This is a genomic window from Ramlibacter montanisoli (genome assembly GCF_013087525.1).
In the GTDB taxonomy this organism is placed as follows: domain Bacteria; phylum Pseudomonadota; class Gammaproteobacteria; order Burkholderiales; family Burkholderiaceae_C; genus Ramlibacter; species Ramlibacter montanisoli.
Genome location: NZ_JABFCS010000001.1, coordinates 2,884,894 through 3,112,533 on the forward strand (window position 1 = coordinate 2,884,894; position 227,640 = coordinate 3,112,533).

Here is a 227,640-nt window from a genome sequence, read left to right on the forward strand (position 1 = left end):
CCGGCTGCAGCACGCGCACGCCGTAGGCGGGCACCGAGGTCTTGATCAGGGTGACCGGGATCAGCTCGCCGTCGCGCGCGAACACGCTGTAGGCGCGGGCCAGCTGGAACAGGCTGGTGGACAGGCCGTAGCCGTAGCTCATGGTCGCCTGCTCGATCGGCCGCCAGGTCTTGTACGCGCGCAGCTTGCCGCCGACGATGCCGGGGAAGGGAAGCTGCGGGCGCTGGCCGAGGCCGACCTGCGTGTACATCTCCCACATGTCGCGCGGCTGCATCTGCATGGCCATCTTGACCGTGCCGACGTTGCTGGACTTCTGGATCACCTCGCTGACCGTCAGCACGCCGTGCGGATGCGCGTCGGTGATGGTGGAGCCGCCGATGGTGATGCGGCCCGGCGCGGTCTGGATGGAAGTGTTCGCCTTCACGAGGCCCTTCTCCAGCGCCAGCGCCGCGATGAAGGGCTTCATGGTGGAGCCGGGCTCGAAGGTGTCGGTCAGCGCGCGATTGCGCAGCTGCGCGCCGGTGAGGTTCTGGCGGTTGGCCGGCGAGTAGCTCGGGTAGTTGGCCAGCGCCAGCACTTCGCCGGTCTGCACGTCCAGCACCACCACGCTGCCCGCCTTCGCCTTGTTCTCCAGCACGGCGTCCTTGAGCTTCTGGTAGGCGAAGAACTGCACCTTGCTGTCCACGGACAGCTGCAGGTCGCGGCCGGCGACCGGGGGCACCTGCTCGCCCACGTCTTCCACGATGCGGCCCAGGCGGTCCTTGATCACGCGGCGCGAGCCGGTGCGGCCACCGAGTTCCTTGTTGAACGCGAGTTCCACGCCTTCCTGGCCCTGGTCCTCCACGCCGGTGAAGCCGACGATGTGCGCCGCGGCCTCGCCTTCGGGGTACTGGCGGCGGTATTCCTTGCGCTGGTAGATGCCCTTGATGTCCAGCGTGGCGACCTGGCGCGCCGTCGCTTCGTCCACCTGGCGCTTGAGCCAGACGAAGCTCTTGTCCTCTTCCAGCTTGGCGTTGAGTTCGGGCAGCGGGATTTGCAGCAGCTTCGCCAGGTGCGCGAGCTTCACCCGGTCGCGCTCCCGTCCTCCGGGATCGCCCAGATGCTGGGCACCGGCACGCTGGTGGCGAGCAGCAGGCCGTTGCGGTCGAAGATGCGGCCGCGGTTGGCGGGCAGTTCCAGCGTGCGCGCGAAGCGCACCTCGCCCTGCTTGCGGTAGAAGTCGTTGCCGAACACCTGCACCCAGGCGGCACGGCCGGCGAGGCCGAGGAAGGCGAAGGCGATGCCGGCCACGATCAGCTTGCTGCGCCAGACCGGCGTGCGGCTGGCCAGCAGCGGGCTCGACGAATACGCGACGACGCGGCCACTCATGGCTGCACCCCCGCCGGCGCCGCCACGCCCTTGAGCGTCACGTACTGGGTGATCGCCGGAGTGGCCGGCTTCATGTGCAGCTGCTCCCGGGCCAGCCGCTCCACGCGCGCCGCCGTGGCATGCGCGCGCTTTTCCACCTGCAGCCGCTCGTGCTCGATCTCCAGCTTGCGGAAGTCGTTCTGCGCGCGCTCGATCTCGGCGTACAGCCGGCGCGAGTCGTACTGCACGCGCACCAGGTACAGCGCGCTGGCCATCAGCGCGATCAGCAGCACGAGGTTGAGGCGGATCACGCTTGTGTCCTCTCGGCCACGCGCATGATCGCGCTGCGCGAACGCGGGTTCGCCCGGACTTCTTCCGCCGTGGGCTTCACCCGCTCGATCGCCTTGAGCTTCATCGGCCTGGGGGCCGCGAAGGGCGCGCGCCGGTCCACCTCATCGCGCGAATGCTTCGCGATGAACTGCTTGACGATCCGGTCTTCCAGCGAGTGGAAGCTGATCACCACCAGGCGGCCGTGCGGCTGCAACACGTTGAGGCTCGCTTCTAGCGCCGCCTGCAGCTCTTCAAGCTCGGCGTTGACGAAAATCCGAAGAGCCTGAAATGTGCGCGTAGCAGGGTCCTGGCCCGGCTCGCGGGTTTTGACCGCACCAGCCACGAGCTGGGCCAGTTCGGCGGTGCTTGCAAGAGGGCCCCGTTCCTGTCGGCGAGCTGCAATCGCCTTTGCAACCTGAGAAGCAAACCGTTCTTCACCGTACTCACGGATCACCTCCGTCATCTGTTCCACCGGTGCGGTGGCGAGCCAGTCCGCGGCGCTCTGCCCGCGCGTGGTGTCCATGCGCATGTCGAGCGGGCCGTCGGAACGAAAGGAGAAGCCCCGTGCGGGGTTGTCGATCTGCGGCGAGCTCACGCCCAGGTCCATCAGGATCCCGGTGGCGCTCGCGGACTCCAGTTCGCCCAGCGCGGCGAAGCCCTGGTGCCGGATCTCGAAGCGCGGGTCCTCGATGGCATGGGCCACCGCGATCGCTTCGGGGTCCTTGTCGAAGGCAATCAGCCGGCCCTGCGGCTCCAGCTGCGACAGGATCAGGCGCGAGTGCCCCCGCGGCCGAAGGTCGCATCGATGTAGGTTCCATCCGGCTTGGTGACGAGGGCGTCGACTGCTTCGTTCAACAAGACGGTGGTGTGTTGCCATGTGCCGTCCACCACCGCCTCTAGAAAGAAAAATCCTGGAAGGCCTCGGGCATCTCCCCGCGCATCGCCTCGGCCTCCTTGGCCTCGTAGGTCGCCTTGTCCCAAAGTTCGAAGTGGTTGCCCATCCCCAGCAGCATCGTGTCCTTCTCGATGCCCGCCGCGGCGCGCAGCTCGGGCGACACCAGCACGCGGCCGGTTCCATCCAGCTCCACGTCCATGGCGTTGCCCAGGAAGATTCTCTTCCACCACTGCGCGGCCATGGGGAGCTGCGCGATGCGTTCACGAAACTTTTCCCACTCGGGGCGGGGGAAGAGCATCAGGCAGCCGTGGGGGTGCCGGGTAATGGTGAGCTGGTTGGCCGCGGTCGCGCCCAGGACGTCACGGTGCCGGGTCGGCATGGAGAGCCGCCCCTTGGCATCGAGACTCAGCGACGACGCGCCCTGGAACACCTTGGTCAGCCCTCACTACGTTGGAAGCGCTGAGTATGGAGAGTTATCCCACTCTCCACCACTTCATTGCACTTTTGCACTGTAGCAGGAAAACGCTGAGGCGCAATGGGCCGCGGTGCGTTTTGGCAATGAAATCAAGCACTTAGAAGCGATTTCGGAGGCGCGCAGCCTCCGAAATTCGTTCTAAAGCAAGCACTTAGCCGAGGCTCTGAATGTGTTCCTTGAGCCTGTCAAAGGATGTAGCGCGAAAGGTCCTCGTCACGGCTGAGCTCCTTCAGCCGGGCGTCGACATAGGGGCCATCCACGGTCACCGACTGGCCTTCCATGCGGGTGGCCTCGAAACTCACGTCGTCCAGCAGCCGCTCCATCACGGTGGAGAGGCGCCGCGCGCCGATGTTCTCGGTGCGCTCGTTCACCTCGTAGGCGATCTGCGCCAGGCGCGTGATGCCCTCCGGCGTGAAGCTCAGCTGCACGTTCTCGGTGGCCAGCAGCGCCTGGTACTGCTTGACCAGCGAGGCATGCGTGCTGGTGAGGATGGCCTCGAAGTCCTGCACCGACAGCGAGGACAGCTCCACGCGGATCGGAAAGCGCCCCTGCAGTTCCGGGATCAGGTCGCTGGGCTTCGAAAGGTGGAAGGCGCCGCTGGCGATGAACAGGATGTGGTCGGTCTTGATCGGCCCGTACCTGGTGGACACGGTCGTGCCTTCCACCAGCGGCAGCAGGTCGCGCTGCACGCCCTGGCGCGAGACCTCGGCGCCCGAGCCTTCGCTGCGGGAAGTCACCTTGTCGATCTCGTCGATGAAGACGATGCCGTTCTGCTCCGCGCTCTGGATCGCGGCGGCCTTGATCTCGTCCTCGTTCACCATGCCGGCGGCCTCTTCCTCCACCAGCAGCTTCATCGCTTCGCGGATCTTCAGCTTGCGCGACTTGCGCCGGCCGCCGCCCAGGTTGCCGAACATGCCCTTGAGCTGCTCCGCCATGTCCTCCATGCCGGGTGGACCCATGATCTCCAGCTGCGGCTTGGGCTCCGCGACCTCGATCTCGATGTCCTTGTCGTCCAGTTCGCCCTGGCGCAGCTTCTTGCGGAACACCTGGCGTGCCGTGCTCTCGGTGCCCTCCTCGCCGCGCGCCAGCGGGATCAGCACGCCGAGGATGCGTTCCTCCGCGGCATCCTCCGCGCGCGTGCGCACCTTGCGCATCTCCGACACGCGCGTCTGCTTGACCGCCATCTCCGCCAGGTCGCGGATGATCGCGTCCACGTCCTTGCCGACGTAGCCCACCTCGGTGAACTTGGTCGCCTCCACCTTGATGAAGGGCGCATCGGCCAGCTTCGCCAGGCGCCGCGCGATCTCGGTCTTGCCCACGCCGGTGGGCCCGATCATCAGGATGTTCTTGGGCGTGATCTCGTGCCGCAGCTTCTCGTCCACCTGCTGGCGCCGCCAGCGGTTGCGCAGCGCGATCGCGACCGCGCGCTTGGCGTCCTTCTGCCCCACGATGTGGCGATCCAATTCCGACACGATCTCCTGCGGCGTCATCGAGCTCATTCGAGCACCTCGATCGTGTGGTTCATGTTGGTGTAGATGCAGAGGCCGCCGGCGATCTCCAGCGACTTCTTGACGATCTCCCTGGCGCCCAGGTCCGTGTTGTCCAGGAGGGCCTTGGCCGCCGCCTGCGCGTAGCCGCCGCCGGAGCCGATGGAGACGATGCCCTGCTCGGGTTCCAGCACGTCGCCGTTGCCGGTGATGATCAGGGACGATTCGCGGTCGGCGACGGCGAGCATCGCTTCCAGCCGGCGCAGCACGCGGTCGGTGCGCCAGTCCTTGGTGAGCTCGATCGCCGCGCGCACCAGGTGGCCCTGGTGCTTTTCCAGCTTGCCCTCGAAGCGCTCGAAGAGCGTGAAGGCATCCGCGGTGGCGCCGGCGAATCCGGCCAGCACCTTGTCGTGGTAGAGCTTGCGGACCTTGCGGGCGGAGCCCTTGACGACGATGTTGCCCAGGGTGACCTGGCCGTCGCCGCCGATCGCCACCTGCCAGCGGCCGTCGGCACCCTGGCGCCGCACGCTGACGATGGTCGTGCCGTGAAACTGTTCCATAAGTCCTTGCAGCTTGGGGTTCGCACCCCGGAACTCAAGGACGCCGGGGCGGCTTACTCGTTGCGGATGGTAATCCGCGCGTGCTCGCTGATGCCGATCACGTTGAAGAAAGCGGCGACCAGGCGGTGCACGTCGGAGAACTGCACCTGCCGGCCTTCGGCCTCGCGCGCGGTCACCCAGTTGAGCACCGTGCCCGCGGCGGTGAAGTCGATGCGGATCAGCCGCGCGCAGGAGATGATCATGATGTCCGCGTCGGCCAGCTTGGCGTCGAGCAGTTCGATCGCCTCCTTGCCGTCGCCGAGGATCTGCCCCGACAGCTCCACCGTCGCCACGCTCGAGAGCTGCGAGCTCAATGCCTGCAGCTGCGAGTCGCCGGCATAGGTCATCACGCTGGAGACCACCGAGTCGCGAAAGGCCTCGCCGACGATGGTGTTGCGGCTGGCGACGCTGCCGTCGGCCTGCAGCGACTTGTAGTCGCAGCGCGCGCTGTCCCAGGAGGGCGGGGACACTTCGTAGGTGACGCAGTAGTCCAGCGCCACCAGCTCGAATTCGTCGGGCCGGTGCATCACGCGCAGCACTTCCATGCGCAGCTTCCACCAGCCCGGGTTCACGCCGCGGTCGCTCGAGGGCGTGGCGTCGCGCAGCACCTTCTCCAGCGATTCGGCGCCGATGAAGCGCAGCTGCACGTTCTGCCCGGCCCACTGCGTGAACAGCTTGTGAGCGGCTCGATGGCGCCATCGGCGATCGAGGTCAGCTTGGTCCAGTTCAGCTTGTAGGGTTGCGTGGCCTTGGCCAGGGCGGCATTCAGGGCGGCCGCCGTCTGCGTGCCGAACACGGCGGGGCAGGTCCAGTCGGCGAGCGGCTGGCCGGGCACCGCCGTCGTCGGCGAGGGCTGGTTCATGCGGCCGACGATTTCCGGCATGGAGAACCACTGAGGCGCCGAGCGGCCGAAGCGGCTGGCGAAATCGATGGCGGCGCTCTCGAAGCGGTCCTGCTTGCCGCTGGCGCGATAGAGGTCGAACAGCGTGAGCCAGGTCTCGTCGTGGTTCACGCGCGTGCCCTGGGGGCCCAGCACTTCCATCAGGCCCGCCTCGGCGCCTTCGTCGTCGCCATTCGCGAAGCGGATCGACGCCTCCTCCAGCTCGGGGTCGTGCGCGAACTCCTCGACCTGGATGGCGAACTGCTTGGACGGCGAGAAGGTGCTCGGGCCACCCGGCACGCTGGGGGCGCCCGCGGCAGCGTCCTCGCGCGGCGCGGGCTGCGGCTCCGGCATGCCCGGCTTCATGGCGGGAGCACGCGCGACCGGCGACGCCATCCGGCTGCCGTCGCCGGACTGGGCGGCGGGCTGCTGCTGCGGCACGATCCCCATGGCCTGCGTCGTGCGATCCTGCCCCGGGGAGTCCGCCAGCGGCGCTTCGGCGGTCTCCGGCTGCACCTGTCCCGACAGGTCCTGCGGCGCCGTGCGCGAGTAGCTGGTGGCCGCGGGCGGAGCGCCCGGCGCGCCGGCGCGCATCCCATCCGGCGGCAGGTGCGAGGACACCACGAAGCCGCTGTTGCCGCCGGGCTGCTGCGAGTTGGCGCCATGCTTGGTCTTCCACCATTGCATGGACATCTGCGCCTCGATCTCGTCGATCTTCTTGAGCGTGGTGGCGCGGTCGTCCGGCTTGGACGGCATGGAACTCTGGAAGAAGGACGGCCGCAGCCCCGGGTCCTGCCCGGCGAGCACCTCGCTGCGGCGCATCTTGCGCAGCATGTCGAACTCACGCTTGCGCACGAAGTCGTTGCGCCGCTTGCGCTCGATCATCTCCTTGAGCATCTGCTTGGAGTACGAGCTCTCGCGGTCGGTGTCGCCGCCCTCGTTCTCGTTGAATCCGCTCGCGGGATTGCGGACGAACCGCACGACCCGCGACAGCAGGCCACCGGGTGCGGAATCGTCCTTGTTCGCCATGGGAGTGACGGGTACTGCCGTTAGGGGATGAGGGCGATCAGTCGCCGAACATCTTCTGCTTCAGCTCGCGGCGCTGCTGCGCCTCCAGCGAAAGCGTGGCGGTGGGACGCGCCAGCAGGCGGCCCACGCCGATCGGCTCGCCGGTCTCGTCGCAATAGCCGTAGTCGCCCGCGTCGATGCGCGCGATCGACTGCTCGATCTTCTTGAGCAGCTTGCGCTCGCGGTCGCGCGTGCGCAGTTCCAGCGCGTGCTCCTCCTCGATCGTCGCGCGGTCCGCGGGATCGGGAACGATCACCGTTTCCTCGCGCAGGTGCTCGGTGGTCTCGCCCGCGCTGTTCAGGATGTCGGTCTTGAGCTGCAGCAGCTTCAGGCGGAAGTACGCCATCTGCTTCTCGTTCATGTACTCCGAATCCGGCATGGCCAGCACTTCGGCGTCCGACAGTTCCTCGGCGGACTTCGTCTTCCAGTTGTTGGCCAGCTTCGGGTCCTTCTTGATGGCCACAACGGGCGGGGGCGTCAGTACGGATGGATTTGCCATGGGGGTGTAGGTTGCCTTGGCGGAACCGAACACGGCCGGCGCGTTGGCGGCGGGCGGGGGCGCCGGCCGGGCGGCAGGCTGGGCCTGCTGCGGGGCGGACGCGCTCGCCGGTGCCGGCTGCGCTCGGGCCGCGGCGGTGGCCGCGGGTGGAGGGGACGCCTTGGCCGCGGGGGCCGCTTTCGCGGGCGCCGGGCTGGCCTTGGCAGGAATCTTCTTGGCGGCGGCGACGACCGCCTTGGCGCCAGTCACGACCGCTTTGGCGACCGCGCCGACGACCTTGCCCGCTGCGGTCCTGGCGGCCTTGGGGGCCGTCTTGACCGCGGTCTTCGCGGGCTTGGCCGGCGCCTTCGCCGGGGTCTTGCCCGCCGCCTTGGCGACGGGCTTCTTGGCCTTGGCGGCCGGCTTGCCCGCCTTCACCGTCGTCTTGGGGACGGGCTTGGCGGGTGATTTCTTCGCGGGTGCCTTCGCCGCCGGCTTGGCGGCCTTCACCGCGGGCTTGGAAGACTTGGCCGTGGTCTTGGCTTTCGCCGCTGGTTTCTTGGTCTTGGCAGCGACCTTGGGCTGGGCCTTCACTTCCGGTCTCCTCGCGTCATCGGCGCCGGCGGCGTGCAGCTCTTTGCCTGCAGGCCTGCCTTTCGTTGTAGGGTGACGCCGTCATGACCGCGATTTATACCCTGAGTTAAGGGCTCTGCACGACCGTGGACCTCCTTTTCATCGTGGCGCGACCTTCCCGCTCTCCCAAGAGGAGATTCCGTGAGTTGCGGAAGCGAGACAAACATGGGGCGGGTTGGGCGCTGGGATTGCGAAAGGGCGCCAGAGTAACCCCGCCTCGTCCAGCCGGCGGCTCAGAGGAAGTCGCGGCGGCGCGTCAGACAAGGCACTGCTCGAGGCCCTGCAGGAAGATGTCCCTCGGCAGGTCGATCCCGATGAAGACCATCCTGCTGGTGCGCTGCTCGCCTTCGGCCCACTGGGGCCCCAGGTCGCTTCCCATGAGCTGGTGCACGCCCTGGAAGATCACCTTGCGCTCGGTGCCCTTCATGTGCAGGACGCCCTTGTAGCGCAGCATGCGGGGGCCGTAGATGTTGACGATGGCGCCCAGGAAGTCTTCCAGCTTCATCGGGTCGAAGGCCCGGTCGGAGCGGAACACGAAGCTCTTGACGTCGTCGTCGTGGGCGTGGTGGTGCGGGTGGTCGCAGTGCTCGCCGTGCTCGCCGTGCTCGTGGTCATGGTCGTGGTCGTGGTCGTGCCCGTGCGCATGGTCGTGCCCTTCTTCCTTCAGGAAGTCCGGGTCGATGTCGAGCTTGGCGTTCAGGTTGAAGCCGCGCAGGTCGAAGACGTCCTTGATCGGCACGTCGCCGAAGTGCACCGCCTGCTGCGGCGCGCGCGGGTTCATGTGCTTGAGGCGGTGCACCAGCGCGTCCACCTCGTCCTTGCCCACCAGGTCGGTCTTGCTGATGAAGATCTGGTCGGCGAAGCCCACCTGGCGGCGTGCCTCCTGGCGGTCGTCCAGCTGCTGGTCCGCGTGCTTGGCATCCACCAGGGTCAGGATGGAATCCAGCAGGTAACTTTCGGCAATTTCGTCGTCCATGAAGAAGGTCTGCGCCACCGGGCCGGGGTCCGCCAGGCCGGTGGTCTCGATCACCACGCGGTCGAAATCGAGCAGGCCCTTGCGCTTCTTGGCGGCCAGCAGCTGCAGCGCGGAGCGCAGGTCCTCGCGGATCGTGCAGCAGATGCAGCCATTGCTCATCTGCACGATCTGCTCCTTGGTGTCGCTCACCAGGATGTCGTTGTCGATGTTCTCCTCGCCGAACTCGTTCTCGATCACGGCGATCTTCTGGCCGTGCGCTTCGCTCAGCACGCGCTTGAGCAGGGTCGTCTTGCCGGAACCGAGGAAGCCGGTGAGGATGGTGGCGGGGATGAGGCTCATGGAAAACTCCTGGGGAACCGGATAGTTTAAGAAGGAAAGATGGGGCGCGCAGGCCGCGCCGGCAGGCCTGTGCGCTGCGCGCGCCTCAGTCCTTCCGGATCACCACCAGGCCCTTGAGGTACTCGCCTTCCGGGAAGGCCAGCGTCATGGGGTGGTCGGCCGCGGCGCCCAGGCGCTCCGCGATGTAGCCGTCGACGCCGGAGTCCGTCCCCGCCGAGGCGACGATCTTGTGGAACAGGTCGGCGGAGATGCCGCCCGAACACGAGAAGGTGAAGAGCGCCCCACCCGGGGCCAGCAGCTTGAGCGCCAGCCGGTTGATGTCCTTGTAGGCGCGTGCGGCCTTCTCGGCATGCGCCACCGTCGGCGCCAGCTTGGGCGGATCCAGCACGATCGCGTCGAAGGTCCTCCCCTCCTCGATGAAGCGGCGCAGGCTCGCGTTCACGTCGGCGTCGAGGAAGGCGGCGCGCCCGGCATCGAAGCCATTGAGCGCCACGTTGGCGCGCGCGCGTTCCAGCGCGGGCCCCGAGGAGTCGATCGAGGTGACTTCGGTGGCGCCGCCTGCGAGCGCGGCCACACCGAAGCCGCCCGTGTAGCAGTAGCAGTTGAGGACCCGCTGGGCACCCAGGCGCGCGACCCAGTCGGCAAAGCGCGCGCGGCTGTCGCGCTGGTCCAGGTAGAAGCCGGTCTTGTGGCCGCCGGCGATGTCCAGAGCGAATTTCCACCCGTGTTCGGCGATGGTGATCTCGGTCGGTCCGTCACCGCGCAGCCAGCCCGTCACTTCGGGCAAACCCTCGAGTCCGCGGGCATTCGCATCGGAGCGTTCGTAGAGGCGTTGCGCGCCTGTCACGTCCAACAGCGCATCCGCAAGATTTTTTTCCAGCGCTCGGCACCGGCCGACAGGAACTGGGCGACCAGGGTGTCGCCGTAGCGGTCCACCACGCAACCGGGCAGGCCATCGGACTCGCCGTGCACCAGCCGCACGCCCGTGCTCGGCACCTTAAGCCGTTCCCGTAGGGCGAAGGCCTGCGCCAGCCGCGTCCCTAGGAAGGCTGCGTCGATCCGCTGCCCCTCCTCGAAGCTCCAGGCCCGGGCGCGGATCTTGGAGGCGGGGCTGAAGGCGGCCCAGGCGAGGAAGCGCCCGTCGTGGCCCTCCACCCGCACCGTCTCCCCAGCGTCAGCGCCACCCCTGGCCACCGCGGAATCGAAGATCCATGGGTGCCGGCGCAACAGTGAGCGCTCCCGACCCTCCCGCAACCGAATCACTTTCATTCCCCTATTGTCGGCCGGACCGGAACCCGTAAGAATGTGAAACAGGATTACGTCAAGGAGAAGGCGCCGATGGGTTGGTTTGCCCCGGGCCACCGCGCGGTGGCCGCGTTGCTGTTCCTGACGTCCCTCCTGTTCGCCGGGCCGGCGAGCGCGCGCGACCCGCTGAAGTTCGACCCGGTGCGCCAGCCGGTGATGCTGCACGACACCGGCGAGGCCTGGGTCGACGAAAGCGGCAAGGCCGAAGTCCACGACGTCATGAACGATGCGGGCATCCGCTGGCATGCCACGGGCGACAACAACATCTACCGGCTCGACAAGGGCCAGGCGCTCTGGATCCGCTTCACCGCGCCGCCCGCCCCCAGCGCCGAACGCTGGTACCTCGAGATCCCCTACCCCGGCGTCGACCGCGTGACGCTGTTCGTGCAGAACGCCGCCGGCGAGTGGACCGCGCGTTCCGCCGGCGACACCATCGCGCTGAGCGCCTGGCCCCTGCCGCACCGGCACCCGGTGATGCCGGTGTCGGTGTCGCCGCAGCAATCCCGCGTCCACCTGCTGCGCATCCAGAACGGCACCATCTTCGGCGCGCCGTTGCAGTTCGTGAGCGACAGCTACATGGGCCGCAACGAGCAGGGCATCTCGCTGATGCTGGGCATCTACTTCGGCCTCGTGGTGCTGGCGGTGATGCTGGCCGTCACCGGCGCCGTGACCCTGCAGGACCCGGGCTACTGGCTGTACTCGATGTCGGCGGTGCTGATGGCGGTCACGCAGGCCACCATCACCGGCCTGGCCGGGCTGCACCTGTGGGGCGACTGGCCCTGGTGGAACAACATCGCGCCGCAGGTGCTGCCGCTGTTCGCCATCGCCTCGCTGCAGATCTTCCTGGCCGAGGTCGTGTCGCTGCGCGAACGTTCCAAGCTGCTGTACAAGCTGCTGGTCCTCGGCGGCCTGGCTTCCATCCCGCTGGCGATCTACCTGGTGCTGACGCCGGACGTGATGGACCGGCTGCGCCTGATCGTCGTCTTCTTCATCGCCGCCACCGTGGCCGGCCTGGGCGTGGTGGTGTGGGCCGCGATCCGCGGCGACCGCTACGCGCCCTGGCTGCTGCTCGGGTCCTCGCCGGTCGCCATCGTGGCGCTGTTCCCGATCGCGCGCGCCGCGGGCCTGATCCCGATCAGCTTCTGGACCACGCACGGCATGCAGTTCGCCATCGCGGCCGAACTGCCCATCCTGCTGATCGTGCTGGCCATGCGCAGCCAGCACCGGCGCGAGCACGTGCGACGGATCCAGGGCCTGGACCGCATCGACCCCGCCACCGGCCTGATCAACGCCGCCGTGTTCCACGAACGGCTGGTGCGCCTGATCGCGCGTTCGCAGCGGCTGAAGTTCCGCAGCGCCATGCTGCTGGTGGACATCGGCAACATCGAGCAGATCCGCCGCCAGTTCGACTCCGACTCCGCGCGCGAACTGACGCTGCGCGTCGCGGGCCGCCTGCTGTCGGTGGCGCGCGAGATCGACACCGTCGCGCGCCTGTCGGAACACCGCTTCGGCATCCTGCTGGAAGGCCCGCTGCACGCCGACGAGGTGGCCGAGGCCGGCCCGCGCATCGTCGCCCGCTGCCTGATGCCCTTCAAGGGCCGTCCGCTCGAGTGGTCGGCCCACGTGCGGGTGGCGCAGGCGCTGATCCCCATGGACGGCACCGATCCGTCCCAGCTGATCGGACGGCTGGAGATGCTGCTGGCCAGCGCGCCGGCCGACAGCCGCCGCGCCGTGTTCATGCTGTCGAAGGCCAGCATGCCGGCCGCGCTGACGCCCTGATCCGCCGCAAGCTGCGCTCCCCACTGCGGGAAAGTCCCATGCCGTGATCCGCAGTGCGGATGCGACAAAAGGAGTGCGTGGTCCCCGGACCCATGCAATCCCCAACAAGGAGACATCCCCATGCAACCCACCCCCGCTTCGCGCGGCTGGCGAACCGCCTGCGCCGCCGCCGTCCTGACCCTTGCCGCCGCGCCCGCGCTGGCGCAGGAAACGTTCAAGGTCGGCATCGTCAGCTTCCTCTCGGGGCAGGCGGCGGAAAGCTTCGGCGTGCCCGCGGTCAATGGCGCCAAGGTGGTGATCGACGCCTTCAACAACGGCCGCGCGCCCGCGCCCTACAACAAGGTCGGTTTCGGCGGCATGAAGATCGAGCCGGTGTACGTCGACGAGAACGGCGGCGCCACCAAGCAGGTGCAGGAGCTCAAGGCCCTGTACGAGCGCGAGAAGGTCGACGCCGTGGTCGGCTACGTCGGCTCGGGCGACTGCCTGGCCGTCGCGCCGGTGGCCGAGGAGATGAAGAAGTTCCTGATCCTCTACGACTGCGGCACGCCGCGGATCTTCGAGGACGGCAAGTACAACTACGTGTTCCGCACCGCGGCGCACGCGACCATGGACAACGTGGCCCTGGCGCGCTACATCAAGGCGCGCAACATGAAGGTCGAGAAGTTCAACATGATCCACCAGGACTACGCCTGGGGACAGGACAGCCGCAAGGACTTCACGCTGGCGATGCAGCAGCTGTACAAGGACGCCAAGGTCGACGCCGACCTGCTGCCCAAGTTCGGCGCCGGCCAGTACGGCACCGAGGTGTCCGCGCTGCTCGGCAAGCCGGCCGACATCCTGCACTCCAGCCTGTGGGGCGGCGACCTGCAGGCCTTCGTGCTGCAGGCCGGTGCGCGCGGCGTGTTCGCCAAGCAGACGCCGGCCTTCTCCGCCGCCGACCACGTGCTGCCGGGGCTGGGCGAGAAGTTCCCGAACGGTGCCATCATCGGCGCGCGCGGCGCCTACGGCCTGATGTCGCCCAAGTCGGCGCTCAACGACTGGTGGTGGGACATCTACTCCAAGGCCTACAACGTGTACCCGGTGCAGGCCCCCTACCGCATGGTGCAGGCGCTGCTGGGCCTGAAGCTCGCCGCCGAGAAGGCGATGGCGGCCAACGGCGGCAGGAAGCCGACGCCCGAGCAGCTGGCCGCCGCGCTCAAGGGCAGCAGCTGGGAGTCCCCCGCCGGCACCATCCGCATGGCGCTGGGCGAGGGCCACCAGGCCATCCAGGACACGGCGATCGGCCGCACGCGCTGGGACGCGGGCAAGAAGATGGTGGTGCTGGAGGACATCCGGCGCTTCCCGGCCGAATGCGTGAACCCGCCGGCCAACATGAAGAGCGAGGACTGGCTCAAGGCCGGCATGCCGGGCGCGAAGTGCTGACAAGGTGAGCCTGGCCCTCACCATCCTCTTCGACGGCCTCACCTACGCGGCCTGGCTGTTCATCGTCGCGCTGGGCCTCACGCTGGTGTTCGGGGTCCTCAAGATCCTGAACATCGCCCACGGCAGCTTCTATGCCGTGGGGGCCTATGCCGGCGCCAGCCTGGTCGCGTGGCTGATCTCGCTGAAGTTCTCGCCCGCGCTGAGCGTCATCGCGCTGGTGCTGGCGGCCGCCGGCGTCGCCGCGCTGCTGGCGCCGCTGACCGAGCGCGGGCTGCTGCGCATGTTCTACCAGCGCGACGAGGTGCTGCTGGTGCTGGTCACCTACGCGCTCTTCCTGATCCTGGAGGACGCGACCAAGCTGCTGTGGGGCGTGCATCCCTACTACGCCTCCGACACCTACCAGGCCTTCGGCATGATCCAGCTCGGCGCACTGAACTACGCCGGCTACGACCTCATGCTGTTCGTGGTGGCCGTGGCGGCGGGCATCACGAGCTGGTGGGTCCTGAACCGCACGCGCCAGGGCAAGATCGTCACCGCCGTGATCCACAACGCCGAAGTGGCGGCCAGCATGGGCGTGAACGTGTCGCGCGTGTACACCGGCGCCTTCGTGGTCGGCGTGTTCCTCGCCGCGCTGGGCGGGGCGCTGACCGCGCCCATGATCTCGGTGCAGCCGGGACTGTCGGTGGGCGTGATCATCGTCAGTTTCGCCGTGGTGATCATCGGCGGCCTGGGCAGCATCGAAGGCGCCGCGCTCGGCGCGCTGGTGGTGGGCCTCGCGCGCGCGGCTTCGGTGCACCTGTGGCCGGCCGCGGAGCTGTTCAGCATCTACATCGTCATGGCCATCATCCTGGTGTTCCGCCCCGAGGGCGTGTTCCAGAGGGTGCAAGCCCGCAAGATCTGAGGAGCCGCAGTGCCCCGCAATCCCCTGCAACGCACCCTGCTCGCCACCGGCGTGGGGCTGGTCCTGCTGCTGGCCGCCGGCTGGCTCGCGCCGCGCTGGCTGGTGTCGCTGGCGACGCTGGCGCTGGCCAACGGGCTGGTGTCGCTGGGCATCGTCGTGATGATGCGCAGCGGCGTCGTGCCCTTCGGCCAGGGCCTGGTGTTCGCGGCGGGCGGCTATGCCGCCGCATTGCTGTTCAACAAGGCGGGCCTCACCGACATGCTGCTGCTGTCCGCCGTCGGCGGCGTCGCCGGCTTCCTGGTGGCGGCGCCCTTCGCGCCGCTGCTGGCGCGCTATCGCGGCATCTTCTTCGCGATGCTGACGCTGGCGCTGTCCATGGTGCTGTATGGCCTGCTGATGAAGACCGAGACCATGGGCGGATCCGACGGCTTCAACGTTGGCCGCGCGACGCTGTTCGGCTGGAAGGCTCCGGACGCGAAGTCGCATTACCTGTTGTGGGCGGTGACCGCGACCATCGCCTGCGTGCTGACCGGGCTGGTACGCCTCTACTGCGACTCGCAGCGCGGGCTGCTCTCGCTGGGCGTGCGCGACAACGAACTGCGCGTCGAATACCTCGGCAGCTCGGTGGCCAACATCGTCGCCTGGAACTACGTGATCGCGGCGGCGCTGGGCGGCGTCGGCGGCGCGCTGGCGGTGATGGCGCTGGGCCACATCGACCCGAACTTCAGCTACTGGACGACTTCCGGCGAGTTCGTCTTCGTCGCCATCCTCGCCGGCCACCACAGCGTGGTCGCCGTGCTGGCGAGCTCCTTCGTGCTGGAGATCGTGCGCTCCTTCTCCAGCTCCTACTTCCCGAACACCTGGCAGCTGGCGCTCGGCCTGTTCCTGCTGCTGGTGATCCGCTTCCTGCCGGACGGGCTCGGCTCGCTGCTGGCGCGGCCGGCCTTCCTGCGCCGGCGCGCGGAACGCAGCGCCCCCGTGGCGGGAAGCGAGGTGCTGCCTTGAGCGCGGTGCCTGTCCTTTCCGCGCGCAAGCTGCAGCGCAAGTTCGGCGCGGTCGTGGCCGCGTCCGACATCGACATCGACGTGGCGCAGGGCGAGCGCCTGTGCCTGATCGGCAGCAACGGCGCCGGCAAGACCACCTTCGTCAACATGGTGACGGGCTACCTCAAGCCCACCTCAGGGACCATCCTGCTGGCCGGCGAGGACATCACGCAGCGCTCGCCGCGCGAGGTCACGCGCCGCGGCGTGGCCCGTTCCTTCCAGATCCCGCAGCTGTGCCTGCACATGACGGTGCTGGAGAACATGCTGACCGCCCTGCACTGCAGCCGCGCGCACGCACATTTCCTGCGCCCAGCGCGCGATGCGGAATCGATCGCGCGCTGCGAGCAACTGCTGCGCGACTTCGCGCTCGCCGCGCACACCGAGCGGCCGGTGCGCGAACTTCCCGGCGGCGTGCGCAAGCTGCTGGACATCGCGATGGCCCTCACCGGGCATCCGCGCCTGCTGCTGCTGGACGAACCCACCAGCGGCGTCAGCGCCGACGAGAAGTTCACCACCATGGACACGGTGGTGCGCGCGATCGAAAGCCACCAGGACCGCTCGCCCGTGACCGTGGTCTTCGTGGAGCACGACATGGACATCGTGCGCCGCTACGCGAGCCGGGTGGCCGCCTTCTACAGCGGCCGCGTGATCGCCGACGGCCCGCCGCTGCAGGTGCTGGACGACCCGGACGTGCAGCGCTACGTCACCGGTTCGACCCTGGCGGAAGGGGCGACCGCATGATCTCGATCGAGAACGCGCGCGTCGCGATCCAGAACGTGGAAGTGCTGCGCGGCTTCACGCTGCGCCTGCGGCCGGGCACCCTGGTGGGCCTGATCGGCCGCAACGGTGCGGGCAAGACGACCGCCATGCGCACGGTGATGGGCCACCTGCCGCTGCTGGCCGGCAAGGTATCTCTCGGCGATACCGACCTGGGCCGCACTCCGGCCCACCGGCGCGCCGCGCTGGGCATCGGCTACATGCCCGAAGACCGCGGGCTGGTGCCCGAGCTCACGGTGGAAGAGAACATCTGCCTGCCGCTCTGGGTGTCGAAAGGGCTGGCGGTGCGCGAGCGGCTGGACTTCGTGTACGGCATCCTGCCGGAGCTGCGGGAGATGCGCGAGCGCAAGGCGCTGCTGCTGTCCGGCGGCCAGCAGAAGATGGCGGCGCTGGCGCGCGCCCTGGCCGTGGGCACCCGCGTGCTGCTGCTGGACGAACCCTTCGAGGGCGTGGCGCCGGCCCTGTCGCAGCGGCTGTCGGAAGTGGTCGGGCAGCTGCGCGGCTCGGGCCTGTCGGTGCTGATCTCCCAGTCGGACCTGAACCACTCGCGCCGCTTGCTGGACGAGGAAGTGGTGATCGAACGCGGCGCCAACGTGAGCGAAGGAGCGACGGCATGAGCGATGCCACCTGGCCGGCCGTGCCGCTGCGGCACGAGCGCCACTTCGGCGACCGGGTGCTGCGCTGCTTTGCCGAACGTCCGCCGCACCTCAATGCCATGTTGGCCGCGGCCCACGCGCGGGACGCGCAGGCCGAGGCGCTGGTCGATGGCGACCAGCGCTGGACCTGGGGCGCGCTGCGCGACCAGTCCACGCGGCTCGCGCTGGGGCTGCGCCAGGCGGGCGTGGTTGCCGGCGACCGCGTCGTGCTGCTTGCGCCCAACCACGCGGAATTCGTGATCGCCATGCATGCGGTGCTGCGCCTGGGCGCGGTGCTGGTGCCGGTGAGCATGCGCGAGGCCGGCCCCGGCATAGTCTTCATCCTGAACCAGTGCCGTGCCGCGCTGGTGATCGCCGACCCGGTGATGATGATGCTGGTGCCGCCGGCCCTGAACGACGGCCAGCCGCTGCAGCGCGTGGCGCTCGGCGCCGGCAGCGGCGAAGGCTGGCTGCGCTGGGACGCGCTGCTGGACCAGGATCCCGCGGGTTTCACCGACGCGAACCCGCAGGAGGACGACGCAGCCGTCATCCTCTACACCTCCGGCACCACCGGCGCGCCCAAGGGCGCGGTGCTCACGCACCTGAACCTGGTGCATTCGGTGCTGCACTACGAACATGCGCTCGGACTGCGCGGCGGCGAGCGTGGCCTGCTCGCGGTGCCCGCGTCGCACGTCACCGGGCTGGTCGCGCTGATCCTCGCGATGGCCGGCGTCGGCGGTTGCGTCGTGCTGCTCGCGGATTTCAAGGCGGCGGCCAGCCTCGCGCTGGTGGCGCGCGAACGCGTGAGCTACACGCTGATGGTCCCCGCCATGTACGCCCTGTGGCTGCGCGAGGACACGCTGCAACGCACCGACCTGTCCACGCTGCGGCTCGCGGGCTTCGGCGGCGCGCCGATGGCGCCGGCCACCATCGAGGGCCTGCGCGTGAGCTGCCCGGGCATCCGCCTGTTCAATGCCTACGGCTCCACGGAGACTTCCTCGCCCACGACCATGACGCCGCCGGGCTCGGACGTGCTGGAGGCGGTCGGCAAGCCGCTGCACTGCGCCGACGTGCGCGTGATGGACGACGAGGGCCGCGAGGTGCCGGCCGGCACGCCCGGCGAGGTCTGGATCGCCGGCCCGATGGTGGTGCCGTGCTACTGGGACAACCCGAAGGCCACGGCCGACAGCTTCGTCGCCGGCTACTGGAAGTCCGGCGACATCGCCACGCTGGACGCCCAAGGCTACCTGCGCGTGCACGACCGCAAGAAGGACATGATCAACCGCGGCGGCTACAAGGTGTTCTCGGTGGAAGTGGAGAACTGCCTCCTCGGGCATCCGGCCGTGCAGGAAGCGGCGACGGTGGGCGTGCCGTGTCCGGTGCTCGGTGAACGCATCCACGCCTTCGTGTACGCGCCCGCGGCGCGCGATGCGGAGAAGCTGCGCGAGGAGCTCACCGCACGGTGCCGGAACGAGCTGGCGGATTACAAGACGCCGGATTTCTGGACCTGGCTGCAGGAGCCGCTGCCGCGGAATGCGAACGGGAAGGTGATGAAGCGCGTCTTGCGCGAACGGGTCTAGCGTCCCCTACTTCCGTTTCGCCCGCGGATGCGCCGCGTCATACGCTTTCGCCAGGTGCTGGAAATCCAGCCGCGTGTACACCTGCGTGGTGCCGATGTTCGCGTGCCCCAGCAGCTTCTGCACCGCGCGCGCCAAGTCCCCGCTGGACTGCAGCAGGTGGCTGGCGAAGGAATGGCGCAGCATGTGCGGGTGCACCGGCGTCGCCAGCCCCGCCTGCAGGCTGCGCTGCTTCAGCCGCTGCCACACCGCCTGCGCGCTCAGGCGCGCGCCATGGCGGCCGGTGAACAGCGCCGCCTGCTGTGCATGCGGCCCGGCGGCCCGCACGTCCAGCCACTGCCGCACCGCCTCGATCGCCTTGCGGCCCACCGGCACGGTGCGCCGCTTGCTGCCCTTGCCCAGCACGTGCGCCTCGCCCGCCTGCAGGTCGATCCAGCCCTTCGCCGTGCCGCTCGCCTGCGCATCCAGGCCCACCAGCTCGCCCACCCGCAAGCCGCAGCCGTAGAGCAGCTCCACGATCGCGACGTCGCGCGCTTCCAGCCACGGGTCGGCGGTCTCGGCGCTGAACTCCGCGAACTGCACGGCCTCGTCCACGCTCAGGGCCTTGGGCAGCGGCTTGGGCGCCCTGGGCGCCTTCACGTCCAGGATCGGGTTGCTCTTGACCAGCCCTTCGCGCCCCAGCCAGGTGTAGAAGCCGCGCCAGCCGGAGAGGATCAAGGCGATGCCGCGGCCGCTGCGGCCGCCGGAATTCATCTGCGCGACCCAGCGCCGCACGTGCGCGTTCTGCACGCGCGTGAGTTCCACGCCCGCTTTCGCCGCGTTCTCCGACAGCTTCTGCAGGTCCAGCGCGTACAGCTCCACGGTGCGCGCCGCGAGCCGCTTCTCGACGCGGACGTGTTCGAGGTAGCGCTCGACCAGACCGGCGTCGTCCATGCCCGCCTTCAGCGCGGACGCAGCCGCGACAGCGCGGCGCTCGCCAGTTCGGCGATGCGCTCCAGGAAGTCCGTGGCCAGCCCGGACTCGAAGCGCTGCGGGTCCGGCGAGGCCAGCACCAGCATGCCGAACGCGGGGGCCGGCCCGTTGACGGCACCGGGCCGCAGCGGGATCAGCGCGATCGACAGGGCCGTGGCGGGATCGTCCAGCCAGCCAACCGGCTCCAGCCCGGAGGACATGCCGCAATAGGGCTGCGTGAGGGACGAGGCGAAGCTCTTGGCGTCTTCGCTCACGCCCTGCGCGAAGGGCTCCTCGCCGTAGCGCGTGTCCACGTCCCAGACCTTCAGCGCCACCTGCGGCACCATGAACTGCTTGTGCAGTTCGGCCACCAGCGTGGCCGGCAGCGCGCGCGTGGACTGCACCAGCAGCAGCGACTGCGCCCAGCGGTGGATGCGGTCGGAGATCACCATGTTCTCGTTGCCGTGCCGCACCATCTGCATGATGCGGTGCTCCAGCGCCTTGATCTTCTCGCGCAGCATCTCCGCCTGCCGCTCCTGCAGGCTGACCGCGCGGTTGCCGTGCGGGCTGGTCAGGTGCACGGAAGCGAGCAGTTCCGCGTGCCGCTCGAAGAAGTCCGGGCTGTTGGCCAGCCAGTCGGCGATGTCGTCTTCCGTGATCGGGTTCATGGGGTTGTTATCCATCAGTCCTGCAATTCGATTTCACCTTCGAAGACCGTCACGGCGGGGCCCGTCATCAGCACCGGCGCGTCGCCGCCCGCCCACTCGATGGTGAGCAGGCCGCCGCGGGTCTCCACGTCCACCCGCGCGTCCAGCTTGCCCAGGCGGATGCCGGCCACCGCCGCGGCACAGGCACCCGTGCCGCAGGCGAGCGTCTCGCCCGCGCCGCGTTCCCACACGCGCAGGCGGATGCGCCCGCGCTCCTGGATCTCCATGAAGCCCGCGTTCACGCGCCGGGGGAAGCGCGGATGGTGCTCGATCAGCGGGCCCTGCGTCTTCACCGGCGCGTGGTCCACGTCGTGCACCTCCTGCACGGCGTGCGGGTTGCCCATCGAGAGCACCGCCACGGAAACGATTTCCGACTCGGCGTGGGTGCCCAGCGCCAGGTGCCACTTCTCCCAGCTGCCTTCGCGGTGCGGGCTCAGGCCGGCGATGTCGAAGGGCACCTGCGGCGCATCGAACACCGGCCGCCCCATGTCCACGGTGACGCGGCCGTCGGGATGCAGCCGCGGCTCGATCACGCCCGAAAGCGTCTGCACGCGGATCGTCTCGCCGCGCGCCAGGCCCTTGTCGGCCACGTAGCGCGCGAAGCAGCGCGCGCCGTTGCCGCACTGCTCCACCTCGCCGCCGTCGGAGTTGTGGATCACGTATTCGAAATCGATGCCGGGCGCGGGCGAGGGCCGCACCGAAAGGATCTGGTCGGCGCCGATGCCGAAGTGGCGGTCGGCCAGCTGCCGGTACTGCTCCGGCGTGAGCTTCAGGCGCTCGCGAGTCTCGTCGAGCACGACGAAGTCGTTGCCCGCGCCTTGCATCTTGGTGAAGCGGATGCGCATGCCGCGATTATCCGCGCAGGCGGTCCAGGAAGCGATCGACGAAGAACAGGCGGTCCTGTCCCCACCAGCGTTCCTGGTGTCCGCGCACGATGAAGGTGGGCGCGCCGAACACGCCCAGCTGCACCGCCTCCTCGCTGAAGGAGCGGTACTCCTGCTGCACGGCGGGCGTGCGCTCCAGGGCGTGCAGGGCCCGGCCGTCGTAGCCGTTCTCGTCGGCCACCGCCACCCGCACCGTCGCCTGCGAGGTGTCCCGCTCCTCGGCCCACAGGGCGCGCAAGAGGGCATGCGAGAGCACGAAGGCGTCCTCGCCCCGCTGCTGCGCGGCGATCACCATCCAGCCGGCGTACTTGTTCCAGTCCGGGTCGGCCGGGGTCGATTGCGGGTAGTGGCTGGGTTCGAGGTTCAACGGCATGCCCAGGTGGTCGCGCCAGCGCGCCAGTTCCTCGGCGTGGTAGCTGCGGCGCGGGGCCGGCCGGGTGCGGATCGGGATGCCGCCGGTCTGCTGCACCACCGCCTGGAAGTCATAGGGCTTGAGCACCAGCTTCACGCGGTGCCTGCGGACGATGTCCTGCAGCTGCGGCCCGGCAAAATAGGCCCACGGCGATGACAGGCTGTAATAGCAGTCCAGTTGAATCGTCATCCGCGGATGATATGCCCGTGAACGAGCTTCCCCCGCCCTGCCCCCGGTGCCGCCGCAGGCCGTCGCCAGTCTTCGTGACGATGCCGCGCTGGCGCGGCTGGCACGCGACGCGCGTGCCGACCTGGCGCGGCTGAACTTCCCGCCGCCCGGCTGGGTGCCGCCCACGGGCGCCCCCGACGGCCGGCCGGTGCTGGACGTGCTGGTGGCCGGCGCGGGCATGTGCGGCCAGACGGCCGCCTATGCGCTGCTGCGCGAAGGCGTGGCGAACCTGCGCGTGATCGACCGCGCCGCGCGCGGCGAGGAAGGCCCCTGGGGGACCTATGCGCGCATGGTGACGCTGCGCAGCCCCAAGCACCTCACGGGGCCGGACCTGGGCGTGCCTTCGCTCAGTTTCCGCGCCTGGTACGAGGCGCAGCACGGCGAGGCAGGCTGGGCCACCCTGCACAAGGTGGGGCGGATCGACTGGCGCGACTACCTGCTGTGGGTGCGCGAACGGTCGGCCTGCCGGTGGACAACGGGGTGTCGCTGGATTCCGTGGAGGATGAGGCCGGCCTGCTGCGCGCCACGCTGCAATCGCCGCGCGGCACCGAAACCGTGTGGACCCGCAAGCTGGTGCTGGCCCTCGGCCGCGACGGCAGCGGCGCGCCGCGCTGGCCGGAGTTCGCCTCGCTGCGGCGCGACGACCCGGTGGCAGCCGCCCGCGTGTTCCATTCCGCCGATCCCATCGACTTCGAGGCCTGGCGCGGCAAGCGCATCGGCGTGCTGGGCGCGGGGGCTTCCGCCTTCGACAACGCCGCCTGCGCGCTGGAAGCGGGCGCGCGCGTCGACCTGTTCGCCCGCCGGCCCTTCCTGCCGCAGGTGAACAAGAGCAAGTGGACCTCCTTCGCGGGCTTCTTCCGCGGCTACGAGTCGCTGGACGACCAGCGCAAGTGGCGCTTCTACACCTACATCTTCGACGAGCAGGTGCCGCCGCCCTGGGAAACGGTGCGCCGCTGCGACGCGCACGCGGGCTTCACGCTGCGGCTGGCCACGCCCTGGCTGGACGTGCGGCCCGGGCAGGACGGCGTGCGGATCACCACGCCGTCAGGGCAGGAGCGCTTCGACGCGGTGATCTTCGGCACCGGCTTCGACGTGGACCTGCCGGAGCGGCCCGAGCTGGCGCGCTACCGCGGCGCGATCGACACCTGGGCGCGGCACGTCACGCCGGAACAGGCGCGCGCCAATGAGGAGGCCGCGCGCTTCCCTTACCTGGGGCCGGGATTCGAGCTGCGCAGCGCCGATGGCCCGCAGCGCGAGGCGCTCGCGGCCATGCACCTGTTCAACTGGGGCAGCACGATGAGCCACGGGGCACTCGCGGGTGACATCCCGGGGTTGGCGATCGGCGCAGGCCGGCTGGCGCAATCGATCGCGCGCGACCTGTTCGTGGCGGATGCGGACCTGCATTGGGAAAGGCTGCAGGCACTGGAGGAGCCGGAGTTGCTGGCGACGAAGTGGTATGTGCCGCCGGAGCGGCGGGGCTAGCTGGGGTTCGGGCTGCGCCGCTCACCGCCAGCCTACGAAGGCGATCCGTAGGCTGGGGTGAGCCCGAAGGCGAACCCCAGCGGTGCGCGCAGCGCTCAATCGATCGTGATGTTCGCCGCCCGCACCACCTCCGCCCACTTCTGCCGGTTGTTCTTCACCGTCACGCGGAACTGCTCCGGCGTCTCCAGCCGCACCGCGTTGCCCGTGCCTTCCAGCTTGGCGCGCACTTCCGGCATCTGCAGCACCTGGCGCACCGCCGCGTTCATCTTGGCGGTGACCGCGGGATCGGTGCCCTTGGGCGCGAACAAGGCGAACCAGGTCGTGCTCTCGAAGTTCTGCGCGCCCGGCACGCCGCTCTCGGCGATCGTCGGCACTTCCTGGATCACGCCCACGCGCCTGGCGGTGGTCACGCCCAGCAGCCTCACCTTGCCCGCCTTGTACTGCGTCAGCACGGTCTGCACCTGGTTCATGATGCAGCAGGTCTCGCCCTTGAGCACGCCCTGCATGGCCTCCGGCCCGCCCTTGTAGGGCACGTGCACCATGTTCAGCCCCAGCTTCGAGTTCATCTCGGCGAAGGCCATGTGCGTGCCGGTGCCGTTGCCGGTGGACGCGTAGTTGTACTTGCCGGGGTTCGCCTTCACGAGGTCGACGAACTCCTTGAAGGTGCGCACGTTCATCACGTCCGGATTGACCGTCAGCACGTTCGACACGTCGATGATCGGCGTGACCGGCACGAAGTCCGCTTCCACGTCGAAGGGCAGCTTCTTGTACAGCGCCGCGTTGCTGCCATGTGTGGCGGCGGTGCCGAACACCAGCGTGTAGCCGTCCGGCTTGGCACGCGAGACGTACTCCAGCGCCACGTTGCCGGCGGCGCCCACCTTGTAGTCGATCACCACCGGCTGCCCGAGCACGCGCGACAGCGGCTCCTGGATGGTGCGCCCGACCACGTCCACGCCGGAGCCGGCGGGGAAGGTCATGACGATGGTGACGGGCTGCTGCGGCCAGTCGGCCTGCGCGATCGCCGCGGGCACGATGGACACGGCCGCCAGGGCAGCCACGAGAGGGAGGCGGATCTTCGACAGGATGTTCACGCGGGGACTCCTTGGTCACAACGACGGCCCATTGTGGCAAGCCGCGCGCAACCCTGCCACCATGAGCTTATGCTTCCGTGTTTCCCCCTAGGACGAGAGGAAGCCATGCGCATTCCCGACTGGACCCCCGAACGCAAGCCGCAGCCGCAGGACCTGGTGCAGGCGATCCTGGAACGGCGGGGCGGCGAGCTGCTCAACCTCGACCGCGCCCTGCTCTGGAGCGAGCCGCTGGCCCGCGGCTGGAACGCCTACCTGAAGAACGTGCGCACCGGCCTGGGCGCCAGCCGCCAGCTGCGCGAGCTGGGGATCTGCACGGTCGCGCTGCTCACCGGCGCGCACTACGAGTACCACCACCATGCGCCGGACTACCTGGACGCGGGCGGCACGCAGGCCAGCCTGGAGGCCCTGCAGGCCTACGTGAAGGCCGGCGCGAAGGGCGAGCCGCCCGGCCTGAACGGCGACGAGGCGCTGGTGGTGCGCTACGCCGCGCACATGACGCGCGACGTGCAGGTCGAGGACGCGATCTTCGCGCGCATGCGCGAGCGCTTCGACACCACGGAACTGGTGGAGATCACGGCGGCCATCGCCACCTACAACATGGTCGCGCGCTTCCTCGTCGCGCTCGGGGTGACGCCGGAGTCCTAATCCGCCTTGATGTTGTTGTCCTTGACGACCACCGCCCAGGTCTCGATCTGCTTGTCGATGAAGGCCCGGGCGGCGTCCGGCGGCCCGCCGACGATGGTCATGCCCTGGCCCGCGAGCTTGGCGGAGATCTCGGGCACCTTCAGCGCCTTGTTGATCTCCTCGTTCATGCGCGCGACGATGGCCGGCAGCACCTTGGCCGAGGTCAGCACGCCCCACCACGCGGGCGCATCGAAGCCGGCATAGCCGCTCTCCGCCACCGTCGGCACGTCCGGCAGGTCGGGCGAGCGCTTGCTGGTGGTCACGGCCAGCGGCCGCAGGCGCTTGGCGTCGATGTGCGGCTTGGTCACGACGATGGAGGCGATCGACAGCGGCACGTGGCCGGCGATCGCATCCTGCATCAGCGGCCCGCCGCCCTTGTAGGGCACGTGCGTCCATTCGAGCCCGCCGCTCCTGCCCAGCAAGGCCATGGCAAGGTGGCCCAGGCTGCCGTTGCCGACGCTGCCGACGCTGACGTTCTTCTTCGCCTTGGCGGCCGCCACCACGTCGCCGAAGGTCTTGTAGTCGGAAGCCACCGGCGTCGCCAGCACCATCGGCGCGGTGCCCAGCAGGATCACCGGCGCCAGGTCCTTGCGCGTGTCGAAAGGCATGTTGGCGATCAGGCTCGGGTTCACGGCGTGCGTGTCGAACACCACGGCGTAGGTGTAGCCGTCGGGCGTGGCGGTGGCGACCGAGCCGGTGCCGATCGCACCGGAGGCGCCGGCCTTGTTCTCCACGATCACCGTCTGCCCCAGCTGCTGCGTCAGCTGCGCCGCCAGGATGCGCGCGACCTGGTCCACCGAGCCACCCGGGGAAACACCGCCACCAGCTTCACCGGCTGCCGCTTCGGCCAGTCGCCCACCTGGGCCTGGACGGGGAGCACGGCACAGGCGGCGAGCGCGAGGACGAGCAAGGTTCTGCGGGTTTTCATGGAGGCTCCGCGTGATGTAATCGTCGGCATGGTACGAGCCAGCCAGCTTCTGCACCCTCAGCGTGAACCCGCAGTGCCGCGCCCCGCGGCCACCGTCCTGCTGCTGCGCGACAGCGGCGCGGGCGTGGAGGTGCTGATGACGCGCCGCTCGGCCACCGCCAGCTTCGCGCCAGGTGCCTACGTGTTCCCCGGCGGCGGCATCGATGCCGCGGATGCACAGGCCCACGACATCGCCGCGCGCCGCGCCACCCAGCAGGACCTGCCCCTCACGCAGGCGATCGCCGCCATCCGCGAGAGCTTCGAGGAGCTGGGCATCCTGCTGGCGCGCCATCGTGACGGCCGGCCCGTGGATGCGGCCGACGTCGCCGCACTGGACCGCGACGCACCCTTCGCCGCGCAATGCCGCGAGCGAGGCTTGGTGCTCGCCGCCGACCAGGTCTACGTGCTGGCGCACTGGATCACCGACCGCGACCTGCCGCGCCGCTTCGACGTGCCCTTCCTCGCCGCGCGCATGCCGCAGGGCCAGTCGCCCGTCGCCGACGAAGCGGAACAGTTCGAGCCGGTGTGGGTGCGACCCGCCGAGGCGCTGTCGCGGCACCAGGCCGGCCAGTTCTTCATGATCTTCCCCACCATCCGCACGCTGGAGCGGCTGGAGAAGTTCGAGTCGGTGGACGCGGTGCTGGCGGCCTGCGCGAGCGAGCAGCCGCTGTGGACCAGCTGTCCGCGCGCCGGCTTCGTGCAGGGCGCCGAGGCGCGCTTCATGGAACACGAGATGCAGTACGGCGAGCTCGCGCTGACCTGCCCCGACGGCCGCTGCTGCACCACCTGGACTGGCGCACCGACCAGCCGGTGCCGCTGCTGAAGAACGTGGTGCGCGTGACCGCGCCCAACCCCGGCGTGATGACCGGACCGGGCACCAACTGCTACATCGTCGGCGATCCCGACACCGGCTACATCGTGATCGACCCGGGTCCGGAGGACGCCGAGCACCAGCAGCGCATCTGGCGCGCCACCAACGGCGACATCCGCCTGATCGTCTGCACGCATTCCCATGCCGACCATTCGCCCGGCGCGCGGCCGCTGCAGGCCCTGTGTCGCACGCGGCCCCCATCCTCGGCCTGCCCTCGGCGCCCACGGCGCGCCCCGCCAGCGAGTTCACGCCCGACCGCGTGCTGAAGGACGGCGAAGTGGTCACTGTGGAAGGCAACGGCCGCACGCACAGCCTGCAGGCCATCCACACGCCGGGCCACGCGGCCAACCACCTGTGCCTGGTGCTGCTGGAAGACGGATTGCTGCTCTCCGGCGACCACATCCTCAATGGCAGCACCACCGTGGTGGACCCTCCGGACGGCGACATGACGGCCTACCTGGAATCGCTGGACCGGCTCTCCGAAGCCTGCGGCAGCCACGGCATCGAGTTCATCCTGCCCGCGCACGGCCACGTGCTGGGCTTCGCGCGCAAGGCCATCGCCATGCTCAAGGCGCACCGCCTGCAGCGCGAGGCGCGCATCCTGGCCGCCATGCGCGAGCGCCCCGGCGGCACGCTGGAGGACTGGGTCGAGCTCGCCTATGCGGACGTGCCGCCGCGCATGTGGCCGGTGGCCAAGCGCTCCCTGCTGGCGCACGTACAACGCATCGAAGCCCTGCAACTGGCCGGTTGAGGGCCGCCCCGCTACACTGGTCCCGACACTGTTGGGAGGGGCAGGGATGGACGGAAGCAGCGCACGGCCGCGGGCGGAGATTGCCGCCTGGCCGCTGGAATTCACGGGCACCGGCGGCGAGTATTTCCGGGTGTGGATCGTCAACCTGCTGCTGACCATCGTGACGCTGGGTTTCTACACCCCGCTGGCGCGCCGCCGCACCGCGCAGTACTTCTACGGCCACACCATGGTGGCCGACAGCCCGCTGGAATTCACCGCGCAGACCAAGCGCATGCTGGTCGGCTTCGTCCTGTTCGTGGCGCTGTACGCGGCCTTCAAGTTCGCCGCCGAGACCGGGCAGGACACCACGGTGGCCGTCATGCTGGTGGGGGCGCAGTACTGGCGCCCTACTTCTGGGCCAGCGCGATGCGCTTCCGCTTCAACGCCACGCGCTGGCGCGGCGTGCGCCTGCAGTTCACCGCGAAATGGGGCGAGGTGTACCGGGCGAGCTGGCCGGTGTTCGCCTTCGCGGCGATCTGGGCCGTGGGCTTCAGCCTGATCGAGCGCTACATCCCCAAGGGCCGCGGCACCGGTTCGATCGGCGCCGCGCTGGGCATCGGCCTGGCTTGCGGCATCCTGAGCATCCTGTGCGCGATCCGCCTGGAATACAACTACAAGAGCCTGATGGTCGCGCGCGGCCGCATCGGCGGCCAGCCGGGCCGCTGGAAGCCGCAGTTCGGCGACTTCGTGCGCATCTGGCTGGCCACGCTGGGCGTGTTCCTGCTGGCCGTCATCGTGGTGTGGCTGGCCATCTTCCTCATGTTCGGCGGCTACATCGCCGCGTTCAAGGGCGTCAAGGACGGCGGCATGCGCGCCGTGATGCTCGGCATCGCCCTGGCGATCGTCGCCCTGTTCCTGCTGTTCCTGGCCTCGGCGCCGGCGCGCGCGTACCGCGAGGCCCGCATGTTCCAGCTGGTGTGGAACAACATCGGCGTGAGCAGCGTGGCCCGCTTCAAGTGCCGGCTGAAGCCCTGGCGCTACGTGCGGCTGCGGGTGAAGAACGTGATCCTCTCGCTGCTCACGCTCGGCTTCTACCGGCCGTTCGCCAAGGTGAGCGAATACCGCATGAAGACCGACTCGGTCACGCTGCACGTCAAGGGCGGGCTGGACCAGCTGGCCGGCCAGCTGGCGCGCGAGGAACAGGCGGTGGGCGACGCGATCGCCGACGCCGTCGGCCTCGAGCTGGTGGGTTGAGCATGGGCCAGCCGCTGCGCGGCCACTGGTTCGACGGCCGCAGCAGCGCGGCACGCGAGGTGCACGTGCAGCTGCAGCCCGGCCCGCGCGGGCCTTCGCTGCTGCTGCGCGCGGCCGACGGCGAGACGCTGGAACTGCGGAACGACCAGGTCGGCTGGCCGGAGCGCTGGAGCGCGGGACGCGCGCCGCGCAGGCTGGCCGTCGACCTCGGCGCGCATGGCAGCCTGCAGCTGGACGACCCGCAGGGCTGGCAGCAGGCGCTGGCGGCCGCCGGCCACCAGGCCACGCTGGCGCAGCACATGCAGACGCGCTGGTCGATGTTCGCCGCGGTGCTGGTGGTGGCCGCGGGCCTGGTGTTCGCGTTCTACCGGTGGGGCACGCCCTGGGCGGCGACGCAGCTCACGCGGCAGGTGCCGATCGGCTGGGAGACCAGCCTGACCGACCGCTTCCTGGGCGACCTGGACCAGGGCTGGCTGAAACCGAGCAAGCTGCCGCGCGAGCGGCAGGACGCATTGCGCGCCCGCTTCGACACGCTCGCGCGCTCGCTGCCGCCGGAGCTGCGCCGCTACCGCGGCTACGAGCCGAAGCTGGTGCTGCACTTCCGCAACGGAATGGGCGCGAACGCCTTCGCGCTGCCCGGGGGCACCGTCGTGATGACCGACGGCATCGTCGAACTCGCCGACCAGCACAAGCTGGGCGACGAGGCGCTGGTCGGCGTTCTGGCCCACGAGATCGGTCACGTGCTGCACCGGCACACCACGCGCATCATCGTGGAACAGGGCGTGCTGAACGTGGGACTGGGGCTGGCGCTGGGCGATGTGTCGTGGCTGCTGTCCACCGGCAGCTCGCTGCTCACGGGGCTGGCCTACCGCCGCAACCACGAGTCGGAAGCCGACTGCTTCGCCGTCGCCCTGATGACGCGCACCGGCGGCCGCACCGAGCCGATGGCGGACCTGCTGCTGCGCATGGAGGCCGCCGCGGAGGCCAAGGCCGGCGGCGAGAGGAAGGCGAAGCGCGAGGACGGCAGCTGGATCGAGTTCCTGAGCAGCCACCCCGCGACGCCGCAGCGCGCGCAGGGCCTGAAGCGGGGCCAGGGCTGCGCGCAATGAAAGTGTGAAGCTCGCCGTTACGCCGGATTCTGTGCATCCGGTTGCCCGGATGTGACCGCCATTCTTCTGGGCCGGGAGTCGCCTCCACGGCTCGATGCTGCCTACCCGCCAGCTCCGCGGGACCACGTCGACGCTGGCCTATTTGGCATTGCTGCGCGTAGAGATTGCCCGTTTCACCCCCATGACCCGCTTGCGCGAACCACGGGACTCGTCTCTGTTGCTCTGATCCTCACCTCGCGGTGGACAGGTGTTGCCTGCTACGCTGCCCTATGCAGTCCGGACGTTCCTCCAGTGCGGCCTTTCGGCACTTGCACCAGCAGCGGCCTGGCGTGCTTCACGAAGGGATTATCCCCCGCAATGAAAAAGGCCGCTTCGCAGCGGCCTTCGTTTCGTGTCACTGCGCGTTCTGCAGCGCCGCGATCCGTTCCTCGATCGGCGGGTGGGTCGAGAACAGCTTGCCCACGCCGGAGGTGATGCCCATGGCCTGCAGGCTCTTGGGCAGCTCGCCGGGGACCATGCCGCCCAGGCGGGCCAGCGCGTTGATCATCGGCTGCTTGCGGCCCATCAGCTGCGCGGAGCCGCGGTCGGCGCGGAACTCGCGCTGGCGCGAGAACCAGGCCACGATGATCGCCGCCACGAAACCGAGCAGGATGTCCAGCACGATGGTCGTCACGAAGTAGCCGATGCCGGGGCCCGAGCGCTGCTCGCCGCGGCTCAGCCAGCCGTCGACCACGTAGCCGACCACGCGCGAGAGGAACACGACGAAGGTGTTCATCACGCCCTGGATCAGCGTCATGGTGACCATGTCGCCGTTGGCGATGTGCGCGACCTCGTGGCCGATCACCGCCTCGACTTCCTCGCGCGTCATGCCCTGCAGCAGGCCGGTGGACACCGCGACCAGCGCGTTGTTCTTGAAGGCGCCGGTGGCGAAGGCATTGGGCTCGCCTTCGAAGATGCCGACTTCCGGCATGCCGATCTTGGCCTCGTTGGCGAAGCGGCGCACGGTGTCGACGATCCACGCCTCGTCGGCGTTGCGCGGCTGGTCGATCACCTGCACGCCGGAACTCCACTTGGCGATGGTCTTGGACAGCAGCAGCGAGATGATCGCGCCGCCGAAGCCCATGATGGCGGCGAACACGAGCAGCTGGCCCAGGTTCAGCCCGTTCGCGGTGAGGAACCGGTTGACCCCGAGCAGGCTGGCGACGATGCCGAGCACCACCACCACGGCCAGGTTGGTCAGGACGAACAGGAAAATGCGTTTCATTGCTCTGGATGCTCCGAAGGGTGGAAGACGGTCACCCCCGCGGCGCAGATGAGGTTCCCGGAAGGGACTTCAAGGGGCACCGCGGGCCTGCCACGTGGGGAGTTATGTTTTAAGTCTTGCGTGGGCGGAATACGAGGGAGTCATCATAAAAGGAAAAGTTCTCGTTCGCGTTCCACCAGCCCGGCACGCCCAGCACCGGCAAGGGCGTGAACGGCTTGCCCGCCAGCACCTTCCCGGTGCAGCGCGCGGCCAGCCAGCCATCGGCGTCCGCTCCTGATTCCAGAGCAGCATCTCCCCGCCAGACATGGGCCGTGAGCCCTTTTCTCGGTTGCGCGAGCTGCTCCAGCAAGGCATGGCCGAAGATCCACAGGCGGGCCTGCGCCCACAGCGGCCGCAGTTCCACGAACAGCCGCTGCCATGCGCGGTCTTCCAGCGCCTGCCACAAGGCCGGCGGCGCCTGCAGCAGCGCGCCGTTCTCGTCGAACACGGTGATCGCGTCGCGCACGGGGCCGCGCCGGGCGCCGACGCCGTCGCGCGCGATCGCCTCGGCCTGCAACCGGTTGAGGGCCGCCTTGCTGCGCGGGAACCGCAGCCAGACCAGCCCGTTGAAGAAGTCGTGCAGGCCGGGGCGCACCGGGCACTGGCGGGTCTCGAAGATGAAGCGCTCGTAGGGCGTGCCGGCGGGCAGGTCTTCCTGCGCCACGAAGCGCACCGGCGCCTCGCCCTCTGCATTCAAGGCCTCGTGCGCCGGCTGGCCGCCGCCGATACGGCGGGCGACGGCTTCGCCCGGCGCGCGCCAGGGCGCGAACCAGGGCTGCGCCCAGTCCACCTGCATCAGCGCGCGCTGGCCTTCAGCCGCACCTTGTTCGGCTGCGAGGCCGGCGCGAGCTCCACGTAAGGAGCGTTCTTGGCGAGGAAGCGCGGGCCAGTGCCACTCTTGCTCAGGAGATCATCCGCGCGCAGGCGCTTGACCACTTCATTCATCGCGACCCAGCCACCGTCCTCGAAGCCGGGGATGCTGCCCAGCGCCGCGCGCACCGGGTCCTGCGGTTCCGGCGGCTTGGGACGGGCCACCCTCTTCGCAGCCGCCTTGCGCGCCGGCCGCGGCGCGGCCGGGGCCGGCACGTCGTCCAGGTAGACGACCTGTTCGTACACCTTGGCCAGTTCCTCGCCGGCCGCCTTGGCGCGCTGCGCGAAGCAGATCACGCGGATGCCCGCTTCGCGCAGGCGCACCGCCAGCGGCGCGAAGTCGGCGTCGCTGGAGGCGACGGCGACGATGTCCGGCAATTCGGCCGCGTGGAACAGGTCCATCACGTCGACGCACAGCAAGGCATCGGTCGTTCCCTTGCCCTGGTTGACCAGCGCGCGGATGCCATGGCGCAGCAGGCAGTCCTTCAGGCCCGACAGCTTCTCGTGCCCGCCGTAGGCCCGCCGCACGGTGAGGCGCCAGCCCTGCTCCTGCATGTGCGCCAGGCCGCGCTCGATGGTCGCGGCATCGGAGATGTTGTCGGCGTCGATCAGGATGGCGGCCTCGTTGGCACGGCTGGAAGCGGTGCTCATGCCGCCACCTTCCAGGCCAGCGTCTCGCCGCCGCGCAGCGGCTTGAGTTCCGCGTTGCCGAAGGGCAGCTTCTCCGGCAGCTGCCAGGCTTCCTTCCTGAGCGTCAGCTTGCCCGCGTTGCGGGGCAGGCCGTAGAAGTCGGCGCCGTGGAAGCTGGCGAAGCCTTCCAGCTTGTCGAGCGCGCCGACGCTGTCGAAGGCTTCCGCGTACAGCTCCATAGCCGACAGCGCCGTGTAGCAGCCGGCGCAACCCAGGGCGTGCTCCTTGAGCACCGCGGCGTGCGGGGCGCTGTCGGTGCCCAGGAAGAACTTGGGGCTGCCGCTGGTGGCGGCTTCCAGCAGCGCCTGGCGATGCACCTCGCGCTTGAGGACCGGCAGGCAGTAGTAGTGCGGGCGGATGCCGCCGGTGAAGAGCGCGTTGCGGTTGTACAGGAGGTGGTGCGCCGTGATGGTGGCGGCCGTGAAGCGGTCGCTGTCGCGCACGTACTGCACGGCCTCCTTCGTGGTCATGTGCTCCACCACGATCTTGAGTTCCGGGAAGTCGCGGCGCAGGGGCTTGAGCTGCGTCTCCAGGAACACCGCCTCGCGGTCGAAGATGTCGACGGCGGGATCGGTGACCTCGCCGTGCACCAGCAGCAGCATGCCGGTGCGCTGCATCGCCTCCAGCGTCTTGTAGGTCTTGCGGATGTCGGTGACGCCGGCATCGCTGTTGGTGGTGGCGCCGGCCGGATAGAGCTTCACGGCCACCACGCCCATGCGCCGGGCCAGCACGATCTCGTCGGGCGCCAGCTTGTCGGTGAGGTAGAGCGACATCAGCGGCTCGAAGTCCAGGCCCTGGGGCGTGGCGGCCAGGATGCGCTCGCGGTAGGCCGCGGCAAGTTCCGCCGTGGTCACCGGCGGCTTCAGGTTGGGCATGATCAGCGCGCGGGCGAACTGGGCCGCCGAATGCGGCACCACCGCCGCCATGGCGGCGCCGTCGCGCACGTGCAGGTGCCAGTCGTCGGGGCGGGTGATGGTCAGGGTCTGGGACATGGCTTGCATTGTCCCACCGGCCGCCCGCCGCCTCAGTGGCTGAGGATCTTGTTGAGGAAGTCCTTGGTGCGCGGCTTGCGGGCTTCCGAGTTGCCGAAGAACTCCTCCTTCGTGCAGTCCTCCAGGATGTGGCCGCCGACGTCGATGAAGATCACGCGGTTGGCCACCTTGCGCGCGAAGCCCATCTCGTGCGTGACCACCATCATGGTCATGCCTTCCTTGGCCAGGCCCACCATCACGTCCAGCACCTCTCCCACCATCTCCGGGTCGAGCGCGGACGTGGGCTCGTCGAACAGCATCACGTAGGGATCCATCGACAGCGCGCGGGCGATCGCCACGCGCTGCTGCTGGCCGCCGGAGAGCTGGCCGGGAAACTTGTCCTTGTGCGCCATCAGGCCGACGCGGTCCAGCATCTTCAGGCCGCGCGTCTTCGCCTCGTCGGCACTGCGTCCCAGCACCTTGATCTGCGCGATGGTCAGGTTCTCGGTCACCGACAGGTGCGGGAACAGCTCGAAGTGCTGGAACACCATGCCGACGTGGCTGCGCAGCTGGGGCAGGTTGGTCTTGGGGTCGTTGACCTGCGTGCCGTTGACGAAGATCTCGCCCTTCTGGATCGGCTCCAGGCCGTTGACGGTCTTGATCAGCGTGGACTTGCCCGAGCCCGAGGGCCCGCAGACCACCACCACGTCCTGCTTCTGGATCTGCACGTTGCAGTCGTGCAGCACCTGCACGGGGCCGTACCACTTCGACACGTTGCGGATGTCGATCATGGGCTGCTGTGTTTCGTCGCTCATTGTCTTTCCTAGCGAATGATCGCGATCTTCTGCTGCACCCGCTTGACGACCCAGGAGAGCGTGTAGCAGATGACGAAGTACAGGACCGCCGCGAGGATGTAGGCCTCGCGGGAATGGCTCAGGTTGTTGCCGGCCACGGTGAAGCCGTGCAGCATGTCGTGCGCCGTGATGATGTACACCAGCGAGGTGTCCTGGAACAGGATGATGGTCTGCGTGAGGAACACCGGGATCATGTTGCGGAAGGCCTGCGGCAGGATCACCAGCCGCATGTTCTGGCCGTAGGTCATGCCCAGCGCCTGCCCGGCGTAGACCTGCCCGCGGGCGATCGACTGGATGCCGGCGCGCACGATCTCGCTGAAGTAGGCGGCCTCGAAGGCGATGAAGGTGATCACCGCCGTCATCTCGGCACCGATCGGGCGGCCGATGATGAAGGGCACCAGCAGGAAGAACCACAGCAGCACCATCAGCAGCGGGATGGAGCGCATGCCGTTGACGTAGGTGGCGGCCACCAGTTCCAGCGGCTTGATGCCCGAGAGGCGCATCAGCGCCAGCACCGTGCCAAAGACGATGCCGCCGATGGTGGCCACCGCCGTCAGCGCGAAGCTGAAGTACATCCCGGTGAGCACGTAGGCCCGGAACACGTCCCAGGTGAAGAAGGAGAAGTCGAGGGCGTGCATCTCAGTGCCCCCGCCGGTGCTGGCCACGAAACCGGGCACCCGCACCCGCTTCTCGATGAAGGCCATGATGCGGTTGATGGCCAGGGCGGACACGACGTACAGCGCCGTCACGGCCATGTAGACCTCGATGCCGCGCGAGGTCTCCTCGGCCACCTGCTGCGCGTAGAAGGTCAGCTCCACGATGGACACGGCGAAGGCCACCGAGGAGTTCTTGAAGATGTTCATCGCCTCGCTGGTCAGCGGCGGGATGATGATGCGGAAGGCCATGGGCAGCAGCACGTAGCGGTAGTACTGCGGCGTCGTGAAGCCCAGCGCCATGCCCGCGTAGCGCTGGCCGCGCGGCAGCGCCTGCACGCCGGCGCGCACCTGTTCGGCGATGCGGGCGGAGGTGAAGAGGCCCAGCCCCGCGACCACCAGCATCAGCTTGGGCGTGTCGGCGAAGGCGGGGAAGACCACCGGCACCACGTGGTACCAGAGGAAGATCTGCACGAGCAGCGGGATGTTGCGGAACAGCTCGACCCAGGCGTTGCCGAAGCGGGCGAGCCAGGGGCTGTCCGGCAGGGTGCGGATCACGCCGATGATGGAGCCCACCAGCAGCGCCACGACCATGGACAGGCCGGCGACCAGCACCGTCTGGCCCCAGGCCGAAAGCAGCCAGTCCAGGTAGGTCTGCGTGCCCTGGTTGCCGCCGGTGCCGAAGCAGCCGGCCACCACGGTGCGCTCGATGGTGTCCTGGCAGAAAACCTGCCACTCGAAGGCCATCGCGGTCCCCCTCTCTTTGTTCTTGTGGGAGAAAGGCCGGCCGCTGCGACGAGCGGCCGGCGGGGCCCCTTACTTGTTGAACTCTTCGGCCGGCGCGTCGGACGGCGCCTTCAGCAGGCCGGCGAGGATCTTGCCCATGGGCAGGTTCACGCTGGTGTTCTTCGGCGGGATCGGCTGCTGGAACCACTTGGTGTACAGCAGCTGCAGCTCGCCCGCCTTGATGGCGCCGCGGATGTAGTCGTCCACCGCCTTCTTGAACTTCGGGTCGTCCTTGCGCACCATGATGGCGATCGGCTCGACGTTCAGCGTCTCGCCCACGATCTTGTAGGCCTTGGGGTTCTGCGAGGAGGCGATCAGGCCGGCCAGGATGTTGTCGTCCATCACGAAGGCGTCGGCGCGGCCGGATTCCAGCAGCAGGAAGCTGTCGGCGTGGTCCTTGCCGTAGACCTCCTTGAACTGGATGTTCTGCGCGCGCTTGTTCTTGCGCAGCAGGGCGACCGAGGTCGTGCCCGTGGTGGTGGCGACGGTCTTGTTGTTCAGGTCGGCGACCGAGTTGATCTTGGAGTCGGCCTTGACCGCGGTGCGCACTTCCGTCACGTAGGTCGTGAGGGCGAAGGACACGTCCTTCTGGCGGGTGGCGTTGTTGGTGGTGGAGCCGCACTCGATGTCCACGGTGCCGTTCTGCACCAGCGGGATGCGGTTGGCGGAGGTGACCGGCACGTATTCGACGGAGACGCCCGGCAGCACCGACTTCAGGATGCGCTGGCACAGCTCGACGTGGTAGCCCGTGAACTGGCCGCCACCGGTGGTGTACGACAGCGGGGCGGAGGACTCGCGCACGCCCATCACGACCTTGCCGGCCGACTTGGCCTTGGCCAGCGTGTCGTTGGCCTGGGCGAAGGCGCCGCAGGCGGCGGCCGTCAGGGCCACGGCCAGCACGATTTTCTTGTTCATTCCAAATCTCCTTAGGAAGCGCGTTACGACAAAAAGGCGGATTCTAGGCGGGCCGTGCGCCGTCCGGGCCGCGCCTGTGGCGAGCGGAAGCTTAGGCCCTGCGACCGACAGCGGTAAGCAGGGTTTATGCCCGGTGGCATGCAACCGGACGGTGCGCCGTCAGGGTTTCGGCAGCGTTCCTGCGCGCGCGGCGTCGGCCAGGAAGGTCCACAGGGCCTGCGCCGTGCCCTTGGCCGGCTGCTTGCCCGAGGGGCGGCCGCGGTAGGCGCGCACGTCCATGGCGACCTCCATGCCCTGCAGCTCCGGCGGCACCGGGCTCACCAGCTTGCGCGCGCGCAGCTCGCTTGGCCACCGCGCTGTGCGGAAGGAAGGCGATGCCGTGCCCTTCCAGCGCCATCACCTTCAGGCCCTCGGCCATGTCCGTTTCGTAAACGCGATCGAGGTGGATGGCGGTGCCGGACTGCTTCAGCAGCAGGTCGGTCACCTGCCCCAGGTAGGCACCGGGCGCGTAGCCCAGGTAGGGCAGCGGGTGCGATGGCCGGCCCGGCAGGCGGTACATCGGCTCGCCCTTGTCGTCCGGCTTGCAGTAGGGCGCCAGCGTCTCCCGGCCCAGCGTGAGCATCTCGTAGCGGTCGGCATCCAGCTGCAGCGGCTGCGAGGCATGGTGGTAGGCGATCAGCACGTCGCAGCTGCCTTCGACCAGGCGCATGGCGGCGTCGTGCACGTTGAGCGCGATCAGCCGGCTCTTGATCGGCCCGAACTTCTCGCGCAGGCTGGACACCCAGGCGGGAAAGAAGGTGAAGGCCAGCGTGTGCGGCACGGCGAACTCGATGACGTCCTGGCCGGCGGACGCATGGCCGCGCAGCATGGCGCGCGTGTTGTGCAGCGCCTGCAGCATCTCGATGGACTGGGCGTAGAGCGTCTCACCCGCGGGCGTGAGCCGGGTCGGGTAGGAACTGCGGTCGACGAGGTCGGTGCCCGCCCAGGCCTCCAGCGCCTGGATGCGGCGCGAGAACGCCGGCTGCGTCACGTGCCGCAGCTGGGCGCTGCGGCTGAAGCTGCGGGTCTCGGCAAGGCTGACGAAGTCTTCCAGCCATTTGGTTTCCATGGCTGGGCATGATGCCACGCTAGCGCAGCCGCGAAAGCCTCCGCGCATTGGCAGTCGCGCGCTTGTGCACCGGCGCGAGGCCGTGCGAGAGGATGCGGTTGCCGTCGATCATGGGCACGCGAACGCCCTGCAGGGCGGCGAGCCAGGACTTCTGCATGGCCTCGACCATCGCCCAGCCCATGGCGAACCAGGACTGCCAGAAGGCGTGCAGCTTCTCCTGGCCCATGGTCTGGAACTCGCGCCGGTCGCGCGCATTGGGAAAGGGGCCGGCCAGCGCCATGCGCGTCAGCCGGTGCGCCACCACCTGGGGCACGGCGATGGCGAGTTCGGTGGCCTGGCGGGACAGGCGCCGGGATTTGCGTGCGGTCGGGCGGCGGGAGGACATCGTCCCCATTCTGCGGGGCGCGCGCTGCGCTCCGTGTCAGCCGGCTTCGTCAATCCACCGGCGCGCCCGGGGGCCCCTTGAGTTCGACGGTGTTGCCCTCCGGGTCGGTGACGTACAGGGAAGGTCCCTGCCCTTCGGCGCCGAAGCGCAGCGCCACCTGGCCCGGGACCACGCCGTGGGCCTGCAGGTGCGCCCGGATTTCCTGCGCGTCCCAGGGATCCACCCGCAGGCAGAAGTGGTCCAGGTTGCGCACTTCCCTGCCGGGTGCGGCGCCGCCGGCCCGCCCGAGCTCGCTGTCCACGGGCACCAGGTCGATCAGCCCGCGGCCGGCGCGCAGCTGCACCAGCCCCAGCTTCTCGTCGATGCGGTGGACGGGGCAGCCGAGCACCTCGCCATAGAAGCGGATCATCGCGTCCACGTCCCGCACGCGGAGCACGAGGTGGTCGATCTCGCGGATGCGCAGCATGCAGCGATTGTGGTTCAGAACGTCATGAAGTGCGCGCTGACGCGCCCTTCGTGGATGCGCAGCTCTGCTGCGGAGATGGGCAGCTTGAACCGGCGCGGCCCGGCGCTGCCGGGATTGACGTAGAGGACGCCGTCGCGCTCGTGGGCGTGCGGCTTGTGCGAATGGCCCGAAACCACCACGCGGACCTCCGGCGCCAGCTCGAGCTCCTTCACATCGTGCACCACGTGGATGGCGACGCCGCCGAGACGGACCGTCTCCGTTGCGCGCAGCTGCCGTGCCCAAGCACCCCGGTCGTTGTTGCCCTGGACCACCGTCAGCGGCGCCAGTTGCGCGAGCGCCAGCAGCACCGCCTCGCCGCAGATGTCGCCGGCGTGGATGATGTGGTCGCTGCCGCGCAGGTAGCCGAGCACTTCCGGCCGCAGCAGGTCGTGCGTGTCGGAAACGAGTCCGACCCGCAGCGCCTCAGCCTCCGTCGACCGCGAGGGCATGCGCGATGCGCCGGCGTGCCGCGGCCAGGCGCTCCGGGTGCGTCTTCTTCAGCCGCGCCAGCAGCGAATCGATCTGCTCCAGCGCGTCGATCGCGTCCTGCTCCTTCACCTGCTCGATGCGCAGCTGGATCTCGCGCAGGCGCTTGAGCGCCTTCTGCCCCTTGGCGGTCTTGGGCGGTGCCTGCTCCGACAGGTCCACCAGCACTTCGGTGATCAGGCCCAGCTGGCGTCCGTAGCTGGCGACGTCGAAGGCCTTGCGCTCGATCTCGGGGTCGCCGGCGTTCGGTGCGATGCCGCCGAAGAACCAGCGCGTGTCGGGCTCGATGCGCTGCGCCACGCTGCCGCCGAAGGGCATGGTGAGCTGCGGCGCCCAGAAGAAGAACCAGGGGTTCATGGATGTCCTCCCTTTGTCGGAGCGCCCAGCTTACGCATTCCGGGCGCAGCGGGCAGCAATGCCGCAGCAGAACGCTCAGATCCAGCGCCGCACCCGCGCAGCATAGGCGTCGAAGGCGGCGCCGAACTTGGCCCGCAGGACGCGCTCCTCCGGCAGGATCTGCAGGCGGTTCAGGCAGGGCACGAACAAGGGCACCAGCACCGCCGCCGCCAGGTTGGACAGGTACAGGCCCCAGGCCGCCAGCACGACCAGCATGCCCAGGTACATGGGATTGCGCGTGAACGCGAAGATGCCGGTGGACACCAGCGCGCTGGCCGCGTCGGGATTCAGCGGATTGACGGTCGTGTGGTGCCGCCGGAACGCGAGCACCCCCGCGAGCGCGACCAGCCCGCCCGCCCCTGCGAGCGCCACGCTCACCGGGAGGCGCCACTGCCAGTCGGCCGACAGGCCCGGCAGCAGGCGCGCGACAACCCACATCGCCAGCGCGAAGCCTGCATCGACGAGGGGCGGGGGATCCGGTGTTCCAGCCGGCGCATCCTCTTCAGGCCTCCGCCCGCCGCACTTCCATCAGGCCGTTGTGGGTGACGAACTCGTACACCGCCGGATCGCGCAGGGCCATGTGCAGCAGGATCTTGGGCGCCTGCCACATCACCACGCGATTGAGCAGCACCCCGGCGGCCACCATCAGCGCGCCCGGCCAGGTGCGGCCGGTGAGCACGAGCGCCAGCCCCACGCCGATGACGGGCATCACCACCACGATCAGCATCAGCCGCTGCGCGACGAAGCGGCGCGCCAGCTTGGGGTCGATCACCACGCGCAGGCGGCCGGCAGGCAGGCCGGCGCGGAACTCCTCGTGCGCGATGTATTCGGCGAACTCGCCGTCGTTTGCGCTGGCGCCCATCACATTCCGATCACGTCCGTGAAGCGCTCGCCTTCCGCGCTCTGCTGCAGGGCCCACATGTCGGCATAGCGGCCGCCCCTGGCCAGCAGTTGCTGGTGGGTGCCCCGCTCGATGATGCGTCCCAGCTCCATCACCAGGATCTCGTGCGCGTCCACCACCGTGGACAGCCGGTGCGCGATCACCAGGGTCGTCTTGTTCTGCGCCGCGCTCTTGAGCTCCGCCTGGATCGCGCGCTCGTTGGCGCTGTCCAGCGCGGAGGTCGCCTCGTCGAAGATCAGGATCGGCGGGTCCTTCAGCAGCGTGCGCGCGATCGCCACCCGCTGCTTCTCGCCGCCCGAGAGCTTCAGGCCGCGCTCGCCCACCATGGTCTGGTAGCCCTTGGGCGTGGACTCGATGAAGGCGTGGATGCGCGCGGCCCGGGCGGCCTCCTCCACCTCGGCGCGGGTGGCGCCGGGGCGGCCGTAGGCGATGTTGTATTCCACCGTGTCGTTGAACAGCACCGTGTCCTGCGGCACGATGCCGATCGCCTGCCGCACGCTGGACTGCGTGACATCCCGCACGTCCCGGCCGCCGATGGTGATGCGGCCCTGCTGCACGTCGTAGAAGCGGTACAGCAGGCGCGCGAGCGTGGACTTGCCCGAACCGGAAGGACCGACCACGGCGACCGTCTTGCCGGCCGGGATCTCGAAGCTCACGTCGTGCAGGATCTGGCGGGCGGGTTCGTAGGCGAAGTGCACGTGCTCGAAGCGCACCGTCCAGTCCAATGCCCCCTCACCCCGGCCCTCTCCCGCAGGCGGGAGAGGGAGAGGAACGGCCCCGGGCCGGTCGGCGATCTCGCGCTCGCGCTCCATCAGCGTGAACATCTTGTCCAGGTCGGTCAGGCTCTGCTTGATCTCGCGGTACAGCACGCCCAGGAAGTTCAGCGGGATGTACAGCTGGATCATGAAGGCGTTGATCATGACCAGGTCGCCCAGGGTCATGCGGCCGTCCACCACGCCCTGCGTCGCGCGCCAGAGCATCAGCACCAGGCCCACGGCGATGATCATCTGCTGGCCGGTGTTCAGCAGCGACAGCGTGGTCTGGCTTTTCAGGCGGGCGCGGCGCAGGCGCTCCAGGCTCTGGTCATAGCGCTTCGCCTCGAATTCCTCGTTGTTGAAGTACTTGACCGTCTCATAGTTCAGCAGCGAATCGACGGCCTTGGTGTGGGCCGCGGAATCGAACTCGTTGGCTTCGCGCCGGAACTGGGTGCGCCACTCCGTGACCACCACCGTGAACACGATGTACAGCGCCAGCGCCGCCAGGGTGATCCAGGCGAACCAGGCATCGAACTTCACCGCCAGGATGGTCAGCACCATGGCCACCTCGATCAGGGTGGGGACGATGCTGTAGAGCGAATAGGAGATCAGCGACTCGATGCCGCGCACGCCGCGCTCGATGTCGCGCGTCATGCCGCCGGTCTGCCGTTCCAGGTGGAAGCGAAGGGGACAGCGCGTGCAGGTGGCGGAAGGTCTCCAGCGCGATGCTGCGCGCCGCGCCCTGCGTGGCCTTGGCGAACACCAGTTCTCGCAGTTCGGTGAACAGCGTCGTCGACAGCCGCAGCAGCCCGTAGCCCACCAGCAGCCCGAGCGGGACCACCAGCACGGCGGTGGCGTCGCCGGGCTTGATGTCCATGACGTCCACCAGCTCCTTCAGCAGCAGCGGGACGCTGACGTTGGCGACCTTGGCCGCCACCATGAAGGCCAGGGCGGCGAGCACCCGCCACTTGTACTGCCAGAGGTAGGGGAACAGGCGCCTGAGCGTGCTCCAGTCGGAGCGGCCCGCGGCCTTGCGCTCGGCCGCCGAGGCCGGCACGGGGAGGGGGAGGAGGACAGTTCGCCGCCGCGGCGCATGGAGGACAATCGGTTGGATAGCTTCCCGAGATTGTGCCCATGTCCGAAAAACAAAGTGCCGCCGCCCCGCATGGCCCTGCCACGCCGCCGACCGACCAGGAGCTGGTGCTCAAGGTGATCCCGATGCCGGCGGACACCAACGGCAACGGCGACATCTTCGGCGGCTGGGTCATGGCCCAGGTCGACCTGGCCGGCTCCGTGATCCCCGCCCGCATCATCCGCGGCCGCATGGCGACGGTGGCGGTGAAGGAGTTCATCTTCAAGCAGCCGGTGCGCGTGGGCGACATCCTGAGCTTCTATTCCTCCGTCAACCGGATCGGCAACACCTCGATCACGGTGGACGTGGAGGTGTATTCGGAAAGCTTCCGGGCGCAGGGCGAATACTGCAAGGTCACGCAGGCGACGCTGACCTACGTGGCGATCGACGAGAACGGCAAGCCGCGCGCGATCCGGAAGTAGTCAGAACTTCCCGTGCCGGCCCTCGCCGGCGGCGAAGCGGGCGGCGCCTTCGAGGCCGTCGGCGATGCGCGCCTTGCTGCGCTCCCACTCCGCGTGCAGGGCTTCCGGCAGGCCCTTGCCCCACTGCTCGTAGGCATTCATCCGGTCGGCACGCAGGGTCTCCTGCGGGAACTTCGCCAGTTGCTGCGCCAGCGCGATCGCCGCTTCCCCGCGCGCTGCCGCGCGGCACCACCCGGTTGGCCAGGCCGATGCGCAGAGCCTCGTCCGCTTCCACCTTGCGGCCGGTGAGGATCAGGTCCATGGCATGCCCCATGCCGACCAGCCGCGGCAGGCGCACGGTGCCGCCATCGATCAGCGGCACGCCGAAGCGGCGGCAGTAGACCCCGAAGTAGGCGTCCTCCTCCATCACGCGCAGGTCGCACCACAGCGCGAGCTCCATCCCGCCCGCAACGGCCGCCCCGCTGACCGCGGCGACGACGGGCTTGGACAGGAGCAGCCGGGAAGGCCCCATCGGCCCTTGAGCCCGCGCATCCCCCGGATCGAAATCGAGATCCGCCAGCACCCCGGCGCCACCTTGCTGCGCCATGCGCGCGCCGTACTGCAGGTCCCAGCCGGCGCAGAAATGGCCGTTCGCGCCATGGAAGACGGCGACCCGCGCTTCCCTGTCTTCATCGAAGCTGACGAAGGCCTCGTACAGGCGCCGCGCCGTGTCGCCGTCCACCGCGTTGCGCACCTGCGGCCGGTCGAGCGTCACCACGGTGACGGCGCCGAGTTTCTCGAGCTGCACGCTGTCCATGCGCGGGATTACACACCAGGGTGGTGCGGTCCGCCAGGTGACAGAGTACGGGGCAACCCTCTGTCGCACCACGGTCCCCAGCCGCTATAACGGTTCGCCACCATAAGAAGAGGATCCGAGTGCAATTCCTGCAACTGGTGATCAGCGGCATCGCACAGGGGTGCATCTACGGGCTGATCGCGTTGGGTTTCGTCCTGATCTACAAGGCCACCGAGACGGTGAGCTTCGCGCAAGGCGAGCTGATGATGCTGGGCGCCTTCCTCGGCCTGGCCGCCATGACCATGATGGGCTTCCCCTTCTGGGTGGCGGTGGCCAGCGCGATCGCGGCCATGGCGCTGTTCGGGCTGCTGCTGGAGACCGTCGTCATCCGCCCCATCCTCGGGCAGCCGGCCTTCTCCATCGTGATGCTCACCATCGGCATCGGCTACGTCGCCCGCGGCCTGATCACCATGATCCCCGGCATCGGCACCGAGACGCACACCCTGCCCGTCCCCTACAAGGACCAGGTGTGGAACGTCAGCGGCCTGGTGCTCAACGTCGAACAGATGGTCGTGATCGCCGCCACCGCGGCGCTGTGCGGCGTGCTCTACACCGTCTTCAAGTACAGCAAGGTGGGCATCGCGATGCAGGCGGCCTCGCAGAACCAGCTGGCCGCCTACTACATGGGCATCCCGGTCAAGCGCCTCAACAGCATCGTCTGGGGCCTGGCCTCGCTGGTGGCCGCCATCGCCGGCCTGCTGCTGGCGCCCATCACCTTCGTGCATGCCAACATGGGCTTCATCGGCCTGAAGGCCTTCCCGGCGGCGGTGGTCGGCGGCTTCGGCAGCCTGCCCGGCGCGATCGTCGGCGGCCTGATCATCGGCGTCGTCGAATCGCTCTCCGGCTTCTACCTGCCGGAGGGCTTCAAGGACATCGCCGCCTACATCGTGGTGCTGATCATGCTGGTGGTGATGCCCAACGGCCTGTTCGGCGAGAAGCTGCGCAAGAAGGTCTGAAGAGAACGAACAGAACATGCGCTTCATCTTCAAGACCCACTACGACCAGGACATCCGGCTCGCCAAGCATGGCGGCCACCTGTTCTGGTACGGGCTGCTCGTGGCCCTGCTGGTCGCCGCGCCGGTGCTGCTGCCGGAGTACCTGCTGGCCCAGCTCACCTTCATCCTCATCTACGGCATCGTCGGCCTGGGCCTGATGCTGCTGGCGGGCTTCACCGGCCTGTTCTCCATCGGCCACGCGGCCTTCTTCGGCGTCGGCGCCTATGCGCAGGCGGTGCTGACCGGCATGGGCTGGCCCTTCCCGCTGGCCCTGCTGGTGGGCGCGGGCCTGTCGGCGGCGGTGGGCATCGTGGTGGGGCTGCCGGCGCTGCGCGTCAAGGGCATCTACCTGGGCATCGCCACGCTGTCCTTCGGCTTCATCGTCGAGGAAGTGTTCGCGCGCTGGGAGAGCGTCACCGGCGGCAATGCGGGCAAGACGGTGGGCGCGGTGAAGATGTTCGGCTGGACCGCCGACACCGGCACCTCCTTCTACTTCGTCTGCCTGGTGATCGCGATCGTGGCGACGCTCGCCTGCCTGAACCTGCTGCGCTCGCCGACCGGGCGCGCCTTCGTGGCGATCCGCGACTCGGAGATCTCCGCGCAGAGCATGGGCATCCACCTGGCCCGCTACAAGACCCTGAGCTTCGCGATCTCCGCGGCGCTGGCCGGCATCGGCGGCGCGCTCTACGCGCACCAGATCCGCTTCCTCTCGCCCGACCAGTTCAACATCATCCAGTCGATCGACCTGCTGCTGATGGTGGTGATCGGCGGGCTGGGCTCGATCCACGGCGCCTTCCTGGGCGCGATCTTCCTGATCGGCCTGCCGCAGGCGATCAGCGCGGTGAAGGACTACCTGCCGCAGGCGATCGGCCAGGCGCCGGGCCTCAAGGCCGTGATCTACGGCGCCGTACTGGTCGCCTTCGTGCTGTTCGAGCCGCTGGGCCTGTACGGCCGCTGGCTCAAGGTCCGCACCTACCTGCAGCTGTTCCCGTTCTACCGCAAGGGCCTGTTCAAGCGGCAGAAGTCCTTCCAGAAGTCGGACCGCCTGAAATGACGGACATCCTCCTCTCCGCGAAGAACCTGAGCGTGCGCTTCGGCGGCGTGCTGGCGGTGAACAACGTGAGCTTCGACGTGCAGCGCGGCGAAGTGTTCACGCTGATCGGGCCCAACGGCGCCGGCAAGACCACGGTGTTCAACCTGATCAGCCGCATCTACACCCCGACCACCGGCTCGATCGAGTTCGAGGGGCTGCCGCTCACGGCGCAGCCGCCGCACCGCATCGCGTCCCTGGGCATCGCGCGCACCTTCCAGAACATCGAGCTGTTCGAGCACGCCTCGGTGCTGCACAACCTGCTGATCGGCCGCCACACGCACCGCAAGACCGGCCTGTTCGCCGACATGTTCTTCACCCCGAAGGTGCGGGCCGCGGAAATCGCCGCGCGCGAGAAGGTGGAGCAGGTGATCGAGCTGCTGGACCTGCAGCACCACCGGGACTCCATGGTCGCCGGCCTGCCCTATGGCGTGCGCAAGGTGGTGGAACTGGCGCGGGCCCTGTGCACCGAGCCCAAGCTGCTGCTGCTCGACGAGCCCTCCTCCGGCCTCAACGTGGAGGAGACCGAGGACATGGCCTTCTGGATCCAGGACATCCAGCACGAACTGGGCATCACCGTGCTGATGGTGGAACACGACATGACGCTGGTGTCCAAGGTGTCGGACCGCGTGCTGGCCATGAACCAGGGCGAGGTGCTGGCGACGGGGACGCCGCGGGAGGTGCAGGACCACCCCGGGGTGATCGAGGCGTATCTCGGGAGCATCGAGGACGTGTCGGCGCTGCGCAGGGGAGCGCCCCCACCCCGACCCTCACCCAGAGGGGGAGGGAGTGAAGACATGAGCACCAATCCTCCGGCAGTGAGCGACGTTCCCGTGCTCAAGCTCTCCAACGTGGAGAGCGCCTACGGACCGATCAAGGCGATCCGCGGCGTCAGCCTGCAGGTGCGCCGCGGCGAGATCGCCACCGTGCTGGGGTCCAACGGCGCCGGCAAGTCCACCATCCTGAAGACCATCTCCGGCATCATCGACCCGCGCAAGGGCAGCATCGAGTTCAAGGGCGAGGACATCACCGCGCGCGACCCCGCCTTCATCGTGCAGCAGGGCCTGTCGCACGTGCCCGAAGGCCGCGAGGTGTTCCCGCTGCTGTCGGTGCACGACAACCTGCTGATGGGCGCCTACACGCGCCGCGACCGCGACGGCATCGCGCGCGACATGGAGGCCGTGTACCACTACTTCCCGATCCTGAAGGAGCGCACGGCGCAGGACGCGGGACTGCTGTCCGGCGGGCAGCAGCAGATGCTGGCGATTTCGCGGGCGATCATGGCCGCGCCCGACCTGATCCTGCTGGACGAGCCCAGCCTGGGCCTGTCGCCCAAGCTGACCAAGGAGATCTTCGAGATCGTGGTGCGCATCAACCGCGAGCGCGGCACCACCATCCTGCTGGTGGAGCAGAACGCCAACATGGCGCTGAACGCCGCCGACTACGGCTACGTGCTGGAGAACGGCCGCATCGTGATGGAAGACACCTGCGCGCGGCTGCGCGAGAAGGAAGACATCAAGGAGTTCTACCTGGGCATGAAGGAAGCGGGCGTGCGCGGCGAGCGGCGCTGGAAGAAGAAGAAGACCTGGAGATAGGCATGAGAAAACTCTGGGACCTGAACGACATCCAGCCCGAGACCAAGGTGATCCTCGAGGGCGACACCATTCCCGCCATGTTCTGGAACGGGGTGGCCCAGCGCGGCCCCGACATCTGGATGCGCCAGAAGGACCTGGGCATCTGGCGCAGCTGGACCTGGACGCAGACCGGCGAAGCCGTGCGCGAGATTGCCGGCGGGCTGCTGGCGCTCGGCTTCGCGCCCAAGGACACCGCCTCCATCCTGTCCAACACGGTGATCGAGTGGGTGCTGGCCGACCTGGCCGTGCTGTCCTGCGGCGGCGTGTCCAACGGCATCTACCCCACGGACGCGGCTTCGCAGGTGCAGTACCTGTCCGAGGACTCGGGCAGCACCATCCTGTTCGTGGAGGACGACGAGCAGCTGGACAAGGCACTGGAGGTGCGCGGGCAGCTGCCGAAGCTGAAGAAGATCGTCGTGTTCGACATGGAAGGCCTGCGCGAGCTGGACGACCCCATGGTGACCAGCCTGGCCGAACTGCGCCGGCAGGGCCGCGAATACAACACGCTGCATCCCGATGCCGTGATGAGGCGCGTGAAGGAGGTGCGGCCCGAGGACCTCGCCATCCTCGTGTACACCTCAGGCACCACCGGCAAGCCCAAGGGCGCCATGCACTCGCACCACGGCCTGGTCTACACCGTGCGCGGCTACAACACGCTGATCGCGCGCAGCGCCGACGACGAGTGCATGTGCTTCCTGCCCCTGTGCCACATCGCCGAGCGCCTGGGCGGCGAGTACTTCGCGCTCTACACGGGTTCGAAACTGAACTTCGTCGAGAACCCGGAGACGGTGCCGGAGAACGTGCGCGAGATCGCGCCCACCGTGTTCACCGCCGTGCCGCGCGTCTGGGAGAAGTTCTATTCCGGCGTGATGATCGGCCTGAAGGAGGCCAGCCGCCTGCAGCAGGCGGTGTACGCCTGGGGCATAGGCGTGGGCACCCAGATCGCCGAGAAGGTGCTCTCCGGGCAGCCGGTGGGTGCGGGCCTGAAGCTGCGCTACCTGGTGGCCAACTGGCTGGCCCTGTCCAACGTGCGCAAATTGATCGGCATCGACCGCGCGCGCTTCCTGGTGACGGGCGCCGCGCCGATCTCGCCCGAGCTGGTGAAGTGGTACCTGGCGCTGGGCGTGCCGATGCTGGAGGTCTGGGGCATGACCGAGACCTGCGGCGCGGCCACCGGCATCCCGGCGCAGAAGATCAAGCCCGGCTCGATCGGCCCGGCGGCCAGCTACAACCAGGTGCGGATCGACCCGGCCACCGGCGAGATCCAGGTCAAGGGCCCGAACGTCTTCATGGGCTACCTGAACCAGCCGGAGAAGACGGCGGAGACCTTCACGCCGGACGGCTGGCTGCGCACCGGCGACGTCGGCAGCGTGGACGGCGAAGGCTTCTTCCGCATCACCGACCGGATGAAGGACATCATCATCACGGCCGGCGGCAAGAACATCACGCCCAGCGAGTTCGAGAACGAGCTGAAGTTCTCCCCTACATCACCGACGCGGTGGTGATCGGCGACAAGCGCGCCTACCTCACGGTGATCATCATGATCGACCAGGAGAACGTGGAGAAGTTCGCGCAGGACAGCGACGTGCCCTTCTCCAACTACGCGAGCCTCACGCGCGCGCCGGAAGTGCAGGCGCTGATCCAGGGCGAGATCGACCGCGTCAACAAGAAGTTCGCGCGCGTGGAGCAGGTCAAGAAGTTCTTCCTGCTGGACACGCAGCTGTCGGCCGAGGACGAAGAGCTGACGCCCACCATGAAGCTCAAGCGCAAGCTGGTGCAGAACAAGTACGCACGCCAGATCGAGGCGATGTATTCCTAAGCCGTTTCAACAAGGAGACCCGATGAAGTTGCAATCCACCACCATCCTCGCCGCGATCGCGCTGGCCTGCGCGCCCGCCCTCGCGCAGCAGCAGGGCGTGAGCAAGGACACCATCCTGATCGGCACGATCCAGGACCTGTCCGGCCCGCTGGCCGGCTACGGCAAGCAGGCGCGCAACGGCATGCAGCTGCGCATCGACGAACTCAACGAGCAGCAGGGCAGCATCCACGGCCGCAAGCTCAAGCTGATCGCCGAGGACGACGGCTACGACCCGAAGAAGGCGGTGCTGGCGGCGCAGAAGCTGGTGAACCAGGACAAGGTGTTCATCATCGCCGGCCACCTGGGCACGGCGCAGAACATGGCGGCGATGCCGGTGCAGTTCGAGAAGAACATCGTCAACTTCATGCCGATCACCGCGGCGCGCGAGATGTACGAGCCGCTGCACAAGCTGAAGTATTCGTTTGCGGCGACCTACTACGACCAGATCCGGCAGGCGCTGCCCAAGATGGTGAAGGAGCGCAACGTCAAGAAGGTCTGCACGATCTACCAGGACGACGACTTCGGCCTGGAGGTGCAGCGCGGCGCGGAAGCCGGCCTGAAGACGATCGGCATGGAAGTGGCGGAGAAGACCACCTACAAGCGCGGCGCCACCGACTTCTCCTCGCAGGTCGCCAAGATGAAGTCCTCCGGCTGCGAGCTCGTCGTGCTGGGGACCATCATCCGCGAGACCATCGGCACCATCGGCGAGGCGCGCAAGACCGGCTTCAACCCGGTCTTCCTGGGCTCCAGCGCCGCCTACACCGACCTGATCCACAAGCTGGGCGGCAAGCCCATGGACGGCCTGTTCGCCACGCACACGGTGCAGCACCCTTACCTGGACGAGGCCTCGCAGCCGATCCGCTTCTGGGCCAACAAGTACAAGACCCGATTCAACGAGGACCCGACGGTGTTCTCGGTCTACGGCTACACCATCATCGACCAGTTCATCAAGGCGGCGCAGAAGGCGGGACCCAACCTCAGCACCGACAGCTTCGTGAAGACGATGGACAGCATGACCTTCGAGCCCGACATGTTCGGCAGCCCCAAGTCCACCTACACCGCGACCAAGCGGCTGGGCAACGACATCTCGCGCATGTCGCAGATCAAGGACGGCAAGTGGGTGGTCGTCAACGACTACGGGAAGTAAGGCTCAGCGCTGCACGGTGAACGTCAGCTTCTTCGACGCGACCAGGCCGCCGTTGTCGGTCACGTGCAGCACCACCGACTCCCGCCCGGCCTTGCCGAAGGTCTTCGTGAACACCGCCTGGGTGGACCAGGTCGTGCCGTTGCTCTCCGCCCAGCGATAGGCCGTGATGCTGCCGTCGGGGTCATAGGAGCCGCTCGCCGTGAAGCTGCAGGCCCGGCCGGCGGTGCAGTTCACCGCGGGCTGCGCCACCGGCGCCACGTTGGCTACGGGAGCGGGCTCCGGCGCGGGTAGCGGTTCGCTGGTCGCGCCGGGAATCACGTAGCCGGTGAGCGTGCCGCGCGTGCGGTCCAGGGTTCGTCCCTCGAGTGACGCGCTGTCGACGAAGAAAGCGATCGCGCCCGCACCGCACAGCCCCTTGTGGCTCCAGCGCACGACGCCCGACGCATCGGTCGTGCCGGTGACCGCCTGGTTGGTCCAGTAGTCGTCGAGGAAGCGGCCGCTCACCTTCACGTTGGCCAGCGGAGTGCCGGTCTCGCTCCTGATCGTCACTGCGGCAGTGGCCAGGTTGTGCATCCTGCCGCCCTGCACGCAGCTGCCCGGAAGCGCCGGGTCCTGCACGAACTGCCCGGTCATCACCAGCGAACTGCTCACCAGGCAGTTCGAGGCGCAGGCGCTCACCGGCGTCAGCTTCACCAGGCGCTGGCTGCGACCGATCATCACCTGGGACAGCACCTGCCCGGCGGCATTCATGGCGCCGGCATCGGTCACGGTGGCTCCAGGGTAGGCGGGTGACATGCGCGCGGCCAGGGGCTGGCCCAGGCCGGCCGGACCGGGCGCGACCATGCCGGTGCTCTGCGCGGTGAAGGAGACGTCCTGGCCGGCACTGATGGCCCCCATCCGCGCGCGCGAGAGGCGGCCCGTGCCCGCGCCCGTCAGCTGCTGCCAGCCGCCGCCCGCGGTCAGGCGGAACGGGTACACGAGGTTCTGCGAACCGGTGGTCACCAGGAAGTGCGCCTGGTCGCCGTCGTCGTTGATCACGCTGCCGTTCGAGCCGACCCCCATGAAGCCCTGCGGCGGCGGCGGCAGCGCCTTCGCGCTGCGCGGCTCGCCGAGCTGGTACCAGAAGCCCCAGGTCACGACCTTGCCGCCGGGACTCATCGCCAGCGGACGCTCGTTGGGGTAGCCCATGGCACGCAGGTCGACCATTCCGGCCGCCTGCGTCCACATGAAGGGCAAGGCGATCGATGGAATCGCCCCGCCGAGGGTGGCCCACCCGACCAGGCGCCCCTGCTCGTCCAGCCCGCCCACGTCGACGCTCGACGTTCCCGGGAACACGCCCAGGTCCCTGGCGGAGTACCCGCCGGCCCCCGGCAGCCACACCACCGCGCGCGTGGCGCTTCCGGGCACGCCCGCCATCCCGGCGATCAGGCCGGAATTGTTGATGTACATCGGATACTGACTGTTCGCGTCCGCCCCGGGCACCGTCGGCAGCACGATGCGCTCGCCGCCCTTCCACAGAACGGTTTCCTCGGCGGGCAGGCAGAAGGGTCCGCAGCCGGGATCCGGGTGGGACTTGCCGACCACGTGGCCCGCGTCGTTCAGGTCGTTGCCGCTGGCCGCGGGGGCGACGAAGTCCACGGCGTACATCGGCGCCGCCAGCGCGGTGCCCTGGAGCGCCTGCGCGCCTGCCGCCTGGTCCGGCGCGCTGCTCGCGTCGTCGCCGCCGCCCCCACAGGCGGCGAGGACGGAAACCAGGAGGGCCGGCACGAGCGGGCAGGATTTCATGATGCACTCCATTCGTTGAGCTGATGCCAGGGCACCGGACAAGCTGCCGCACGGCGAGGACTCAGGCTACCGACCGCACCCTTCGCCATGTTTGACGTCGGGCAAACTTGGAGGGGTGGTTACGACTGACGCGCATCCTTACTGGAAACCCCCAGCACGGCGCGCCGGGCGCGGTAGAACAATTCGCTACACCCCGGTCCACGCGAAGGAGCCCGCCATGCATCGCAAAGCCTTCCTGGTGTTCGCCGTCCTGGTGCTGGCCGCCACCGCGGCGGCCGCGCAGAACGCGGCGCAGGGCATCACGCGCAACGAGGTCGTCCTCGGCTCCATCCAGGACCTGTCGGGCCCCATCGCCGCCTTCGGCAAGCAGGCCCGCATGGGCATGCAGTTGCGCATCGACGAGATCAACGAACAGGGCGGCGTGCACGGCCGCAAGATCCGGCTGGTCGTCGAGGACTCGGCCTACGACCCCAAGAAGGCGGTGCTGGCGGCGCAGAAGCTGGTGAACCAGGACAGGATCTTCGCGATGGTGGCGCACATCGGCACCGCGCAGAACATGGCGGCCATGCCGGTGCAGTTCGAGAAGAACGTCATCAACTTCATGCCGCTGACGGCGGCGCGCGAGATGTACGAGCCCTTCCACCGGCTCAAGTACGCCTACCTCTCCTCCTACTACGACCAGATCCGCGCCGCACTGCCCAAGCTGGTGAAGGAGAAGAACGCGAAGAAGGTCTGCGCGCTCTACCAGGACGACGAGTTCGGCCTGGAGGTCGTGCGCGGCGCCGAGGCCGGCCTGAAGGCCATCGGCATGGAGGTGGCGGAGAAGACCACGTACAAGCGCGGCGCCACCGACTTCTCCTCGCAGGTCGCGAAGCTGAAGTCCTCCAGCTGCGACCTGGTGGTGATGGGCACCATCATCCGAGAGACCATAGGCACCATCGCCGAGGCGCGCAAGACCGGCTACAACCCGGTCTTCCTCGGCTCCGCCGCGGCCTACACCGACCTGATCCACAAGCTCGGTGGCAAGGCGGTGGAGAACTTCTACGCCACCCATACCGTGCAGCACCCCTACCTGGACGAGGCTTCGCAGCCCCTGCGCTTCTGGGCCAACAAGTACAAGACCAAGTTCAACGAAGACCCGACGGTGTTCTCCGCCTACGGCTACAACATCATGGAAGCCTTCATCTCCGCCGCCCAGAAGGCCGGCCCGAACCTCAGTACAGAAAGCTTCATCAAGGCCATGGACACGCTGGTGATGCCGCCCGACTTCTTCGGCGGGCCGCAGGCGAGCTTCGGGCCGCAGAAGCGGCTGGGCAGCAACCTGTCGCGCCTGTCGCAGATCCAGGACGGGCGCTGGAAGGTGGTGTCCGACTACGTCGGTCCCTGAGCCTCACGCGCGGCCCGCCACAAGCCGCCCCGGGGCGGCTTGTTTGTTGGTACGCTCGCCCGGATGAGTTCGCCCAATCCGCTCAAGACGCCGGAGCTCGAGTTCAGGTCGCTGCTGTTCCTGGTGCTGGTGGCCTCGGCACTGTTCGCCCTGATCCTGTGGCCCTTCTTCGGCGCCGTGTGCTGGTCGGTGTTCATCGCCATCGTGTTCTGGCCGATGCACCGGCGCTTCCTGCACGGCAGCCACAACCGCCCCAACATGGCGGCCGCCGCGTCGGTCACCGTGATCGTGCTGATCGTGATCCTGCCGATGACGATGCTGGTCGCATCCATCACCGACGAGGCCTCGCAGATGGTCGCCAAGCTGCGCTCCGGCGAGATCAACATCGGCACCTATTTCCAGCGCATCCTCGCGGCGCTGCCCGAATGGGCGCGCGGCATGCTGCAACGCTTCGGCATGGGCGACCTGCAGCTGCTGCAGCAGAAGGTGATGACGGCCATCGGCACCAGCGGCCAGGCGCTCACCTCGCGCGTGGTCGGCATCGGCCAGGTGACGCTGGACTTCGTCGTCGCCTTCTTCGTGATGCTGTACGTGCTGTACTTCCTGTTCCGCGACGGCGACAGGCTCTCCCAGTCGATCGCGCGGACCATCCCGCTGCACCCGCAGCACACGCGCCGGCTGCTCACGCAGTTCGCCACCGTGGTGCGCGCCACCGTCAAGGGCAACATCGTGGTGGCGCTGGTGCAGGGCGCGCTCGGCGCCATCGCCTTCTGGTTCCTCGGGCTGCCCGGGGCGGTGCTGTGGGGCACGGTGATGGCCGTCCTGTCGCTGCTGCCCGCCGTCGGCGCCGTGCTGGTGTGGGGCCCGGTGGCCGCCTATTTCTTCTTCACGGGCGACGTGGTCAAGGGCATCGGCCTGACCGTGTGGGGCGCGCTGGTGATCGGGCTGGTGGACAACGTGCTGCGGCCCATCCTGGTGGGCCGCGACACGCGCATGCCGGACTACCTGGTGCTGGTCACCACGCTGGGCGGCATCGTGGTGTTCGGGCTCAACGGCTTCGTGATCGGTCCGGTGATCGCCGCCGTGTTCCTGGTGAGCTGGGAGATGCTCGCGTCGGCGCGCCAGCAGCCGACGATGCTGCCGCCGCCCTGAGCCGCCTTGCCGGCGCGCTTGCGCGGGGCGGGCGCTTGCCGGCCCTCGCTGCGCAGGATGGTCGTCGTCGCGCCTTCGTCCTCGCCGCCCGGGAGCTCCTGCAGCAGCAGGTCGCAGCCGAAGCTTCCGGCCATCTCGCCGGGCGCAAATTCGAAGGCCCCCAGGATGCGCACCTGGTCGCGCAGCAGGCCGGCCTGCTCACGGCCCTGCAGCGTGCCGGCACCCAGGACGGCGCCGTCGGCGGAGAGCACGACGACGCGCAGCCGCTGCGGGTCGCTGGTGGGCAGCTGCATCGCCATCTGGAAGGCGCGGGCAATCGGGGCGGGATCAGCAGGGGCAGACCGGCTTGGCATCGCGGCAAGGTATCGGCAGTCACAAAAATGTTGTGCCCAGACGTTGCCCGGGCAACAGTTTGGAGCAGCCATTTACACCGCCCGTCGCCGCATTCCCCGGCCGGCATCCTCCTTCAGGCCGAGCTGGTTACCAGCCCTCACATAAGAAGTTTGCCTAAACAGCCGGGATCTGCGTACTCATGCTTCACTTCGTTCATGAGCAGCAGCGATGCCCTGATCTGGCTGGCGATGGTCACGGTGGCCGTCACCGTGGTCGCGCAGCTGTGGCACTCCTGCGCGCCGCGCGGCGCAGCGGCGGGCCCGCAAGCGCCGCTACCAGCGGGCCGGCTACGAAAGCCGCCCGCAACAGTTGCGGCCGGGCAGGGAACCGGCCGCCGGCATCAGCCGCGAGGAGGCGCGGCGGTGCGGCGGCACGCCGAGGAAGCGGCCACACTGGCGGCCGCCGGGGCCGGAACACTCACCAATCCTTACGCGCCAGGCACCCAGGAATACGTGCTCTGGATCGCCACCTACCACCTGCGCCTGACCGAACTGGCCGAGGAGCAGGAGGAACAGGGCACCGTGCGCGTCACGAAGGCGCCCGACTACCCTTCCCTGAGCCGGCCCTGAGCGGCACCAGCAGGTGCTTCAGGCCGTTGTGGTCGATCTCGTGCATCAGCGCCAATAGCCGCCCCAGCTCGCCCGGCGGGAAGCCTCGCGCGCGAACCAGTTCAGGTAGTTGCCCGGAAGGTCCGCGATCGGCGTGCCCTTGTACTTGCCGTAGGGCATCTCCAGTTCGACGAGGCGCTGCAGGGGGTCGGTCACCCCCGCGATTGTGCGCGAGCCCCGCCATCCCCGCCCCGCGTGCACAAAGCTTGCGCTGCCACAAATACACCGGCGCCGCGCGGCGTTACCTTTGCGGCAAGGAGTTGCGCCATGAGCATGCTGACCTGGGATGAGAAGTACAGCGTCGAGATCGCCGAGATCGACCGGCAGCACCAGAAGCTGTTCGGCCTGCTGGACGAACTGTACGAGGCCATGCAGGACGGGCAGGCGGCCGAGGTGGTCGGCAAGGTCCTGGACCGGGTGATCGATTACACCGTGTACCACTTCGCGTACGAGGAAAAGCTCATGCGCGACGCCGGCTATCCCGACGACGCCGCCCACCGCGCCGAGCACGTCGAACTGGCCGACCAGGCCAAGGAACTGGCCCGCCGGCTGCAGGCCCGCCAGGGGACGTGCCGGTGGCCACGCTGAAGTTCCTGTGCGACTGGCTGGGACGCCACATCCTCGGAACCGACAAGAAATACGCACCTTTCCTGGCCGCCAAGGGCATCCACTAGCCGGGGCGGGCACGAGGCGCTACCATCTCAGCGCTGGAACCCGCGCCATGGCCAACCGCATCCCCTATCTCGACCCCGAGGTCAAGCCGCCCGACTACCGCGTCCCCCGTGGCCGCAGCGGGCAGGGCTCGAAGTCCGCCCTGGAAACGCTGCTCAAGGACATCGACCGCATCCGCCGCGCCAAGGAGGCCTACGGCGACCTGCCCCCGCGGCAGGGCTGGCAGGTCCGCTACTGAGCCCCGGCGCCCCTCGGCGCCCCCGCCCCTCCCTTCTCCTGATCCAGGTCAAGTGCGTCCGCGCCCGGGCCGCGCCTTGGCGGCTTTGTGCCCGGCCATGTGCGTAAACGCACATCGGCCCCGGCCCCGCGGTCCTTACAGTCCGGCTCACCGATTCAACCCCTCGCAGAAAGCAAAGACATGAAGAACATCCGTCGCACCGTTTCCGCCGCCATCGCCGCCGCCGGCCTGGCCCTGTCCGCCGTGGCCTTCGCCGCCGCGCCCGTCCCCACCGGCACCTACAAGGTCGATGCCGCCCACTCCGGCGCCTTCTTCGAAGTCGGCCACCTGGGTGGCGTCAGCCGCTTCATGGGCCGCTTCAACGACATCGCCGGCGACCTCGTGGTGGACGCGCCCGAGAAGAGCAAGATCTCCGTGACCATCAAGACGGACAGCATCGACAGCAACCACGAAGGCCTGGACAAGCACCTGAAGAGCCCCGACTTCTTCAACGCCGTGCAGTTCCCCACCATGACCTTCACCTCCAGCGCCGTGAAGCTGGACGCCAACGGCGCCGGCACCATCGCCGGCAACCTGACCCTGCGCGGCGTGACCAAGCCGGTCACCTTCCAGCTCAGGCAGGTCGGCGCCGGCAAGGGCATGAAGGGCGAGCAGCGCGTGGGCTATGTCGCCACCGGCACGATCAAGCGCACCGACTTCGGCATGGGCTACGGCGTGCCGGGCGCGGCCACCGACGAAGTGGACCTGCGCATCAACATCGAAGGCGTCAAGCAGTAAGGACGACAGCGCCGGCCCCGCGGCCGGCGCGTCGCACGGAGCCCCCATGCCCGACACCTCGTTCTTCCTGCCGCTGCTGCTGCAAAGCGCGGTGGTGCCGTTCGGCGTGGCGCTCGCCGTGCTGGCGGCCTGCCGCGCCGCGCGCCTGGACGCCCTCGCGTCCCTGCTGGCCGTCGCGGCCGGCTTCGTCGCCTCCTATTTCGCGATCCTGCATGCGCAGTGGTCGCCGGTGCCCAAGGTGGCGCTGGACTGGCTGCCCTGGATCGCCGTTGCCGGCGCGGTCGCGGCGATCGCCGGGGACAAGCTTCCCGGCGCCGTGTCCCGTTTCGCGCTGCGCCTGCTGGTGTCGCTCGTGGCCGGCGGTCTGATCGTGTCCTCCGCGCTCGGCAGCCTGGGTCCCGTCAAGGCGGCGCTGACGGCGCTGGCCACCGGCCTGGCGCTCGCGGGCCTGTGGACCCTGGTCACGCGCCCGGCGCAGGGCGCGGCGACGCGCCCGCTGCTGCTGGCCGTGGTGGCCGGCGGTACCGGCCTGGTGCTGATGATGGACAGCAGCCAGTCGATGGGACAGCTGTCGGGCGCGCTGGCGATGGCGCTGGCCGCCTGCGTGCTGTTCGCGCTGCCCGCGATCGGCGTGCGCTTCACGCCGGCCGCGGCCGGCCTGGCCGTGCTGCTGCTGGGCGTGCTCTGGGCCACCGCCCATGTGTATTCGGGCTTCTCCCTCGGCTACGTGGCGCTGCTCGCGGGCGCGCTGTTGATCGACCCGCTGCTGGGCGTCATCCGCCGCAGCGAGCGCGGCGGCCTGCCCTGGGTTCCGGCGGCGGTGCTCACCGCGATCCCGGTCGCGGTCACCGTGGCACTGGCCGTCAAGGCAATGCAAGAGTCCGGCGGGTACTGAGTCCCTCCCTCGCTCCCGCCCTTCCGGGGCCGCCCTTTGCCGGGCGGCCCTTTTTCATTCGGCCAGCGGCTTGGCGTCGCCGCCCAGCGTGGGCAGCGGCGGGGCATCGGGCTGGCGGGCCGGGATCGCCTCGGTCCACATCTGCACGTCGTCGGCGGTCATGGTGCTCACCGGCGTGAGGCGGCCGTCGACGTAGCCGAGCTTTTCCACGTCGTGCAGGTACTGCTCGCGCGACAGCAGCGTGCCGGCGCACACGTGCGGATCCTGCGCGGGCGGCTGCGCCACTTCCTCCTTCAGGCGGTCCGCCAGGTGCTCCATCACCCAGCGCGGCACGCGATCGCGCTCGCCCGGGTAGATGAAGCCGAACAGAGTGAGGTGCGCGAGCAGCACGCGCCAGTGCGGGCCGAAGCGCTCCACCAGCCGCTTCCAGTCGATGCGTTCGGCGTTGGCCCGCACCAGGTGCGCGATGTCGGCGCCGTCGTAGCGCTCGCGCTCCATGATGAAGGCCTTGGACAGCATGCCGTCCTCCATGTTGGCCACGCGCACCGGCACGCCCAGCACGTCGGCCCAGGCGTTGTCCTCGAACCAGCGGTCGTCCACCGGCGTGAGGCCGTTGCCGGAATTGAAGATCAGGTCGATGAAGTCCTCGCCCGCATGGACCTTGGGGCCAGCCAGTGCGGGTAGGTCATCTCGGTGTGCCAGCCTTCGGCCTGCATCAGCTGCGCGGCCCGCTCGTAGTCCTGGCGGCGGATGAACAGGTCGAGGTCCTTGGTCGAGCGCCGGATGCCCGTGAAACAGGCATGCGCGAACGCGCCGCCGACCAGGAAGGGGATTTCCGCGTCCACCAGCACCCGCAGCGCGCGGCGATAGAAGGCGGCGGTGTCGGGCGCGACCTCTTCCTCGAGGGAGGGTGCGAGGGCAATGGTGGAGCACATGCCTGCGAGATTACGAAAGGCCGGCCGGCGCGGGTCTCGGCGGACACGCCTTCGGAGCTAAGGACGAGGAACCTCACGAAGCGTCAGCGCCCGCCTACAGGCGTCCCGCCCCAATCGGAGCAGCATTCCCGTTCCTCAGCCAGAAGAACGCCTCGTCAACATGGGCAAGTCTCCCAGCAGCGTCCGCTTCGCCGTCGTCGGCGACATCCACGTCACCAAGGAGTCGGCGGGCACGCTGCGTGCCTTCTTCGCCAAGGCGGCAGAGGCAGCGGACGCCCTGCTGCTGTGCGGCGACCTCACCGACTACGGCACGGCGGAGGAAACGCAGGTGCTGGTCGACGAACTGTCGGTGGTGAAGGTGCCGATCGTGGCGGTGCTGGGCAACCACGACTACGAATCCGGCACGCCGGAGATCGTGATCGAGATCCTCAAGAAGGCCGGCGTGCGCGTGCTCGATGGCGAGGCCGTGGAGATCGAAGGCGTGGGCATCGCCGGGGCCAAGGGCTTCGCCGGCGGCTTCGGCCGCGGCTCGCTGGGCGCCTGGGGCGAACCGGCGGTCAAGCTGTTCGTGCAGGAAGCGCTGCACGAGGCGATGAAGCTGGAGGCGGCGCTGGCCAAGCTGCGCACGCCGCGCAAGATCGCACTGCTGCACTACTCGCCGATCGCCGGCACGGTGGAAGGCGAGCCGCACGAGATCTTTCCCTTCCTCGGGAGCAGCCGGCTGGAAGAGCCCCTGCTGCGCTACCCGGTGGACGCCGTGTTCCACGGGCACGCGCACCGCGGCACGCTGGAAGCCAAGACGATAGGGGGCGTGCCGGTGTTCAACGTGGCCAAGCCGCTGCTGCAGCGCAAGCTGCCGGACCAGCCGCCCTTCCGCCTGTTCGAGCTGCCGCGCGAGGCGGACGAGCCCGAGGCGGAGGCGCAAGCTGTCCCGGAGGCCGTGAAGTAGCCGCAGGCGCCTGGCCCGCCCGCGGATCAGCCAGCGTCGGTGCGGAAAGCCTCGATCGCCTTCTTGGCGTCCTCGATGGCGTCTTCTTCCAGCTTCCGGCTGCCCCAAGTGGGCTTGCCGCGATAGCTGGCCAGGGCCGAAACCCGCTTGACCACCTTGCCGTCGAGCCGGACCGTGTAGTTGCCGTGCCGGTCCGCCTCGATTTCGTAGGTGGGGCCCGTGCCCTCGCGGCCGCTGTATGTCGTTTTCATCCGCGTATTTTCGCCGACGACGCGCAGCCGCCGCAGGCTCACTCCATCGGCGTCTTCTTGCCGTCCTTGTAGGTGTAGAGCGTGGTCGCCGCGTTCTTCAGCTCGCCGTTCGGCTCGAAGGCGATGGTGGAGGTGACACCCTTGAAGTTGGTCTTGGCCAGTTCGGGGTGTAGACCTTCGGGTCCACCGAGTTCGCGCGCTTCATCGCGTCCACCAGCACGAAGGTCGCGTCGTAGGTGTACGGGCTGTAGACCTGGAACTGGTTCGGGTACTTGCCGTCGTACTTGGACTTCCAGGCGTTCCCGCCGGGCATCCTGGCCAGCGAGGCGCCGCCTTCGGCACAGACCACGTTCTCCAGCGTCTTGGCGCCGGCCGACAGCTTGGCGATTTCCGCCGTGCAGATGCCGTCGCCGCCGAAGTACTTCACCTTCGTCATGCCCAGCTGCTCCATCTGGCGCAGCATCGGGCCGGCCTGCGGGTCCATGCCGCCGTAGAACACGGCATCCGGGTTCTTGGCCTTGATGGCGGTGAGGATGGCCATGAAGTCGGTGGCCTTGTCGTTCGTGAACTGTTCGTCCACGATCTTCGCGCCCTTGGACTGCGCCGTCTTCTTGAACACCTCGGCGACGCCCTGCCCGTAGGCCGTGCGGTCGTCGATGATCGCGATGTTCTTCAGCTTCAGCTTGTCGGTCGCATAGAGCGCCAGCGCCGCGCCCAGCGCGTTGTCGTTGGCGATGATGCGGTAGGTGGTCTTGTAGCCGGGCTTGGTCAGGTTCGGGTTGGTGGCCGCGCCGGTGACGTGCGGGATGCCGCAGTCGTTGTAGACCTTCGATGCGGGAATCGTGGTGCCGGAGTTCAGGTGGCCCACCACGCCCGCGACCTTGGCGTCGCACAGCTTCTGCGCGGCGGCCGTGCCCTGCTTCGGGTCCGCGGCGTCGTCTTCGGCCTGGATCTCGAAGCGCACCTTCTTGCCGCCGATGCTGATGTTCTGCGCGTTCAGGTCCTCGATGGCCATGCGCACGCCGTTCTCGTTGTCCTTGCCGTAGTGCGCCTGCGCGCCCGACAGGGGGCGACGTGGCCGATGCGCACCACCTGCACGTCGCCGCTCGCGGCAGCCGTGCCGGCCGTGGTCCCCGCTGCAGCGGCGGCCGATGCCGCATCGGCCGCGGGGGCGGGTGCCGGCGCAGGCGCGGGCGCGGCGGCGGTGGGAGCGGGGGCCGGCGCAGGGGCCGTGGTCGTTTCGACCTTCTTGCCGCAGCCCGCCGTCGCCAGCAGGGCGGCGGCAGCCAGGCTACCCAGGAACAAGCTCGTTCTCATTGCAATCTCCACTGGAATGGCAGGCATGGATTATTGCTGCACGGCCCGCGCGCGGGGCTCATCCGTAGCATCGATTGCTCGGCCGTGGTAACGGGACAGCTCAGGAAATGATGTAGGCCCCTGCTCCGCTCGACAGCAGCTTGCCTTCGGCGCCCAGGAATTCCATGCGCGTGCTCGCCACGCGCGAGCCCAGGCGCAGCACTTCCGCCCGCAGCTCGAAGGACTCGCCGATGGCCGGCCGCAGGTAGTCGATGCGCAGGTCGATGGTGCCCAGCTTGCCGAAGCGGTGCAGCCGCTGCGCCGGCGCCTCGTCCATGTGGCGCGCGCCGATCGCCGCCATCACCGCCAGCCCGCCCATGGCGTCGAGCCCGGCGCTCACCACGCCGCCGTGCAGCCGGTTGAAGCTGTAATGGCCGACCAGCTCGGGCCGCATGGCGATGCGGCCGATCACCTTGTCGGGCCGCATCTCCACGATCTTCAGGCCCAGCACGCTGTTGAAGACGATGCGGTTCTCGAAGATGTCGCGCAGGCCGGCGATGAACTCGTCCTCGAACTCCACGGGGACGGCGGGGGGGGATGGCGTGTCATAGGCCCAATTGTCGGGCAGCCAGGTCCTTCATGATTTCCTCGGCCCCGCCACCGATCATCATGACCTTGACCTCGCGGTAGATCCGCTCGCTCTTCGTCCCGCGCATGTAGCCCATGCCGCCCAGGACCTGCACCGCCTGGTCGGCGCAGAACTGCATGGTCTGCGTCGCGTGGTTCTTCAGCATGCACACCTGCGCCACGCAATCGGGGTCGGATTCCAGTTTCCCCTCGTCCGCCAGGACCGTCACGGCGTCCAGCCAGGCCTCGGTGGAGTGGATTCGCATCTGCATGTCCACCAGCTTGTGGCGGATCACCTGCTTCTCGACCAGCGCCGAGCCGAAGGCCTGGCGCTCGCGCGCCCAGGCCAGCGCCTCGTCCCCGCAGGCTTGCGCGAAACCGAGAGCCATCGCCGACATCGCCAGCCGCTCGCCATTGAAGTTGGACATGATCATGCGGAAGCCCGCGCCCTCTTCGCCCACCAGGTAGCGCGCCGGCACGCGCACGCCCTCGAAGCGCAGGTGCGCGGTGTCGCTGGCCAGCCACCCCATCTTGTCGAGGCGGCTGCGCGAGAGGCCCTGGCTGTCCCCCGGCACCACCAGCATCGAGATGCCGCCCGCACCGCGGGCGCCCGGCTCCCCGGTGCGCACGGCGACGGTGATCCAGTCGGCACGCATGCCGGAGGTGATGAAGACCTTCTCGCCGTCGACCACGTAGTCGCCGCCCTCGCGCCGGGCCCGCGTGCGCAGGGCGGCGACATCCGAGCCGCCGCCCGGCTCGGTGATGGCGAGGGCGGCGATCCGCTCTCCCCGCAGCACCGGCGGGATCACTTCCTGCTGCAGCTGCGCGCTGCCGTGCCGCAGGATGGGCGGCAGGCCGATGTTGTGCGAGAACAGCGCGGCCAGCACGCCGCCGCTGCCGCCATGGCGGCTGAGGGCGACCGACATCGCATTGCGCAGCGCGAAGGGTGCGGGCGTGCCGCCCATCGCTTCCGGATAACCCAGTCCCAGCAGGCCGAGCCGGGCCGCCTCGCCGTACAGCGCGCGCGGGACCTCGCCCGCTTCGTCCCAGGCCTGCGCATTCGGCGCGATGCGTTCCAGCGCGAAGCGCCGCACCGTCCCGGTGAGCGCCGCGATGTCGGAGCGCAATTCCTCGTTCATGCCGCTTCGAAGGTGACCAGCAGCTGCAAGCTCGCCACCTGCTGCCCGGCCTCGACGTGCAGGCTGCGCACCGTGCCGTCGCGCGGGGCTGCCAGCGCGTGCTCCAGCTTCATCGACTCCACCACCACCAGCGTGTCGCCCTTCTTCACGCCGCTGCCCGCCTGCGCGTGCACCGCGATCACCTTGCCGTTGAAGGGCACGCGCAGCTCGCCGGCCGCGGCACTGCCTTGGGCGCCCGCGGGCGGATCGAAGGAGGCATCGTGCAGGAACAGGTCGACGGGACCGACCTGCACGTGCCAGTTGCCCTCGTCCATCGCCACCACCTGCGCCTGGCCGGCGGCCACGCCCTCGGCCTCGCACAGCGGCACGTCGAACACGGAGCCGCGGTGCAGGATGCGCAGCGGCCGCGCGAAGGGTGAAGGCAGCGCGTGCGCCGCACCGCGCGGCAGCACCGCGGAGAAGGCGGCTTCGGCGGCGACGCCGTACTCCTCCTGTTCCAGCTGGTGGCGGATCGAGTCGGCGTGTTCGGCGAGGAAGGGGATCAGTGCCTCCCCCTTGGCGAACACCGGGTGCCGCAGGCAGGTGGCGAGCAGCCGCCGGTTGGTCGGCAGGCCGAGGATCTGCAGGCGGTCCAGCGCCGAGGCGAGCCGCCCGATCGCTTCGGCGCGCGTGGGCGCGTGGGCGACCAGCTTGCCCAGCATCGAGTCGTAGTAGGGCGGCACTTCCAGCCCGGCGAAGATCGCGTGCTCGAAGCGCAGCGGCCCGTTGCCCGGCCCGCTCATGGGCGGCGGCACGAAATGCCGCACCGTGCCCGCGTGCGGCCTGAACTGCTCGTCCTCGGCGCACAGGCGCACTTCGATGGCGTGGCCCTGGAAGCGCAGCTCGCTCTGGCGGCAGGGCAGGCGTTCGCCGCAGGCGATGCGCAGCTGCCATTCCACCAGGTCGAGCCCCGTCACCATTTCCGTGACCGGGTGCTCCACCTGCAGCCGCGTGTTCACTTCCATGAGATAGAAGGCGCCATCCTCATCCAGCAGGTATTCGACGGTGCCCGCCCCGACGTAGCCCACGCTGCGCGCGAGGTCCACGGCGCATTCGCCCATGGCCTGGCGCAGCTGCGCGTCCACCGCCGGACTCGGCGTCTCCTCGATGATCTTCTGGTGCCGCCGCTGCACCGAGCAGTCGCGCTCGCCCAGGTGGATGCAATTGCCGTGCATGTCGGCGAACACCTGCACCTCCACGTGCCGGGGCCGCAGCAGCGCGCGTTCCAGCAGCAGCTCGCCGGAGCCGAAGGCCGATTCCGCCTCCGAGCGCGCGCTGCGCAGGGCCGGCTGCAACTGCGACTCCTCGGTCACCAGCCGCATGCCGCGGCCGCCGCCGCCCGCGGCCGCCTTGATCATCAGCGGCAAGCCGATGTCCTGCGCCGCCGCCACCAGGCGTTCCTCGGACTGGTCGGCGCCCTGGTAGCCGGGCAGGCAGGGGATGCCGCGCGACTGCGCCAGCTGCTTGGCGCGCGACTTGCTGCCCAGCGTGCGGATCGCATCCGCCTGCGGGCCGATCCAGCTCAGGCCGGCGTCCTCCACCGCCTGCGCGAACTCCGCGTTCTCGCTCAGGAAGCCGTAGCCGGGATGCAGCGCGTCGGCGCCGCTGCTGCGCGCGGCCGACAGCAGCTTGTCGAAGCGCAGGTAGGAGTCGGCCGAGGCGTGGCCGCCGATGGGACTGGCGAGCGTGGCCTCGCGCACGTGCAGCGCGTTCGCATCGGCCGCCGAATACACCGCCACGGTCTCGATGCCGAGGCGGTGCGCCGTGCGGATGATCCGCCGGGCGATCTCCCCGCGATTGGCAACGAGCAGCCGGCGGATCTTCATGCTCACTGGGCGTTGGGGCGCTTGGCGATGCCCATCAGCTTGGCCAGGATGCCCATCATCACTTCGTCGGCGCCGCCGCCGATGGAGGCCAGGCGGCCGTCGCGGAACATGCGCGAGACCTTGTTCTCCCAGGTGAAGCCCATGCCGCCCCAGAACTGCAGGCAGGTGTCCGGCACCAGGCGGTTCAGGCGCCCGGCCTTCAGCTTGGCCATCGACGCCAGCTCCAGCACGTCCTGCCCCTTCACGTACAGGTCGCCGGCGCGGTAGGTCAGCGCGCGCAGCGACTCGACTTCGGTCTTGAGTTCCGCCAGCTTGAACTGCACCCACTGCTGGTCGGCCAGCGCCGCGCCGAACAGCTTGCGCTCCTGCGCCCACTCGATGGTCCACTGGATGCAGTTGGTGAGCGACTGCAGGCAGCTCGCCGCGGCCCACAGGCGTTCCTCCTGGAACTGCTGCATCTGGTAGATGAAGCCCTGGCCCTCCTCGCCGATGCGGTAGCGCTGCGGCACGCGCACCTCGTCGAAGTAGATCAGGCCGGTGTCGGAGCTGTTCATGCCGATCTTGCGGATCTTGCGCGCCACCTCGATGCCGGGACGCAGCTTGCCGTTCTCGCGCATGGGCACGATCACCAGGCTCTTGTTCCTGTGCACCGGGCCCTCGCCGGTGTTGACCAGCATGCACATCCAGTCGGCCTGCAGGCTGTTGGTGATCCACATCTTCTGGCCGGTGATCAGGTAATCGTCGCCGTCCTTGCGCGCGCGGCTCTTGATGCCGGAGACATCGCTGCCCGCGGCCGGCTCGCTGACGCCGATGCAGGTGACCATGTCGCCGGCGATCGCGGGCGCCAGGAATTCGCGCTTGAGTTCCTCGCTGCCGAAGCGCGCGAGCGCCGGCGTGGCCATGTCGGTCTGCACGCCGATCGCCATGGGCACGCCGCCGCACTCGATGTGGCCCAGCGCTTCGGCCATGGCCATCGAGTAGGAGTAGTCGAGCCCGGCGCCGCCGTGGGCTTCCGGCTTGGTCAGCCCGAGCAGGCCCAGCTGCCCCAGGCGCTTGAACACCTGGTGCGCAGGGAAGATCTCGGCTTCCTCCCATTCGTCCACGTTGGGTTGATCTCCTCGGTGATGAAGCGCTTGAGCGTCTTCTGGATCTCGAGGTGTTCGTGGGTGTAGTCCATGCCTGTCTCCTCACATGCGCGCGACGCCGAACTGCATGGGCCGCACGCTTTTCGTTTCCGCTTCCGCCACCGTGTCCAGGCAGAAGGCCAGCACCGCGCGCGTGTCGCGCGGGTCGATCACGCCGTCGTCCAGCAGCAGGCCCGAGGTATAGAAGGCGTCTGCCTGCGACTCGAACACGTTGACGATCTTGTCGAACTGCGCCTTCGCCTGCACCGCGTCGGGCAGCACGCCCTTGCGTGCCAGCGCGGCCTCGCTGACGATCTGCATGGTGCGCGCGGCCTGCTCGCCGCCCATCACCGCCGTGCGCGCGCTCGGCCAGCTGAAAAGGAAGCGCGGCGCATAGCCGCGGCCGCACATGCCGTAGTTGCCCGCGCCGAAGGAGGCGCCGCACTGGATGGTGAACTGCGGCACGGTGGCATTGGTCACGGCCTGGATCATCTTGCTGCCGTGCTTGATCATCCCGGCCTGCTCGCTCTCCTTGCCGACCATGTAGCCGGTGGTGTTCTGCAGGTACACGATGGGCTGCCCGAGCTGGCACATCCACTGGATGAAGTGCGTCGCCTTGTTGGCGCCGGGCACGTCGATCGGGCCGTTGTTGCTGATGAAGCCCACCGCATGGCCTGCGATGCTGCCCTGGGCGCAGACCGTCGCCGCGCCGTACAGCGGCTTGAACTCCAGGAGGGACCCGTCGTCCACCAGGCGGACCATGACCTCGCGCATGTCCACGGGCTCGCGCAGGTTGGAGGGCATGAGGGTGAGGAGGTCTTCCTTATTGGGGTCAGATTCCAATTTCGGGCGCGGCTGCGCCCCGCCCGTGCGCGCCACCACCTCCCGCGCGATCCCCAGCGCATGCCGGTCATCCTCGGCGAGATACTCGCCCAGCCCCGACACCGCGCTGTGCATCTCCGCGCCGCCCAGTTCCTCCTCGGTCGCGACCTCGCCGGTCGCCGCCTTGAGCAACGGCGGCCCCGCCAGGAAGGCGCGCGAGCGCCCGCGCACCATGATCACCACGTCGCTCAGCCCCGGCATGTACGCACCGCCCGCGGTCCCCGAGCCGTGCTGCACCGTGATCACCGGGATGCCCGCCGCCGACAGCCGCGCGAGGTTGCGGAACAGCGCGCCGCCCTGCACGAAGCCCTCGACGCGGTAGCGCATCAGGTTGGCGCCGGCGCTCTCCACGAGGTGGATGAAGGGCAGGCGGTTCTGCAGCGCGAGCTCCTGCACGCGCAGGATCTTGTCCAGCCCCATGGCCTGGATCGCGCCGGCGTCGATGCCCGAATCGCTGGCCACCACCATGCAGCGCACGCCGCGCACGAAGCCGATGCCGGCGATCATGCCGCCGCCGGGCACCGAGGACTCCGCCTCGCGCGTGTCCTGCAGGTAGCCGGCCAGGCTGCACAGCGGCAGGTAGGGCTCGCCGGGATCGAGCAGCAGGCCGACCCGCTCGCGTGGCAGCAGCTGCCCGCGCTTGTCGAACACCGGTCGCGCCTCGGCCGACTTGTCGGCGGAGCGCTGCTCCAGCGCGCGCAGGGCCTGGATGCGTGCGAGCATCGCCTCGCGCCGCTGCAGGGCCAGGGCCGACTGCGGATTCCAGGACGGCGCGAAGTTCATGGGCCGAACAGCTTGGGCGCCTGGTAGCGGTGGAAGCCGTCGAAGGGCTTGACCGCATCGCGCTGCTGCGCCTCGGCGGGCGCCGCGACCTGGCCCCAGCCCATGCGCACCTGCGGCCGCGCGCCGTCGATGCGCAGCACGGTGCCGCTGATGAAGGACGCGGCCGGCGACAGCAGGAACACGATGCCGGCGGAAGTCTCCGCCTCGTTGCCGAAGCGGCCGGCCGGCACCGTTCCGCGCATCTCGCGCAGCATCGCCGCCGCCTCCGGGGGATAGTGGTCCATGCCGCTGGAGGCGATGTAGCCGGGCGCGACGGCGTTCACGCGCACGCCGCTGCGCGCCCATTCCATGGCAGCGGTTTCTGTGAAGCTCACCATGCCGGCGCGCGCCGCGCCGCTGTGCGCCATGCCGGGCATGGAGCCCCAGATGTCCGCCACGATGTTGACGATGGAACCGCCCTGGGCCTGCATGGACTGCAGGTAGCACTCGCGCGCCACCAGGAAGCCGCCGGTGAGGTTGGTCGCCACCACTGCTTCCCAGCCCTTGCCGGTGATCTGCTCCAGGGGCGTGATGTACTGGCCCCCGCGTTGTTCACCAGTCCGTGGATGCGGCCGTGCGTGGCCACCATGGCCTGCACCACGTCCTGCACGGCGGACTCGTTGCGGATGTCGCACACGTGGAAGCTGCAGCGGCCGCCGTCGGCCACGATCTCGGCGGCCACGTACTGCAGCTTGTCCAGCTTGCGCCCGAGCAGCACCACATGCGCACCGAGGGACGCGAGCTCGTGCGCCGTGCAGCGGCCGATGCCCGAGCCGCCGCCGGTGACCAGGATGACCTGGCCCGCGAAGACGCCGGGCGCGAAGACGGAACGGTAATGGCCGCTCATGGAATCTCCCCGATGAAAAGTGCCAGCGCCGCCGACGTGAGGTCGTCGAGCGAGGCTTCCTTGCGCCGATCGAACCACTGCACCGACCAGTTCAGCGCGCCGAACACCAGCAGGCGAGCGAGCTTCACCTCCGCGTGCAGCCGGCCGGATGCGTGCAGCGCGCGCAGCACGGGGTCCCACACGCCTTCGTACTCGCTCTTGAGTGCGGAAAGCGTCGCGCGCTGGCGCGGCGTGATCGACCGCGCCTCGTACAGCATGACCGGATAGAAGTCGCTGCCGCTGCCCAGCAGCACCTCGAAGTGGTTGCGCACCAGGCGGCGCAGCTGCTCCTGCGCGTCCAGGCCTTCCATGCCCGCCAGCACGGTGCGCTGCCGCTCCAGCGCGCTGCGCATGCCCTCTTCCATCACCGCGAACAGCAGCGCCTGCTTGGTCTTGAAGTGATAGAAGGGCGAGCCGCGCTGCATGCCGGCGGCCGCGGCGATGTCGCGGGTGCTGGTGGCATCGAAGCCCTGGCGGCGGAACAGGCGCGCCGCGCCCAGGATCAGCGCGCGGCGGCGATTGCCGTCGTCACGCTCGTCCACCGTCTTGCGCGGCCGCCCGCGCGGGCGCTGGCCGCGCTGCGCGCGGGCGCTGGGGTGCGGGCGGAAGCCGGGTGCATTCCGGCGGACCATAGCAGAGCCCGCGAATTACGGCAAGCAAGCGCTCGGTGAAAAGAGAGGCGCGGCCGCGTTCAGGCGCCCAGTGCGTCCCGCACGCGGCACAGCTTGTCGTAGGCCTCGTTGGCGACCGCCTTCAGCGCCGGGTCGTCGTTGCCCGCGGTCAGCTGCAGGGGATCGGCGAACACCACGGCCACCTGGCCCGGTCCGTCCTCCCGCACCAGCACGTTGCAGGGCAGGAAGCGGCCGATGTCGGGATCGGCGGTGACCGCCCGTAGGCGAGCCCGGGGTTGCAGGCGCCGAGGATGCGGTAGGCGGGGATGTCCTTGCCGATCTTTTCGCGCAGGGCGGCCTGCACGTCGATCTGGCTCAGGATGCCGAAGCCTTCCTTCTTCAGCTCCTCGGTGACGCGTTCGAGCGCCTGCGGGAACTGCAGGGCGAGGCGGGACTGGATCAGGGACATGCGGCACTCCGGTGCAAAGGATTCAATCTATCCGATTATAGATTGTCGTGCTCGGCCCTCGCCGGACGCTCCGCCGCGTCGAGGCACTCTGCCAGGTAGGCCGCCGTCCGGCTGGCCTTCACCCGCGCGACCTGCTCAGGCGTCCCGGTGGCGACCACCTGCCCGCCCTGGACGCCCGCACCCGGCCCCATGTCGATCACCCAGTCGCTCTGCGCCACCACGCGCATCTCGTGCTCCACGACCACCACCGTGTTGCCCTCGTCCACCAGCTTCTGCAATTGCGCCATCAGGCGGTCCGCGTCGGCCGCGTGCAGGCCGGTGGTGGGCTCGTCCAGCACGTACAGCGTGTCGCCGCGGTGCGTGCGCTGCAGCTCGGTGGCCAGCTTGATGCGCTGGGCCTCGCCGCCCGACAGCTCGGTGGCCGGCTGGCCCAGGCGCAGGTAGCCCAGGCCGATGTCCAGCAGCACCTGCAGCGGGCGCAGTACCGCGGGTTCGTCGGCGAAGAAGTCCACCGCCTCCTCGACCGTCATGCCCAGCACCTCGGCGATGGTCTTGCCGTTCCAGCGGATCTCCAGCGTCTGTGCGTTGTAGCGCGCGCCGTGGCAATCCGGGCACGGCGCGTACACGCTGGGCATGAACAGCAGTTCGACCGAGACGAAGCCCTCGCCCTCGCAGGTATCGCAGCGGCCCTTGGGCACGTTGAAGGAGAAGCGGCCGGGATCGTAGCGGCGCTTGCGTGCCGCCGGCGTCGCCGCGAACAGCTTGCGCACGGCGTCGAACAGCCCGGTGTAGGTGGCCAGGTTGGAACGCGGCGTGCGGCCGATCGGCTTCTGGTCCACCTGCACCAGGCGGCGGATCTTGCCGGTGTCGCCGCCCAGCCGCCCCGACCAGGTGGCATCGCGCCCGCCGGGGTCGATCAGCTCGTCGGCCTCTTCCTCGCCGTCGGGCAGCTCGCTGCCCAGGTGCTGCGCCACCAGTTCCAGCAGGGCGCGCGTGACCAGGGTCGACTTGCCCGAACCGGAGACGCCGGTCACCGCGACGAGGCAGCCGAGCGGGAATTCGGCATGCAGGTCCCGCAGGTTGTTGCGCGTGACGCCTTCCAGCCGCAGCCAGCCGCGCGGCTGCCGCAGCGCCTTGCGCACCAGCGGCACCTCGCCGAACAGGTAGCGCCGCGTCTGCGATTCCGGCACCCGCGCCAGCCCCTGCGGCGGGCCGCTGTACAGGACGTGGCCGCCGCGCTCGCCCGCGGCCGGCCCCACGTCCACCAGCCAGTCCGCCTGGCGCATCAGCGAGAGGTCGTGCTCGACGACGTAGACGGTGTTGCCGCTGGCCTTCAGGCGCCGCAGCGCCGCCAGCAGCGCTTCGCCGTCGGCGGGATGCAGGCCGGCGGACGGTTCGTCCAGCACGTAGATCACGCCGAACAGCTGCGAGCCGAGCTGCGTCGCCAGCCGCAGCCGCTGCAACTCGCCCGGCGACAGAGTGGGCGTGCTGCGGTCAAGCGAGAGGTAGCCCAAGCCGAGGTCCACCAGCGTGTGCATGCGCGCCAGCAGGTCGTGTGCCAGGCGCTGCGCGGCGATGCGCTTTTCCTCCGAAACGCCGGAGGTGAGCCGGACGTCCGGCGCGCCGGCGTGCGAGGCACCGCCTTTGGCGACGCGCGCCTGCGTCGCCTGCTTCGAAGCCGCGCGCGACAGCTTGTTCCCCGCGGGCGCCACGTCCTGCAGCCGGCCCTCGGCGGCGGGTCGAAGGATGCGGACCACGTCCTCGATCGGCAGTTGCGAGAGCGCGCCGATGTCGTGGCCGGCGAAGGTCACCGACAGCGCCTCGGGTTTCAGGCGCTTGCCGGCGCACGCCGGGCAGGGCGTGCTGACCATGTAGTGAGACACGCGCTTCTTCATCATCGCGCTCTGCGTGCTGGCGAAGGTGTGCAGCACGTAGTTGCGCGCGCTGGTGAAGGTGCCCATGTAGGCCGGCTCGGTCTTGCTGCGCAGCGCCGCCTTCGTTTCCTTGGGCGTGAAACCGGGATAGACCGGCACTGTCGGCGTGTCGTCGGTGAACAGGATCCAGTCGCGCACCTTGCGCGGCAGCTCGCGCCAGGGCGTGTCCACGTCGTGGCCCAGCGTGACCAGGATGTCGCGCAGGTTCTGGCCGTGCCAGGCCGGCGGCCAGGCCGCGATGGCGCGCTCGCGGATCGTGAGCGAGTCGTCGGGCACCATCGACGCTTCGGTGGCGTCGTACACGCGGCCCTGCCCGTGGCAGTGCGGGCAGGCGCCCTGCGGCGTGTTGGGCGAGAAGTCCTCCGCATACAGCATGGGCTGGCCGGGCGGGTAGTGGCCGACGCGCGAATAGAGCATGCGCAGCAGGCTCGACAGCGTGGTGACGCTGCCCACCGAGGAGCGGGTGCTGGGTGCGCCGCGCTGCTGCTGCAGGGCGACCGCCGGCGGCAACCCGTCGATGGAGTCGACATCGGGGACGCCGGCCTGGTCGATCAGCCGGCGCGCATACGGCGACACCGATTCGAGGTAGCGGCGCTGCGCCTCCGCATAGATGGTGCCGAAGGCCAGCGAGGACTTGCCCGAACCGGAGACGCCGCTGAACACGACGAGCGCGTCGCGCGGCACGTCGACGTCGACCTCCTGCAGGTTGTGCTCGCGGGCGCCCCGCACGCGCACGAAGCCGCGCTCGCGGAACGGGGCTGTTTCTTCCCGCGCGGCCGGGCCGCCGTCGCGGTTGCTGCGTTCTTTTCCCATGCTCGTTCCACGGTAGCGGCCCCGGGCGCGCCAGGGCCGTGGGATGAGTCGGAAAGTACTGTAGGGAAGCGCTCCCCTAAGATGAGGCCATGCCTGCGTTACCCCTACCCGTTTCCCGCCGCCCCATCCACACCCGCAGGATCGCCTTCGAAGGCTTCCTGCGCGACGACGGACTGTGGGACATCGACTGCGAACTGAGCGACACCAAGGCCGAAGCCACCCACATGCGTGAGCGCGGCCTGCTGCCGCCCGGCGAGCCCGTGCACCTGTTGCGCGTTCGCCTGACGCTCGACGACAGCCTGACCATCCGCGCAGTGCAGACCGCGGCCGTGAACGCACCTTTCCAGGAATGCCAGGCACCGGCCGGCGAGCCCATGCAGAAGCTGGTGGGCCTGACCATGGGGCCGGGCTGGCGCAGGATGATCGAGGGCGCGATCGGCGGCGTGGCCGGTTGCACGCACCTGCGCGAACTGGTGTTCAACGCCGCCACGGCCGCCTACCAGATGATCCCGCACTACCGCGCCGTGCAGCGCGGCCAGAAGGACGACAGCGCCACGCCCGACGGCAAGCCGCCCTTCTACATGGGCCAGTGCATGACCTGGGCCTTCGACGGGCCGGTGGTGCAGCGGCTGGCGCCGGTGTTCTACCGCCCGCCGGAGCGCGTCAAGAAGACCGGGTGAGCAACCTCGCCCGTGCGAGCAGGAGCTCGCGCTCGCGGCCGTTGCCCGCCAGCGCGGCGGCTTCCAGGAAGGCCGCGCGCGCCTCCGCAGAGCGCCCGAGCCGCGCCAGCAGGTCGCCGCGCACGCTGGGCAGCCACTGGTAGCGGCGCAGCGCGGGTTCCTGCGCCAGCCGGTCCACGATGGCCAGTCCGGCCGCCGGCCCTTCCGCCATGGACACCGCGACCGCGCGGTTGAGTTCGATCACCGGCGAAGGCGACTGCGCCGCCAGCTCGCCGTACAAGGCGGCGATGCGGGCCCAGTCGGTCTCCGGCGCGCTGCGGGCGCGCGCGTGGCAGGCGGCGATGGCGGCCTGCATCACGTACATGCCGCTGCCTCCGAGCGCCTGCGCCCTTTCCAGGGCGGCCAGCCCGCGGTGCACCAGCAAAGCGTCCCAGCGCTTGCGGTCCTGGTCGGCCAGCAGGATGGGACGGCCTTGCGCGTCGGTACGGGCAGCCATGCGCGAGGACTGCAGTTCCATCAGCGCCAGCAGGCCGTGCACCTCCGGCTCGCGCGGCGCGATCTCGGCCAGCATGCGGCCCAGGCGCAGCGCCTCGTTGGCCAGTTCCGGCCGCATCCAGTCCTCGCCCGCCGTCGCGGTGTAGCCCTCGTTGAAGACGAGGTAGACCACTTCCAGCACGGAGGCCAGCCGCTCCTGCAGTTCCTCGCCGTGCGGCACTTCGTAGGGCAGCCTCGCATCGCTCAAGGTCCGCTTGGCCCGCACGATGCGCTGCGCGATGGTGGGCTCGGGCACCAGGTAGGCGCGCGCGATCTCGTGGGTGGTGAGTCCGCCCAGCAGGCGCAATGTGAGCGCCACCCGCGCCTCGGTGGACAGCACCGGGTGGCAGGCGGTGAAGATCAGCCGCAGCAGGTCGTCGCCGATGTCGTCCTGGCGCGCCGCGTCCAGCGCATCGACGAAGTCCGGCACGAACAGCGCTTCCTGCGCTTCCAGGTCGCTGCCCACTTCGGCCAGCTTCTCGCCCTGCATCTTGCCGCGCCGCAGGTGGTCCAGCGCCTTGCGCTTGGCGGTGGTCATGAGCCAGGCCCCCGGCTTGTCCGGGATGCCGTCGCGCGGCCAGTGCTCCAGCGCGGCGACCAGCGCGTCCTGCGCCAGTTCCTCGGCGACCCCGACGTCGCGCACCATCCGGGCCAGCACCGCGACGATGCGCGCGGCATCGAGGCGCCAGACGGCGGCGATGGCCTGGTGGGTCGCCGAATGCATGTTCCCCTAGGCCTGCGGCGGCGCCGCGTTGGGGTCCATCCACACCAGCTCCCAGACGTGGCCGTCCGGGTCCTCGAAGCCGTGGCCGTACATGAAGCCGTGGTCCTGCGGCGCGTTGGGAGCGGTGCCGCCGGCGGCCAGTGCCTTCTTCACCAGGGCGTCGACCTCGGCGCGGCTGTCGCACGAGAGGCAGACCAGCACCTCGGTGGACTTGCGCGCGTCGGCGACCGGCTTCTTGGTGAAGGTCTGGAAGAAGGGCTCGACCAGCAGCATGGCGAAGATGTCCTCGCTGATCACCATGCAGGCGCCCTGCTCGTTGGTGAACTGCGGGTTGAAGGAGAAACCGAGCGCGGCGAAAAAGGCCTTGGAGCGCTCCATGTCCTTGATCGGCAGGTTGACGAAGATCTTGCGGGCCATGCTGCGCTCCTACTTCACGCCGATCTGGTTGAAGCGGTCCTTCGTCTCCTGCTGCAGCAAGGCGTCGAAGTCCTCCATCTCGTACAGCTGGCGCACCTCGATGTGGCAGGAGACGCCTTCGCCGATCGGATTCGGGAAGCGCTTGGACCACTCCAGCGCTTCCTCGCGCGTGCGCGTCTGGATCAGGGTGTAGCCGGCGATCAGTTCCTTGCTTTCGGTGAAGGGGCCGTCGACGATGCTGCGCTTGCTGCCCTCGTACTGCACGCGCCAGCCCTTGCTGCTCGGTTGCAGGCCCGAGGCATCGAGCAGCGCACCGGCGCGCGCCAGTTCCTCGTGGAAGGCCGCCATGGCCTGGAACAGCGGCTCGGGATTGGGCGGGAAGCGGCCGGCCTCGCTGTCGGGCGTGGCCTTGACGATGATCATGAAACGCATGGGGTGCTCCTTTGCGGGTGAGGGGAGGCCGGCACGTCCTTTCGCCGGCTCCTGTCTTCACGACGAGCGAGGGGCGGCCGAATCGACAGCCGCCGGGCCGGGAGAAACCCCTAGACGTAACAAGGTGCGGTTTCGCGCACCTCGACGGTGGCCCATTCGGCGGCGGGGCAGCGGCTGGCGATGGCCAGTGCTTCCTCGCGCGTCTTCACGTCCAGCAGGAAGAAGCCGCCGACCATTTCCTTGGCTTCGGCGAAGGGGCCGTCCAGCACCTGCGCCTTGCCGCCACGCACCTGTACGCGGGCGCCCTTCTGCTGCGAGGCGAGCGACTCGACCGCGAGCAGCTTGTCCTGCTGCTTCAGTTCGCGCGAGAAGTCCACCATGCGCTGGAACACGGCTTCGCCCTCGGCGCGCGTGCGGGTGCCGCGCTGCGCCGGGTCTTCGAGGATGAGGAGCATGTAGGCCATGCGGCGGATGATAGGGGCCGCGCGGCGGCGGTCAATCGACGAAGAAGTCGGGGATGAACTTGCGGTTGCCGGGCGTGACGGCGTAGCGGTCCAGGTCCGTCTGCCCGTGCGCGGCCAGCAGCGTGTCGTCGATGTGGAAGTTGCCGCTGTTCTTCGCGTCGCGCGTGTCGGAGGTGAGGATCAGGTACGCCGCGTCGGCCAGGATCTCCGGCTTGCGGCAGGCGCCGAGGTCCACGCCCGGGATCATCTGCAGGGCCGCGGTCGCGATCGCCGTGCGCGGCCACAGGCTGTTGACGGCGATGCCGAAGGGGCGGAACTCGCCCGCATGGCCCAGCGTGCACATGCTCATGCCGTACTTGGCCATGGTGTAGGCGGTGTGGGGCGCGAACCAGTGCGCCTTCATCGACAGCGGCGGCGACATGTTCAGCACGTGCGGGTTGCGGCCGGCCGCGGCCGACTTCTTCAGCTCCGGCAGGCAGGCCTGGGTGCACAGGTAGGTGCCGCGCGCGTTGATCTGGTTCATCAGGTCGTAGCGCTTCATCGGCGTGTGTTCGGTGTCCGTCAGGCTGATCGCGCTGGCGTTGTTCACCAGGATGTCGATGCCGCCGAAGGTCATGACCGCCTGTTGCACGGCGGCGAGCACCGCCTCTTCCTCCCGGATGTCCACCTGCAGCGGCAGCGCCTGGCCGCCGGCGGCGCGCACCTCCTCGGCGGCGCTGTAGATCGTGCCGGGCAGCTTGGGGTTGGGCTCCGAGGTCTTCGCGGCGATGACGATGTTGGCGCCGTCGGCGGCGGCCCGCCTGGCAATGGCCAGGCCGATGCCGCGCGAGGCGCCGGTGATGAAGAGGGTCTTGCCTTTCAGGTCCATGATCGCTCAGACCTTGGAGAAGTCCGGCTTGCGCTTTTCCATGAAGGCCGTGAAGGCCTCCCTGGCCGCCGGGGCCGTCAGCATGCGGCGGAAGCTCTCGCCTTCGTCGGCCATCTGCTGCAGCACCGCGGCCTGCTGCGACTTCTTCATCAGCCTTTTGGTTTCCACCAGGCTGGTGATGGGCTTGGCGGCGAGCTTGCGCGCCTGCGCGTTGGCGTAGCCGTTCACTTCGGTCGGCGGCAGCACGCGGTTGACCAGGCCGACTTCGAGGGCCGCCTCGGCCATGAAGGGCTCGCCCAGCATCAGTGCCTCGGCCGCGCGGTGGTAGCCCAGCATCTGCGGCACCAGCAGGCTGGACGCCGCCTCGGGGCACAGGCCCAGGTTCACGAAGGGCATGGAGAAAGCCGCGTTGTCGCCGGCGTAGACCAGGTCGCAGTGGAACAGCATGGTCGTGCCCACGCCGACCGCGGGCCCGCTGACGGCGGCCAGCAGCGGCTTGGGAAAGCCGGCGATGCCGCGCAGGAAGCGGAACACCGGCGAGTCCTCCCCGGCCGGCGGCTTGTCCAGGAAGTCGCCGATGTCGTTGCCGGCGCAGAACACCGTCTCGTGGCCCTGGATCAGCACCACGCGCACGGCCGCATCGTCCTTGGCGCGGGCGAGCGCGTCGGCGAGGGCACCGTACATGTCGGAGGTGAGGGAATTCTTGCGCGCCACGCGGTTCAGCGTGATGGTCATCACGCCGGCTTCGGCGTGGACGAGGATGTCCTGGGTCATTCTTTCTCCGGAGTCGATTGATCTTTCCAGTGTCACCGCGGAACCGGCTTTGCCGGGCCGCTGGTGGCGCCCCCTTGAGGGGAGGCGGCCGCAGGCCGCTTCGGGGGTGGGTCATCCCAGTGCTTCCTTGACGAAATCGAGTCGGTCTTGCCCCCAGAACATCTGGTCGCCGACGAAGAAGGTGGGGGCGCCGAAGGCGCCGCGTGCGACGGCTTCCTGCGTGACGACCTTGAGCTCATCCTTCACGGCGGGGTCCTGCGCGAGCGCAAGCAGCTTCTCGGGGTCGAAGCCCGCCTGCTGCAGCACGCCGGCCACCGTGGCGGGGTCGTTCATGTTCTTGCCGTCCACCCAGATGGCGCGGTACACGGCGTCCACGTAAGGCACCATGCGCTGCGGCTCGCGCATCTGCAGGCCCAGCGCGCCGCGCATCAGCGTCAGCGTGTTGATCGGGAAGTGCGGGTTGTGCCGGAAGGGCACGCCGTAGCGCCTGGCGAAGCGCTGCAGGTCGTCCTGCATGTACTGGCCCTTGGCGGGGACTTCCATCGGCGAGCGGTTGCCGGTCGCCTGGAACACGCCGCCCAGCAGGAAGGGGCGGTACTCGATCTCGCAGCCGGCCTGCTGCACGATCTTCGGCAACTGGGTCCAGGCCAGGTAGGCAGCGGGACTGCCCACATCGAAATAGAACTCGACGGCGCGGGTCATCAGAATTTCTCCATCCAGGGTCGCAGGTCCAGCTCGTGGGTCCACGCATCGCGCGGCTGCGTGTGCAGCATCCAGTAGCTCTCCGCGATGTGCTCGGGGTTGAGGATACCGTCCTGCTCCTTCAGCGCATAGCGCTCGGGGAAGTTCTCCCGGATGAAGGCGGTGTCGATCGCGCCGTCCACGACCACGTGGGCGACGTGGATGCCGCGCGGGCCGAGCTCGCGCGCCATGCTCTGCGCCAGCGCCCGCAGCGCCGCCTTGGCTCCCGCGAAGGCGGCGAAGTTGGCCGAGCCGCGGAGTGACGCCGTGGCGCCGGTGAACAGCATGGTGCCCTTGCCGCGCGGCGCCATGCAGCGCGCCGCCTTGCGGGCGGTGAGGAAGCCGGCGAAGCAGGCCATCTCCCACACCTTGAAGTACCTGCGCGCCGTCTCTTCCATGATGCTGCTGGGGACGTTGGCGCCGATGTTGAAGACGAAGACCTCGATCGGCCCGATGCGCGTCTCGATGTCGTCGAACAAGGCATCGACCTCGTCCTCCTTGCGTGCGTCCGAGCCGAAGCCGTGCGCCTGGCCGCCGGCCGCGCGGATCTCGTCCACCAGCGGCTGCAGCTTGTCGGCGCTGCGGCGCGTGGCGCACACCGTGTAGCCGCCGCGGGCGAAGCGCTTGGCGATCGCGCCGCCGGTGGCGTCGCCCGCGCCTACGACCACGGCGACGGGAGCCGCGGGTTGTGCCGCCATGGCATCACTCCTTGTAGTACATGACCTGGTGCGTGGTGGCCAGCAGCTCGCCCTGCTCGCTCCACAGCTGGCCGGTGTGGTCGAAGTATCCGCTGCCGAAGCCCTGGCCGCGCGCCTGCGCCAGCAGGTAGCCGGCGCCCGCCGCCTGCAGCTGGGCTGCACCGGCGTGGAAGTACACCGTCATGGACACCGTGCCCAGCGGCGTCTGGCGCGCGCGCCGCAGCCAGATGCGCGGGAAGAACACGTCGCACAGCGCGGCCAGCGAGGCGAAGTCCAGCGGCCGCGGCGGATCGTCGCGCACCCACAGGCGGCTGAGGCTGTCGGAGGCGCCCTGGCCGTCCCAGTCGCGCGGGATCATGCCGAGCAGGAAGCGCATCTCGTAGCGTTCCAGCCAGGCGACGCCACGGCGCGTGACACGGGCGACGTCCTGCGGCCGCGGCGCCTCCGGCATGGGCAGCTCGTGGCCGCCCCAGGTGGGGCGGCGCAGGGCAGTCAGCGCCGTGCCGGTGGCGACGACTTCCTCGCCCTGCAGCATCTCGATGATCCAGTGCTGGGTGGAGCGGTTGGTGCGCGCCGGCCGGGCGCGGATGGCGAAACCGCCGTCGGCCACCGCCGCCGCGAAGTTGACCGTGAACGCCACCGGGTCGCCGAGCCGCTGCGGGTGCTGCAGCACGGCGTTCAGGCACTGGGCGGCGGTGATGCCGCCGTAAGGGCCGATGAAGTTCGCGTAGGGCAGGCTGGTGCGGCCCCTGGAAAGCGCCGTCGTCGTCCGGCTGCAGCGCGATCGCCGCGTCGAAGGGATGGGTGCTCATGCGGCGGCGGAACTGGCGGGGGCGGCGAGGCCGCGCAACCAATCGGCCATGCGCGGCCACAGCGCGTCCTCGTGCTCGGCGCGGAAGGGACCGAAGTGGCCGATGCGCCGCACGGACAGTTCGGCCGGCGCGATGCGCTGCACCTGCCGCGGCGCGTTCTCGTACAGGTCGACGAGGCTGTGCGTGCCCTGCAGCGTCATCAGCTCGTCGTCCGTGATCGACAGCGCCAGCACCGGGAAGCGGGCGCGCGCATAGGACTGGCGGGCCAGCTCGCCCTCGGCGCCCACGCTGTAGCGCGGGTGGAGGCACCACTTGCGCCACTGCAGCACCACGCCGGCCGGCAGGTCGCCGACCTTGCGCAGCCGGCGGCCGGGGAAGTAGCCGCAGACGCGCGTGGCCAGCGGCACCAGCACGAACCAGAACCAGGGCACGACACGCCTGAGTTGCGGCGCGTTCTCGCGCCAGTAGCCGCTGCCGGCGGCGATGCTCAGGAGGCCGCTGACCTTGTGCTGGTTGGCCAGCAGCCCTGGCAGCTGCGCGCCCAGGCTGTGGCCGACGAGGTAGAGGGGAGCGCCGGGCAGGGCCGCATGCGCGTGGTCGATGGCGGCTTCGTAGTCGCGCGTCCAGTCGAACAGGTCGGCCCGGAAGCCGCGCAAGTTCGGCGGCGCGGAATCGCCGGAGCCCCGGTAGTCGAAGGTGATGACGCGCCAGCCCTGGCGTGCGAGCCATTGGGCAAAGCCGGCATAGAACTCCTGCCGCACGCCCATGGCCCCGCCGATGACGACGCTGCCTTCGACCACGCCGTCCGGTTCATGCACGCGGGCGGCGATGCGCACGCCGTCCGCCGCGGTCAAGGTGATCCGCTCCATGCTCGCTCCTCTGCATCTACTCCCTCCCCCTCCGGGGAAGGTTGGGGTGGGGGCGCCGGCCGCACCCAGGGAATCAAACCCGCTCGAAAATCCCCGCCGCCCCCTGTCCCATGCCCACGCACATCGTGACCATGCCGTACTTCAGATTCTTGCGGCGCAGCGCGTGCACCACTGTCGCCGAGCGGATAGCCCCGGTCGCACCCAGGGGATGGCCCAGCGCGATCGCGCCGCCCATGGGGTTGACCTTGCCCACGTCGAGCCCCAGGGTCTCGATCACGGCGAGCGACTGCGCGGCGAAGGCCTCGTTCAGCTCGATCCAGTCGATGGCGTCCTGCTTCAGCCCCGCGTTCTTCAGCGCGGCCGGGATCGCCTCGATCGGGCCGATGCCCATGATGTGCGGCGGCACGCCGCGGCTGGCGTAGCTGACGAAGCGCGCGAGCGGTTGCAGGCCGAAGCGCTTGATCGCCGCCTCGCTGGCCAGGATCAGCGCGCCGGCGCCGTCGGAAGTCTGCGAGCTGTTGCCCGCGGTCACGCTGCCGCGCGCGGCGAACACCGGCTTGAGCTTGGCCAGCGTGTCCACCGTGGTGTCCGGACGCGCGCCTTCGTCGAGGTTGACCTTGCGGGTGGCGATGGCAACTTCGGCGGATTCCAGGTCCAGCGAACGCTCGGCCACTTCCACTTCGGTCATCTCGGCGGCGAACTCGCCCGCCTTCATGGCGGCGATGGCCTTCATGTGCGAGCGGTAGGCGAACTCGTCCTGCGCGTCGCGCGAGACCTTCCACTGGCGCGCCACCTTCTCGGCGGTCAGGCCCATGCCGTAGGCGATGCCGTAGCTTTCGATGTCGTCGGGATTGAGAAGATGGTGGGCGACAGCGAGGGCGTGTTGCCCATCATGGGCACCATGCTCATGCTCTCGGTGCCGGCGGCGATCATCACGTCGGCCTCGCCGACGCGGATGCGGTCCGCGGCCATCTGCACCGCGGCCAGGCCGGAAGCGCAGAAGCGGTTGACGGTGATGCCACCGACGCTCTTGGGCAGGCCCGCGAGCACCGCGCCGATGCGCGCGACGTTCAGGCCCTGCGGGCCTTCGGGAATCGCGCAGCCGCAGATGATGTCCTCGACGGCATGCGGATCGAGGCCGGGGACCTGCGCCATCGCCGACCTGAGCACGGTGGCCAGCAGGTCATCGGGCCGCATGTTGCGGAAGAAGCCACGGTGCGAGCGCCCGATGGGGGAACGGGTGGCGGCGACGATGTAGGCGTCCTGGATTTGTTTGCTCATGTCTGGTTCTCTCTGTCTTGCTCCCTCTCCCGCTTGCGGGAGAGGGTTGGGGTGAGGGTCTCCGCGAATTGCCGGATCCTTTCCATCACCGCGTCCGTCTCTTGCAACACTTCGTGGTCCCAGAAGCGCAGGGTCTCGAAACCGAGCTGCTTCATCTCTTCGGTCCTTTTCGCGTCGTAGGCGATCTGGTCCAGGTGCTGCCCACCATCGAGTTCGATGACGAGCCCGATTTCCAGGCAGGCGAAATCGGCGACGTACTTGCCGATGGGACGCTGACGGCGGAACTTCAGGTCGAGCAGTTGGCGGTTGCGCAGGCGGAACCACAGGATGGTCTCGGCGTCCGTCGAGGTCTTGCGCAACTCACGCGCCCTCACCCCGGCCCTCTCCCGCAAGCGGGAGAGGGAGGGAGAGGAGGCCTCCGACGTTTTCACCAGCTCAATTCCTCACCGGCTTCCCCGTACTCAGCATCCCCAAAATCCGCTCCTGCGTCTTCGGGTGCTGCACCAGCGCGCAGAAGGCCTGGCGCTCCAGCGTCATCAGGTATTCCTCGGTCACCAGCGTGTTGGCATCCACGTCGCCGCCCGTCACGACATTCGCGATCAGCGAGGCGATGTGGAAGTCGTGGGCGCTGGCGAAGCCGCCGTCGCGCAGGTTGACCAGCTGGCCCTGGATGGTCGCTTTCGCGTTGCGTCCCGCGACCGGGAACATGCGCCTGTGCGGCGGGCGGTAGCCGGCGTCGTACATGCACTTCGCCTGCTGCACGGCGACGTACAGAAGTTCGTCCTTGTTCGGCACGATGATGTCGCTGTCCAGCAGGTAGCCCAGCTTGCGCGACTCGATCGCGCTGGTGCCCACCTTGGCCATGGCCGCGGCGGTGAAGCCCTCGGTCAGGAACTTCAGCAGGTCCTTGTCGGTACTGGCCACGGAGTTCTCCGCGGCGCGGCGCGCGATGTAGGTCAGGCCGCCCGCGCCCGGCACCAGGCCGACGCCGACTTCCACCAGGCCGATGTAGCTTTCCATCGCCACCACGCGTTTCGCCGAATACAGCCCCAGCTCGCAGCCGCCGCCCAGCGCCAGCCCGCGGATCGCGGACACCACCGGCACGCTCGCATAGCGCAGGCGCAGCATGGTCTGCTGCATGAAGCCTTCCGCATCCTCGATCGCCGCCACACCGACGGCGATGAAGGCCGGCAGCGTGGACTCCAGGTCGGCGCCGGCACTGAAGGGCTCGTCGCCCGACCACACCACCATGCCCTGGTAGTCCTTCTCGGCCAGTTCCACCGCCTGCTGCAGGCCTTCGCAGACCTCCGGGCTGATGGTGTGCATCTTGGTCTTCAGGCTGGCGATCAGGACCTCGTTGTCCAGCGTCCAGAGACGGATGTTCTTGTCCTCGTGCAGCGTGGTGCCCGCGGTCTCGAACCGCGCACCCGCTTCGCCGCGCAGCAGCTCGGGGAAGAGCTGGCGCTCGTACACCGGCAGCACGCGGCGCGGCTCGAACTTGCCCGTCGCCGGATTGAAGGAGCCATGCTCCGTGTGCACGCCACCCGCTTCGGCCACCGGGCCCTTGAACACCCACGCGGGCAGCGGCGCCTTGGACAGCGCCTTGCCCTGCTCGATGTCTTCCTGGATCCACTGCGCCACCTGCAGCCAGCCCGCTTCCTGCCACAGCTCGAAGGGGCCCTGCTTCATGCCGAAGCCCCAGCGCATCGCCTGGTCGACGTCGCGTGCGGTCTCGGCGATGGTGGCCAGGTGCACGGCGGCGTAGTGGAAGCCGTTGCGCAGGATGGACCAGAGGAACTGGCCCTGCGGCCCGGTCGCATTGCGCAGCAGCTTCAGCCGTTCCGCCGCCGGCTTCTTCAGCATGCGCGCGTAGACCTCGTCGCCCTTCTCGCCGGCCGGCACGTACTCGCCGCTTTCCAGCTCGAAGCGCAGGATGTCGCGCCCGGCCTTCTTGTAGAAGCCGGCCTTGGTCTTCTGCCCGAGGTTGCCCAGCTCCAGCAGCTTCTTCAGCACCTCGGGGGTGGCGAAGCTGCCGTAGAAGGGATCGGTGTCCGCCGACAGCGTGTCCTGCAGCGTCTTGATGACGTGCGCCATGGTGTCCAGGCCGACCACGTCCGCCGTGCGGAAGGTGCCGCTGGACGCGCGCCCCATCTTCTTGCCGGTGAGGTCGTCCACCACGTCGAAGGAAAGGCCGAACTTCTCGACCTCGCGCATGGTCCCCAGCATGCCGGCGATGCCGACGCGGTTGGCGATGAAGTTGGGCGTGTCCTTGGCGCGCACCACGCCCTTGCCCAGGCCGCTGGTGACGAAGGTCTCCAGCTGGTCGAGGATCAGCGGATTCGTCGTCGGCGTGGCGATCAGCTCCACCAGGTACATGTAGCGCGGCGGATTGAAGAAGTGGATGCCGCAGAAGCGCGGCTTCAGCTTCTCGGGGAGGGCCTCCGACAGCCTGGTGATCGACAGGCCCGAGGTGTTGGACGCGACGATCGCGTGCGCAGCAACGTGTGGCGCGATCTTCTTGTAGAGGTCCAGCTTCCAGTCCATGCGCTCGGCGATCGCCTCGATCACCAGGTCGCATTCGCCCAGCAGCCCCATGTGCTCCTCGTAGTTCGCCTGCTGGATCAGCGAAGCGTCCTCGGGCACGCCCAGCGGCGAGGGCTTGAGCTTCTTCAGGTTGTCGACGGCCCTGGTGACCACGCCGTTCTTGGGCCCCTCCTTGGCGGGCAGGTCGAACAGCACCACCGGCACCTTGACGTTCACCAGGTGCGCGGCGATCTGCGCGCCCATCACGCCGGCGCCCAGCACGGCCACCTTCTTCACCGGGAATCGGTTCATCGTTCTTGCCTTCCCTTCGCCTGCGGCCGGCACCGAGCCGGCCGGACGTTCGTCGCGGTCTTTGTACATGGCTTTCACTGGATCAGGTTACTTCACGCGCACCCAGGTCTGGGTGCGGCCGAAGGGGCCGAAGGAGCCGCGCATCTCGAGCTTCTGCCCGCCTTCGATGGGGTGAGCCGCGCCTTGTACTCGCGCCCGTTCTCCGGGTCGAGCACCTTGCCGCCTTCCCACACCTCCTTGCCCTCCGCCTTGTGGATGCCGCGCAGGATCTCCATGCCCTCGATCGGCTTGTCCTTGCGGTCGTCGTCGCACTTCTCGCACACCGGGTTGGGCTTGCTGCTCTTGAGCAGCTTCTCGATGCGGCCGGTCAGCACGCCGTTGCTCTCGCTGATGCGGATCTCGGCCTTGGCATCGCCGGTCTTGTCGTCGATGCTGCGCCAGGTGCCGATGGGAGTCATCTGCGCGAAGGCGGAGGAAGCCGCCAGCGCCAGCGTCAGGACGATCGCCCGCTTCATGCCAGCGCCGCGTCCGTGTCCAGCAGGTTCTTGACGCCCGAGCGCGCCGTGCGCATCAGCGTGGCCGTCTCCGGGAACAGGCGCGCGAAGTAGAAGCGCGCCGTCTGCAGCTTGGCCTGGTAGAAGGGGTCGGTGTTGCCCGCTTCGATCTGCCGCAGCGCCACCTGCGCCATGCGGGCCCAGAAGTAGCCGAACACCAAGTGGCCCAGCACGCGCAGGTAGTCGGTGGCGGCGCCGCCCACTTCGTCGGCGTTCTGGAAGCCCTTGAAGCCGATCTCGGTGGTGAACTTGGTGATCTGGTCGCCCAGCATCGCCACCGGGTTGATGAACTCCGCCATCTTCTCGTTCACGCCTTCTTCTTCCACCAGCTGCGCCACCAGCTTGCCGAACTTCTTCAGCGTGGCGCCGTTGTTGCCCAGCACCTGCGGCCCAGCAGGTCCAGAGACTGCACGGTGTTCGTGCCTTCGTAGATCATGTTGATGCGGTTGTCCCGCACGAACTGCTCCATCCCCCATTCCTTGATGTAGCCGTGGCCGCCGAACACCTGCAGGCAGGCGTTGGTGGCGACATGGCCGTTGTCGGTGAGGAAAGCCTTCACGATCGGCGTGAGCAGGGCGACGATCTCGCCGCACTCGGCGCGCACCTTCTCGTCGGGGTGGTAGAGCTCCTTGTCCAGCAGCATCGTGCAATAGATCGCCATCGCGCGGCCACCTTCGGCATAAGCCTTGGCGGTCAGCAGCATCTTGCGCACGTCGGGGTGCACGATGATCGGATCGGCCGGCTTGTCCTTGGCCTTGGGGCCGGACAGCGAACGCATCTGGATCCGGTCCTTGGCATAGGCCAGCGCGTTCTGGTAGGCCACTTCCGTGAGGCCCAGCGACTGGTTGCCCACGCCCAGGCGGGCGGCGTTCATCATCACGAACATCGCCGGCAGCCCCTTGTTCGGCTCGCCCACCAGCGTGCCCACGGCGCCTTCCAGCACCAGCTGCGCGGTGGCGTTGCCGTGGATGCCCATCTTGTGCTCCAGGCCGCCGCAGTAAATGCCGTTGCGCTCGCCCATGGAGCCGTCGGCCTTCACCTTGAACTTGGGCACCAGGAACAGCGAGATGCCCTTGCTGCCCTGCGGCGCATCCGGCAGGCGCGCCAGCACCAGGTGGATGATGTTCTCCGCCATGTCGTGTTCGCCGGCTGAGATGAAGATCTTGTTGCCCGTGAGCTTGTAGCTGCCGTCGGCCTGCGGCTCGGCCTTGGTGCGCAGCAGGCCAAGGTCGGTGCCGCAATGCGGCTCGGTCAGGCACATGGTGCCGGTCCACTCGCCGCTCACCAGCTTGGGCAGGAACAGCTTCTTCTGCTCCTCGGTGCCGTGCGCGTGCAGCGCCTCGTAGGCGCCGTGCGACAGGCCCGGGTACATGGTCCAGGCCTGGTTGGCACTGTTCAGCATTTCGTAGAAGCACTGGTTCAGCACGAAAGGCAGGCCCTGGCCGCCGAACTCGGGGTCGCAGGACAGCGCCGGCCAGCCGCCTTCGACGTACTTGGCATAGGCGTCCTTGAATCCGGTCGGCGTGGTCACCTCGTGCGTCTTCGGATCGAGCTTGCAGCCTTGTTCGTCGCCCGTGATGTTCAGCGGGAAGGTGACTTCCGCGGCGAACTTGCCGCCCTCTTCCAGCACGGCGTTGATGGTCTCGGCGTCGATGTCCGCGTGCTTGGGGCAGGCCTTGAGTTCCGCGACGGCGTCGAACACCTCGTGGATGACGAACTGCATGTCGCGCAGGGGCGGCGTGTACGTGGGCATCTTCTCTTTACTCCTTGGCGGCCTTGGCGGCGCGTGCGGGTTTGGTGGACTTGGGGAAGCCGCGGCGCCGTAGCGCCGCAGGATGTTTTCGAAGCCCGCGTTGGCGCGGGCGATGGAGCCGGGGTTCTTCAGGAAGCGCGCCTCGTAGTGCAGCGCGAGGATCAGGCCGTGGATCTCGAACAGCATCTGCTCCTCGTCGGTCGCGGCGTCGAGGTGCCCTTCCTGCTTGGCCAGGTTGATCGCGCGCTTCATGCCCGCGTGCCAGGTCTGCACCGACCAGGCCAGCGCGTCGCGCACGGGGCCGGGGCGGTCGTCGAATTCGACGGCGCCGCTGATGTAGATGCAGCCCGAGTCCAGTTCGACCGAGGTGCGCTGCATCCAGTTGGCGAACATCGCGCGCAGCCGCGGCAGGCCGCGCGGCTCGCTCAGCGCGGGATAGAACACCTCCTGCTCGAAGCGCTGGTGGTACTCGCGGATCACGGAGATCTGCAGTTCCTCGCGCGAGCCGAAGTGGGCGAACACGCCCGACTTGCTCATCTGCGTGACCTCGGCGAGCGCGCCGATCGACAGGCCTTCCAGCCCGATCTGCGTGGCCAGGCCCAGCGCGGCATCGACGATGGCGGCCTTGGTCTGCTGGCCCTTCTGCAAGGCCTTGCCCTCGCGGGCGCGGCCGGGCTTCACGGGCAGTTCGGTGACGGACATCTGAGGGTGGAAAATAAAACGAACGATCGTTCTATTCTGCAGCATTTCGGGCGCCGCGGGTTTGGGGCGGGCCCCTAGACGCCGGCCGGACACGCAAAAGGGCCTGGACGGCAGAATCGCGCCATGCCCGCCCACTCCCTCCCGCGCCGCGTCGCCGCCCTGGCCGTGCTCCTGCTGCCGCTGGCCGGTGCCGCGCAGCCCGCCGCACCCCTGGTGGCCGCGGCCGGCCGGGGCGACCTGGCCGCCGTGCGCCGGCTGGCCGAGGCCGGGACCGCCATCGAGCAGCGCGACGAGCGCGGCCGCACGGCCCTGCTGGCCGCCACCGACGGCAACCACCTGGAGGTGGCGCGCTACCTGATCGCGCGCGGCGCCAACGTCAACGCGCAGGACCAGCAGCAGGACAGCGCACACCTGCTGGCCGGCGCGCGCGGTTTCACGGAGATCCTGCGCGCCACGCTGGCCGCCGGCGCGGACTTCACGGTGCGCAACCGCTTCGGCGGCAATGCGCTGATCCCGGCCTGCGAGCGCGGGCACGTGGACACCGTGCAGTTGCTGCTCACCACGCGCATCCCCGTCGACCACGTGAACAACCTGGGCTGGACCTGCCTGCTGGAAGCGGTGATCCTGGGCGACGGCGGCGAGCGCCACCAGCGCATCGTCCAGATGGTGGTGGCGCACGGGGCGAACGTGAACCTGGCCGACCGCGACGGCGTGACGCCGCTGCAGCACGCGCAGCGCAAGGGGCAGGCGGAGGTGGCGCGCATCCTGCGCGCCGCCGGCGCGCGCTGAGGAGCCGGGCGGCTTCAGCGCGGCAGCGAGGCGATCGCGGTGAGCAGCTGCTCGGGCGAGAAGGGCTTGGTCAGGTGCAGGTCGAAGCCGGCGTCCATCGCCTTGCGCCTGTCCTCCTCCTGGCCCCAGCCGGTCGCCGCGACCAGCAGCGTGCCGCGTCCCCAGGGCTGGGCCCGCACCTGGCGCGCGACCTCGTAGCCGTTCAGGCCGGGCATGCCGATGTCCAGCACCATCACGTGCGGGCGCACGCGCGCCGCAAGCTCCGCGGCCGCCGTACCGTCATTGGCGACGTGCACTTCATGCTCCGCCATGCGCAGCAGTTCCGCGAGCACCTCCACCGCGTCCACGTTGTCGTCGGCCAGCAGCACGACACGCCCGCTGCCGTTGGCTTCCGGGGGCGCGGCGGGCTGCGCGCCGGCTTCATCCTCGGCACGCGGCGCGTTTGGCAGGCGCACCTCGAAGCGGCTGCCGGCGCCGATGCCGGGGCTGGAGGCGCAGATGCTGCCGCCGTGCAGTTCCACCAGGCCCTTGGCCAGGGCGAGGCCGATGCCCAGGCCGCCCTCGGACCGCTCCAGCGCCGACTGCTCCTGCGCGAACATCGCGAACACGTTCTCCAGTGCCTCGGCGCTCATGCCGATGCCGCTGTCGGTCACCGCGAACAGGATGTTGGCGCCGTCGCTGCCCACCTCGAGCCGGACCTGCCCGCCGGGATCGGTGTACTTGCACGCGTTGTTCAGCAGGTTGGACAGCACCTGCGCCAGTCGCACCGGGTCGGCATGCACCCATTGCTGCGGCTGCTCCATCGCTGCGGTGAGGGTGTGCCGCTTGGCCTCGGCGGCCGGCGTGGCGGCCTCGATGGCGGTGTCCACGACCGACTGCACGCGCACCCATTCGGGCTTGAGCACCAGCCGCCGCTGCGTGATGCGCGCGACGTCGATCAGGTCGTCCAGCAGCCGCGACATGTGCGACACCTGGCGGCCGACGATCTCCACCGCGCGCGTGCGCGTGTGCTCGGCCACGCCGGGCATGGACAGCAGGTGCACCGCGGTGCGGATCGGCGCCAGCGGGTTGCGCAGCTCGTGCGCCAGCGTCGCCAGGAATTCGTCCTTCTGCCGGTCGGCCGCCTGCAGCGCCTGCGCGGCGCGCCGCGCCTCCTCGATGTCGCTGGTGGTGCCGAACCAGCGCAGCACGCGGCCGCCGCTGTCCTTCTGCGGGACGGCGCGCGTGAGGAACCAGCGCCAGCTGCCGTCGGCGTGGCGCAGGCGGTGCTCCACGCTCCACTCCTGGCCGCTGGCACGGGCCGCCTTCCAGGTCTCCCACATGCGCGGCGCATCCTCGGGATGCAGCGCGTCGGCCCAGCCGTAGACCAGGGCGCGCACCTCCTCCTGCCCCGTGAAGGCCTGCCACTGCGAATTGAAGCGTTCCAGCTTGCCGGAAGGCGACGCCTGCCAGGCGATGGCCGGGATGCTGTTGGAGAACGCCAGCAGCGCCTGCTGCGCGCGGTGCTGCTCGGTGACGTCGTGCCCATAGGTGAAGATGCCGTACACGCGCCCCTGCGAGTCCAGCAGCGGCTGGTAGACGAAGTCGACGAAGGCCTCCACCTGCGGCCCGCCGACCTCCTTGTCCATCAGGACCCGGGCCGAGAGGGCCCACGTAGGGACGGCCGTTGCGATACACGTCGTCCAGCAGGGCCAGGTAACCCTGCTCCACCACCTCCGGCAGCGCGTCGCGCACGCGCCTGCCGAGCAACTGCCGGTGGCCGACAAGATCCAGGTAGGCGGGATTCACCACCTCGTACACGTGCTCCGGGCCGGTGCTGACGCAGAGGAAGCCCGGCGCCTGCTGGAACAGCGCCTGCAGCCTTTCCTGTTCGGCGCGCTGGTGGCGCTCCGCCAGCACGGTCGCCGTGGTTTCCGCGCAGGCGCAATAGAAGCCTGCCGTGCGGCCGGCCTCGTCGACCACCGGCGAATAGGAGAAGGTGAACCAGGTGTCCTCTTCCTCGCCCTTGCGCTGCATGCGCAGCGGCAGGTTCTCCATGAAGAAGGTCTCGCCCGCCAGCGCCCGCTGCACGAAGGGCATGATGTCCGTGAGGATGTCGTACCAGACCTGGCGGAAAGGCGCGCCCAGGCTCGCCGGATGCTTGCGGCCCAGGATCTCCGCGTAGCCGTCGTTGTAGAGCATCTCCAGCTGCGGGCCCCAGGCAACGAACATGGGGAAGCCGGAGCCCAGCATCAGGTTCACCACCGAACGCAGCGACTGCGGCCACTGCTGTGGGGCCCCCACGTCGGTGCCCGCCCAGTCGTGCGCGCGCATCAACCGGGCCATGGCCGAGTTGCCCGCGAGGAACGCGGGTGGCAGCTCTTCTTGCATGCGCCCGAGTGTATGCAGCAGCCGGGCGCAGCGCGTCAGGAAATCACGCCTTGAAGGGAACGACCAGCTGCCGCTGCTCGCCCAGGCCGTCGATGCCCAGGGTCATGACATCGCCCTTCTTCAGGTACTTGGGCGGCTTCATGCCCAGGCCCACGCCGGGCGGCGTGCCGGTGGTGATCACGTCGCCGGGTTCCAGCGTCATGAAGTGGCTGCAGTAGCTCACCAGCTTGGCGCAGTTGAAGATCATGGTGCGGGTGTTGCCGGTCTGCATGCGCTCGCCGTTGACGTCCAGCCACATCCCCAGGCGCTGCACGTTGGGGATCTCGTCGGCGGTGACCAGCCAGGGGCCGATCGGGCCGAAGGTGTCGCAGCCCTTGCCCTTGTCCCACTGCGTGCCGCGTTCCAGCTGGAACTCGCGCTCGCTCACGTCGTTGACGACCGTGTAGCCGGCCACGTACGACAGGGCCTTGGTGCTCGGGACGTAGCGCGCGCGCGTGCCGATCACGATGCCCAGCTCCACTTCCCAGTCGCTCTTGACGGAGCCGCGCGGCAGCATCACCGGGTCGTTGGGGCCCTGGATGCAGCTGGTGGCCTTCATGAACACGATCGGCTCCGCCGGGATCGGCATGTTGGATTCCGCGGCGTGGTCGGAGTAGTTCAGGCCGATGGCGATGAACTTCGGCACGTGCGCCACCGGGCAGCCGAAGCGCGGGTTGCCGCGCACCGCCGGCAGCTTGGCCGGGTTGGCCTTGCGGATGCGCGCCAGGCCCACCTGCCCCAGCTGCTCGGGCCCGATGTCCGGCACCACGCTGCTCAGGTCGCGCAGCTTGCCTTCGGCGTCGATCAGGCCGGGCTTTTCCTTGCCCGGGTTGCCGTAGCGTACGAGTTTCATCGTTTCTTCTTTCCTTGGTCTTGTGGTCAGTAGGTGGAGCGGCCGCCGGACAGGTCGAACACCGCGCCGGTGGAGAAGGAGCAATCCTCCGAGCAGAGCCAGCCCACCATCGCCGCGATCTCCTCCGGCGTGCCGAAGCGGCCCATGGGGATCTTGGACAGCATGAACTGGATGTGCTGCTCGGTCATCTGGTCGAAGATCGCGGTCTTCACGGCCGCCGGCGTCACGCAGTTGACGCGGATGCCGGTGTCGGCCAGTTCCTTGCCGAGCGACTTGGTCAGCGCGATCACGGCGGCCTTGCTGGCGCTGTAGGCGCTGGCGTTGGGGTTGCCGTCCTTGCCGGCGACCGAGGCGATGTTGACGATGCGGCCGTAGTTCGCCTCGCGCATCATCGCGGGCACCACCTCGCGGCAGCAAAGGAACAGGCCGGTGAGGTTCACCTCGATCACCTGCCGCCAGGCATCCACGGGGTATTCCCAGACCTTGGTGTTGGGACCGGTGATGCCGGCGCTGTTGACGAGCGCGTCCACCCGCTGCGCACGGCGCACCGTGGACTCCAGCGCCTCGCGCACCGAGCTCTCGTCGGTCACGTCCACCTGCACGAAGGTGCTGCCGGAGCCGAGCTTCTCGGCCGCCTGCCGGCCCTGCGCGATGTCGCGGTCCCACAGGCTCACCGTGCCGCCCGAGGCGAGCAGGCGCTGCGCGATGGCGAAGCCCAGGCCGGCGGCGCCGCCGGTGACGATGGCATGGCGGCCGTTGAAGTCGAGCTGGTTCATATCGTGATCCCTCCGTCCACAGCATAGGCCTGGCCGGTGACGAACACGGATTCGTCGCTCGCCAGGTAGACCACCACCGGTGCGATCTCCTCTGCGGTGGCCAGGCGCCCCATGGGCTGGCGCGCGATGAAGGCCTGGCGCGCGGCCGCCGGGTCGGCGTTGGCGTTGATGCGGTCGGCCAGCGAAGGCGTGTCCACCGTGCCGGGGCAGATCGCATTGCAGCGGATGCCGTTGGCCACGTAGTCGGCGGCCACGCTCTTGGTCAGGCCGATCACCGCCGCCTTGGTGGTGCCGTAGATGAAGCGGTTCGGCAGGCCCTTGATGCTGCTGCACACGCTGGCCATGTTGATGATGCTGCCGGCGCCCTGGCCGCCCTTGTTCTGCAGCATGCGGGGCAGCGCCGCCTGGATGGCCCAGAACTGTGCGCGCACGTTCAGGTTCAGCGCGAAGTTCCATTCCTCGTCGCTCGCCTGCAGGACGGTGCCGCTGTGCACGAAGCCCGCGCAGTTGAACAGCACGTCGATCGCGGGCATCTCCTGGATCACCCGCGCGATCGCATCCTTGTCCAGCACGTCCAGCTGCACGCAGCGCACGCCGGCCACGCCTTCGTAGCTGTCCAGGAGCTTCGGGTTCACGTCGGTGGCCCAGACCTGGGCGCCTTCCGCTGCCAGCGCGAGCGCGCTGGCGCGGCCTATGCCCTGGCCTGCGGCCGTGACGAGCGCGGTTTTCCCCTTCAGTCGCATGTCCTGTTCTCCTTTGCCGGCCGTGCGGGTTTTGCCGGATGCGCGGGGCCGGGGTGCCGCCGATATTAATTGGCCTGACCACTTGGCCAGTCAGCACCAACCCTAAGCCCCGTCCATGCCCCTGCAAGCCGTCGAATCCAGCCGCCTGTACCGCCAGATCGCGGAGCAGCTGCGTGGGCTGATCACGGAAGGCGAGTTCGCGGCGGGCACGCGACTGCCGGCGGAGCGCGACCTGGCCAAGCAGCTCGGCGTGAGCCGCCCTTCCGTGCGCGAGGCGCTGATCGCGCTGGAGGTGGAAGGCTGGGTCGAGGTGCGCACGGGCTCCGGCATCTACGTGCAGGCGGCGCAGCAGCGCAACGGCTCGCACGCCGCGCGCAACGGCAACGGCCACGGCGCCGAATGGGGCCCGCTGCAGGTGATGCAGGCGCGCGAACTGGTCGAGGCCGAGGTGGCGGCGCTGGCAGCACGCCACGCGAAGAAGGCCCACCTGGGCGCGATGGCGGGCGCCCTCCAGCACATGCGCGACCAGGCCGCCGCCGGCGTCGAGCCGCGCGAGGGCGACGAAGCCTTCCACACGGCCATCGCCGACGCCTGCGGCAACGAGGTGCTGTCGGACACGGTGCGCAGCTACTGGAGCGCGCGCCACGGGCCGCTGTTCTCGCGGCTGGGCGACTACTTCGAGAACCCGGCCTCCTGGAGCGCCGCGGTGGTTGAACACGCCGCCGTGCTGGAAGCGATCCGCGCCCGCGACGCGCAGGCCGCGCGCGAGGCCATGCAGCAGCACCTGAAGAAGGCCACCAACCGATACAGCGCGAGCTGGCGCCGCGCCAACCATTCCTGACGCCAGAAGCAAACCACCCTAGGAGACAACATGAGCAAACGCCTCACCCTGAAACTGATCGCCGCCTGCGCGCTGGCCGCGGCCGTCGCCGCTCCGGCCGCCGCGCAGACCAAGCTGAAGTGGGCCCACGTCTACGAGACCTCCGAGCCGTACCACAAGTGGTCGGTGTGGGCCGCCGACGAATTCAAGAAGCGCACCAACGGCAAGTACGAGATCCAGGTCTTCCCCGCCTCCAGCCTGGGGAAGGAAAGCGACATCAACCAGGGCCTGCAGCTGGGCACCGTGGACATCATCCTGACCGGCGCCTCCTTCGCCGCGCGCTCCTTCCCGCGCCTGGCCGTCAGCTACTACCCCTTCACCTTCCGCGACGCCGACCACGTCATCAAGTACTCCAAGTCCGACGTGTTCAAGGAGCTGACCGAGGGCTACAAGAAGGCTTCCGGCGGCAACACCGTCACGGCGCTGACCTACTACGGCGCGCGCCACGCGACCAGCAACAAGCTGTTCACCAACTGCGACCAGATGAAGGGCCTGAAGATGCGCGTGCCGGACGCGCCGGCCTACACCGCGCTGCCCCGCGCCTGCGGCGCCAACCCGACGCCGATCGCCTTCGCCGAGGTGTACCTGGCGCTGCAGAACGGCACCGTCGACGCGCAGGAGAACCCGCTGCCCACGATCGAGGCCAAGAAGTTCTTCGAGGTGCAGAAGAACATCATCCTCACCGGCCACATCGCCGACGCGCTGCTGACCGTGGTGGCGCCCGGCACGCTGTCCAAGATGACGCCGGCCGAACAGAAGATCCTGTTCGACGTGACGCAGGAAGCCGCCGAGAAGGCCACGCTGGACATCCGCAAGCGCGAGGGCGAACTGGTCGACGAGTTCAAGAAGAAGGGCATCAACGTCGTCAACGTGGACCGCAAGGACTTCCAGCAGCGCGTGCTGAAGGCCATCTCCTTCGAGTCCATGCAGCTGGACAAGAAGGACTGGGACCGCGTCGTCAACATCAAGTGACCATGGCGGCACTGCGCGACAGCGTGTCGACCGGCGCGGGGCTGGCCCCCGCGCCCGGCCACGTGCACACGATCGACGACATGCCGCACGTCATGGGCGAGGACGGCCAGTTCCACGCCCAGGACGAAGCGGTGGACCTGTCCGGCACGCCATTGGAGGCCTGGGTCGCCCTGGGCTTCTTCTGGCTGCTGGGCGCGGTTGTCTTCTACCAGTTCTTCACCCGCTACGTTCTGAACGACTCCGCGGCGTGGACCGAAGAGATCGCGCGCTACCTGCTGATCGCCACCGTGTTCACCGGCGCGACCATCGGCGTGATCAAGAACAACCACATCCAGGTGGACTTCTTCTACCGCTACATGCCGCAGCGCATGGCGCGGGGCATGGCCACGGCCGTGGACGTCCTGCGCATCGCCTTCTTCGCCGCCGCCGTGGTGCTGACGGTGCTGATGATGCTCAAGCTCGGAAGCAACTCGCGCATGACCATGATCGACCTGCCCATGAACTGGGTGTACGGCATCTGCCTGCTCGGCTTCGCGATGATGACCTTCCGCTCGGTCCTGGTGGCGCGCCGCCACTGGCAGCGGGGCTACACCGTGCTGGAGCGGCCGATGACCGAAATGACCGACAACTAGAACGAGACCGAAGAAACCCCCATGCTCAAGGTCCTCTTCCTGCTGCTCATGAGCGGCGGCCTGCCCGTGGCCATCGCCATGGCCGGCTCCGCGCTGCTCTACATCCTGTACAGCGGCAACCTGCCGCCCTTCGTGGTGATCCACCGCATGGTCAGCGGCATCGACAGCTTTCCGCTGCTGGCCGTGCCCTTCTTCATCCTGGCCGGCAACCTGATGAACAACGCCGGCATCACCAACCGGATCTACAACTACGCGCTGGCGCTGGTGGGCTGGTTAAAGGGCGGGCTCGGGCACGTGAACGTGGTCGGCTCGGTGGTGTTCGCCGGCATGAGCGGCACGGCGATCGCCGACGCCGCGGGCCTGGGCACCATCGAGATCAAGGCCATGAAGGACCATGGCTACGAAACGGAGTTCGCCGTCGGGGTGACCGCCGCCTCGGCCACCCTGGGCCCGATCATCCCGCCCAGCCTCCCCTTCGTGATCTACGGGATGATGGCCAACGTGAGCGTGGGCGCGCTGTTCCTCGCCGGCATCCTGCCGGGCGTGATCATGGCCTTCCTGATGATGTGCACCGTGGCCTACTTCGCGCACAAGAACGGCTGGGGCGGGGACATCAAGTTCGAGTGGCCGCGCGTGCTCAAGGCGCTGGCGGAAACCGCGGTGGTGATCGTCTGGCCGGTGTCGATCTGGCTGCTGGTGGCCAAGGCCGGCACGCAGCCGCAGCTCACGGTGCTGATCGCGGGCATCGTGCTGTTCACCGCCGACCGCATCTTCAGGTTCCAGGCGGTGCTGCCGATCATGACGCCCGTGCTGCTGATCGGCGGCATGACCACCGGCGTGTTCACCCCCACCGAAGGCGCGATCGCGGCCTGCCTGTGGGCGATCGTGCTGGGCTTCGCCTGGTACCGCACGCTGAACTGGAAGATGTTCGTCAAGATCTGCCTGGACACGGTGGAGACCACCGCGACGGTGCTCTTCATCGTGGCGGCCGCCAGCATCTTCGGCTGGATGCTCACCGCCACCGGCGTGACCGCGGCGATCTCGTCCTGGGTGCTGGCCTTCACCAAGGAGCAGTGGGTGTTCCTGCTGCTGGCCAACCTGCTGATGCTGTTCGTGGGCTGCTTCCTGGAGCCCACGGCCGCCATCACCATCCTCGTTCCGATCCTGGTGCCGATCTGCCAGCAGCTGGGCATCGACCTCGTGCACTTCGGCCTGGTGATGGTGCTGAACCTCATGATCGGCCTGCTGCATCCGCCCATGGGCATGGTGCTGTTCGTGCTCGCGCGCGTCGCCAAGCTCTCGGTGGAGCGGACGACGATCGCGATCCTGCCCTGGCTGGTGCCGCTGCTGGCCTCGCTGGTGCTGATCACCTATGTGCCCAAGGCGGTGCTCTGGCTGCCCAGGATGTTTTATTGAAAGGAGAGCTGGGGTTCGCTGCGCTCACCACCAGCCTACGGCGCCTGTAGGTTGGCGGTGAGGCGAAGCCGAACCCCAGCAGAAACGACCATGACACCCTTCATTCGACTCCACCCCAACGATGACGTCCTGATCGCCCGCGCGCAACTCGTGGGCGGCACGACCGTCGAGAACGTCACCGCGCGCGGGCTGATCCCGCCGGGCCACAAGATTGCCGTGCGCGACATCGCGGCGGGCCAGCCGGTGCGCCGCTACAACCAGATCATCGGCTTCGCCAGCAAGCCGATCGCCGCCGGCGAGCACGTGCACACGCACAACCTCGTGATGGGCGACTTCGAACGCGACTACGCCTTCGGCGCCGACGCCAAGCCCGAGCCGGCGCGGCTCGAAGCGACCTTCATGGGCATCAAGCGCGCCGACGGCCGCGTGGCCACGCGCAACTACATCGGCGTGCTCTCCAGCGTGAACTGCTCGGCGACCGCGGCGCGCGCCATCGCCGACCACTTCTCGCGCCAGACCAACCCGCAGGCGCTGGAGGCCTATCCCAACGTCGACGGCGTGGTGGCCCTCACCCACGGCACCGGCTGCGGCATGGACACGCAGGGCCTGGGCATGCAGATCCTGGAGCGCACGCTGGCCGGCTACGCGACGCACGCGAACTTCGCTGCCGTCATCGTCGTCGGCCTGGGCTGCGAGGCCAACCAGATCAACGCCTGGCTGGCGCACAGCAGCCTGCGCGAAGGCGAGACGCTGCAGGTGTTCAACATCCAGGACACCGGCGGCACGCGCAAGACGGTGGAAAAAGGCGTGTCCCTGGTCAGGCAGATGCTGCCGGCGGCCAACCGCGTGAAGCGCGAACCCTGCAGCGCCTCGCACATCACCATCGGCCTCCAGTGCGGCGGCTCCGACGGCTACTCCGGCATCAGCGCCAACCCGGCGCTGGGCGCGGCGGTGGACCTGCTGCTGGCGCACGGCGGCACCGCGATCCTGTCGGAGACGCCGGAGATCTACGGCGCCGAGCACCTGCTGACGCGGCGCGCGGTCAAGCGCGAAGTGGGCGAGAAGCTGATCGAGCGCATCCACTGGTGGGAGCACTACACCGAGGTCAACGAAGGCGAGATGAACAACAACCCCTCGCCGGGCAACAAGGCCGGCGGCCTGACCACCATCCTGGAGAAGTCGCTGGGCGCGGTCGCCAAGGGCGGCACCACCAACCTGCAGGCCGTGTACGAGTACGCCGAGCCGGTGAAGGCGCACGGCTTCGTCTACATGGACACCCCGGGCTACGACCCGGTGAGCGCCACCGGCCAGGTCGCGGGCGGTGCCAACATGATCTGCTTCACCACCGGCCGCGGCTCGGCCTACGGCTGCGCGCCCTCGCCCTCGCTGAAGATCGCCACCAACACGGCGCTCTGGAACAAGCAGGAAGAGGACATGGACATCAACTGCGGCGAGATCATCGACGGCAAGGCCTCGATCCAGGAGATGGGCGAGCGCATCTTCCGGCTGGTGCTGGCCACCGCCTCGGGCGAGCACAGCAAGAGCGAGCAGCATGGCTACGGCCAGAACGAATTCGTGCCCTGGCAAGTCGGCGCGGTGATGTAGGGGAGCAAGGCAAGCGATGACAAGGAAGTTCTCGGCCGCGCAGCTGCGCGCCACCGTCTCGGCGATCGTCACGGCCGCCGGCAGCGCGCCGCAGGAGGCGAAGACCGTCGCCGACAACCTGGTGCTGGCCAACCTGAGCGGCCACGATTCGCACGGCGTGGGCATGGTCCCGCGCTACGTGGAGGCCGTGCTCGAAGGCGGCCTGAAACCCAACACCGGCGTCGCGGTGAAGCTCGATGGGGGCAGCATGCTGGCGCTCGACGGCCAGCGCGGCTACGGCCAGGTGGTGGGCGAGCAGGCCATGGAGATGGCGCTGCGCCGCGCCCTGGACACCGGCAGCTGCGTGATGACGCTGGCCAACGCGCACCACCTGGGCCGCATCGGCCACTTCGCCGAGATGGCGGTGGAGCGCGGGCTGGTGTCGCTGCATTTCGTGAACGTGCAGTCGCGTCCTGTCGTCGCGCCCTGGGGCGGCGGCGACGGCCGCTACGGCACCAATCCCTTCTGCGCCGGCATCCCGCTCGCGGGCCGGCCGCCCTTCATCCTGGACTTCGCGACCAGCCGCGTCGCGCAGGGCAAGATGCGCGTCGCGCACAACGAAGGCCGCCAGGTGGACCCCGGCTACCTGATCGACGAACAGGGACGCCCCACGACGAATCCCGGCGTGGTGGTGGTGCCGCAACCCGGCGGCATGTTCGGCGCGCTGCTCGCCTTCGGCGAGCACAAGGGCTACGGCATGGCGGTCGCGTGCGAGTTGCTCGGCGGCGCACTCACCGGCAGCGGCACCTGGCACCGGCCCGCGGACAACCTGCGGGCCGTGATCAACGGGATGTTCACGATCGTGGTCGATCCGCGCAAGCTCGGGACGCAGGACAGTTTCGAGCGCGAGGCGCTCGCCTTCGTGGACTGGCTCAGGCAGAGCCCGCCGGCGCCGGGCAGCGAAGGCGTGATGCTCGCGGGCGAGCCGGAGCGCAAGGCGCGGCGCCAGCGCGAAGCCGAAGGCATCGCGCTGGACGACCAGACCTGGGCCGAAGTCGTCGCCGCGGGCGCCAAGGTCGGCGCCCGCGTGGACTGATCACTTCAGCGACAGCCAGCGCTGGACATCACCCCGGCGTTCGAAGCCGGCGGGCACGTTGGCCCAGTAGTTGGTGACGACCGTCGTGGTGGCGCCCGGGCCGGAACCCATCACCGTGGTGGAACTGCTCTGCACCAGGGTGGCGCCGGAGAGCAGATGCGGTCCCGTTGCCGTCACGCTGGCGGCCGGGAGCGATGGCGTCACGACCACGCCGGTGCCGGAGCTCACGCTCGCGCCGGTCGAGGACGTCACCGAGCTTTGCGCGAACGCGGGCACCGCGAAGGCGGCGGCCGCGGCGAGGGCAAGGGCTGCGTACTTCTTCATGGGTTCTCCCTCACCCGCGATCAGAGCAGGCGCTGCCAGCGCTGGAAGTCCATGCGGCTGCCGATGTCCGACGGCACGTTCCAGTAGTGGCGCACCACCGTGCCGGAGGTCACGACCGGCGTGGTCACGACGGCAGCGGGCGCGCCCAGGATCGTGGTGTTCGGCACGACGGCGACGGTGCCCGGGGCGACCAGCACGGGAGCCTCGGCGATCACGGCGCCTTTGATCGGCTTGGAGAACGCGGGACCTTCGAAGATCACGGGGCCGTTGCCGCTGATGATGGTGGCGTGCTGCGCGAAGGCGGGGGCGGCCAGCGTGGCTGCGACGGCTGCAATGAGGGCAAGTCGTTTCATGGGGGCACTCCTGATGATTAGGTAGTGCCATTCGACGCCCGCTGGCCGAGCCTCGGCGCCGGTGCATCTTGACGGCCCATGTCAGCCGTGCACCGACGCGCCCCTTATGGCACAGGCAGCCCCGGCAGCGCGCGCACCGTTTCCCCCGCGATGGGAAAGATCCGGTCGCCCGCGCGCGGCTCGATGCGGTGCATGCCCGTGAAACTGCCGAAAGCCGGCAGGACGCCCACCGCCTGCGAGGGCAGCTGGCCGGTGTCGTCGCCCATCCAGAAGCAAGGCAACCTCAGCCGCTCGAAGGCACGACCGCTGACGCTGATGCAGGGGTGCCAGTGGCCGGCCAGCACGTAGGCATCCCGCACGGGCCGCGGATGGTGGCACAGCGCGAAGGGTCCCAGCGGCAGCGGCTCGTCCACCACGGTGAAGCGCAGGGCCGCCGGCGGGTCGCCGGCGCGGTCGTCGTGGTTGCCGCGCACCAGCGTGAGCTCCAGGTCCGCATGCGCCTCGCGCCATTCCTGCAGCACGCGCAGGGTGCCCGGCGCGTGCGAGCGCGCCGAATGCAGGAAGTCGCCGAGGAAGACGACCTGCCGCGCGCGCGTGTCGGCCAGCGCCGCATCCAGCTTGGCCAGCGTCTCGCCGGTGGTGCCGCTGGGCACCGGCACGCCGAGCTTGCGGAAGCTCACGGCCTTGCCGAAGTGCGCGTCGGCCACCAGCAGGGTCTGCTGCGCGGAGAGGCAGAGGGTGCCGGTGGGATGCAGCAGCGCATCCTGGCCGGCGAGGCGGATTCTGAGCACGGGAGAAAAATGGGTTGGCGCGATGCTGGGGTTCGCTGCGCTCACCGCCAGCCTACAGCCGGGATCGTAGGCTGGGGTGACGAAGGAACCCCAGCGATCGCGCAGCGCCGGATTACAGCATGCGGGCCAGCGACGCTTCCAGGTGCTCCGAAGGCACCCGCTTGAACCCCGAGCGCGCAAATCGCTGCAAGCGCCCGACGATGAAGGCCGTGAGCACCGAGGCGCGCACCTGCGCATCGACGGTGGGCGTGGCCGCATCCGCGCTGCTGCGCAGGCACTGCTTGAGCGAGGCCTCCACCTTGTCGAAGAACTGGTTCATGCGCTGCTGCAGGCGCTCGTTCTCGAACACCAGCGCGTCGCCCACCATCACGCGGGTCATGCCGGGGTTCTTCTCGGCGAACTGGATCAGCATCGCCACGATGCGGCCCGCCTGCGCAGGGCCGGCCGGTTCGCGCTCGGCGATCTGGTTGATCAGGGTGAAGACGCTCTGCTCGATGAACTCGATCAGGCCTTCGAACATCTGCGCCTTGCTGGCGAAGTGGCGGTACAGGGCCGCCTCGCTGACGTCCAGGCGGGCGGCCAGGGCCGCGGTCGTGATCCGTTCGGACCCCGGCTGCTCCAGCATGGTGGCCAGCGCCTGCAGGATCTGCACCCTGCGCTCGCCCGGCTTGGGGCGCTTGCGCACCACGGCCGGGGTGTCGCCGCCGGGGGTGGGTTCGGGGGAGTCGAGCTCGGCGTGGGACATAGGTAAGTCAGCGGTTGCAAATTGATTCTCGCATACCCGACCGTGGGAATCCGCCAACCCATCCGCGCCGGTGCACCGCCCGGCAGCAGGTGCTCACGCCGGGAAGGAGAGTGTGACTTTCAAGCCACGTCCGCCCGCCCCAGGCTGTAACTGGAGATGACTGTGGTGGACGCGGGCGATCTCCTCGGCGATGGCCAGCCCCAGGCCGTTGCCCTCGCCCCGCGTGCCCTGGACGCGGTAGAAGCGCTCCAGGATGCGGGGCATCTCGTCCCGCGCGACGCCCGGACCGTCGTCCTCGACCTCCACGAAGGCCAGGCCACCCCGCCGCCCGCAGCGGATGGTGACCGTCCCGCCCTCGTAGGTGTACTTCACCGCGTTGTCCACCAGGTTGGACAGCAGCTCGCGCAACAGCCACTCGTGGCCCATGACCTGCACCGGATCGGCATCCAGCCCCAGGTCGATGCGCCGCGCGGTGGCGGCATCGAGGTGGCTTTCCAGCGTGTCCTCGCACAGCGCCTTGAGGTCCACCCGCAGCTGCGGCTGCGAATGCATCGCGCGGGCGTCGGCGCGCGACAGGGCCAGCAGCTGGTTGGCCAGCTGGGACGTGCGGCGGGTGGCGCTGCGCAGCTTGTAGACCTGCTCGGTGGGCAGCGACAGCGTGCCCTCCACCGGGCGCGAGCTGGCCTCCTGCGCCCAGGCCTCCACCTGCGCCTGCAGGCCCGCGATCGGCGTGCGCAACTGGTGCGCGGCATCCGCGACGAAGCGCCGCTGGCTCTCCGCCTGCGCATTCACCAGCCCGAACAGCCGGTTCAGGGAGTCCACCAGCGGCCGCACCTCCTCCGGCGAGGCCGCCTCGTCGATCGCGCTCAGGTCGCGCGGCGAGCGCCGCTCCACCGCCTCCTTCAGCGCGAGCAGTGGCCGCAGGGCCTGCTCCACCGCCCAGCGCACGGCGAAGGCCGCGGCGGCGATCAGCGCCAGGTTGGGCAGCAGCACGCGGAACAGGATGGAACGGGCCCACTGCTGGCGCGGGTCCGAGCTGTCCGCCACCGCCACCACCACCTCGCCGAAGACGGTGGGTTGCCGCTGGCGCACGACCCGCCAGGTGGCGCCGGCGTGTTCCTCGCTGTGCACTTCCGGCGTGCTGTCCGCGGGCGGCAGGCCCGCCAGCCAGGCTTCGCCGTGCAGCAACTTGCCGTCGGCGTCGAGGATGGCGTAGCCGGCCGAACCCTGGCGGTCCTTCAGGAACTCCTCCACCGGCGGCGCCAGCATCAGCAAGGGCTGTTCGCCCGACTGGCCGATCACGGAATCGGCCACCAGCGGCACCAGGGCGAGCAGGTGCTGGTCCTGCTGCGTCGCCACGTTGTCGGCGGAGCGGTATTCCAGCCACGCGTTGAGCACCGCCAGCACGATCAGCGGCGCGATCAGCATCACCAGCAGCCGCCGGCGCAGGCCGGAGGTGACGCCCAGCACCTCGGAGGCGCGGCCGCGCGCGCGCGGCGCCGGGGCGCGCAGCGGGAACTTCACTCGCCCTCGGGGGACGCAGCTCGAGGCGGTAGCCGAAGCCGCGGATCGAACGCAGCGCCACGCCATAGGGCTCGAGCTTGCCGCGCAGCCGCGAGATGTAGACCTCCACCGCGTTGGGCGTGATCTCCTTGTCCCAGCCGGTCAGGGCCTGCAGCAGCTTTTCCTTGCTGGCCGGCTTGGGCGCGTTGATCAGGAGGTACTCCATCACGGTCCACTCGCGCGGGCCCAGCTCGATCGGCACCGCGGTGCCGTTGCGCTGCGCCGTCGCGCGCCGGTTCGCCGTGTCGAGTTCGATCGGGCCGAAGGCGAGGACGGCGGAGGTGGCGGCCTGCGAGCGGCGCAGCAGCGCGCGCAGGCGCGCGAGCAGCTCCGGCAGCTCGAAGGGCTTGATCATGTAGTCGTCGGCGCCGAGGTCCAGGCCCTGCACGCGGTCGTGCAGCGCGTCGCGCGCGGTGAGGATCAGCACCGGCATGTTCTGGCTGGCCATCTCCGGGCGGCGCAGGCGCCGGGTGAGCTCCAGGCCGTCCATGTTGGGCAGGCCGATGTCGATGATGGCGGCATCGAACACCTCGGTGCGCAGCACCTCCTCGGCGCGCTCGCCGCTGCCGACCCAGTCGACGGCATAGCCGGCGTTGGACAGGCCCAGCTTGATGCCGCTGGCCACCATCACGTCGTCTTCGACCAGCAGGAGGCGCATGGCTTCAGTGCGAGCGGATCATCGTGCCGTAGGCCTGGTCCGTGAGGATCTCCAGCAGCATGGCATGCGGCACGCGGCCGTCGATGATGTGCACGGCATTCACGCCGGCCTTGGCGGCGTCGAGCGCGCCGGCGATCTTGGGCAGCATGCCGCCCGAGATGGTGCCGTCGGCGAACAGCGCGTCGATCTGCCGCGCCGTGAGGTCGGTCAGCAGCTGGCCGCCCTTGTCCAGGACGCCGGGCGTGTTGGTCAGGAGCACCAGCTTCTCGGCCTTCAGCACCTCGGCCAGCTTGCTCGCAACCACGTCGGCGTTGATGTTGTAGCTCTCATTCTCGTCGCCGAAGCCGATCGGGCTGACCACCGGGATGAAGTTGTCCTCCAGCAGCGCGCGCACCACGCCCGGATTGATCTCCACGATGTCGCCCACCTGGCCCACGTCGTGTTCCTTCGAGGGGTCCTTGGCGTCCACCATCTTCAGCTTGCGGGCGCGGATCATCCCGCCGTCGCGGCCGGTCAGGCCCACGGCCTGCCCGCCGGCCTTGTGGATGAAGCCCACGATGTCCTGCTGCACCTCGCCGGCCAGCACCCACTCCACCACTTCCATGGTCTCGGCGTCGGTGACGCGCATGCCCTGGATGAACTCGCCCTTCTTGCCCAGGCGGTTCAGGGCCTGCTCGATCTGCGGGCCGCCGCCGTGCACCACCACCGGGTTGATGCCCACCAGCTTGAGCAGCACGACGTCCTCGGCGAAGTCGGCCTGCAGCTCGGGATCGGTCATCGCGTTGCCGCCGTACTTGATCACCATGGTCTTGCCATGGAACTTGCGGATGTAGGGCAGCGCCTGGGCCAGGATCTCGGCCTTGTCGCGCGGGGCGATGTGGTTTACGTCGTTCATGGCGGGCGGGGTGGGTTTGCCCGATTTTGCCGCATGCCGGCGGGCGGGCGCTCAGCGGGGGTACAGCAGGCGCGCGCGGCGCAGCCAGCGCTGCACGCGGAAGCGCACGATGCTGTGGTACGCCCACAGGTAGCTGACGATGAACAGCAGCGTGAACGCCGCCAGGATAGTCGTGCTGCGCCAGAACAGCACGGCCGGCACCACGGTGAGCACGGTGAAGCCCCACAGCCAGGGCGAGGTGCGGTTGTTGCGGATCAGCATGCGCCGCGCATGGTCGTCGTGGAACACCTGCCGCACCACGCGCCGGTAGATCAGCTGGTGGAAGTGCAGCGCGTCCGCCAGGCTGGGCGACTGCCCGCGCACCACCTTGCGGTAGATCGAGAACAGCGTTTCCCAGGTCGGGTAGATCAGCAGCAGGATGGGGAAGAAGGGCGAGACGAGCTCGTGCCGCTGCACCAGCAGGATGCTGCAGATGCCCAGCACGATGCCCCACAGGTAGGCGCCGCCGTCGCCGGCGAAGATCAGGCCGTGCGGGTAGTTCAGGAGCAGGAAGCCGAGGGTGGCACCCGCCAGCACCAGCAGCACGGCGGCCAGCTGGCGGTCGCCCAGCTGCAGCGCGACGTGCGCCATGGCGGCGCAGCAGATCAGGGCCACCGTGCCGGCCAGGCCGTTGTAGCCGTCGATGAGGTTGAAGGCATGCGGCAGGCCGGCGAGGACGAAGATCGCCGCGGCGACGTGCAGCCAGCTCGCCTGCTGCCAGAGGGCGTCCAGGCCGGCGATTCCCGTGCGCGGCACGGCAAGCCCCAGCAGCACGGTCGCCAGGACCGCCGCCAGGCCGGTGCTGACGAAACGCGCGCGCGCCCGCAACTGGTGCGTCAGGTCCTCGATCACACCGGGGGCGACGCCGACCAGGGAGACGATCCACCAGGTGGCTGCGGTGCCGCCGTCGAACGGGATGCCGTGCGCCACGCCGAACCAGCGCTCGGACACGGCCAGCCAGGCCCAGCCGCCGGTGCAGGCGAAGAACATGGCGGCGCCGCCGAGCCGCGGCACGTGGCCGATGTGGAAGCGCTGCGGCATGAGTTCGCCGTAGCGGCGGGCGCTTTCCTCCCCCAGGCGCAGCAGCAGCACGCAGCCCAGGGCGGCCAGCACGGCGCACAGCACGAGCACGCCGATCATCGGCCGCGGTCCTCGCGGAAGGGGTGGACGATCGGATTCATCGCGGACTTTGCATGCATCTGGACGGGAATGCTAGCGCACGCTGCCATGGTGGTCGGCGTGCCCTGTGCGCACTGCTTCGTCATAAAGGGTAAGCGTCGCCGCCACGACGACTTCATCGGCGAACTCGGCGACGGCCTTGTCGCGGCTGCGCCGACCGAAGCGTTCGCGCAGTTCGGGTGAAACGATCAGCGCCTGCAGCGCATCGGCCAGCGCCGCGCTGTCGCGGGCCGGCACGAGGAAGCCGTTGGCACCCGGCTCCACCGTCTCGCGGCAGCCGGGCACGTCGGTGGCGACCACCGGCAGGCCGCAGGCCAGCGCTTCGAGCAGGGCCTTGGGCAGCCCCTCGCGGTAGGAAGGCAGGCAGGCGATGTCGCTCTCGCCCCAGACCGCCGGCATGTCGGTGCAGTGCCCCAGCCAGTCCACGGTGCCCTCGTCGTGCCAGGCCTGCAGCTGCGCCGCGGTGAGGCTGGTGGGATTCGTGGGGTCGACATCGCCCGCAAGCCGGAAGATCGCCTGCACGCCGCGCCGCTTCAGCTCGCGCGCCGCCTGTGCGAACTCCTCCACGCCCTTGTCGCGCAGCATGCGCGCCGCCAGGGTCACCACCGGCAGCGCGGAGCCCGCCGGATGCGGCCGGAAGCTGGCCACGTCGACGCCGGCACCGCGAATCAGCACGCATTCGTCCGCGCGCACGGTGCCCAGCTGCGCGTTCGCGCGCAGGTCGTCCGGGTTCTCGAACACCACCATGGCGCCGGGCGGATGCAGCAGCAGGCGCAGCAGCGTGCGCACGATGGGCCGCAGCACGCGCGCCTTGAGCTGGTCGGAGCTGAACACGTAGCCCATGCCCACCGGCGCATTGATCACGTTGCGCATGCGCAGCAGGCGCGCCGCCAGGCTGCCGTGCAGGATGGGCCGGATCGCCACGTGGTGCACCACGTCCGGACGCTCGCGCCGGTACACCTTCAGCACCTGCAGGAAGACCCGGAAGAATTCGCGCACGGGATTCAGCCGGTCGCGCCGCAGCGGCAACGGCACGAAACGCATGCCCTCCGCGCGGATCGCCTCCGCCTGGTCGCTCTGGCGCCCGAGCACCACCACGTCGAAGCCCGCGGCCTGCGCGGCCCGCCCGCGCGCCAGGAAGTGCGAGAGGAAGAACCTGTCTTCGGGAACGAAGAACAGCAGGCGCTTCATGCCCTGCCCCCAGTGCCTCGGCGAGCGCCTGGCGGGTCCCCGCATCCAGCTGCTCGTGCGCGCCTTCCTGCACGCGGTAGCCGGAGCGGCGCGCCAGCGCGGAAGCCAGGTCCCGGCCCACCTTGAGGGCGCCGTAGACGCAGGACAGCGCCGCGCCCTTCCACTCGCCGCGGCCGGCCAGCAGGCGGAACTGCGCCAGCCACTGCGTACGCCGCGCGATCAGCGTCTTGCGCAGATCGGGGGCGCCGAGCCGGTAGGCGAGCAGCACTTGCGGCAGGCAGGCGTAGCGGCTGGTGGGACTCGCCCGCACCAGCAGCTCCTGGTCTTCGGCGCGCTTCACTTCGGGGCTGCGGTAGGGATTGCGCAGGAACCACGCACGCCGCCCCATCCAGGTCGGGTGCGGCAGCGGAATGGTGTGCCACGGCCTGGCGACCAGGGCCTCGTGGTCCGCGGCATAGGGCAGCAGGCCCAGGACCTCGTCGTCGCGGAACACCGCGGCGCGGCAGCCCACCAGGTCGACCTCGGGGTGCGCGGCGAGGAAGGCCAGCTGCAGCTCGAAGCGGCGCGGCAGGCAGATGTCGTCGGCATCCATGCGGGCGACCAGGTCAGCGCGTGCCAGCTGCACGCCCTGGTTGAGGCGGGCGGAGAGGCCCAGGGGCCGGCCGTCCTCGATGACGCGGATGCGCGGGTCGCCGAGCGAGCGGGCGAGCTCCGGGCTGCCGTCGGTGGAGCCGTCGTCGAGGACGATGATTTCGAAGTCGCGCAGGGTCTGGGCCAGCAGCGAATGCAGCGCCGCGCGCAGGAAGGGGCCGCCGTTGCGCACGGGCAGCAGCACCGTGACGGCCGGCCGCTCTGCAGGTTTCACTCCTGGCTGACCGCGACCTTGAAGCCATGGCGCTTCAGCAGGGCGTGCTGCCTGGCTGCCTCGAGATCGCTGGCCACCATCTCCTCGATCATCTGGTCCAGCGTGATCTGCGGCGTCCACCCCAGCTTCTCCTTGGCCTTGGTCGGGTCCCCCAGCAAAGTCTCGACCTCGGCGGGACGGAAATAGCGGGGATCGACGCGAACCAGCACGTCACCCGCCTTCACCGCCGGTGCCGCATCGCCCTGGACGCTTTCGACGATGCCCGTTTCGTCCACGCCGCGCCCCTCGAACCTGAGGGAGATGCCGAGACGCGCGGCACTGCGCTTGATGAACTCGCGCACGCTCACCTGCACGCCGGTGGCGATCACGAAATCTTCCGGCTGCTCCTGCTGGAGCATCATCCACTGCATGCGCACGTAGTCGTGGGCATGCCCCCAGTCCCGCAGCGAGTCCATGTTGCCCATGTACAGGCAGCTGTCGAGGCCCTGCGAAATGTTGGCGAGTCCGCGCGTGACCTTGCGCGTGACGAAGGTTTCGCCGCGGCGCGGGCTCTCGTGGTTGAACAGGATGCCGTTGCAGGCATACATCCCGTACGCCTCGCGGTAGTTGACGGTGATCCAGTACGCGTACATCTTGGCCACGGCGTACGGGCTGCGCGGGTAGAACGGGGTGGTTTCCTTCTGGGGCGTTTCCTGCACCAGGCCGTACAGCTCCGATGTGGACGCCTGGTAGAAGCGCGTCTTCTTCTCCAGTCCGAGGATGCGGATGGCCTCGAGCAGCCGCAGGGTGCCCAGCGCATCCACGTCCGCCGTGTACTCCGGGGACTCGAAGCTCACGGCAACGTGGCTTTGCGCACCCAGGTTGTAGATCTCGTCGGGCTGCGTCTGCTGCACGATCCGGATGAGGTTCGTGCTGTCCGTGAGGTCGCCGTAGTGCAGCACGAAGTTGCGGTGGCTGACGTGCGGGTCCTGGTAGATGTGGTCCACCCGGTCCGTGTTGAACAGGCTGGCGCGGCGCTTGATGCCGTGCACCATGTAGCCCTTCGCGAGCAGGAACTCGGCGAGGTAGGAACCGTCCTGGCCGGTGATGCCGGTGATCAGGGCGACTTTCTGCTTGTCTTGGCTCACGTGCGGTGTGCTTTCAGGAAATCGGCGTAGGCGAGCCGCAGGCCTTCGGCGAGGTCCACGCGCGGCTGCCAGCCGAGCGACCGCAGCCGCGCGCTGTCCATCAGCTTGCGCGGCGTGCCGTCGGGCTTGCCGGGATCGAGCTCGATGCGTCCGCCGTAGCCGACGGTGCGCGCCACCAGCTGCGCGAGCTCGAGGATGGTGAGGTCGTCGCCGTAGCCCACGTTGATGTGACTCAGCATCGGCTCGGTGTGCTTGCGGTAGTCCTCGGCGTCGAGGTTCATCACGTGGACGCTGGCCGCGGCCATGTCGTCCACGTAGAGGAACTCGCGCCGCGGCGTGCCCGAGCCCCAGATCACGACCTGCGGTGCCCCCTGCTCGCGCGCTTCGTGGAAGCGGCGCAGCAGGCCCGGAATCACGTGCGAGTTCTCAGGGTGGTAGTTGTCGCCGGGGCCGTACAGGTTGGTCGGCATCACGCTCCGGTAGTCCACGCCATGGCTCGCGCCGTACTGCCGGTTATAGCTCTCGCACAGCTTGATGCCGGCGATCTTGGCGATGGCGTAGGGCTCGTTCGTCGGTTCCAGCGTCCCCGTCAGAAGGGCGGATTCCTTCATCGGCTGCGGCGCGAGCTTCGGATAGATGCAACTGGATCCCAGCAGCAGCAGCCTGCGCACGCCTTGGCGGAAGGCCGCGTCGATGACGTTCGCCTCGATCATCAGGTTGTCGTAGATGAAGTCGGCCGGGTACGTGTTGTTCGCATGGATGCCGCCCACGCGCGCGGCCGCGAGATACACCTGGTCGGGGCGCTCGCTGCGGAAGAAAGCGCGCACGGCAGCCTGGTCGGTCAGGTCCAGTTCGGCGTGCGTCCGGGTGAGGATCGCATCCTGGGCAACGCCGCCGGCGAGCAGCCGGCGCACGATCGCGGAACCCACCATGCCTCGGTGGCCGGCAACGTAGATCTTGGGCATAGGGTTCATGGGTACGGGCGAGCCGTTGCGGGCGCGCGATTATCGCAGAGCATCAATGGCATGCTTTCCTCGCGCCGGGCGCGCACCTTCAGGCCTCCGGCCGCGAACGCTGCGCCCGCCACACTTCGCGGATGCCCTCTGCGCAAGCGATCCGGGGCCGCCAGCCGGACACACGCTGCAGCGCGGAGGCGTCGAGCACGTTCGCCGTAACGTCTGCCGGCCGCGCGGGAGCGAACTCGCACGGCACGCGAAAACCATCCGGCTCGGCGACCGCGCGGACCAGTTCCAGGATGTCCGCGTTGTCCATGCCGATGCCGGTGCCGACGTTGTAGACGCTGCCCGGCACGCCCAGGTCCAGTGCGGCGACGATGGCGCTGGCAACGTCGTCGACATGGATGTAGTCGCGCACCGTGCCACGCGCGCCGAACACGGTGATCGGCTTGCGGGCGAGCACGGAGCCGACCGCCGTGGCAATGAAGCCCTGGCCGGTGAACGGTTTCTGCTCCGGCCCGTAGGCATTGCCGGGACGCAGCAGCACCGCGGGCAGGCCGTGGTGGTGCTGCTCCAGCAGGGCGTAGCGTTCGATGGTCAGCTTGGTGATGCCGTAAGGCGACACTGGCGCCGGAACCGCGGCCTCGGTGATCGGCTGCACGGCCTGCTCGCCGTACACGGTGCCGCCGGAAGACACGTAGACGTAGCGGCGCAGCCCGAGCGCCAGGGCCGCCTGCATGACCGCGAGGGACACGGGCACATTGACCAGCAGTTCGGCCAGCGGGTCGGAGAAAGTGGCCCGCGCCGCGGATGCATACGACAGGTCCACGATCTCCGTGGCTCCGGCCAGTGCGAGCGCCAGCGCCGCGCCGTCCCGGGCATCGCAAGGAACGTAGCGCACGCGCGGATCCAAGGGCATCGCGGCCCGGGGGAGCGTCCCAGCACCACGACGTCCCGGCCGCTGTCGGCCAACTGGCGTCCAAGCGACCGGCCGATGAAACCGGCCCCACCGACCAGGCAGCACGTCATGCGGCTTCCTCCAGCACCATGGTGTCGCAGGGTTGCGCTTCACCCGCCAGGATGGCCTCGTAGCGCTGCGCGATGACTTGCCAGGTGAAATGGGCCAGCCAGCGCCGCCGCCCTTCGGCGCCGAGCGCGCGCAGGCGCGCGGGATCGCTCGCCAGCTCCTCGATGGCGTGCGCGAGCCGTGCCGGGTCCACGCGCGTGTAGCCACGCTCGTCGCTGGCTGCGGGACACACCACGCCACCGCCGGTCCACCGGGCGATTTCCACCGAGTTGCCGACGGGCACCGTGAGGAACGGAGTGCCGGCCGCGGCCGCCTCGTACAGCACCAGCGGCGAGTACTCGATGTTGGACGCGAAGATGAACAGGTCAGCGGCCATGTAGGCCTGTACCAGCTCGGCGCGCGGGTAGTTGGTGTGCAGCGCCAGCTTCCTTCCGGGCGCGCTGCGCCCGGCCGCGGCGAGCCACTGCGCGATCGAATAGGAGTTCGATGGGTGCCAGCGCTCCGGCACCAGCTTCCAGAAGCCGCGATGGCGCGTGCGCTCGTACACGCCGCGGTGGACCTTGGCCGCGGTGACGGCCAGTCCCTCCCGGCGCAGCGAACGCGCGATCTTCAGCGAGGCGCGGGCGGCCTTCGCACCGAGCCGGACCGGCCGCATCGCGAAGCGGCCCACGCGGATACCCACGCCCTGCCAGCCTTCCTGCCGGTAGGCCCGGGCGATCCGGGCAGGCAATCCGGCCGGAACCGCGTCGGAGACTGCAGGCGCGGGCGGTGCAGCCACCGGTGGCTTCGGAGGCTCGTTCCCATTGAGCAGCAAGGTGCTGTGGCGCCCTGCGGGCAGATCCAGACGTGTGAAAGCCTCCGCGACCTCGCGGTGCCCCTTCATGCCGGTCAGGCTGCCCACGGTGAGCAGCACGAAGCTGTCCTCCGGGATGCCATGGCGCTGGCGGAAAGCGGGATCCGGCGCGACACCGAACTCCGCTTCGCTCGCCCCGTTGGGGAGGATGGTGAAGTGCTCGAGCCCGTGGACGCGCGCGAAATCGACGTCGCGGTAGTGTTCCGCGTAGAACACGAGATGGTCCCACTTGCGCAGGACCGCCGGTAGCTGCTCGAAATAAGACCCGTACATCGGCTCGTACAGGCCGGAGAACCCGCAGGGGATGAACACCTTTCGGCAAGTTACCTCGTCGAGCACCGGCCACAGGGCGTCGAAGGTCCACTGCTGGGCGGCCTTCACCATCAGTGCGTCGCAAGGGAAGGTCCGCACGAACTCGCGGTAGCGCTCCACTTCGCCGCTCATCCCGCGCGCCAGGTTGCCGGCGATGTCGAAGCCGACGATCTCGACGCCGTTCAGCGACGAGAAGTCCCGCTCGGCCAGCCGCGTGGTGGCCACCGTGACCCGGTGTCCCAGCCGCACCATGCGCTCGGCCAGCTGCTTCATGACCTCCTGCACGCCGCCGACGCTGGGTGCGTAGAACTCGCAAGCGAACAGCAGCCTCATCGTCAGGCTCCGCGGACCAGGGTGGCCACCTTGCGGATCACGGACCGCGCGCGCCGCCAGACGGCCGCAGTGACCGGCTGCGCCCACCCGGGCTGGACGACCTGGCGAAGGTAATGGTGCCGCAGGTTGCCGCTCCAGTAGGCGCAGCGCGCCTCGAACTCCTGGCGCTCCTGCCCGGGCGCGGCTTCCCGGCCTATGCGTTCATAGCAGCGCTGCAGCACGGCCTGCATGGCCGCGAAGTCGGGCCGCGGCGAGCGCCCCTGCGGTGCCTGGTGCACCAGTGCGGCAATGTCCCGGCAATGCACGTCCGGTTCCGACAAGCCGCTGGTCAGCGCCAGGTTCTCGGCCGATAGCAGCAGGAGCTTCGACTGGAAGGGATTCACCCCGGTGCGCGACATGCTCTGGGCCGCTTCGCGGTACACCAGCAGCCGCTCGGGCAGGTTGGCAATGCGTGCGCTGCGTCCGATGCGTGCCCACAACTCATAGTCTTCCGGCGGCTGGCGGCTGCGGTCCGTGCAATAGCCGCCGAGGTCCAGCACGGCTTGCCGGCGCAGCATCACGGAGCTGTGCACGAAGGGATTGTTGAACAGCAGGTCGAGCTTGAGCACCGCATTGGCGGTGGGATGATCGTGCGTGCGGTCGGTGGGCGTGCGGTCCGCCCAGATCCGGGCACGGGTACCGAGCAGCACGCAATCGGGATGCGCATGCATCCAGGCGAGCTGCTTCTCGAGCCGGTCCGGCGCCGAGAGGTCGTCCTGGTCCTGCCGGGCGACGAGCTCGGACCGCGCCAGCGCCAGGCCCTTGTTCAGCGTGGCGGCGAGTCCCATGTTCGCCTGTTGCACCACACGGATGCGGGCATCGCGCGCTGCGTAATCGTCCAGGATGGCCTGCGAGCCGTCCTTCGAGCCATCGTTGAGGATCAGGAACTCGAAGTCCTGCAGGCTCTGGCCCAGGATCGTGTCGATCGACTCGGCCAGGTAGTCGGCGCCGTTGTACACGGGCATGAGCACGGTCACGGGCGGAGCGGAAGACATCTTGCGGTTCGCGGTCAGAGCCTGATCCAGGAGGCCGGAATCAGGTCGGAGGTGTCGATGGCCGCGTCCGTGAACCATCGGCGGGGCGCCACCACGATCTTCTCGGGCGAGGGATTGAGCCACGCGCCCCACCAGCTGAAGGAGCTGTTGGCGACCACGTGGTGGTGGCAATGCTTCATCAGGTGCATGTCCCACACCCCGCGGTCCGGTGGGTTGCAGTCGACATGCACCGTGGGATGGTCGAACGGCATGTTCGCGCGCACCCAGTTCTGGTCGTCCGAAAAGACGAACAGCGTCAGTGGCCCGCAACGATGCGCGATGTGGTCGACCGCCTGCCGGTAGTAGCCCGGCGAGCAGGTGCCGTGGAAGGCGGCGGCGTTGGGATTGGTCACGTAGTCGCCGCGCCGCACGTGCAGTGAAACGGCCACCGTTCCCTGCATGCGCTGCAGCACGGCGCGGTTGGCGGCGTCGGGCTCGTCCGCGAGCGTGAAGTCGCGCCGGATGGCGTCTGTGTCGTCGAGGAAGTACTTCTCGCTCTGCCAGTAGCCTTCCAGCGCGACCGGAGGACGCTGCTGCCCCAGGGAAGGATCGAACGCGAACGATGGCTCGCGATACACCGCAGCAGCCTTGCGCGCGGGAAGCATGCGCTGCACGAGCGACCGCGCCTTGCGCGCAATCCGCCCCGGCAGGATGGGTTGCGGAGCGGCTGGCAGCACTCCGGCGCGCACGCGCAGCGTGTCGAGCTCGTAGCGACGCAAGGTGTAGTGGGCGAACTCGCTCAGGTCCAGCAGCAGCTCGCTGCCCGTGCGGTCCGCGAGCGCCCGGGCGGCTGCGTACTGGAACATCTGGTTGCCCAGACCGCCGAGGAGCTTGGTGGTGACGGTGCTCACGTCGCGCCTTCCTCGCGTGCGCTGGCGCGCTTCGTGGCGCGCACCATGTAGCCCACGGTGAACTGCTCCACCGGCACCGCCGGATCCTTGTCGTGCAGCAGCCGTGGCAGCCATTCCTGCATCACCCAGGCCTGGTCCTGGGGCAGGTCGCCCTGCAGCGCCATGTAGCGGCTGGCCCGGTGCACTTCCTGCGCGGCGTGGCTCAGCAAGCCGCGCAGCGGGACCAGCTCGTCGATCTCGAATCCGAGCTGCGGCAGCACGCGCTCCCAGAAGTGGCGCGAGTACCCGCCGTAGAAATGGTAAGGCTCCTGGTGCATGCCGCTACCCAGCGGCGCCGTCACGATCAGGCGCCCGCCGGGTGCCGTCACGCGCGCGAGCTCGCGCAGCGCGGCGAGCGGTTCGGGTACGTGTTCCAGCACCTCGGTGCAGATGACCGCGTCGAAGCTTCCATCGGGCACCGGGATGGCCGTGATGTCGCAGACGTAGTCGAGCTTGTTGTAGGTCCAGGTTTCCGGAGCGGCGGCGTCCGAACTGCCGGTGTATTGCGCGAAGTCCTGCGACGCGTAGCGCGTGTGCGCGAACAGCGGACGGTACTGTCCCTCGCCGGCGCCGGCATCGAGCACGCGGGCCCCCGCCGGCACCGCGGCGGCCTGCTCTCGCATCCAGGAGCCGCGCATGTGCGATGAGAAGTTGAGTACCTGGTCCATGTCAGGCAGGCGATGGAACAGGCCTGCATCGGCGGCCAGAAGGCCCGGCAGGATTGCGGCCCGTTGGGCCGGCGTGCAGCGGGCCAGCACATTCCCGCGCTGCAATTCGGCCGCCAGCGCGGCGACCGCTTCGTCGGGAAGCTGCGTGGACCAACCTGCGGAGCGCAGCACTTCGGCGGCGGCCCACCGTTGCGGCAGCGCCGCCATCGGAACGGATTGCGAACGCGTCCACGTATTGACCTGCCGGACTGCGCGCAACAGGCTTGCCGCGGCGAACCACCCGGCCGTCGCCACCGGGGCCGAAGCCGCCCGGATCAGGTCCACGAGGCGCCTTCGCCATGGGCGGTGCGCGGAGAGGTCGTTAGCACTCATCTGGTTCCGCCTTCAAACCCGCCTCCACTCCAGCCCGGGCCGGATCAACCCCGGAATGGCCCGCATGTAGCCGTTGCGGTCTTCGACGTCGCGCATCGCATCGTCGATCTGGATGCGCAGCGCGTCGCTCGCGTACACATGGACCACGGGGTCGCTGGCCAGCTTCGAGCTCAGGGCCACATGCACCCGGAAGACGCCGTGGTTCAGCAGATCGGGGGATCTTGCATTCCACGGCACTCACACCCGAACCGAAGTCCCGCACCAGGCGATTCGGCGGTGACACGATGGTCAGAAGCACGCCATCGGCGCTGTAGACGTGCAAGTTGGGCACGAACTCGTCGCCGCCCGGCTCGAGGATCTCGAAGCGCATCTGGACACTGAAGGGTTCTCCACGCTCGAAGCGCCCGCGCACCCGGCCGTCGCTCCCGACCACTCGCGCATCGATCAGGCGCGCACGGCTGTCGCCATCGGCCTTCCTTGCCATGTAAAGCGCACGTTGCCGGATAGCCAGGTTCGTGGCGCGATCCGCCGCGGCGTCGCCCGTCTCAACCTGCGGCTGGTCCACCATTTCGTTGTCGCTGGTGGCCAGGTATTCCTGCACTACTTCGCTGGCATTTCCGATGGCAGCGACCCGCCCGCGATCCAGCCAGATCGCCGACTGGCACAACTGCGTGATGGACTGGGCACTGTGGCTCACGAACAGCAGGGTCCTTCCCTCGCTTGCGACCACGCGCATCTTGTCCATGCACTTCTGCTGGAATTTGGTGTCTCCCACGGCGAGCACTTCGTCCAGGATCAGGACGTCCGGATCAAGGTGGGCCGACACGGAGAACGCGAGCCGCACGTACATGCCGCTTGAATAGAACTTCACCGGCGTGTCGATGAATTTCTCGACCTCTGCGAATGCAATGATCTCGTCCAGCTTCCTCGCGGTCTCGCGCCGGCTCATGCCCAGCACCGCGCCGTTGAGGAAGATGTTCTCGCGGCCGGTCAGCTCGGGATGGAAACCCGTGCCGACCTCCAGCAGGCTCGCGATGCGGCCGTGCAACTCGATGCGGCCGCTGGTCGGTTCGACCACCCGGCTGAGGATCTTGAGCAAGGTCGACTTGCCCGCGCCGTTGCGGCCGATGATTCCCACGCGGTCGCCGCGCCGGATCTCGAACGACACATTGTCCAGCGCCTTGAAATCCTCGAGCGATGCCTGCCGCTCGGGTTCCGGTCGGACGTGCTCGGGCGACCGCCCAGACATGCGCCGCAACAATCTTTGGAGATCAGCGCGCAGGGAACGCTCGCCCGCCTCCTGGTGCGCGATGGTGTAGACCTTGCTCAGCCCTTCGGCCTTGATGACGGTGCTCATTGCGCTCACAGGAAGTCGACGAAGCGGCGCTCCGCCCTGCGAAACAGCAGGGTTCCGAGGACCAGCAGCACGACGGTCACGACCATGGAAGCCGCCAGCCCAGGCAGGTACAGGTTGGTGTTTTCCAGGCCCAGCGTGGCCCAGCGAAATCCGTCAATGATCCCGACCAATGGGTTCAAGGAGTAGAGCAACTGCCAGCGTTCGGGCACCAGTGAAGCGCTGTAGCCCACCGGCGAGATGTACACGCCCAACTGCAACACGAAAGGTATCAGGTGGCGGAAATCCCGATAGCGCACGTTCAGCGCCGCGCCCACCAATCCCACCCCCAGCGCGAGAGCTGCGACCCACAGGGTCAGCAAGGGCAGCATCAGGAGCTTTCCATCCCAGCCCCACCCCGAAAGCCAAGGCGACGACCACCAGCAGGCAGCAGGACACCGCATAGTCGACGAAGGCGACGCACAGCCCTGCCATGGGAATGATCATCCGGGGAAGTAGACCTTGCCCACCAGGGCGGCATTCGCGATCACGCCATTGCTGATGTCGCTGACCGCCGTGGCGAAGAACAACCAGGGCAGCAGGCCGCTGAGCACCAGGAGCGGGTAAGGCGCATTCATGGACGGCAACTGCGCGATCTTGCCGAACACGAGCGTGAAGATGAGAAGTGTGAAGATGGGCCGGATCAGGACCCACGCCACTCCGATGGCAGTCTGCTTGTAGCGCACCAGCGTGTCGCGCCAGACCAGGAACCACAGCAGTTCCCGCTTGCGATACAGCTCGCGCCAGTATTCACGGTCCGCCACGCCTGGCTCGACGACGACGACTTCGGCCTGTTGCGCGCTCATGTGGCACGCACCGGCCGCAATCCTGCGACGTGCTGGAAAGTTAACATCATGTATCGTCAGTGGCTGCGGCGCGCAGGTTGCGCGGGGTGCACGACCCCGACGGACGCCGCATGGCTTGGAGGCGGTGCTCCTAGAGCCCGCATTATCTCATCAAAGGCCGCGCGCCTCGACGAGCCGGCGCGAGGGGAAAGAGGCAAGAGCCGGCATGTTGCTCAAGCCGGGGCCCTGAACCAATAACAGCCGCAGCCATACACTTGTTGGTCGACGAGGTGTTCCGGTGCATGGTAGATGGGGCCGTTGGGCGCTTCACCATCGGGAATCAGCGCGAACTCGACCAGTTCCAGGCCGTCGAACCAGGAAAGGAAGTCGCGGTGGCGATAGACGCGGTGCGCGTTGAATTGCACCCTCGGCTGCCCCACGGGCACGACCACCAGCAGGCTGCCGCCTGGAGCGAGCACTCGGCGCAGCTCGCGAATGGCCTTCAGGTCGCCTTCCGGATCGATCGGATCACCGTAGCGGCCCAAGCCCACATGTTCCAGCACGTGCATGCAAGACACCGACTCGAGGCTGCCGTCCTCGAACGGCAGCGCCAGCAGATCGGCTTGCAGCGAGTTCAGGCCGGCCAGCTGCAGCGGCGCCGGACGATAGTCGTAGAAGTCGACCGGCATGAACGCCGAGACCATGGAGCAAAAGGCCAGCGACGACGAGATGTCCGTATGGCGCCGCGGCCCCAGCCTGGCCAGGACCCGGGCTGCCCAAGCCGGGTGGTAGATGTAGTGACGGTCGAATCCTGTCTGCTGCGTGCTGTCGTCCAGGCACAGGTAACGATCGCTCCAGTCCACCCGCAGGGCGCGTGCCGACTGGCCGGCCAGCCGGCCGAATCGCTCGAACGCCACACGCGCCGCCTCTTCACGGGCCTGTCGGTCCTCGTAGGCATGGATCGCGCCGTTGATCAGGTCCTGGTGTGCCATCCAGCGGGTGATGTCGGCCTCGCGGGAAAGCCAGCCGTCGATCTTGCCGGCGTGCTTGATCCAGCGGTAGTACCTGCGCGCCCGCCGGTAGGCCCGCCTTGCCAACCCGGGCGAGTCCACCGGGGGCACCGTCCGCTCAGGCATCTGGACGGATCCTGCCTGCAAGGCGGACACCTTGCCCGCTGGCCGTACGATGGCCGCCTGGTCGGCGAGAGCTCCGCCAGGGGGAAGAGACTGTTGGCGAGCAGACCCGCCTGGTGCACGTCGGAGACCAGGCGCGGGTCCAGCATGGTCGTGAGTCTGTGCCCTTGGAGATCGAAACCAAGCTGCGGCCTCGGATCGCGGTGCTGCCGATCGGTGTATGGGGGATCTCGGGACACGGCGTGCCGCTGGAACCGGCCACCTTTTCCAGTGCCGTCGCGAGCAGGTCATGGTGCAGCCGGGAGGGCGCGTTCTCGATGTCGCCCATCAGCCTGGTGACCAGCCGAGGCCAGGAGAACCGGAATGGGGCGAACCGGTCCGCAAAGCGCTCGCGCGCGACGAGCAGCCCGTCGGCTTCTGCCATGTGGACGCTCGGAGCGTGCACCAGCGCCGCATGAATGGCGCTCCCCCTTGAACTCGGTGGTCGTGTCCGAGGCCGGCCGGTGCACGTATGCGGTTCCGGTGCTCGCACCAGATGCGCCGTTGACACTCAATCCGAACCTGCACTTGAGGTACTCGGGCGCGGCGCTGGCGATCACATAGGACGAGTAGATGTCGGGCGCGCACGCGGCGAACCAGCCCCCGTGGCAGGCTGAAGCGCTGTCAGAACGCTCGCATGGACGAAGGACGAGTACAGCCCCGGCCCCTCGTCGAAACCGACGCTGTACTCGTGCGCCCTGGCCAGGAAATCGCTCGAGGAGCGGACCTCGATCACGCGCTCCATCGCCATCGAGAAGTGGTTCCTGAACGTCTCGACCACGACGTTGGGCCAGCCATATTCGACCTTGCGCCAGCTCAGGACCTTGCAGCCCTCCCGGCGCACCACCTCAGCGGCGAACGCAAGAGCGTGGGGCACCAGGCCGTCGTCGTCGCCGAGGTAGGTCACGTACCCGCCCCGCGCCAGGGCGAGCGGCATGGCACGACTCCAGTTCTCGCCCATCGGCAAGGTCTGGTCGACGGGCGCCAGAACGATGCGGCTGTCGCCAAGCGAGCGAACGTAGTCGTCGGTGCCGTCATCGCAGTTGTTGCTTGCCACGATGACGCTGAAATGGTCGTAGTCCTGCTCCAGACAGGTCTTGAGCGCGCTCCTGAGCGTGGCCAGCCTGTTCCTGGTCGGGATGACGATCGTGAATTCCGGGTGGTTCATTATCGAAGCAGTGAAGGCCTATAGATCTGACGTCCGCACGCCGCGAGCAGCATCCACGGCCCGAGTTCCTCACGGGGGAGCGGATGGGACGCACCCAGCGAACGCTCCGCAAGCTGCAAGGGCGACCCAGCGGCGCAGGGCAGCAGAAAGGGCTCGACTGTTTCGGCGACAGCCACAGCGCGCTGTCAGCGCCTGCTTGAACTTGGCAAGGGCGGGCGATCCCCCATCCAACTTCCACAGCAGTTCCCGCCTCCGCCACTTCTCGTACCAGCATCCCTTGCCGGCGTAGCGCGGCTCGACGGGGCCGCGAATTATCGCAGACCACGGTTGGGCAGAGGCCAGCGTGATGGAGGAGTCTTGCCGTAGCGCCGGTGCGACGGCCAGACTCCCGAATAGGGCAAAATCCGCGGCCGAGGAGGGTGAGCATGCTCAAGGTGGTTGTGAAGGCGATCACTACGCCGCGGCAACGGCAGTGGGCCCGACAGGTGCTCGGACGCCTCCGCCCACGCTGGTTCCATCCGGCCGGTCTCGGCTTCGTCGATCGCTTCGACAGCTTCCTGCCGCCCTACCGCCTCCATCTGGGTTGCGGCAGCGTGCGCCTCGCAGGCTTCTGCAACGTCGATGCCCTGCCCTCGCCGGCCGTGGACGTCCTCGACGACATCCGCACGCTGCGGCGATTTCCCGATGGCAGCGTGCAGGAGATTTACACCTGTCACGTGCTCGAACACTTCGCCCACGACGAAGTGGAGCCCCTGCTGCGGCGCTGGCGTGACTTGTTGCAGCCGGGCGGCCAGCTGCGGATCTCGGTTCCCGACATGGACCGGATCGTGCAGGTCTATGCCAGGAACTTCGACCACTTCCAGAAGCCGGGCCACACGCCCTGGATCGGCCTCATCTACGGCGGGCAGACCACGCCCTACGATTTCCACAAGACCGGCTTCAATGCCTGCTGGCTGCGCTACCTGCTGGAACGCAATGGCTTCACGGATTGCAGGGAGTACCCCCACGTGCCGCATTTCGTGCCCGGAACCCAGGACGCTTCCCTGGTCAAGGAGCCGTTCGGCGAGTTCCTCTCGCTGAACATGGTGGCCACGCGGGCCTGAGCGTCAGTCGAACAGTTCCGCGGCAGCCAGGGCCACGCCGGCCTGGTCCTTTGCCGAGAGCAAGGGCTGCCCACCGCCTGCCTGCTGCAGCGGCCAGGCGACGCCGACCTGGGGGTCGTTCCAGGCGATGCAGCGTTCGTGCTGCGGCGCGTAATAGTCCGTCGTCTTGTAAAGCACGTCGGCGGAAGCGCTCAGGACCAGGAAGCCGTGCGCGAACCCCTGCGGCACCCACAGCTGGCGCTGGTTGTCCTCGCTCAGTTCCACGCCCACCCAGCGTCCGAAGGTCGCCGAGGAGCGGCGAACGTCCACGGCAACGTCGAACACCGCACCCCGCACCACGCGCAGCAGCTTGCCCTGCGGGTGCTGGACCTGGTAGTGGAGGCCTCGCAGCACGCCCTGCGCGGAGCGCGAATGGTTGTCCTGTACGAAATCGAGATCGGCGCCGGTGAGCTCGCGGAAAGTGCTGCGGTTGAAGCTCTCGAAGAAGAACCCGCGGGCGTCCCCGAAAACCTTCGGCTCGATGACGAGCACGTCGGGGATGTCGGTGGGAGTCACCTTCACGGGGCAGCACCCTCGTTCAGCACGCGCAGCAGGTATTTGCCGTAGCCGTTCTTCTTCAGCGGCTCGGCCAGTTTTTCGAGCTGGCCGCCGTCGATGAAGCCCGAACGCCACGCGATCTCCTCCGGGCAGGCGATCTTCAGCCCCTGGCGGTGCTCCAGCGTGGCGATGAACTGGCTGGCTTCCAGCAGGCTGTCGTGCGTGCCCGTGTCCAGCCACGCGTAGCCCCGCTGCATGATCTGCACCGACAGCTGCCCCTTATCGAGATAGGCCTGGTTGACCGCGGTGATCTCCAGCTCGCCGCGCGCGCTGGGCTTCACCGCCTTGGCGATGTCGACCACCTGGTTGTCGTAGAAATAGAGTCCGGTGACCGCGTAGTTGCTCTTGGGCTTCGCCGGCTTTTCCTCGATGCTGCTCGCCTTGCCGGCCTTGTCGAAGGCGACCACGCCATACCTCTCCGGGTCCTGCACGTGGTAGGCGAACACGGTGGCGCCCCCTGCTGGCCGTCCGCTTCGCGCAGCATGGGCACGAGGTCGTGTCCATAGAAGATGTTGTCGCCCAGCACGAGTGCGCTCGGCTCCCTGCCGACGAACTTGTCGCCGATGATGAAGGCCTGCGCCAGCCCGTCGGGGCTCGGTTGCACGGCGTACTGGATGTTCATGCCCCATTGGCCGCCGTCACCCAGCAGTTGCTGGAAGCGCGGGGTGTCCTGCGGCGTGCTGATCACCAGCACGTCGCGCATGCCCGCCAGCATGAGCGTGCTGAGCGGGTAATAGATCATGGGCTTGTCGTACACCGGCAGCAATTGCTTGCTGATGGCGAGCGTGGCGGGGTGCAGGCGGGTGCCTGAGCCGCCGGCGAGGATGATGCCTTTGCGTCGGGTCATGTCGGTCTAGAAGATTTCCTGCAGCATGCGTGCCACGCCCTGTTCCCAGTGGGGGAGCGCCAGGCCGAAGGTGGCCCGAAACCGTGAGGTGTCCAGGCGCGAATTATGTGGGCGGCGGGCGGGGGTGGGAAAGGCGGAGGAAGGAATCGGCACTACCTTGTGTGGACCTGCCTTGAGGACCTGCCCCGCCTGCTGCGCTTTCCCAACAACGAAGCGGGCGTAACCATGCCAGCTCGTTTCGCCGCCGGCTGCCACGTGGTAGACGCCCGGCGCGGCCCTGCCGTCCATGCAACTGCGGATCGCGTGCGCGGTGACGTCGGCCAGCAAGTCCGCCCCGGTTGGCGCTCCGACCTGGTCGTCGACCACCTTCAGCTCGTCCCTCTCGCGGGCCAGCCGCAGCATGGTCTTCGCGAAATTCCCGCCGCGCGCGCCGTACACCCAGCTGGTGCGCAGGATCAGGTGCCGCGCAAGCGCCTGCGCGATGCGTTGCTCGCCTTCCAGCTTGGTCTGGCCATAGACGCTCAGCGGACCGGTGGTGTCCTGCTCCTGCCAGGGGCGCGTGCCGGTACCGTCGAAGACGTAGTCGGTGGAATAGTGGACGAGGGCGGCGCCGACTTCCTGCGAGGCGCGCGCGATCGCGGCCGGCGCCTCGGCGTTGATCGTACGAGCGAGACGCTGGTCCGATTCGGCCTTGTCGACCGCGGTGTAGGCGGCGGCGTTCACGACGACATCCGGGCGGACCTGCAAGACGGTGCGCGCCACGGCTTCCGGATCGGCCAGGTCGCCGGCGAGGCCCGCTTCGCCGGCGCGGTCCAGCGACACCACCTCACCGAGCGGCACGAGGCTGCGCTGCAGTTCCCAGCCCACCTGGCCATTCCGGCCGAACAGGAGGATCTTCACCGCCGGCCTAGGCCGCCTGGGCGTACTGTGTCGAGATCCACTCGCGGTAGGCGCCGCTTTGCACGCGCTGCACCCATTCCCCGTTGGCGAGGTACCACTGCACGGTCTTGCGGATGCCGGTCTCGAAGGTCTCCGCCGGCTTCCAGCCCAGCTCGCGCTCGATCTTGCGGGCGTCGATCGCGTAGCGGCGGTCGTGCCCGGGGCGGTCCTTCACGAAGGTGATCTGCTCCCGATAGCCGCCGCCGCCCGGCTTCGGACGAAGCTCGTCCAGCAGCGCGCAGACCGTGTGCACGATCTCGATGTTCGGCTTCTCGTTCCAGCCGCCGATGTTGTAGGTCTCGCCCAGCCGGCCAGCGTCGAGCACGCGCCGGATCGCGCTGCAATGGTCCCCGACGTACAGCCAGTCTCGGATCTGCTGGCCGTCCCCGTACACCGGCAGCGGCTTGCCGGCCAGGGCGTTGACGATCATCAACGGGATCAGCTTCTCGGGGAAGTGATAAGGCCCGTAGTTGTTGGAGCAGTTGGTCGTGACCACCGGCAGCCCGTAGGTGTGATGGTAGGCACGCACCAGGTGGTCGCTGGCAGCCTTGCTGGCCGAATAGGGGCTGTTGGGTTCGTAGCGGTGCTGCTCCGAAAATGCAGGATCCTTCGCGGCCAGCGAGCCGTAGACTTCGTCCGTCGAGACGTGCAGGAAGCGGAAGGCGTCGCGTTCGGCGCCCTGCAGCCCTGACCAGTGGGCGCGCACGGCCTCGAGCAGGCGGAACGTGCCGACGACGTTCGTCTCGATGAAGGTCCCGGGCGCATGGATGGAGCGGTCGACGTGGGATTCGGCGGCGAAATTGATGACCGCGCGGGGGCGATGCTCCCGCAGCAACCGCTCCACCAGTTGCGAATCGCCGATGTCCCCGTGGACAAACACGTGCCGGGAGTCGCGCTGCACGGCCGCCAGGTTTTCCAGGTTGCCGGCGTAGGTCAGCTTGTCGAGGTTCACGACAGGCTCGGCATGGGCCGCGAGCCAGTCAAGGACGAAGTTCGCGCCGATGAAGCCGGCGCCGCCAGTCACGAGGATCATGTTCTTCAGTGGGTCGCGAGGAAAGTCACGCGCTGCGCGGATTATCGCTATCCGCCGCCGCTCCCCTGCGCTGCCCGGTCCTGCACTTGCTGCTGCCCTCCGGGAACGCGATCCGGCACGGGCGGCGGTGTGCTCATGCCAAGGAGCAGAAGCCGGATCACCGGAATGCGTGAAACCAGCGCATAGAAGGCGACGCTGAGGACCATCGGGGCCACCACGGCAGGCGCAATCCCGAGGAAGTGGAAGTGCACCGCATACACCGCAAGGGAAGCCTGCCCCGCGTAGGCAGCGGCCGCATGGACCCAGCGCAGGGGCAGCTGGGCCAGCACGCGCACCAGGTCCACCGCGGCCAGTGTCCCGGACACGGCGACCACCAGCGCATATTTCGATGCCAGGGCCGGATGCTGCAGCCAGGCGGGCGCGTCAGGCATCAGGCTGTGGGGCAGCGTACGGTGCCAATAGGGCACCAGCGCCGCAAACAGGAGGTAGGGCAGCACCCGCAGGGCCCTGCTGCGCAGCTGGGTGAAAGGCCCGAAGGAGGCCGCGCCGAGCGCGAAGAAAAGGAACAGCCCGCCGTGGAATTCATTGGCGAAGACCAGCCCGAAGGCGGGCGTCAACTTGCGTTTCAGGAGGTGCCACAGCAGCAGGAACACAACGAGCTGGACCAGCGCCGCCGCGCCCCGCCCGCCCATGCGCGCGGGAAAGCGGGCAGCGAGCCAGCGCACCGCCGCGCCGGACACCAGCACGAAGGCGCTGGCGAACACCGCGCACCAGAACATCGCCGGGAGGAACCACAGCGACACGTCCGGCTGCCGCAGGACGCGCAGCAGGTATTCCGGCAAGGGCGTGGCGGCTCGTGTCATCGCCCAGCCGATGAGCGTCCAGACTGCGAACGGCAACAGCAGGTGCAGCGAGGAGCGTTTCACGCGTCCCCATGACTCGCCCACGCGAGCCCTCAGGGGACCTGCCTGGTCGATCCTGCGCAGCCAGTGCGTCGCGGCCGCGCCGGCCAGGAACGCGAACAGCGGCATGTGGAAGGCGTAGATCACCCGGAACGCGGTCAGGTCGTCGAACTGGTGTGACATCCCCTGCAAGGTGTGGCCGATGACCACCAGCAGGATGGCCAGGCCCTTGGCCATGTCCAGGACGGCATCCCTTGCCTGGGGCTGGGACGGCGCGGAAATCGGCGGCATCGGGTGGCTCAGAAGTGGATCCCCCGCATCATCTGCTGCATCGCCATCGCCTCGGCTGACAGCTGCGGCTTCCCGCCCTTGTCCCCCTTGGCCGCCGACGAATCCGGGAACATCCGGAAGCTGGTGTTCATCGCGATCTGCGCCACCCGCGGCGTCAGTGCGTGCAGCACCTGGCCGGCGATGCCCAGGCGGGTGGCGATGCGCACCGGCTTGGCCACGCAGGCTTCGGCAACCAGGTCCGCGGCCTCTTCCGGCGAGAGCGTCGGCACGTTGTTGTAGATCTTGGTGGGCGCGATCATGGGCGTGCGCACCAGCGGCATGTTGATGGTGGTGAAGGTGATGCCCTGGTCCTGGTACTCGCTGGCCGCGCACTTGGTCCAGGCGTCGAGCGCCGCCTTCGACGCCACGTAGGCCGAGAAGCGCGGCGCGTTGGTCAGCACGCCGATCGAGCTGATGTTCACGACATGCCCGTGGCGCTTGGCCACCATGGAGGGCAGCAGCCCCATCGTGATCCGCAGGGCCCCGAAGTAATTCAGCTGCATGGTCCGCTCGAAGTCGTGGAAGCGGTCGTAGCTGGACTCGATGGCGCGGCGGATGGAACGCCCGGCGTTGTTGACCAGGAAGTCCACGCCGCCATGCTCTTGCAGCACCACCTGCACGAAGCGGTCCGTGTCGGCCATGTCGGCCAGGTCGGCCGGGTAGGCGAAGAATTCGTAGCCCTTGGCCTTCGCCTGGGCGCAGGCCTCGTCCAGCTTGTCCTGGTCGCGGCCGCAGATGAGGGTGGTGGCGCCGGCTTCGGCGAACTTGTGGGCCGCCGCCAGGCCGATGCCCGACGACCGCCCGTGACCAGCACCACCTTGCCGCCCACCGTGCCGCGCCGCGTGCGGTCGATGTGCAGGTCGGGGTCGAGGTGCCGCTCCCAGTAGTCCCAGAGGCGCCAGGCGTAGTCCTTCAGGTTGGGGCAGGCGATTCCGCTGCCCTTGAGCATCGCCTCGGCCTCGCGGGCATCGAAGCGGGTCGGGTAGTTCACGAACTCCAGGATGTCCTCGGGCAGGCCCAGGTCCTTCATGACCGCGTTGCGCACCCGGCGGATCGGCGCGATCGCCAGCAGGCCCTTCTTCACGCCCTTGGGGATGAAACCGAGCAGGGCCGCATTGATGAACAGGTTCATGCGCGGCGCATGGGCAGCGCGGGTGAAGATGTCCAGCACGTCGCCCACCCGGTAGCCCACCGGATCGACCAGGTGGAAGCAGCGCTTCGCGATCCCGTCGCGGTGGGCGATGTGGTCCAGCGCGTCCACCACGTAGTCCACCGGCACGATGTTGATGCGACCGCCCTCCAGGCCGATCGCCGGCAGCCACGGCGGCAGCAGCTGCCGCATGCGCTGGATCAGCTTGAAGAAGTAGTAGGGGCCGTCGATCTTGTCCATCTCGCCGGTGCGGCTGTCGCCCACCACCATCGCCGGGCGGTACACCGTCCAGGGCACCTTGCACTCCGTGCGCACGATCTTCTCGCTCTCGTGCTTGGTCATGAAGTAGGGGTGCTCGTAGTTCTCGGCCTCCTCGAACATGTCCTCGCGGAACACGCCTTCGTAGAGGCCGGCCGCGGCGATGGAGGACACGTGGTGGAAATGCCGGGCGTCGATCGCCTTGGCGAACTCCACCGCGTGCCGCGTGCCCTCCACGTTCACCTGCACCTGGCTTTCGGCGTCGGCCGCCAGGTCGTACACCGCGGCCAGGTGGAAGACGTGGTCGATCTCGCCCTTGAGCCGCCGCACCTCGTCGGCCGCCACCCCCAGCTTCTTCTGCGTGAGGTCGCCGAACACGGGCATGGCCTCGCCGCCGCGCTGGCGCCCCAGTACTCGCGCAGTTCCGCCACCTTGGCCTCGCTTTCGCGCCGGATCAGGAAGGACACCACCGCGCCCTTGCGCTGCAGCAGTTTCCTCACCAGGCGCCTGCCGATGAATCCGGTCGCTCCGGTCACGAAGTAGTGCATTGCTGATCCTCCTCAATCCCGTCCGGGTGGGTGCCGGGCATTCTGCATTAGGAAGCGGCATCTACACATCCCCCGCAGGCGCGCTACAGTGAGCGTGCAGGCACCCGCGATGCCGCACAACCCAGGAGAAGCACGATGGTCAAGAAACTGCAGAAAAACCGTGACGAAGGGAAGTCCTCCTCCTCCAGCCAGCTCGCCAGCACCGTGAAGGAATCGGCGCAGCAGATCTGGCTGGCCGGCCTGGGCGCCTTCTCCAAGGCGCAGGAAGAAGGCGGCAAGGTGTTCGAGGCGCTGGTCAAGGAAGGCGTGACCCTGCAGAAGCGCACGCAGTCGGTGGCCGAGGACAAGCTGACCGAGGCGACCAGCCGCATGGCCTCGATGGCCACCGACCTCTCCAGCAAGGCGTCCGGCCAGTGGGACAAGCTGGAAAGCATCTTCGAGGACCGGGTGTCGCGTGCGCTCAAGAAGCTGGGCGTGCCCTCCGGGCGCGACGTGGACGAACTGATGGAGCGCATCGACGAGCTCCAGCGCACCGTCGCCAGCCTGCAGGGCGGCGCGCCGGCGCGCACCGGCGCCCGCAAGCCGGCGGCCAAGCGGCCCTCGGCCAAGGCCGCGGCCCGCAAGCGCGCGCCGGCCCGCAAGGCTGCCGGCTGACCGTGCGCAGGCCCCGCCCCGCCGGCCGGCCGCCGCGGATCGCGCTGGCGCTGGCCGGTGGCGGCCCGCTGGGTGCCATCTACGAGATCGGCGCCCTGTGCGCGCTCGAGGAGGCCCTGGAGGGCCTGGATTTCACCGCGCTGCCGCACTACGTCGGCGTTTCCGCCGGCGGCTTCATCGCCGCGGGCTTGGCCAACGGCATCGCCCCGCGCGAGATGTGCGCCTCCTTCATCGAGAACACCGCGGCCGGCGCCGAGGTGTTCGACCCCGCCTGGCTCACCATCCCGGCCTGGCGCGAATTCGCCGGGCGCGCGCAGCGCCTGCCCGCCCTGTCGCTGCGCGCCCTCTGGCAGGCCACCTGGGGCGGCAAGCCGGTGCTGCAGGCGCTGGAGGGCATGGCGCCCGTGTTGCCCACCGGCCTGTTCTCCAACGAGGAAGTGCACCTGCGGCTGCAGGAGATCTTCTCCCGCCCGGGCCGCAGCAACGACTTCCGCGCGCTGCGCGGCCGGCTCACCCTGCTGGCCACCGAGCTCGACACGGGTCGCCCGGTGGCCTTCGGCGCCCCCGGCTGGGACCACGTCCCGGTGTCGCGCGCCGTGCAGGCGACCTGCGCCCTGCCCGGCCTGTTCCCGCCGGTGCGCATCGACGGGCGCGACTACGTGGACGGTGCGCTGACCAAGACCATGCACGCCTCCGCCGCCCTGCAGGAGAGCGTGGACCTGGTCCTGTGCATCAACCCGCTGGTGCCCTTCGCGGTGCGGGACCTCGCCGCCGGCGGTCTGGCCGCGGTCCTCGGCCAGACCTTCCGCACCATGATCCATTCGCGCCTGGCCCTGGGGATGAAGCACTACGCGCGCGCCTTCCCGCAGACGGACATCTTGCTGCTGGAACCCGATCCGGGCGACCGCGAGCTGTTCGGCGCCAATCCCTTCAGCTACGGGCAGCGCCGCCGGCTGGCCGAACACGCCTACCAGCAGACCCGCGCCTGGCTGCGCGCGGGCCAGGCGCAGCTCGCGCCGAAGCTGGAGCGGCACGGCATCCGGATCCGCGGCGAGGTCCTGCAGGACGCGGGCCGCGTGCTGGTGGCGCCGCCGCGGCCGCGCCGCCTGGCGGGTGCGCTGGGGCGCCTGCACACGGTGCTGGACGACCTCGAACGCACGCTGCATCCTGCCTGACCATGGCGAAGAAAGCCCCGCGGCGAACCGCCGAACGCATCCTCGAGGTCACGCTGGACCTGTTCAACCGCTTCGGCGAGCCGAACGTGTCCACCACGCTGATCTCCGCCGAACTGAACATCAGCCCCGGCAACCTCTACTACCACTACCCGGCGAAGGACGAGCTGATCAACTCGCTGTTCGACCGCTACGAGGCGGGCTTAAGTGAATTGCTCAATGCGGCCGACGGCGTGCGCGACGTCGAGGACGCCTGGTTCTTCCTGCACACCCTGTTCGAGCTGATCTGGCAGTACCGCTTCCTCTATCGCGACCTGAACGACCTGCTGTCGAAGAACCGGCGGCTGGAGACGCACTTCCAGTACGTCCTGAAGAACAAGACGCGGGCCGTGCGAGCGCTCCTGGACGGCATGAGCCGCTCCGGCGCGGTGCGCATCGACACGCGCGAGCTGGAAGCGACGGCGACCAGCATGGTGGTGGTGCTCACCTACTGGTTGAGTTACGAGTACGTGCGCGACCCGCGCCGCGCGCGCTGGAGCCCGAGGCCGCGCAGCAGGCGCTGCTGCGCGGGGCGCACCACGTGCTCCATCTGCTGGTACCCTATCTGGAACCTGCACAACGCACGCACCTGCTGCGGCTGGCCGGGGCCTATGGAGGCAGCGCGGCACCGGGAGGGTGAAGGCAGGCAGCAAGGGAGACACAGGACACCATGGCCCCCTGGACAGCCTTCCCGCAGCTCGGTGAGTTCAGCCACGACGCGGCCAGCGTCACGCGCGAGTGGGCCCGCCTGCACGCGGGCGATGCCGAGCCCCTGCCCGCCGATCCTGCCGTGCTCCAGGCCTGGGTCCTGTTCCACAACGGCGACTTCCATCGCGCCTTCGAGGCGGGCCTGGCGGCGGGCGGCGCCGGCGTGACGGTGGCCAACAAGGCGACCTGCATCTACGCCAACTACCTGGAGAAGAAGGAGAAGCTGCGCCACGACCTGTTCCTGGAAGCGGCCAGCCGGGCGCGCGCTGCAGGCCGCCGCCGACCCGGCGAATGCCAACGCCTTCTACTGGCAGGCCTATGCCCTGGGTCGCTACAGCCAGGGCATCAGCGTCGCCAAGGCGCTGGCGCAGGGTTTCGGCGGCAAGGTGAAGGACGCCCTCGAACACACCATCCGGCTGCAGCCCCGCCACGCGGACGCGCACATCGCGCTGGGCGCCTTCCATGCCGAGGTGATCGACAAGGTCGGCACGCTGATCGGCGGCATGACCTACGGCGCCAAGACCGAGACCGGCCTGCGCATGTTCCAGGAGGCGCTGAAGATCCACCCGCGCTCGCCGATCGCGCTGATCGAATACGCCAACGGCCTGGTGATGCTGGAAGGCGAGAAGAGGATGGGCGAGGCCACCCGCCTGTACGAGCAGGCCGCGGCGCTGCAGCCGCTGGACGCCATGGAGCGGCTGGACGTGAGCTGGCGCGCGCCGAACTGGAAGCCTGACCTTACGGGCGCACGCGTCCGCAGACTACAGGCCCAGGCTCAGCCGGCCGGAACAATCCGGCCATGGAACCCAAGAACATCTTCCAGGCGCTGATGGTCAGCCACGGCGCCCAGCGTGAGCTCACCGCCCGCCTGCTGGCGACCAAGCAGGCCAGCGAGGAACGGCAGCACGTCTTCGAGGAACTCAAGGCGGAACTGGCCGCGCACGAGACCGCGGAGGAGCGCTGCTTCTACGTGCCGTTGATGCAGCACGACGAGTCCATGGACCTGTCGCGGCACGCGATCGCCGAACACCACGAGATGGACGAGATGGTGGAGCACCTCGACGAGCTCGACCCGCACGCGGCCGAATGGCAGGAGTGCTGCCAGAAGCTGTGCGAGAAGGTCGAGCACCACCTGCAGGAGGAGGAGCAGAAGTTCTTCCCCCAGGCCGGCGAGGTGCTGGACGAGGAGCAGAAGATGGCGCTGGCCAAGGACTACGAGGCGGAATTCACCTCGCTGCGGATCAAGCAGGAAGCCTAGTCGCCCCAGGGGAGCATCAGCGTCACCAGCGAGAGCTTGGCGAACTCCGGCTCGAACTGGTCGATGATGGCCTGCGGGCTGGGGCACAGCACGGTGTCGCCCATCACGCCGAACTGCACGCTGCCGCCGTAGCTCAGGATCGACACGCCCAGGCCGATGTCGCCCGACTGCGGCACCCAGAACATCACCTGTTCCAGCGTGGAGCCCAGCACCTTCAGCTTCTCGCGCGGCCCCGGCACGTTGGTCATCACCGCCGTGGTCTTGCTGCGGAAGGTGTCCATGATCGCGTCCTGCGCCGGCTTCACCAGCAGGCCGGCCAGCGCCAGCACGGCGAAGGCGAGCAGCGGCTGCGTGCTGCCCTTGAGGGCGTTCATGCGCCGCCGCACCTCGTAGACGCGTTCGATCGGGTTCGCCACGCCCACCGGCAGCACCAGCGGCACCAGCCCGAACTGGTTGCCCAGCTGGTGCGCGCTTTCCAGCGGACGCAGGTTCACCGGGATCATGGCCCGGATCTCCACCCCTTCCACTTCATCGCCCTGCGCGCGCAGGTACTGGCCGATCGCGCCCGCCACGCAGCTCAGGAGGACGTCGTTGATCGAGCAGTTCAAGGCCTTGCCGATGGCCCGCACCTCGTCCAGCGGCAGCGGCGGGCACCAGGCCACGCGCTTGGCCTTCCCCGGCTTGCCCTTCAGGCGCGTGGGCGAGTCGTCCGGCATCAGCAGCAGGGCCGCGGCATCGCTCACCAGCTGGTACGCCGTGTGCGCCAGGTCCATGGAGCCGTGCAGGCCCTTCTGCGGATCGAGCAGCAGCGCCAGCGAACGCGCCGCGCCGTCGCCGGCGCTGGCAAGCGCCTTGATCGCGACCGCCGCCAGCGGCTTGACCAGGTGGTCGGCCAGCCAGGCTTCCGCGTCGGCCGGCGCGGGCTTGCGCGCGCGGGCCGGCGGCGGCGCGCCGCCGTCCACCAGCGACATGGTCACCGAGATCAGCGCGATGCCGTCGGCGATGCAGTGGTGGATGCGGATGATCAGCGCGCTGCCGCCGTCGTGACTCTCCACCAGGTGCATCTGCCACAGCGGCCGGCCGCGGTCCAGCGGCGTCATCGCCAGTTCGCCGATGCGCTTCTGCAGCGCGGCCTGCGGGCCGTCCTTGTGCCGCGGCAACTTCTCGCGCAGCACGTGCTCGCGGATGTCCACCTCGTGGTCCACCCAGCGGGTGGCGCCGCCTTCCTCCACCACCCGCTGGCGGAAGCGGGGGTAGGGCAGCAGCCGCTCCTCCATGCGCCGGCACAGGGCTTCGTAGCGCACTGCGGGCCGCAGCGTCCACACGCCCAGGATCATCATGAGGTTGCTGGCCGAGTCCATGCGCAACCACGCGGTGTCCACCTTGGACATGCTCTCGCCGGCCAGCTTCATCGCCATCGTCCCCTCTTTTGGTGCCCCGCCCTATTCTGGCGGGCTCCATGAAATTAAGATAACCATGAAAAATCGCCTATGGCGATTTTTCATGGTTGTTAATCAGTGTGAAGAGGACCGGCGGAGCCGGATCCTCTTCACAAGGGGGTCGCGCTGCATGATATTCCGCGCGACCCAGGAAGCGGTTCCCCACAGGATGTTGCTTTCCGCGCAGCGGCACAAGACCTGGCGCAACATCGTGGAGACAGGTCTCACCTGTGAAGGGGATCCGGCTTCGCCGGTCCCCTTCACACTGATCAAGCCACTGAAGAATTCGCCGCAGGCGAATTCTTCAGTGAATTCCTTAAGATAGCCGACCCCAACGATCCAGGAGCATCCAGTGGCCGACCTCAACGCCGACTTCGAAGCCGCCGTCGCCAATTCCAAGAAGCTGTCGCAGCGTCCGGACAACGCCACGCTGCTGAAGATCTACGGTCTGTACAAGCAGGCGACCATCGGCGACAACGCGGAAAAGAAGCCCGGCTTCGGCGACATGATCGGCCGCGCCAAGTGGGACGCCTGGAACGGCTTCAAGGGCACCGGCAGCGACGACGCCAAGCGGCAGTACATCGAGCTGATCCAGTCCCTGGGCTGACGCGGGCGTCGGGGTTGGCCTGCGGGCTCACCCGACCTACGGCACCCGTCATCCCCGCGCAGGCGGGGACCCAGGGCTTCCCTACTTCGCCTTGCGTGCCGCCGGCGCCTTCACGGCCTTGGCCGGCGCCTTGTGCTCCGCATGCTTGGCCGGCTTCTTCTCGTGCTTGGCGGCGTGCCTGGTCTCGTGCTTGTGCAGGCCCTGCTCGAAGGCGTACAGCGGATCCTCGTGCTCCAGCAGTTCGTCCAGGTTGCGGACGATCTCGCTTTCGATCCTGGCCTTGAAGACCCCCAGCAGCATGCCCAGGCGGGCATTCAGCTCGAAACGGTCCTTGCCCACCTTCAGTTCGCCGCTGGCGCCGGGCCGCTTGAAGCTCACGAGGTCGTGGGCCTTGCCCTCCTCGTAGGTGCAATCCATGTCGAGCTTCTTCTCCGCGACCTCGGCCCAGCGGAACGCCAGCTTGCGGGCCCGTTCCAGCCCGAGCCCGTGTTCGCGGACGATATGGATGTCAGCCACCGGCGGCCTCCTTCAGTTGTCGGTGCCGCTCTTCCTTGGGCAGGGCGGCGAGCTGCCGGGTCGCATCATAGAACGCCGTCCAGCTGCCACCCTTGATGCGGAACAGGGCTTCGAAGCCGGGCACCAGTTCGTCGTAGGCGGCCTGCGCGCCGAAGAAGGCGTTGTTGGCCTCGCGCACCCAGCGGTCGTAGCCGCGCCAGACCAGCGGGTCGCCGCCGGCCTGCTCCTTCATGCGCGCGTAGCCGGCGCGGAACTGCTCCATCACCTGCTGCTTGGCCTGCTCCTTCGCGGCCGGCTCCAGGCCCGGCGTCTCGTACACCGCCTTGAGCTGCGCGCGGGTGGCGCGCGAGAGTTCGCGGAACAGGCGCCGGCGCTGGTCGAAGGCCGCGTACTCCTGGCGCGCCTTGTCGTCCGCCTGCGTCTGCAGCCACCGGGCGCCGCCCAGGCGCTCCACCGCAGTGGCGAAGGACTCGTTGAACATGGTGTCGTTCTTCGCGTAGACGACCTGGTGCGCCAGTTCGTGGAACAGCAGGCGCGCCAGCTCGCCTTCCGGATAGCCGAGGAAGGTATTGAGCAGCGGGTCGCCGCCGGCCCAGTTCATCAGGCCCAGCGTCGAATAGGCCGGCACCGGATACACGTTGGTCTCGAAGCCCTGCTGCGCGAGCTCGCTCGCCTCCGCCCGCGCCTTCTTCTCGTCGTAGTAGCCGCGGTAGCCGACGCAGCCGGTCACCGGGAAGCACCACGTCTTCAGCTCCAGCGAGTACGCCGTCGCCGCCGTCACGTTGAACACCGCGGCGTTGCGGTGCAGGTTGGCGTAGCGGCGGTAGCTCGGGTTGTCCGGCAGCTTCAGTTCCCTCACCGCGAAGTCGCGGATGCGCTGCGACAGCAGCAGCCGCTCGCGCAGGCGTTCGGGCGTTTCGGCCTCCAGCAGCAGGTCGCCCACCGGCCGCGCCGCGCTCATGATCTTCAGGTGGCCGGTGACCGACTGCCAGTAGTAGCCGACGTTCGCGCAGCCCGAAAGGCACAGCGTCGCTGCCACCGCCACCCCCACCACCGCTGCCAGTCCCATCAGGAGTGCCTTCTTCCTCACGCCGCTTGCACTTCGACCAGGCAGTCGTAGAACACGGGCGCGCGCCCGAGGTCCGTGAGCCGCTGGCTGGTGAGCTGGTTGACGTTGGTGCCGGCCAGGCCGAGCTTGCGCCACCAGATGCCCAGGCCGTTGACGACGCCGGGGCGCGCGCGCGGCGACACGCGCATGCGGCACAGGTATTCGCCGCGGTCGTTGAAGACGCGCACCACTTGCCGGTCCTGCAGGCCGCGCGAGGACGCGTCGTCCGCGTGCATCTCCAGCAGCGGCTCGCCTTCGATGTCGCGCAGGCTCTGCACGTTGACGAAGCTGGAGTTCAGGAAGTTGCGCGCCGGCGGCGAGATCATCGCCAGCGGATAGCGCGTGGACTGCCGGCGGCCTCGTAGTTCGGCACGTGGTCCGGCAGGCCATCGAGCCCCTGGCGCGCGAGCCGCTCACTGAAGAATTCGCAGCGGCCGGACGCCGTGGGGAAACGTCCCTCGGCGAAGGGCGCGTCGGGCACCTGCAGGCTGGCGAAGCCCTGCCGCAGCAGCACTTCGAAATCCACCTTGTCGCCGAAGGCATGGCGGCACAGGGTCTCGTCGCTTTCGCGGAAGCACGGTTCGTCGAAACCCATGCGGGCGGCGAGTGCGCGGAAGACGTCGGTGTTCGTGCGGGCCTGGCCGACGGGTGCGATGGCCGGCCGGTTGAGGAGCACGTCGGTGTGGCCGTAGGACGGGTGCACGTCCCAGTGTTCCAGCTGCGTGGTGGCCGGCAGCAGGTAGTCGGCATAGTCCGCCGTGTCGGTGCGGAACTGCTCCAGCACCACGGTGAACAGGTCCTCGCGCGCGAATCCGCGCACCACCTTGCCGGACTCCGGCGCCACGGCCAGCGGGTTGCTGTTGTAGACCACCACCGCCTCGATCGCGGGACCGAAGGCGGGCGAGGCGGGGCGCAGCAGGTCGTCGCCGATGGTGACCATGTTGATCGTGCGCGGCTGCCGGCCGGCCAGCAGGTCCGGCCGCTGCAGGTAGGCGCGGTCGGCGGGGACCCAGCCGGAGTTGGACAGCAGCACGCCGCCCGCGCGATGCCGCCAGGCACCGGTGAGCGCCGGCAGGCAGGCGACGGCGCGCACCGCGTTGCCGCCGCCGCGCACCCGCTGCATGCCGTAGTTCAGGCGGATCGCCGCGGGCTTGGTGGTGCCGTAGTCGCGGGCCAGGTCGCGGATCTGCTGCGCGGGGATGCCGCAGACGGCGGCCGCGCGCTCCGGGCTCCAGCGCAGCGCGCGTTCGCGCAGCGCGTCCCAGCCGAGGGTGTGCGCTTCCAGGTAGGCGTGATCGAGCCAGTCGTTCGCCACCAGTTCGTGCATCAGCGCCAGCGCGAGGGCGGCGTCGGTGCCGGGCAGCAGCTGGAGGTGCTCGTGGCATTTCTCCGCCGTCTCGCTGCGCCGCGGGTCGATGCACACCAGCTTCGCGCCCTGGCGCTTGGCCTCCTGCGCGAGCCGCCAGAAGTGCAGGTTGCTGGCGATCGAGTTGCTGCCCCAGATGACGATCAGCTTCGCCTCGGCGAAGAACTCCACCTTCATGCCGACCTTGCCGCCCAGCGTCTGCGTCAGCGCCTCCGCGCCGGCCGAAGCGCAGATCGTGCGATCGAGCAGCGAGGCGCCGATGCGGTGGAAGAAGCGCGCCGCCATGCCATCGCCCTGCACCAGCCCCATGGTGCCGCAGTAGCTGTAAGGCAGGATCGCCTGCGGGTCGCGCGCGGCGATCGCACCGAGGCGCCGTGCGATGTCATCGAGCGCCACGTCCCAGGCGACCGGCTCGAAGCGTCCCGATCCCTTGGGCCCCACGCGCTTCATCGGCTGCAGCAGGCGCTCCGGGTGGTAGCTGCGTTCGACGTAGTGAGACACCTTGTTGCAAAGAACGCCGGCGGTCGGGGGATGGGCGGGGTTCCCCTGCACGCGCAAGGCCACGCCGTCCTGCACTGTGGTGACGAGGGCACAGGTATCGGGACAATCGTGCGGACAGGCGCCCAGCACCTGCTGCACGCTGGCTATCTCTTTCGTTTGCGGATCGGGGGACATAGCATGCATTCTGCGCAAAAAGCATTGTCGCTGCCCGCGCGAGGCCGATGGTGCGACAGCCAACAGCAAGCTCTGCTCCGGGAGAATCGTTCCATGCTCAACCGACGCACCTTCACCCGCGCCGTGGCTTCCGCCGCGGCCCTGGTTGCCGCCCCCGCCCTGCGCGCGCAGGGCGACCGCATCCTGCTGGCCCAGTCGGCCGCCTTCAGCGGTCCCGCGGCGCAGCTGGGGATCCAGTTCCACCAGGGCGCGAAGCTCTATTTCAACCAGCTCAATGCGCAAGGGGCGTGCATCGCCGTCCCATCGAGCTGGTGAAGCTGGACGACGGCTACGAGCCGGATCGCTGCGCGGAGAACACCCGCAAGCTGATCACCGAGGACCCGCTGGCCCTGTTCGGCTACATCGGCACGCCGACCAGCCTGGCCGCGCTGCCGCTCGCCACCGCGTCGCGGGTGCCCTTCTTCGCGCCTTTCACCGGCGCCATGGGCCTGCGCCAGCCCTTCAACCGCTACGCCTTCCACATCCGCGCCTCGTACAACGACGAGACCGAGCTGATCGTCAAGCAGCTCACTTCCCTGGGGCTGCAGAAGATCGCGGTCTTCTACCAGAACGACGCCTACGGCAAGGCCGGCCTCGACGGCGTGGAGCTGGCGCTGAAGGCGCGCAACATGAAGCCGGTCGCGCTCGCGACGGTGGAACGCAACTCGGTGGTGGTGGCGCCGGCGGTCAAGACCCTGGTGCCCGCCATGCCCGATGCGATCGTGCAGATCGGCGCCTACAAGGCCTGCGCGGCCTTCATCCGCGCGGCGCGCGCGGCCGGTTTCGGCGGCACCTTCTTCAACGTGTCCTTCGTCGGCACGCAGGCGCTGGCCGATGAACTGGGCAAGGACGCCGCCGGCGTGGTCGTCTCGCAGGTGATGCCCTCGCCGTACAACGCGGCCCGCGCGATCACGCGCGAATTCAGCGACGCCGCGAAGAAGGCCGGCCCCGACTACCAGGTGAACTTCTCCAGCATGGAGGGCTACCTGGCCGCCAAGGTGCTGGCCGAGGGCCTGCGCCGCGGCCCGGCCCGGATCAGCCGCGACACCTTCATCGCCGGCATGGAGACGATGGGCGACGAATCCTTCGGCGGCTTCAACGTGTCGTTCTCCACGAGCGACCACGTGGCGTCCAGGTTCGTCGAGCTGTCGATGCTGACGGCCGACGGCCGCGTCCGGATCTAGGCGAGGCTGCGCACTTCGGCCAGTCCTTCCATGAAGGCCTGGCAGCGCGCCAGCTGTTCCAGGCTCACGTATTCATCCGGCTGGTGCGCCTGGGCGATGCTGCCGGGGCCGCACACCACGGTGCGGATCCCGGCGTTCTTGAACAGGCCCGCCTCGGTGCCGAAGGCCACCTGCGTCGTGCGCTGCTCGCCGGCCAGCCGCATGGCCAGCCGGGTGACGTCGTCCTCGGCGGAGCCGAGGAAGCTGGGGATCTCGCAGATCGTCTCGAAGCGAAAGCCCGTGTCGGGCGCCACCTGCTGCATCGCCGGCTCGAGCGAACGCGCATAGGCCACCACCTGCTCCTGCATCCGGCGGGCGTCGGCCGTGGGCAGGTCGCGGAACTCGTAGCGGAACTCCGCGTCGCGCGGCACCACGTTGTCGGCGATGCCGCCGTGGAACTGGCCCACGCTGGCGGTGGAGAAGGGAACGTCGAAGCCCTCGTAGCGCGGCTCCTCGCGCTCGAAGCCTTCGGCCATGTCGCGCACGCGGCCGACCACGCGCGCCGCCAGCTCGATCGCGTTGACCGAGTGCGGCGTGAGCGAGGAATGCGCCTCCTTGCCGCGCACGCAGCAGCGGTAGCGGTACACGCCCTTGTGGGCGATGGCCGGCACCATGCTGGTGGGCTCGCCGACGATGCAGGCCAGCGGCGCGATCCCGGCCTCGCGCATGTCGGCGATCAGTTCCTTCACGCCGAAGCAGCCGATCTCCTCCTCGTAGCTGAAGGCCAGGTGGATCGCGAAGGGCGCCTTGCTGTTGAGGAAGCGCTCCGCATGGGCGACGGCGGTGGCGATGAAGCCCTTCATGTCGGCCGAGCCCCGGCCATACAGCCGCCCGTCGCGCACCACGGCGCCCAGCGGGTCGACCGACCAGTCCTGGCCGTCCCAGGGCACGGTGTCCGTGTGCCCGGACAGGATGATCCCGGCCGGCTTGCCCTCGCCCAGGGTGGCGAACAGGTTGGCCTTGGTGCGCTCGGCGTTGTAGCTCAGCCGGGACTTCACGCCCAGCCGGGCCAGCTCGTCGCGGATGCAGTGGATGAGCGCGAGATTGGAGTTGGCGCTGACGGTGTTGAAGCCGACCAGGGTGCGCGCGAACTCCAGCGCGCGGGGTGCGGGGGTGGGTACAGCCATGCGCCCCATTCTCCGCGAAACTTCCCGGATTACCCCTCATAGGCACAGGACGGGCGCCTCGCTAGACTGGCGGGCTCCCCAGCAGGACCCCCAACTCCCCATGAAGCTCCTGGACTCCATCGTCACCGAAGCCGCGTCCATCGTGGCGCTGCGCCGCGACATCCACGCCCATCCCGAACTCTGCTTCCAGGAAGTGCGCACCGCCGACCTGGTCGCCGCCAAGCTCACCGAGTGGGGCATTCCCGTGCACCGCGGCCTGGGCGGCACCGGCGTGGTCGGCATCGTCAAGAACGGCAGCTCCTCCCGCGCCGTCGGCCTGCGCGCCGACATGGACGCCCTGCCCATGCAGGAATTCAACACCTTCGCGCATGCCAGCAAGCACGCCGGCAAGATGCACGCCTGCGGCCACGACGGCCACACCGCGATGCTGCTGGCCGCGGCCCGCCACTTCGCGAAGAACCGCCATTTCGACGGCACCGTGTACCTGATCTTCCAGCCGGCCGAGGAAGGCGGCGGCGGCGCCCGCGAGATGATCAAGGACGGCCTGTTCGAGAAGTTCCCGATGGAGGCCGTGTTCGGCATGCACAACTGGCCGGGCACCCAGGTCGGCCGCTTCGCCGTCAGCCCCGGGCCGGTGATGGCCTCCACCGCCGAATTCAAGGTCACCATCCACGGCAAGGGCGGCCACGGCGCGATGCCGCACCTGGGCACGGACCCGGTCCCGATCGCCTGCCAGATGGTGCAGGCCTTCCAGACCATCGTCAGCCGCAACATCAAGCCGGTGGACGCCGGCGTGGTGTCGGTCACCATGATCCATTCGGGCGAGGCCACCAACGTGATCCCCGACAGCTGCGAGCTGCAGGGCACGGTGCGCACCTTCCGCGCCGAAGTGCAGGACATGATCGAGGCGCGCATGAAGAAGATCGCCGAGCACGTGAGCGCGGCCCACGACGCCACCTGCGAGTTCGCGTTCCAGCGCAACTACCCGGCCACGGTGAACTCCCCGCCGAGGCGGAGTTCGCGCGCAAGGTGATGGCCTCCATCGTCGGCGAGGCGAACGTGCAGGTGCAGGAACCGACCATGGGCGCCGAGGACTTCGCCTTCATGCTGCAGGCCAAGCCGGGCGCGTACTGCTTCATCGCCAACGGCGACGGCAGCCACCGCGAGATGGGCCACGGCGCCGGCCCCTGCATGCTGCACAACCCCAGCTACGACTTCAACGACGACCTGATCCCGCTGGGCGCCACCTACTGGGTGCGGCTGGCCGAGGAGTGGCTCGCCACGGCCCGCGCATGAGCGGGGCGCGCGACGCTTTTTCCGGGGACTACGCGCAGGCGCGCCAGAAGTTCCTCGCCGCGGCGGCGGATGCCGGCCTGCGGGTGGAAGGCAGGCCGCATCCGCTGCCCGGCCTGCAGGGCGAGCCCCTGGCCATGGACGTCGCCCGCGACGGCCATCCCAGTGCCTCGAAGCTGCTGATCGTCAGCAGCGCCTGCCACGGAGTCGAGGGCTTCTGCGGCAGCGGCGTGCAGGTGGCGGCGCTGCGCGATGCCCAGTGGCGCGCCCATGCCGCCGAGCGCGGCGTGGCGGTGCTGTACATCCACGCGCTGAATCCCTACGGCTTCTCGCACGTGCGCCGCACGACGCACGAGGGCGTGGACCTGAACCGCAACTTCCACGACTTCTCCAGGCCGCTGCCGGTGAACGCGGAGTACCGCGAGCTGCACCCGCTGCTGGTGCCGCCGGAATGGCCGCCCACGGAGCAGAACGCGCAGGCGATCGCGGCCTACATCGAACGCCACGGCGAAAAGGCCTACCAGGCGGCGATCTCGCGCGGGCAGTACGAGTTCGCCGACGGCCTGTTCTACGGCGGCAAGGCGCCGGCCTGGAGCAACCTCGCCCTGCGCGAAACCCTCGGCATCCACGGCCGGCGCGCCGCGCGCATCGCCTGGATCGACATCCACACCGGCCTGGGCCCCAACGGCGTGGGCGAGCGCATCTACGCCGGCCGCGAGGACGCGGCGGCGACCGCGCGGGCCCGGCAGTGGTGGGGTGGCGGCGGCCGCACGCCGGTCACCTCCATCTACGACGGCTCTTCCAGCTCCGCCTTCCTCACCGGCCTGATGTGGACTTCCATCTACGAGGAGTGCCCGCAGGCCGAGTACACCGGCATGGCGCTGGAATACGGCACGCTGCCGGTGCTGCAGGTCTTCCAGGCGCTGCGCGGCGCGCAGTGGCTGGCCGCGCATCCCGATGCGCCGGCGGACGTGGCCGAGGGCATCCGCCGCGACATGATGGAAGCGTTCTACACGGACAGCGACGCGTGGCGCGAGCAGATCCTGGCGCAGGCGCGCGAGGCGCTGTTCCAGGCGGTGGACGGGCTGGCCGGCTGAGACGCCCTGGGTCCCCGCCTGCGCGGGGATGACGGCGCAAGCTCAGGCCGCCAGCGCGCGCGACTGCGCGATCACCAGCAGGCCGTCGAAGATCAGGCTTTCCAGCAGCTCGAAGTGCACCGACATGTGCGGTGCCATCTTCCAGCCCGCGCCGCCCGTCATGTAGCAGGCGGGCTCCGCGCCGCAGCGATGCCGCACGTGCTGCACCATGCGTTCGATGGCGCCCGAGATCGCGAAGGTGCCGCCGCTGGTGAGCGCATCGCTGGTGTTGGTGGGGAATTCGCGCACTTCGCCGGTGGGCACGTGCAGCCCCGCGGTGCCGCTTTCCAGCGCGCGCAGCATGATGCCGTGCCCGGGCAGGATGAAGCCGCCGAGGAAGCGGCCGTGGCCGTCCACCGCTTCCACGGTGACGGCGGTGCCCACCATCACCACCACCATCGGCCGCTGCGGCCCCTGCGCCAGCATGCGGTGGCGCGCGCCGATCATGGCCACCCAGCGGTCGGCGCCGAGCCGGGTCGGATGGTCGAGCCGTTGATCACCCCGGCCTCGGCGGCGCTGGCCACGACCCAGTGCGCGGGCACGACCCAGAGCTCCTCCATCTGCTCCTCGACGCGGCGCTTGACCGCGTCGCCGGCCACGCAGCAACCCAGCATGCGCTCGGGCGCCTGCAGGCCCGCCCACTCGCCGTCGGCCAGCTTGTCGATGTTCTCCAGGAATTCGGCGCCGGTGGCGATCGGCTGGGCGTCGACCGCCGGAGAGGGATAGAGCGCCCACTTCAGGCGCGTGTTGCCGACGTCGACGGCCAGGAAGGTCATGGAGCTGCCGGTGGGCCGCGGCCTCAAGCGGCGGCCTGGAGCGAAACCTGCAGGCCGGCCAGCATGTCGCCGGCCGCCTGCTCCTGCGTCCTGAGCGAGGCGCAGTCGTGTCCCACCTGCTGCAGCGCCGACATCAGCTCCTTGCGGGCGCGGCGTGCCGCGTCCAGCCCTTCGGGCGCGGCCCCTGTTCGGCGACCGCGGCCAGCTTCTGCCGGGCGCCCTTCAGGTCGGAATCGAGCAGCCGCTGCAAGGTCTCCATGAGCGCGGCGCGGCGCTTGGCGACGCCGCGGCAGCGCTCGGAAGCATCCTGGGCCGCGGAGTTGGCGGCGCGCAGCAGCTTCAGGCGCTCCACCAGCAGCTCGCAGCGCTCGTTGTCCTGGCGGATCTGGTCCTGGGCCGCGGCATCGCCGCCGGCCGCCGTGCGCGCCTTGAGCTGGTTGCGCATGTCCTGCAGCCAGCGCGCACCCTGCTCCATGATCTTCTCGATCGCGCGGATCTCCACGTCGAACTCCAGCGCGCTGCGCTCGGCCGCCGCGCCCAGCGACTGCTGCTTGCGCTGCAGCTCGCGCACCTCGTCGGCGAGGTCTTCGGCGGCGTGCGTGGTGCGCTCGTGGTGCGACGCGAATCCGGCGGCGGCCTCCTGCCCTTGCCGGTGACGCGGGCCAGCAGGCCCTTGCGCTCCAGCATCGACAGGTCCAGCTTGTCCAGGTGTTCGTGCAGCGCCTCGCTGGCGCCGGCCACGCCGCGCACGTCGGGCTCGCGCACCTGCGCTTCGATCTGCTTGCACAGGTCCAGCAGGCGGCGCACGTGCCCGCTGCCCGCGTCGGCCGCCATCTGGTTCAGCCACGCGTCCGGCGATGCCGCCGCGGCCGGACGCATCTTGAGCTGGGCCAGCTTGGCCGGCGTCATCAGCGATGCCGTGCGGTCTTCGTCGGAATGGTCGCGCATGGGCGCAATGGTAAACCCGCGCCCCCGGGCCCCAAGCGCTAGATGGCGCCCAGCCAGCAGGCCCGTTGGATCGCCGCCATCTTGTTGTCCACCTTCAGCTTGTTCATGGCGTTGGCCAGGTGGTAGTTGACGGTGCGCTCGGTGCACTGGAGTTCCAGCGCGGTCTCCCGCGCAGTCTTGCCCTGGAAGGCCAGTTCCAGGCACTCCCGCTCCCGCGGGCTCAGCCTGGAGCGGGCGTTGGCGATCGAGCGCTTCACCAGCGGCCAGATGTTCAGGGCCGACCAGGCGAGCAGCGCCGCCTCGGTGCGGTCGGTCAGCTCGCGCGGGCTGAACATGAAGCATTCGAAGGCGCGGCCGGCCGGCAGGGAGAACTCCACCCGCACCACGGTCTGGTAGCCGTGGGCCAGCCAGAGCAGCCGCCAGCGGCTGGTGCGCTCGGGGTCGGACTTGGAGATCGTCTGCCAGGCGACCAGGGGGCGTCCGAATCGCGCCAGCGGGCGCCGAAGTCCCGGCTGTCGGCCAGGGCGGTCGCGGCTTCGGAGACCAGCGGGGGTGGACGGCCACGACCTGGCGGTCGTCGCTGCCGCCGAAGGGATCCGGCCCGAGGACGACCACGGCCTCCACGGAGAACTCGCGCAGGGCCGCCACCCAGTCGCTGAGGATCCCGTCCAGGCTGACACTGTCAAAGTTAACAGGGATCCCCATGCCTCGCCGTTCGTATCACCGCTGGGCTGTGACAATATCACCTTAAGACCATCTCCCATGAGCGAGGACTTGCAGCGGGCCACCTATTCCACGCCACCGCGCGCGATGCTGGAAACGACCACGCAGCGCGTGCGGCATTGGGCGTCGGACGCCGTGCTGCGGCCCCTCGTGGAGCCCGTGCTGCATCCCTCGCAATGGCGCATCCGCGCCCTCGGCTTCACCACCATGCTGGGGCACCCGCTGTTCTGGGCGGTGTGGGAGCTGTGGCTGCCGCAGCCGCACGAGGACCTGTTCCTGCGCCTGCTGATGGCGATGCTGGGCCTCAGCCTGCTGGTGATCCCGGGGTCACCGCGTCCCCCGAGCCGGGGCTCCGCCCTGATCTTCTCGGCGGTCTTCTGGATCACGCTGCCCTGGTTCTTCTCCTGGATGTATTTCTGCAACGGCGGCAACCCGGTCTGGCTGGCCAGCATGGGCGCGATGCTGCTGATCTACTACCACCTGACCGACTGGCGCCTGGCCACCGTGGGCTCGGCCAGCGGCCTGCTGGTGGCCTGGCTGATGTTCCAGGCCATCGGCCCGCAGGCCCCGCCGATCGGCTTCGAAACCGGCGCCGCCAACGCGGTCGTCCTGGGCTTCTGCTGGTCCATGGGGCTGATCCTGGGCCTGTCCTCGTCCAACCTGCGGCGCGAGCAGCTCAATTACACGCTGGGCACGATGGGGATCATGGCGCATGAACTGCGCACGCCGCTGGCGACCATGCAGCTGATCGCCGAGGCGGTGCGCAACGAGGCGCCGCAGCACGGCGGCGAAAGCGGCGAGCGCCTGCAGCAGCTGGGGCACCGCCTGAACCACCTGGTGCGCAACATGAACCACCAGATCGACATGCAGATCACCAACGCGCGCCTGATGCGGCTGGCCGGCGCGCGCGAGCGCATCTCGGCTGCCGAACTGGTGCGCGCCGCCGTGAACGACTTCCCCTACCGCAACTCGCGCGAGCGCCAGGCCGTGACGGTGCGCGTGTACCACGACTTCCACTTCCTGGGCTCGCGCCAGATGTTCGCGCAGGTGGTCGACAACCTGACCAAGAACGCGCTGCGCTCGCTGGCCGCCGCCTCGTCCGCGCCGGTGGCGGGCGACCTGCTGATCGAGGTGGGCGCGCAGGGCGCGCGCGGGCGCATCGTGTTCACCGACAACGGCGTGGGCATGGACGCGGAACTGCGCAAGCGCATCTTCCAGCCCTTCTTCTCCACCGACCGCGGCACCGGCCACGGCCTCGGGCTGGCCTTCTGCCAGCGCGTGGTGCAGGCGGCGCACGGCTCCATCCGGGTCAAGTCCACACCGCACCAGGGTGCGGTGTTCACCATCGAACTGCCGGCCGCCTGAGAGAATGCGCCGGCACACGACATGACCTTCCCCTGTTCCACCGGCCCGGCACCGTCGTCTTCCTCGACGACGACCCGGACTACCTCGAAATGCTGGCGCTGGTGCTGCCACGCCACTGGCACCTGCGGCTGTTCCTGCGCCCCACCGACTGCATCTCCCACCTGCTGCAGGAGCCGCCCTTCTGGGAGGCCGACGCCTGGAACCAGCAGCAGCTGATCGGCCTGTGGCGCGAGGGCAAGCCGCTGATCCCTCAGATCCTGGCCTACTGGTCGCGCTACACGGAGCGCTACGCGCTGTCGCGCGTGTGCGTGGTGGACTTCTCCATGCCCGGCATGGACGGCCTGCAGGTGCTCTCCGAGCTCGCCGACTGGCCGGGTGCGCGCGTGCTGCTCACCGGCCAGGCCGACGAGCAGGTGGCGGTGCGCGCCTTCAACCGCGGCCTGATCGACCAGTTCATCCCCAAGCAGACGCAGGACATCTCGCGCCGCCTGATCGAGGCGGTGGAGCACCTGCTGTTCAGCTCGCACGCGCGCCATGCGCAGATGTGGCGCAGCACGCTCACCCAGGAGCAGAGCGCGCTGCTGCGCAATCCGGGCGTGGATGCGTGGCTGACCAACTTCTGCCTGAAGCACTGGGTGGAACACGTGGTGATCGGCGCGCCCTTCGGCGTGCTGGGCATGGATGCCGCGGGCAAGGTGGCGTGGCTGCAGCTGGAAACCCGCCAGGGACTGCAGGCGCTGGCCGAACTCGCCGAGCTGGCGGGCGTCGCCGGGGCCGACCTGGAGGAGATCCGCGCCGGCACGCGGCTGGCCGACATCGAGCTGCGCCAGGCGCTGTCCTCCAGCCACCCGGTCTCGCTGATGAATGCCTTCGCCGTCGGCGAGCCGGGCGGCCTGCTGGGCGCCGTCTTCGCGGTCGAAACACGCAACGGGCCCGACCCGGAGAACAGCTACAGCCGCTGGCTGGCGCGCCAGCCCAAGCGGCACGTGCAGGACTAGGCGGCTGCGCCGGCGCCCCGCAGCCGGCGCGCGATGCCCCAGTCCCAGGGCTTCACCACCGGCGCGAGCTCGCGCGCGACCGCTTCCACGTGGCCCAGCTCCGCATCGGTCAGGCCTGCGTTGAGCGTCAGCCGCACCATCGCCCGGTTGCGGCTGGTGGCGGGCGCGCAGAACACCGCCCCGACCACGCCGCGCTGTTCCAGCGCATCGCGCAGGGCCAGCGTGTCGGCCTCGGGGCCGGCTTCCAGCGAGATGATCTGTTCGCTGCCATGCTGGATCGGGTAGCCGGCCTCGGCCAGCGACGCGCGCAGGCGCACGGTGTTGCGCCGCAGCCGCAAGCGCGCGTCGTCGCTGTCGCGCACCACGTCCAGCGTCGCCACCAGCCCCGCGATCTCGTGCGGCAGCAGGCACGAGCTGAACACGCTGGGGTAGCTGTGGCACATCAGGTAGTGCCGCAGTTCGTCGGGCATGGTGAAGAAGCCCGCGCGCCCGGCGAAGGCCTTGGCCAGGCTGGCGGTGATGAAGTGGACGCGGTGCGAGAGCCCCAGCTGCGCGCACAGGCCGCGGCCCTGCGGGCCGTGCGTGCCGAGCGAATGCGATTCGTCCACCAGCACCATGCAGCCGTGCGCCTCGGCCGCCTCGACCATCGCCTGCAGGGGGCACAGCGCGCCGGTCGTGCTGTACACCGAATCGACGATCAGCAAGCCGGGCCCATGGCGCGCCGCCATCTTCGCGAAGTGCCCCGGGTCGTTGTGGCGGAAGGGATGCGCGGTGGCACCGGCGGCGCGCACGCCTTCCCACAGGGACATGTGCGCGAGGCTGTCGACGTACACCGGGGTCTGCGGGTCGGCGACCACCTGGATCAGGCCGAGGTTCGCGGTGTAACCCGACTGGCACAGCAGCGCGCCCTGCTTGCCGACGAAGCCGGCCAGCAGCGACTCGAGCGCCGCGTGCGGGCTTCCGTCCAGCTGGAACACGCCCGACTGCACGACGAAGTCGGTGTTGCTGCGCAGGGCCGCGACCTGTGCTGCGACGATCGCCTCGTGCCCGGTGACGGCCAGGTAGTCGTTGCCGTCGAGGCGCACCGCGTCCGGCCCCGGCACGCTGCCGTGGGTGACGAAGCGCCGTCCCCACTCGTTTTCGAAGCGCGCGCGGAATTCGCGCTCGATGCGGGCGCGCAAGTGTTGCGACAGCCCCGGTTCGGTTGGTTTCGGCGCGCTGGCGGCGCCCTTCGTGATGTTCTTGGCAACGACTTCCATGGACAACTCCTCACAAGAGGAGACCATTGAAGAGAAGTTGTTCCGTCCAGGCATCGCCACCCCTGTCAGACCTGACAGGGGGACTTACACCAAGTGCCTCATCCTTAGGGAAATGGCTTAAGCGGAAGCTTCAGGACAGCTGCCCATGGCAGTGCTTGAACTTCTTGCCGCTGCCGCAGGGGCAGGGGTCGTTGCGGCCCACGCGCGGCATGGCGGCGGCAGCGGCAGCCGCGGCGAGCGCCGTGGCGCCGAGGGGGCGCTGGTCGCGCGCCGTGCTCTCGTCCAGCGTGCTCTGCACCTCGCCGCTGTCCGTGGGCGCGGTGTAGGTGACGTTGGCGATGCGCTCGGCGCGGTCCTCCATGTCCTCGGCGGCCTGCTCGACCTGCTCGGCGGACTGCAGGCGCACGGTCATCAGCACGCGGGTGACCTCGTTCTTGACCGCGTCCAGCATCTGGCCGAACAGCTCGAAGGCTTCCCGCTTGTATTCCTGCTTGGGCTGCTTCTGCGCGTAGCCGCGCAAGTGGATGCCCTGGCGCAGGTAGTCCAGCGCGGCCAGGTGCTCGCGCCAGTGCGAGTCGATGCCCTGCAGCAGCACCATGCGCTCGAAGTGGGTGAAGTTCTCCTCGCCGATCTGCGCCACCTTGGCCTCGAAGGCCTCGTTGGCGGCCTTCACCACCATCTCGACGATGTCCTCCTCGCCGATGGCCGTGGCGGCCTCCACATGCTGCTTGATGGGCAGCTCGATGCCCCAGTCGTCGGCCAGCGCCTTCTCCAGGCCCGGCAGGTCCCACTGCTCCTCCACCGATTCCGGCGGCACGTACTGGTGCACCAGGTCGGTGAAGCAGCCCTCGCGCAGCGAGGCGATCTGGGCGCTCAGGTGCTGGGCGTCCAGGATGTCGTTGCGCTGCTGGTAGATCACCTTGCGCTGGTCGTTGGCGACGTCGTCGTACTCCAGCAGCTGCTTGCGGATGTCGAAGTTGCGGCCTTCGACCTTGCGCTGCGCGCTCTCGATCGAGCGGGTGACGATGCCGGCCTCGATGGCCTCGCCATCGGGCATCTTCAGCCGCTCCATGATGGCGCGCACGCGGTCGCCCGCGAAGATGCGCATCAGCGGGTCGTCCAGCGACAGGTAGAAGCGCGAGGAGCCCGGGTCGCCCTGGCGGCCGGAGCGTCCGCGCAGCTGGTTGTCGATGCGGCGCGACTCGTGCCGTTCGGTGGCGATGATGCGCAGGCCGCCCAGGCTCACGACCCGCTCGTGGTCCTTCTGCCATTGCGCGCGCAGTTCCGCGGCGCGCGACTGCTTGGTGCCGGCATCCAGCGTCTCGTCCGCCTCCAGCGCCTCGACCGCCTTTTCCACGTTGCCGCCCAGCACGATGTCGGTGCCGCGGCCCGCCATGTTGGTGGCGATGGTGATCATCTTCGGCCGGCCGGCCTGCGCCACGATGTCGGCTTCGCGCGCGTGCTGCTTGGCGTTGAGCACCTGGTGCGGCAGGTCTTCCTTCTGCAGCAGCCCGTCGATGATCTCGGAGTTCTCGATCGAGGTGGTGCCCACCAGCACCGGCTGGCCGCGCTCGTAGCACTCGCGGATGTCCTGGATCGCCGCCTCGTACTTCTCGCGCGTGGTCTTGTACACGCGATCGAGCTGGTCGTCGCGCCGGCTCGGCTTGTTCGGCGGGATCACCACCGTCTCCAGGCCGTAGATCTCCTGGAACTCGTAGGCCTCGGTGTCGGCCGTGCCGGTCATGCCGGCGAGCTTGCCGTACAGGCGGAAGTAGTTCTGGAAGGTGATCGAGGCCAGCGTCTGGTTCTCGGGCTGGATGCCCACGCCTTCCTTGGCTTCCACGGCCTGGTGCAGGCCGTCGCTCCAGCGCCGGCCCGACATCAGGCGGCCGGTGAACTCGTCGACGATGACGATCTCGCCTTCCTGCACCACGTAGTGCTGGTCGCGGTGGTACAGGTGCTGCGCGCGCAGCGCCGCGTTCAGGTGGTGCATCAGCGCGATGTTCGCCGGGTCGTACAGCGTCGCGCCTTCGGGGATCAGGCCCAGGTTGGACAGGATGCGCTCGGCGTTCTCGTGGCCCTGTTCGGTGAGGAAGACCTGGTGCGTCTTCTCGTCCACGGTGAAATCGCCCGGCTTGGTGACGCCCTCGCCGGTGCGCGGGTCGGCCTCGCCCTCCTGCTTGGTGAGCAGCGGGACCACCTTGCGGATCGCAAGGTACATGTCCGTGTGGTCCTCGGCCTGGCCGCTGATGATCAGCGGCGTGCGGGCCTCGTCGATCAGGATCGAGTCCACCTCGTCGACGATGGCGTAGTTCAGGCCGCGCTGCACGCGGTCGGCGACCTCGTACACCATGTTGTCGCGCAGGTAGTCGAAGCCGTACTCGTTGTTGGTGCCGTAGGTGATGTCGGAACCGTAGGCGCGCTGTTTTTCCTCGCGCGGCATGTTCGGCAGGTTCACGCCGACCGTCATGCCCAGGAAGTTGTACAGCTTGCCCATCCACTGCGCGTCGCGGTTGGCCAGGTAGTCGTTGACCGTCACGACGTGCACGCCCTTGCCCGAGAGCGCGTTCAGGTAGACCGGCAGCGTGGCGGTGAGGGTCTTGCCCTCGCCGGTGCGCATCTCGGCGATCTTGCCCTGGTGCAGCGCCATGCCGCCCATCAGCTGCACGTCGAAGTGGCGCATCTTCATGACGCGCTTGGAGCCTTCGCGCACCACGGCGAAGGCTTCGACCATCAGGTCGTCGACGGTCTCGCCCTTGGCGAGGCGCTGCTTGAACTCCTGCGTCTTGCCGCGCAGTTCCTCGTCGGACAGCTTTTCCAGCTGGCCCTCGAGGGCGTTGATGTCCTCGACGACCCGGCGGTACTGCTTGAGCAGGCGGTCGTTGCGGGAGCCGAAGATTTTGGTCAGGAAGTTCGTGGCCATGGGCGCGGTTGTCGTCTCGGGCCGGCGCGGAGCCGGTCGGACAGCGCAGTCCTTTTGTTGTTCAGCTGGATCAGGTGGAGCCGCGACGCGCCTTTCGCAAGGTCACGAAGGCAGGGGCGGCCAAACCGGGGATTTTAACTGTGCAGGCCGCCGCGCGGGTTCCACGAAAAAGGCCCCGCGTCGCGGGGCCCTTTGCCGGGGAATCCGCCTCAGCGCGGCCGCGCTCGCGCGTCGGCCAGTTCGGCCACGGTCTGGCTGTTGGCGGCCAGGAAGCGCCGGGGTCCTGCGGCACGCCCTGCACCAGCACCTCGAAGTGCAGGTGCGGGCCGGTGGAGCGGCCGGTGCTGCCCACCAGGGCCAGCTTCTGGCCGCGCTTGACCAGGTCGCCCTTCTTCACCAGCAGGCGCGAGGCGTGGGCATAGCGGGTGATCAGGTTGTTGCCATGGTCGACCTCGACCATGTTGCCGTAGGCGGCGTGCAGTTCGGAGGCGACCACCACGCCGCCGGCGGCGGACAGGATGGGGGTGCCGGGTTCGGCCTGGAAGTCCAGCCCGGTGTGCAGGGCGGAGCGGCCGGTGAAGGGGTCGATGCGCCAGCCGAAGGGCGAGCCCACGTGCCCTGCGTGGATCGGGTTCTGCGTGGGCACCATCATCTTCTTCAGGCGCTGGTCGATCAGGCGCGATTCCATCACCGTCAGCAGGTCGGTGCGCTCGCCGGTGAGCTGCTCCAGGTCGTTCAGCGTCGCCTGCAGTTCCTGCAGCGTCAGCGAACGGCCTTCCACCAGCACGCCGCCCCGGCCGGCGATGCCGGCGACCTTGATCTCGTTGGAATTCACGCCGGCCAGCCCGCCGACGCGCTCGCCCAGGGCTTCCAGCTGCTGCATCTTGGCCTGCATCTCGCCCAGCTTGCGGGCCATGGCATCCAGGTTCTCGCGCATGAAGCGGTCACGTTGCTCGAACTCGTCCTGCACCACGAAGCGCACCAGGGTGCCTACCACCGGCCAGCGCTCCCGCGCGCCCTTGAGGAAGACCCAGTGGTACAGGCCGGCGGCCATCAGCATCAGAACCAGCGAGAGCGTCACCAGCGCAAGCACGAGCTTGGTGCCGCTCAGGTGGACCGCGCGGCTCTTGGCCAGCCAGGCATCCGTGATAATGAAATGCACTTCCCAACCCCCTCTTCCGTCCCGTTGTCCTCACCGACCCGCCGCCATCACCCGGTCCTCCTGCACGAGGCCGCCGAGGAATCGCCGACCTTCGCCCGGCTGGCGCAGCTGGTGCGCGAATCCGGTGAACGCCTGCGGGCGATCGAGTCGTCCATCCCTGCGCCACTGCGTGCTTCCATCCGGCCGGGGCCCATCGAGGGGACCACCTGGTGCCTTCTGGTCGACAGCGCGGCGGCGGCTGCGAAGCTTCGTCAGTTGCTACCTTTATTGCAGCAAAAGCTCTGCAGCCACGGTTGGGAGGTTACTTCCATCCGCCTCAAGCTGGGAAGCCACAAGACGTAAGCCGCGGTCCCGCCTGTCCCGGCGGTTGACACCGGTCGTCGCGGAGCTGCCGCCGGTCCGCGACGCGCAGCCGGTTGTCCGGCACGGGCAGCAGCGCGGGCCCCTGCGCCTCGAGCCGGAAGCGCGACACGGTGCGCAGCAGCGAGGCCGCCTCCTCCTTCATGGACTCGGTCGCGGCGGCGGCCTCCTCCACCAGCGCCGCGTTCTGCTGCACCACCTGGTCCATCTGCACCATGGCGACGTTCACCTGCTCGATGCCGGTGCTCTGCTCGCGGCTGGCCGCCGCGATCTCCGCCACCAGCGCGGCGACGTCGTCGACCGAGCGGCGCAGTTCGGCGATGGTGTCGCCGGCGGCGGCCACCTGTTCGCGGCCGGTGCGCACGTCGCCCGAGGACGCGGCGATCAGTCCCTTGATCTCCCGCGCCGCCTCGGCGCTGCGCTGCGCGAGCACCCGCACCTCGGAGGCCACGACGGCGAAGCCGCGCCCATGCGCCCCCGCGCGCGCCGCCTCGACGGCGGCATTCAGGGCGAGGATGTTGGTCTGGAAGGCGATGCCGTCGATCACCGAGGTGATCTCCTGGATGCGCGCGGACGAGGACGAGATCGCGCCCATGGTCGCGACCACGCCGCCGACGACCGCCGCGCCCTTGCCCGCGACGTCGGATGCCGTGCGCGCGAGCTCGCTCGCGGCGCGCGCGTTCTCGGCATTCTGCGAAACGGTGGCCGTCAGTTCCTCCATCGAGCTGGCCGTCTCCTCCAGGGTGCTGGCCTGTTCCTCGGTGCGCTGCGAGAGGTCCACGTTGCCCTGCGCGATCTGGCCGCTGGAGTCCGACACCTGGCGCGCGCCGCGCGTGACCTCGGCCAGCAGCGCGCGCAGCCGCTCCACCATCCCGGCCAGCGCGCGCTGCAGCTGCGCGATCTCGTCGCCGCCCTCGGCCTGCAGCTGCACGGTGAGGTCGCCGTCCGCGACCCGCTCGGCCAGGTGCACGGCGACGCGGATGCGCCGGGAGATCGAACGGGCGATGGCCACGCCCGCCGCGATCGCCAGCGCCGCGGCCAGCAGCATGCCGGCCAGCATCTGGGCCAGGTGCACGCGCTGCTGCGTCATGCGCGCGCGGAACAGCTGCTGCAGGGCCTCGCCTGCGCGTGCCTGCACCGCGAACTGGGCGTCGATCACCCCCGTCATCACGCCGAAGTACAGCGCGGGGTCCGCGGCAGCCGCCGAGGTGCCGAGCACGTCGCGCTCGATCGCCGCCAGCGCCTCGTCGACGCGGGCCAGGGCGGCCAGTGCCGCGGCGCCTTCCTTGGCCTGCGCGCCGCCGTTCCAGGAGTCCACCTTGGCCAGCGAGGACAGGGCCGACGTGCGCAGCAGCCGCGCGGTCTGCGCCAGCGCCGCGACCTGCGTGGGCCCCGCGCAGTTCGCTTGCGCCGGGCCCAGGCAGGCCGCACCGAGCGCGCGGGCCCGGCCCAGCACTTCCGTCAGGTGCGGCAGCTCGACCAGCGACAGCTTCACCAGGTGGTGGGCCTCGGGCGCACTCTCGTAGGCGAGCCCGTGGCTCTCGCTGGCCAGGACCACCAGCGCCAGCGCGCGGTCGACCAGCGCCGTGTGCCGCGCGAAGCTCTCGCGCTGCGGCAGCGCGCCTGACGCAATCTCCTTCGTGATCGACGACCACTCCGAGGCGATGCCCTTCCACGCATCCCGCACCGGTCCGGCAGGCGCGTCGGCGAACGCCGCGGCGGTGCCGGCGTACGCTGCATCCGCTTCCGACTGCTTGGCCGCGCGTTGCGTGGCAAGCCCCGCGTTGAACAACCCCGGTGCTGCTGCGTCAGCTGCACGATGCGCAGCACCTGCAGCGCCGGCGCCACCCCGGCCTCCTTGTGCTGCACCTGCCGCAGGTCCTGCAGCGTCTGCCGGGCGTAGAAGCCGAAAGGCAGCGCGAACAGCAGCGTGCCGAGGAAGGCCAGGAGGAGGAACTTGCGCGAAAGGCTCAGGGAGAAGTCGTTCAGCATGGCGTCGTGAGGGGCGAAACCTCCGAGTCTTGGTTACACCTGCTGACGAATCAAGGGGCACGTGATCCCGTCCGCGACAGCGCGGAATCCCCGCATGGCGACGAAGCTCCGGCGTGGTGCGGCGGCTGCGATGGGCGGCGGCGATGCCGTGATGGATGGGGCCTGCCGCACGGTGGTGGGGCGACGCGCACCATCACGGCAACGCGCGCGGATGCGGGCGTCCGGCAGACACCTGTAGGGTGCGCGCCACAAGGCGCAGCGCGATGACGACAGGCGTGGGGGCGTGGTGCCGGTTGTCCGAATCGAACGGACGACCTACCGCTTACAAGGCGGTTGCTCTACCAACTGAGCTAAACCGGCAACGGGGATTCTCGGGGATTGCGGGCCAGTGCCGCAATGCATCACTTGACGCGCTTGAGCGCGGGACGCGGGCCGCTCGGCGGCTTGGGTGGCTCGTGTTCCGGCGGCTTGCCGCCCTCTTCCGGGACCAGCTGCACCACCTTGCCATCGCCATCGGCGGGCGCGGCGGGCACGCTCGACAGGGGCGAAGGCTTGGACGGCGTGGCGTCTTCCACGGCGCCGGGCACCGGCACCGGGAAGGCCATGCCCTGGCCGTTCTCGCGCGCGTAGATCGCGATCACGCGGCTGACCGGGACCATGATCTCGCGCGCCGTGCCGGCGAAGCGGGCCTTGAACTCGATGAAGTCGTTCCCGAGCTTGAGCGAACTGGTCGCGTCGTAGCTGATGTTCAGCACGATCTCGCCGTTCTTCACGTACTCGCGCGGCACCTGCACGGAGTCGTCCACCAGCACCGCGACGTAGGGCGTGAAGCCGTTGTCGGTGCACCATTCGTACAGCGCCCGGATCAGGTAGGGGCGGGTGGAGGTGGATTCCAGTGCGTTCATCGGTCCTGCGGAAAACGATTACTTCCGCATCACCTTTTCCGAAGGCGTCAGCGCTTCGATGTAGGCCGGACGCGAGAAGATGCGCTCAGCATACTTCAGCAGCGGGGCGGCGTTCTTCGACAGCTCGATGCCGTAGTAGTCCAGGCGCCAGAGCAGCGGCGCGATCGCCACGTCGAGCATCGAGAAGTTCTCGCCCAGCATGTACTTGTTCTTCAGGAACACGGGCGCCAGCTGCGTGAGGCGGTCGCGGATGTGCGAGCGGGCCTTCTCCAGCGCCTTCTCGTTGGACTTGGCGGCGCGCGACTCCAGCGTGGAGACGTGCACGAACAGTTCCTTCTCGAAGTTCAGCAGGAACAGGCGCACGCGCGCGCGGTCGACCGGGTCGCCAGGCATCAGCTGCGGATGCGGGAAGCGCTCGTCGATGTACTCGTTGATGATGTTCGACTCGTACAGGATGAGGTCGCGCTCGACCAGGATGGGAACCTGGCCGTACGGGTTCATCACGTTGATGTCTTCCGGCTTGTTGTACAGGTCGACGTCACGGATCTCGAAGTCCATGCCCTTCTCGAACAGCACGAAGCGGCAGCGATGGGAGAAGGGGCAGGTGGTTCCCGAATACAGCACCATCATTTTGAAAGTCCTTTAAAAACCAAAAAGAGTGGGTGCGCGAAGCAGCCCACTCTACATCGAAGCACGCGCGCGCCGGTGAAGGCCGCGCGCGCCCCTAGTGAACGTTTTTCCAGAAGGCCGCGTTGAGCCTCCAGACGATGACCAGCAGGATGCCGAGGAACAGCAGCACCCACGCGCCGATGCGCACGCGCTGGTTCTGCACCGGCTCGGCCATCCACTGCAGGTAGCCGACCAGGTCGCCCACGGCTTCGTCGTACTGCAGCGGCGTCATGGTGCCCGGGGACACCTGCTTCCAGCCCTTGAAGACCTTCACGTCCTGGCCGTGCGCCTTCTCGGTGCCGAACTGCGGCTCGCGCTCGCCCTGCAGTTCCCAGAAAACGTGCGGCATGCCGACGTTCGGGAAGGCGAGATTGTTCCAGCCGGTGGGACGCTCGGCGTCCCGGTAGAACGTACGCATGTACGTGTAAAGGTAGTCCGCGCCCGTGCCGCCGTGGCCGGAGCGCGAGCGCGCGATCAGCGTCAGGTCCGGCGGCACGCCGCCGAACCATTCCTTGGCTTCCTTGGGATCGAGCGGGGCCACCATGTTGTCGCCCACCTTGGCGGACACCGTCAGCAGGTTGTCCTTGATCTGCTGCTCGGAGATGCCGATGTCCTGCAGGCGGTTGAAGCGCATGAAGGCCGCGGAGTGGCAGTTCAGGCAGTAGTTGACGAACAGCTTGGCGCCGTTCTGCAGCGCCGGCAGGTCGTTGGTGCGGCTGGGCGCCTTGTCCCAGGCGATCTCGTTGCCGCCCGCGGCCTGCGCGCCCGCGGCCACGCCGAGCGCCAGCATCACGGTGAGGATCAGTTTTTTCATTCTGCGAGCTCCGCCTGTCAATGCGCGAAGGTGATGCGCTGGGGCACGGGCTTGAACTCGCCCATGCGGCTCCACCACGGCATCAGCAGGAAGAAGCCGAGGTAGAACACGGTGCCGATCTGCGCCATCAGCGTGAAGGCCGGCGACGGCGGCTGGATGCCCAGGTAGCCGAGCACCACGAAGAAGACCACGAACACGCCGTACATCCACTTGTGCCAGCCCGGACGGTAGCGGATCGAGCGCACCGGGCTCTTGTCCAGCCAGGGCAGGAAGAACAGGATCACGACCGCGCCGCCCATCACCACCACGCCCCAGAACTTGGCGTCGAAGGTCTTGAGCAGCACGATGGCGACCAGCGCGCCGACCACCACGGCCACCTTGGTCACGAAGGACAGGCGCAGCTTCCATACCGCGAACAGCGCGGCCAGGGCGGTGAGCACGCAGAACACGTCGACCATGAAGTCGGTGGTGGCGCGCAGCATCGAGTAGAAGGGCGTGAAGTACCAGACCGGCGCGATGTGCGGCGGCGTCTTCAGCGGGTCGGCCGGGATGAAGTTGTTGTACTCCAGGAAGTAGCCGCCCAGTTCCGGCGCGAAAAGAGATGATCGCGCTGAACACCATCAGGAAGACGGCGACGCCGACCATGTCGTGCACGCTGTAGTACGGGTGGAAGGGGATGCCGTCCACCGAGTGGCCGTGGGCGTCCTTCGGGTAGTCCTTGGCCTTGATATCGATGCCGTCGGGGTTGTTGGAACCCACGTCGTGCAGCGAGAACAGGTGCGCCACCACCAGGCCGAGCAGCACCAGCGGGATCGCGATCACGTGGAAGCTGAAGAAGCGGTTCAGCGTGGCGTCGGACACCACGTAGTCGCCGCGGATCAGCAGCGCCAGGTCCGGGCCCACGAAGGGAACGGCGGCGAACAGGTTCACGATCACCTGGGCGCCCCAGTAGGACATCTGGCCCCAGGGCAGCAGGTAGCCGAAGAAGGCCTCGGCCATCAGCATCAGGAAGATGGCGCAGCCGAAGATCCAGACCAGCTCGCGCGGCTTGCGGTAGCTGCCGTAGATCATGGCCTTGAACATGTGCAGGTACACCACCACGAAGAAGGCGGAAGCACCCGTGGAGTGCATGTAGCGGATCAGCCAGCCCCAGGGCACGTCGCGCATGATGTACTCGACCGAGGCGAAGGCGAGGTTCGCGTCCGGCTTGTAGTGCATCGTCAGGAAGATGCCGGTGACGATCTGCAGCACCAGCACCAGCAGCGCCAGCGAGCCGAAGAAGTACCAGAAGTTGAAGTTCTTCGGAGCGTAGTACTCCGACATGTGGACCTTGTAGGCGTCGAAAGCCGTCGGGAAACGGTTCTCGAACCAGTTGGTCAGCTTGGCGCCAGCGCTGGCGTTCGGGGAGATTTCCTTGAATTCAGCCATGGGAATCAGGCACTCTTCTTGTCTTCGCCGATCAGCAGGCGCGTGTCCGACAGGTACATGTGCGGCGGCACCTCGAGGTTGTCCGGCGCGGGCACGTTCTTGTAGACGCGGCCGGCCAGGTCGAAGGTCGAACCGTGGCAGGGGCACAGGAAGCCGCCCTGCCAGTCGTCCGGCAGCGAGGGCTGCGGGCCGGCGGCGAGCTTGTCGGTGGGCGAGCAGCCCAGGTGCGAGCAGATGCCCACCGCGACGAAGACTTCGGGCTTGATCGAGCGGTGGGTGTTCAGCGCGTAGTCGGGCGTGGGGTAGGCCTTGCGCTCCGACTTCGGGTCGGCCAGCTGGCCGTCGATCTTGGGCAGGGCCGCGAGCTGCTCGGGGTGCGGCGCATGATCCACACCGGCTTGCCGCGCCATTCCACGGTCATCTTCTGACCGGGCTGGAGCGCCGAGATGTCGACTTCGACGGGGGCGCCGGCAGCCTTGGCGCGTTCGGAGGGCTGGAAGCTGGCGACGAAGGGAACGGCGACAAAGCCCGCTCCCACCGCGCCTGCGCAACCGGACGCGATCAGCCAGGTCCGCTTGCTGGCGTCCACCGTGGAGTTGCTCATGGGGGTCCTCGAGGATCTCTCGTTGTTGAGGGTCAACCCGCGATTGTAGCGGCTCGTTTCGCCCTACTACTTCAAACTGACGCCACCCTCGCGCATACTCGCGCTTCCAACCGGAGGGGTCCCATGAAACTGCTGCACGAATTCCGCGAATTCGCCGTCAAGGGCAATGTCGTCGATCTGGCGGTCGGCGTCATCATCGGCGCGGCCTTCGCCAAGATCGTCGACTCGCTGGTGGCCGACGTGGTGATGCCCATCATCAGCCGGATCATCGGCAAGCTGGATTTCTCCAGCATGTTCATCGTGCTGGGCGAGGTGCCGGCGGGCACGGCCCTGACGCTGGACGCCCTGAAGAAGGCGGGCGTCCCGGTGCTGGCCTGGGGCAACTTCGTCACCGTGGCCATCAACTTCGTGATCCTGGCCTTCGTGATCTTCCTGATGGTCAAGCAGGTCAACCGGCTGCGCCGCATGAACGCCGAGACCCCGGCCCAGGCCGCGGAACCGGCGCCGCCGCCGGAAGACGTGATGCTGCTGCGGGAGATCCGCGACAGCCTGCGCATCGCACGCTAGGCCTGGGCGGACGGCGCGGACAGCGTCCGCGCCATCCGCACGGCCTCGAGCAGGCTGGAGGCATCCGCCAGCCCTTTGCCGGCGATGTCGAAGGCCGTGCCGTGGTCCGGGCTGGTGCGCACCAGCGGCAGCCCCAGCGTCACGTTCACGCCCTTCTCCACCCCGAGGTACTTCACGGGGATCAGGCCCTGGTCGTGGTACATGGCAACGACCACGTCGAATTCGCCGCGGCGGGCGCGCATGAACACGGTGTCGGGGGCGTAGGGGCCATGCAGGTCCAGCCCGTCCTGCGCCGCCGCCTGCATGGCCGGCACGATCACGTCCAGCTCCTCCCGCCCGAACAGGCCGCCCTCGCCCGCGTGCGGGTTCAGTCCGGCGACCGCGATGCGGGGCCGCCGTCGCAGCAGCGCCGACAGCGTGCGGTCCGTGATGCGCAGGGTCTCCAGCACGCGCTCGCGCGTGACCGCGTCGAGCGCCTCGCGCAGCGAGACGTGGATGCTGACCAGCACCGTGCGCAGTTCGTCGTTGGCCAGCATCATGCGCACCGGCATCTGTTCCACGGCGACGCCGGCGTGCATGGCGGCCTGCGCCTGCAGCAGCTCGGTGTGGCCGGGGAAGGGAACGCCCGCGGCCGACAGCGCCTCCTTGTGCAGCGGCGCGGTCACCAGACCGGCGATCTCGCCGCGCAGCGCCGCCTGGGCCGCCCAGAGCACGGCGTCGGCCGCGAGCCGCCCGGCCGCGGCGCTCACCTGGCCCAGGGGCGGCAGGGCACCCGCCGCCGGCGCGCACTGCAGCACCGGGATGCAGCGCGGCGGAACGCCGGCCGCTTCGCCGATGTCCTCGATCTGCGCCACCGCCAGCGATGGCCGTCCGCCCGCGGCGACCTGCGCGCCGCGGCGCATGCAGGCCACGTCGCCCACCACGAAAGTGCCGCGCAGCAGCTCCGGCGCCTGCGCATAAGCCCTGGCGACGATTTCCGGCCCGATCCCGGCCGGATCGCCCATGGTGATCGCAATGGGCTTCATGCGGGGTTGTCCACGTCGATGAACTCGTGCGCGATCCCCAGCTGCTGCGCGACATGTGCAGCCACCGCCGGCGCGCCATAGCGCTCGGTGGCGTGGTGCCCGCAGGCCAGGAAGGTGACGCCGCATTCGCGCGCGTAGTGCGCCTGCGGCTCCGAGATCTCGCCGGTCAGGAAGGCCTGCGCGCCGGCGGCGATGGCCGCCTCGAAGTAGGACTGCGCACCGCCGGTGCACCAGGCGACGCGGCGGATCGCGCCCGGCGCACCGGGCACGCAGGTGACCGGCCGGCCCAGCACCTGCCGCGCGTGGGCGGCGAGCGCCTCGCTGTCCGCGAAGGCCTGGCCGGCGGCGCGCCCGCCCAGGAAGCCCAGCTCCTGCTCGCCGAAGCGCGTATCGGCCTGCAGGCCCAGCCGGCGGCCGAACTGCGCGTTGTTGCCCAGCTCGGGGTGCGCATCCAGCGGCAGGTGGTAGGCGAACAGGTTGACGTCGTGCGCCAGCAGCAGCGCCAGGCGCTGCTTCATCCAGCCGGTGACGCGCCCGTCCTGCCCGCGCCAGAACAGGCCGTGGTGCACGAACACGGCATCCGCCTTGCGGGCGATGGCCGCCTCGATCAGGGCGCGGCTGGCGGTCACGCCCGACACCATGCTGCGGACCTGCTCGCGGCCCTCCACCTGCAGCCCGTTCGGGCCGTAGTCCTTGAACCGCTCCGGCGCGAGCAGGGTGTCGAAGGCTTGCAGCAGGTCTTGCCGAGAGGTCATGTGAATTGGGGCACAGGGTTGAGCCGCCATTCTGCTACGCCGCCCGCGCGCGGCCGGGACCAACATGGCGGCCTCGCAATGAGGCCGCAGCATGGCGGCCTCGCAAGGAGCCCGCATGAACGCGCTCACGATGATGGTGTGGAGCATGGCGCTGGGCGCGATCGCCGCCGTCGCGGTCGCGCGTGCCGGCGACCTGTTCGCGCGGCCCGATGCCATGCAGCTGCGCGCGCTCGGCTACCACCTGAGCGTGTTCCTGCTGGTGCTGGTGGAAAGCGGCGTGCTGCAGCAGGTCGCCCGCCCGGGCGCCGAGCGGCTGCGGGTGCTGCAGGTGCTGGCCGGGCCGGTGTGCGTCGGACTGGCCAACTTCTGGATCCACGGCTGGCTGGCCGCCGGCGAGCGCGACCGCGTGATGGCGGTGGCGCTGCGGCTGTCCGCCTTCGCGCTGCCGGCGCTCGGCCTCGCCGCCCTCGCCCTGCGGGCCGACGCGCAGCTGCCCGCGGCTGCCCTGCTCTCGCTGGCGGGCAGCGGCCTGACCTGCTGGGCCACCGTGCGCGCCTGGACCACCGGCGACCGCCTCGCGCTGCTGATGGCCGTCGGCTGCCTGCTCACGCTGCCCGCCATCGCCGGCCTCTACGCGATCGCCATGCGGCTGGGGCACTGGAACCTGCCGGCGCACGCCGCGGTCGCCCTGGCGGCCACCCTGTGCAATGCGCTGACCGGGCACGTGCTGTGGCGGCGGGCGCGGCGCAGCTGGCGCACGCGCGAGACCGGCAGCGTGCCGGCGATCGACCCGGTGACCAAGGTCCACAGCAGCGCGGCCCTGGTGCAGCAGCTGGTGGCGGCGCAAAAACGCCGGCGCCGCACCGGCCGCGACGGCGCCCTGGTCGCGATCACCGTGTTCGAGCCGCAGCGCATCGCCACCCTGTTCGGCAACCAGGCCCTCAACGAGGTCTGGATGACCCTGGCGACCCGCATCCAGCGGCAGATCGGCGTGGTGAACCCGGTCGGCCGCTACTGGGACCGCTGCTTCGTGGGGCTCGTGGAGACCATCCCGGACCCCGCCTGGGTGCGGACCCTGGGCCTGCGGGTGGCGGCCGCCCTGCGCCGTCCGGTGGAAGTGACGGGCCGCGACGGCGAGCCGGTCCGGGTGCGGGTCGACTTCGGCGTCGGGCTGGTGCACCTGGGGCGCCGCAACCCCGAGGTGGAGGACGTGCTGCACGAGGCCCAGCGCCTGGCCGAGGCGGCGCGGCAGATGCGCTCGCGCGCGGCGCTGGCCGACCCCGCCGGCGGCGCCGCCGTGCCGGTGGAAGAGGCGCAGTTCGGGCCGCGCCGGCACCCCCTCCCGGCGTCCGGGAGCCGGCCGCGGCGCAGGCCGCCACCCCTGACCCACCGGCCGGGCAGGGGGCATACACTTGAGGTTTCCCCCATTTCGAGATCATGCGACGTTACTGGCTGGTCTTTTCCCAAGCCGTCACCGTGCTGCTGGCGGCGTATTTCGTGGTCATGACGATGAAGCCCGAATGGCTGAGCCGTCGCACCGTGACCAGCGGCGTGGCCGGCGTCTCCCTGTCGGAAGCGCCGACCGCGCCCAACGCACCGCCGCCGGCGGGCAGCTTCCGTGCCGCCGCCCAGCGCGCCTCGCAGGCCGTGGTGAGCATCAACACCAGCAAGGCGGCCGACCGGCCCTCGGCCAGCGATCCCTGGTTCCGCTTCTTCTTCGGCGACCAGGGCGCGGTGCCGCAAAGCGGCCTGGGCAGCGGCGTGATCATCAGCCCGGACGGCTTCATCCTCACCAACAACCACGTGGTGGAGGGCGCGACCGAGATCGAGGTGGCGCTCAACGACAGCCGCAAGACCCGCGCGAAGATCATCGGCACCGACCCCGAGACCGACCTCGCGATCCTGAAGATCAACCTGGACCGCCTGCCCGTGATCACGCTGGGCAACTCCGACGCGCTGCAGGTGGGCGACCAGGTGCTGGCCATCGGCAACCCCTTCGGCGTGGGCCAGACGGTCACCAGCGGCATCGTCAGCGCGCTGGGGCGCAACCAGCTGGGCATCAACACCTTCGAGAACTTCATCCAGACCGACGCGGCCATCAACCCCGGCAACTCCGGCGGGGCGCTGGTGGACGTGAACGGCAACCTGATGGGGATCAACACCGCGATCTATTCGCGCTCCGGCGGCAGCATGGGCATCGGCTTCGCCATTCCCGTGTCCACCGCCAAGCTGGTGCTGGAAGGCATCGTCAAGGACGGCGTGGTCACGCGCGGCTGGATCGGCGTGGAGCCGGCGGACCTGTCGCCCGAGCTGATGGAGACCTTCGGCGTGAAGGCGCGCAAGGGCGTGCTGATCACCGGCGTGCTGCAGAACGGGCCCGCCGCCCAGGCCGGCATCAAGCCCGGCGACGTGGTGGTGCAGGTGGGCGGCAAGGACGTCGCCAACGTGTCCGAGCTGCTGACCAGCGTGGCCTCCTTGAAGCCCGGGATGGCCACCCAGTTCAAGGTGCAGCGGCGCGACGACAACGTGGAAGTGAGCGTCACGCCCGGCAAGCGGCCCAAGCCGCGCCAGCAGGCCGGCCAGCCGCCGATCCCCGGGCTGCCCGCGCGCTGAGAGCGCGCCGGCCCGCGCCGGCTACTTCGCGACTTCGCCCTCTTCCTCCGGCGCCTTGGTGTGCCGGATGAACAGCTGCGCGGCCCAGATGCCCACCTCGTAGAGCAGGCACATCGGCACGGCCAGGGCCAGCTGCGACACCACGTCGGGCGGCGTGATGACCGCGGCGATGATGAAGGCCAGCACGATGAAGTAGCCGCGGAATTCCTTGAGCTTCTCGATCGACACGATGCCCATGCGCGCCAGCACGATCACCACGATCGGCACCTCGAAGGCGGCGCCGAAGGCGAGGAACATGGTCATCACGAAGCTGAGGTAGGCCTCGATGTCAGGCGCGGCCGTGATGCTCTTGGGCGCGAAGCTCTGGATGAACGAGAACACCTGCCCGAACACGAAGAAGTAGCAGAAGGCCACGCCGATGAAGAACAGGACGGTGCTGGAGACGACCAGCGGCAGCACCAGCTTCTTCTCGTGCGAGTACAGCCCGGGCGCCACGAAGGCCCAGACCTGCCACAGCACCACCGGCAGGGCGATCAGGAAGGCCGCCATCAGCAGGATCTTCAGCGGCACGATGAAGGGCGAGATCACCGAGGTGGCGATCAGGGTCGCGCCCTTGGGCAGGGTCGCGATCAGCGGCGCCGCCAGGATGTCGTAGAGGGCCGCCGGGCCCGGCCAGACGGCCAGCACCGCCGCGACGATGCCCACGGCGATGAACGCCTTGATCAGCCGGTCGCGCAGCTCCACCAGGTGGGCCACGAAGGGCTGTTCGGTGCCGGCGAGCTCGTCTTCCGGTTCGTTCGGGGTGGTGGACATAGGGGGACGGCCGCCGGCGCTGCTGCCGGCCCCGCTTTCAGTTGAACTTCTGCGGGCGGTACTTTGCCACACGCGCCGCGCCGGACAGCGCGCGGGTGCGCTGGCCGCTGCGGGCCTTGTACCAGTTCGGCACGGTGCCCTGCTTCAGGCGCCACTTCTTCTTCGGGTGCTTGTACTCGGGGAAGGAGGGCGGCTCGCTCAGCGCGCTGTGCGCCGTGGAGGTGGCGTCCTCCCACTGCTTCTCGAAGTCGGAAGCCGCGGTGGAGACCGATTGCTCGACGTCGCGCGCCGCGCTCTCCACCGTTTCCTTCATCTTCTTGAGCTCGTCGAGCTCCATCGAGCGGTTGACCTCCGCCTTGACGTCGGCGACGTAGCGCTGCGCCTTGCCCAGGAGCGTGCCCACCGTGCGGGCCACGCGCGGCAGCTTCTCGGGACCGATGACGATCAACGCCACGGCGCCGATCAGCGCCATCTTGGACAGGCCGAGGTCGATCACTTAGGCGATCAGGACTTGTTCCGCGCTTCGACGTCGATCGTGGTCTTGTCCGCGGGAGCCGCGGAAGGACCCTGCGAGGCCGTCACCTGGCTGGACGGGGGCACCGGCGTATCGGGCTGCGAGCCGTCCTTCATGCCGTCCTTGAAGCCCTTCACGGCGCCGCCCAGGTCCGAGCCGATGTTCTTCAGCTTCTTGGTGCCGAACACCAGCACCACGATCAACAGCACCACCAACCAGTGCCAAATGGAAAAGGAACCCATGGATTACTCCTGTCTTACTGCTCGGATTCTAGTCGGCAGGCGAAGTTCAGCTGCCGCGCACGGAGATTGCTCAGCCCTTGAGCCAGGGACGCGGCCCGCCGATGACGTGGAAGTGCAGGTGCGGCACTTCCTGGCCGCCGTCGTCGCCGGTGTTGCACACCAGCCGGAAGCCGCCTTCGGGATAGGGCCGGCAGCCTTCCTGCTTCGCCAGTTTCGGCACCAGGCTCATCAGCCGGCCCAGCATCGCGGCGTGCTTGTCCTCCACGTGCGCCATGGAAGTGACGTGCTCCTTGGGGATCAGCAGGAAGTGCACCGGCGCCCAGGGATGGATGTCGTGGAAGGCGAGGATCTCCTCGTCCTCGTAGACCTTCTTCGAGGGGATCTTGCCCTCGGCAATCTTGCAGAAGATGCAGTTCGGGTCGTGGCTCATTCGCGTCTATTCGGGGAGGCGGTTGTCGTTGAAGCGCAGCCAGCCGCGCAGGCAGCGGTACAGGTACCAGACGCCGATCAGCGTCCAGGCGATCGCGCCCGGCAGGAACAGCAGGAACCACAGCGGCGAGGTGATGGTCAGCCACACCAGCGTCCACCACACCGTGCGGATCATGTAGTTGTGGTGCGCCAGGTACAGGCTGTCGCGCTCGTCGGCGCGCTTGACGTAGTGCACCACCAGCGCCACCAGCGACAGCGTCCAGAAGGTGAAGGGCGACACCGTGTGCATGCCGTACAGCACGTGCATCACGGTGCGGTCGGCGGGCGACTTGTCTTCGAGCGTCACGTAGTCGGTCTCGGGCATGGCGTTCCCCCTTGTCTTGCCGCTATTCGCCGCGGCCCTCGCGCTCGCGTGCCTTGCGCAGGGCCTTTTCCTCCAGGCCGCCGAGGCCCTCGCGCCGCTGCAGTTCCGCGACGACGTCGGCCGGCCTCAGCCCGTAATGGGCGAGCGCGATCATGCAGTGGAACCAGAGGTCCGCGACCTCCCCACCAGCCTGGCGCGGTCGCCGCCATGGTCGATGTCCTTGGCCGCCATCACGACCTCGGTCGCTTCCTCGCCGATCTTCTTCAGGAAGGAGTCGGGGCCCCGCTGCAGCAGGCGCGCCACGTAGCTCGCGTCCGGGTTGCCCCCGTTCGCGGGCTTGCGGCTCTCGATGACATCGGCCAGGCGGGCCAGGGGGTCGGCAGCGGTCATGAAGGCCTATTTGTAGATGCTGGACGGGTCTTTCAAGACAGGTTCCACCACCTGCCAGGCGCCGTCGCGGTAAAGGTGGAAGAAACAGCTGTGGCGGCCCGTGTGGCAGGCGATCGAGGGGTCGTGCCCGAGCTGGGTGACCTTCAGCAGCAGCACGTCGTCGTCGCAGTCCATGCGGATCTCGTGCACCTGCTGCACGTGGCCGGACTCCTCGCCCTTGAACCACAGCTTGCCGCGCGAGCGGCTGAAATACACGGCGCGCCCGGTTTCGGCGGTCTTGCGCAGGGCCTCGCGGTCCATCCAGGCGAACATCAGCACGTCGCCGCTGGACGCTTCCTGCGCGATGACGGGGACGAGCCCCTGGGCGTCCCACTTGACCTGGTCGAGCCAATCCATGGGACGTATTGTCCCCGATCGCAGCGTCAGAGGCGCACCGGGATCCCGCGTTCCGCCATCCTCTGCTTGGCCTGCTGCACCGTGTACTCGCCGTAGTGGAAGATGCTGGCGGCCAGCACCGCGTCGGCGCCGCCCTGCTGGATGCCGTCGGCCAGGTGGTCCAGGGTGCCCACGCCGCCCGAGGCGATGACGGGCACGGGGACGGCGTCGCTCACCGCGCGGGTGAGTTCCAGGTCGAAGCCGGACTTGGTGCCGTCGCGGTCCATGCTGGTGAGCAGGATCTCGCCGGCGCCGCGTTTCGCCATTTCGGTGGCCCAGGCGACGGCGTCCAGGCCGGTGTTGCGCCGCCCGCCGTGGCTGTACACGTCCCAGCCCGGTCCGCGGCTGGCGGCATCCTCGGCGCTGCGCCGCTTGGCGTCGATCGCCACCACGATGCACTGCGCGCCGTACCTGGCGGAGGCGGCGGCGATCATGTCCGGATTGGCGATGGCCGCGGAGTTGAAGCTGGTCTTGTCGGCCCCGGCATTGAGCAGCCGGCGCACGTCTTCCACGGTGCGCACGCCGCCGCCGACTGTGAGGGGGATGAAGACCTGCGAGGCGACGGCCTCGATGATGTGCAGGATCAGGTCGCGCTCGTCGCTGGTGGCCGTGATGTCCAGGAAGGTCAGTTCGTCGGCGCCCTGCTCGTTGTAGCGCGCGGCGATCTCCACCGGGTCGCCCGCATCGCGCAGTCCGACGAAGTTGACGCCCTTGACGACGCGGCCGCCGGTGACGTCCAGGCAGGGGATGATGCGCTTGGCCAGCACCTCAGGTGCGTCCGTTGAGTTCGTCGGCGCGGGACTGCGCCTTGGCGAAGTCGAGGTCGCCGGAATAGATGGCGCGCCCGCAGATCACGCCCTCGATGCCCTCGTCCTCCACCGCGCACAGGGCCTCGATGTCCTTCATCGAGGACAGGCCGCCGGAAGCGATCACCGGGATGGTGAGGGCCTGGGCCAGCTTGACGGTGGCGTCCACGTTGATGCCGGTGAGCATGCCGTCGCGGCCGATGTCGGTGTAGATGATGGACTCGACGCCCCAGTCCTCGAACTTCTTCGCCAGGTCGGTCACCTCGTGGCCGGTGAGTTTGCTCCAGCCGTCGGTGGCCACCTTGCCGTCCTTCGCATCGAGGCCGACGATGATGTGGCCGCCGAAGGCCGTGCAGGCGTCCTTCAGGAATCCGGGGTTCTTGACGGCGGCGGTGCCGATGATCACGTAGCGCAGGCCGCCGTCGATGTAGCGCTCGATGGTGTCGAGGTCGCGGATGCCGCCCCCGAGCTGCACCGGGATGTCGTCGCCGACCGCCTTGAGGATGGAGCGCACCGCGGAGAAGTTCTGCGGCTTGCCGGCGAAGGCGCCGTTCAGGTCCACCAGGTGCAGCCGCCGGGCGCCGCGATCCAGCCAGGTCCGCGCCATGGCCGCGGGGTCCTCGCTGAAGGTGGTCGCCTGGTCCATGTCGCCTTGCTTCAGGCGAACACAATGGCCGTCTTTCAGGTCAATCGCGGGGATCAGCTGCATGGGAAAAGTGGAGGAATGCGGCTGGGTGCCGCGACCCGGGAACCATCAGGGTGTCCAGTGGAGGAAGTTGCGATAGAGCGAGAGGCCCTGGTCTGCGCTTTTTCAGGGTGGAACTGGGTCGCAAAAATATTATCGCGGCCCACCGCGCAGGTAAAGCGAACGCCGTACTCGGATTCCCCGACGCTGTGGCGCGGGTCCGACGGCATGGCGTAAAAGGAATGCACGAAATAGAACCAGCTTTCGTCCGGCACGCCCTCCCACATCGGGTGGCGCTGCGCCTGCTGCACGCGGTTCCAGCCCATTTGCGGGACCTTGTAGCGGCTGCCATCCGGCTGGCGCTGCCCCTCCAGCTGGAAGCGCACCACCTCGCCGTGGATCAGGCCCAGGCCGCCGGTCGGGCCTTCCTGGCTGCGATCCAGCAGCATCTGCATGCCCACGCAGACGCCGAACAGGGGCTTGCTGGCGGCCGCTTCCAGCACCGATTCCAGCAGCCCGGACTCGCGCAGCTCGCGCATGCAGTCCGGCATGGCGCCCTGCCCCGGCAGCACCACGCGCTCGGCCGCGCGCACCACCTCGGGGCGGGAGGTCACGATGGCATGCACGCCGCTGCCGGCGGCCACGTGCTGGACCGCCTGCGAGACCGAACGCAGGTTGCCCATGCCGTAATCGACGACCGCGACCGTCCGAGCGCTCAAAGAGATCCCTTCGTGGAAGGAATCGTGCCGGCGGCGCGCGGGTCGAGCTTCAGGGCGGAACGCAGCGCGCGGGCGAAGGCCTTGAACACCGTCTCGCACTGGTGGTGCGCGTTCTCGCCGCGCAGGTTGTCGATGTGCAGCGTGACGAAGGCGTGGTTGCAGAAGCCCTGGAAGAACTCGTGCGCGAGCTGGGTGTCGAAGGTGCCGATCATCCCGCTCTTGAAAGGCACGTTCATGATCAGCCCCGGCCGGCCGGAAAAGTCGATCACCACGCGCGACAGGGCCTCGTCCAGCGGCACGTAGGCATGGCCGTAGCGGCGGATGCCTTTCTTGTCGCCCACGGCCTTGTAGACGGCCTGGCCCAGGGTGATGCCCACGTCTTCCACCGTGTGGTGGCCGTCGATGTGCAGGTCGCCTTCGGCCTGGATGTCCAGGTCGATGAGGCCGTGGCGCGCGATCTGGTCCAGCATGTGGTCGAAGAAGCCGATGCCGGTGGCGAGCTTCGCCTGCCCGGTGCCATCCAGGTTGACGCGGACGGCGATCCGGGTTTCCGCGGTGTTGCGGGTGACTTCTGCGGTGCGGTTGCTCATAGGGTGGACTGCAGGGCGGACAGCATCTGCGTGTTCTCTTCGGGGGTGCCGATGGTCAGGCGCAGGCAGCCGGCCAGCAATGGGTGCATTTTAGAAACGTTCTTGACGAGCACCTTGCGCGCCTTCATGCCCTCGAAGCTGCGTGCCGCATCCGGCACGCGCACCAGGATCATGTTGGCGTCGCTGCGCCAGGCCTGCAGGCCCATCTCCCGCAGCGCCGCCTGCACGCGCTCGCGCTCGGACTTGATCTGGGCGGCCTGGGCGGCGAACACGTCCTCGTGCTCCAGGGCGAACAGGGCCGCCTCGCAATTGAGCACGCTCACGTTGTAGGGCGGGCGCACCTTGTCGACCTGCGCGATCAGCTGCGCCGGGCCCATCATGTAGCCGATGCGCACGCCGGCCAGGCCGAACTTGCTCAGGGTGCGCATCAGCAGCACGTGCTCGTGCTTCGTGACGCGATCGAGGTAGCTGCGGCTGGCGAAGGGCTGGTAGGCCTCGTCGATCACCACCAGGCCGGGCGCGGCAGCCACGATCTTCTCGATGGTGGCGTCGTTCCAGAGGTTGGCGGTCGGGTTGTTCGGGTAGGCCAGGTAGACGATCGCCGGCTGGTGCAGCGCGATCGCATCGAGCATGGCCTGTTCGTCCAGCTCGAACTCCGGCGTGAGGTCGACGCCGACGAATTTCAGGCCCTGCTGCTGCGCGCTCATGGCGTACATCACGAAGCCGGGCAGCGGCGCCAGGATGGTGGCGCCCGGCACGTCGCAGGCCATGGCCAGCATGGTGATCAGTTCGTCGGAGCCGTTTCCGAGCATCAGGCCGAAGCCTTCGGGCAGCTGCGCGTGCTTCGCCAGGGCCGCCCGCAGTTCGTCGATGCGGTCGCCCGGGTAGCGGTTCAGGGCGACGGCGGCGAGCCGCTCGCCCAGCTCCTTCTGCAACGCGGGCGGCAGCCGGTGCGGGTTCTCCATGGCATCGAGCTTGACCATGCCCCGCGAGTCCTGGATGGCATAGGCATGGGTGGACTGGACGTCCTGCCGGATGCGGGTGGCGATCAGTCGGTCCAGGGTGGCGCTCATGGCAGGAAGGGCAAGGTCCGCCTCTGCGGACGCGGGTTGCGAAAAAGGGGGTAGCCCGACGGCTGGACCCAATACTAACGCTTGATCCGAAGCTCCGCCGCGCGGGCATGCGCTTGCAGGCCCTCGCCGTAAGCCAGTTCGGCGGCGATCAGGCCCAGCGACTGGGCGCCGGCCTCGCTCACCTCGATGAGGCTGCTGCGCTTCTGGAAGTCGTACACCCCCAGCGGGCTGGAAAAGCGCGCCGTGGTGCTGGTGGGGAGCACGTGGTTGGGGCCGGCGCAGTAATCCCCGAGCGATTCACTCGTGTACGCGCCCAGGAAGATCGCGCCGGCATGCCGCAGCAGCGGCTCCCAGCGGTGCGGCTCGCCGCTGGCGATCTCCAGGTGCTCCGGCGCGATCCGGTTGCTGATCTCGCAGGCTTCTTCCATGTTCCGGGTCTGGATCAGGGCGCCGCGGCCGTTGAGCGACTTGGCGATGATCTCCGCCCGCGGCATCTCGGGCAGCATGCGGTCGATCGCGGCCTGCACCGCCTCGATGTACTTCGCGTCCGGGCACAGCAGGATGCTCTGGGCCAGTTCGTCGTGCTCCGCCTGCGAGAACAGGTCCATGGCCACCCAGTCGGCCGGCGTCGTGCCGTCGGCCAGCACCAGGATCTCGCTCGGGCCGGCGATCATGTCGATGCCGACCTGGCCGAAGACGCGCCGCTTGGCGCTGGCGACGTAGGCGTTGCCGGGGCCGGTGATCTTGTCCACCCGGGGCACCGTCTCGGTACCGTAGGCGAGCGCGGCCACCGCCTGGGCGCCGCCGATGGTGAAGACGCGCGTCACGCCGGCCACGTAGGCCGCGGCCAGCACCAGCGGGTTCTTCTCGCCGCGCGGGGTGGGCACCACCATGATGATCTCGCCCACGCCGGCGACATGCGCCGGGATCGCGTTCATCAGCACGGAGGAGGGATAGGCCGCCTTGCCACCGGGCACGTAGATGCCGACCCGGTCCACCGGCGTCACCTTCTGACCGAGCAGGGTGCCGTCGGCGTCGCGGTAGCTCCAGCTCTCGCCGCTGGCCTTCTTCTGGGCCTCGTGGTAGCTGCGGACACGCCGCGCCGCGCTTTCCAGCGCTTCGCGCTGCCTGGCCGGCAGCGACTCGAAGGCCGCCTTCAGCTCGGACGGCTTCAGCTCCAGCTGCGCCATCGCGGCCGCCTTCATGTCGAAGCGGTTGGTGTATTCCAGCACCGCGGCGTCGCCGCGCTTGCGCACCTCGGCCAGGATGTCCGCCACCGCCTGCTCGATGCCGGCATCGGTGTCGGCCGACCAATGCAGGCGCGCCGCCAGCGCGGCGTCGAAGCCGCTCGCGGTGGTGGCGAGGCGCAGGGGTCGGGCGGAAAGCGTCATTTCTGGGAGGCGGCGACGGTCCTGGCGAACACGTCGATCAGGTGGCGGATGGGTTCCTGCTTCAGCTTGAGCGCGGCCTGGTTGACCACCAGCCGGGAGCTGATGTCCATGATGCGCTCGACCTCGACCAGGTTGTTCGCCTTGAGCGTGCCACCGGTGGACACCAGGTCGACGATGGCGTCGGCCAGCCCGGTCAGGGGCGCCAGCTCCATGGAGCCATAGAGCTTGATCAGGTCCACGTGCACGCCCTTGGCGGCGAAGAACTCGCGCGCGATCGCGACGTACTTGGTGGCCACGCGCAGCCGCGAGCCCTGGCGCACGGCGCTGGCGTAGTCGAAGTCGGAGCGCACGGCCACGCTCACGCGGCACCTGGCGATCTGCAGGTCCAGCGGCTGGTACAGGCCCTGGGCCCCGTGCTCGATCAGCGTGTCCTTGCCGGTCACCCCCAGGTCGGCACCGCCGTACTGCACGTAGGTGGGCACGTCGGTCGCGCGCACCAGCACCACCTGCAGGTCGGGATTGCAGGTCGGCAGGATCAGCTTGCGCGATTTTTCCGGGTCTTCCAGAACGGAAATCCCTGCGGCTTTCAGGAGCGGCAGGGTTTCGTCGAAGATGCGCCCTTTCGACAGGGCCAGGGTAATGGCGGGCTTTCCCGCAGAGGTCATTTCACTCTTTCGATGTCCGCCCCGAGCGCCGTGAGTTTGGCTTCCATTTGCTCGTAGCCACGGTCGAGATGGTAAATCCGATCGACGATGGTTTCGCCGTCGGCCACCAGGCCGGCGATCACCAGGCTGGCGGAAGCGCGCAGGTCGGTCGCCATGACGGTCGCCCCGGACAGGCTTTCCACCCCGTGGGTGACCGCCACCTTGCCGTCCACGTCGATCCGCGCGCCCATGCGCATCAGCTCGCTGACGTGCATGAAGCGGTTCTCGAAGATGGTCTCGGTGATCTTGGCGTCGCCCTCGGAAATGCAGTTGAGCGCCATGAACTGCGCCTGCATGTCGGTGGGGAAGCCGGGGTATTCGGTGGTCTTGAAGCTCTGGGCGTCCAGCCGCCGGTCGGCGCTCACGCGGATGCCGTCGGCCAGCGGCTCGATCTTCGCGCCGGCGGCCTGCAGCAGGTCGATGACGGCGCCCAGGTGGTCGGCCCGGCCGTCCCGCAGGAACACGCTGCCGCCGGTGGCCGCCACCGCGCACAGGAAGGTGCCGCACTCGATGCGGTCGGACACCACCTTGTGCGTCGCGCCATGCAGCCGCTCCACGCCCTGGATGCGGATGCGGCCGGTGCCGTGCCCTTCGACCTTGGCGCCCATCGCATTGAGCATGTCGCCCAGGTCGGTGATCTCAGGCTCCAGCGCCGGGTTCTCCAGGATGGTCTCGCCCTCGGCCAGCGCCGCGGCCATCATGAAGTTCTCGGTGCCGGTCACCGTGATCATGTCGGTGCGGATGTGCGCGCCCTTCAGGCGCGTCCAGCCCTTGGGCAGCTTGGCGATCATGTAGCCATGCTCGATCACGATCTCGGCGCCCATCTTCTGCAGGCCCTTGATGTGCTGGTCCACCGGGCGCGCGCCGATCGCGCAGCCGCCGGGCAGCGACACCGTCGCCTCGCCGAAGCGCGCGAGCAGCGGCCCGAGCGCGAGCACCGAGGCGCGCATGGTCTTCACCATCTCGTAGGGCGCTTCCGGGAAATGCAGGCCGGCCGACTCGATGGTCACCGTGCCGTCGCCCGCGAATTCCGCCGTCGCGCCCATGTTGCGGATGAGCTTGAGCATCGTCGCCACGTCCTGCAGGCGCGGGATGTTCTTCAGCGTCATCTGGTCCGGCGTGAGCAGCGCCGCGCACAGTTCGGGCAGCGCCGCGTTCTTGGCGCCGGAAATGCGAACCTCGCCGTTCAGCGGACGGCCGCCGCGAATCAAGAGCTTGTCCATGAGCCTCAGTGGGGTTGGTTCGCCCATTCGTCGGGCGTGAATGTCTTCATCGACAGGGCATGAACCTCGTCGGTGTGCATTCTCGCACCGAGCGTCTTGTAGACGCGCTGGTGCCGCTGGATTGGACGCAAACCGGCGAACTCGGCTGACACGATCAGCGCCGACCAGTGGCGGCCGTCGCCCTCGACTTCGATGTGCTCGCAGGCGAGCGAGGAGGCGATGAGTTGGCGCAGTTCGTCGGCAGTCATGGAAAAGCTCTCTTTTACCCGCGGATCTTGTAACCGATGCGCAGCAGGTGCACGGCAATGGCGCTCACGCCCAGCATCGCGCTGCCGACGATGCCCAGGCTGAGCCAGGGCGACACGTCGCTCACGCCGAAGAAGCCGTAGCGGAAGCCGTCGATCATGTAGAAGAAGGGATTGAGGTGGGACACGCGCTGCCAGAACTCGGGCAGCGAGTGGATCGAATAGAAGACGCCGGACAGGAAGGTCATCGGCATGATGATGAAGTTCTGGAAGGCCGCCATCTGGTCGAACTTCTCGGCCCAGAGGCCGGCGATCACGCCCAGCGCGCCCAGCATGCCGGCGCCCAGCACCGCGAACACCAGGATCCACAGCGGCGCGGCGAACGTCACCTGGGTGAACCACACCGTCACCAGGAACACGCCCAGGCCCACGCACAAGCCGCGGGCGATCGACGAACCCACGTAGGCGATGAACCAGCTCCAGTGCGACAGCGGCGTGAGCAGCACGAACACCAGGCTGCCCATGATCTTGCTCTGGATCAGCGAGGAGGAGCTGTTGGCGAACGCGTTCTGCAGCACGCTCATCATCACCAGGCCGGGCACCAGGAAGGCGGTGTAGGGGACGGTGTCGTAGACCTTCACGTGGTCGGCCAGCACGTGGCCGAAGATCAGCAGGTACAGCAGCGCGGTCAGCACCGGCGCCGCCACCGTCTGGAAGCTCACCTTCCAGAAGCGCAGCACTTCCTTGTAAAGCAGCGTCTGCCAACCAGTCATGCGGGCACCTTCTCGCGGCCGGCCGTCATCACGTCGAGGAAAACGTCCTCCAGGTCCGCCTTGCGGATCTCCACGTCCTCCACCCGCAGGCCGGCCTGGCGGATCACCGCCAGGTGCTGCTCGATCTCGTGGGCGTCGTGCGCCGGCAGCTGCACGATGCGGCCGGTCACGCGCGCCTTGCCTTCGAAGGCGGGCGGCAGCGTGCCGTCGAACTTGAAGCGCAGCACGTTGCTCGACGCCGCCTTCAGCAGGTCGCTGGTGCGCTCCAGCGCCACCACCTTGCCGGCCTTGAGCATCGCGATGCGGCTGCACAGGGCCTCGGCTTCTTCCAGGTAGTGGGTGGTGAGCAGCACCGTGTGGCCCTGCTTGTTCAGGCGGGCGATGAACTGCCAGAGGGTCTGGCGCAGTTCCACGTCGACACCCGCGGTCGGCTCGTCGAGCACGATCACCGGCGGGCGGTGCACCAGCGCCTGCGCCACCAGCACGCGCCGCTTCATGCCGCCCGAGAGCTGCCGCATGTTGGACGTCGCCTTGTCGGCCAGGCCGAGATTGGCCAGCAGTTCGTCGATCCAGGCGTCGTTGTTCTTCACGCCGAAGTAGCCGGACTGGATGCGCAGCGCCTCGCGCACGGTGAAGAAGGGGTCGAACACCAGTTCCTGCGGCACCACGCCCAGCGTGCGGCGGGCCTGCGCGTACTCCTTGTGCACGTCGTGGCCGTGCACCAGCACCTGGCCCGAGGTCGCGCGCACCAGGCCGGCGAGCACGCTGATCAGCGTGGTCTTGCCCGCGCCGTTGGGCCCGAGCAGGCCGAAGAACTCGCCCTGCTGGATGTCGAAGCTGACCTTGTCCAGTGCCTGGAAGCTGCCGCGCGCGGTGCTGTAGGTCTTGGAGACGGACTGAAAGGAGATGGCGGGCATGGGCAACCCGCCATTTTACCGAGCCGGGGTGCACGCCCCGTCCGCAAGGGTACTAGGCGGAGGCGGGCTCGGGCAGCAGTTCCGCCACGCCGTAGAGCGTGGCGAGCGCGCGCAGGCGCGGATGCAGGTGCACCACCGCGAAGGTCTTGCCGCGGGCCAAGGCCTCGCGGCGGCACTCCAGCAGCACCGCCAGCGCCGAGGAATCGAAGCTGCGCAGCGCCGAAGCGTCGGCCACGGCCTGCGGCCCGGGATCGGAACGCAGCGCCTGGGCCAGCATGCCGCAGCATGCGGTGGCCTGGGCGTGCGTCAGTTCGGCGGGCAGGACCAGCACGGCGGCGTCAGCCCTGCGGGCCGCGCCGGCGGCGGCGTTGGCCTTGTTGCGTTCGGCCATGGTGGCGATCAGGCCATCGATGCCCTTGGCATTGACCTGCTCGGCGAACTGGCTGCGGTAGGTTTCCACCAGCCACACGCCCAGCACGTTCAGGTTGTAGATCTTCCAGCCCGCGCCCTGCCCCGGCGTCTTCTCCAGGCGGTATTCCAGCTGGATCGGTTCGCCGCGGCCGCGGATTTCACTGCGCACGATGACGTCGGTGTCGGCGGGCTGGGCCCGCAGCGGCTTGACCGAGACGGACTCGTCGTTCACCTGCGAGAGCGCACCGGCATAGGTGCGCACCAGCAGCAGCTTGAACTCCTCCTGCAGGCGCTGGCGCTGCTCCGGCGTGGCCTGGCGCCAGGCCGGGCCGACCGCCGAAGCCGTCATGCGCTGGAAGTTCACGTTCGGCATGATCTTGTTGTCGACCACCTGCATGATGCGGTCGATGTTGCCGGACTGGACCAGCTTGTCGGTCTTGATGATGCCCAGCACCTCGTCGGAGAGGCGCTTCATCATGGCGTCGGGTGCTTCGTCGGCGGCGTGCGCCAGCGGCCAGGCACCTGCCATGGCGGTCGCGAGCACGGCGGCCGCCATGCGGCCCAGGTTTCGTCGGTTCATTTCTTTCCTTTCCTGCCGGGCTTGCACCCGGGGTTCCTGTTGGAACAGCCCGAGCGTGCCCGGTTTCGATCTTCACCAGCCATCAGTGAAACAGGCTGCAACCAGCTTCTAACGCGCGGGGGCCGGTTGCGGTTGTCCTGCCGGGGCCGCGGGGGCCGCGGCCGGGGCCGGCTCCAGCGACTCGTCCGGCAGCGGCGGCGGCACCTCGCGGTCCTCCTCGCGGTCGAACACCTCCGCGCGCCGGCGCTGCAGGTAGGCGTCGCGCGTGAAGGAATACTTGTCCAGCGAGACCTCTTCCAGCACGTTGCTCACGCGGATGAGGTTGGCGCGCGTGTCGATCACCCGCAAGGTCTGCAGGCCGGCCCGCAGGCCGCCCGGGTCCACGGTGCGCAGCAGGTCGAAGCGGTACTCCACCGGCAGGGCCGCGGCATCGCGCAGGGTCGAGGGTCCCAGCAGGGGCAATACCACGTAGGGGCCGGTCGGCACGCCCCAGCGCCCCAGCGTCTGGCCGAAATCCTCGCGGTGGCGGTCGATGTTCAGGTCGCTCGCCAGGTCGAAGATCCCCAGGATCCCGAACGAGCTATTGAGCTGGAAGCGCGCGTAGTTGTCGCTGAAGTCCTGCAGGCGGAACTGCAGCAGGCTGTTGACCGCGGACCAGGCGTCGCCCAGGTTGCCGAAGAAGTTCGACACGCCCGTGCGCACCAGCGGCGGCACTTTCTCGCGGTAGAAGGTGGCCGCCGGCTTGAGCACGATGCGGTCCACGTTCTCGTTGAATTCGTGGGAGCGGCGGTTGAAGCCCTCCCACGGGTCGCGCGGATTGGGCTGCGCCACGGTCGCACACCCGGCGAGCGCCAGCGGCACGGCCAATGCGGCGAGGATGCGCGGCGCGCGCAGGGGTACAGCTTTCATTTCTTGGTCGTCCCGGCTGCCGGTCCTTCCGCGGCCTTGTTGTAGAGGAATTGCCCGATCAGGTTCTCGAGCACGACGGCGGACTGCGTGGTGGTGATGGTATCCCCCGCCACCAGGTTCTTGTCGTCCGCGCCGGCCTCGATGCCGATGTACTGCTCGCCCAGCAGCCCGCTGGTCAGGATCTTGAGCGAACTGTCCTTGGGGAATTGAAACCGGCTTTCCATCTCCAGCGATACCCTGGCCTGGAAAGACTTGTCGTCGAACGTGATGGATTCCACACGTCCGACCACGACACCGGCGCTCTTGACCGCCGCCCTGGGCTTGAGCCCGCCGATGTTGTCGAACTTCGCCGCGAGGCGGTAGGTCGGCTGGAAGCTCAGCGTGAGCAGGTTCGCCGCCTGCAGCGCGAGGAACACGAGGGCGGCCGCGCCGATGAGCACGAACAGGCCCACCCAGACGTCGTTCTTGTTGCGTTCCATTTCCTTCTCCTAGATGCTGAACATCATCGCGGTCAGCACGAAATCGAGTGCCAGCACGGCCAGCGAGGCCATCACCACTGTGCGGGTGGTGGCGCGCGAGACGCCTTCCGGCGTGGCGTGCGCCTCGAAGCCCTGCAGCACGGCGATGAAGGTGACGGCGATGCCGAACACCACGCTCTTGATCACGCCGTTGCCCACGTCCTTGAACACGTCCACGCCGCCTTGCATCTGGCTCCAGAACGAGCCGGGGTCCACGCCGATCATCAGCACGCCCACCACCCAGCCGCCGATGATGCCGACCGCGTTGAACACGGCCGCCAGCAGCGGCATCGCGATCACGCCGGCCCAGAAACGCGGGGCCAGGATGCGCTGCACCGGGTCCACCGCCATCATCTCCATGGCGGAGAGCTGCTCGCCCGCCTTCATCAGGCCGATTTCCGCCGTGAGCGAGGTGCCCGCGCGGCCGGCGAACAGCAGCGCGGTGACCACCGGCCCCAGTTCGCGCACCAGGCTGAGCGCCACCATCAGGCCCAGCGCTTCGGCCGAACCGTAACGCTGCAGGATGTAGTAGCCCTGCAGCGCCAGCACGAAGCCGACGAACAGGCCGGACACGCCGATGATGGCCAGCGAATAGTTGCCCAGGAAATGCACCTGGTCGCGCAGCAGGCGACCGCGCGCGAAAGTCGGGCCGACCAGCGACAGCAGCCGCAGCAGCAGCCTGGCCGCATGGCCGTAATTGGCCAGCGTGGTGCGCACGGCGTAGCCGACGTCGGAGGGGCGCCACCAGCTCATTGGCCGAGGCCCTCGCTGAAGTCTTCGGCGACGGTGGGACCCGGGTAGTGGAAGTGCACCGGCCCTTCGGGCAGCGCATGCACGAACTGGTGCACCAGCGGATCTTCCGAGTGCCGCACTTCGTCGGGCGTGCCCTGGGCGGCGACCCGCCCGTTGGCCAGCACGATCACCTGGTCGGCGATGTGGAAGGTCTCTTCCAGGTCGTGCGAGACCACGATGCTGGTGATGCCCAGGGTGTCGTTCAGGTTGCGGATCAGGTGGGCGGCGGTGCCCAGCGAAATCGGGTCCAGGCCGGCGAAGGGCTCGTCGTACATCACCAGGTCGGGGTCGAGGGCGATCGCGCGGGCCAGCGCCACGCGCCTGGCCATGCCCCCGACACCTCGCTGGGCATCAGGTCACGGGCGCCGCGCAGGCCCACCGCATTGAGCTTCATGAGGACGATGTCGCGCACCAGGTGCTCCGGCAGCCCCGAGTGCTCGCGCAGCGGGAAGGCGACGTTGTCGAACACCGAGAGGTCGGTGAACAGCGCGCCGAACTGGAACAGCATGCCCATGCGCCGGCGCATGGCGTACAGGCCGTCGCGGTCCAGCGCGGCGATGCTCTGGCCGTCGAACAGGAGCTCGCCGCCCTGGGGCCGCACCTGGCCGCCGATCAGGCGCAGGACGGTGGTCTTGCCGCCGCCGGACGCACCCATGAGCGCCGTCACCTTGCCCCGGGGCACGGTGAAGCTCACGTCTTCGAGGATGCGCCGCTGGCCATAGCCGAAGCTCAGGTTGCGGCATTCGACCAGCGTGCTCGGTTCCGATTCGGTCATCCGAGGGAGGAAGGCCGCTCGCGCGGCCGGTAGCTCAAAGCCAAGGATGATAGGTGTTTTGCTGCAGAGCAGCGCTCCCCCGTCCGGGTGGGGGGCGCCGCGGTGTGGCTTTAACGCGGCAAGTCGCTGAATCCCATCAGGAATTCGTCGACCGCGCGGGCCGCCTGCCGGCCCTCGCGGATGGCCCACACCACCAGGGACTGGCCGCGGCGGATGTCGCCGGCGGCGAACACCTTGGGCACGCTGGTGGCGTAGCCGCCGTGGAAGTCGGTCGTCGCTTTGGCGTTGCCGCGGGCGTCTTTTTCCACGCCGAAGCCCTCCAGGATGGTCTGCACCGGGCTCACGAAGCCCATGGCCAGCAGCACGAGGTCGGCCTTGTATTCCTTCTCGGTGCCCGGGATCTCGACGAACTTGCCGTCCTTCATCTCCACGTGCACGGTCCTCAAGCCGGTGAGCTTGCCCTTGTCGCCGATGAATTCCTTGGTGGCGATGGCGAACTCGCGCTTGACGCCTTCCTCGTGCGAGGAGCTGGTGCGCAGCTTGTACGGCCAGTAGGGCCACACCAGCGGCTTGTTCTCCTCTTCGGGCGGCTGCGGCATCAGCTCGAACTGCACCACGCTCCTGGCGCCATGGCGGTTGCTGGTGCCCACGCAGTCGCTGCCGGTGTCGCCGCCGCCGATCACGATGACGTGCTTGCCGTCGGCGCGGATCTGGCCCTTGAGCTTGTCGCCGGCGTTGACCTTGTTCTGCTGCGGCAGGAACTCCATGGCGAAGTGCACGCCATCGAGGTCGCGCCCGGGCACCGGCAGGTCCCGCGACTGCTCGGCGCCGCCGGTGAGCACCACCGCGTCGAAGTCCTTCTGCAGCTGCTGCGGCGAGATGGTTTCCCTGGCCCAGTTGGTGACCTTGGAATCCTTGGGAAGCTCGCCCACCATGACGCCGGTGCGGAAGGTGACGCCTTCGGCCTTCATCTGCTCGACGCGGCGGTCGATGTGGTGCTTCTCCATCTTGAAGTCCGGGATGCCGTAGCGCAGCAGGCCGCCGATGCGGTCGTTCTTCTCGAACAGCGTCACGTCATGGCCGGCGCGCGCCAGCTGCTGCGCCGCCGCCATGCCGGCCGGGCCGGAGCCGACCACGGCGACCTTCTTGCCGGTCCTGATGCGCGGCACGCGCGGCTGCACCCAGCCGTGCTCCCACGCGCGATCGATGATGGCGTGCTCCAGCGACTTGATGCCGACCGGATCGTCGTTGTAGTTCAGCGTGCAGGCCGCCTCGCAGGGCGCGGGGCAGATGCGGCCGGTGAACTCCGGGAAGTTGTTGGTGGAGTCCAGCACCGTCCAGGCGTTCTTCCAGTCCTGCTGGTACACCAGGTCGTTGAAGTCCGGGATGATGTTGTTGACCGGGCAGCCCGAATTGCAGAAGGGCGTGCCGCAGTCCATGCAGCGCGCCGCCTGCACCTTGGCCTGCTTGTCGTCCAGGCCGATGACGAATTCCTTGTAGTGCTTCAGGCGCTCGGGCACGGGCTTGTAGCCCTCCTCGATGCGATCGAACTCCATGAAGCCGGTGACTTTGCCCATCTCTCGTTTCTCCGTCTCTTACTTCGCAGGCACCGGCTCGGGCTGCATGGCGATTTCCTGGTTCGTGCCGGCGCTGGCCAGCTCCACCTCGCGTTCGTACATCTCGGCCAGGGCACGCTTGTACTCGTTGGGGAACACCTTGACGAACTTCATCCGGGCCTCGGCCCAGTTGTCCAGCAGTTCGCGGGCGCGGCGGCTGCCGGTCCAGCGGTTGTGGTCCTCCAGCAGCTTCTTGAGCAGCGCCTCGTCGGTCTCGTCGCGGTGCAATTTGGTCTTCCCGGAGGCTGCCTTCTGTTCGGCGGTCGAGCCGACGCGCTCCAGCGTCACCATCGCGGTGTTGCAGCGGCTGGCGAACTTGCCGTCCTCGTCGTACACGTAGGCGATGCCGCCGGACATGCCTGCGGCGAAGTTGCGGCCCGTCTTGCCCAGCACCGCCACGGTGCCGCCGGTCATGTATTCGCAGCCGTGGTCGCCCGTGCCTTCGACGACCGCCGTCGCGCCCGAGAGGCGCACCGCGAAGCGCTCGCCGGCCACGCCGGAGAAGAAGGCCTCGCCGGAGGTCGCGCCGTACAGCGCGGTGTTGCCGATGATGATGTTCTTGGTGGCTTCGCCGCGGAAGTCGATGCTGGGACGCACGACGACGCGGCCGCCCGACAGGCCCTTGCCGGTGTAGTCGTTGGCATCGCCGATCAGGTACAGCGTGATGCCCCTGGCCAGGAAGGCGCCGAAGGACTGGCCGCCGGTGCCTTCCAGCTGGATGCGCAGCGTGTCGTCCGGCAGGCCTTCCGGGTGCACCTTGGTCAGCGCGCCGGACAGCATGGCGCCGACCGAGCGGTTGACGTTGCGCGCGTGCTCCATGAACTGCACCTTCTCGCCGCGCTCGATGGCCGCGCGCGACTTCTCGATCAGCACGCGGTCCAGGCTCTTTTCCAGCTTGTGGTCCTGCTCTTCGCAGTGGAAGCGCGGCACGTCGGCCGGCACCTTGGGCTGCGCGAACAGGCGGTTGAAGTCCAGGCCGCGCGCCTTCCAGTGGGCGATGCCCTTGCGCGTGTCCAGCAGGTCGGCGCGGCCGATCAGGTCGTCGAACTTGCGGATGCCCAGCTGCGCCATGATCTGGCGCACTTCCTCGGCGACGAAGAAGAAGTAGTTGACGACGTGCTCGGGCTTGCCGGCGAATTTCTTGCGCAGCAGCGGGTCCTGCGTGGCCACGCCCACCGGGCAGGTGTTCAGGTGGCACTTGCGCATCATGATGCAGCCCTCGACCACCAGCGGCGCGGTGGCGAAGCCGAATTCGTCCGCGCCCAGCAGCGCGCCGATCACGACGTCGCGGCCGGTCTTCATCTGGCCGTCGGCCTGCACGCGGATGCGGCCCCGCAGGCGGTTCAGCACCAGGGTCTGCTGGGTCTCGGCCAGGCCGATCTCCCAGGGCGAACCGGCATGCTTGATCGAGGACCAGGGCGAGGCGCCCGTGCCGCCGTCATGGCCGGCGATCACCACGTGGTCGGCCTTGCACTTGGCGACGCCGGCGGCGATGGTGCCGACACCGACTTCCGACACCAGCTTCACGCTGATGGAGGCATGCGTGGCGACGTTCTTCAGGTCGTGGATCAGCTGCGCCAGGTCCTCGATCGAATAGATGTCGTGGTGCGGCGGAGGCGAGATCAGGCCGACGCCGGGCACCGAGTAGCGCAGCTTGCCGATGTACTTGGAGACCTTGCCGCCGGGCGCTGGCCGCCTTCGCCGGGCTTGGCGCCCTGCGCCATCTTGATCTGGATCTGGTCGGAGGACGACAGGTACTCCGCGGTCACGCCGAAGCGGCCGGAAGCGACCTGCTTGATGCGCGAACGCAGCGAGTCGCCGGCCTGCAGCGGGATGTCGACTTCGACCACGTCGCGGCCGATGATCTGGGCCATGGTCTGGCCCGTCTGGATCGGGATGCCCTTGAGCTCCTGGCGGTAGCGCGCCGGGTCCTCGCCGCCCTCGCCGGTGTTGCTCTTGCCGCCGATGCGGTTCATCGCAAGGGCCAGCGTGGCGTGCGCCTCGGTGGAAATGGACCCGAGCGACATGGCGCCGGTGGCGAAGCGCTTGACGATCTCCTTGGCCGGCTCGACCTCGTCCACCGGGATCGCCTTGGCGGGATCCACGCGGAACTCGAACAGGCCGCGCAGCGTCATGTGGCGGCGGCTCTGGTCGTTGATGATCTGGGCGTACTCCTTGTACGTGTTCCAGTTGTTGGCGCGCGAGGCGTGCTGCAGCTTGGCGATCGCATCGGGCGTCCACATGTGCTCTTCGCCGCGGGTGCGCCAGGCGTATTCGCCGCCGGCATCCAGCATGGAGGCGAGCACCGGGTCGCCGCCGAAGGCCGCGCGGTGCAGGCGGATCGCCTCTTCCGCGATCTCGAACACGCCGATGCCCTCGACGCGGCTGGAGGTGCCGGTGAAGTACTTCTCGATGGTGTCGCTGTTGATGCCGATGGCCTCGAACAGCTGGGCGCCGCAATAGGACATGTAGGTCGACACGCCCATCTTGGACATGATCTTCGACAGGCCCTTGCCGATCGCCTTGATGTAGTTGTAGATCGCCTTCTCGGCGTTCAGGTCGCCCGGCAGGTCCCGGTGGATCGACACCAGGGTCTCCATCGCCAGGTAGGGGTGCACGGCTTCCGCGCCGTAGCCGGCCAGCACGCCGAAGTGGTGCACTTCGCGCGCGGAGCCGGTCTCCACCACCAGGCCGGCGGTCGTGCGCAGGCCTTCCCGCACCAGGTGCTGGTGGATGGAGGACAGCGCCAGCAGCGCTGGGATCGCCACCTGCGTCGGGCTCACGCCGCGGTCGCTGATGATCAGGATGTTGTGGCCGCTGCGCAGCGCATCGACGGCTTCCGCGTTGAGCGAGGCCAGCTTGGCTTCCACGCCCTCGTGGCCCCAGGCCAGCGGATAGGTGATGTCCAGCGTGTAGCTGCGGAACTTGCCGTGCGTGTGCTTCTCGATCTCGCGCAGCTTCTGCATGTCCGCGAAGTCGAGGATGGGCTGGCTCACTTCCAGCCGCATCGGCGGGTTGACCTGGTTGATGTCCAGCAGGTTCGGCTTGGGGCCGATGAAGGACACCAGCGACATCACGATCGCCTCGCGGATCGGGTCGATCGGCGGGTTGGTCACCTGCGCGAACAGCTGCTTGAAGTAGTTGTACAGCGGCTTGTTCTTGTCGGACAGCACGGCCAGCGGGCTGTCGTTGCCCATGGAGCCGATGCCCTCCTCGCCCGCCGTGGCCATGGGCGCCATCAGGAACTTGATGTCTTCCTGCGTGTAGCCGAAGGCCTGCTGGCGGTCCAGCAGTTCCACCTGGGCGTGCGGCGCGTCACCCGAGGTCTGCGACAGGTCGTCCAGCTTGATGCGCAGGTTCTCGATCCACTGCTTGTAGGGCTTGGCGTTGGCGAGCGAGGACTTCAGCTCCTCGTCGTCGATCATCCGGCCCTGCTCCAGGTCGATCAGGAACATCTTGCCGGGCTGCAGGCGCCACTTGCGCACGATCTTGTTCTCCGGCACCGGCAGCACGCCGGACTCGGAGGCCATGATCACCAGGTCGTCGTCGGTCACGCAGTAGCGGGAGGGGCGCAGGCCGTTGCGGTCCAGCGTGGCGCCGATCTGGCGGCCGTCGGTGAACACGATGGAGGCCGGGCCGTCCCAGGGCTCCAGCATGGACGCGTGGTATTCGTAGAAGGCCTTGCGGCGCTCCCATCAGCGTGTGCTGCTCCCAGGGCTCCGGGATCATCATCATCACGGCCTGGGCGAGCGGGTAGCCGGCCATCGTCAGCAGCTCGAGGCAGTTGTCGAAGGTGGCGGTGTCGGACTGGTCAGGGAAGCTGATCGGGTACAGCTTCTTCAGGTCGGCGGCCAGCACCGGCGAGGACATCACGCCTTCGCGCGCCTTCATCCAGTTGTAGTTGCCCTTGACCGTGTTGATCTCGCCGTTGTGCGCGACATAGCGGTAGGGGTGGGCCAGCGGCCACTCGGGGAAGGTGTTGGTGGAGAAGCGCTGGTGCACCAGGCCCAGCGCGGACACGCAGCGCGGGTCCTGCAGGTCCTTGAAGTACACGCCCACCTGGTCGGCCAGCAGCAGGCCCTTGTAGATGATGGTGCGGCTGGAGAAGCTGGGAACGTAGTATTCCTTGCTGTGCTTCAGGCGCAGGCGCTGGATGGCGGCGCTGGCCGTCTTGCGGATCACGTAGAGCTTGCGCTCCAGCGCGTCCTGCACGATCACGTCGTTGCCGCGGCCCACGAACACCTGCTTGATCACGGGCTCCTTCTTGCGCACGGCCGGGGACATCGGCATCTCGGTGTCGACCGGGACGTCGCGCCAGCCGATCAGCACCTGGCCTTCGGCCTTGATCGCGCGCTCGAGCTCCTGCTCGCAGGCCAGGCGGGACGCGTGCTCCTTGGGCAGGAAGATCATGCCGACGCCGTACTCGCCGGGCGGGGGCAGCTCGACGCCCTGCTTGGCGAACTCTTCGCGGTAGAGCGCATCGGGCAGCTGGATCAGGATGCCGGCGCCATCGCCCATCAACTTGTCCGCGCCCACCGCGCCGCGGTGGTCCAGGTTCTCCAGGATCTTGAGCGCCTGGGAGACGATGTTGTGGCTCTTCTCGCCCTTGATGTGGGCGACGAAGCCGACGCCGCAGGCGTCATGTTCGTCGCGGCCCGTGTAAAGGCCGTGTTCTTGCAAATGGGCGATCTCTGCAGCCGTCGTCATGGCGCGCACCTCGGGAAATTCAGGGGAAACCCGAGGATAGTGCAGCGCCCCACCTGCTGCCAAGCAAAATAATTGGGGTCAGATTCCAATTATGCGGCGCGCGTGGGATGTCGCCTATTAATTGGGGACAGGTTGCTCCTTCTTGGTGCGCGGAGGACGGCCCGCATGCACCTTGGCCACCCGGCGGTCGGTGCGCCTCTGCAGGTCGGCCACGTAATCCGGGTCTCCGAGCGCCCAGCCCCGCAAGGCCGAGTCCGTGAGTGCCTGCTTCTCGCTTTCGCTGATGCCGGCGCGGACCAGGGCGCCATAGGCCTCGTCACGCGCGAAGGGCGTGTTGCCCAGCTCCCAGTAGAGCGGATGGGGCGTGAGGAGCTTGTCATGGCGGCGGCCGATGTAGTGCTGGTAGCTCGACCAGGGATAGTCGGCGGGATCCGCGACCATGCCTGCGCGGACCGGATTCAGGTCCATGTAGACCATGCAGGCCAGCAGGTAGCGCTCGGCCTGGATCAGGGTGGACTTGTAGCGCCCCTCCCAGAGCGTCCCGGTACGGGCATGGCGCAGGTTGAAGTTGCGCACGTAGCGCCGGCCCACCGCCTGCATCATCTGCGGGATGCCCTCTTCCGTCTCCGGCGTGGCCAGCAGGTGGAAGTGGTTGCTCATCAACACGTAGCCGTGGACGGCCACGTGCTGCTTGCGCGCGTGCTCGTCGATCAGGCCCAGCAGCAGCTCGTAGTCGCTCGAACCGCCGAAGATCGCCTGGCGGTTGTTGCCGCGCTGGATGATGTGGTGGGGATAGCCGGGAATCGTCAGCCGGGGAAGGCGCGCCATCCGGCCATCATAAATTGGAATCTGACCCCAATTTTGCCAATTCTGGAAAGCGGAGGGACTCCAGGTCGGCGATGCCGAACTCGGCCAGGATCGCCCGCAAGCGCTCCGCCGCACTGCGCTTGCGCTGGCCGGTCCAGCGGCCCAGGATCAGCTCGTTCTTCATCGAGTGCTCCCAGCCCACCAGCTCGGTCACCGTCACCTGGTAGCCCATGGCCTCCAGGTACAGGCAGCGCAGCACGTTGGTGACCTGGCTGCCGATCTCGCGGGTGTGCAGCGGATGCCGCCACAGTTCGGACAAGGGCGTGCGCGAGAGCGACAGCGCCTTGCTCTCGCGCAGGAAGCCGGCGACTTCCGCCTGGCAACAGGGCACCAGCACCATGAACTTCGCGTGCTTCTTCAGGCCGAAGGCGATCGCGTCGTCGGTCGCGGTGTCGCACGCGTGCAGCGCGGTGACCACGTCGATCCTCTCCGGCAGCTGCCGCGCCGCGGCGCCGCGTCCGCGGCGCTCAGGTGCAGGAAACTCATGCGCTCGAAACCGAGGCGGCGCGCGAGCTCGCGCGTCTTGTCGACCAGGTCCGCGCGCGTCTCGATGCCGTAGATGTGCCCCACCCCGCGCGGCTTGAAGAACAGGTCGTACAGGATGAATCCCAGGTAGGACTTGCCGGCGCCGTGGTCGGCCAGCGTCGGGTGCCCACCCTCCGCCGGAATCTCGATGAGCAGCTTCTCGATGAACTGCACCAGGTGGTAGACCTGCTTGAGCTTGCGCCGCGAGTCCTGGTTGATGCGGCCCTCGCGCGTGAGGATGTGCAGTTCCTGTAGCAGCTCCAGCGACTGCCCGGGCTTGAGGCCCAGCTCTTCGTGCACGTCCTTCTTCATGGCGTCTTCCCGACGCCCAGCGCATCCCAGCCCTTCTGGCCCAGGCCGCGCAAGCGTTCCATGTTGGCTTCGTAGATCGCCGCCGCGTCGGGGAAGGCGGCCACCGCGCGGTCGATGCTCGCCTCGCGCAAGAGGTGCAGCGTCGGGTGGGGCGAGCGGTTGGTGCAGTTGGTGATGTCGTCCTCCTGCGCGCCGGCGAACACGAAGCGCGGATGGAAATGCGCCACCTGGATCACGCCTTCGAGCCCGCGCTTGCGCACGATGCGCTCCGCGCGCGCCGTGAGGTCGAGGAACTCCAGGAAGTCTTCCATCCCGCGCGGCGCCACCAGCAAGGTCGTGTCGCGCTCGCGCGCATCGAGCGCCAGCAGCGCATCCAGCTCCTGCTGGAACGCATCCAGCAGGCCCTGCGCATCGTCCGCTTCCGTCGCCGTGATGTGCACCTGCTTGCGCACCATCACCGACTTGGCGAACGGGCAGAGGTTCAGGCCCACGACGGCGCGCTCCAGCCAGCGCCGGGTGTCCTCCACGGCGGTTTCGAGGCTGTCCATCAGTCGATTCTACGGGGCGGGGCGTGCCGCCGTGTGCGCGCCGGGCACGTGCCCCGCGAGGAAGCGGGTGATCAGGGCCGCGATGCCCATGCCGGCGAGCGCGAAACCCGCGGTCACCCACCAGATCGCGTGCCAGCCCCCGCGCGTGCGGCCACCCACGCGGCCAGCGGCGGGCCGGCGAACTGGCCGAACGCGGACCATTGCTGCATCCAGCCGACCGTGGTGGAGACGGTGCTGTCGTCGGGCGCGACCCGCACCGCCAGCGAGAACAAGGTGCCGGGAATGAGTCCACCCACCATCGAGAACATGAGGATGCCCAGATAGCGCACCGCCGCCACGGCCGCGCCGCCCTCGGCCCAGGGCGCGAACGCCACCATCGCGCCCAGCCCCATCGCGAGGTAGCCCGACTGCAGCAACGCAGGTGCGCGCACGCCGCGCTGCAACAGGCGCCCCGACGCGATGTTGCCCACCATGTTCACGGCAGCTGCCAGCGCAGTGGCGACCGCCGCATAGGCCACCGGCAGGCCGGCCTGCGCGTAGATCGTGGGCAGGAAGCCGACGACGGTGAGCCACTGCGCCGAATACACGGCGAAGGCGACGGAGGCGAGCCACGGCCCGCCGGCGCGCAGCGTGCGCGTGATCCGGCCCTGCCCCGTTGCGATGGCCGCTGCCGGGCGCCGGTCCGCCGACGCGGGCACCACGGTCCACATGGCGAAAGCCATCAGCAGCGAAATGCCGCCGAGCAGCCACCACCATCCCGGCCAGCCCGCCAGTGCGATCACCGCCGGGCCGAGCAGGAGTGCGGTCGCGGTGCCGAAAGGCATGTAGGCGCCCCACAGTCCCATCAGCGACGGCAGCCGCGAGGGTTCGACCAGGCGCCGGATCAGTCCGGGTGCGGGCAATGCGGCCAGCAGGAAGCCGGCGCCTTCCGCTGCGCGCAGGGCGAGCAGCGCCTCGGGCGTCTGCGCGGCCCCGCCCAGCAAACTGGCGATGGCGAGGATCAGGCAGCCCAGCACCATGGTGCGGCGCGGCCCGATGGAATCCGCCGCCGCGCCCATCGCCAGGCCCAGCGTCATGCCGGCCAGCTGCACGATGGACAGCAGGAAGCCCGCCTGCACCAGCGAGACCTGCAACGCGTCGCGCAGCACCGGCAGCGCGGGCGGCAGCTTGCCGATGTGCAGCGCGGCGCTGATGCCGGCCAGCAGCACGATGGCCGTGGGGTCCAGGCGCTTCATGCGCGCGTCACCCGAGCAGGCGCCGCCCGGTGAGCCGCTCGTGCTCCCGGATCGCGAAGCGGTCCGTCATCCCCGCGATGTAGTCGGCCACCGCGCGATGCAGGTCCTCGCGCGCGGTGTACCCGGCCTGCATCTCCTGCGGCTTGTCCACGTAGCAGGCGAACAGGCCCCGCACCACTTCCTGCGCCTGGGCGGTGGTCGCCGTCACGCGCGGATGGCGGTACAGGTTGTGGAACAGGAAGGACTTCAGTTCGGCGGCGCGCGCGCGCAAGTCCTCGGTGAAGCAGACCAGGGCAGGCATGCGGCGCACGTCGTCCTCGTGCGCCGGCGCGGCCTGCGCGATGCGCGCCTGCGTCGCGGCGATCGCGTCGTACACCTGCGCGCTGAGCATGCGCCGCGTCGCCTCGTACAGCAGCCGGCGCCCCTGCAGCTGCGGATGCTCCTGCATCGCGGCGCGGTGGTGTTCGCCGAACAGGGGCACCTGCGCCACCTGCTCCAGCGTGATCAGCCCCGAGCGCACGCCGTCGTCGATGTCGTGCGCGTTGTAGGCGATCTCGTCGGCCACGTTGCACAGCTGCGCCTCCAGGCCGGGCTGGGTGCGGTCCAGGAAGCGCCGGCCGATGCCGCCGGGCTCCTTGCGCTCCAGCCGCTCCGCATTGGCGCGCGAGCAGTGCTTGAGGATGCCTTCGCGGGTCTCGAAGCACAGGTTCAGCCCGTCGAAGTCCGGATAGCGCTCCTCCAGCTTGTCCACCACGCGCAGGCTCTGCAGGTTGTGCTCGAAGCCGCCGTGCGCGCGCATGCACTCGTCCAGCGCGTCCTGCCCCGCGTGGCCGGGGGTGTGGCCCAGGTCGTGGGCCAGCGCGATGGCTTCGACCAGGTCCTCGTTCAAGGCCAGCGGCCGGGCGATCGAGCGCGCGAGCTGCGCCACCTCGATCGAATGCGTCAGGCGCGTGCGGAACAGGTCGCCTTCGTGGTTCAGGAAGACCTGCGTCTTGTAGACCAGCCGCCGGAACGCGGTGGAATGCACGATGCGGTCGCGGTCGCGCTGGAACTCCGTGCGCGTGGGCGCCGGCGCCTCCGGGCGGCGGCGGCCGCGCGTGCGCGCCGGGTCGCAGGCGTAGGCAGCGAGGTTCATGCGGGCCGGGGAATCAGCGCGTGCAGTCGGCGAGCACCTGCCGCACCAGCGCGTCGGGCGCGCCGCGCACCGCCGCCTGGCCGGGTCGCTCGATCACCACGAAGCGGATCTCGCCGGCTTCCGCCTTCTTGTCCACCCGCATCAGTTCCAGGTAGCGCTCGGCGCCGAGCGCCGGTCCCACCGTCGGCAGGCCGGCGCGCGCGATCAGGGTGGTGACGCGCTGCACGAAGGCTTCGTCGATCAGCCCCAGGCGCCGCGACAGCTGCAGGCCCATCACCATGCCGCAGCCGACGGCTTCGCCGTGCAGCCACTCGCCATAGCCGAGGCCCGCCTCGATCGCGTGCCCGAAGGTGTGGCCGAAGTTCAGGATGGCGCGCAGGCCGGACTCGCGCTCGTCCTGGCCGACGACGTCCGCCTTGATCTCGCAGCTGCGGCGCACCGCATGGGCGAGCGCCGCGCGGTCCCGCCGCATGAGCGCATCGATGTTCGCCTCGATCCAGTCGAGGAAGCCGGTATCGGCGATCGGGCCGTACTTGATCACTTCCGCCAGCCCGGCGCTGAGCTCGCGCTGTGGCAGCGTGGCCAGCGTGTCGAGGTCGCACACCACCCGCGCCGGCTGGTAGAAGGCCCCGATCATGTTCTTGCCCAGCGGATGGTTGATGGCGGTCTTGCCACCGACCGAGGAATCCACCTGCGCGAGCAGCGTCGTCGGGACCTGCACGAAAGGCACGCCCCGCATGTAGCTCGCCGCCGCGAAACCCGTCATGTCGCCGACCACGCCGCCGCCGAGCGCGAACAGCACGGTCTTGCGGTCGCAACCGTGCGACAGCAGTGCATCGAACACCAGGTTGAGCGTCTGCCAGTCCTTGTGCGCCTCGCCATCGGGCAACACCACTTGGAAGACGGAGCGGTAGCGCGCGGACAGCGCGTCGCGCAGCTTCGCCGCGTAGAGGGGCGCGACGGTGGTGTTGGTGACGATCAGGGCCGTCGAGGCGACAGGCAGCGCGTCCCAGGCGGCGGGCTGCGCCAGCAGGCCGGAGCCGATCAGGATGTCGTAGCTGCGGTCGCCCAGCGCGATGCGCACCTGCTGGACCGATTCGGAATGCGGGGCTGCCATGCCCCGGAGTTTAAGGGGCCGGCGGCAGCAGCCCGGCCAGCTCCAGCTGCATCACGATCATGTTCACCAGCGTCGGCACCGAAGGCCGGCCGGTCTCGACCTGGAAATGCGCGGTTTCGCGGTACAGCGGATCGCGCTCGGCGTACAGCGTGCGCAGCTTGGCCATCGGGTCCGCCACCTGCAGCAGCGGCCGATTGGTGTCGTGCCGCAGCCGCCGGTACAGCTCCTCGGGGTGGAGCGCAGGTAGATCACCTTGCCGCCGGCCCGCAGCGCGTTGCGATTCGCCTCGCGCAGCACGGCACCGCCGCCGGTGGCGACCACCGCGTCGCGGCCCTGGGCGAGTTCCGCCAGCACCTGCTCCTCGAGGTCGCGGAAGGCGGCCTCGCCCTCCCGCGCGAAGTATTCGCGGATGCTGCAGCCCAGGCGCTGCTCGATCAGGTGGTCGGAATCAAAAAAGGCAGCTGAAGCCGCCTTGAGAGTTGGCGCCCGACAGTGGACTTGCCACTGCCGGGCATGCCGACAAGGAAAACAATCAAGGCACCAACGTCGTCCGCTCAGCGCCCCGCGCCGGAAAGGCGGTCGGACACCATCTTGGGGGTGATGAACACCAGCATTTCCTGCTTGTTGCTGCTGCGCGAACGATTCTTGAAGAGGTTGCCGGCGATGGGGATGTCGCCCAGCAGCGGCACCCGCGCCTCGTTTTCGGTTTCGGTCAGCTCGAAGATGCCGCCGATGACGACCGTGCCGCCGTTCTCTCCACCAGCACCTGGGTCTTGATGTGCTTGGTGTTGATGGCGATGCCGGCGGCCGTGGTCTCGCCGCGGCTGTCCTTGTTGATGTCCAGGTCCAGGATGATGTTGCCCTCGGGCGTGATCTGCGGCGTGACTTCCAGCTTCAGCGTCGCGCGGCGGAAGGCCACCGAGGTCGCGCCGCTGGAGGTCGCCTGCTGGTACGGGAATTCCGTGCCCTGCTCGATCAGCGCCTTGGTCTTGTCCGCCGTGACGATGCGCGGGCTGGACACCAGCTTGCCCTTGCCGTCGGCTTCCAGCGCGGACAGCTCCAGGTTCAGGAAGCGGTTGGCCGAGGAGCTGAAGATCGAGATCGCGAACGAGGCGGGCGTGAAGCCGCCGGCGCCCGCGGAGGGCATGTTCACGAAGTTGGTGTTGGTGGTCGTCAGTTCCGCCGAGCTCTCGCGCGTCTGGCCGGTCACCGCGTCGTAGGTGGCGCCGACCGCGGCGCGACCGCTGTCGATGCCGGTGCTGAAACCGGGCGTGCCGCCGCGCGGGTTGCTGGTGCGCAGGTCGCTGGCGCCCAGGCGCACGCCGAGCGACTTGCCGAAGGTGTCGGAGGCTTCGACGATGCGCGCCTCGATCAGCACCTGGCGCACGGCGATGTCCAGGCGCGCGATCAGGCCCTGCACCTGCTCCAGCTTGGACGGCACGTCGGTGACGAACAGCTGGTTGGTGCGCGGCTCGGCGATGGCGCTGCCGCGGGTGCTCAGGATGCGCGAGGAGCCGGTGCCGGTGAGCTGCACGGCGATGTCGGCGGCCTTCGTGTAGTTGAGCTGGTAGGCCTGCGTGCGCAGCGGCTCCAGGCTCTGGATGGCCGCGTTGGACTCGAGCTCCAGCTTTTCCTTGGCCGCGATTTCGTCCTTGGGCGCGATCCACAGCACGTTGCCGCTGCGGCGCATGCCCAGGCCCTTGGCCTGCAGGATGATGTCCAGCGCCTGGTCCCAGGGCACGTCCTTCAGCGCAGCGTCACGGCGCCCGTGACGGAGTCCGAGGTGACGATGTTGAAGTTGGTGAAGTCGGCGATCACCTGCAGCAGGGAGCGCACTTCGATGTTCTGGAAGTTCAGCGACAGCTTCTCGCCGGTGTAGCCCGGGCCCTGCGACAGCTTGTTCGGGTCCTGCTTCTGCTGGCGCACTTCGACCACGAACTGGGTGTCGGACTGGTAGGCGCTGTGCTCCCACACGCCGCGCGGCTCGATGATCATGCGCACGCGGTCGCCCACCTGCGTGGTGGTCACGGACTGGATCGGCGTGCCGAAGTCGGTGACGTCCATGCGCCGGCGCAGGCCTTCGGGCAGCGTCGACTTCAGGAAGTCCACCACCAGCGACTGGCCCTGCTGGCGGATGTCCACGCCGACCTGGTTGGTCGGCAGGTCCACCACCACGCGGCCGGAGCCGTCCGGGCCGCGGCGGAAGTCCATGTCACGCAGCGGCTGGGGGTCGCGGTTGCGGCTCTCGGCGAACGCCTGCGGCGAGGCCGCGGCCGCGACCGTCTGCGCCACCGGGTCCAGCGTCACCAGCAGCGCCTTGCCGTCGATGGCCAGCTTGTAGTTGGTCGGCGACTTCAGGTTCAGCACCACGCGCGAGCGGTCGCCCGACTGCACCACGTTCACCGAACGCAGGTTGCCGACGTTCATTTCCACGCCGTTGCGCCCCATGGTGTTGGTGGCGCCCGGCACGTCCAGCGCGATGCGCGGGGGCGACTGCGTCACGAAGCCGGTGGGCAGCGTCGTCAGCGGTTCCGAGAACTCGATGCGAACCACCTCGTTGCCGCCCTGCAGCGACCCCGAGATGTTCTCGACCGCCGGGGCCGCATGGGCCCAGCCGGACGCGAACACCGCAGCCGCGGCAAGGAAGGCTCGCCAACTCCACTCGTTTCTTTTCATCATTTGGACTTCTCCTGCAGTTGCAGTGTCGCGACTCGCTCGACCCACTCGCCGGCAGCGTCCTGTACGAGCTCACGCAGCACGACTTCGCTCTCTCCCACCTTCGTGATCCGGCCGTAGTTCTGCCCGAGGTAGTTCCCGGGCTTGACCTGGTACAGCAGGTTGTCGACCTTGATCAGGGCGACGGGCTGGCCCTGCTTCAGCAGGCTGCCGACCATGGCCATCGAATCCAGCGGAAACGCTTCCAGCGCTTCCTTGCGGCGGTTCAGCTCCGGCGCCAGCAGGGCGGCGGTGGCGCCGCCGGACTGCTGCGACTCGCGCTTGAGGGCCTGCGTCAGCTTCTGGTTGCTGAAAGGCTCGACGGCCGCTTCCATCGCATAGGTCACGGGCGTGAATTTCTTCGGCTCCGGGATCGGCTGCACCTGCGGCTTGGTGACGGCGCGCTGTTCCGCCATCCAGCGGTTGATTTCCTCGTTCTCCGAGCCCTCGCAGGCGCTCAGCGCCGCGGCCGCGGTCACGGCCAGCAGCAGCGTGGTGTGCCTCATTACTTCTTCCCTCCCTTGGCCGCCCGGCGCTGCGCCGCCACTTCATCGGGATCGAGGTAGCGGAAGGTCTTGGCCGTCGTGTCCATCGTCAGGTTGCCGTCGCGGCCGGGCCCGATTTCCAGGTTGTTCAGCGTGACGATGCGCGACAGGTGGGCGATGTCGGAGGCGAAGGAGCCGATGTCGTGGTAGCGGCCGGTCACGCGGATCGAGATCGGCAGCTCGGCGTAGTACTCCCGCACGCTCACCGAGCCGGGGCGGAAGTGGTCGAAGTTCAGGCTGCGGCCCAGGCCGGCCTGGTTGATGTCCGACAGCAGCGCGTCCATCTCGGCCTTGCTGGGCAGCTGCTTTTCCAGCTGCGTCACGTACTGCTGCACCTGCTCGCGCTGCTTGCGCAGGGCATCGAGGTTCACGGCCTGCGTGAGCTTCTTCTTGTAGTCGACGCGCAGCGCCTCTTCCTTCTTCTGCTCGGCGGCCAGTTCGTCGGCCGAGTTCGTGAGCCACACGAACCACAGGGCGGTCACGATGGCGGCCGCCACGGCCACGCACAGCGCCGCCTTCGGCACGGTGGGCCAGGAGGCGGGATCGTTCGGGTTCAGTCCGCGGAACTGCGCGGCGATCTGTTCACCGATCGCAGGGGAGGCCTGGCCTTTTGCATTGGTCGCCATGGTTCAGTCCGTTCTTGCGGTGTGCTGGGTAAGGGCGCGCATCACTTCTTGGCCGAGGCAGCCGCAACGGGCGCGGGCGTGACCGCCGCGACGGCGGCACTGGCCGGCGCGGCTGCCGTCGGCACCAGCGCGGTGCCGGCCGAGGCCGCGGCGCTGGCGGCGACAGCAGCGGCAGCGGCCGAAGCCGCCGATGCCGCCTTCTGCGCTTCGCTGGCGCGCAGCAGCTTGACGTTCACGCGGTAGTTGGCGACCCGGCGCGTATCGCGCGGGCTCAGGGCGACGCTGCCGGCCACGATCTCCAGCAGCTCCGGGCGCGTGAACCAGGGGCTGTTGGTGCTCAGGTTGCGCAGCAGCTCGAAACGCGCTCGTTCGACTGCGCGACACCGGCGATCGCGACGTTGTTCGCGTTCTGCTTCATGCTGGTGACGTACACGCCTTCCGGCAGCTGCTTGACCAGTTCATTGAGCAGGTGCACGGGCATGTTGCGGTCGGCCTGCAGGTCTTCCACCGCCTGCTGGCGCGCGCGCAGCGCGTTGATCTCTTCCTGCAGGGTGGCGATGTCCTTGATCTGCCCTTCCAGCCGCTTGATCTCGTTGCTGAGGATCTGGTTGCGGTTCTGCTGGGTGGAGATCTGGGCGGCGAACCAGAGGTAGACGCCGCCGGCGATGACGGCACCGGCGAAGGCCGAGGCGCCGAGGCTGGCGTAGAACAGGTCGCGCCGGCGCTTGCGGGCCGCTTCGCGGTGCGGCAGCAGGTTGATCAGGATCACTGCAGGAACCTCCGCATGGCCAGGCCGCACGAGGTGAGGTACGAGGGCGCCTCGCGCCGCACCTTCTTCTCGCGCACGTTGTCACCGAACTGCATGCCCTGGAAGGGATCCGCCAGGACACAGGGGAAGGACGTCTGGGCCGTGATGGCTTCGCTCAGGCCCGGCAGCGCGGCGGAACCGCCGGCCACCATGATGGCGTCGACGCGGTTGTGCGGCGTGCTGGTGAAGAAGAACTGGAGGGCGCGCGCCACTTCCTGCGCCATGCTGTCCACGAAGGGCCGCAGCACGCCGGCCTCGTAGTCGTCGGGCAGTTCGCCGCTGCGCTTCTTGCCTTCCGCCTCCTCGGGGAGAAGCCGTACTGGCGCACGATCAGCTGCGTGAGCTGGGCGCCGCCGAAGGCCTGGTCCCGGTCGTACAGGACCTCGTCGTTGCGGATCACCTGCATGCTGGTGGTGGAAGCACCGACCTCGAACAGGGCGACCATCTGGTCCTTGCCCTCGTTCGGGAGGTTGCTGATCAGGCGGCCGGCGGCCAGGCGCGAGGCGTAGGACTCGACATCGATGACCACCGGCTTCAGGCCGGCGGCCTCCGCCAGGCCCTGGCGATCCTGCACCTTTTCCTTGCGGGAGGCGGCGATCAGCACCTCGACGTCGCCGGCCGAGGTGGAGCTCGGGCCGACCACGCAGAAATCCAGGCTGACCTCGTCGAGCGAGAAGGGGATGTACTGGTTGGCTTCCGCCTCGACCTGCATCTCCAGCTCCTGGTCGGACATGCCGCCGGGCAGGATGATCTTCTTGGTGATCACTGCCGAGGCCGGCAGCGCCATGGCCACGTTCTTGGTGCGGGTGCCGCTCTTCTTGATCACCCGGCGCATGGCCTCGGCCACTTCGTCGAACTTCTCGACGTTGCCGTCGTTGATCCACCCGCGCTCCAGGGGCTCGATGGCGCAGCGTTCGAGGACGTAGCCACCGTTCTTCGCCAGGCTCAGCTCGACCAGCTTCACGCTGGATGAGCTGATGTCCAGGCCCAGCAGGGGTGCCGTCTGGCGGCCAAACAGAGAGCCGATTGAGATCAAACCCGTCTCCTGAGACGCCCCGTGTCAAGGCGTAACAAACTTAAGATTCCACTTGAATGCTAGCAGTAACATCCTTGTCGCAAAAGGAATTTCCGCCTCGCTCCCCTCGTGCGCGTTGTCAAAAGCCGACGGGCTTGCTGCCATACTCCGGCCGTCTGCGACGAGCGGCAAGATCCCCTCCGACACCCGGTGCGGAACCGGGGCATGACCGGTCCGGTCAGACGAAGGCATTTTTATAATGGGCGCGTTCCGGGACGCCCGATGGAGTTTTATGGCTTCCGATTCCTCTTCCGACGTTCCCGGCCCCGCTGCGCGCAGACCTGCCTGGCAGCGCTTCCTCATCGCCCTGTTCGCCTGGACCGCCGGCATCGCCTTCGCCCTGGTCGCCGCGGCGGTCACGATCGGCGGCGTCGCGCTGGCGGTCGCCTATCCGAACCTGCCTGACATCAGCGACCTGGCCGATTACCGGCCCAAGCTGCCGCTGCGCGTGTTCAGCGCCGACGGCATGCTGCTCGGGGAGTTCGGCGAGGAGCGCCGCAACCTGACGCCGATCAAGGAGATCCCGCAGGTCATGAAGGACGCGGTGCTGGCCATCGAGGACGCCCGCTTCTATTCGCACCACGGCGTGGACTACAAGGGCCTGGTGCGCGCGGCCGTCGCCAACCTGGGCCGCGTGAAGAGCCAGGGCGCCTCCACCATCACCATGCAGGTGGCGCGCAACGTCTACCTGTCGTCCGAGAAGACCTTCACCCGCAAGCTGTACGAAGTCCTGCTCACGTTCAAGCTGGAACACCTGCTGACGAAGGACCAGATCCTCGAGATCTACATGAACCAGATCTTCCTGGGCAACCGCGCCTACGGCTTCGCGGCGGCCTCGGAGACCTACTTCGGCAAGCCGCTGAAGGAAATCACCATCGCCGAAGCCGCGATGCTGGCCGGCCTGCCCAAGGCGCCGTCGGCCTTCAATCCGGTCACCAACCCGTCCCGCGCCCGTTCGAGGCAGCTTTACATCATCGAACGGATGGAGGAAAACGGTTTCATCACGCAAGAGCAGGCTGATGCAGCCAAGAAGCAGGAACTGCGGGTGCGCACCGGCATGCAGACCACGGCCATCCGCGCCGAGTACGTCGCCGAGACCGTGCGCCAGCTCGTCTATGCGCAGTACGGCGACGAGGCCTACACCCGCGGCCTGAACGTGTTCACCACCGTCAAGGCCAACGAACAGGAAGCGGCATACAAGGCCCTGCGCAAGGGCATCATGGATTACGAGAAGCGCCAGATCTACCGCGGGCCGGAGCGTTTCGTCGACCTGCCCGGCGACCCGAAGGAGCTGGAAGACGCGATCGACGACGCCCTGGCCGAGCATCCGGACAACGGCGACGTGATGGCTGCCGTCGTGCTGGAGGTCAATCCCAAGAAGATCGTCGCGGTGCGCGGCAACGGCGACCGCTTCGAGATCGTCGGCGAAGGCCTGAACGCGGCGCGCTCCGGCCTGTCCGACAAGGCGCAGCCCAAGATCAAGATCCGGCGCGGCGCGGTCATCCGCGTGATGAAGACACCCAAGGACACCTGGGAGATCACCCAGCTGCCCGAGGTGGAAGGCGCCTTCGTGGCCCTGGACCCGCGCGACGGCTCGGTGCGTGCCCTGGTGGGCGGCTTCGACTTCAACAAGAACAAGTTCAACCACGTCACCCAGGCGTGGCGGCAGCCGGGTTCCGGCTTCAAGCCCTTCATCTACTCCGCCGCGCTGGAAAAGGGCTTCTCGCCCAGCACCATCGTCAACGACAGCCCCTGTTCTTCGACTCCGGCGTCACCGGCGGCCAGCCCTGGGAGCCCAAGAACTACGACGGCAAGTTCGAAGGCCCGATGCCGCTGCACACCGCGCTGGCCAAGTCCAAGAACATGGTGTCGATCCGCGTGCTGCAGGCCGTGGGCACGCAGAACGCGCAGGACTGGGTCACCCGCTTCGGCTTCGAGGCCGAGAAGCACCCGGCCTACCTCACCATGGCCCTGGGCGCCGGCTCGGTCACGCCCATGCAGGTGGCGCTGGGCTATGCGGTGTTCGCCAACGGCGGCTACCGCGTCAATCCCTGGCTGATCACGCGCATCGTCGACCAGAAGGGCAAGACGCTGGTGGAGAGCCAGCCGCCGCTGCTGAACGAATCGATGCGGGCCATCGACGCGCGCAACGCCTTCGTGATGAACCGGCTGATGCAGGAGATCACCCGCTCGGGCACCGCGGCCCGCGCCCAGCGCGACCTGAAGCGTCCCGACCTGTACGGCAAGACCGGCACCACCAACGATTCCATCGACACCTGGTTCAACGGCTTCCACCCGTCCCTGGTGGCGATCGTCTGGATGGGTTACGACACGCCGCGCTCGCTGGGCGACCGCGAAACCGGCGGCGGCCTGAGCCTGCCGGTGTGGATCAACTTCATGGACACCGCGCTCAAGGGCGTGCCGGTGATGGAACCCACGGCCCCCGAGGGCCTGGTGAACATGGGCGGCGAGTGGTACTACGAGGAGTACGCGCGCGGCAACGGCGTCGGCAGCCTGGGCCTCTCGGGCGAGAACGGCGGCGAGGCACCGCGCAACCGCCCGCAGGGTGGCTCCTCGGGCGAGCAGGCGCCCGGCGTGCCGGGGGACCGCAGCCTGCAGAACTCCGGCGGCCTGCCGCCGCCGATCCCGCCGGCGCCGGCCGACGAGCGCCGCAGCATCCTCGACCTGTTCAGGAACTAGGAGCGAAGGCCAGCTGCGCGCCGGCCTGCTGGCTGGCGTAGCGGCTCAGGTCGGCGAAGAACTCGCCGGTGCCCTTGGTGTCGCGCCAGCACTGGCCGTCCCAGCGGTAGTGGAAGCCGCCCGCGCGGGCGGCCAGCCACACCTCCTGCAGGGGCTTCTGCAGGTTCACGATGATCTGCGTGCGGTCCGGGAAGGTCAGGGTGACCATGCCGCCGACCCGCTGGTTGTCGATGTCGGCGTCGGTGCTTTCGTTGATCCGGTCGCAGCCTGCCTCGACGGCTCGCAAGCAGTGCCTCCGCGCGGTCGAGGTATTCGAGATCGGTCATTACAATTTGCAGATGTACGGTGTTCTCCAGATTCTAGTCAGCACCCCGGTTCGCCGCCGGCTGCTCTCGTGCGGCGCGCTCGCGCTGCTGGCCGCCTGCGGGCAGAAGGGCCCCCTGTTCCTGCCCACGGGCGATGCGGCCGCGGGCCGCGCCACGCTGCCGGAGACGCTCACTCCCTCTTCCACCGCCGTCGTCCCGGCGCGCGCGGCCTCCGCGCTGCCGCCTTCGGGCACGGCCGCACCGGTGCGCACGCCATGAGCGCCGCCGCACTTCCGGGGACGCCCTTCGTCCACTACCGCGGCGAGGAACTGTTCGTCGAGGAGGTCCGGCTCGCGGACCTCGCGCGCGCGCACGGCACGCCCCTGTTCGTCTATTCGCGCGCCGCGATGCTGTCGGCGCTGGCGGCCTACCAGCGCGGCTTCGCCGGGCGCAAGGCGAGGATCTTCTACGCGCTGAAGGCGAACTCCTCGCTGGCCATCCTGCAGGTGTTCGCGCGCGCCGGCTGCGGCTTCGACATCGTCTCGGGCGGCGAGCTCGAGCGCGTGCTGGCCGCCGGCGCGAAAGGCTCCGACATCATCTTTTCCGGCGTCGGCAAGACGCGCCGCGAGATGCAGCGCGCGCTGGAAGCCGGCATCCACTGCTTCAACGTCGAGAGCGAGGCGGAGCTGGAGGTGCTGAGCGAAGTGGCGGCCGGCCTCGGGCAGAAGGCGCCGGTGAGCCTGCGCGTCAATCCCGACGTGAATCCGCTCACGCATCCCTACATCTCCACCGGCCTGAAGGGCAACAAGTTCGGCATCGCCCACAAGGACGCCCTGCGCGCGTACCGGCGCGCGGCCGCCCTGCCCGGCCTGCGCGTGGTCGGCATCGACTGCCACATCGGCTCGCAGATCACGCAGGTGTCGCCCTACCTGGACGCGCTGGAGCGCGTGCTGGACCTGGTCGCCGCCATCGAGGCGGAGGGCATTCCGATCTCGCACATCGACTTCGGGGGCGGCCTGGGCATCGTCTACAACAGCGAGTCCCCGCCAGCGGCCGACGTGCTGTGGCAGCGGCTGCTGGCGCGCCTGGACGCACGCGGCTACGGCGACCGGCAGCTGATGATCGAGCCGGGACGCTCGCTGGTGGGCAATGCCGGCGTGTGCGTGGCCGAGGTGCTGTACCTCAAGCCCGGCGAGCAGAAGAACTTCTGCATCATCGACGCCGCCATGAACGACCTGCCGCGGCCGGCGATGTACGAGGCCTTCCACCAGATCGTTCCGCTGAAGCAGTCGGCCACCAAGCCCGTGACCTACGACGTGGTGGGGCCGGTGTGCGAGAGCGGCGACTGGATCGGCCGCGACCGCAAGCTGGCGGTGCAGCCCGGCGAGCTGCTGGCGGTGCTGTCCGCCGGTGCGTATTGCATGAGCATGGCCAGCAACTACAACACGCGCGGGCGGCCGGCCGAAGTGCTGGTGGATGGCGCGCAGGCACACGTCATCCGCGAGCGCGAGGACGTGGCGGACCAGGTCAGGAAAGAGAAGCTGCTGCCTTGAGGCAGTGGTGGGGTGCCTCAAGGCAGCCCACCCTACCTACCGCATCACGACGGGCGGCTGGTAGCTTGGGCTCGCGCAGCGACCCCAACACCCTTGCGCCTGCGCAGCGCCTCGCGGACGCGCCATCCCAGCAGCACGGCCAGGATGGCCGCATACACCGCCACCTCCGCGAAGTCGTTCTTCCCCGCCCGCATCCAGAAGAAATGCAGGATCGCGGTGAAGGGGATCGCATAGACGATCCGGTGCAGCGCCTGCCAGCGCTTGGCCCCCATCGCCTTCACCGCACGGTTGAACGAGGTCGCCGCCAGCGGCGTCAGCAGCAGGAAGGACAAGAAACCCACCAGGATGAAGGGCCGCTTGGCGATGTCCTTGCCCATCTCGCCGGGGTCTAAGCCCTGATCGAACCAGGCCCAGGTGAGGAAGTGCAGGAAGACGTAGAAGTAGGTGAACAGCCCCAGCATGCGGCGAAAGCGCTGCAGCGTCGGCAGCTTGGCCATCACCCGCAAGGGCGTCACCGCCAGCGTCAGGCACAGGAAGCGCAGCGTCCAGTCGCCGGTGGCGCGCGAGAGGTACTCGGCGGGGTTCGCACCGAGCTTGTCGGCGAAGGCGCCATAGACCAGCCAGGCGAAGGGCAGCAGCGAGAGCACGAACACCAGCGGCTTGGGCGCCGGGTGCAGCAGGGCCCGCGCCAGCACCATCAGTAGTTCTTCTTGAGATCCATGCCGGCGTACATCTGCCCGACCTGCGCCTCGTAGCCGTTGAACATCAGCGTCTTGCGCTTCTTGGCGAACAGGCCGTCCTCGCCGATGCGGCGTTCGGTCGCCTGGCTCCAGCGCGGGTGGTCCACGTTGGGGTTCACGTTGGAGTAGAAGCCGTACTCGTTGGCGGCCGCCTTGTTCCAGGCGGTGCGCGGCATCTGCTCGGTCAGGCGGATCTTCACGATGCTCTTGGCGCTCTTGAAGCCGTACTTCCAGGGCACCACGATGCGCACCGGCGCGCCGTTCTGGTTCGGCAGCACCTCCCCGTACATGCCGAAGGTGAGCAGCGTCAGCGGATGCATGGCTTCGTCCATGCGCAGGCCTTCCGCATACGGCCACTCCAGCACGCGCGAGCCGACGAAGGGCATGGTCTTGGGATCCGCGAGCGTGAGGAACTCGACGTACTTCGCATTCCCGAGCGGCTCCACCTTCTCGATCAGCTTCGCCAGCGGGTAGCCCACCCAGGGGACCACCATCGACCAGCCCTCGACGCAGCGCAGGCGGTAGATGCGTTCCTCCTGCGCCGACAGCTTCAGCAGGTCCTCGATCGCGTACTTGCCCGGCTTCTTCACCAGCCCCTCGACCTCCACCGTCCACGGCCGGGTCTTCAAGGTGTGCGCGTTCTGCGCCGGGTCCGACTTGTCGGTGCCGAACTCGTAGAAATTGTTGTAGCTGCTCGCGTCCTTGTACTCGGTGATCTTCTCCATGGTCACCGCACCGGGCACGGTGGAACGCACCGCGGCCAGGGCAGGCAGCTTGCCGGGCCTGGCCACCTGCTGCGCGATGGCTTCGCGCTGCGCCCACGTCGCGAGCGCGGCGCCCGCCGCACCCGTGGCCATCCACTTCAGCAGTTGCCGGCGGTCCTCGTAGACCGCGCGCGGCGTGATCTCGCTGCCCACCGGATGCTGGAAACCGTCACGACCCGTCCTGATCAGCATGGAAACCCTTTCTGTCTGGCTACCCGTTCCTGTCCATACGCACGCGCGCCCCCGTTGGATGCGCCTGCGTCAGAGTTCGCCGTAGCTGTGGAGCCCCGAGAGGAACATGTTCACGCCCAGGAAGGCGAAGGTCGTGACCGCGAGGCCCACCAGCGCCCACCAAGCGGACACCGTGCCGCGCAGGCCCTTCATCAGCCGCATGTGCAGCCAGGCCGCGTAGTTCAGCCAGACGATCAGCGCCCAGGTCTCCTTCGGGTCCCAGCTCCAGTAGCCGCCCCAGGCTTCGGCCGCCCACAGGGCACCGAGCACCGTGGCGATGGTGAAGAAGGCGAAGCCGACGGCGATGGACTTGTACATCACGTCGTCCAGCACTTCCAGCGCGGGCAGGCGGCCGGCGATGTGCCGGCGCGCCAGCAGGATGCCGCCGACGATCAGCGCCGACACCGCGAGGTAGCCGAGCCAGTAGCTGCTGCTGCTTTCCAGCGACTTGCGGAACACCATCGGCATCACCGACAGCAGCACGCCCAGCAGCCACAGCGGCGCCAGCCGGTGCCAGCGCGTTTCCGCGGCCTGCTGCTTGACCAGGTAGGCGAAGGCCACCATCGCGGCCAGCGCGAAGGTGCCGTAGCCGATGAAGTTCGCCGGCACGTGCAGCTTCATCCACCAGCTCTTGAGCGCCGGCACCAGCGGCTGGATCTCGTGCGCCTCGCGCACCAGCGTGTACCAGAGGAGGAAGCCGACGGCGGCCGTCACCACCAGCATCACGAAGGCGCCCAGCGCGCGCGTCTCGTACTGCTCCTCGAAGTACAGGTAGAAGGCGGTCGTCATCCAGCAGAACAGGACGAACACCTCGTACAGGTTGCTCACCGGGATGTGGCCGATGTCCGGCCCGAGCAGGTAGCTTTCGTACCAGCGCACCATGGTGCCGATCAGGGCCATGCCGACCGCCACCCACGCGAGCTTCGAGCCGATCGCCTCCATGGCCGCCGCCTGGCCGCGCGCGAACATGCCGATCCAGTAGAACACCGTGCTCATGACGAACAGCACGCTCATCCAGAGGATGGCGGACTGGCTGGAGAGGAAATACTTCAGCCAGAAGACCGAGTCGGCGCGGGCGATCTCGCCCTGGTACGAAAAGACGCCGAGCAGCGAGAACGCGGCCACGGCCAGCATCAGCACCCGCAGCGGCCGCCAGAACCAGCCCAGCCAGATGGTCGAGGGGATGGCGGCCAGCAGGATGCCCTTCTCGTACACGTCCATGTACTGCTGGTAGCTGGCGAAGGCATACAGGCCACCGGCCGCGACGACCAGTGCGAACAGCCAGTCGAACCAGTTGCGGCGCGAAAGGAAGCCCTCGTCCAGCGTGAGCGTCGTGGTGTTCGTCGTCGTGGCGGTGTTCATGTCCTGTCTCCCAAGAGCCGGTTCCGGAGCCGGTCGAATTCGCGGTCCACGTCCAGCAGCTTCCGGTTGCTGGAAAGCGCCATGCGCGCCCGTGAACCTGCGCCGGCGGGGCTGAGCCACACCCACAGGCGCCTTTCGCGAACATACAGCATCGCGAAAACCCCCAGGATCAGCAAGGCACAGCCCAGGTAGACGATGGCGCGCCCGGGGGAACGGGTGACCTGGAACACGCTGGCCTGCACCTGCTTGAACTCCTTGAGCTCGAAGGCCATGGGCGCGGGGTAGTTGAAGGCGTCGCTCAGCGCCAGCACGGCCTGGGTCATGAAGGCCTGGGTGCGCTCGTCGCGCGCCAGCGGCGGCAGCCCCGCCTTCTCGCGGCTCAGCTGGGCCAGCTCGAAGAAGGCGCCGTTGAGGATGCGCACCAGCACTTCGCCGGCGCGCGGCCGCTCGGCCTCCGGCACGTTGCCGTCGATGAAGTCCGAGACCGCCTGCAGTCCGCCCGGGGCCTTGCCCGGCACGCTGTCGGCGCCGGCGAACAGCGCCAGCGCGCGCATGCTGGACGCGGCCAGCTGCTGCGCCAGTTCCGGCCGGGCCGGGTCGGTCGCGCCGCGCGCGTAGTTGCGCACGGCCGCTTCCCGCATCGCCGGGTCGCCCAGCGCCGCGCGCAGGCGCAGGAAGCCGTCGAGCGCGCCGTTCTCGTCGGCCGGCACGCGCAGGTAGCGGAAGCTCTCCGCCGGCGTCTCGCGCATGCCGAGCAGGAACACCGGCACGCCCTCGCCCAGTTCGACCGGCAGCATGTAGTTGTGGAATTCGCGCGCCTGCCCCGCCGCGTCGCGCAGCTTGTAGCTGATGCTGGGGCCGACGTTGCGCAGCGCCTTCTTGGTCACCGTCTTGTTCGCCGCGCCCAGCCGGCCTTCGAGCGCGGCACGCAGGTCCACCTTGCGCACGTCGGCGCCGCTCTCGCCCGCGTTGGCCAGGTTCTCCACGTTCATCACGCGCAGGCCGGTGTATTCCAGCGTCATCTTCTGCGCGTCGCTGCCCTGGCCGCGCGCCAGGTCGGTGGAGCCGCCGATGGTGCCCTGCACCTCGAAGCTGCGGCTGCTGCCATCGAGCGGCACGGACTTGAGCGTGACGCTGGAGCCGCCGTCGTCGAAGCTGGACTGGTAGATCTCGATGCCGCGGTGGCGCACCGGGTGGTTCACCTCCACCCGCGCCTCGATCTTCTCGCCGGTCGCGCGGTCGTGGATCACGATGTCGCTGGCGAACAGCTTGGGCATGCCGGTCGAATAGTGTTCGACGATGAACTTCTTCAGCTCGATGGCGAAGGGCAGCTCCTGCAGCAGGATGCCGTCGGACTGCGCCAGGACGGCGGTGGACGACTGCGTGCCTTCGGACACCAGCAGGTTGCCGCGGAAGGTGGGGTTGGTACTGGGCAGGCGGTGCCTGGTCGGCACTTCCGAGATCATCCCGCCGCCGCTGTACGGCTGCTTGCCGTTGAACAGCATCTGCGCGCGCACGATCAGGTCGCCATCCAGCAGGCCGCCCAGGCACACCAGCACGATCGCGCTGTGCGCCGCCAGGTAACCCAGCTTGTTCACCCCGCCGGCCTTGGCCGCGACCATCCAGCCTTCGCCGCGCTGCTGCAGCCGCACCTTCCAGCCGTTCTTCGCCAGCGCGTGGCCGATGCGCGTCGCCTCGGCCTGGGGAGCCTCCGCCAGCGCCGCCTCGGCGCGGTGGTGGAAGGCCTGCAGCGAGTTCTCGCGGATGTTTTCCTTGTAGGACTTCAGGTCCGCGATGACCTTGGGCGTGTTGCGGGCAATGCACAGCGAGGTGCTTACCACCAGGAAGGCCAGGATCAGCAGGAACCACCAGGCGCTGTAGACGGTGTTCAGGCGGATCGCGAAGAACAGCTGCGCCCAGAAGGGCCCGAACTGGTTCACGTAGTTGTTCACCGGCTCCTGCTGCTTGAGCACGGTGCCGATCACCGAGGCGATGCAGATCACCGTCAGCAGGGCGATGGCGAAGCGCATCGAGGAGACGAGCTCGAACGCTCCGCGGGCCCTGGAGGTTCCGCGGGGGCGGCGGGCGGGTCGGCGGTCAAAGTGGTCATGCGGTCCGGGATGAAAAAGGCGGGCCCTCCTGCGAGGTGCCCGCCCGATTTGGTGCTGCGCGGCAGCGGTTAGTTCAACCGGCGGTCTTTCAGCGCAGGCCGGCGATGTAATCCGCCACGGCCCGGATCTCGCGATCGTTCAGCTTGGCCGCGATCTGCGACATCTGGGGGCTGTTCTTGCGGATGCCGTCGCGGAAGGCCACCAGCTGGCTGCCGGTGTAGGCGGCATGCTGGCCGGACAGGCGCGGGTACTGGGCCGGGACGCCGGCGCCGTTGGGGCTGTGGCAGCCGGCGCAGGCGGGAATCTGGCGGTTCTGGATGCCGCCGCGGTAGATCTTCTCGCCCAGCGAGACCAGTTCCTTGTCGGTCGCGAAGCCGGTCTTGGCCTTCTGGGTGCCCAGGTAGGCGGCGACGTTCTTCATGTCCTGCTCGCTCAGCTGGGAGGCGAAGCCCTGCATGATCGGATTCGGGCGCTTGCCGCTCTTGAACTCCTGCAGCTGCTTGACGATGTAGGCATCGTGCTGCTGCGAGAGCCTGGGGTTGGCGGGTGTGCCGGAATTGCCGGCGGCGCCATGGCAGGCCGCGCAGACGGCGGTGTACTTCGCCTCGCCCGCGGCCACGTCGACCTTCACGCCGGCCGTGGCGGGCGCGACGGCGTTCGGCGCGGTGGCCGAAGGCGTGGCGGCGCCGGGCCCGGGCGCGGGAGCGGAGCTCGAGGCCTGCGGCGGCGCGACGGTGAGGCCCGAAGCACCCGGCGCGGCCGCCGCCGCCGGCGCAGCGGCGCTGGCGGCAGGCTGCTGGGCCCAGGTCGGGAGCGCGGATGCGGCCAGCACGGCGGCCAGCAACAGGGAGGCAGGCGTCTTGATCACGTTTCTTGGATTGGGTAGGCGCAAAACCCCGGGATTCTACAATGCCGCACTCCGCCCCCTTCCCGCCCCCCATGACCATCTCCCCCGCGGCGCAAGCCGTTGCCTGGCTGCATACCGCCCGTTTCCTCACCACGGCGCCGCGGCTGGAGCACCTGCCCACGCTGGACGTCCCGGAGATCGCCTTCGTGGGACGCTCCAACGCCGGCAAGTCCACCTGCATCAACACCCTGACGCAGCAGAAGCGCCTGGCCTTCGCCTCCAAGACCCCCGGGCGCACGCAGGCGATCAACCTGTTCGCCCTGGGCAAGCAGGGCGTGACCGACGCCGTGCTGGCCGACCTCCCGGCTACGGCTATGCCGCCGTGCCCAAGGCAGACAAGATCCGCTGGCAGCAGGTGATGGCCAACTACCTCGTCACCCGCGAAACCCTCACGGGCGTGGTGATGCTGGTGGACCCGCGCCAGGGGCTGACCGAGCTGGACGACATCCTGCTGGAGGTGATCCGTCCGCGCGTCGAACAGGGGCTGAAGTTGCTGGTGCTGCTGACGAAGTCGGACAAGCTCAACCGCAGCGAGCAGAACAAGGCGCTGTCCATTGCGCGACTGCAAACCGGCGGCGGCGAGGCGAGACTGTTCTCCGCCCTCAAGAAGGAGGGCGTGGAGGAAGCCTCCCTCCTCCTGTGGCAATGGACCCATCCCGACGCGGAGCCCCCAGCGGAACCTGCATGACGATCCAGACCTGGCAGCAGGCGCTCCCCCACGGCATCACCCTCAGTTGCCGCGGCGCCGGGGAGCGCGGCCGCCCGGTCCTGCTGTTCCTGCACGGCTTTCCCGAAGCCGCCTTCGTCTGGGACGAACTGCTGGAGCACTTCGCGCAGCCCGCCCACGGCGGCTACCGCTGCGTGGCGCCCAACCTGCGCGGCTTCGAGGACTCCTCGCAGCCCGCCGACGTGGCGGCCTACCGGCCCAAGCACCTGGTGCAGGACATCGCGGCGCTGGCGCAGGCCGAAGGCGCCCCGCTGGCCTGCCTGGTGGCGCACGACTGGGGCGGCGCGCTCGCCTGGAACCTGGCCAACCAGCAGCCCGCGCTGCTGCAGCGGCTGGCCATCATCAACTCGCCGCATCCGGGCACCTTCCTGCGCGCGCTCAAGACCAGCGTGAAGCAGCAGGAGGCCAGCGCGTACATGAACTTCCTGGTGCGGCCCGATGCGGAGCAACTGCTGCGCGAGGACGGCTACCGGCGGCTGTTCGGGTTCTTCACGCACTGGGGCGAGGCGCGCTGGCTGACCGAGGACGTGAAGGCCAAGTACCGGGCGGTGTGGGACCGCAGCCTGACGGGCGGGCTGAACTACTACCGTGCCTCGCCGCTGCGCCCGCCGCGCGAGGGCGATGCGGCCGCGGGCGCCATCGAGCTGCCGCGCGAGATGCTGACCGTGAGCATCCCGACGCTGGTGCTCTGGGGCCTGCAGGACGCCGCGCTGCTGCCCGAGTTGCTGGACGGCCTGGAGGATTACGTCCCGCGGCTCACGCTGGAGAAGTTCGCCGACGCCTCGCACTGGATCGTGCACGAGCAGCCGGCGCTGGTCGCGCAGCGCCTGGGCGCCTTCCTGCGTCAGTAGACCGTCGGCTCGCCCGGCGGCCGGGTCTTGAAGCGCTTGTGCACCCAGTAGTACTGGGACGGCATCTCGTCGATGTAGTCCTGCAGCCGCCGGTTCATGAGGGCCGTGTCGGCCTCCGCGTCGCCGCTGGGGAAGCCCGCCCAGGCTTCGTGCACCCGCACCTCGTAGCCGCCGCGCCGCATGCGCGTGATGACCGGAACCACCTTGGCCCGGCCCAGGCGCGCGAAGCGCGACAGCGAGGGCACCGTGGCCGCCGGCACGCCGTAGAAGGGCACGAAGATCGATTCCTCCGGCCCGAAGTTCATGTCCGGCAGCAGGTACATGATGTCGCCGTCCCGCAGGGCGGAAATGATCTCGCGCACGCCCTCGTTGCGGCTCATGGGCCGCGGATTGATGCCGAAGCGGTGCCGCCCCTTGAGCACCCAGGCGTCCACCACCGGATTGCTCTGGCGCGTGTAGATGCCGATGAAGCGGCGCGGCAGCTGCTGCGTGAGCCCGGTCACGCCGGCGTCCAGCCCCACGAAGTGCGGCGCGAACACGATGGTGGCGTCGTTGCCCGCGAGTTCGCGCACCGCGCCCGTCAGCACCACGCGCCTTCGCACCACCTCGGGGTCGGCATGCCACAGCCACGCGCGGTCGACGAAGGACTGCGCGACGTGCACGAAGGTGTCGCGCGCGACCTTGCGCCGCTGCGCGTCGCTCCAGTGCGGAAAGCACAGGCGCAGGTTCACGTCCACGACCTTGCGGCGCGACCAGACCAGGGCGTAGAGAACCAGGCCCAGGACGTAGCCGAGCGCGCGCAGCCAGGGCAGCGGCAGCGGCGCGATGGCGCGCATGAACAGGATGCCGAGATGGCTGATCACGAAACGGGCTCCTCGCGCGGCTGCTTGTAGCGCGCATATCCCCACAGGTACTGGCTGGGTCCGGCGCGCACCATGCGCTCCATCTCCGCGTTGACTTGCGCCGCCGCCACCCCCCGGCTCGCGCGCGAGCTCGCCTTCCAGGCGCTGCACGCGCACCCGGAAGCCGCGGCCGGCCGGCAGCCGCTCGCCCCAGACCACGAATACCGCGGCCCCGGTCTGCTGGGCCAGGCGGGCGGGCAGCGTCATGGTGTAGGCCTCCCGGCCGAAGAAAGGCGCCCACACGCCCAGGCCCTGCGGCGGCACCTGGTCGGGCAGCAGGCCCACCGCCTCGCCGGCCTTGAGCGCGCGCAGCATCTGGCGCACCCCGGCCAGGGTGGTGGGGACGGCGCGCATGTTCGGGCGGTCGCGCGAGGTGGCGACCAGCTCGCGCAGCCAGTCCTTGCGCGCCGGGCGGTACAGGACGGTGATCGGGCCGAAGCGCTGCGCATAGGCCTGCGCGGTCACCTCGAAGCAACCCAGGTGTGGCGTGAGGAAGACGATGCCGCGCCCTTCCGCACGCACGGCGGCGATCAGCTCCGCCTGCTCCCATTCCACCGGGGGCATCCGCCCGAACCACAGGCGCGGCGTTTCCATCACCAGCTTGCCGGCTTCGGCGACCGCCTGCCGCACACCCGCGAAGCCATAGCCCGCCTGGCGCGCGTTCTCCAGGAAGCGGCGCCGGTAGGTGGGCGACAGCAGGAAGGCCAGCCAGCCCACCGCCGCGCCCAGGAGGTGCAGCAGGGGCAGGGGCCATCCCGATAGCAGTTGGAAGAAGGATTTCACGCGGGTTAGAATTTGCGCGTCGCCGAGTTACGGAACTACTTGCAGGGCGACCCTAAAAACATCTGCTAAAGCGTTCGCCCAAGCTCCGGCAGAAGGCAACGCGCCTTCCAGTCAAACCAACGGAGTTTATTCAAATGGCGAACGATTTCCTCTTCACCTCCGAATCCGTGTCCGAAGGCCACCCCGACAAGGTGGCGGACCAGATCTCGGACGCGATCCTCGACGCGATCTTCCAGCAGGACCCGCGCAGCCGCGTCGCCGCCGAGACCTTGACCAACACGGGCCTGGTGGTTCTGGCCGGCGAGATCACCACCAACGCGCACGTCGACTACATCCAGACCGCGCGCGACACGATCAAGCGCATCGGCTACGACAACACCGAATACGGCATCGACTACAAGGGCTGCGCGGTGCTGGTGGCCTACGACAAGCAGTCGAACGACATCGCCCAGGGCGTGGACCACGCCTCCGACGACCACCTGAACACCGGCGCCGGCGACCAGGGCCTGATGTTCGGCTATGCCTGCGACGAGACGCCGGTGCTGATGCCCGCGCCGATCTACTACGCGCACCGCCTGGTGGAGCGCCAGGCGCAGCTGCGCAAGGACGGCCGCCTGCCCTTCCTGCGCCCGGACGCCAAGAGCCAGGTGACCATGCGCTACGTGGACGGCAAGCCGCACAGCATCGACACCGTGGTGCTGTCCAGCCAGCACGCCCCCGAGATGAGCGACGGCCACAAGATGAAGTCGTCCTTCGTCGAGGCGGTGATCGAGGAGATCATCAAGCCGGTGCTGCCCAAGGAGTGGCTGAAGGAAACGCGCTACCTGATCAACCCCACCGGCCGCTTCGTCATCGGCGGCCCGCAGGGCGACTGCGGCCTGACCGGCCGCAAGATCATCGTCGACACCTACGGCGGCGCCTGCCCGCACGGCGGCGGTGCCTTCTCCGGCAAGGACCCGTCCAAGGTGGACCGCTCGGCCGCCTACGCGGCGCGCTACGTGGCCAAGAACATCGTGGCCGCGGGCCTGGCCAAGCAGTGCCAGATCCAGGTGGCCTACGCGATCGGCGTGGCCAAGCCGATGAACGTGACCGTGTACACCGAAGGCACGGGCGTGATCCCCGACCACAAGATCGCCCAGCTGGTGAGCGAGCATTTCGACCTGCGTCCCAAGGGCATCATCCAGATGCTGGACCTGCTGCGCCCGATCTACCAGAAGACCGCCGCCTACGGCCACTTCGGCCGCGAAGAGCCGGAGTTCACCTGGGAGCGGACCGACAAAGCTGCCGCGCTGCGTGCAGCGGCCGGCCTGAAATAACGTCATTCCCGCGGAGGCGGGAACCAAGGCGTTTGAAAACCGAAGGGGCGCATTGCGCCCCTTCTTCGTTGGAAAGCCTTGGGTCCCCGCCGTCGCGGGGATGACGGAGTCCTTACTGCGTCACCGCCGCCGTCTTCTCCACCCCGTACTCCTGGCGCTTCATCGTCACGTAGGTGTTGCGGTCCATCTCGCGCAGCTGCTGCGGGTAGCGCTCGGTCGCTGAACCAGTTGTTGATGCGCTTGTCCACCCGCTGCGCCTGCGGCACGTCCATCGTGTCCAGGTAGGCGTCGATGGCCAGGTAGTAGCGCATCGCGTTGCGCTCCACCGCGCCGCGCACGCCGTTGGTGGTGAAGCCCTGCTTGTTGGCGCCCGCCGTGGCCAGGTAGGCCTGCATCGCGAAGCGGCCGCTGCCGCCGAAGCCGTAGGCGTAGCTCATGTGCATGAAGGTCTTGCCGCCCTCGATGGGCACCGCCTCCACCGTGATGCGGTAGTCGCGCGTGCCGAAGGGGCCCTGCCCCGCGTTCAGCCGGGACTCCAGGTAGTTCGAGGTCGCCGCCACGTTGGTGAAGCCGAAGTCCAGGCGGTAGGCCTGGTCGACCGGCTGGTTGTACTTGCGGCCGATGCGCACGCTCAGGCGGTTGCCCTGCGCGCTGCAGGCCTTGGTGTTGAAGGGCAGCAGCATGATGTCGCACCAGGCTTCCGGCTCCACCAGCGCTTCCTTCACCTTCTCGAAGGGGTGGTCCAGCACCGCGTACACGTCGCCCTGCAGCGAGTTGCTGCCCTCGGCGGAATCGATGTACAGCTGGCGGCCGTAGGAATTGCTTTGCAGCTGGGGCTTGAGCTCGGTGTAGCGGCTGCGCAGGCTGCCCGCGTCCGCTTGCGCGGCGACGGAGCCGAGGGCGAGGAGGCAAGCTGTGCCCACGCCCGCGAGGAAGCGGGCCAGTCGAACGTTGCGCGTCATGCGTGTTTCCCTTGGGGGTCGGCTTCTTCCACCTCGAGATGGGAAGCTTCGGTTGGCGTGGTGGCGGTTCCGGTGGTTTCCGATTCGTCTTCCAGGAAAGCCTGGACGTCGAGCTGGATCCCTCCCATGAACAGCGAATGCGGTGCCACCTCGTACAGGTAGCGGCCGCGGGGGTGCAGCACCAGTCGCATGCGCAGGCGCGGCTGCTCGATCCCCTCCCACGCGCGGATCAGCCGCGTGCGCACCAGGTTGTCCGGGCACTGCAGCGACTTGAGCTTGTGGTAGTTGGAGGAGAGGTCGACCGCGTCCAGGTACCAGGGCGACTGCTTGTTGCGCGCCAGCAGGTTCGCGGACAGGTCGATCTCGAGGGTCAGCAGGTTGCCCTCGACCTCGAGGAACAGGTTGCGGCCGAGGAGCCCGCCACTCGCCTCCCCGTACTTGTACGTGAGGTTGAGGTGGGAAGGCGTCTTGCGCAGTGAGTATTTCATGTGGGCATCACCCGTTGCGCACAGCGTGATGCACGCGCCGGCACGCCTGTGTAGGACGGTGCTGTGAATGCCTGTGCGCGCGCTCAGCCACGGCGGGGCGCGGCGCCCCGCCCGACGTGTCCTACAAGGGTTGTGGGTATTTGGCCCACGGGCCGGCCGGGCCCCCGCCTCAACATGAAGGAAGGACCTTTCCAAGACATGCACAAGGAGCAAGCCATGGCTGCTGAAGAACGAGAAGAGCGCGACCTGAACCGTGACCCCATCACCGACGAACCCGGTGCGCACCCGATCGGCACCGGCATTGGCGCCGCCGGCGGCGCCGTCGCGGGCGCGGCTGCCGGCTCGATCGCCGGCCCGATGGGCGCCGCTGTCGGCGGCGTGGTCGGCGCCGTGGTCGGTGGGCTCGCCGGCAAGGCCGCCGGCGAAGCGGTGAACCCGACGCAGGAAGAAGCCTTCTGGCGCGAGAACTACGACAAGGAGCCCTACTACGAGAAGGGCCGCAGCTTCGACGACTACAGCCCGGCCTACCGCCTGGGGCTGTCCGGCCGCGAGCGCTACGAGCAGGACCGCTGGACCAGCGTGGAGCCGCGCCTGGCCTCCGAGTGGGAGAGCACCCGCGGCAACTCGACGCTGAACTGGGAGCGCGCCCGCCCGGCGTCGGAAGCCGCCTGGTCCCGCGCCGACGAGCAGTACCGCAGCAGCTCCGGCGGCGGCACGGCCGGCGCGGTGGGTGCGATGCAGACCGCGGGCAACAACGACGGCGATCGAGGCGACGTGGTCGACGTGCTGAAGGACCTGGTGGAATGCTCGAAGGACGGCGAGTACGGCTTCCGCGAGTGCGCCGAACAGGCCAAGGACCCGCAACTGCGCTCGACGTTCCTGCAACGCGCGGAGGATTGCCGCCGCAGCGCGCAGGAGCTGAACGACTGCATCCGACAGTACGGCGGGAGCATGGAGGAAGGCGGCAGCGCCATGGGCGCCATGCACCGCGGCTGGGTGTCGATCAAGTCGAAGCTCACCACCTATGACGACAAGGCGGTGCTGGAAGAAGCCGAGCGCGGCGAGGACAATGCCAAGGCCCGCTACACCAAGGCCCTGCAGAAGAACCTGCCGGCCGACGTGCGCCAGGTGGTGGAGCGCCAGATGCAGGGCGTGCAGCGCAACCACGACCAGGTGAAGATGCTGCGGGACCAGTTCCGTAACGCCTGAGGGAGAACAGCGAGGGGGCGGGCGCCCCCTCGTCCTTCATGGGATGGCAGAAAAGACCGCACTCCAGAAGTACCGGGACAAACGCAACTTCGACGCGACGCCGGAACCGGCGGAAGGCGGCGAAGCCAACGAGAACGCGCGCAGCTTCGTGGTCCAGAAGCACTGGGCCACGCGGTTGCACTACGACTTCCGCCTCGAGCTGGAAGGCACGATGAAGAGCTGGGCGGTCCCCAAGGGCCCCAGCTACGACCCCAGCGACAAGCGCATGGCGATGCCCACCGAGGACCATCCCATCGCGTACAACCGCTTCGAAGGCACCATCCCCGCCGGCAACTACGGCGCGGGCAAGGTGATCATCTGGGACAAGGGCACCTGGATCCCGCTGGAGGACCCGCACAAGGGTTTCCGGGAAGGCAAGCTGAAGTTCGAATTGCGCGGGCACAAGCTGCACGGCCACTGGACGCTGGTGCGCATGAAAGGCCGCGGCAAGGGCCGCGAGGATCCCTGGCTGCTGATCAAGGAGCGTGACGCCTTCGCGCGTCCCGCCGCCGAGTTCAGCCTGGTCGACGAGATGCCGGACAGCGTGCAGAAAAGCTCGGCGACCGCCCGGAACCACGCGATCCTCCGGGACAGCGTGCCGCCACCGCACCCGCTGCTGCTTCCTCCTCGGGCCCGCCCGAAGGCGCCCGCCGCGCAAAGCTGCCGGACACACTGCAACCGGAGCTCGCGGTGCTGGTCGACGAGCCACCGAAGGACCCCGAGGACTGGGTCTTCGAGATCAAGTTCGACGGCTACCGCATGCTGGCACGCGTCGAAGGGGGCGAAATCCTGCTGGTCACGCGCAACGGCAACGACTGGACCTCGAAGCTGTCCGGCCTGGTGAAGGCCATGCGCACCATGGAGCTGCCGGACGGCTGGTACGACGGAGAGATCATCATGCCGGGCAAGGACGTGCCGGCGGATTTCCAGGCCCTGCAGGGTGCGTTCGACAGCCACCGCACCGGGCAGATCGTCTTCTACCTGTTCGACCTGCCCTACTGCGCCGGCCACGACCTGCGCGACGTGCCGCTGGTGGAGCGGCGTGCGGTGCTGCAGCGCATCGTGCAGCGCAAACCGCATCCGAACGTGCGCTTCAGCGAGGTGTTCGACGTCGCGCCCAAGGAGATGCTGGAGTCCGCCTGCCGCCTCGGGCTGGAAGGCGTGATCGCCAAGCGGCGCGACTCGGCCTACGTGGGCCGGCGCTCCAGCGACTGGATCAAGCTCAAGTGCAAGCTGCGCCAGGAGTTCGTGATCGCCGGCTGGACCGATCCCAAGGGCGCGCGCACCGGCATCGGTTCACTGCTGCTGGGCGTGCACGGCGACGACGGCAAGCTGCGCTACGCCGGCAACGTGGGCACCGGCTTCAACGAGCAGACCCTGCGCGAGCTGCGCAAGCAGCTTGACGCGCTGGCCACCGACCGCAAGCCCTTCGCCGCCGGCACCGGCCTCCCGCGCGACGCGCACTGGGTGCGGCCCGACCTCGTGTGCGAAGTGTCCTTCGGCGAATGGACGCGCGACGGCAAGGTGCGCCACTCGGTGTTCCACGGCCTGCGCAGCGACAAGCCGGCCGATGCGATCGGCGAGGAGCCGGTGCTGCACGAACCACCGCCGGACCGGCCGGCAGCGAAGCCGGCGAAGAACAGCGCCAAGGCCAGTCCCAAGACGAGCGCGAAGCCTGCCGCCGCCGTCACGCTGCCGCCGACGCTGCGCATCAGCAACCCGGACCGCGTGGTCGACCCGCAAAGCGGCATCACCAAGATCGGGCTGGTGCGCTACTACGCGCTGGTGGCGCCGCTGATGATGGTGCACCTGGAGGACCGGCCGATCGCGATGGTGCGCGCGCCCGACGGCATCGAGGGCCAGCTGTTCTTCCAGAAGCACCTGGACCGCTACAAGATGGCGGGCGTCGAGCAGCTGGCGCCCGAGGTCTTCCCGGGCCATCCGCCGATGGTGAAGATCGCCCGGCCCGAAGGCCTGCTGTCGGCCGCGCAGATGAACGTGGTGGAGTTCCACACCTGGAACGGCGTGGTCCCCACCATCGACCGGCCGGACCGCATGACCTTCGACATCGACCCCGGCGAAGGCGTCACCTGGCCGCAGATCCAGGAGGCGGCCCAGCTGGTGCGCGCCATGCTGGACGAACTGGGCCTCCCCTGCTTCCTCAAGACCAGCGGCGGCAAGGGCCTGCACCTGGTGGTGCCGCTCAAGCCGCAGTTCGACTGGGACACGGTGAAGGACTTCTCGCAGGCGATCGTGCAGCACCTGGCGCGCACGCTGCCCGACCGCTTCGTGGCCAAGAGCGGCGCGAAGAACCGCGTCGGCCGCATCTTCATCGACTACCTGCGCAACGGCTACGGCGCCACCACGGCCTGCGCGTGGTCGGCCCGCGCCCGCCCGGGGCTCGGCATCTCGGTGCCGGTGCGCTGGGACGAACTGCAGGACCTCAAGGGCGGCGCCCACTGGAGCGTGGGCAGCGTGCACACGCGGCTGGACCAGGGCAACCAGCCCTGGGACGAGTACGAGAAGAGCCGGGTCGCGCTGGCCGCGGCGATGAAGAAGCTCGGCTTCGAACCTGCTTAGCCGGCCCAGGCGAAGCGCAGCAGGATGCGGTCGCCGTCGCGCGTGAGCTGCACGTCTTCCGCGGCGGCCAGCGCCTGCAGGTCCGCCCAGGTGATCTTGCGGTAGTTGGCCTCGGGCGCCATGCCCTTGTCGCCCTGCGTCGGCCGCACGGCCACGCTCAGCAGGGCGGCGCCGGCGTCCGCGCTGCTGGCCAGCACCAGGTCGGCGGGCGAGGGGCGGTCGTCGGTGCAGTGGACCAGCACGCCCGACAGCAGGTTGCGGATCGCGCTGCGGCGCACCTTGCCATCCAGCGGCTGCACCTCGTTGCGCAAGGCATAGCCGCGAAAGCTCAGGCTGGTGGCCAGCAGCGCCGCGCATTCGCGCGCAGCCTCGTCCACGCCGGTGGTCACCGCCTCGTCGGGCGTGAGCCAGCCCACGACGTCGAGGCAGGAGGCCAGTGCAGCCTTGGCAAAGCCGTTGATCTTGGTCGCGCTGTCCTGCACGTGGGCGAGATCGGGGCGGGCGCCCGCAACCGGCGCTCCATCACCTCGTAGATCATGCCGATCGGCTGCAGGTTGACCACCAGGTGGTGGCGGAAGGAGGGGGCGAGGCGGCGCAGCAGCGCGTAGCGCGCGGCTTCGGCCTCCGCGGGCGCCATGGTGGCGCGCGGGGTCGGGGTCGATTCGGCCATCAGCCCAGCCTATGCCACCGACCGGGCACTGTCAATGCGGAACGGGAGCGGCACGGGTGAGCGAAACCGACGAGCCGGCGATGCGCATGGAATCATCGCTGCCCGCGTCCACCAGCCGCCCGTCCTCCAGGCGGTACTCCACCACGCCGGTCGACTCCCAGCGTTCCAGGCCGTCGGCCACCGATTCGTCGCGCGCCATGCGCTCGTACGCGAGCACCTTGTAGCTGGCGCCGTCGGAACCCTGCACGGGGAAGGATTCGAGAAATTGCAGGCGCAGTTCCATGGGATTTCCTCCAATGAGAGCGTGATGCGCATTCTCCCCTGCGCGAGCCGCTGGTGGCTCTGCCGTCGGGTGTTACCGGGGATTCACTTCTGATGCCTTCGGGCACTGCGCGACGTTCTGCGACACGTTGGCGTCGAGGGCGCCGTCGCGGTAGTGGCAGTCGTAGGAGGCACCGCCTGGCACCCGGCCGACCAGGCGGCGCACGTGTCCCTGGTCGAAGTAGTAGGTGGCCAGCACTTCCATCGCCGCGGGCCGGGCGCGGTCGCCGAACCACACGCGCTGGCAGCCGGTGTGGCCGCGCGGAACCGAGGAGGGGAAGGTGGCGATGTCCGCGCCGTGGCGCACGCCGAAGACGGCGCCGGGCGGCACGGCCGCGTGTTCGCAGGCAGGCAGCGTGCCCACCACGGGCGGGTTGGCGCAGGCCGCGAGCAGCACGAGCGGCGACAGCAGGATGGCAATGGTTCTCATGGCTCCCTCGTTCTTGGTCGAAGCGGCCAGACTATCACTTGGCATCACGCAGCGGGGCCGCCGCAGCCACCTGGGGAGGCTCCCCGGACGGGGTAGGTGTTGGTTGTAAGCAATCGTTTCACCCATTCGTGGGATGGGCCGCAAGGGAGGGCTTTTCTTTAATGCGCCAGCGGGCGCATGCCCTGCGGATCACACATCACCACGAGGACCTTCATGAAGTTCGCATCCTTCAAGCTCGCCGCCGGTTGTGCGGCGGTGGCATTGCTGCTCGCTGCCTGCGGCGGCGGTGGCGGCGGCAGCGCAACGACGGCGGGCGGCGACCCGTCGGCGCCCGGCAATCCCGGCACGGCCTCCAGCCAGCTGGTGGGCACTGCCGCCACGGGCGCGGCGCTGGCGAACGCGCCGGTGACCATCACCAACGCCGCCGGTGTCTCCCCTGCACGCAGGCATCGATCAGCACCGATGCGCTGGGCAGCTACACCTGCACGCTCAAGGCGGGCGAGACGGCCCCCTTCTTCATCGTCGTCACCGACCCGTCGGGCAACACCGGCGCGCTGGTGAGCGTGGCCACCACCACGCCGGCGGCCGGCACGCCGCTGACCGTGAACGCGACGCCCCTGACCACCGCCATCGTGGCGCAGCTGGCCAGTGACGGGAACCCGCTGACCCTGGTCGGCAGCAGGACGGTCGACGCGGCGGCGCTGCGCACCGTGACGACCAACGTGGTCGCCCAGCTCGCCCCGGTCCTCACCGCCATCGGCGTGCCCGCCGGCTACGACCCCTTCGCCACCAGCATCACCGCGGCCACGGCCGGCAATACGGGCAACACCGCGGACCTGGTGCTCGACGTCGTGAAGGTGGTCACCGACCCGGCGAGCGGCCAGCTGGCCCTGACCACCATCGACAACCCGACGCCGGTGGTCATGGCCACTGCAACCAGCTCCGGTTCGACGGTGACGGCGCCCGATGCCAACGTGTCCGGCCTGTCGCGGGCGACGCAGATCGTGGCGCAGAAGTTCAAGGAGTGCTTCGCGGTCCCCGCCGCGAGCCGCGTGCTCGCCAAGGACGACACGGTTGCGCAGAACCAGGGCGGCCCGGAGGTGACGGACGTCGCCGCGGCCTGCCTGGACTTCGTGTCCGACGGCGCCAACGCCGCCGGCATCGACTTCCTGCACAACGGCTACTACGCGGGCCAGCTGTTCTACGGCCTGCTCACCAGCGACACGATGACGGGCGCCACCTTCAGCGTGCCGGAAATCATCGCCTTCTACCCGAAGAACTCGGCGGCCGCGGCACCGGCGCCCGATGCGTACGACCGCGCCGTCCTGAACATCCGCTACGTGGACGCCGGCAACAACCCGGGCAGCGTGATCACGGTGGCCGCGCGCATCCCCGGCACCTCCTCGACCGCCCGGCCCACCGAATGGTGGCTGGTGGGCAACCAGCAGGCCGTGGACATCGGCGTGCGCGCCAACCTGCGCCGCGTGGAGCAGATGAACGCCGCCAACACGACCCGCTTCAGCACCTTCCAGACCGGCATGGTGTTCAACATCAACAGCAAGGGCCCGGGCAGCGTCCTCGGCGGCCAGAACCTGGCGATGGTGCGCGTGACCGGCCCCGGCCTGACCGCCGGCGGCCTGGTCTACAAGGTGTCCGCGGGTCCGCAGAACGCCATGGACATGTGGAACAAGACCGGCAGCCTCACCGTCGGCAGCATGTGCGGCAACAACGGCGCCACCGTGAACTGCCCGAACCTGTGGTTCTCGCGCACGACCGGCATCACCGGCACGGCCGCCCGCACACTCGCTGGCAACCCCACCAACGGCACCAACGGCCTGATCTGGGCCCAGCCCGCGGACGGCTTCGACCCCAGCGCCATCGTGATGGGCGCGCGCTACAAGTTCGAGCTGTTCTACGGCGCCAACACCGGCGCGCCGGACCGCGTGATCTTCAAGACGCTGCTGACGGACCTGACGCCCGCCACCCAGGGCGTGGACATGCCCTGGAACACGCCGGGACCCAAGCTGCTGGCCGCGCTCGACCCCAACGGCAGCCTCGCCGGTGCGCAGAATCCGCTGCCCGTGGACTGGGTGCAGAACCTGGCGGCGCCGCAGATCGGCGGCGTGACGGTGGTGACGGAGGCCACGACCGGAAGCTTCGGCCCGAGCCAGCAGGTTCCGCGCGGCGTGACCTCGGCGAATTACAACCAAGGTACGACGCCTGCGTTCTCGTCCACCACCACGCGGACCATCCTCCTGAGCCTGCGTGCCTCCGACACCAGCAACCGGTCGGCCGTCTACACGTACAACTAATCACGCAAACGCAACGAAAGCCCCGCGCTTGCCCGCGCGGGGCTTTTCTTTGCTCGGCAGGATAAGTATCATGTTGTAAGCAATCCATAACAGTCCGCGCCCACTCGGACGCAGTCGATGTCGCGAACCACCCTGCCGGAGTTCAGCCGCTTCCTGCTGAACCTGTACCGCCATGCGCAGGAAGTGCCGGTCCATGAGTTCCAGGACGCGGTGCTCACTGCGGTCAGGCCCCTCCTGCCCTTCGATGCCTCCATCTGGGGCACGGGCACCATGACGGCCGAAGGCATCGACATCCACAGCCTGCACCGGCACAACTTCCCCGAGGAGATGTTCGGCGCCTTCGCGCAGGTTCGACACCAGGACACCGCCGCCAGGCGCGTGACCAGCGAGCCGCGCGCCACCATCGGCTTCAGTGCGCTGGAGGAGTTCTCGGGCGAGGACCAGGCCGAGATCCGGCAGTTCGCGCACGACTACGCGCAGCACCACTGCTTCATCACGTCCGACATCAACCCGCTCACGCGCTTCACCGAGTGGGTGTCGCTGTTCCGGTCCGATCCGCAGCGGCGCTGCGCGCCGGAAGAAGTCGAGCTCCTCGGCGCGCTGGCCCCGCACCTGATGCAGTCGCTGGCGATCAACCGCCTCGTGCACCTGGACCGGCTGGTCGGCCAGGACGCGCGCGAGAACTGGGCGGTGGCCATCGCCGACCCGCGCGGCGTGATCTACCACGCGGATCCGCGCTTCAAGGAACTGATGGCGCTGGAGTGGCCGCTGCAGGGCCAGCGCCTGGGTGCGTCCCTGCTGGACGAATTGCAGGGCAGCCAGGCGCGCATCCTGGGCAGGCGGGTGGTCGTGCAGCGCACGCTGGAACAAGGCCTGTACTTCCTGCGCGCGCGCGAACGCCACGCGGTGGACAGCCTGAGCCCGCGCGAATTCATGGTGGCCGAACTGCTGGCCAGCGGCATGACGCAAAAGCAGATCGCCGCGCGCGTGGCGCGCTCGCCGGAGACCATCCGCAGCCAGGTGAAGGCCATCTTCGCCAAGATGGACATCAACAACGTCGCCCTGCTCGCGCCGCTGCTCGTGCTGCGGCAGTGAACGCGCCGCGGCCGGGGGCCGCCTCCGCCGTTTAGCGGAGGTTGCCGGTATGCCCCAGGCTGTAGCGCCCGGGTTGCGGCCAGACCGTCAGGCCGTGCGGTTCCCGTCCCGCCTTCACGCGCAGCACGCTGCCGTCGGTGGTGTCGAAGCGGTAGATCTCGTTGTCGTAGCGGCCGGACAGCCACAGGTAGCGGCCATCGGCACTGACGTTGCCCATGTCGGGACTGCCGCCGCCCGGAATCGTCCACGTGGCTCGCACGGTCTCGGTGGCGAAGTCCATCACGGACACGCTGCCGTTGCCGCGCGGCCGGCCGCGGATGCGGTTGCTGCCGCGGTTGGCCACGTACAGCAGCTTGCCGTCGCGGCTGGGATACAGGCCGTGCGCGCCGGTGCCGGTCGGAATGAAGCCGACCTGGCGGAAGGTGGCGAAGTCCACCACGTGCACCCCGTCGGACACCATGTCGGCGACGTAGAAGCGTTTGCCGTCGGGCGAGACCCGGATGTCCTGCGGCATCGGCATGGCGCTGATGATCGTCTGGCGCGGCACGACCGGATCGACCATCTTGCGCGGCTTGCGCCCGGGCTTGCTGAGCGCCTGCAGCACCTCCGGCCGGTCGAAGTAGCGTGACAGCTGGATGGTGCCGACCACCCTGCGGTTCACGAGGTCGATCTTGGTCAGCGCGCCGCCGAATTCGCACGTGAACAGCGCGTGGCTGCCGTCGATCGAGAAATCCGCATGGTTGATGCCGGCGCAGTCCGGCGTCTCGATCGAGTACTGCAGCTTCATCGTCTTCGCGTCGCGGAAGTCGAGCCGGCGGTACGCCTCGGCAACGACGATGGCGTAGCGGCCGTCGGGCGACCAGTACATGTTGTACGGGTCGTCGACGGGAATCGAGGGTCCCGGCTTGCCGGTCAGCGGGTCGATCGGCGTCAGGCTGCCGTCGGTGCGGCCTTCCGCGTTGTTCGCGACCCAGAGGATCTTCAGGTCCCACGAGGGCACGATGTGCTGCGGATGCACGCCGACGCGGAACTTGTCGACCACGGCGAGCGTGGCCGGGTCGATCACCCACACGCTGTTTTCCGAGCGGTTGGGCACGTAGATGCGCTCGAGGTGGCCCGCCACCGCGGGCGACAGCTTTCCGGCCACCGTTTCGCTGTATAGGTTGCTCGGGTCGGGCACGGCGGGCATGCCGGGCACGGTGGCCACGGCGGACGCGCGCGCCGCGGTTTGCCCGAAGGCGGACGGAAGGATCGCCGCGGCGGCGAAGGCGATGCACAGGACGCGCAGAAGGCTCACTGGAACTCCTTTGTGTTCTACCGGCGCGCGCCCACCGACTGGCGGATCGCGGCCACGGCCTTGTCGACGATCAGGTCCACGCCCTTTTGCCCCAGGGCCGCCGAGGCGCGCGACGGGTCGCCGGCAACGCCGGTCTGCGGCGAGGCTTCGTGCAGGCGCTGCATGCGCACCAGCGACGCGTCGACCGCGAGCATAAGCGAGGTATCGGCCAGGCCGGCGTGCGTGCCGACCTGCGCCTGCGACATTCCTTCTGCGCGCAACAGCTGCGGGTAATCCGTGGCCGCCGCCTGGTAATAAGCCGCCGCGTGGTGCACCCGCGCGCCGCCGCCGGCCCACTCGCGATTGAGCCGCTCGCTGAGCTGGCGCAGCAGCGGCTGGTAATCGCCGGAGTCACCGAGCAGCACGATGTCGCGAAAGCCATGCTGGCGCAGGCTGCGTGCCGCCCCGGCGAGCACGCCGGTGAAGGCCTCCGCCGACACCGAGATCGTGCCGGGAAAGCGCATGTGCCCGGCGGGCTCCGGCACGTAGGCCATCACCGGCGCCACCAGCGTGCGGCCAAGTTGCGCCGCGATGCGCTCGGCCAAACGGGCCACCCGCACGTTGTGCTTGCCCAACGCCATGTGGGGGCCGTTCTGCTCGGTGCCGCCGATCGGGATCACGATGGTGGTGCTGCCGCCGTCGATCGCTTCGCGCACTTCCGGCCAGGTCATGCCGTCGAGCTGAGGGCCCGCTGCCGCGCACGGCATCGCGAAGCCTGCGAGCCCCAGGACAAGGGCGGCAGCGGCGAGGGCGGGACCGGGTTTCACGCGGTGGACTATCGTGCCGTTCTCATTCGACCGTCACGCTCTTGGCCAGGTTGCGCGGCTTGTCGACGTCCGTGCCCCTTGCCAGCGCCGTGTGGTACGCCAGCAGCTGCAGCGGCACCACGTGCAGCAGCGGGCTGAGCGTGCCGTAATGTTCCGGCATGCGGATCACGTGCACGCCTTCGCTGCTTTCGATGCGGCTGTCGGCGTCGGCCAGCACGTAGAGCACGCCGCCGCGCGCACGCACTTCCTGCATGTTGCTCTTAAGCTTTTCCAGGAGGGCATCGTTGGGCGCGACGGTCACCACCGGCATCTCGCTGGTGACCAGCGCCAGCGGCCCGTGCTTCAGCTCGCCGGCCGGGTAGGCCTCGGCGTGGATGTAGCTGATCTCCTTGAGCTTGAGCGCGCCTTCCAGCGCGATCGGGTAGTGCATGCCCCGTCCGAGGAACAGCGCGTTCTCCTTGTTGGCGAAGTCCTCGGCCCAGCTGATCACCTGCGGCTCCAGCGCCAGCACCGCCTGCAACGCGGTCGGCAGGTGGCGCATCGCCTTGAGGTGTTCCGCT

At 68.8% G+C, this 227,640-nt stretch carries 191 protein-coding genes, 1 tRNA gene, 1 other RNA gene and 48 pseudogenes (2 of these 241 cut by a window edge); 63 read left to right on the top strand and 178 right to left on the bottom strand.

Annotated elements, in window-relative coordinates:
• The 11 genes and pseudogenes from HK415_RS14155 to HK415_RS14200 all read right to left on the bottom strand — a co-directional run.
• Positions 1-1,368, bottom strand: a pseudogene (locus tag HK415_RS14155) (peptidoglycan D,D-transpeptidase FtsI family protein); it reaches 365 nt to the left of the window's first position.
• Positions 1,365-1,658 carry a cell division protein FtsL gene (ftsL, locus tag HK415_RS14160; protein ID WP_171560296.1) on the bottom strand — a complete coding sequence of 98 codons (294 nt, stop codon included), beginning with the start codon at positions 1,656-1,658 and terminating at the stop codon, positions 1,365-1,367. The pseudogene HK415_RS14155 and the gene ftsL overlap by 4 nt, the downstream one beginning before the upstream one ends.
• Positions 1,655-2,565 (bottom strand): annotated as a pseudogene (gene rsmH / locus HK415_RS14165) (16S rRNA (cytosine(1402)-N(4))-methyltransferase RsmH). Before rsmH ends, ftsL begins: the two are co-directional and overlap by 4 nt.
• Before the next feature lie 8 nt (positions 2,566-2,573).
• A complete protein-coding gene (mraZ, locus tag HK415_RS14170; protein WP_171560300.1) occupies positions 2,574-3,002 on the bottom strand; it encodes a division/cell wall cluster transcriptional repressor MraZ in 429 nt (142 codons plus the stop codon).
• A gap of 230 nt (positions 3,003-3,232) precedes the next feature.
• Positions 3,233-4,546 carry an ATP-dependent protease ATPase subunit HslU gene (hslU, locus tag HK415_RS14175; protein WP_171560303.1) on the bottom strand — a complete coding sequence of 438 codons (1,314 nt, stop codon included), beginning with the start codon at positions 4,544-4,546 and terminating at the stop codon, positions 3,233-3,235.
• Positions 4,543-5,094 carry an ATP-dependent protease subunit HslV gene (gene hslV, locus HK415_RS14180; RefSeq protein WP_171560307.1) on the bottom strand — a complete coding sequence of 184 codons (552 nt, stop codon included), beginning with the start codon at positions 5,092-5,094 and terminating at the stop codon, positions 4,543-4,545. The genes hslU and hslV overlap by 4 nt, the downstream gene beginning before the upstream one ends.
• Before the next feature lie 53 nt (positions 5,095-5,147).
• Positions 5,148-5,780: an STAS domain-containing protein gene (locus HK415_RS26430; protein ID WP_309246697.1), complete on the bottom strand. Its 633-nt coding sequence runs from the start codon at positions 5,778-5,780 to the stop codon at positions 5,148-5,150.
• Positions 5,702-7,042, bottom strand: a complete 1,341-nt coding sequence (locus HK415_RS14185; protein WP_309246698.1) for a hypothetical protein — start codon at positions 7,040-7,042, stop codon at positions 5,702-5,704. The genes HK415_RS26430 and HK415_RS14185 overlap by 79 nt, the downstream gene beginning before the upstream one ends.
• A gap of 37 nt (positions 7,043-7,079) precedes the next feature.
• Positions 7,080-8,153 (bottom strand): RNA polymerase-binding protein DksA, encoded by a 1,074-nt coding sequence (gene dksA / locus HK415_RS26435; RefSeq protein ID WP_171560311.1) that lies wholly within the window; start codon positions 8,151-8,153, stop codon positions 7,080-7,082.
• Between the two features lie 295 nt (positions 8,154-8,448).
• Positions 8,449-9,507, bottom strand: coding sequence for a CobW family GTP-binding protein (locus tag HK415_RS14195; protein ID WP_171560315.1), 1,059 nt, complete (start codon positions 9,505-9,507; stop codon positions 8,449-8,451).
• 85 nt (positions 9,508-9,592) lie between these two features.
• Positions 9,593-10,776, bottom strand: a pseudogene (locus HK415_RS14200) (class I SAM-dependent rRNA methyltransferase).
• Positions 10,777-10,845: 69 nt separating this feature from the next.
• On the opposite strand from HK415_RS14200, the gene HK415_RS14205 reads away from it, so the two are divergent.
• From HK415_RS14205 to HK415_RS14235, 7 genes are all read left to right on the top strand, one after another.
• Positions 10,846-12,591 carry a sensor domain-containing diguanylate cyclase gene (locus HK415_RS14205; RefSeq protein WP_171560329.1) on the top strand — a complete coding sequence of 582 codons (1,746 nt, stop codon included), beginning with the start codon at positions 10,846-10,848 and terminating at the stop codon, positions 12,589-12,591.
• A gap of 120 nt (positions 12,592-12,711) precedes the next feature.
• The gene (locus HK415_RS14210) at positions 12,712-14,013 is read left to right on the top strand and encodes an ABC transporter substrate-binding protein (RefSeq protein ID WP_171560333.1); all 1,302 of its coding nucleotides are present in this window, start codon (positions 12,712-12,714) and stop codon (positions 14,011-14,013) included.
• 4 nt (positions 14,014-14,017) lie between these two features.
• The gene (locus HK415_RS14215) at positions 14,018-14,914 is read left to right on the top strand and encodes a branched-chain amino acid ABC transporter permease (protein ID WP_171560337.1); all 897 of its coding nucleotides are present in this window, start codon (positions 14,018-14,020) and stop codon (positions 14,912-14,914) included.
• Between the two features lie 9 nt (positions 14,915-14,923).
• A complete protein-coding gene (locus tag HK415_RS14220; RefSeq protein WP_309246699.1) occupies positions 14,924-15,919 on the top strand; it encodes a branched-chain amino acid ABC transporter permease in 996 nt (331 codons plus the stop codon).
• 5 nt (positions 15,920-15,924) lie between these two features.
• Positions 15,925-16,698 carry an ABC transporter ATP-binding protein gene (locus HK415_RS14225; RefSeq protein ID WP_309246843.1) on the top strand — a complete coding sequence of 258 codons (774 nt, stop codon included), beginning with the start codon at positions 15,925-15,927 and terminating at the stop codon, positions 16,696-16,698.
• Positions 16,695-17,351: an ABC transporter ATP-binding protein gene (locus HK415_RS14230; RefSeq protein WP_171560346.1), complete on the top strand. Its 657-nt coding sequence runs from the start codon at positions 16,695-16,697 to the stop codon at positions 17,349-17,351. The genes HK415_RS14225 and HK415_RS14230 overlap by 4 nt, the downstream gene beginning before the upstream one ends.
• A complete protein-coding gene (locus HK415_RS14235) occupies positions 17,348-18,949 on the top strand; it encodes a class I adenylate-forming enzyme family protein (protein ID WP_171560349.1) in 1,602 nt (533 codons plus the stop codon). The genes HK415_RS14230 and HK415_RS14235 overlap by 4 nt, the downstream gene beginning before the upstream one ends.
• Before the next feature lie 6 nt (positions 18,950-18,955).
• Here HK415_RS14235 and HK415_RS14240 read toward each other — a convergent pair whose 3' ends face one another.
• Genes HK415_RS14240 through HK415_RS14255 form a run of 4 tightly spaced genes read right to left on the bottom strand, consistent with a single transcriptional unit; the run spans position 18,956 to position 22,089 of the window.
• Positions 18,956-19,879: a tyrosine recombinase XerC gene (locus HK415_RS14240; RefSeq protein ID WP_171560353.1), complete on the bottom strand. Its 924-nt coding sequence runs from the start codon at positions 19,877-19,879 to the stop codon at positions 18,956-18,958.
• Positions 19,880-19,887: 8 nt separating this feature from the next.
• Positions 19,888-20,565, bottom strand: coding sequence for a DUF484 family protein (locus HK415_RS14245; protein ID WP_253261887.1), 678 nt, complete (start codon positions 20,563-20,565; stop codon positions 19,888-19,890).
• 14 nt (positions 20,566-20,579) lie between these two features.
• Positions 20,580-21,449: a diaminopimelate epimerase gene (gene dapF / locus HK415_RS14250; protein ID WP_171560361.1), complete on the bottom strand. Its 870-nt coding sequence runs from the start codon at positions 21,447-21,449 to the stop codon at positions 20,580-20,582.
• A gap of 7 nt (positions 21,450-21,456) precedes the next feature.
• On the bottom strand, positions 21,457-22,089 hold the full coding sequence (locus tag HK415_RS14255) for a 2-hydroxychromene-2-carboxylate isomerase (RefSeq protein WP_171560365.1): 633 nt from the start codon (positions 22,087-22,089) through the stop codon (positions 21,457-21,459).
• 480 nt (positions 22,090-22,569) lie between these two features.
• Between HK415_RS14255 and HK415_RS14260 the strand changes: the two genes are divergently transcribed.
• Complete coding sequence (locus tag HK415_RS14260; protein ID WP_171560368.1) at positions 22,570-23,610, top strand: NAD(P)/FAD-dependent oxidoreductase; 1,041 nt, start codon at positions 22,570-22,572, stop codon at positions 23,608-23,610.
• Positions 23,611-23,705: 95 nt separating this feature from the next.
• On the opposite strand, the gene HK415_RS14265 is transcribed toward HK415_RS14260, so the two are convergent.
• On the bottom strand, positions 23,706-24,692 hold the full coding sequence (locus HK415_RS14265) for a Bug family tripartite tricarboxylate transporter substrate binding protein (RefSeq protein WP_373684655.1): 987 nt from the start codon (positions 24,690-24,692) through the stop codon (positions 23,706-23,708).
• 114 nt (positions 24,693-24,806) lie between these two features.
• On the opposite strand from HK415_RS14265, the gene HK415_RS14270 reads away from it, so the two are divergent.
• Entirely contained in the window at positions 24,807-25,346 is a 540-nt protein-coding gene (locus tag HK415_RS14270; RefSeq protein WP_171560371.1) for a carboxymuconolactone decarboxylase family protein, read from the top strand.
• On the opposite strand, the gene HK415_RS14275 is transcribed toward HK415_RS14270, so the two are convergent.
• Positions 25,343-26,182: a tripartite tricarboxylate transporter substrate binding protein gene (locus HK415_RS14275; RefSeq protein WP_309246700.1), complete on the bottom strand. Its 840-nt coding sequence runs from the start codon at positions 26,180-26,182 to the stop codon at positions 25,343-25,345. The two genes, HK415_RS14270 and HK415_RS14275, sit on opposite strands and share 4 nt — an antisense overlap.
• Positions 26,146-26,313 (bottom strand): hypothetical protein, encoded by a 168-nt coding sequence (locus HK415_RS25215; protein ID WP_253261888.1) that lies wholly within the window; start codon positions 26,311-26,313, stop codon positions 26,146-26,148. Before HK415_RS25215 ends, HK415_RS14275 begins: the two co-directional genes overlap by 37 nt.
• A 28-nt stretch (positions 26,314-26,341) precedes the next feature.
• On the opposite strand from HK415_RS25215, the pseudogene HK415_RS14280 reads away from it, so the two are divergent.
• The 4 genes and pseudogenes from HK415_RS14280 (at position 26,342) to HK415_RS14290 (ending at position 30,316) form a co-directional block, all read left to right on the top strand.
• A pseudogene (locus HK415_RS14280) lies at positions 26,342-27,974 on the top strand (MBL fold metallo-hydrolase).
• A 46-nt stretch (positions 27,975-28,020) separates the two neighbouring features.
• A pseudogene (locus HK415_RS25220) lies at positions 28,021-28,281 on the top strand (DUF898 family protein); the annotation flags it as partial.
• A 98-nt stretch (positions 28,282-28,379) separates the two neighbouring features.
• Entirely contained in the window at positions 28,380-29,207 is an 828-nt protein-coding gene (locus tag HK415_RS14285) for a DUF898 family protein (RefSeq protein WP_253261889.1), read from the top strand.
• Between the two features lie 2 nt (positions 29,208-29,209).
• Entirely contained in the window at positions 29,210-30,316 is a 1,107-nt protein-coding gene (locus tag HK415_RS14290) for a M48 family metallopeptidase (RefSeq protein WP_171560374.1), read from the top strand.
• A 2-nt stretch (positions 30,317-30,318) separates the two neighbouring features.
• Here the strand turns inward: HK415_RS14290 and rnpB are convergent.
• From rnpB to HK415_RS14370, 17 genes and pseudogenes are all read right to left on the bottom strand, one after another.
• Positions 30,319-30,652: RNase P RNA component class A (rnpB, locus tag HK415_RS14295), an RNA gene on the bottom strand.
• A gap of 58 nt (positions 30,653-30,710) precedes the next feature.
• Complete coding sequence (gene htpX / locus HK415_RS14300) at positions 30,711-31,580, bottom strand: protease HtpX (RefSeq protein WP_171560378.1); 870 nt, start codon at positions 31,578-31,580, stop codon at positions 30,711-30,713.
• Positions 31,581-31,689: 109 nt separating this feature from the next.
• Positions 31,690-32,415, bottom strand: coding sequence for a DUF3025 domain-containing protein (locus HK415_RS14305; protein ID WP_171560381.1), 726 nt, complete (start codon positions 32,413-32,415; stop codon positions 31,690-31,692).
• A complete protein-coding gene (locus HK415_RS14310; RefSeq protein ID WP_171560384.1) occupies positions 32,415-33,140 on the bottom strand; it encodes an NYN domain-containing protein in 726 nt (241 codons plus the stop codon). The genes HK415_RS14305 and HK415_RS14310 overlap by 1 nt, the downstream gene beginning before the upstream one ends.
• Positions 33,137-34,171 carry a dihydroorotase gene (pyrC, locus tag HK415_RS14315; RefSeq protein WP_171560387.1) on the bottom strand — a complete coding sequence of 345 codons (1,035 nt, stop codon included), beginning with the start codon at positions 34,169-34,171 and terminating at the stop codon, positions 33,137-33,139. Before pyrC ends, HK415_RS14310 begins: the two co-directional genes overlap by 4 nt.
• A 32-nt stretch (positions 34,172-34,203) precedes the next feature.
• On the bottom strand, positions 34,204-34,941 hold the full coding sequence (locus tag HK415_RS14320; RefSeq protein WP_171563440.1) for an amino acid ABC transporter ATP-binding protein: 738 nt from the start codon (positions 34,939-34,941) through the stop codon (positions 34,204-34,206).
• Positions 34,942-34,973: 32 nt separating this feature from the next.
• Positions 34,974-35,642 carry an amino acid ABC transporter permease gene (locus HK415_RS23980; RefSeq protein ID WP_216369991.1) on the bottom strand — a complete coding sequence of 223 codons (669 nt, stop codon included), beginning with the start codon at positions 35,640-35,642 and terminating at the stop codon, positions 34,974-34,976.
• A gap of 6 nt (positions 35,643-35,648) precedes the next feature.
• Positions 35,649-36,404, bottom strand: a pseudogene (locus HK415_RS23985) (amino acid ABC transporter permease); the annotation flags it as partial.
• 69 nt (positions 36,405-36,473) lie between these two features.
• On the bottom strand, positions 36,474-37,358 hold the full coding sequence (locus HK415_RS14330; RefSeq protein ID WP_171560396.1) for an amino acid ABC transporter substrate-binding protein: 885 nt from the start codon (positions 37,356-37,358) through the stop codon (positions 36,474-36,476).
• 159 nt (positions 37,359-37,517) lie between these two features.
• Positions 37,518-38,466 (bottom strand): annotated as a pseudogene (locus HK415_RS14335) (LysR substrate-binding domain-containing protein).
• 19 nt (positions 38,467-38,485) lie between these two features.
• On the bottom strand, positions 38,486-38,851 hold the full coding sequence (locus HK415_RS14340) for a polyhydroxyalkanoate granule-associated phasin (protein WP_171560399.1): 366 nt from the start codon (positions 38,849-38,851) through the stop codon (positions 38,486-38,488).
• 49 nt (positions 38,852-38,900) lie between these two features.
• Positions 38,901-39,317: a VOC family protein gene (locus HK415_RS14345; protein WP_171560403.1), complete on the bottom strand. Its 417-nt coding sequence runs from the start codon at positions 39,315-39,317 to the stop codon at positions 38,901-38,903.
• A 14-nt stretch (positions 39,318-39,331) separates the two neighbouring features.
• Complete coding sequence (locus HK415_RS14350) at positions 39,332-39,805, bottom strand: metallophosphoesterase family protein (protein ID WP_171560407.1); 474 nt, start codon at positions 39,803-39,805, stop codon at positions 39,332-39,334.
• A complete protein-coding gene (locus HK415_RS23990; RefSeq protein ID WP_216369799.1) occupies positions 39,780-40,199 on the bottom strand; it encodes a hypothetical protein in 420 nt (139 codons plus the stop codon). Before HK415_RS23990 ends, HK415_RS14350 begins: the two co-directional genes overlap by 26 nt.
• Positions 40,200-40,274: 75 nt before the next feature.
• Complete coding sequence (locus tag HK415_RS14360; RefSeq protein WP_171560410.1) at positions 40,275-40,676, bottom strand: methyltransferase family protein; 402 nt, start codon at positions 40,674-40,676, stop codon at positions 40,275-40,277.
• A 64-nt stretch (positions 40,677-40,740) separates the two neighbouring features.
• The gene (locus HK415_RS14365; RefSeq protein WP_171560413.1) at positions 40,741-41,100 is read right to left on the bottom strand and encodes a hypothetical protein; all 360 of its coding nucleotides are present in this window, start codon (positions 41,098-41,100) and stop codon (positions 40,741-40,743) included.
• Positions 41,100-42,951: pseudogene (locus tag HK415_RS14370) on the bottom strand (ABCB family ABC transporter ATP-binding protein/permease). Before HK415_RS14370 ends, HK415_RS14365 begins: the two are co-directional and overlap by 1 nt.
• 77 nt (positions 42,952-43,028) lie before the next feature.
• Here HK415_RS14370 and HK415_RS14375 point away from each other — a divergent pair.
• A complete protein-coding gene (locus HK415_RS14375; RefSeq protein WP_171560416.1) occupies positions 43,029-43,448 on the top strand; it encodes an acyl-CoA thioesterase in 420 nt (139 codons plus the stop codon).
• Here the strand turns inward: HK415_RS14375 and HK415_RS14380 are convergent.
• Positions 43,449-44,244, bottom strand: a pseudogene (locus HK415_RS14380) (crotonase/enoyl-CoA hydratase family protein).
• 119 nt (positions 44,245-44,363) lie between these two features.
• Here HK415_RS14380 and HK415_RS14385 point away from each other — a divergent pair.
• From HK415_RS14385 to HK415_RS14410, 6 genes and pseudogenes are all read left to right on the top strand, one after another.
• Positions 44,364-45,239: a branched-chain amino acid ABC transporter permease gene (locus HK415_RS14385; protein ID WP_171560420.1), complete on the top strand. Its 876-nt coding sequence runs from the start codon at positions 44,364-44,366 to the stop codon at positions 45,237-45,239.
• A 16-nt stretch (positions 45,240-45,255) separates the two neighbouring features.
• Positions 45,256-46,332 carry a branched-chain amino acid ABC transporter permease gene (locus tag HK415_RS14390; protein WP_171560423.1) on the top strand — a complete coding sequence of 359 codons (1,077 nt, stop codon included), beginning with the start codon at positions 45,256-45,258 and terminating at the stop codon, positions 46,330-46,332.
• A pseudogene (locus tag HK415_RS14395) lies at positions 46,329-47,123 on the top strand (ABC transporter ATP-binding protein); the annotation flags it as partial. The gene HK415_RS14390 and the pseudogene HK415_RS14395, both read left to right, overlap by 4 nt.
• 42 nt (positions 47,124-47,165) lie before the next feature.
• On the top strand, positions 47,166-47,963 hold the full coding sequence (locus tag HK415_RS14400; protein WP_171563443.1) for an ABC transporter ATP-binding protein: 798 nt from the start codon (positions 47,166-47,168) through the stop codon (positions 47,961-47,963).
• Between the two features lie 2 nt (positions 47,964-47,965).
• Positions 47,966-49,821: pseudogene (locus HK415_RS14405) on the top strand (AMP-dependent synthetase/ligase).
• Positions 49,822-49,843: 22 nt separating this feature from the next.
• Entirely contained in the window at positions 49,844-51,007 is a 1,164-nt protein-coding gene (locus HK415_RS14410; protein WP_171560428.1) for an ABC transporter substrate-binding protein, read from the top strand.
• A gap of 3 nt (positions 51,008-51,010) precedes the next feature.
• Here the strand turns inward: HK415_RS14410 and HK415_RS14415 are convergent, their stop codons facing one another.
• The gene (locus HK415_RS14415) at positions 51,011-52,792 is read right to left on the bottom strand and encodes a PKD domain-containing protein (RefSeq protein WP_171560432.1); all 1,782 of its coding nucleotides are present in this window, start codon (positions 52,790-52,792) and stop codon (positions 51,011-51,013) included.
• A 217-nt stretch (positions 52,793-53,009) separates the two neighbouring features.
• Here HK415_RS14415 and HK415_RS14420 point away from each other — a divergent pair, with 217 nt between their 5' ends.
• From HK415_RS14420 to HK415_RS14430, 3 genes are all read left to right on the top strand, one after another.
• Positions 53,010-54,179, top strand: a complete 1,170-nt coding sequence (locus tag HK415_RS14420; protein ID WP_171560436.1) for an ABC transporter substrate-binding protein — start codon at positions 53,010-53,012, stop codon at positions 54,177-54,179.
• Positions 54,180-54,242: 63 nt separating this feature from the next.
• On the top strand, positions 54,243-55,331 hold the full coding sequence (locus HK415_RS14425) for an AI-2E family transporter (protein WP_171560439.1): 1,089 nt from the start codon (positions 54,243-54,245) through the stop codon (positions 55,329-55,331).
• A 548-nt stretch (positions 55,332-55,879) separates the two neighbouring features.
• Positions 55,880-56,293 carry a hypothetical protein gene (locus HK415_RS14430; protein WP_171560443.1) on the top strand — a complete coding sequence of 138 codons (414 nt, stop codon included), beginning with the start codon at positions 55,880-55,882 and terminating at the stop codon, positions 56,291-56,293.
• Here the strand turns inward: HK415_RS14430 and HK415_RS14435 are convergent.
• Positions 56,253-56,452: pseudogene (locus HK415_RS14435) on the bottom strand (DUF3820 family protein). The gene HK415_RS14430 and the pseudogene HK415_RS14435 overlap by 41 nt on opposite strands.
• A gap of 147 nt (positions 56,453-56,599) precedes the next feature.
• Between HK415_RS14435 and HK415_RS14440 the strand changes: the two are divergent.
• From HK415_RS14440 to HK415_RS14455, 4 genes are all read left to right on the top strand, one after another.
• On the top strand, positions 56,600-56,920 hold the full coding sequence (locus HK415_RS14440; RefSeq protein WP_171560448.1) for a bacteriohemerythrin: 321 nt from the start codon (positions 56,600-56,602) through the stop codon (positions 56,918-56,920).
• 133 nt (positions 56,921-57,053) lie between these two features.
• The gene (locus HK415_RS14445) at positions 57,054-57,242 is read left to right on the top strand and encodes a hypothetical protein (RefSeq protein ID WP_171560453.1); all 189 of its coding nucleotides are present in this window, start codon (positions 57,054-57,056) and stop codon (positions 57,240-57,242) included.
• A gap of 180 nt (positions 57,243-57,422) precedes the next feature.
• Positions 57,423-58,019, top strand: a complete 597-nt coding sequence (locus HK415_RS14450; protein ID WP_216369800.1) for a YceI family protein — start codon at positions 57,423-57,425, stop codon at positions 58,017-58,019.
• 46 nt (positions 58,020-58,065) lie between these two features.
• A complete protein-coding gene (locus tag HK415_RS14455) occupies positions 58,066-58,914 on the top strand; it encodes a hypothetical protein (RefSeq protein ID WP_171560456.1) in 849 nt (282 codons plus the stop codon).
• Positions 58,915-58,968: 54 nt separating this feature from the next.
• Here HK415_RS14455 and HK415_RS25225 read toward each other — a convergent pair whose 3' ends face one another.
• Positions 58,969-59,514 (bottom strand): hypothetical protein, encoded by a 546-nt coding sequence (locus HK415_RS25225; RefSeq protein ID WP_253261890.1) that lies wholly within the window; start codon positions 59,512-59,514, stop codon positions 58,969-58,971.
• A 29-nt stretch (positions 59,515-59,543) separates the two neighbouring features.
• Positions 59,544-59,849 carry a nucleotidyltransferase family protein gene (locus HK415_RS25230; RefSeq protein WP_253261891.1) on the bottom strand — a complete coding sequence of 102 codons (306 nt, stop codon included), beginning with the start codon at positions 59,847-59,849 and terminating at the stop codon, positions 59,544-59,546.
• A 160-nt stretch (positions 59,850-60,009) separates the two neighbouring features.
• On the opposite strand from HK415_RS25230, the gene HK415_RS14465 reads away from it, so the two are divergent.
• Positions 60,010-60,798, top strand: a complete 789-nt coding sequence (locus tag HK415_RS14465; protein ID WP_171560461.1) for a metallophosphoesterase family protein — start codon at positions 60,010-60,012, stop codon at positions 60,796-60,798.
• Between the two features lie 26 nt (positions 60,799-60,824).
• On the opposite strand, the gene HK415_RS14470 is transcribed toward HK415_RS14465, so the two are convergent.
• From HK415_RS14470 to uvrA, 11 genes and pseudogenes are all read right to left on the bottom strand, one after another.
• Entirely contained in the window at positions 60,825-61,091 is a 267-nt protein-coding gene (locus tag HK415_RS14470) for a hypothetical protein (RefSeq protein ID WP_171560464.1), read from the bottom strand.
• Positions 61,088-62,366, bottom strand: a pseudogene (locus tag HK415_RS14475) (branched-chain amino acid ABC transporter substrate-binding protein). Before HK415_RS14475 ends, HK415_RS14470 begins: the two are co-directional and overlap by 4 nt.
• Positions 62,367-62,466: 100 nt before the next feature.
• Positions 62,467-62,925, bottom strand: a complete 459-nt coding sequence (locus tag HK415_RS14480) for a thioesterase family protein (RefSeq protein ID WP_309246701.1) — start codon at positions 62,923-62,925, stop codon at positions 62,467-62,469.
• A 25-nt stretch (positions 62,926-62,950) separates the two neighbouring features.
• Positions 62,951-64,111: an acyl-CoA dehydrogenase family protein gene (locus tag HK415_RS14485; protein ID WP_171560468.1), complete on the bottom strand. Its 1,161-nt coding sequence runs from the start codon at positions 64,109-64,111 to the stop codon at positions 62,951-62,953.
• A complete protein-coding gene (locus HK415_RS14490) occupies positions 64,108-65,970 on the bottom strand; it encodes an ATP-binding protein (RefSeq protein WP_171563448.1) in 1,863 nt (620 codons plus the stop codon). The genes HK415_RS14485 and HK415_RS14490 overlap by 4 nt, the downstream gene beginning before the upstream one ends.
• Positions 65,971-65,978: 8 nt before the next feature.
• Positions 65,979-67,153 (bottom strand): annotated as a pseudogene (locus HK415_RS14495) (acyl-CoA dehydrogenase family protein).
• Positions 67,154-67,163: 10 nt separating this feature from the next.
• Positions 67,164-68,765, bottom strand: coding sequence for an acyl-CoA carboxylase subunit beta (locus tag HK415_RS14500; protein ID WP_171560471.1), 1,602 nt, complete (start codon positions 68,763-68,765; stop codon positions 67,164-67,166).
• A pseudogene (locus HK415_RS14505) lies at positions 68,762-69,651 on the bottom strand (SDR family oxidoreductase). Before HK415_RS14505 ends, HK415_RS14500 begins: the two are co-directional and overlap by 4 nt.
• Entirely contained in the window at positions 69,648-70,322 is a 675-nt protein-coding gene (locus HK415_RS14510) for a TetR/AcrR family transcriptional regulator (protein WP_171560476.1), read from the bottom strand. Before HK415_RS14510 ends, HK415_RS14505 begins: the two are co-directional and overlap by 4 nt.
• A gap of 59 nt (positions 70,323-70,381) precedes the next feature.
• Positions 70,382-70,770 (bottom strand): annotated as a pseudogene (locus HK415_RS27595) (DUF302 domain-containing protein).
• 35 nt (positions 70,771-70,805) lie between these two features.
• Complete coding sequence (uvrA, locus tag HK415_RS14520) at positions 70,806-73,517, bottom strand: excinuclease ABC subunit UvrA (RefSeq protein ID WP_171560479.1); 2,712 nt, start codon at positions 73,515-73,517, stop codon at positions 70,806-70,808.
• A gap of 89 nt (positions 73,518-73,606) precedes the next feature.
• On the opposite strand from uvrA, the gene HK415_RS14525 reads away from it, so the two are divergent.
• Complete coding sequence (locus HK415_RS14525) at positions 73,607-74,197, top strand: DUF2889 domain-containing protein (protein WP_171560484.1); 591 nt, start codon at positions 73,607-73,609, stop codon at positions 74,195-74,197.
• On the opposite strand, the gene HK415_RS14530 is transcribed toward HK415_RS14525, so the two are convergent.
• The 16 genes and pseudogenes from HK415_RS14530 to HK415_RS27150 all read right to left on the bottom strand — a co-directional run.
• Entirely contained in the window at positions 74,181-75,455 is a 1,275-nt protein-coding gene (locus HK415_RS14530) for an RNA polymerase sigma factor (protein ID WP_171560488.1), read from the bottom strand. The two genes, HK415_RS14525 and HK415_RS14530, sit on opposite strands and share 17 nt — an antisense overlap.
• A gap of 6 nt (positions 75,456-75,461) precedes the next feature.
• On the bottom strand, positions 75,462-75,872 hold the full coding sequence (locus tag HK415_RS14535) for a VOC family protein (RefSeq protein WP_171560491.1): 411 nt from the start codon (positions 75,870-75,872) through the stop codon (positions 75,462-75,464).
• 9 nt (positions 75,873-75,881) lie between these two features.
• Entirely contained in the window at positions 75,882-76,304 is a 423-nt protein-coding gene (locus HK415_RS14540; protein WP_171560494.1) for a YciI family protein, read from the bottom strand.
• A gap of 110 nt (positions 76,305-76,414) precedes the next feature.
• Positions 76,415-76,768, bottom strand: coding sequence for a YciI family protein (locus HK415_RS14545; protein ID WP_171560498.1), 354 nt, complete (start codon positions 76,766-76,768; stop codon positions 76,415-76,417).
• A gap of 31 nt (positions 76,769-76,799) precedes the next feature.
• Entirely contained in the window at positions 76,800-77,636 is an 837-nt protein-coding gene (locus HK415_RS14550; RefSeq protein ID WP_171560501.1) for an SDR family oxidoreductase, read from the bottom strand.
• Positions 77,637-77,642: 6 nt separating this feature from the next.
• Positions 77,643-78,410, bottom strand: a complete 768-nt coding sequence (locus tag HK415_RS14555; protein ID WP_171560505.1) for an enoyl-CoA hydratase — start codon at positions 78,408-78,410, stop codon at positions 77,643-77,645.
• A gap of 111 nt (positions 78,411-78,521) precedes the next feature.
• On the bottom strand, positions 78,522-79,112 hold the full coding sequence (locus tag HK415_RS14560) for a 2-hydroxychromene-2-carboxylate isomerase (protein WP_171560508.1): 591 nt from the start codon (positions 79,110-79,112) through the stop codon (positions 78,522-78,524).
• Entirely contained in the window at positions 79,112-79,849 is a 738-nt protein-coding gene (locus tag HK415_RS14565; protein WP_171560512.1) for an SDR family oxidoreductase, read from the bottom strand. The genes HK415_RS14560 and HK415_RS14565 overlap by 1 nt, the downstream gene beginning before the upstream one ends.
• A 4-nt stretch (positions 79,850-79,853) precedes the next feature.
• The gene (locus tag HK415_RS14570; RefSeq protein WP_309246702.1) at positions 79,854-80,522 is read right to left on the bottom strand and encodes an acyl-CoA thioesterase; all 669 of its coding nucleotides are present in this window, start codon (positions 80,520-80,522) and stop codon (positions 79,854-79,856) included.
• A gap of 135 nt (positions 80,523-80,657) precedes the next feature.
• Positions 80,658-81,530, bottom strand: coding sequence for an alpha/beta hydrolase family protein (locus tag HK415_RS14575; protein ID WP_171560515.1), 873 nt, complete (start codon positions 81,528-81,530; stop codon positions 80,658-80,660).
• A gap of 73 nt (positions 81,531-81,603) precedes the next feature.
• Positions 81,604-82,811 (bottom strand): annotated as a pseudogene (locus HK415_RS14580) (acetyl-CoA C-acyltransferase).
• A complete protein-coding gene (locus HK415_RS14585; protein ID WP_216369802.1) occupies positions 82,808-83,242 on the bottom strand; it encodes an endonuclease domain-containing protein in 435 nt (144 codons plus the stop codon). The pseudogene HK415_RS14580 and the gene HK415_RS14585 overlap by 4 nt, the downstream one beginning before the upstream one ends.
• A gap of 4 nt (positions 83,243-83,246) precedes the next feature.
• Entirely contained in the window at positions 83,247-85,646 is a 2,400-nt protein-coding gene (locus HK415_RS14590) for a 3-hydroxyacyl-CoA dehydrogenase/enoyl-CoA hydratase family protein (protein WP_171560518.1), read from the bottom strand.
• 87 nt (positions 85,647-85,733) lie between these two features.
• A pseudogene (locus HK415_RS14595) lies at positions 85,734-86,161 on the bottom strand (DUF2147 domain-containing protein).
• Positions 86,158-87,953, bottom strand: a pseudogene (locus HK415_RS14600) (acyl-CoA dehydrogenase C-terminal domain-containing protein). Before HK415_RS14600 ends, HK415_RS14595 begins: the two co-directional pseudogenes overlap by 4 nt.
• 108 nt (positions 87,954-88,061) lie before the next feature.
• Positions 88,062-88,700 (bottom strand): annotated as a pseudogene (locus HK415_RS27150) (TetR/AcrR family transcriptional regulator); the annotation flags it as partial.
• 78 nt (positions 88,701-88,778) lie between these two features.
• On the opposite strand from HK415_RS27150, the gene HK415_RS14610 reads away from it, so the two are divergent.
• The gene (locus tag HK415_RS14610; protein WP_171560522.1) at positions 88,779-89,444 is read left to right on the top strand and encodes an ankyrin repeat domain-containing protein; all 666 of its coding nucleotides are present in this window, start codon (positions 88,779-88,781) and stop codon (positions 89,442-89,444) included.
• 14 nt (positions 89,445-89,458) lie between these two features.
• Here HK415_RS14610 and HK415_RS14615 read toward each other — a convergent pair whose 3' ends face one another.
• The 5 genes and pseudogenes from HK415_RS14615 to HK415_RS14635 form a co-directional block, all read right to left on the bottom strand.
• Positions 89,459-91,072, bottom strand: a complete 1,614-nt coding sequence (locus tag HK415_RS14615; RefSeq protein ID WP_171560526.1) for a hybrid sensor histidine kinase/response regulator — start codon at positions 91,070-91,072, stop codon at positions 89,459-89,461.
• A 331-nt stretch (positions 91,073-91,403) separates the two neighbouring features.
• Positions 91,404-91,814, bottom strand: a pseudogene (locus tag HK415_RS27155) (PAS domain-containing protein); the annotation flags it as partial.
• 43 nt (positions 91,815-91,857) lie between these two features.
• Positions 91,858-92,706, bottom strand: a complete 849-nt coding sequence (locus tag HK415_RS14625) for a fumarylacetoacetate hydrolase family protein (protein ID WP_171560529.1) — start codon at positions 92,704-92,706, stop codon at positions 91,858-91,860.
• A gap of 26 nt (positions 92,707-92,732) precedes the next feature.
• Positions 92,733-93,482, bottom strand: a complete 750-nt coding sequence (locus tag HK415_RS14630) for an SDR family NAD(P)-dependent oxidoreductase (protein WP_171560531.1) — start codon at positions 93,480-93,482, stop codon at positions 92,733-92,735.
• Positions 93,479-94,225, bottom strand: coding sequence for an SDR family oxidoreductase (locus HK415_RS14635; protein ID WP_171560534.1), 747 nt, complete (start codon positions 94,223-94,225; stop codon positions 93,479-93,481). Before HK415_RS14635 ends, HK415_RS14630 begins: the two co-directional genes overlap by 4 nt.
• Positions 94,226-94,340: 115 nt before the next feature.
• Here HK415_RS14635 and HK415_RS14640 point away from each other — a divergent pair, with 115 nt between their 5' ends.
• The 6 genes from HK415_RS14640 (at position 94,341) to HK415_RS14665 (ending at position 100,805) form a co-directional block, all read left to right on the top strand.
• Positions 94,341-95,066 carry a FadR/GntR family transcriptional regulator gene (locus tag HK415_RS14640; RefSeq protein ID WP_171560536.1) on the top strand — a complete coding sequence of 242 codons (726 nt, stop codon included), beginning with the start codon at positions 94,341-94,343 and terminating at the stop codon, positions 95,064-95,066.
• Positions 95,067-95,096: 30 nt separating this feature from the next.
• Positions 95,097-96,077 carry a sialic acid TRAP transporter substrate-binding protein SiaP gene (locus HK415_RS14645; RefSeq protein WP_171560538.1) on the top strand — a complete coding sequence of 327 codons (981 nt, stop codon included), beginning with the start codon at positions 95,097-95,099 and terminating at the stop codon, positions 96,075-96,077.
• An 80-nt stretch (positions 96,078-96,157) separates the two neighbouring features.
• Positions 96,158-96,709: a TRAP transporter small permease gene (locus HK415_RS14650; RefSeq protein ID WP_253262250.1), complete on the top strand. Its 552-nt coding sequence runs from the start codon at positions 96,158-96,160 to the stop codon at positions 96,707-96,709.
• Positions 96,710-96,730: 21 nt separating this feature from the next.
• Positions 96,731-98,125, top strand: coding sequence for a TRAP transporter large permease (locus HK415_RS14655; RefSeq protein WP_171560544.1), 1,395 nt, complete (start codon positions 96,731-96,733; stop codon positions 98,123-98,125).
• A 90-nt stretch (positions 98,126-98,215) separates the two neighbouring features.
• Positions 98,216-99,730 carry a UxaA family hydrolase gene (locus tag HK415_RS14660; RefSeq protein WP_171560548.1) on the top strand — a complete coding sequence of 505 codons (1,515 nt, stop codon included), beginning with the start codon at positions 98,216-98,218 and terminating at the stop codon, positions 99,728-99,730.
• Positions 99,731-99,746: 16 nt separating this feature from the next.
• Positions 99,747-100,805, top strand: a complete 1,059-nt coding sequence (locus HK415_RS14665; protein ID WP_171560552.1) for a malate/lactate/ureidoglycolate dehydrogenase — start codon at positions 99,747-99,749, stop codon at positions 100,803-100,805.
• On the opposite strand, the gene HK415_RS14670 is transcribed toward HK415_RS14665, so the two are convergent.
• The 21 genes and pseudogenes from HK415_RS14670 to HK415_RS14760 all read right to left on the bottom strand — a co-directional run bounded on the left by HK415_RS14670 (position 100,806) and on the right by HK415_RS14760 (position 120,333).
• The gene (locus tag HK415_RS14670) at positions 100,806-101,129 is read right to left on the bottom strand and encodes a hypothetical protein (protein WP_171560555.1); all 324 of its coding nucleotides are present in this window, start codon (positions 101,127-101,129) and stop codon (positions 100,806-100,808) included.
• A gap of 20 nt (positions 101,130-101,149) precedes the next feature.
• Positions 101,150-101,482: a hypothetical protein gene (locus HK415_RS14675; protein WP_171560558.1), complete on the bottom strand. Its 333-nt coding sequence runs from the start codon at positions 101,480-101,482 to the stop codon at positions 101,150-101,152.
• 104 nt (positions 101,483-101,586) lie between these two features.
• On the bottom strand, positions 101,587-102,273 hold the full coding sequence (gene pdeM, locus HK415_RS14680) for a ligase-associated DNA damage response endonuclease PdeM (protein WP_171560561.1): 687 nt from the start codon (positions 102,271-102,273) through the stop codon (positions 101,587-101,589).
• Positions 102,274-102,385: 112 nt separating this feature from the next.
• A complete protein-coding gene (gene slmA, locus HK415_RS14685; RefSeq protein ID WP_171560563.1) occupies positions 102,386-103,018 on the bottom strand; it encodes a nucleoid occlusion factor SlmA in 633 nt (210 codons plus the stop codon).
• A 93-nt stretch (positions 103,019-103,111) separates the two neighbouring features.
• On the bottom strand, positions 103,112-104,446 hold the full coding sequence (locus HK415_RS14690) for a sensor histidine kinase (protein WP_253262252.1): 1,335 nt from the start codon (positions 104,444-104,446) through the stop codon (positions 103,112-103,114).
• Positions 104,447-104,555: 109 nt separating this feature from the next.
• Positions 104,556-105,239: pseudogene (locus tag HK415_RS14695) on the bottom strand (response regulator transcription factor); the annotation flags it as partial.
• A 4-nt stretch (positions 105,240-105,243) separates the two neighbouring features.
• The gene (gene argB / locus HK415_RS14700; protein ID WP_171560569.1) at positions 105,244-106,134 is read right to left on the bottom strand and encodes an acetylglutamate kinase; all 891 of its coding nucleotides are present in this window, start codon (positions 106,132-106,134) and stop codon (positions 105,244-105,246) included.
• 51 nt (positions 106,135-106,185) lie between these two features.
• A complete protein-coding gene (locus tag HK415_RS14705; protein WP_171560572.1) occupies positions 106,186-107,313 on the bottom strand; it encodes a glycosyltransferase family 4 protein in 1,128 nt (375 codons plus the stop codon).
• A 72-nt stretch (positions 107,314-107,385) separates the two neighbouring features.
• A complete protein-coding gene (locus tag HK415_RS14710) occupies positions 107,386-108,543 on the bottom strand; it encodes a glycosyltransferase family 4 protein (protein WP_171560576.1) in 1,158 nt (385 codons plus the stop codon).
• Positions 108,544-108,925: 382 nt separating this feature from the next.
• Positions 108,926-109,408 (bottom strand): annotated as a pseudogene (locus HK415_RS27160) (glycosyltransferase family 2 protein); the annotation flags it as partial.
• Positions 109,405-110,535 (bottom strand): GDP-mannose 4,6-dehydratase, encoded by a 1,131-nt coding sequence (gene gmd, locus HK415_RS14715; RefSeq protein WP_171560579.1) that lies wholly within the window; start codon positions 110,533-110,535, stop codon positions 109,405-109,407. The gene gmd and the pseudogene HK415_RS27160, both read right to left, overlap by 4 nt.
• Entirely contained in the window at positions 110,532-111,509 is a 978-nt protein-coding gene (fcl, locus tag HK415_RS14720; RefSeq protein ID WP_171560583.1) for a GDP-L-fucose synthase, read from the bottom strand. Before fcl ends, gmd begins: the two co-directional genes overlap by 4 nt.
• 79 nt (positions 111,510-111,588) lie before the next feature.
• A complete protein-coding gene (locus tag HK415_RS14725; RefSeq protein ID WP_171560586.1) occupies positions 111,589-112,392 on the bottom strand; it encodes an NAD-dependent epimerase/dehydratase family protein in 804 nt (267 codons plus the stop codon).
• 124 nt (positions 112,393-112,516) lie between these two features.
• The gene (locus tag HK415_RS14730; RefSeq protein ID WP_171560591.1) at positions 112,517-114,016 is read right to left on the bottom strand and encodes a glycosyltransferase family 4 protein; all 1,500 of its coding nucleotides are present in this window, start codon (positions 114,014-114,016) and stop codon (positions 112,517-112,519) included.
• Positions 114,017-114,018: 2 nt separating this feature from the next.
• Complete coding sequence (locus HK415_RS14735) at positions 114,019-115,050, bottom strand: glycosyltransferase family 2 protein (RefSeq protein ID WP_171560593.1); 1,032 nt, start codon at positions 115,048-115,050, stop codon at positions 114,019-114,021.
• A 14-nt stretch (positions 115,051-115,064) separates the two neighbouring features.
• Complete coding sequence (locus HK415_RS14740; RefSeq protein WP_309246703.1) at positions 115,065-115,940, bottom strand: alpha-1,2-fucosyltransferase; 876 nt, start codon at positions 115,938-115,940, stop codon at positions 115,065-115,067.
• Positions 115,937-116,647 (bottom strand): class I SAM-dependent methyltransferase, encoded by a 711-nt coding sequence (locus tag HK415_RS14745; protein WP_171560597.1) that lies wholly within the window; start codon positions 116,645-116,647, stop codon positions 115,937-115,939. The genes HK415_RS14740 and HK415_RS14745 overlap by 4 nt, the downstream gene beginning before the upstream one ends.
• Before the next feature lie 361 nt (positions 116,648-117,008).
• On the bottom strand, positions 117,009-118,376 hold the full coding sequence (locus tag HK415_RS14750; protein ID WP_171560601.1) for an ABC transporter ATP-binding protein: 1,368 nt from the start codon (positions 118,374-118,376) through the stop codon (positions 117,009-117,011).
• Between the two features lie 5 nt (positions 118,377-118,381).
• Positions 118,382-118,816, bottom strand: coding sequence for an ABC transporter permease (locus HK415_RS27165; protein WP_373684592.1), 435 nt, complete (start codon positions 118,814-118,816; stop codon positions 118,382-118,384).
• Between the two features lie 39 nt (positions 118,817-118,855).
• Positions 118,856-119,218, bottom strand: coding sequence for an ABC transporter permease (locus HK415_RS27170; RefSeq protein ID WP_216369805.1), 363 nt, complete (start codon positions 119,216-119,218; stop codon positions 118,856-118,858).
• A gap of 212 nt (positions 119,219-119,430) precedes the next feature.
• On the bottom strand, positions 119,431-120,333 hold the full coding sequence (locus HK415_RS14760) for a class I SAM-dependent methyltransferase (protein ID WP_216369806.1): 903 nt from the start codon (positions 120,331-120,333) through the stop codon (positions 119,431-119,433).
• A 164-nt stretch (positions 120,334-120,497) separates the two neighbouring features.
• Between HK415_RS14760 and HK415_RS14765 the strand changes: the two genes are divergently transcribed.
• Positions 120,498-120,788, top strand: a complete 291-nt coding sequence (locus HK415_RS14765; RefSeq protein WP_171560604.1) for a hypothetical protein — start codon at positions 120,498-120,500, stop codon at positions 120,786-120,788.
• 137 nt (positions 120,789-120,925) lie between these two features.
• Here the strand turns inward: HK415_RS14765 and HK415_RS14770 are convergent, their stop codons facing one another.
• Positions 120,926-121,537 carry a glycosyltransferase family 2 protein gene (locus HK415_RS14770; RefSeq protein WP_171560606.1) on the bottom strand — a complete coding sequence of 204 codons (612 nt, stop codon included), beginning with the start codon at positions 121,535-121,537 and terminating at the stop codon, positions 120,926-120,928.
• 425 nt (positions 121,538-121,962) lie between these two features.
• Between HK415_RS14770 and HK415_RS14775 the strand changes: the two genes are divergently transcribed.
• Positions 121,963-122,640 carry a class I SAM-dependent methyltransferase gene (locus HK415_RS14775; protein WP_171560608.1) on the top strand — a complete coding sequence of 226 codons (678 nt, stop codon included), beginning with the start codon at positions 121,963-121,965 and terminating at the stop codon, positions 122,638-122,640.
• A 3-nt stretch (positions 122,641-122,643) separates the two neighbouring features.
• Here HK415_RS14775 and rfbC read toward each other — a convergent pair whose 3' ends face one another.
• From rfbC to HK415_RS14805, 6 genes and pseudogenes are all read right to left on the bottom strand, one after another.
• Entirely contained in the window at positions 122,644-123,201 is a 558-nt protein-coding gene (rfbC, locus tag HK415_RS14780; protein ID WP_171560611.1) for a dTDP-4-dehydrorhamnose 3,5-epimerase, read from the bottom strand.
• Positions 123,198-124,084 (bottom strand): annotated as a pseudogene (gene rfbA / locus HK415_RS27175) (glucose-1-phosphate thymidylyltransferase RfbA). The gene rfbC and the pseudogene rfbA overlap by 4 nt, the downstream one beginning before the upstream one ends.
• Before the next feature lie 6 nt (positions 124,085-124,090).
• A complete protein-coding gene (gene rfbD, locus HK415_RS14790) occupies positions 124,091-124,984 on the bottom strand; it encodes a dTDP-4-dehydrorhamnose reductase (protein WP_171560614.1) in 894 nt (297 codons plus the stop codon).
• Positions 124,985-124,991: 7 nt separating this feature from the next.
• The gene (gene rfbB, locus HK415_RS14795) at positions 124,992-126,056 is read right to left on the bottom strand and encodes a dTDP-glucose 4,6-dehydratase (RefSeq protein ID WP_171560616.1); all 1,065 of its coding nucleotides are present in this window, start codon (positions 126,054-126,056) and stop codon (positions 124,992-124,994) included.
• A 47-nt stretch (positions 126,057-126,103) separates the two neighbouring features.
• Complete coding sequence (locus tag HK415_RS14800) at positions 126,104-127,249, bottom strand: acyltransferase family protein (RefSeq protein WP_171560618.1); 1,146 nt, start codon at positions 127,247-127,249, stop codon at positions 126,104-126,106.
• An 8-nt stretch (positions 127,250-127,257) separates the two neighbouring features.
• Positions 127,258-129,244: pseudogene (locus HK415_RS14805) on the bottom strand (SDR family oxidoreductase).
• Between the two features lie 135 nt (positions 129,245-129,379).
• On the opposite strand from HK415_RS14805, the gene HK415_RS14810 reads away from it, so the two are divergent.
• From HK415_RS14810 to HK415_RS14830, 5 genes and pseudogenes are all read left to right on the top strand, one after another.
• Positions 129,380-129,898 carry a phasin family protein gene (locus HK415_RS14810; protein WP_171560621.1) on the top strand — a complete coding sequence of 173 codons (519 nt, stop codon included), beginning with the start codon at positions 129,380-129,382 and terminating at the stop codon, positions 129,896-129,898.
• A gap of 2 nt (positions 129,899-129,900) precedes the next feature.
• Positions 129,901-131,073 carry a patatin-like phospholipase family protein gene (locus HK415_RS14815; protein WP_309246705.1) on the top strand — a complete coding sequence of 391 codons (1,173 nt, stop codon included), beginning with the start codon at positions 129,901-129,903 and terminating at the stop codon, positions 131,071-131,073.
• Positions 131,074-131,075: 2 nt separating this feature from the next.
• A pseudogene (locus tag HK415_RS14820) lies at positions 131,076-131,749 on the top strand (TetR/AcrR family transcriptional regulator).
• Between the two features lie 30 nt (positions 131,750-131,779).
• A pseudogene (locus HK415_RS14825) lies at positions 131,780-132,553 on the top strand (hypothetical protein).
• Positions 132,554-132,616: 63 nt separating this feature from the next.
• Positions 132,617-133,075 carry a hemerythrin domain-containing protein gene (locus HK415_RS14830; RefSeq protein WP_171560623.1) on the top strand — a complete coding sequence of 153 codons (459 nt, stop codon included), beginning with the start codon at positions 132,617-132,619 and terminating at the stop codon, positions 133,073-133,075.
• Here HK415_RS14830 and HK415_RS14835 read toward each other — a convergent pair.
• On the bottom strand, positions 133,072-134,487 hold the full coding sequence (locus HK415_RS14835; RefSeq protein WP_253262255.1) for a wax ester/triacylglycerol synthase family O-acyltransferase: 1,416 nt from the start codon (positions 134,485-134,487) through the stop codon (positions 133,072-133,074). The genes HK415_RS14830 and HK415_RS14835 overlap by 4 nt on opposite strands.
• Positions 134,488-134,866: 379 nt before the next feature.
• Here HK415_RS14835 and HK415_RS14840 point away from each other — a divergent pair, with 379 nt between their 5' ends.
• Entirely contained in the window at positions 134,867-135,121 is a 255-nt protein-coding gene (locus HK415_RS14840) for an acyl-CoA-binding protein (protein WP_171560626.1), read from the top strand.
• 81 nt (positions 135,122-135,202) lie between these two features.
• Here the strand turns inward: HK415_RS14840 and HK415_RS14845 are convergent, their stop codons facing one another.
• From HK415_RS14845 to HK415_RS14855, 3 genes and pseudogenes are all read right to left on the bottom strand, one after another.
• A complete protein-coding gene (locus HK415_RS14845) occupies positions 135,203-135,637 on the bottom strand; it encodes a polyhydroxyalkanoic acid system family protein (protein WP_171560628.1) in 435 nt (144 codons plus the stop codon).
• Positions 135,630-136,706 (bottom strand): aminopeptidase, encoded by a 1,077-nt coding sequence (locus HK415_RS14850; protein WP_171563460.1) that lies wholly within the window; start codon positions 136,704-136,706, stop codon positions 135,630-135,632. Before HK415_RS14850 ends, HK415_RS14845 begins: the two co-directional genes overlap by 8 nt.
• A gap of 17 nt (positions 136,707-136,723) precedes the next feature.
• Positions 136,724-138,786, bottom strand: a pseudogene (locus tag HK415_RS14855) (molybdopterin-containing oxidoreductase family protein).
• 93 nt (positions 138,787-138,879) lie between these two features.
• Between HK415_RS14855 and HK415_RS14860 the strand changes: the two are divergent.
• Positions 138,880-140,009: pseudogene (locus tag HK415_RS14860) on the top strand (ABC transporter substrate-binding protein).
• Here the strand turns inward: HK415_RS14860 and argE are convergent.
• A complete protein-coding gene (gene argE, locus HK415_RS14865) occupies positions 140,006-141,175 on the bottom strand; it encodes an acetylornithine deacetylase (protein ID WP_171560630.1) in 1,170 nt (389 codons plus the stop codon). The pseudogene HK415_RS14860 and the gene argE sit on opposite strands and share 4 nt — an antisense overlap.
• 100 nt (positions 141,176-141,275) lie before the next feature.
• Here argE and HK415_RS14870 point away from each other — a divergent pair.
• Together HK415_RS14870 and HK415_RS14875 are read left to right on the top strand one after the other, a co-directional pair.
• Positions 141,276-142,471, top strand: a pseudogene (locus HK415_RS14870) (M20 aminoacylase family protein).
• Positions 142,468-143,565, top strand: a complete 1,098-nt coding sequence (locus tag HK415_RS14875) for a M14 family metallopeptidase (protein WP_171560632.1) — start codon at positions 142,468-142,470, stop codon at positions 143,563-143,565. Before HK415_RS14870 ends, HK415_RS14875 begins: the two are co-directional and overlap by 4 nt.
• Positions 143,566-143,607: 42 nt before the next feature.
• Here HK415_RS14875 and HK415_RS14880 read toward each other — a convergent pair.
• The 3 genes and pseudogenes from HK415_RS14880 to HK415_RS25265 all read right to left on the bottom strand — a co-directional run bounded on the left by HK415_RS14880 (position 143,608) and on the right by HK415_RS25265 (position 145,714).
• Positions 143,608-144,380, bottom strand: a pseudogene (locus HK415_RS14880) (type III pantothenate kinase).
• A 133-nt stretch (positions 144,381-144,513) separates the two neighbouring features.
• Entirely contained in the window at positions 144,514-144,951 is a 438-nt protein-coding gene (locus tag HK415_RS14885) for a hypothetical protein (protein ID WP_171560635.1), read from the bottom strand.
• Positions 144,952-145,366: 415 nt separating this feature from the next.
• A complete protein-coding gene (locus tag HK415_RS25265; protein WP_309246706.1) occupies positions 145,367-145,714 on the bottom strand; it encodes a LuxR C-terminal-related transcriptional regulator in 348 nt (115 codons plus the stop codon).
• 376 nt (positions 145,715-146,090) lie between these two features.
• Between HK415_RS25265 and HK415_RS14895 the strand changes: the two genes are divergently transcribed.
• Together HK415_RS14895 and HK415_RS14900 are read left to right on the top strand one after the other, a co-directional pair.
• Positions 146,091-147,416, top strand: coding sequence for a sensor histidine kinase (locus HK415_RS14895; protein WP_171560637.1), 1,326 nt, complete (start codon positions 146,091-146,093; stop codon positions 147,414-147,416).
• An 89-nt stretch (positions 147,417-147,505) separates the two neighbouring features.
• Positions 147,506-148,414 (top strand): response regulator, encoded by a 909-nt coding sequence (locus tag HK415_RS14900; RefSeq protein ID WP_171560639.1) that lies wholly within the window; start codon positions 147,506-147,508, stop codon positions 148,412-148,414.
• Here the strand turns inward: HK415_RS14900 and cqsA are convergent.
• The 3 genes from cqsA to HK415_RS14915 form a co-directional block, all read right to left on the bottom strand.
• The gene (gene cqsA, locus HK415_RS14905; RefSeq protein ID WP_171560642.1) at positions 148,411-149,673 is read right to left on the bottom strand and encodes an alpha-hydroxyketone-type quorum-sensing autoinducer synthase; all 1,263 of its coding nucleotides are present in this window, start codon (positions 149,671-149,673) and stop codon (positions 148,411-148,413) included. The genes HK415_RS14900 and cqsA overlap by 4 nt on opposite strands.
• Before the next feature lie 130 nt (positions 149,674-149,803).
• Complete coding sequence (gene secA / locus HK415_RS14910; protein WP_171560645.1) at positions 149,804-152,596, bottom strand: preprotein translocase subunit SecA; 2,793 nt, start codon at positions 152,594-152,596, stop codon at positions 149,804-149,806.
• Positions 152,597-152,666: 70 nt separating this feature from the next.
• On the bottom strand, positions 152,667-153,758 hold the full coding sequence (locus HK415_RS14915; RefSeq protein ID WP_309246707.1) for a M23 family metallopeptidase: 1,092 nt from the start codon (positions 153,756-153,758) through the stop codon (positions 152,667-152,669).
• 24 nt (positions 153,759-153,782) lie between these two features.
• On the opposite strand from HK415_RS14915, the gene HK415_RS14920 reads away from it, so the two are divergent.
• On the top strand, positions 153,783-154,100 hold the full coding sequence (locus HK415_RS14920; RefSeq protein WP_253261895.1) for a DciA family protein: 318 nt from the start codon (positions 153,783-153,785) through the stop codon (positions 154,098-154,100).
• Here HK415_RS14920 and HK415_RS26065 read toward each other — a convergent pair.
• From HK415_RS26065 to petA, 7 genes and pseudogenes are all read right to left on the bottom strand, one after another.
• Positions 154,075-155,910: a methyl-accepting chemotaxis protein gene (locus tag HK415_RS26065; protein ID WP_290427353.1), complete on the bottom strand. Its 1,836-nt coding sequence runs from the start codon at positions 155,908-155,910 to the stop codon at positions 154,075-154,077. The two genes, HK415_RS14920 and HK415_RS26065, sit on opposite strands and share 26 nt — an antisense overlap.
• A 484-nt stretch (positions 155,911-156,394) precedes the next feature.
• Positions 156,395-156,470 (bottom strand) — tRNA-Thr (locus HK415_RS14930).
• Between the two features lie 41 nt (positions 156,471-156,511).
• The gene (locus HK415_RS14935; RefSeq protein ID WP_171560649.1) at positions 156,512-157,015 is read right to left on the bottom strand and encodes a ClpXP protease specificity-enhancing factor; all 504 of its coding nucleotides are present in this window, start codon (positions 157,013-157,015) and stop codon (positions 156,512-156,514) included.
• Between the two features lie 18 nt (positions 157,016-157,033).
• On the bottom strand, positions 157,034-157,645 hold the full coding sequence (locus HK415_RS14940; RefSeq protein WP_061500777.1) for a glutathione S-transferase N-terminal domain-containing protein: 612 nt from the start codon (positions 157,643-157,645) through the stop codon (positions 157,034-157,036).
• A gap of 94 nt (positions 157,646-157,739) precedes the next feature.
• Positions 157,740-158,498, bottom strand: a complete 759-nt coding sequence (locus HK415_RS14945; RefSeq protein ID WP_171560651.1) for a cytochrome c1 — start codon at positions 158,496-158,498, stop codon at positions 157,740-157,742.
• Between the two features lie 17 nt (positions 158,499-158,515).
• Positions 158,516-159,926: pseudogene (locus HK415_RS14950) on the bottom strand (cytochrome b).
• A gap of 5 nt (positions 159,927-159,931) precedes the next feature.
• Positions 159,932-160,530, bottom strand: a pseudogene (gene petA, locus HK415_RS14955) (ubiquinol-cytochrome c reductase iron-sulfur subunit).
• A gap of 123 nt (positions 160,531-160,653) precedes the next feature.
• On the opposite strand from petA, the gene mscL reads away from it, so the two are divergent.
• A complete protein-coding gene (gene mscL / locus HK415_RS14960; RefSeq protein WP_171560654.1) occupies positions 160,654-161,097 on the top strand; it encodes a large conductance mechanosensitive channel protein MscL in 444 nt (147 codons plus the stop codon).
• Here mscL and pdxA read toward each other — a convergent pair.
• Positions 161,094-162,122, bottom strand: a complete 1,029-nt coding sequence (pdxA, locus tag HK415_RS14965) for a 4-hydroxythreonine-4-phosphate dehydrogenase PdxA (protein ID WP_171560657.1) — start codon at positions 162,120-162,122, stop codon at positions 161,094-161,096. The genes mscL and pdxA overlap by 4 nt on opposite strands.
• Complete coding sequence (locus HK415_RS14970) at positions 162,119-162,877, bottom strand: Nif3-like dinuclear metal center hexameric protein (protein WP_171560659.1); 759 nt, start codon at positions 162,875-162,877, stop codon at positions 162,119-162,121. Before HK415_RS14970 ends, pdxA begins: the two co-directional genes overlap by 4 nt.
• Positions 162,878-162,992: 115 nt before the next feature.
• On the opposite strand from HK415_RS14970, the gene HK415_RS14975 reads away from it, so the two are divergent.
• Entirely contained in the window at positions 162,993-164,384 is a 1,392-nt protein-coding gene (locus tag HK415_RS14975; protein WP_171560668.1) for a diguanylate cyclase domain-containing protein, read from the top strand.
• Positions 164,315-165,490, top strand: a complete 1,176-nt coding sequence (locus HK415_RS14980; protein WP_171560671.1) for a S1C family serine protease — start codon at positions 164,315-164,317, stop codon at positions 165,488-165,490. The genes HK415_RS14975 and HK415_RS14980 overlap by 70 nt, the downstream gene beginning before the upstream one ends.
• Positions 165,491-165,511: 21 nt before the next feature.
• Here the strand turns inward: HK415_RS14980 and tatC are convergent, their stop codons facing one another.
• The 39 genes and pseudogenes from tatC to HK415_RS15170 all read right to left on the bottom strand — a co-directional run bounded on the left by tatC (position 165,512) and on the right by HK415_RS15170 (position 199,580).
• Positions 165,512-166,303, bottom strand: a complete 792-nt coding sequence (gene tatC / locus HK415_RS14985) for a twin-arginine translocase subunit TatC (RefSeq protein ID WP_171560673.1) — start codon at positions 166,301-166,303, stop codon at positions 165,512-165,514.
• 37 nt (positions 166,304-166,340) lie between these two features.
• On the bottom strand, positions 166,341-166,799 hold the full coding sequence (tatB, locus tag HK415_RS14990; RefSeq protein ID WP_171560676.1) for a Sec-independent protein translocase protein TatB: 459 nt from the start codon (positions 166,797-166,799) through the stop codon (positions 166,341-166,343).
• Positions 166,800-166,807: 8 nt separating this feature from the next.
• Positions 166,808-167,059: a Sec-independent protein translocase subunit TatA gene (tatA, locus tag HK415_RS14995; protein ID WP_171560679.1), complete on the bottom strand. Its 252-nt coding sequence runs from the start codon at positions 167,057-167,059 to the stop codon at positions 166,808-166,810.
• Between the two features lie 70 nt (positions 167,060-167,129).
• On the bottom strand, positions 167,130-167,489 hold the full coding sequence (locus tag HK415_RS15000; protein ID WP_171560681.1) for a histidine triad nucleotide-binding protein: 360 nt from the start codon (positions 167,487-167,489) through the stop codon (positions 167,130-167,132).
• Between the two features lie 6 nt (positions 167,490-167,495).
• Complete coding sequence (locus tag HK415_RS15005; RefSeq protein ID WP_171560683.1) at positions 167,496-167,852, bottom strand: DUF4870 family protein; 357 nt, start codon at positions 167,850-167,852, stop codon at positions 167,496-167,498.
• 22 nt (positions 167,853-167,874) lie between these two features.
• Positions 167,875-168,242: pseudogene (locus HK415_RS15010) on the bottom strand (phosphoribosyl-ATP diphosphatase).
• A 6-nt stretch (positions 168,243-168,248) separates the two neighbouring features.
• Positions 168,249-168,638: a phosphoribosyl-AMP cyclohydrolase gene (gene hisI / locus HK415_RS15015; RefSeq protein ID WP_171560686.1), complete on the bottom strand. Its 390-nt coding sequence runs from the start codon at positions 168,636-168,638 to the stop codon at positions 168,249-168,251.
• Positions 168,639-168,664: 26 nt separating this feature from the next.
• Positions 168,665-169,444, bottom strand: coding sequence for an imidazole glycerol phosphate synthase subunit HisF (hisF, locus tag HK415_RS15020; protein ID WP_171560689.1), 780 nt, complete (start codon positions 169,442-169,444; stop codon positions 168,665-168,667).
• A gap of 1 nt (position 169,445) precedes the next feature.
• Positions 169,446-170,192 carry a 1-(5-phosphoribosyl)-5-[(5-phosphoribosylamino)methylideneamino]imidazole-4-carboxamide isomerase gene (gene hisA, locus HK415_RS15025; protein ID WP_171560692.1) on the bottom strand — a complete coding sequence of 249 codons (747 nt, stop codon included), beginning with the start codon at positions 170,190-170,192 and terminating at the stop codon, positions 169,446-169,448.
• 45 nt (positions 170,193-170,237) lie between these two features.
• Positions 170,238-170,851 (bottom strand): annotated as a pseudogene (gene hisH, locus HK415_RS15030) (imidazole glycerol phosphate synthase subunit HisH).
• A gap of 32 nt (positions 170,852-170,883) precedes the next feature.
• Complete coding sequence (gene hisB, locus HK415_RS15035; protein ID WP_171560695.1) at positions 170,884-171,477, bottom strand: imidazoleglycerol-phosphate dehydratase HisB; 594 nt, start codon at positions 171,475-171,477, stop codon at positions 170,884-170,886.
• Positions 171,474-172,550, bottom strand: a complete 1,077-nt coding sequence (gene hisC, locus HK415_RS15040) for a histidinol-phosphate transaminase (RefSeq protein ID WP_171560700.1) — start codon at positions 172,548-172,550, stop codon at positions 171,474-171,476. The genes hisB and hisC overlap by 4 nt, the downstream gene beginning before the upstream one ends.
• 74 nt (positions 172,551-172,624) lie before the next feature.
• A complete protein-coding gene (gene hisD / locus HK415_RS15045; RefSeq protein WP_171560704.1) occupies positions 172,625-173,941 on the bottom strand; it encodes a histidinol dehydrogenase in 1,317 nt (438 codons plus the stop codon).
• A complete protein-coding gene (gene hisG, locus HK415_RS15050) occupies positions 173,938-174,606 on the bottom strand; it encodes an ATP phosphoribosyltransferase (RefSeq protein WP_171560707.1) in 669 nt (222 codons plus the stop codon). The genes hisD and hisG overlap by 4 nt, the downstream gene beginning before the upstream one ends.
• Complete coding sequence (gene murA / locus HK415_RS15055) at positions 174,603-175,868, bottom strand: UDP-N-acetylglucosamine 1-carboxyvinyltransferase (RefSeq protein ID WP_171560712.1); 1,266 nt, start codon at positions 175,866-175,868, stop codon at positions 174,603-174,605. The genes hisG and murA overlap by 4 nt, the downstream gene beginning before the upstream one ends.
• Positions 175,869-175,873: 5 nt before the next feature.
• Positions 175,874-176,116, bottom strand: a complete 243-nt coding sequence (locus HK415_RS15060) for a BolA family protein (protein ID WP_171560716.1) — start codon at positions 176,114-176,116, stop codon at positions 175,874-175,876.
• A gap of 14 nt (positions 176,117-176,130) precedes the next feature.
• Positions 176,131-176,886 (bottom strand): ABC transporter permease, encoded by a 756-nt coding sequence (locus tag HK415_RS15065; protein ID WP_171560718.1) that lies wholly within the window; start codon positions 176,884-176,886, stop codon positions 176,131-176,133.
• Complete coding sequence (locus HK415_RS15070) at positions 176,883-177,803, bottom strand: ABC transporter ATP-binding protein (RefSeq protein ID WP_171560720.1); 921 nt, start codon at positions 177,801-177,803, stop codon at positions 176,883-176,885. The genes HK415_RS15065 and HK415_RS15070 overlap by 4 nt, the downstream gene beginning before the upstream one ends.
• A gap of 52 nt (positions 177,804-177,855) precedes the next feature.
• Positions 177,856-178,140: pseudogene (locus tag HK415_RS25270) on the bottom strand (STAS domain-containing protein); the annotation flags it as partial.
• An 18-nt stretch (positions 178,141-178,158) separates the two neighbouring features.
• Positions 178,159-178,794 (bottom strand): annotated as a pseudogene (locus tag HK415_RS25275) (MlaC/ttg2D family ABC transporter substrate-binding protein); the annotation flags it as partial.
• A 108-nt stretch (positions 178,795-178,902) separates the two neighbouring features.
• Positions 178,903-179,703: an MlaA family lipoprotein gene (locus HK415_RS15085; RefSeq protein ID WP_171560723.1), complete on the bottom strand. Its 801-nt coding sequence runs from the start codon at positions 179,701-179,703 to the stop codon at positions 178,903-178,905.
• The gene (gene mlaD / locus HK415_RS15090; RefSeq protein WP_171560725.1) at positions 179,700-180,182 is read right to left on the bottom strand and encodes an outer membrane lipid asymmetry maintenance protein MlaD; all 483 of its coding nucleotides are present in this window, start codon (positions 180,180-180,182) and stop codon (positions 179,700-179,702) included. The genes HK415_RS15085 and mlaD overlap by 4 nt, the downstream gene beginning before the upstream one ends.
• Before the next feature lie 9 nt (positions 180,183-180,191).
• Entirely contained in the window at positions 180,192-180,974 is a 783-nt protein-coding gene (gene mlaE / locus HK415_RS15095; protein WP_171560730.1) for a lipid asymmetry maintenance ABC transporter permease subunit MlaE, read from the bottom strand.
• Positions 180,971-181,788: pseudogene (locus HK415_RS15100) on the bottom strand (ABC transporter ATP-binding protein). The gene mlaE and the pseudogene HK415_RS15100 overlap by 4 nt, the downstream one beginning before the upstream one ends.
• A gap of 110 nt (positions 181,789-181,898) precedes the next feature.
• Positions 181,899-183,365, bottom strand: a complete 1,467-nt coding sequence (locus HK415_RS15105; RefSeq protein ID WP_171560733.1) for a glutamate synthase subunit beta — start codon at positions 183,363-183,365, stop codon at positions 181,899-181,901.
• A gap of 18 nt (positions 183,366-183,383) precedes the next feature.
• Positions 183,384-188,111: pseudogene (locus tag HK415_RS15110) on the bottom strand (glutamate synthase-related protein).
• Positions 188,112-188,228: 117 nt separating this feature from the next.
• On the bottom strand, positions 188,229-188,939 hold the full coding sequence (locus HK415_RS15115; RefSeq protein ID WP_171560735.1) for a transposase: 711 nt from the start codon (positions 188,937-188,939) through the stop codon (positions 188,229-188,231).
• 7 nt (positions 188,940-188,946) lie between these two features.
• Positions 188,947-189,396: a methyltransferase gene (locus HK415_RS27600; RefSeq protein ID WP_507236462.1), complete on the bottom strand. Its 450-nt coding sequence runs from the start codon at positions 189,394-189,396 to the stop codon at positions 188,947-188,949.
• Entirely contained in the window at positions 189,336-189,815 is a 480-nt protein-coding gene (locus HK415_RS27605) for a class I SAM-dependent methyltransferase (RefSeq protein WP_507236463.1), read from the bottom strand. The genes HK415_RS27600 and HK415_RS27605 overlap by 61 nt, the downstream gene beginning before the upstream one ends.
• Positions 189,812-190,363, bottom strand: a complete 552-nt coding sequence (locus HK415_RS15125; RefSeq protein WP_171560738.1) for a DUF1415 domain-containing protein — start codon at positions 190,361-190,363, stop codon at positions 189,812-189,814. Before HK415_RS15125 ends, HK415_RS27605 begins: the two co-directional genes overlap by 4 nt.
• A 113-nt stretch (positions 190,364-190,476) precedes the next feature.
• Positions 190,477-191,598 (bottom strand): MFS transporter, encoded by a 1,122-nt coding sequence (locus HK415_RS15130; RefSeq protein WP_253261896.1) that lies wholly within the window; start codon positions 191,596-191,598, stop codon positions 190,477-190,479.
• A 7-nt stretch (positions 191,599-191,605) separates the two neighbouring features.
• Positions 191,606-192,733 carry a deoxyguanosinetriphosphate triphosphohydrolase gene (locus HK415_RS15135; protein WP_171560740.1) on the bottom strand — a complete coding sequence of 376 codons (1,128 nt, stop codon included), beginning with the start codon at positions 192,731-192,733 and terminating at the stop codon, positions 191,606-191,608.
• Positions 192,734-192,746: 13 nt separating this feature from the next.
• On the bottom strand, positions 192,747-193,850 hold the full coding sequence (gene aroB, locus HK415_RS15140) for a 3-dehydroquinate synthase (RefSeq protein ID WP_171560743.1): 1,104 nt from the start codon (positions 193,848-193,850) through the stop codon (positions 192,747-192,749).
• A gap of 10 nt (positions 193,851-193,860) precedes the next feature.
• Positions 193,861-194,365: pseudogene (locus tag HK415_RS15145) on the bottom strand (shikimate kinase).
• Positions 194,366-194,404: 39 nt separating this feature from the next.
• Positions 194,405-196,529, bottom strand: a pseudogene (locus HK415_RS15150) (type IV pilus secretin PilQ).
• Positions 196,526-197,071, bottom strand: coding sequence for a pilus assembly protein PilP (locus HK415_RS15155; protein ID WP_171560746.1), 546 nt, complete (start codon positions 197,069-197,071; stop codon positions 196,526-196,528). Before HK415_RS15155 ends, HK415_RS15150 begins: the two are co-directional and overlap by 4 nt.
• On the bottom strand, positions 197,071-197,736 hold the full coding sequence (locus HK415_RS15160; protein WP_171560750.1) for a type IV pilus inner membrane component PilO: 666 nt from the start codon (positions 197,734-197,736) through the stop codon (positions 197,071-197,073). The genes HK415_RS15155 and HK415_RS15160 overlap by 1 nt, the downstream gene beginning before the upstream one ends.
• Before the next feature lie 41 nt (positions 197,737-197,777).
• Positions 197,778-198,505 (bottom strand): annotated as a pseudogene (locus tag HK415_RS15165) (PilN domain-containing protein).
• A pseudogene (locus HK415_RS15170) lies at positions 198,502-199,580 on the bottom strand (pilus assembly protein PilM). The pseudogenes HK415_RS15165 and HK415_RS15170 overlap by 4 nt, the downstream one beginning before the upstream one ends.
• A gap of 271 nt (positions 199,581-199,851) precedes the next feature.
• Here HK415_RS15170 and HK415_RS15175 point away from each other — a divergent pair.
• Positions 199,852-202,319, top strand: a pseudogene (locus HK415_RS15175) (penicillin-binding protein 1A).
• Here the strand turns inward: HK415_RS15175 and cyaY are convergent.
• Positions 202,309-202,645: pseudogene (gene cyaY / locus HK415_RS15180) on the bottom strand (iron donor protein CyaY). The pseudogenes HK415_RS15175 and cyaY sit on opposite strands and share 11 nt — an antisense overlap.
• Positions 202,646-202,657: 12 nt before the next feature.
• Between cyaY and lptM the strand changes: the two are divergent.
• Both lptM and lysA read left to right on the top strand, forming a co-directional pair.
• Positions 202,658-202,903 carry an LPS translocon maturation chaperone LptM gene (gene lptM / locus HK415_RS15185; RefSeq protein WP_171560753.1) on the top strand — a complete coding sequence of 82 codons (246 nt, stop codon included), beginning with the start codon at positions 202,658-202,660 and terminating at the stop codon, positions 202,901-202,903.
• Positions 202,900-204,177: a diaminopimelate decarboxylase gene (lysA, locus tag HK415_RS15190; RefSeq protein ID WP_171560758.1), complete on the top strand. Its 1,278-nt coding sequence runs from the start codon at positions 202,900-202,902 to the stop codon at positions 204,175-204,177. Before lptM ends, lysA begins: the two co-directional genes overlap by 4 nt.
• A 44-nt stretch (positions 204,178-204,221) precedes the next feature.
• Here the strand turns inward: lysA and msrQ are convergent, their stop codons facing one another.
• The 5 genes from msrQ to HK415_RS15215 form a co-directional block, all read right to left on the bottom strand.
• Positions 204,222-204,875 carry a protein-methionine-sulfoxide reductase heme-binding subunit MsrQ gene (gene msrQ, locus HK415_RS15195; RefSeq protein WP_373684596.1) on the bottom strand — a complete coding sequence of 218 codons (654 nt, stop codon included), beginning with the start codon at positions 204,873-204,875 and terminating at the stop codon, positions 204,222-204,224.
• Complete coding sequence (msrP, locus tag HK415_RS15200; protein WP_171560762.1) at positions 204,875-205,873, bottom strand: protein-methionine-sulfoxide reductase catalytic subunit MsrP; 999 nt, start codon at positions 205,871-205,873, stop codon at positions 204,875-204,877. Before msrP ends, msrQ begins: the two co-directional genes overlap by 1 nt.
• A gap of 69 nt (positions 205,874-205,942) precedes the next feature.
• Complete coding sequence (gene ccsB / locus HK415_RS15205; protein WP_171560765.1) at positions 205,943-207,274, bottom strand: c-type cytochrome biogenesis protein CcsB; 1,332 nt, start codon at positions 207,272-207,274, stop codon at positions 205,943-205,945.
• Positions 207,271-209,304 carry a cytochrome c biogenesis protein ResB gene (locus tag HK415_RS15210; RefSeq protein ID WP_171560770.1) on the bottom strand — a complete coding sequence of 678 codons (2,034 nt, stop codon included), beginning with the start codon at positions 209,302-209,304 and terminating at the stop codon, positions 207,271-207,273. Before HK415_RS15210 ends, ccsB begins: the two co-directional genes overlap by 4 nt.
• A gap of 169 nt (positions 209,305-209,473) precedes the next feature.
• On the bottom strand, positions 209,474-210,250 hold the full coding sequence (locus tag HK415_RS15215; RefSeq protein ID WP_171563471.1) for a c-type cytochrome: 777 nt from the start codon (positions 210,248-210,250) through the stop codon (positions 209,474-209,476).
• Between the two features lie 44 nt (positions 210,251-210,294).
• Between HK415_RS15215 and yihA the strand changes: the two are divergent.
• Both yihA and HK415_RS15225 read left to right on the top strand, forming a co-directional pair.
• Positions 210,295-210,980 (top strand): annotated as a pseudogene (gene yihA, locus HK415_RS15220) (ribosome biogenesis GTP-binding protein YihA/YsxC).
• A complete protein-coding gene (locus tag HK415_RS15225) occupies positions 210,977-211,870 on the top strand; it encodes an alpha/beta fold hydrolase (protein WP_171560774.1) in 894 nt (297 codons plus the stop codon). The pseudogene yihA and the gene HK415_RS15225 overlap by 4 nt, the downstream one beginning before the upstream one ends.
• Here HK415_RS15225 and HK415_RS15230 read toward each other — a convergent pair.
• On the bottom strand, positions 211,864-212,706 hold the full coding sequence (locus tag HK415_RS15230) for an LpxL/LpxP family acyltransferase (protein ID WP_216370002.1): 843 nt from the start codon (positions 212,704-212,706) through the stop codon (positions 211,864-211,866). The genes HK415_RS15225 and HK415_RS15230 overlap by 7 nt on opposite strands.
• A gap of 23 nt (positions 212,707-212,729) precedes the next feature.
• Positions 212,730-213,555 (bottom strand): annotated as a pseudogene (locus tag HK415_RS15235) (lysophospholipid acyltransferase family protein).
• 134 nt (positions 213,556-213,689) lie between these two features.
• On the opposite strand from HK415_RS15235, the gene metK reads away from it, so the two are divergent.
• Positions 213,690-214,871 carry a methionine adenosyltransferase gene (metK, locus tag HK415_RS15240; protein WP_171560782.1) on the top strand — a complete coding sequence of 394 codons (1,182 nt, stop codon included), beginning with the start codon at positions 213,690-213,692 and terminating at the stop codon, positions 214,869-214,871.
• A 2-nt stretch (positions 214,872-214,873) separates the two neighbouring features.
• Here the strand turns inward: metK and HK415_RS15245 are convergent, their stop codons facing one another.
• Together HK415_RS15245 and HK415_RS15250 are read right to left on the bottom strand one after the other, a co-directional pair.
• Positions 214,874-215,833 (bottom strand): hypothetical protein, encoded by a 960-nt coding sequence (locus HK415_RS15245; RefSeq protein WP_253261897.1) that lies wholly within the window; start codon positions 215,831-215,833, stop codon positions 214,874-214,876.
• A complete protein-coding gene (locus HK415_RS15250) occupies positions 215,830-216,321 on the bottom strand; it encodes a hypothetical protein (protein ID WP_171560786.1) in 492 nt (163 codons plus the stop codon). Before HK415_RS15250 ends, HK415_RS15245 begins: the two co-directional genes overlap by 4 nt.
• Positions 216,322-216,537: 216 nt before the next feature.
• Here HK415_RS15250 and HK415_RS15255 point away from each other — a divergent pair, with 216 nt between their 5' ends.
• Together HK415_RS15255 and ligD are read left to right on the top strand one after the other, a co-directional pair.
• Positions 216,538-217,530 carry a ferritin-like domain-containing protein gene (locus HK415_RS15255; RefSeq protein WP_171560789.1) on the top strand — a complete coding sequence of 331 codons (993 nt, stop codon included), beginning with the start codon at positions 216,538-216,540 and terminating at the stop codon, positions 217,528-217,530.
• Positions 217,531-217,573: 43 nt separating this feature from the next.
• A pseudogene (gene ligD, locus HK415_RS15260) lies at positions 217,574-220,149 on the top strand (DNA ligase D).
• On the opposite strand, the gene HK415_RS15265 reads toward ligD, so the two are convergent.
• The 6 genes from HK415_RS15265 to HK415_RS25285 form a co-directional block, all read right to left on the bottom strand.
• Positions 220,146-220,631: a hypothetical protein gene (locus tag HK415_RS15265; RefSeq protein ID WP_171560793.1), complete on the bottom strand. Its 486-nt coding sequence runs from the start codon at positions 220,629-220,631 to the stop codon at positions 220,146-220,148. The pseudogene ligD and the gene HK415_RS15265 overlap by 4 nt on opposite strands.
• Positions 220,535-220,819, bottom strand: coding sequence for a hypothetical protein (locus HK415_RS15270; RefSeq protein ID WP_171560797.1), 285 nt, complete (start codon positions 220,817-220,819; stop codon positions 220,535-220,537). The genes HK415_RS15265 and HK415_RS15270 overlap by 97 nt, the downstream gene beginning before the upstream one ends.
• Before the next feature lie 31 nt (positions 220,820-220,850).
• On the bottom strand, positions 220,851-221,102 hold the full coding sequence (locus HK415_RS15275; RefSeq protein ID WP_171560800.1) for a hypothetical protein: 252 nt from the start codon (positions 221,100-221,102) through the stop codon (positions 220,851-220,853).
• Positions 221,103-221,174: 72 nt separating this feature from the next.
• Positions 221,175-221,570: a hypothetical protein gene (locus HK415_RS15280; RefSeq protein ID WP_171560804.1), complete on the bottom strand. Its 396-nt coding sequence runs from the start codon at positions 221,568-221,570 to the stop codon at positions 221,175-221,177.
• 158 nt (positions 221,571-221,728) lie between these two features.
• Positions 221,729-221,983: a hypothetical protein gene (locus HK415_RS25280; protein ID WP_253261898.1), complete on the bottom strand. Its 255-nt coding sequence runs from the start codon at positions 221,981-221,983 to the stop codon at positions 221,729-221,731.
• A gap of 62 nt (positions 221,984-222,045) precedes the next feature.
• Positions 222,046-222,201, bottom strand: coding sequence for a hypothetical protein (locus HK415_RS25285; RefSeq protein ID WP_253261899.1), 156 nt, complete (start codon positions 222,199-222,201; stop codon positions 222,046-222,048).
• Here HK415_RS25285 and HK415_RS15285 point away from each other — a divergent pair.
• Positions 222,173-223,882, top strand: coding sequence for a hypothetical protein (locus tag HK415_RS15285; protein ID WP_253261900.1), 1,710 nt, complete (start codon positions 222,173-222,175; stop codon positions 223,880-223,882). The genes HK415_RS25285 and HK415_RS15285 overlap by 29 nt on opposite strands.
• Before the next feature lie 117 nt (positions 223,883-223,999).
• The gene (locus HK415_RS15290) at positions 224,000-224,977 is read left to right on the top strand and encodes a helix-turn-helix transcriptional regulator (protein ID WP_171560807.1); all 978 of its coding nucleotides are present in this window, start codon (positions 224,000-224,002) and stop codon (positions 224,975-224,977) included.
• Between the two features lie 31 nt (positions 224,978-225,008).
• On the opposite strand, the gene HK415_RS15295 is transcribed toward HK415_RS15290, so the two are convergent.
• The 3 genes in view from HK415_RS15295 to glmS are tightly spaced (at most 22 nt apart) and all read right to left on the bottom strand, a layout consistent with a single transcriptional unit that may run on beyond the window.
• Complete coding sequence (locus HK415_RS15295; protein WP_444965408.1) at positions 225,009-226,274, bottom strand: YncE family protein; 1,266 nt, start codon at positions 226,272-226,274, stop codon at positions 225,009-225,011.
• Positions 226,275-226,291: 17 nt separating this feature from the next.
• Positions 226,292-227,080 carry a creatininase family protein gene (locus HK415_RS15300; RefSeq protein WP_309246708.1) on the bottom strand — a complete coding sequence of 263 codons (789 nt, stop codon included), beginning with the start codon at positions 227,078-227,080 and terminating at the stop codon, positions 226,292-226,294.
• A 22-nt stretch (positions 227,081-227,102) separates the two neighbouring features.
• On the bottom strand, positions 227,103-227,640 hold the 3' portion of the coding sequence (glmS, locus tag HK415_RS15305) for a glutamine--fructose-6-phosphate transaminase (isomerizing) (protein ID WP_171560811.1). It continues 1,307 nt past the right edge of the window; the window shows 538 of its 1,845 coding nt (coding positions 1,308-1,845); the start codon falls outside the window, past its right edge; its stop codon occupies positions 227,103-227,105.

Coding starts and splice junctions, on each gene's coding strand:
- hslU (WP_171560303.1), bottom strand. CDS start 4,546: ATGAGCTCGATGACGCCGCAGGAGATCGTGTCGGAATTGGATCGCCAC.
- hslV (WP_171560307.1), bottom strand. CDS start 5,094: ATGGAACAGTTTCACGGCACGACCATCGTCAGCGTGCGGCGCCAGGGT.
- HK415_RS14185 (WP_309246698.1), bottom strand. CDS start 7,042: ATGGCGAACAAGGACGATTCCGCACCCGGTGGCCTGCTGTCGCGGGTC.
- HK415_RS14195 (WP_171560315.1), bottom strand. CDS start 9,507: ATGAGCCTCATCCCCGCCACCATCCTCACCGGCTTCCTCGGTTCCGGC.
- HK415_RS14205 (WP_171560329.1), top strand. CDS start 10,846: ATGGGTTGGTTTGCCCCGGGCCACCGCGCGGTGGCCGCGTTGCTGTTC.
- HK415_RS14210 (WP_171560333.1), top strand. CDS start 12,712: ATGCAACCCACCCCCGCTTCGCGCGGCTGGCGAACCGCCTGCGCCGCC.
- HK415_RS14230 (WP_171560346.1), top strand. CDS start 16,695: ATGATCTCGATCGAGAACGCGCGCGTCGCGATCCAGAACGTGGAAGTG.
- HK415_RS14235 (WP_171560349.1), top strand. CDS start 17,348: ATGAGCGATGCCACCTGGCCGGCCGTGCCGCTGCGGCACGAGCGCCAC.
- HK415_RS14240 (WP_171560353.1), bottom strand. CDS start 19,879: ATGGACGACGCCGGTCTGGTCGAGCGCTACCTCGAACACGTCCGCGTC.
- HK415_RS14245 (WP_253261887.1), bottom strand. CDS start 20,565: ATGAACCCGATCACGGAAGACGACATCGCCGACTGGCTGGCCAACAGC.
- dapF (WP_171560361.1), bottom strand. CDS start 21,449: ATGCGCATCCGCTTCACCAAGATGCAAGGCGCGGGCAACGACTTCGTC.
- HK415_RS14255 (WP_171560365.1), bottom strand. CDS start 22,089: ATGACGATTCAACTGGACTGCTATTACAGCCTGTCATCGCCGTGGGCC.
- HK415_RS14270 (WP_171560371.1), top strand. CDS start 24,807: ATGCGCATTCCCGACTGGACCCCCGAACGCAAGCCGCAGCCGCAGGAC.
- HK415_RS25215 (WP_253261888.1), bottom strand. CDS start 26,313: ATGAAAACCCGCAGAACCTTGCTCGTCCTCGCGCTCGCCGCCTGTGCC.
- HK415_RS14285 (WP_253261889.1), top strand. CDS start 28,380: ATGCGCTTCCGCTTCAACGCCACGCGCTGGCGCGGCGTGCGCCTGCAG.
- HK415_RS14290 (WP_171560374.1), top strand. CDS start 29,210: ATGGGCCAGCCGCTGCGCGGCCACTGGTTCGACGGCCGCAGCAGCGCG.
- htpX (WP_171560378.1), bottom strand. CDS start 31,580: ATGAAACGCATTTTCCTGTTCGTCCTGACCAACCTGGCCGTGGTGGTG.
- HK415_RS14305 (WP_171560381.1), bottom strand. CDS start 32,415: ATGCAGGTGGACTGGGCGCAGCCCTGGTTCGCGCCCTGGCGCGCGCCG.
- HK415_RS14310 (WP_171560384.1), bottom strand. CDS start 33,140: ATGAGCACCGCTTCCAGCCGTGCCAACGAGGCCGCCATCCTGATCGAC.
- pyrC (WP_171560387.1), bottom strand. CDS start 34,171: ATGTCCCAGACCCTGACCATCACCCGCCCCGACGACTGGCACCTGCAC.
- HK415_RS14320 (WP_171563440.1), bottom strand. CDS start 34,941: ATGATCGACATCCGCAACGTGTCGAAGTGGTACGGCCCCGTGCAGGTG.
- HK415_RS23980 (WP_216369991.1), bottom strand. CDS start 35,642: ATGCACGCCCTCGACTTCTCCTTCTTCACCTGGGACGTGTTCCGGGCC.
- HK415_RS14330 (WP_171560396.1), bottom strand. CDS start 37,358: ATGAACAAGAAAATCGTGCTGGCCGTGGCCCTGACGGCCGCCGCCTGC.
- HK415_RS14340 (WP_171560399.1), bottom strand. CDS start 38,851: ATGTCCTCCCGCCGCCCGACCGCACGCAAATCCCGGCGCCTGTCCCGC.
- HK415_RS14345 (WP_171560403.1), bottom strand. CDS start 39,317: ATGCTGCGCATCCGCGAGATCGACCACCTCGTGCTCCGCGTGCGGGAC.
- HK415_RS14350 (WP_171560407.1), bottom strand. CDS start 39,805: ATGCCCTCGCGGTCGACGGAGGCTGAGGCGCTGCGGGTCGGACTCGTT.
- HK415_RS23990 (WP_216369799.1), bottom strand. CDS start 40,199: ATGAACCCCTGGTTCTTCTTCTGGGCGCCGCAGCTCACCATGCCCTTC.
- HK415_RS14360 (WP_171560410.1), bottom strand. CDS start 40,676: ATGTGGGTTGTCGCGCGCCTGCTGCCGGGCCTGTCGGCCGACTGGCAG.
- HK415_RS14365 (WP_171560413.1), bottom strand. CDS start 41,100: ATGGGCGCCAGCGCAAACGACGGCGAGTTCGCCGAATACATCGCGCAC.
- HK415_RS14375 (WP_171560416.1), top strand. CDS start 43,029: ATGTCCGAAAAACAAAGTGCCGCCGCCCCGCATGGCCCTGCCACGCCG.
- HK415_RS14390 (WP_171560423.1), top strand. CDS start 45,256: ATGCGCTTCATCTTCAAGACCCACTACGACCAGGACATCCGGCTCGCC.
- HK415_RS14400 (WP_171563443.1), top strand. CDS start 47,166: ATGAGCACCAATCCTCCGGCAGTGAGCGACGTTCCCGTGCTCAAGCTC.
- HK415_RS14410 (WP_171560428.1), top strand. CDS start 49,844: ATGAAGTTGCAATCCACCACCATCCTCGCCGCGATCGCGCTGGCCTGC.
- HK415_RS14415 (WP_171560432.1), bottom strand. CDS start 52,792: ATGAAATCCTGCCCGCTCGTGCCGGCCCTCCTGGTTTCCGTCCTCGCC.
- HK415_RS14420 (WP_171560436.1), top strand. CDS start 53,010: ATGCATCGCAAAGCCTTCCTGGTGTTCGCCGTCCTGGTGCTGGCCGCC.
- HK415_RS14425 (WP_171560439.1), top strand. CDS start 54,243: ATGAGTTCGCCCAATCCGCTCAAGACGCCGGAGCTCGAGTTCAGGTCG.
- HK415_RS14430 (WP_171560443.1), top strand. CDS start 55,880: ATGAGCAGCAGCGATGCCCTGATCTGGCTGGCGATGGTCACGGTGGCC.
- HK415_RS14440 (WP_171560448.1), top strand. CDS start 56,600: ATGAGCATGCTGACCTGGGATGAGAAGTACAGCGTCGAGATCGCCGAG.
- HK415_RS14445 (WP_171560453.1), top strand. CDS start 57,054: ATGGCCAACCGCATCCCCTATCTCGACCCCGAGGTCAAGCCGCCCGAC.
- HK415_RS14450 (WP_216369800.1), top strand. CDS start 57,423: ATGAAGAACATCCGTCGCACCGTTTCCGCCGCCATCGCCGCCGCCGGC.
- HK415_RS14455 (WP_171560456.1), top strand. CDS start 58,066: ATGCCCGACACCTCGTTCTTCCTGCCGCTGCTGCTGCAAAGCGCGGTG.
- HK415_RS25230 (WP_253261891.1), bottom strand. CDS start 59,849: ATGTGCTCCACCATTGCCCTCGCACCCTCCCTCGAGGAAGAGGTCGCG.
- HK415_RS14465 (WP_171560461.1), top strand. CDS start 60,010: ATGGGCAAGTCTCCCAGCAGCGTCCGCTTCGCCGTCGTCGGCGACATC.
- HK415_RS14485 (WP_171560468.1), bottom strand. CDS start 64,111: ATGAACGAGGAATTGCGCTCCGACATCGCGGCGCTCACCGGGACGGTG.
- HK415_RS14500 (WP_171560471.1), bottom strand. CDS start 68,765: ATGAACTTCGCGCCGTCCTGGAATCCGCAGTCGGCCCTGGCCCTGCAG.
- HK415_RS14510 (WP_171560476.1), bottom strand. CDS start 70,322: ATGGTCCGCCGGAATGCACCCGGCTTCCGCCCGCACCCCAGCGCCCGC.
- uvrA (WP_171560479.1), bottom strand. CDS start 73,517: ATGGGAAAAGAACGCAGCAACCGCGACGGCGGCCCGGCCGCGCGGGAA.
- HK415_RS14525 (WP_171560484.1), top strand. CDS start 73,607: ATGCCTGCGTTACCCCTACCCGTTTCCCGCCGCCCCATCCACACCCGC.
- HK415_RS14530 (WP_171560488.1), bottom strand. CDS start 75,455: ATGCATTCGGCGACCCACCAGGCCATCGCCGCCGTCTGGCGCCTCGAT.
- HK415_RS14535 (WP_171560491.1), bottom strand. CDS start 75,872: ATGGCCCGCAAGATCTTCGTCAACCTGCCGATCAAGGACATGGAGCGC.
- HK415_RS14540 (WP_171560494.1), bottom strand. CDS start 76,304: ATGCGTTTCATGATCATCGTCAAGGCCACGCCCGACAGCGAGGCCGGC.
- HK415_RS14545 (WP_171560498.1), bottom strand. CDS start 76,768: ATGGCCTACATGCTCCTCATCCTCGAAGACCCGGCGCAGCGCGGCACC.
- HK415_RS14550 (WP_171560501.1), bottom strand. CDS start 77,636: ATGGACCTGAAAGGCAAGACCCTCTTCATCACCGGCGCCTCGCGCGGC.
- HK415_RS14555 (WP_171560505.1), bottom strand. CDS start 78,410: ATGACCCAGGACATCCTCGTCCACGCCGAAGCCGGCGTGATGACCATC.
- HK415_RS14560 (WP_171560508.1), bottom strand. CDS start 79,112: ATGACCCGCGCCGTCGAGTTCTATTTCGATGTGGGCAGTCCCGCTGCC.
- HK415_RS14565 (WP_171560512.1), bottom strand. CDS start 79,849: ATGGCGGCACAACCCGCGGCTCCCGTCGCCGTGGTCGTAGGCGCGGGC.
- HK415_RS14575 (WP_171560515.1), bottom strand. CDS start 81,530: ATGGAGCGGATCACCTTGACCGCGGCGGACGGCGTGCGCATCGCCGCC.
- HK415_RS14590 (WP_171560518.1), bottom strand. CDS start 85,646: ATGAACCGATTCCCGGTGAAGAAGGTGGCCGTGCTGGGCGCCGGCGTG.
- HK415_RS14610 (WP_171560522.1), top strand. CDS start 88,779: ATGCCCGCCCACTCCCTCCCGCGCCGCGTCGCCGCCCTGGCCGTGCTC.
- HK415_RS14615 (WP_171560526.1), bottom strand. CDS start 91,072: ATGGACAAGGAGGTCGGCGGGCCGCAGGTGGAGGCCTTCGTCGACTTC.
- HK415_RS14625 (WP_171560529.1), bottom strand. CDS start 92,706: ATGAAACTCGTACGCTACGGCAACCCGGGCAAGGAAAAGCCCGGCCTG.
- HK415_RS14630 (WP_171560531.1), bottom strand. CDS start 93,482: ATGAACCAGCTCGACTTCAACGGCCGCCATGCCATCGTCACCGGCGGC.
- HK415_RS14635 (WP_171560534.1), bottom strand. CDS start 94,225: ATGCGACTGAAGGGGAAAACCGCGCTCGTCACGGCCGCAGGCCAGGGC.
- HK415_RS14640 (WP_171560536.1), top strand. CDS start 94,341: ATGCCCCTGCAAGCCGTCGAATCCAGCCGCCTGTACCGCCAGATCGCG.
- HK415_RS14645 (WP_171560538.1), top strand. CDS start 95,097: ATGAGCAAACGCCTCACCCTGAAACTGATCGCCGCCTGCGCGCTGGCC.
- HK415_RS14650 (WP_253262250.1), top strand. CDS start 96,158: ATGCCGCACGTCATGGGCGAGGACGGCCAGTTCCACGCCCAGGACGAA.
- HK415_RS14655 (WP_171560544.1), top strand. CDS start 96,731: ATGCTCAAGGTCCTCTTCCTGCTGCTCATGAGCGGCGGCCTGCCCGTG.
- HK415_RS14660 (WP_171560548.1), top strand. CDS start 98,216: ATGACACCCTTCATTCGACTCCACCCCAACGATGACGTCCTGATCGCC.
- HK415_RS14665 (WP_171560552.1), top strand. CDS start 99,747: ATGACAAGGAAGTTCTCGGCCGCGCAGCTGCGCGCCACCGTCTCGGCG.
- HK415_RS14670 (WP_171560555.1), bottom strand. CDS start 101,129: ATGAAGAAGTACGCAGCCCTTGCCCTCGCCGCGGCCGCCGCCTTCGCG.
- HK415_RS14675 (WP_171560558.1), bottom strand. CDS start 101,482: ATGAAACGACTTGCCCTCATTGCAGCCGTCGCAGCCACGCTGGCCGCC.
- slmA (WP_171560563.1), bottom strand. CDS start 103,018: ATGTCCCACGCCGAGCTCGACTCCCCCGAACCCACCCCCGGCGGCGAC.
- HK415_RS14690 (WP_253262252.1), bottom strand. CDS start 104,446: ATGCTGATCGCGCCGCTGATCGTGCTGGCGGTGCTCAACGCGTGGCTG.
- argB (WP_171560569.1), bottom strand. CDS start 106,134: ATGAACGACGTAAACCACATCGCCCCGCGCGACAAGGCCGAGATCCTG.
- HK415_RS14705 (WP_171560572.1), bottom strand. CDS start 107,313: ATGATCGGCGTGCTCGTGCTGTGCGCCGTGCTGGCCGCCCTGGGCTGC.
- HK415_RS14710 (WP_171560576.1), bottom strand. CDS start 108,543: ATGAAGCGCCTGCTGTTCTTCGTTCCCGAAGACAGGTTCTTCCTCTCG.
- fcl (WP_171560583.1), bottom strand. CDS start 111,509: ATGAACCCTATGCCCAAGATCTACGTTGCCGGCCACCGAGGCATGGTG.
- HK415_RS14730 (WP_171560591.1), bottom strand. CDS start 114,016: ATGAGGCTGCTGTTCGCTTGCGAGTTCTACGCACCCAGCGTCGGCGGC.
- HK415_RS14735 (WP_171560593.1), bottom strand. CDS start 115,050: ATGTCTTCCGCTCCGCCCGTGACCGTGCTCATGCCCGTGTACAACGGC.
- HK415_RS14745 (WP_171560597.1), bottom strand. CDS start 116,647: ATGGACCAGGTACTCAACTTCTCATCGCACATGCGCGGCTCCTGGATG.
- HK415_RS14750 (WP_171560601.1), bottom strand. CDS start 118,376: ATGAGCACCGTCATCAAGGCCGAAGGGCTGAGCAAGGTCTACACCATC.
- HK415_RS27165 (WP_373684592.1), bottom strand. CDS start 118,816: ATGCGGTGTCCTGCTGCCTGCTGGTGGTCGTCGCCTTGGCTTTCGGGG.
- HK415_RS27170 (WP_216369805.1), bottom strand. CDS start 119,218: ATGAGCGCGCAACAGGCCGAAGTCGTCGTCGTCGAGCCAGGCGTGGCG.
- HK415_RS14760 (WP_216369806.1), bottom strand. CDS start 120,333: ATGCCTGAGCGGACGGTGCCCCCGGTGGACTCGCCCGGGTTGGCAAGG.
- HK415_RS14770 (WP_171560606.1), bottom strand. CDS start 121,537: ATGAACCACCCGGAATTCACGATCGTCATCCCGACCAGGAACAGGCTG.
- HK415_RS14775 (WP_171560608.1), top strand. CDS start 121,963: ATGCTCAAGGTGGTTGTGAAGGCGATCACTACGCCGCGGCAACGGCAG.
- rfbB (WP_171560616.1), bottom strand. CDS start 126,056: ATGATCCTCGTGACTGGCGGCGCCGGCTTCATCGGCGCGAACTTCGTC.
- HK415_RS14800 (WP_171560618.1), bottom strand. CDS start 127,249: ATGCCGCCGATTTCCGCGCCGTCCCAGCCCCAGGCAAGGGATGCCGTC.
- HK415_RS14810 (WP_171560621.1), top strand. CDS start 129,380: ATGGTCAAGAAACTGCAGAAAAACCGTGACGAAGGGAAGTCCTCCTCC.
- HK415_RS14830 (WP_171560623.1), top strand. CDS start 132,617: ATGGAACCCAAGAACATCTTCCAGGCGCTGATGGTCAGCCACGGCGCC.
- HK415_RS14835 (WP_253262255.1), bottom strand. CDS start 134,487: ATGAAGCTGGCCGGCGAGAGCATGTCCAAGGTGGACACCGCGTGGTTG.
- HK415_RS14850 (WP_171563460.1), bottom strand. CDS start 136,706: ATGGGACTGGCAGCGGTGGTGGGGGTGGCGGTGGCAGCGACGCTGTGC.
- argE (WP_171560630.1), bottom strand. CDS start 141,175: ATGGCTGTACCCACCCCCGCACCCCGCGCGCTGGAGTTCGCGCGCACC.
- HK415_RS14875 (WP_171560632.1), top strand. CDS start 142,468: ATGAGCGGGGCGCGCGACGCTTTTTCCGGGGACTACGCGCAGGCGCGC.
- HK415_RS14895 (WP_171560637.1), top strand. CDS start 146,091: ATGAGCGAGGACTTGCAGCGGGCCACCTATTCCACGCCACCGCGCGCG.
- HK415_RS14900 (WP_171560639.1), top strand. CDS start 147,506: ATGCTGGCGCTGGTGCTGCCACGCCACTGGCACCTGCGGCTGTTCCTG.
- cqsA (WP_171560642.1), bottom strand. CDS start 149,673: ATGGAAGTCGTTGCCAAGAACATCACGAAGGGCGCCGCCAGCGCGCCG.
- secA (WP_171560645.1), bottom strand. CDS start 152,596: ATGGCCACGAACTTCCTGACCAAAATCTTCGGCTCCCGCAACGACCGC.
- HK415_RS14935 (WP_171560649.1), bottom strand. CDS start 157,015: ATGAACGCACTGGAATCCACCTCCACCCGCCCCTACCTGATCCGGGCG.
- HK415_RS14940 (WP_061500777.1), bottom strand. CDS start 157,645: ATGATGGTGCTGTATTCGGGAACCACCTGCCCCTTCTCCCATCGCTGC.
- HK415_RS14945 (WP_171560651.1), bottom strand. CDS start 158,498: ATGAAAAAACTGATCCTCACCGTGATGCTGGCGCTCGGCGTGGCCGCG.
- mscL (WP_171560654.1), top strand. CDS start 160,654: ATGAAACTGCTGCACGAATTCCGCGAATTCGCCGTCAAGGGCAATGTC.
- pdxA (WP_171560657.1), bottom strand. CDS start 162,122: ATGAAGCCCATTGCGATCACCATGGGCGATCCGGCCGGGATCGGGCCG.
- HK415_RS14970 (WP_171560659.1), bottom strand. CDS start 162,877: ATGACCTCTCGGCAAGACCTGCTGCAAGCCTTCGACACCCTGCTCGCG.
- HK415_RS14975 (WP_171560668.1), top strand. CDS start 162,993: ATGAACGCGCTCACGATGATGGTGTGGAGCATGGCGCTGGGCGCGATC.
- HK415_RS14980 (WP_171560671.1), top strand. CDS start 164,315: ATGCGACGTTACTGGCTGGTCTTTTCCCAAGCCGTCACCGTGCTGCTG.
- tatC (WP_171560673.1), bottom strand. CDS start 166,303: ATGTCCACCACCCCGAACGAACCGGAAGACGAGCTCGCCGGCACCGAA.
- tatA (WP_171560679.1), bottom strand. CDS start 167,059: ATGGGTTCCTTTTCCATTTGGCACTGGTTGGTGGTGCTGTTGATCGTG.
- HK415_RS15000 (WP_171560681.1), bottom strand. CDS start 167,489: ATGAGCCACGACCCGAACTGCATCTTCTGCAAGATTGCCGAGGGCAAG.
- HK415_RS15005 (WP_171560683.1), bottom strand. CDS start 167,852: ATGCCCGAGACCGACTACGTGACGCTCGAAGACAAGTCGCCCGCCGAC.
- hisI (WP_171560686.1), bottom strand. CDS start 168,638: ATGGATTGGCTCGACCAGGTCAAGTGGGACGCCCAGGGGCTCGTCCCC.
- hisA (WP_171560692.1), bottom strand. CDS start 170,192: ATGCAGCTGATCCCCGCGATTGACCTGAAAGACGGCCATTGTGTTCGC.
- hisB (WP_171560695.1), bottom strand. CDS start 171,477: ATGAGCAACCGCACCGCAGAAGTCACCCGCAACACCGCGGAAACCCGG.
- hisC (WP_171560700.1), bottom strand. CDS start 172,550: ATGAGCGCCACCCTGGACCGACTGATCGCCACCCGCATCCGGCAGGAC.
- hisD (WP_171560704.1), bottom strand. CDS start 173,941: ATGACGCTTTCCGCCCGACCCCTGCGCCTCGCCACCACCGCGAGCGGC.
- hisG (WP_171560707.1), bottom strand. CDS start 174,606: ATGACCTCTGCGGGAAAGCCCGCCATTACCCTGGCCCTGTCGAAAGGG.
- murA (WP_171560712.1), bottom strand. CDS start 175,868: ATGGACAAGCTCTTGATTCGCGGCGGCCGTCCGCTGAACGGCGAGGTT.
- HK415_RS15060 (WP_171560716.1), bottom strand. CDS start 176,116: ATGACTGCCGACGAACTGCGCCAACTCATCGCCTCCTCGCTCGCCTGC.
- HK415_RS15065 (WP_171560718.1), bottom strand. CDS start 176,886: ATGACTGGTTGGCAGACGCTGCTTTACAAGGAAGTGCTGCGCTTCTGG.
- HK415_RS15070 (WP_171560720.1), bottom strand. CDS start 177,803: ATGCCCGCCATCTCCTTTCAGTCCGTCTCCAAGACCTACAGCACCGCG.
- HK415_RS15085 (WP_171560723.1), bottom strand. CDS start 179,703: ATGAAAGCTGTACCCCTGCGCGCGCCGCGCATCCTCGCCGCATTGGCC.
- mlaD (WP_171560725.1), bottom strand. CDS start 180,182: ATGGAACGCAACAAGAACGACGTCTGGGTGGGCCTGTTCGTGCTCATC.
- mlaE (WP_171560730.1), bottom strand. CDS start 180,974: ATGAGCTGGTGGCGCCCCTCCGACGTCGGCTACGCCGTGCGCACCACG.
- HK415_RS15105 (WP_171560733.1), bottom strand. CDS start 183,365: ATGGGCAAAGTCACCGGCTTCATGGAGTTCGATCGCATCGAGGAGGGC.
- HK415_RS15115 (WP_171560735.1), bottom strand. CDS start 188,939: ATGGCGCGCCTTCCCCGGCTGACGATTCCCGGCTATCCCCACCACATC.
- HK415_RS27605 (WP_507236463.1), bottom strand. CDS start 189,815: ATGAAGAAGGACGTGCACGAAGAGCTGGGCCTCAAGCCCGGGCAGTCG.
- HK415_RS15125 (WP_171560738.1), bottom strand. CDS start 190,363: ATGGACAGCCTCGAAACCGCCGTGGAGGACACCCGGCGCTGGCTGGAG.
- HK415_RS15130 (WP_253261896.1), bottom strand. CDS start 191,598: ATGAAGCGCCTGGACCCCACGGCCATCGTGCTGCTGGCCGGCATCAGC.
- HK415_RS15135 (WP_171560740.1), bottom strand. CDS start 192,733: ATGAACCTCGCTGCCTACGCCTGCGACCCGGCGCGCACGCGCGGCCGC.
- aroB (WP_171560743.1), bottom strand. CDS start 193,850: ATGGCAGCCCCGCATTCCGAATCGGTCCAGCAGGTGCGCATCGCGCTG.
- HK415_RS15155 (WP_171560746.1), bottom strand. CDS start 197,071: ATGAGGCACACCACGCTGCTGCTGGCCGTGACCGCGGCCGCGGCGCTG.
- HK415_RS15160 (WP_171560750.1), bottom strand. CDS start 197,736: ATGGCGACCAATGCAAAAGGCCAGGCCTCCCCTGCGATCGGTGAACAG.
- lptM (WP_171560753.1), top strand. CDS start 202,658: ATGTACGGTGTTCTCCAGATTCTAGTCAGCACCCCGGTTCGCCGCCGG.
- lysA (WP_171560758.1), top strand. CDS start 202,900: ATGAGCGCCGCCGCACTTCCGGGGACGCCCTTCGTCCACTACCGCGGC.
- msrQ (WP_373684596.1), bottom strand. CDS start 204,875: ATGGTGCTGGCGCGGGCCCTGCTGCACCCGGCGCCCAAGCCGCTGGTG.
- msrP (WP_171560762.1), bottom strand. CDS start 205,873: ATGCTGATCAGGACGGGTCGTGACGGTTTCCAGCATCCGGTGGGCAGC.
- ccsB (WP_171560765.1), bottom strand. CDS start 207,274: ATGAACACCGCCACGACGACGAACACCACGACGCTCACGCTGGACGAG.
- HK415_RS15210 (WP_171560770.1), bottom strand. CDS start 209,304: ATGCGCTTCGCCATCGCCCTGCTGACGGTGATCTGCATCGCCTCGGTG.
- HK415_RS15225 (WP_171560774.1), top strand. CDS start 210,977: ATGACGATCCAGACCTGGCAGCAGGCGCTCCCCCACGGCATCACCCTC.
- HK415_RS15230 (WP_216370002.1), bottom strand. CDS start 212,706: ATGCGCGCCATCGCGCCGCTGCCGCTGCCCTGGCTGCGCGCGCTCGGC.
- metK (WP_171560782.1), top strand. CDS start 213,690: ATGGCGAACGATTTCCTCTTCACCTCCGAATCCGTGTCCGAAGGCCAC.
- HK415_RS15245 (WP_253261897.1), bottom strand. CDS start 215,833: ATGACGCGCAACGTTCGACTGGCCCGCTTCCTCGCGGGCGTGGGCACA.
- HK415_RS15250 (WP_171560786.1), bottom strand. CDS start 216,321: ATGAAATACTCACTGCGCAAGACGCCTTCCCACCTCAACCTCACGTAC.
- HK415_RS15255 (WP_171560789.1), top strand. CDS start 216,538: ATGGCTGCTGAAGAACGAGAAGAGCGCGACCTGAACCGTGACCCCATC.
- HK415_RS15270 (WP_171560797.1), bottom strand. CDS start 220,819: ATGGCCGAATCGACCCCGACCCCGCGCGCCACCATGGCGCCCGCGGAG.
- HK415_RS15275 (WP_171560800.1), bottom strand. CDS start 221,102: ATGGAACTGCGCCTGCAATTTCTCGAATCCTTCCCCGTGCAGGGTTCC.
- HK415_RS15280 (WP_171560804.1), bottom strand. CDS start 221,570: ATGAGAACCATTGCCATCCTGCTGTCGCCGCTCGTGCTGCTCGCGGCC.
- HK415_RS25280 (WP_253261898.1), bottom strand. CDS start 221,983: ATGGTCACCGGCGCGTTCGCCAGCGCCGCGCCCGTGGCGGCAGTGCCC.
- HK415_RS25285 (WP_253261899.1), bottom strand. CDS start 222,201: ATGGCGGTGGTCAGGGGCGTCGCGTTCACGGTCAGCGGCGTGCCGGCC.
- HK415_RS15290 (WP_171560807.1), top strand. CDS start 224,000: ATGTCGCGAACCACCCTGCCGGAGTTCAGCCGCTTCCTGCTGAACCTG.